The organism is Frigoribacterium sp. SL97 (assembly GCF_026625765.1).
In the GTDB taxonomy this organism is placed as follows: domain Bacteria; phylum Actinomycetota; class Actinomycetes; order Actinomycetales; family Microbacteriaceae; genus Frigoribacterium.
On record NZ_CP113062.1, the window covers coordinates 2,277,439 to 2,498,681 of the forward strand.

At 68.5% G+C, this 221,243-nt stretch carries 246 protein-coding genes and 3 tRNA genes (2 of these 249 only partly in view); 113 read left to right on the forward strand and 136 right to left on the reverse strand.

Features of this window, described 5'->3' with window-relative positions; translation table 11 throughout:
* The 6 genes from OVA02_RS11110 to OVA02_RS11135 all read right to left on the reverse strand — a co-directional run.
* A protein-coding gene (locus tag OVA02_RS11110; protein ID WP_267658361.1) for an AAA family ATPase crosses the window boundary here: on the reverse strand, positions 1-2,419 show its 5' portion. It extends 65 nt beyond the left edge of the window; only the first 2,419 of its 2,484 coding nucleotides appear in the window; its start codon is at positions 2,417-2,419; its stop codon lies off the left edge, out of view.
* Positions 2,420-2,489: 70 nt separating this feature from the next.
* Positions 2,490-3,119 carry a hypothetical protein gene (locus OVA02_RS11115; protein WP_267658362.1) on the reverse strand — a complete coding sequence of 210 codons (630 nt, stop codon included), beginning with the start codon at positions 3,117-3,119 and terminating at the stop codon, positions 2,490-2,492.
* Between the two features lie 53 nt (positions 3,120-3,172).
* Entirely contained in the window at positions 3,173-3,931 is a 759-nt protein-coding gene (locus tag OVA02_RS11120; RefSeq protein WP_267658363.1) for a hypothetical protein, read from the reverse strand.
* Positions 3,924-4,064, reverse strand: a complete 141-nt coding sequence (locus tag OVA02_RS11125; protein WP_267658364.1) for a hypothetical protein — start codon at positions 4,062-4,064, stop codon at positions 3,924-3,926. The genes OVA02_RS11120 and OVA02_RS11125 overlap by 8 nt, the downstream gene beginning before the upstream one ends.
* A complete protein-coding gene (locus OVA02_RS11130) occupies positions 4,061-4,789 on the reverse strand; it encodes a hypothetical protein (RefSeq protein ID WP_267658365.1) in 729 nt (242 codons plus the stop codon). Before OVA02_RS11130 ends, OVA02_RS11125 begins: the two co-directional genes overlap by 4 nt.
* The gene (locus tag OVA02_RS11135; protein WP_267658366.1) at positions 4,786-6,006 is read right to left on the reverse strand and encodes a metallophosphoesterase family protein; all 1,221 of its coding nucleotides are present in this window, start codon (positions 6,004-6,006) and stop codon (positions 4,786-4,788) included. Before OVA02_RS11135 ends, OVA02_RS11130 begins: the two co-directional genes overlap by 4 nt.
* Before the next feature lie 9 nt (positions 6,007-6,015).
* Between OVA02_RS11135 and OVA02_RS11140 the strand changes: the two genes are divergently transcribed.
* Complete coding sequence (locus tag OVA02_RS11140; protein WP_267658368.1) at positions 6,016-6,555, forward strand: hypothetical protein; 540 nt, start codon at positions 6,016-6,018, stop codon at positions 6,553-6,555.
* A 5-nt stretch (positions 6,556-6,560) separates the two neighbouring features.
* Here OVA02_RS11140 and OVA02_RS11145 read toward each other — a convergent pair whose 3' ends face one another.
* The 4 genes from OVA02_RS11145 to OVA02_RS11160 all read right to left on the reverse strand — a co-directional run bounded on the left by OVA02_RS11145 (position 6,561) and on the right by OVA02_RS11160 (position 9,412).
* Positions 6,561-7,247, reverse strand: a complete 687-nt coding sequence (locus OVA02_RS11145; RefSeq protein WP_267658370.1) for a peptidyl-tRNA hydrolase — start codon at positions 7,245-7,247, stop codon at positions 6,561-6,563.
* A 307-nt stretch (positions 7,248-7,554) separates the two neighbouring features.
* Positions 7,555-8,700 (reverse strand): DNA-methyltransferase, encoded by a 1,146-nt coding sequence (locus OVA02_RS11150; RefSeq protein WP_267658372.1) that lies wholly within the window; start codon positions 8,698-8,700, stop codon positions 7,555-7,557.
* Complete coding sequence (locus tag OVA02_RS11155) at positions 8,697-9,053, reverse strand: hypothetical protein (RefSeq protein WP_267658373.1); 357 nt, start codon at positions 9,051-9,053, stop codon at positions 8,697-8,699. The genes OVA02_RS11150 and OVA02_RS11155 overlap by 4 nt, the downstream gene beginning before the upstream one ends.
* Positions 9,053-9,412, reverse strand: a complete 360-nt coding sequence (locus OVA02_RS11160; RefSeq protein ID WP_267658374.1) for a hypothetical protein — start codon at positions 9,410-9,412, stop codon at positions 9,053-9,055. Before OVA02_RS11160 ends, OVA02_RS11155 begins: the two co-directional genes overlap by 1 nt.
* Positions 9,413-9,501: 89 nt before the next feature.
* On the opposite strand from OVA02_RS11160, the gene OVA02_RS11165 reads away from it, so the two are divergent.
* The gene (locus OVA02_RS11165; protein ID WP_267658375.1) at positions 9,502-10,026 is read left to right on the forward strand and encodes a DNA N-6-adenine-methyltransferase; all 525 of its coding nucleotides are present in this window, start codon (positions 9,502-9,504) and stop codon (positions 10,024-10,026) included.
* A 45-nt stretch (positions 10,027-10,071) separates the two neighbouring features.
* Here the strand turns inward: OVA02_RS11165 and OVA02_RS11170 are convergent, their stop codons facing one another.
* Positions 10,072-10,818, reverse strand: a complete 747-nt coding sequence (locus OVA02_RS11170; RefSeq protein ID WP_267658376.1) for a DUF7226 domain-containing protein — start codon at positions 10,816-10,818, stop codon at positions 10,072-10,074.
* A 119-nt stretch (positions 10,819-10,937) separates the two neighbouring features.
* Between OVA02_RS11170 and OVA02_RS11175 the strand changes: the two genes are divergently transcribed.
* The 23 genes from OVA02_RS11175 to OVA02_RS11285 all read left to right on the forward strand — a co-directional run bounded on the left by OVA02_RS11175 (position 10,938) and on the right by OVA02_RS11285 (position 28,092).
* Positions 10,938-11,324, forward strand: coding sequence for a GNAT family N-acetyltransferase (locus tag OVA02_RS11175; RefSeq protein WP_267658378.1), 387 nt, complete (start codon positions 10,938-10,940; stop codon positions 11,322-11,324).
* Positions 11,317-11,976: a hypothetical protein gene (locus OVA02_RS11180; RefSeq protein WP_267658379.1), complete on the forward strand. Its 660-nt coding sequence runs from the start codon at positions 11,317-11,319 to the stop codon at positions 11,974-11,976. The genes OVA02_RS11175 and OVA02_RS11180 overlap by 8 nt, the downstream gene beginning before the upstream one ends.
* A gap of 7 nt (positions 11,977-11,983) precedes the next feature.
* On the forward strand, positions 11,984-12,556 hold the full coding sequence (locus OVA02_RS11185) for a hypothetical protein (protein WP_267658380.1): 573 nt from the start codon (positions 11,984-11,986) through the stop codon (positions 12,554-12,556).
* Positions 12,557-12,625: 69 nt separating this feature from the next.
* Positions 12,626-13,135, forward strand: coding sequence for a hypothetical protein (locus tag OVA02_RS11190; RefSeq protein ID WP_267658381.1), 510 nt, complete (start codon positions 12,626-12,628; stop codon positions 13,133-13,135).
* On the forward strand, positions 13,132-13,428 hold the full coding sequence (locus OVA02_RS11195; RefSeq protein WP_267658382.1) for a hypothetical protein: 297 nt from the start codon (positions 13,132-13,134) through the stop codon (positions 13,426-13,428). Before OVA02_RS11190 ends, OVA02_RS11195 begins: the two co-directional genes overlap by 4 nt.
* Positions 13,425-13,793, forward strand: coding sequence for a hypothetical protein (locus tag OVA02_RS11200; protein ID WP_267658383.1), 369 nt, complete (start codon positions 13,425-13,427; stop codon positions 13,791-13,793). The genes OVA02_RS11195 and OVA02_RS11200 overlap by 4 nt, the downstream gene beginning before the upstream one ends.
* 46 nt (positions 13,794-13,839) lie before the next feature.
* Positions 13,840-14,370 carry a hypothetical protein gene (locus OVA02_RS11205; protein WP_267658384.1) on the forward strand — a complete coding sequence of 177 codons (531 nt, stop codon included), beginning with the start codon at positions 13,840-13,842 and terminating at the stop codon, positions 14,368-14,370.
* Positions 14,367-14,681: a hypothetical protein gene (locus tag OVA02_RS11210; RefSeq protein ID WP_267658385.1), complete on the forward strand. Its 315-nt coding sequence runs from the start codon at positions 14,367-14,369 to the stop codon at positions 14,679-14,681. Before OVA02_RS11205 ends, OVA02_RS11210 begins: the two co-directional genes overlap by 4 nt.
* A 186-nt stretch (positions 14,682-14,867) precedes the next feature.
* Positions 14,868-15,584 carry a hypothetical protein gene (locus OVA02_RS11215; RefSeq protein WP_267658386.1) on the forward strand — a complete coding sequence of 239 codons (717 nt, stop codon included), beginning with the start codon at positions 14,868-14,870 and terminating at the stop codon, positions 15,582-15,584.
* Positions 15,585-15,919: 335 nt separating this feature from the next.
* A complete protein-coding gene (locus tag OVA02_RS11220) occupies positions 15,920-16,921 on the forward strand; it encodes a hypothetical protein (protein WP_267658387.1) in 1,002 nt (333 codons plus the stop codon).
* Complete coding sequence (gene ligA / locus OVA02_RS11225) at positions 16,918-18,924, forward strand: NAD-dependent DNA ligase LigA (RefSeq protein WP_267658388.1); 2,007 nt, start codon at positions 16,918-16,920, stop codon at positions 18,922-18,924. The genes OVA02_RS11220 and ligA overlap by 4 nt, the downstream gene beginning before the upstream one ends.
* Before the next feature lie 89 nt (positions 18,925-19,013).
* Entirely contained in the window at positions 19,014-19,310 is a 297-nt protein-coding gene (locus OVA02_RS11230) for a hypothetical protein (RefSeq protein WP_267658389.1), read from the forward strand.
* Positions 19,307-20,113 (forward strand): hypothetical protein, encoded by an 807-nt coding sequence (locus OVA02_RS11235; RefSeq protein WP_267658390.1) that lies wholly within the window; start codon positions 19,307-19,309, stop codon positions 20,111-20,113. The genes OVA02_RS11230 and OVA02_RS11235 overlap by 4 nt, the downstream gene beginning before the upstream one ends.
* Positions 20,114-20,630: 517 nt before the next feature.
* Positions 20,631-21,167: a hypothetical protein gene (locus OVA02_RS11240; RefSeq protein WP_267658392.1), complete on the forward strand. Its 537-nt coding sequence runs from the start codon at positions 20,631-20,633 to the stop codon at positions 21,165-21,167.
* An 85-nt stretch (positions 21,168-21,252) separates the two neighbouring features.
* Entirely contained in the window at positions 21,253-21,768 is a 516-nt protein-coding gene (locus tag OVA02_RS11245; RefSeq protein ID WP_267658393.1) for a hypothetical protein, read from the forward strand.
* A gap of 23 nt (positions 21,769-21,791) precedes the next feature.
* Positions 21,792-23,135: a hypothetical protein gene (locus tag OVA02_RS11250; protein WP_267658394.1), complete on the forward strand. Its 1,344-nt coding sequence runs from the start codon at positions 21,792-21,794 to the stop codon at positions 23,133-23,135.
* Positions 23,136-23,273: 138 nt separating this feature from the next.
* Positions 23,274-24,578, forward strand: a complete 1,305-nt coding sequence (locus OVA02_RS11255) for a WGR domain-containing protein (protein WP_267659699.1) — start codon at positions 23,274-23,276, stop codon at positions 24,576-24,578.
* 50 nt (positions 24,579-24,628) lie between these two features.
* Positions 24,629-25,465, forward strand: coding sequence for a hypothetical protein (locus OVA02_RS11260; RefSeq protein WP_267658395.1), 837 nt, complete (start codon positions 24,629-24,631; stop codon positions 25,463-25,465).
* 50 nt (positions 25,466-25,515) lie between these two features.
* Positions 25,516-26,115 carry a hypothetical protein gene (locus OVA02_RS11265; RefSeq protein WP_267658396.1) on the forward strand — a complete coding sequence of 200 codons (600 nt, stop codon included), beginning with the start codon at positions 25,516-25,518 and terminating at the stop codon, positions 26,113-26,115.
* A 62-nt stretch (positions 26,116-26,177) separates the two neighbouring features.
* On the forward strand, positions 26,178-26,771 hold the full coding sequence (locus OVA02_RS11270) for a 3'-5' exonuclease (protein ID WP_267658397.1): 594 nt from the start codon (positions 26,178-26,180) through the stop codon (positions 26,769-26,771).
* A gap of 252 nt (positions 26,772-27,023) precedes the next feature.
* On the forward strand, positions 27,024-27,347 hold the full coding sequence (locus tag OVA02_RS11275) for a hypothetical protein (RefSeq protein WP_267658398.1): 324 nt from the start codon (positions 27,024-27,026) through the stop codon (positions 27,345-27,347).
* A gap of 20 nt (positions 27,348-27,367) precedes the next feature.
* Positions 27,368-27,814, forward strand: coding sequence for a macro domain-containing protein (locus OVA02_RS11280; protein WP_267658399.1), 447 nt, complete (start codon positions 27,368-27,370; stop codon positions 27,812-27,814).
* Complete coding sequence (locus OVA02_RS11285) at positions 27,811-28,092, forward strand: hypothetical protein (protein ID WP_267658401.1); 282 nt, start codon at positions 27,811-27,813, stop codon at positions 28,090-28,092. Before OVA02_RS11280 ends, OVA02_RS11285 begins: the two co-directional genes overlap by 4 nt.
* Positions 28,093-28,160: 68 nt before the next feature.
* Here the strand turns inward: OVA02_RS11285 and OVA02_RS11290 are convergent, their stop codons facing one another.
* The 5 genes from OVA02_RS11290 to OVA02_RS11310 all read right to left on the reverse strand — a co-directional run bounded on the left by OVA02_RS11290 (position 28,161) and on the right by OVA02_RS11310 (position 30,925).
* Complete coding sequence (locus OVA02_RS11290; RefSeq protein ID WP_267658402.1) at positions 28,161-28,436, reverse strand: hypothetical protein; 276 nt, start codon at positions 28,434-28,436, stop codon at positions 28,161-28,163.
* 53 nt (positions 28,437-28,489) lie between these two features.
* Complete coding sequence (locus OVA02_RS11295) at positions 28,490-29,374, reverse strand: hypothetical protein (RefSeq protein ID WP_267658403.1); 885 nt, start codon at positions 29,372-29,374, stop codon at positions 28,490-28,492.
* A 7-nt stretch (positions 29,375-29,381) separates the two neighbouring features.
* On the reverse strand, positions 29,382-29,639 hold the full coding sequence (locus tag OVA02_RS11300) for a hypothetical protein (RefSeq protein ID WP_267658404.1): 258 nt from the start codon (positions 29,637-29,639) through the stop codon (positions 29,382-29,384).
* Positions 29,640-29,925: 286 nt separating this feature from the next.
* The gene (locus OVA02_RS11305) at positions 29,926-30,216 is read right to left on the reverse strand and encodes a hypothetical protein (protein ID WP_267658406.1); all 291 of its coding nucleotides are present in this window, start codon (positions 30,214-30,216) and stop codon (positions 29,926-29,928) included.
* A gap of 76 nt (positions 30,217-30,292) precedes the next feature.
* Complete coding sequence (locus OVA02_RS11310; protein ID WP_267658407.1) at positions 30,293-30,925, reverse strand: uracil-DNA glycosylase; 633 nt, start codon at positions 30,923-30,925, stop codon at positions 30,293-30,295.
* Between the two features lie 127 nt (positions 30,926-31,052).
* On the opposite strand from OVA02_RS11310, the gene OVA02_RS11315 reads away from it, so the two are divergent.
* Positions 31,053-31,340: a hypothetical protein gene (locus OVA02_RS11315; RefSeq protein WP_267658408.1), complete on the forward strand. Its 288-nt coding sequence runs from the start codon at positions 31,053-31,055 to the stop codon at positions 31,338-31,340.
* Here the strand turns inward: OVA02_RS11315 and OVA02_RS11320 are convergent.
* The 5 genes from OVA02_RS11320 to OVA02_RS11340 are packed head-to-tail and all read right to left on the reverse strand — an operon-like array spanning position 31,337 to position 34,654.
* On the reverse strand, positions 31,337-31,675 hold the full coding sequence (locus OVA02_RS11320) for a hypothetical protein (protein WP_267658410.1): 339 nt from the start codon (positions 31,673-31,675) through the stop codon (positions 31,337-31,339). The genes OVA02_RS11315 and OVA02_RS11320 overlap by 4 nt on opposite strands.
* Positions 31,672-32,193 (reverse strand): hypothetical protein, encoded by a 522-nt coding sequence (locus OVA02_RS11325; protein ID WP_267658412.1) that lies wholly within the window; start codon positions 32,191-32,193, stop codon positions 31,672-31,674. The genes OVA02_RS11320 and OVA02_RS11325 overlap by 4 nt, the downstream gene beginning before the upstream one ends.
* 1 nt (position 32,194) lies before the next feature.
* Positions 32,195-32,707: a hypothetical protein gene (locus tag OVA02_RS11330; protein ID WP_267658413.1), complete on the reverse strand. Its 513-nt coding sequence runs from the start codon at positions 32,705-32,707 to the stop codon at positions 32,195-32,197.
* A 2-nt stretch (positions 32,708-32,709) separates the two neighbouring features.
* Positions 32,710-34,224 carry a CCA tRNA nucleotidyltransferase gene (locus OVA02_RS11335; RefSeq protein WP_267658414.1) on the reverse strand — a complete coding sequence of 505 codons (1,515 nt, stop codon included), beginning with the start codon at positions 34,222-34,224 and terminating at the stop codon, positions 32,710-32,712.
* Positions 34,225-34,243: 19 nt separating this feature from the next.
* Positions 34,244-34,654: an SLOG family protein gene (locus OVA02_RS11340; RefSeq protein WP_267658415.1), complete on the reverse strand. Its 411-nt coding sequence runs from the start codon at positions 34,652-34,654 to the stop codon at positions 34,244-34,246.
* A gap of 353 nt (positions 34,655-35,007) precedes the next feature.
* On the opposite strand from OVA02_RS11340, the gene OVA02_RS11345 reads away from it, so the two are divergent.
* Positions 35,008-35,142 (forward strand): hypothetical protein, encoded by a 135-nt coding sequence (locus OVA02_RS11345; RefSeq protein ID WP_267658416.1) that lies wholly within the window; start codon positions 35,008-35,010, stop codon positions 35,140-35,142.
* 8 nt (positions 35,143-35,150) lie between these two features.
* Here OVA02_RS11345 and OVA02_RS11350 read toward each other — a convergent pair whose 3' ends face one another.
* The 3 genes from OVA02_RS11350 to OVA02_RS11360 form a co-directional block, all read right to left on the reverse strand.
* Positions 35,151-35,564 carry a hypothetical protein gene (locus OVA02_RS11350; protein ID WP_267658417.1) on the reverse strand — a complete coding sequence of 138 codons (414 nt, stop codon included), beginning with the start codon at positions 35,562-35,564 and terminating at the stop codon, positions 35,151-35,153.
* On the reverse strand, positions 35,561-35,737 hold the full coding sequence (locus OVA02_RS11355) for a hypothetical protein (RefSeq protein ID WP_267658418.1): 177 nt from the start codon (positions 35,735-35,737) through the stop codon (positions 35,561-35,563). Before OVA02_RS11355 ends, OVA02_RS11350 begins: the two co-directional genes overlap by 4 nt.
* Positions 35,738-35,809: 72 nt before the next feature.
* Positions 35,810-36,058, reverse strand: coding sequence for a hypothetical protein (locus tag OVA02_RS11360; RefSeq protein WP_267658420.1), 249 nt, complete (start codon positions 36,056-36,058; stop codon positions 35,810-35,812).
* A gap of 78 nt (positions 36,059-36,136) precedes the next feature.
* On the opposite strand from OVA02_RS11360, the gene OVA02_RS11365 reads away from it, so the two are divergent.
* Genes OVA02_RS11365 through OVA02_RS11375 form a run of 3 tightly spaced genes read left to right on the forward strand, consistent with a single transcriptional unit; the run spans position 36,137 to position 37,661 of the window.
* Positions 36,137-36,685, forward strand: coding sequence for a DUF4429 domain-containing protein (locus tag OVA02_RS11365; protein ID WP_267658421.1), 549 nt, complete (start codon positions 36,137-36,139; stop codon positions 36,683-36,685).
* Positions 36,686-36,720: 35 nt separating this feature from the next.
* Positions 36,721-37,503, forward strand: a complete 783-nt coding sequence (locus tag OVA02_RS11370) for a restriction endonuclease (protein WP_267658422.1) — start codon at positions 36,721-36,723, stop codon at positions 37,501-37,503.
* 14 nt (positions 37,504-37,517) lie between these two features.
* Positions 37,518-37,661, forward strand: a complete 144-nt coding sequence (locus OVA02_RS11375) for a hypothetical protein (RefSeq protein ID WP_267658423.1) — start codon at positions 37,518-37,520, stop codon at positions 37,659-37,661.
* Between the two features lies 1 nt (position 37,662).
* On the opposite strand, the gene OVA02_RS11380 is transcribed toward OVA02_RS11375, so the two are convergent.
* From OVA02_RS11380 to OVA02_RS11480, 21 genes are all read right to left on the reverse strand, one after another.
* The gene (locus tag OVA02_RS11380; protein ID WP_267658424.1) at positions 37,663-38,262 is read right to left on the reverse strand and encodes a hypothetical protein; all 600 of its coding nucleotides are present in this window, start codon (positions 38,260-38,262) and stop codon (positions 37,663-37,665) included.
* Positions 38,259-38,945, reverse strand: coding sequence for an SOS response-associated peptidase (locus tag OVA02_RS11385; protein WP_267658425.1), 687 nt, complete (start codon positions 38,943-38,945; stop codon positions 38,259-38,261). Before OVA02_RS11385 ends, OVA02_RS11380 begins: the two co-directional genes overlap by 4 nt.
* A 554-nt stretch (positions 38,946-39,499) precedes the next feature.
* On the reverse strand, positions 39,500-39,859 hold the full coding sequence (locus OVA02_RS11390; protein ID WP_267658426.1) for a hypothetical protein: 360 nt from the start codon (positions 39,857-39,859) through the stop codon (positions 39,500-39,502).
* Positions 39,856-40,395: an HAD domain-containing protein gene (locus tag OVA02_RS11395; RefSeq protein ID WP_267658428.1), complete on the reverse strand. Its 540-nt coding sequence runs from the start codon at positions 40,393-40,395 to the stop codon at positions 39,856-39,858. Before OVA02_RS11395 ends, OVA02_RS11390 begins: the two co-directional genes overlap by 4 nt.
* A complete protein-coding gene (locus OVA02_RS11400) occupies positions 40,392-40,637 on the reverse strand; it encodes a hypothetical protein (RefSeq protein ID WP_267658430.1) in 246 nt (81 codons plus the stop codon). Before OVA02_RS11400 ends, OVA02_RS11395 begins: the two co-directional genes overlap by 4 nt.
* Positions 40,638-40,725: 88 nt before the next feature.
* Positions 40,726-41,433: a phosphocholine cytidylyltransferase family protein gene (locus OVA02_RS11405; protein WP_267658432.1), complete on the reverse strand. Its 708-nt coding sequence runs from the start codon at positions 41,431-41,433 to the stop codon at positions 40,726-40,728.
* A gap of 2 nt (positions 41,434-41,435) precedes the next feature.
* A complete protein-coding gene (locus OVA02_RS11410; RefSeq protein ID WP_267658433.1) occupies positions 41,436-41,969 on the reverse strand; it encodes a hypothetical protein in 534 nt (177 codons plus the stop codon).
* Entirely contained in the window at positions 41,966-42,256 is a 291-nt protein-coding gene (locus OVA02_RS11415) for a hypothetical protein (protein WP_267658434.1), read from the reverse strand. The genes OVA02_RS11410 and OVA02_RS11415 overlap by 4 nt, the downstream gene beginning before the upstream one ends.
* Positions 42,257-42,327: 71 nt before the next feature.
* On the reverse strand, positions 42,328-42,966 hold the full coding sequence (locus OVA02_RS11420; RefSeq protein WP_267658435.1) for a hypothetical protein: 639 nt from the start codon (positions 42,964-42,966) through the stop codon (positions 42,328-42,330).
* Positions 42,967-43,030: 64 nt separating this feature from the next.
* Positions 43,031-47,872: a methyltransferase domain-containing protein gene (locus OVA02_RS11425; protein WP_267658437.1), complete on the reverse strand. Its 4,842-nt coding sequence runs from the start codon at positions 47,870-47,872 to the stop codon at positions 43,031-43,033.
* 191 nt (positions 47,873-48,063) lie between these two features.
* Positions 48,064-48,549: a hypothetical protein gene (locus OVA02_RS11430; RefSeq protein ID WP_267658439.1), complete on the reverse strand. Its 486-nt coding sequence runs from the start codon at positions 48,547-48,549 to the stop codon at positions 48,064-48,066.
* The gene (locus OVA02_RS11435) at positions 48,546-49,490 is read right to left on the reverse strand and encodes a hypothetical protein (protein WP_267658441.1); all 945 of its coding nucleotides are present in this window, start codon (positions 49,488-49,490) and stop codon (positions 48,546-48,548) included. The genes OVA02_RS11430 and OVA02_RS11435 overlap by 4 nt, the downstream gene beginning before the upstream one ends.
* A complete protein-coding gene (locus OVA02_RS11440; protein ID WP_267658442.1) occupies positions 49,487-50,074 on the reverse strand; it encodes a hypothetical protein in 588 nt (195 codons plus the stop codon). Before OVA02_RS11440 ends, OVA02_RS11435 begins: the two co-directional genes overlap by 4 nt.
* A gap of 24 nt (positions 50,075-50,098) precedes the next feature.
* The gene (locus OVA02_RS11445; RefSeq protein ID WP_267658443.1) at positions 50,099-50,842 is read right to left on the reverse strand and encodes a hypothetical protein; all 744 of its coding nucleotides are present in this window, start codon (positions 50,840-50,842) and stop codon (positions 50,099-50,101) included.
* Positions 50,843-50,872: 30 nt separating this feature from the next.
* Entirely contained in the window at positions 50,873-51,466 is a 594-nt protein-coding gene (locus OVA02_RS11450) for a hypothetical protein (RefSeq protein WP_267658444.1), read from the reverse strand.
* Positions 51,430-51,732 carry a 3'-5' exonuclease gene (locus OVA02_RS11455; RefSeq protein ID WP_267658445.1) on the reverse strand — a complete coding sequence of 101 codons (303 nt, stop codon included), beginning with the start codon at positions 51,730-51,732 and terminating at the stop codon, positions 51,430-51,432. The genes OVA02_RS11450 and OVA02_RS11455 overlap by 37 nt, the downstream gene beginning before the upstream one ends.
* A 57-nt stretch (positions 51,733-51,789) precedes the next feature.
* Entirely contained in the window at positions 51,790-53,022 is a 1,233-nt protein-coding gene (locus tag OVA02_RS11460) for a UvrD-helicase domain-containing protein (RefSeq protein WP_267658446.1), read from the reverse strand.
* 22 nt (positions 53,023-53,044) lie between these two features.
* Positions 53,045-53,722 carry a hypothetical protein gene (locus OVA02_RS11465; protein WP_267658447.1) on the reverse strand — a complete coding sequence of 226 codons (678 nt, stop codon included), beginning with the start codon at positions 53,720-53,722 and terminating at the stop codon, positions 53,045-53,047.
* A gap of 14 nt (positions 53,723-53,736) precedes the next feature.
* A complete protein-coding gene (locus tag OVA02_RS11470) occupies positions 53,737-53,943 on the reverse strand; it encodes a hypothetical protein (RefSeq protein ID WP_267658448.1) in 207 nt (68 codons plus the stop codon).
* A 94-nt stretch (positions 53,944-54,037) separates the two neighbouring features.
* Positions 54,038-55,030, reverse strand: a complete 993-nt coding sequence (locus tag OVA02_RS11475) for a J domain-containing protein (RefSeq protein ID WP_267658449.1) — start codon at positions 55,028-55,030, stop codon at positions 54,038-54,040.
* Positions 55,027-55,659: a hypothetical protein gene (locus OVA02_RS11480; RefSeq protein ID WP_267658451.1), complete on the reverse strand. Its 633-nt coding sequence runs from the start codon at positions 55,657-55,659 to the stop codon at positions 55,027-55,029. Before OVA02_RS11480 ends, OVA02_RS11475 begins: the two co-directional genes overlap by 4 nt.
* Before the next feature lie 72 nt (positions 55,660-55,731).
* On the opposite strand from OVA02_RS11480, the gene OVA02_RS11485 reads away from it, so the two are divergent.
* From OVA02_RS11485 to OVA02_RS11495, 3 genes are read left to right on the forward strand one after another with little or no spacing between them, the layout of a single operon-like run.
* On the forward strand, positions 55,732-56,787 hold the full coding sequence (locus tag OVA02_RS11485; protein WP_267658452.1) for a DUF2637 domain-containing protein: 1,056 nt from the start codon (positions 55,732-55,734) through the stop codon (positions 56,785-56,787).
* Complete coding sequence (locus OVA02_RS11490; protein WP_267658453.1) at positions 56,784-57,515, forward strand: hypothetical protein; 732 nt, start codon at positions 56,784-56,786, stop codon at positions 57,513-57,515. Before OVA02_RS11485 ends, OVA02_RS11490 begins: the two co-directional genes overlap by 4 nt.
* Before the next feature lie 30 nt (positions 57,516-57,545).
* On the forward strand, positions 57,546-58,577 hold the full coding sequence (locus OVA02_RS11495; RefSeq protein ID WP_267658454.1) for a hypothetical protein: 1,032 nt from the start codon (positions 57,546-57,548) through the stop codon (positions 58,575-58,577).
* Between the two features lie 21 nt (positions 58,578-58,598).
* Here the strand turns inward: OVA02_RS11495 and OVA02_RS11500 are convergent, their stop codons facing one another.
* From OVA02_RS11500 to OVA02_RS11520, 5 genes are all read right to left on the reverse strand, one after another.
* Positions 58,599-58,886, reverse strand: coding sequence for a hypothetical protein (locus tag OVA02_RS11500; protein WP_267658455.1), 288 nt, complete (start codon positions 58,884-58,886; stop codon positions 58,599-58,601).
* Complete coding sequence (locus OVA02_RS11505) at positions 58,883-59,572, reverse strand: hypothetical protein (protein ID WP_267658457.1); 690 nt, start codon at positions 59,570-59,572, stop codon at positions 58,883-58,885. Before OVA02_RS11505 ends, OVA02_RS11500 begins: the two co-directional genes overlap by 4 nt.
* Before the next feature lie 15 nt (positions 59,573-59,587).
* Entirely contained in the window at positions 59,588-60,376 is a 789-nt protein-coding gene (locus OVA02_RS11510; protein ID WP_267658458.1) for an ImmA/IrrE family metallo-endopeptidase, read from the reverse strand.
* 269 nt (positions 60,377-60,645) lie between these two features.
* Entirely contained in the window at positions 60,646-61,173 is a 528-nt protein-coding gene (locus OVA02_RS11515; RefSeq protein ID WP_267658460.1) for a hypothetical protein, read from the reverse strand.
* On the reverse strand, positions 61,170-61,394 hold the full coding sequence (locus OVA02_RS11520; RefSeq protein ID WP_267658461.1) for a hypothetical protein: 225 nt from the start codon (positions 61,392-61,394) through the stop codon (positions 61,170-61,172). Before OVA02_RS11520 ends, OVA02_RS11515 begins: the two co-directional genes overlap by 4 nt.
* Positions 61,395-61,483: 89 nt before the next feature.
* Here OVA02_RS11520 and OVA02_RS11525 point away from each other — a divergent pair, with 89 nt between their 5' ends.
* Positions 61,484-61,768 (forward strand): hypothetical protein, encoded by a 285-nt coding sequence (locus OVA02_RS11525; RefSeq protein ID WP_267658462.1) that lies wholly within the window; start codon positions 61,484-61,486, stop codon positions 61,766-61,768.
* 10 nt (positions 61,769-61,778) lie between these two features.
* On the opposite strand, the gene OVA02_RS11530 is transcribed toward OVA02_RS11525, so the two are convergent.
* The 7 genes from OVA02_RS11530 to OVA02_RS11560 form a co-directional block, all read right to left on the reverse strand.
* Positions 61,779-62,411 (reverse strand): RES family NAD+ phosphorylase, encoded by a 633-nt coding sequence (locus OVA02_RS11530; RefSeq protein WP_267658463.1) that lies wholly within the window; start codon positions 62,409-62,411, stop codon positions 61,779-61,781.
* Positions 62,408-63,076 (reverse strand): hypothetical protein, encoded by a 669-nt coding sequence (locus OVA02_RS11535; protein WP_267658464.1) that lies wholly within the window; start codon positions 63,074-63,076, stop codon positions 62,408-62,410. Before OVA02_RS11535 ends, OVA02_RS11530 begins: the two co-directional genes overlap by 4 nt.
* 310 nt (positions 63,077-63,386) lie before the next feature.
* Entirely contained in the window at positions 63,387-63,884 is a 498-nt protein-coding gene (locus tag OVA02_RS11540) for a hypothetical protein (protein ID WP_267658465.1), read from the reverse strand.
* A gap of 28 nt (positions 63,885-63,912) precedes the next feature.
* On the reverse strand, positions 63,913-64,347 hold the full coding sequence (locus OVA02_RS11545) for a hypothetical protein (protein WP_267658466.1): 435 nt from the start codon (positions 64,345-64,347) through the stop codon (positions 63,913-63,915).
* 173 nt (positions 64,348-64,520) lie between these two features.
* A complete protein-coding gene (locus OVA02_RS11550) occupies positions 64,521-64,874 on the reverse strand; it encodes a hypothetical protein (protein WP_267658467.1) in 354 nt (117 codons plus the stop codon).
* A 65-nt stretch (positions 64,875-64,939) separates the two neighbouring features.
* Positions 64,940-65,734, reverse strand: a complete 795-nt coding sequence (locus OVA02_RS11555; RefSeq protein WP_267658468.1) for a hypothetical protein — start codon at positions 65,732-65,734, stop codon at positions 64,940-64,942.
* Between the two features lie 43 nt (positions 65,735-65,777).
* Entirely contained in the window at positions 65,778-68,513 is a 2,736-nt protein-coding gene (locus OVA02_RS11560; RefSeq protein ID WP_267658470.1) for a hypothetical protein, read from the reverse strand.
* A gap of 36 nt (positions 68,514-68,549) precedes the next feature.
* On the opposite strand from OVA02_RS11560, the gene OVA02_RS11565 reads away from it, so the two are divergent.
* The gene (locus OVA02_RS11565) at positions 68,550-69,077 is read left to right on the forward strand and encodes a hypothetical protein (RefSeq protein WP_267658471.1); all 528 of its coding nucleotides are present in this window, start codon (positions 68,550-68,552) and stop codon (positions 69,075-69,077) included.
* A gap of 6 nt (positions 69,078-69,083) precedes the next feature.
* Here OVA02_RS11565 and OVA02_RS11570 read toward each other — a convergent pair whose 3' ends face one another.
* The 9 genes from OVA02_RS11570 to OVA02_RS11610 all read right to left on the reverse strand — a co-directional run bounded on the left by OVA02_RS11570 (position 69,084) and on the right by OVA02_RS11610 (position 75,074).
* Positions 69,084-70,319: a hypothetical protein gene (locus OVA02_RS11570; RefSeq protein ID WP_267658472.1), complete on the reverse strand. Its 1,236-nt coding sequence runs from the start codon at positions 70,317-70,319 to the stop codon at positions 69,084-69,086.
* A gap of 266 nt (positions 70,320-70,585) precedes the next feature.
* A complete protein-coding gene (locus OVA02_RS11575; RefSeq protein ID WP_267658473.1) occupies positions 70,586-70,789 on the reverse strand; it encodes a hypothetical protein in 204 nt (67 codons plus the stop codon).
* A 183-nt stretch (positions 70,790-70,972) separates the two neighbouring features.
* Entirely contained in the window at positions 70,973-72,475 is a 1,503-nt protein-coding gene (locus OVA02_RS11580) for an SPFH domain-containing protein (protein WP_267658474.1), read from the reverse strand.
* A 149-nt stretch (positions 72,476-72,624) separates the two neighbouring features.
* Positions 72,625-73,200, reverse strand: a complete 576-nt coding sequence (locus OVA02_RS11585) for a hypothetical protein (protein WP_267658475.1) — start codon at positions 73,198-73,200, stop codon at positions 72,625-72,627.
* 202 nt (positions 73,201-73,402) lie between these two features.
* Positions 73,403-73,957, reverse strand: a complete 555-nt coding sequence (locus OVA02_RS11590; RefSeq protein ID WP_267658476.1) for a hypothetical protein — start codon at positions 73,955-73,957, stop codon at positions 73,403-73,405.
* Positions 73,958-73,984: 27 nt separating this feature from the next.
* Positions 73,985-74,260, reverse strand: a complete 276-nt coding sequence (locus tag OVA02_RS11595) for a hypothetical protein (RefSeq protein WP_267658477.1) — start codon at positions 74,258-74,260, stop codon at positions 73,985-73,987.
* A gap of 49 nt (positions 74,261-74,309) precedes the next feature.
* A complete protein-coding gene (locus OVA02_RS11600) occupies positions 74,310-74,567 on the reverse strand; it encodes a hypothetical protein (RefSeq protein ID WP_267658479.1) in 258 nt (85 codons plus the stop codon).
* Complete coding sequence (locus OVA02_RS11605; RefSeq protein ID WP_267658480.1) at positions 74,560-74,739, reverse strand: hypothetical protein; 180 nt, start codon at positions 74,737-74,739, stop codon at positions 74,560-74,562. Before OVA02_RS11605 ends, OVA02_RS11600 begins: the two co-directional genes overlap by 8 nt.
* Before the next feature lie 65 nt (positions 74,740-74,804).
* Positions 74,805-75,074, reverse strand: coding sequence for a hypothetical protein (locus OVA02_RS11610; protein ID WP_267658481.1), 270 nt, complete (start codon positions 75,072-75,074; stop codon positions 74,805-74,807).
* A gap of 68 nt (positions 75,075-75,142) precedes the next feature.
* Between OVA02_RS11610 and OVA02_RS18150 the strand changes: the two genes are divergently transcribed.
* Complete coding sequence (locus tag OVA02_RS18150) at positions 75,143-75,772, forward strand: hypothetical protein (protein WP_420709581.1); 630 nt, start codon at positions 75,143-75,145, stop codon at positions 75,770-75,772.
* A 358-nt stretch (positions 75,773-76,130) separates the two neighbouring features.
* Here the strand turns inward: OVA02_RS18150 and OVA02_RS11615 are convergent, their stop codons facing one another.
* The 3 genes from OVA02_RS11615 to OVA02_RS11625 form a co-directional block, all read right to left on the reverse strand.
* Positions 76,131-76,622: a hypothetical protein gene (locus tag OVA02_RS11615; RefSeq protein ID WP_267658482.1), complete on the reverse strand. Its 492-nt coding sequence runs from the start codon at positions 76,620-76,622 to the stop codon at positions 76,131-76,133.
* Positions 76,619-77,221, reverse strand: a complete 603-nt coding sequence (locus tag OVA02_RS11620) for a hypothetical protein (protein WP_267658483.1) — start codon at positions 77,219-77,221, stop codon at positions 76,619-76,621. Before OVA02_RS11620 ends, OVA02_RS11615 begins: the two co-directional genes overlap by 4 nt.
* 102 nt (positions 77,222-77,323) lie before the next feature.
* Positions 77,324-77,740, reverse strand: a complete 417-nt coding sequence (locus tag OVA02_RS11625) for a hypothetical protein (RefSeq protein WP_267658484.1) — start codon at positions 77,738-77,740, stop codon at positions 77,324-77,326.
* A gap of 108 nt (positions 77,741-77,848) precedes the next feature.
* Between OVA02_RS11625 and OVA02_RS11630 the strand changes: the two genes are divergently transcribed.
* The 3 genes from OVA02_RS11630 to OVA02_RS11640 are packed head-to-tail and all read left to right on the forward strand — an operon-like array spanning position 77,849 to position 79,465.
* Entirely contained in the window at positions 77,849-78,412 is a 564-nt protein-coding gene (locus OVA02_RS11630) for a hypothetical protein (protein ID WP_267658485.1), read from the forward strand.
* Positions 78,409-79,041, forward strand: a complete 633-nt coding sequence (locus OVA02_RS11635) for an RES family NAD+ phosphorylase (protein ID WP_267658486.1) — start codon at positions 78,409-78,411, stop codon at positions 79,039-79,041. Before OVA02_RS11630 ends, OVA02_RS11635 begins: the two co-directional genes overlap by 4 nt.
* A gap of 25 nt (positions 79,042-79,066) precedes the next feature.
* Complete coding sequence (locus tag OVA02_RS11640; RefSeq protein WP_267658487.1) at positions 79,067-79,465, forward strand: hypothetical protein; 399 nt, start codon at positions 79,067-79,069, stop codon at positions 79,463-79,465.
* A 234-nt stretch (positions 79,466-79,699) separates the two neighbouring features.
* Here the strand turns inward: OVA02_RS11640 and OVA02_RS11645 are convergent, their stop codons facing one another.
* Positions 79,700-79,978, reverse strand: a complete 279-nt coding sequence (locus OVA02_RS11645; RefSeq protein WP_267658489.1) for a hypothetical protein — start codon at positions 79,976-79,978, stop codon at positions 79,700-79,702.
* Positions 79,979-81,070: 1,092 nt separating this feature from the next.
* Here OVA02_RS11645 and OVA02_RS11650 point away from each other — a divergent pair.
* From OVA02_RS11650 to OVA02_RS11675, 6 genes are all read left to right on the forward strand, one after another.
* The gene (locus OVA02_RS11650) at positions 81,071-83,458 is read left to right on the forward strand and encodes a hypothetical protein (RefSeq protein WP_267658490.1); all 2,388 of its coding nucleotides are present in this window, start codon (positions 81,071-81,073) and stop codon (positions 83,456-83,458) included.
* Entirely contained in the window at positions 83,458-84,918 is a 1,461-nt protein-coding gene (locus tag OVA02_RS11655) for a hypothetical protein (protein WP_267658492.1), read from the forward strand. Before OVA02_RS11650 ends, OVA02_RS11655 begins: the two co-directional genes overlap by 1 nt.
* Positions 84,919-84,957: 39 nt before the next feature.
* A complete protein-coding gene (locus tag OVA02_RS11660; protein WP_267658493.1) occupies positions 84,958-85,764 on the forward strand; it encodes a hypothetical protein in 807 nt (268 codons plus the stop codon).
* Positions 85,765-85,833: 69 nt separating this feature from the next.
* On the forward strand, positions 85,834-85,968 hold the full coding sequence (locus OVA02_RS11665; RefSeq protein ID WP_267658494.1) for a hypothetical protein: 135 nt from the start codon (positions 85,834-85,836) through the stop codon (positions 85,966-85,968).
* 6 nt (positions 85,969-85,974) lie between these two features.
* Complete coding sequence (locus tag OVA02_RS11670) at positions 85,975-86,589, forward strand: nuclease-related domain-containing protein (RefSeq protein WP_267658497.1); 615 nt, start codon at positions 85,975-85,977, stop codon at positions 86,587-86,589.
* A gap of 22 nt (positions 86,590-86,611) precedes the next feature.
* Positions 86,612-91,105, forward strand: a complete 4,494-nt coding sequence (locus OVA02_RS11675; protein ID WP_267658498.1) for an FtsK/SpoIIIE domain-containing protein — start codon at positions 86,612-86,614, stop codon at positions 91,103-91,105.
* On the opposite strand, the gene OVA02_RS11680 is transcribed toward OVA02_RS11675, so the two are convergent.
* From OVA02_RS11680 to OVA02_RS11705, 6 genes are all read right to left on the reverse strand, one after another.
* Complete coding sequence (locus OVA02_RS11680; protein WP_267658499.1) at positions 91,102-91,599, reverse strand: hypothetical protein; 498 nt, start codon at positions 91,597-91,599, stop codon at positions 91,102-91,104. The two genes, OVA02_RS11675 and OVA02_RS11680, sit on opposite strands and share 4 nt — an antisense overlap.
* Before the next feature lie 37 nt (positions 91,600-91,636).
* The gene (locus tag OVA02_RS11685) at positions 91,637-92,335 is read right to left on the reverse strand and encodes a M23 family metallopeptidase (protein WP_267658500.1); all 699 of its coding nucleotides are present in this window, start codon (positions 92,333-92,335) and stop codon (positions 91,637-91,639) included.
* A gap of 71 nt (positions 92,336-92,406) precedes the next feature.
* On the reverse strand, positions 92,407-93,123 hold the full coding sequence (locus OVA02_RS11690; RefSeq protein ID WP_267658501.1) for a hypothetical protein: 717 nt from the start codon (positions 93,121-93,123) through the stop codon (positions 92,407-92,409).
* Between the two features lie 44 nt (positions 93,124-93,167).
* Positions 93,168-94,175: a hypothetical protein gene (locus OVA02_RS11695; protein WP_267658502.1), complete on the reverse strand. Its 1,008-nt coding sequence runs from the start codon at positions 94,173-94,175 to the stop codon at positions 93,168-93,170.
* 120 nt (positions 94,176-94,295) lie between these two features.
* Positions 94,296-94,898, reverse strand: coding sequence for a hypothetical protein (locus OVA02_RS11700; RefSeq protein ID WP_267658503.1), 603 nt, complete (start codon positions 94,896-94,898; stop codon positions 94,296-94,298).
* A gap of 91 nt (positions 94,899-94,989) precedes the next feature.
* Positions 94,990-96,768, reverse strand: coding sequence for a RecB family exonuclease (locus OVA02_RS11705; RefSeq protein WP_267658504.1), 1,779 nt, complete (start codon positions 96,766-96,768; stop codon positions 94,990-94,992).
* Positions 96,769-97,556: 788 nt separating this feature from the next.
* Here OVA02_RS11705 and OVA02_RS11710 point away from each other — a divergent pair.
* The 6 genes from OVA02_RS11710 to OVA02_RS11735 all read left to right on the forward strand — a co-directional run bounded on the left by OVA02_RS11710 (position 97,557) and on the right by OVA02_RS11735 (position 101,687).
* Positions 97,557-98,474, forward strand: a complete 918-nt coding sequence (locus tag OVA02_RS11710; RefSeq protein ID WP_267658505.1) for a hypothetical protein — start codon at positions 97,557-97,559, stop codon at positions 98,472-98,474.
* Between the two features lie 28 nt (positions 98,475-98,502).
* Positions 98,503-99,360: a hypothetical protein gene (locus OVA02_RS11715; protein WP_267658506.1), complete on the forward strand. Its 858-nt coding sequence runs from the start codon at positions 98,503-98,505 to the stop codon at positions 99,358-99,360.
* Positions 99,361-99,455: 95 nt separating this feature from the next.
* Positions 99,456-99,926: a hypothetical protein gene (locus OVA02_RS11720; RefSeq protein WP_267658507.1), complete on the forward strand. Its 471-nt coding sequence runs from the start codon at positions 99,456-99,458 to the stop codon at positions 99,924-99,926.
* Positions 99,923-100,399: a hypothetical protein gene (locus OVA02_RS11725; RefSeq protein WP_267658508.1), complete on the forward strand. Its 477-nt coding sequence runs from the start codon at positions 99,923-99,925 to the stop codon at positions 100,397-100,399. The genes OVA02_RS11720 and OVA02_RS11725 overlap by 4 nt, the downstream gene beginning before the upstream one ends.
* Complete coding sequence (locus OVA02_RS11730; protein WP_267658509.1) at positions 100,396-101,070, forward strand: hypothetical protein; 675 nt, start codon at positions 100,396-100,398, stop codon at positions 101,068-101,070. The genes OVA02_RS11725 and OVA02_RS11730 overlap by 4 nt, the downstream gene beginning before the upstream one ends.
* Positions 101,071-101,171: 101 nt before the next feature.
* Positions 101,172-101,687, forward strand: a complete 516-nt coding sequence (locus OVA02_RS11735) for a hypothetical protein (protein WP_267658510.1) — start codon at positions 101,172-101,174, stop codon at positions 101,685-101,687.
* Positions 101,688-101,845: 158 nt separating this feature from the next.
* Here OVA02_RS11735 and OVA02_RS11740 read toward each other — a convergent pair whose 3' ends face one another.
* Positions 101,846-103,366 (reverse strand): PIN domain-containing protein, encoded by a 1,521-nt coding sequence (locus tag OVA02_RS11740; RefSeq protein ID WP_267658511.1) that lies wholly within the window; start codon positions 103,364-103,366, stop codon positions 101,846-101,848.
* Positions 103,367-103,482: 116 nt separating this feature from the next.
* On the opposite strand from OVA02_RS11740, the gene OVA02_RS11745 reads away from it, so the two are divergent.
* From OVA02_RS11745 to OVA02_RS11755, 3 genes are read left to right on the forward strand one after another with little or no spacing between them, the layout of a single operon-like run.
* Positions 103,483-103,950 carry a hypothetical protein gene (locus OVA02_RS11745; RefSeq protein ID WP_267658512.1) on the forward strand — a complete coding sequence of 156 codons (468 nt, stop codon included), beginning with the start codon at positions 103,483-103,485 and terminating at the stop codon, positions 103,948-103,950.
* A gap of 27 nt (positions 103,951-103,977) precedes the next feature.
* Positions 103,978-104,346 (forward strand): hypothetical protein, encoded by a 369-nt coding sequence (locus OVA02_RS11750; protein ID WP_267658513.1) that lies wholly within the window; start codon positions 103,978-103,980, stop codon positions 104,344-104,346.
* Between the two features lie 19 nt (positions 104,347-104,365).
* Positions 104,366-105,406 (forward strand): RNA ligase (ATP), encoded by a 1,041-nt coding sequence (locus tag OVA02_RS11755; RefSeq protein ID WP_267658514.1) that lies wholly within the window; start codon positions 104,366-104,368, stop codon positions 105,404-105,406.
* Between the two features lie 5 nt (positions 105,407-105,411).
* Here OVA02_RS11755 and OVA02_RS11760 read toward each other — a convergent pair whose 3' ends face one another.
* On the reverse strand, positions 105,412-105,591 hold the full coding sequence (locus OVA02_RS11760; protein WP_267658515.1) for a hypothetical protein: 180 nt from the start codon (positions 105,589-105,591) through the stop codon (positions 105,412-105,414).
* 93 nt (positions 105,592-105,684) lie between these two features.
* On the opposite strand from OVA02_RS11760, the gene OVA02_RS11765 reads away from it, so the two are divergent.
* The 8 genes from OVA02_RS11765 to OVA02_RS11800 all read left to right on the forward strand — a co-directional run bounded on the left by OVA02_RS11765 (position 105,685) and on the right by OVA02_RS11800 (position 112,038).
* On the forward strand, positions 105,685-105,990 hold the full coding sequence (locus OVA02_RS11765; protein WP_267658516.1) for a hypothetical protein: 306 nt from the start codon (positions 105,685-105,687) through the stop codon (positions 105,988-105,990).
* 22 nt (positions 105,991-106,012) lie between these two features.
* The gene (locus OVA02_RS11770; protein WP_267658517.1) at positions 106,013-106,921 is read left to right on the forward strand and encodes a hypothetical protein; all 909 of its coding nucleotides are present in this window, start codon (positions 106,013-106,015) and stop codon (positions 106,919-106,921) included.
* 70 nt (positions 106,922-106,991) lie between these two features.
* A complete protein-coding gene (locus tag OVA02_RS11775; RefSeq protein ID WP_267658518.1) occupies positions 106,992-108,707 on the forward strand; it encodes an FtsK/SpoIIIE domain-containing protein in 1,716 nt (571 codons plus the stop codon).
* A gap of 194 nt (positions 108,708-108,901) precedes the next feature.
* A complete protein-coding gene (locus tag OVA02_RS11780; RefSeq protein WP_267658519.1) occupies positions 108,902-109,330 on the forward strand; it encodes a hypothetical protein in 429 nt (142 codons plus the stop codon).
* A 77-nt stretch (positions 109,331-109,407) separates the two neighbouring features.
* Positions 109,408-109,950, forward strand: coding sequence for a hypothetical protein (locus OVA02_RS11785; protein WP_267658520.1), 543 nt, complete (start codon positions 109,408-109,410; stop codon positions 109,948-109,950).
* Positions 109,950-110,540 carry a hypothetical protein gene (locus tag OVA02_RS11790; RefSeq protein WP_267658521.1) on the forward strand — a complete coding sequence of 197 codons (591 nt, stop codon included), beginning with the start codon at positions 109,950-109,952 and terminating at the stop codon, positions 110,538-110,540. The genes OVA02_RS11785 and OVA02_RS11790 overlap by 1 nt, the downstream gene beginning before the upstream one ends.
* 131 nt (positions 110,541-110,671) lie before the next feature.
* Positions 110,672-110,947, forward strand: coding sequence for a glutaredoxin domain-containing protein (locus OVA02_RS11795; protein ID WP_267658522.1), 276 nt, complete (start codon positions 110,672-110,674; stop codon positions 110,945-110,947).
* Between the two features lie 89 nt (positions 110,948-111,036).
* Positions 111,037-112,038, forward strand: a complete 1,002-nt coding sequence (locus OVA02_RS11800; RefSeq protein ID WP_267658523.1) for a hypothetical protein — start codon at positions 111,037-111,039, stop codon at positions 112,036-112,038.
* 198 nt (positions 112,039-112,236) lie between these two features.
* On the opposite strand, the gene OVA02_RS11805 is transcribed toward OVA02_RS11800, so the two are convergent.
* Entirely contained in the window at positions 112,237-112,821 is a 585-nt protein-coding gene (locus tag OVA02_RS11805; RefSeq protein WP_267658524.1) for a hypothetical protein, read from the reverse strand.
* A gap of 81 nt (positions 112,822-112,902) precedes the next feature.
* Here OVA02_RS11805 and OVA02_RS11810 point away from each other — a divergent pair, with 81 nt between their 5' ends.
* The 3 genes from OVA02_RS11810 to OVA02_RS11820 are packed head-to-tail and all read left to right on the forward strand — an operon-like array spanning position 112,903 to position 114,844.
* On the forward strand, positions 112,903-113,481 hold the full coding sequence (locus OVA02_RS11810; RefSeq protein WP_267658525.1) for a hypothetical protein: 579 nt from the start codon (positions 112,903-112,905) through the stop codon (positions 113,479-113,481).
* Between the two features lie 32 nt (positions 113,482-113,513).
* A complete protein-coding gene (locus OVA02_RS11815) occupies positions 113,514-114,365 on the forward strand; it encodes a hypothetical protein (protein ID WP_267658526.1) in 852 nt (283 codons plus the stop codon).
* On the forward strand, positions 114,362-114,844 hold the full coding sequence (locus OVA02_RS11820) for a hypothetical protein (RefSeq protein ID WP_267658527.1): 483 nt from the start codon (positions 114,362-114,364) through the stop codon (positions 114,842-114,844). The genes OVA02_RS11815 and OVA02_RS11820 overlap by 4 nt, the downstream gene beginning before the upstream one ends.
* On the opposite strand, the gene OVA02_RS11825 is transcribed toward OVA02_RS11820, so the two are convergent.
* A complete protein-coding gene (locus OVA02_RS11825) occupies positions 114,834-115,742 on the reverse strand; it encodes a hypothetical protein (protein WP_267658528.1) in 909 nt (302 codons plus the stop codon). The two genes, OVA02_RS11820 and OVA02_RS11825, sit on opposite strands and share 11 nt — an antisense overlap.
* A gap of 19 nt (positions 115,743-115,761) precedes the next feature.
* Between OVA02_RS11825 and OVA02_RS11830 the strand changes: the two genes are divergently transcribed.
* The 12 genes from OVA02_RS11830 to OVA02_RS11885 all read left to right on the forward strand — a co-directional run bounded on the left by OVA02_RS11830 (position 115,762) and on the right by OVA02_RS11885 (position 127,716).
* The gene (locus OVA02_RS11830; RefSeq protein ID WP_267658529.1) at positions 115,762-116,601 is read left to right on the forward strand and encodes a GspE/PulE family protein; all 840 of its coding nucleotides are present in this window, start codon (positions 115,762-115,764) and stop codon (positions 116,599-116,601) included.
* Entirely contained in the window at positions 116,591-117,775 is a 1,185-nt protein-coding gene (locus OVA02_RS11835) for a type IV pilus twitching motility protein PilT (RefSeq protein ID WP_267658530.1), read from the forward strand. Before OVA02_RS11830 ends, OVA02_RS11835 begins: the two co-directional genes overlap by 11 nt.
* Positions 117,776-117,777: 2 nt before the next feature.
* A complete protein-coding gene (locus OVA02_RS11840) occupies positions 117,778-119,166 on the forward strand; it encodes a type II secretion system F family protein (protein WP_267658531.1) in 1,389 nt (462 codons plus the stop codon).
* Positions 119,166-119,651 (forward strand): prepilin peptidase, encoded by a 486-nt coding sequence (locus OVA02_RS11845; RefSeq protein ID WP_267658532.1) that lies wholly within the window; start codon positions 119,166-119,168, stop codon positions 119,649-119,651. Before OVA02_RS11840 ends, OVA02_RS11845 begins: the two co-directional genes overlap by 1 nt.
* Before the next feature lie 105 nt (positions 119,652-119,756).
* Positions 119,757-120,248 carry a hypothetical protein gene (locus tag OVA02_RS11850; RefSeq protein WP_267658533.1) on the forward strand — a complete coding sequence of 164 codons (492 nt, stop codon included), beginning with the start codon at positions 119,757-119,759 and terminating at the stop codon, positions 120,246-120,248.
* Between the two features lie 108 nt (positions 120,249-120,356).
* On the forward strand, positions 120,357-121,151 hold the full coding sequence (locus OVA02_RS11855) for a hypothetical protein (RefSeq protein WP_267658534.1): 795 nt from the start codon (positions 120,357-120,359) through the stop codon (positions 121,149-121,151).
* On the forward strand, positions 121,151-122,773 hold the full coding sequence (locus tag OVA02_RS11860; RefSeq protein WP_267658535.1) for an RCC1 domain-containing protein: 1,623 nt from the start codon (positions 121,151-121,153) through the stop codon (positions 122,771-122,773). The genes OVA02_RS11855 and OVA02_RS11860 overlap by 1 nt, the downstream gene beginning before the upstream one ends.
* Before the next feature lie 2 nt (positions 122,774-122,775).
* On the forward strand, positions 122,776-124,845 hold the full coding sequence (locus OVA02_RS11865) for a hypothetical protein (protein ID WP_267658536.1): 2,070 nt from the start codon (positions 122,776-122,778) through the stop codon (positions 124,843-124,845).
* A gap of 59 nt (positions 124,846-124,904) precedes the next feature.
* Positions 124,905-125,645 carry a hypothetical protein gene (locus OVA02_RS11870; protein WP_267658537.1) on the forward strand — a complete coding sequence of 247 codons (741 nt, stop codon included), beginning with the start codon at positions 124,905-124,907 and terminating at the stop codon, positions 125,643-125,645.
* 82 nt (positions 125,646-125,727) lie between these two features.
* Positions 125,728-126,246, forward strand: a complete 519-nt coding sequence (locus OVA02_RS11875; protein ID WP_267658538.1) for a hypothetical protein — start codon at positions 125,728-125,730, stop codon at positions 126,244-126,246.
* Positions 126,247-126,418: 172 nt separating this feature from the next.
* On the forward strand, positions 126,419-126,646 hold the full coding sequence (locus OVA02_RS11880) for a helix-turn-helix transcriptional regulator (protein WP_267658539.1): 228 nt from the start codon (positions 126,419-126,421) through the stop codon (positions 126,644-126,646).
* Positions 126,646-127,716, forward strand: coding sequence for a tyrosine-type recombinase/integrase (locus OVA02_RS11885; protein WP_267658540.1), 1,071 nt, complete (start codon positions 126,646-126,648; stop codon positions 127,714-127,716). Before OVA02_RS11880 ends, OVA02_RS11885 begins: the two co-directional genes overlap by 1 nt.
* Positions 127,717-128,063: 347 nt before the next feature.
* Here the strand turns inward: OVA02_RS11885 and rmuC are convergent, their stop codons facing one another.
* Together rmuC and OVA02_RS11895 are read right to left on the reverse strand one after the other, a co-directional pair.
* A complete protein-coding gene (rmuC, locus tag OVA02_RS11890; protein WP_267658541.1) occupies positions 128,064-129,743 on the reverse strand; it encodes a DNA recombination protein RmuC in 1,680 nt (559 codons plus the stop codon).
* 115 nt (positions 129,744-129,858) lie between these two features.
* Positions 129,859-130,992 (reverse strand): TetR/AcrR family transcriptional regulator, encoded by a 1,134-nt coding sequence (locus OVA02_RS11895; RefSeq protein ID WP_267658542.1) that lies wholly within the window; start codon positions 130,990-130,992, stop codon positions 129,859-129,861.
* 168 nt (positions 130,993-131,160) lie between these two features.
* Between OVA02_RS11895 and OVA02_RS11900 the strand changes: the two genes are divergently transcribed.
* From OVA02_RS11900 to OVA02_RS11910, 3 genes are read left to right on the forward strand one after another with little or no spacing between them, the layout of a single operon-like run.
* The gene (locus tag OVA02_RS11900) at positions 131,161-132,459 is read left to right on the forward strand and encodes an MFS transporter (RefSeq protein WP_192170328.1); all 1,299 of its coding nucleotides are present in this window, start codon (positions 131,161-131,163) and stop codon (positions 132,457-132,459) included.
* Positions 132,456-134,303 (forward strand): glycoside hydrolase family 3 protein, encoded by a 1,848-nt coding sequence (locus OVA02_RS11905; protein WP_267658543.1) that lies wholly within the window; start codon positions 132,456-132,458, stop codon positions 134,301-134,303. Before OVA02_RS11900 ends, OVA02_RS11905 begins: the two co-directional genes overlap by 4 nt.
* A 32-nt stretch (positions 134,304-134,335) precedes the next feature.
* Positions 134,336-135,676, forward strand: a complete 1,341-nt coding sequence (locus tag OVA02_RS11910) for an aspartate aminotransferase family protein (RefSeq protein ID WP_267658544.1) — start codon at positions 134,336-134,338, stop codon at positions 135,674-135,676.
* A 43-nt stretch (positions 135,677-135,719) separates the two neighbouring features.
* Here the strand turns inward: OVA02_RS11910 and OVA02_RS11915 are convergent, their stop codons facing one another.
* From OVA02_RS11915 to OVA02_RS11945, 7 genes are all read right to left on the reverse strand, one after another.
* Positions 135,720-136,490, reverse strand: a complete 771-nt coding sequence (locus tag OVA02_RS11915) for an ABC transporter ATP-binding protein (protein WP_192042487.1) — start codon at positions 136,488-136,490, stop codon at positions 135,720-135,722.
* Positions 136,487-137,527, reverse strand: coding sequence for a FecCD family ABC transporter permease (locus tag OVA02_RS11920; protein ID WP_267658545.1), 1,041 nt, complete (start codon positions 137,525-137,527; stop codon positions 136,487-136,489). Before OVA02_RS11920 ends, OVA02_RS11915 begins: the two co-directional genes overlap by 4 nt.
* Positions 137,528-137,540: 13 nt before the next feature.
* The gene (locus tag OVA02_RS11925) at positions 137,541-138,635 is read right to left on the reverse strand and encodes an ABC transporter substrate-binding protein (protein ID WP_192120290.1); all 1,095 of its coding nucleotides are present in this window, start codon (positions 138,633-138,635) and stop codon (positions 137,541-137,543) included.
* Between the two features lie 118 nt (positions 138,636-138,753).
* Positions 138,754-139,599 carry a DJ-1/PfpI family protein gene (locus OVA02_RS11930; protein WP_267658546.1) on the reverse strand — a complete coding sequence of 282 codons (846 nt, stop codon included), beginning with the start codon at positions 139,597-139,599 and terminating at the stop codon, positions 138,754-138,756.
* Positions 139,600-139,646: 47 nt separating this feature from the next.
* Complete coding sequence (locus tag OVA02_RS11935) at positions 139,647-140,426, reverse strand: ABC transporter ATP-binding protein (protein WP_192120286.1); 780 nt, start codon at positions 140,424-140,426, stop codon at positions 139,647-139,649.
* Complete coding sequence (locus OVA02_RS11940) at positions 140,423-141,466, reverse strand: FecCD family ABC transporter permease (RefSeq protein WP_267658547.1); 1,044 nt, start codon at positions 141,464-141,466, stop codon at positions 140,423-140,425. The genes OVA02_RS11935 and OVA02_RS11940 overlap by 4 nt, the downstream gene beginning before the upstream one ends.
* A 14-nt stretch (positions 141,467-141,480) precedes the next feature.
* Positions 141,481-142,314 carry an ABC transporter substrate-binding protein gene (locus OVA02_RS11945; protein WP_192042483.1) on the reverse strand — a complete coding sequence of 278 codons (834 nt, stop codon included), beginning with the start codon at positions 142,312-142,314 and terminating at the stop codon, positions 141,481-141,483.
* On the opposite strand from OVA02_RS11945, the gene OVA02_RS11950 reads away from it, so the two are divergent.
* Both OVA02_RS11950 and OVA02_RS11955 read left to right on the forward strand, forming a co-directional pair.
* Positions 142,292-142,894: a hypothetical protein gene (locus OVA02_RS11950; protein WP_267658548.1), complete on the forward strand. Its 603-nt coding sequence runs from the start codon at positions 142,292-142,294 to the stop codon at positions 142,892-142,894. The genes OVA02_RS11945 and OVA02_RS11950 overlap by 23 nt on opposite strands.
* Before the next feature lie 89 nt (positions 142,895-142,983).
* A complete protein-coding gene (locus OVA02_RS11955) occupies positions 142,984-143,928 on the forward strand; it encodes a PDR/VanB family oxidoreductase (RefSeq protein WP_192042481.1) in 945 nt (314 codons plus the stop codon).
* Positions 143,929-143,985: 57 nt separating this feature from the next.
* On the opposite strand, the gene OVA02_RS11960 is transcribed toward OVA02_RS11955, so the two are convergent.
* Positions 143,986-144,597: a DUF5134 domain-containing protein gene (locus OVA02_RS11960; protein WP_267658549.1), complete on the reverse strand. Its 612-nt coding sequence runs from the start codon at positions 144,595-144,597 to the stop codon at positions 143,986-143,988.
* A 77-nt stretch (positions 144,598-144,674) separates the two neighbouring features.
* On the opposite strand from OVA02_RS11960, the gene OVA02_RS11965 reads away from it, so the two are divergent.
* From OVA02_RS11965 to OVA02_RS11985, 5 genes are all read left to right on the forward strand, one after another.
* Positions 144,675-146,126 carry a PepSY-associated TM helix domain-containing protein gene (locus OVA02_RS11965; RefSeq protein ID WP_267658550.1) on the forward strand — a complete coding sequence of 484 codons (1,452 nt, stop codon included), beginning with the start codon at positions 144,675-144,677 and terminating at the stop codon, positions 146,124-146,126.
* 91 nt (positions 146,127-146,217) lie between these two features.
* A complete protein-coding gene (locus OVA02_RS11970) occupies positions 146,218-146,436 on the forward strand; it encodes a heavy-metal-associated domain-containing protein (protein WP_244637981.1) in 219 nt (72 codons plus the stop codon).
* Positions 146,437-146,543: 107 nt separating this feature from the next.
* Positions 146,544-146,750, forward strand: coding sequence for a heavy-metal-associated domain-containing protein (locus OVA02_RS11975; protein WP_192128433.1), 207 nt, complete (start codon positions 146,544-146,546; stop codon positions 146,748-146,750).
* Complete coding sequence (locus tag OVA02_RS11980) at positions 146,743-148,806, forward strand: cytochrome c oxidase assembly protein (RefSeq protein ID WP_267658551.1); 2,064 nt, start codon at positions 146,743-146,745, stop codon at positions 148,804-148,806. Before OVA02_RS11975 ends, OVA02_RS11980 begins: the two co-directional genes overlap by 8 nt.
* On the forward strand, positions 148,803-151,103 hold the full coding sequence (locus OVA02_RS11985; RefSeq protein ID WP_267658552.1) for a heavy metal translocating P-type ATPase: 2,301 nt from the start codon (positions 148,803-148,805) through the stop codon (positions 151,101-151,103). The genes OVA02_RS11980 and OVA02_RS11985 overlap by 4 nt, the downstream gene beginning before the upstream one ends.
* A 20-nt stretch (positions 151,104-151,123) precedes the next feature.
* Here the strand turns inward: OVA02_RS11985 and OVA02_RS11990 are convergent, their stop codons facing one another.
* From OVA02_RS11990 to OVA02_RS12010, 5 genes are all read right to left on the reverse strand, one after another.
* Positions 151,124-151,966: a M56 family metallopeptidase gene (locus OVA02_RS11990; RefSeq protein WP_267658553.1), complete on the reverse strand. Its 843-nt coding sequence runs from the start codon at positions 151,964-151,966 to the stop codon at positions 151,124-151,126.
* A 50-nt stretch (positions 151,967-152,016) separates the two neighbouring features.
* Positions 152,017-152,397, reverse strand: a complete 381-nt coding sequence (locus OVA02_RS11995; RefSeq protein WP_267658554.1) for a BlaI/MecI/CopY family transcriptional regulator — start codon at positions 152,395-152,397, stop codon at positions 152,017-152,019.
* A 63-nt stretch (positions 152,398-152,460) separates the two neighbouring features.
* Complete coding sequence (locus tag OVA02_RS12000; RefSeq protein WP_267658555.1) at positions 152,461-153,342, reverse strand: DsbA family protein; 882 nt, start codon at positions 153,340-153,342, stop codon at positions 152,461-152,463.
* A gap of 189 nt (positions 153,343-153,531) precedes the next feature.
* Positions 153,532-154,044 carry a hypothetical protein gene (locus tag OVA02_RS12005; protein WP_267658556.1) on the reverse strand — a complete coding sequence of 171 codons (513 nt, stop codon included), beginning with the start codon at positions 154,042-154,044 and terminating at the stop codon, positions 153,532-153,534.
* Between the two features lie 138 nt (positions 154,045-154,182).
* Positions 154,183-154,566: a winged helix-turn-helix transcriptional regulator gene (locus tag OVA02_RS12010; RefSeq protein ID WP_267658557.1), complete on the reverse strand. Its 384-nt coding sequence runs from the start codon at positions 154,564-154,566 to the stop codon at positions 154,183-154,185.
* A 65-nt stretch (positions 154,567-154,631) separates the two neighbouring features.
* On the opposite strand from OVA02_RS12010, the gene OVA02_RS12015 reads away from it, so the two are divergent.
* Both OVA02_RS12015 and OVA02_RS12020 read left to right on the forward strand, forming a co-directional pair.
* Positions 154,632-155,480: an SDR family oxidoreductase gene (locus tag OVA02_RS12015; RefSeq protein WP_267658558.1), complete on the forward strand. Its 849-nt coding sequence runs from the start codon at positions 154,632-154,634 to the stop codon at positions 155,478-155,480.
* 73 nt (positions 155,481-155,553) lie between these two features.
* Positions 155,554-156,039, forward strand: coding sequence for a GNAT family N-acetyltransferase (locus OVA02_RS12020; protein ID WP_267658559.1), 486 nt, complete (start codon positions 155,554-155,556; stop codon positions 156,037-156,039).
* 77 nt (positions 156,040-156,116) lie between these two features.
* Here the strand turns inward: OVA02_RS12020 and OVA02_RS12025 are convergent, their stop codons facing one another.
* Positions 156,117-156,785, reverse strand: a complete 669-nt coding sequence (locus tag OVA02_RS12025) for an HAD hydrolase-like protein (protein WP_267658560.1) — start codon at positions 156,783-156,785, stop codon at positions 156,117-156,119.
* A gap of 69 nt (positions 156,786-156,854) precedes the next feature.
* Positions 156,855-157,874, reverse strand: a complete 1,020-nt coding sequence (locus OVA02_RS12030) for a GlxA family transcriptional regulator (protein ID WP_324289740.1) — start codon at positions 157,872-157,874, stop codon at positions 156,855-156,857.
* A 47-nt stretch (positions 157,875-157,921) separates the two neighbouring features.
* On the opposite strand from OVA02_RS12030, the gene OVA02_RS12035 reads away from it, so the two are divergent.
* On the forward strand, positions 157,922-158,557 hold the full coding sequence (locus OVA02_RS12035) for an isochorismatase family protein (protein ID WP_267658561.1): 636 nt from the start codon (positions 157,922-157,924) through the stop codon (positions 158,555-158,557).
* A gap of 131 nt (positions 158,558-158,688) precedes the next feature.
* Here the strand turns inward: OVA02_RS12035 and OVA02_RS12040 are convergent, their stop codons facing one another.
* Positions 158,689-159,186, reverse strand: a complete 498-nt coding sequence (locus OVA02_RS12040) for a helix-turn-helix transcriptional regulator (protein ID WP_267658562.1) — start codon at positions 159,184-159,186, stop codon at positions 158,689-158,691.
* Positions 159,187-159,351: 165 nt separating this feature from the next.
* Complete coding sequence (locus OVA02_RS12045) at positions 159,352-161,373, reverse strand: serine hydrolase domain-containing protein (RefSeq protein WP_267658563.1); 2,022 nt, start codon at positions 161,371-161,373, stop codon at positions 159,352-159,354.
* A gap of 266 nt (positions 161,374-161,639) precedes the next feature.
* Here OVA02_RS12045 and OVA02_RS12050 point away from each other — a divergent pair, with 266 nt between their 5' ends.
* Positions 161,640-162,215, forward strand: coding sequence for a VanZ family protein (locus OVA02_RS12050; RefSeq protein WP_267658564.1), 576 nt, complete (start codon positions 161,640-161,642; stop codon positions 162,213-162,215).
* 111 nt (positions 162,216-162,326) lie between these two features.
* On the opposite strand, the gene OVA02_RS12055 is transcribed toward OVA02_RS12050, so the two are convergent.
* On the reverse strand, positions 162,327-162,725 hold the full coding sequence (locus OVA02_RS12055) for a hypothetical protein (protein ID WP_267658565.1): 399 nt from the start codon (positions 162,723-162,725) through the stop codon (positions 162,327-162,329).
* 146 nt (positions 162,726-162,871) lie between these two features.
* Between OVA02_RS12055 and OVA02_RS18155 the strand changes: the two genes are divergently transcribed.
* The 3 genes from OVA02_RS18155 to OVA02_RS12065 all read left to right on the forward strand — a co-directional run bounded on the left by OVA02_RS18155 (position 162,872) and on the right by OVA02_RS12065 (position 166,055).
* Complete coding sequence (locus OVA02_RS18155) at positions 162,872-163,135, forward strand: DUF3515 family protein (protein ID WP_420709657.1); 264 nt, start codon at positions 162,872-162,874, stop codon at positions 163,133-163,135.
* Positions 163,136-164,717: 1,582 nt separating this feature from the next.
* Positions 164,718-164,987 (forward strand): hypothetical protein, encoded by a 270-nt coding sequence (locus OVA02_RS12060; protein WP_267658566.1) that lies wholly within the window; start codon positions 164,718-164,720, stop codon positions 164,985-164,987.
* 366 nt (positions 164,988-165,353) lie between these two features.
* Entirely contained in the window at positions 165,354-166,055 is a 702-nt protein-coding gene (locus OVA02_RS12065; RefSeq protein WP_267658567.1) for a GH25 family lysozyme, read from the forward strand.
* Positions 166,056-166,579: 524 nt separating this feature from the next.
* Here the strand turns inward: OVA02_RS12065 and OVA02_RS12070 are convergent.
* Complete coding sequence (locus tag OVA02_RS12070; RefSeq protein ID WP_267658568.1) at positions 166,580-167,581, reverse strand: arsenic resistance protein; 1,002 nt, start codon at positions 167,579-167,581, stop codon at positions 166,580-166,582.
* Positions 167,582-167,676: 95 nt separating this feature from the next.
* On the opposite strand from OVA02_RS12070, the gene OVA02_RS12075 reads away from it, so the two are divergent.
* Positions 167,677-168,078 carry a MerR family transcriptional regulator gene (locus OVA02_RS12075; RefSeq protein ID WP_267658569.1) on the forward strand — a complete coding sequence of 134 codons (402 nt, stop codon included), beginning with the start codon at positions 167,677-167,679 and terminating at the stop codon, positions 168,076-168,078.
* Positions 168,079-168,312: 234 nt separating this feature from the next.
* Complete coding sequence (locus OVA02_RS12080) at positions 168,313-168,594, forward strand: hypothetical protein (RefSeq protein ID WP_267658570.1); 282 nt, start codon at positions 168,313-168,315, stop codon at positions 168,592-168,594.
* On the opposite strand, the gene OVA02_RS18160 is transcribed toward OVA02_RS12080, so the two are convergent.
* Positions 168,565-168,897: a helix-turn-helix domain-containing protein gene (locus tag OVA02_RS18160; RefSeq protein ID WP_420709588.1), complete on the reverse strand. Its 333-nt coding sequence runs from the start codon at positions 168,895-168,897 to the stop codon at positions 168,565-168,567. The two genes, OVA02_RS12080 and OVA02_RS18160, sit on opposite strands and share 30 nt — an antisense overlap.
* Before the next feature lie 65 nt (positions 168,898-168,962).
* Entirely contained in the window at positions 168,963-169,460 is a 498-nt protein-coding gene (locus OVA02_RS12085) for a helix-turn-helix transcriptional regulator (protein WP_267658571.1), read from the reverse strand.
* Positions 169,461-169,732: 272 nt separating this feature from the next.
* Here OVA02_RS12085 and OVA02_RS12090 point away from each other — a divergent pair, with 272 nt between their 5' ends.
* The 3 genes from OVA02_RS12090 (at position 169,733) to OVA02_RS12100 (ending at position 170,716) form a co-directional block, all read left to right on the forward strand.
* Positions 169,733-169,930 (forward strand): hypothetical protein, encoded by a 198-nt coding sequence (locus OVA02_RS12090; RefSeq protein WP_267658572.1) that lies wholly within the window; start codon positions 169,733-169,735, stop codon positions 169,928-169,930.
* A 251-nt stretch (positions 169,931-170,181) separates the two neighbouring features.
* Positions 170,182-170,370 carry a hypothetical protein gene (locus OVA02_RS12095; RefSeq protein WP_192123762.1) on the forward strand — a complete coding sequence of 63 codons (189 nt, stop codon included), beginning with the start codon at positions 170,182-170,184 and terminating at the stop codon, positions 170,368-170,370.
* An 82-nt stretch (positions 170,371-170,452) separates the two neighbouring features.
* Positions 170,453-170,716, forward strand: a complete 264-nt coding sequence (locus OVA02_RS12100; RefSeq protein WP_267658573.1) for a hypothetical protein — start codon at positions 170,453-170,455, stop codon at positions 170,714-170,716.
* 378 nt (positions 170,717-171,094) lie between these two features.
* Here OVA02_RS12100 and OVA02_RS12105 read toward each other — a convergent pair whose 3' ends face one another.
* Positions 171,095-171,817, reverse strand: a complete 723-nt coding sequence (locus tag OVA02_RS12105; protein ID WP_267658574.1) for a TetR/AcrR family transcriptional regulator — start codon at positions 171,815-171,817, stop codon at positions 171,095-171,097.
* Positions 171,818-171,918: 101 nt separating this feature from the next.
* Between OVA02_RS12105 and OVA02_RS12110 the strand changes: the two genes are divergently transcribed.
* Together OVA02_RS12110 and OVA02_RS12115 are read left to right on the forward strand one after the other, a co-directional pair.
* On the forward strand, positions 171,919-172,785 hold the full coding sequence (locus tag OVA02_RS12110) for an NAD(P)H-binding protein (protein WP_267658575.1): 867 nt from the start codon (positions 171,919-171,921) through the stop codon (positions 172,783-172,785).
* Between the two features lie 615 nt (positions 172,786-173,400).
* Positions 173,401-174,033, forward strand: a complete 633-nt coding sequence (locus OVA02_RS12115; RefSeq protein WP_324289781.1) for an alpha/beta hydrolase — start codon at positions 173,401-173,403, stop codon at positions 174,031-174,033.
* Positions 174,034-174,437: 404 nt separating this feature from the next.
* Here OVA02_RS12115 and fumC read toward each other — a convergent pair whose 3' ends face one another.
* The 6 genes from fumC to OVA02_RS12145 are packed head-to-tail and all read right to left on the reverse strand — an operon-like array spanning position 174,438 to position 180,281.
* A complete protein-coding gene (gene fumC, locus OVA02_RS12120; RefSeq protein WP_267658576.1) occupies positions 174,438-175,889 on the reverse strand; it encodes a class II fumarate hydratase in 1,452 nt (483 codons plus the stop codon).
* Positions 175,886-177,535, reverse strand: a complete 1,650-nt coding sequence (locus OVA02_RS12125; RefSeq protein ID WP_192061413.1) for an NAD-dependent malic enzyme — start codon at positions 177,533-177,535, stop codon at positions 175,886-175,888. Before OVA02_RS12125 ends, fumC begins: the two co-directional genes overlap by 4 nt.
* Before the next feature lie 47 nt (positions 177,536-177,582).
* Positions 177,583-177,963 (reverse strand): nuclear transport factor 2 family protein, encoded by a 381-nt coding sequence (locus OVA02_RS12130; RefSeq protein WP_267658577.1) that lies wholly within the window; start codon positions 177,961-177,963, stop codon positions 177,583-177,585.
* Positions 177,960-178,856 (reverse strand): polysaccharide deacetylase family protein, encoded by an 897-nt coding sequence (locus tag OVA02_RS12135; protein ID WP_192061411.1) that lies wholly within the window; start codon positions 178,854-178,856, stop codon positions 177,960-177,962. Before OVA02_RS12135 ends, OVA02_RS12130 begins: the two co-directional genes overlap by 4 nt.
* Positions 178,857-178,881: 25 nt before the next feature.
* Positions 178,882-179,466 (reverse strand): ester cyclase, encoded by a 585-nt coding sequence (locus OVA02_RS12140; protein WP_267658578.1) that lies wholly within the window; start codon positions 179,464-179,466, stop codon positions 178,882-178,884.
* Entirely contained in the window at positions 179,463-180,281 is an 819-nt protein-coding gene (locus OVA02_RS12145) for an SDR family oxidoreductase (RefSeq protein ID WP_267658579.1), read from the reverse strand. Before OVA02_RS12145 ends, OVA02_RS12140 begins: the two co-directional genes overlap by 4 nt.
* Positions 180,282-180,292: 11 nt before the next feature.
* On the opposite strand from OVA02_RS12145, the gene OVA02_RS12150 reads away from it, so the two are divergent.
* The gene (locus tag OVA02_RS12150) at positions 180,293-181,165 is read left to right on the forward strand and encodes a LysR family transcriptional regulator (RefSeq protein WP_267658580.1); all 873 of its coding nucleotides are present in this window, start codon (positions 180,293-180,295) and stop codon (positions 181,163-181,165) included.
* A gap of 182 nt (positions 181,166-181,347) precedes the next feature.
* Here OVA02_RS12150 and OVA02_RS12155 read toward each other — a convergent pair whose 3' ends face one another.
* The 6 genes from OVA02_RS12155 to OVA02_RS12180 form a co-directional block, all read right to left on the reverse strand.
* Positions 181,348-182,337, reverse strand: coding sequence for a sugar-binding transcriptional regulator (locus tag OVA02_RS12155; protein ID WP_267658581.1), 990 nt, complete (start codon positions 182,335-182,337; stop codon positions 181,348-181,350).
* Between the two features lie 113 nt (positions 182,338-182,450).
* Positions 182,451-183,443, reverse strand: a complete 993-nt coding sequence (locus OVA02_RS12160) for a D-ribose ABC transporter substrate-binding protein (RefSeq protein ID WP_267658582.1) — start codon at positions 183,441-183,443, stop codon at positions 182,451-182,453.
* Between the two features lie 35 nt (positions 183,444-183,478).
* The gene (locus OVA02_RS12165; protein ID WP_267658583.1) at positions 183,479-184,645 is read right to left on the reverse strand and encodes an ABC transporter permease; all 1,167 of its coding nucleotides are present in this window, start codon (positions 184,643-184,645) and stop codon (positions 183,479-183,481) included.
* Positions 184,642-185,661 (reverse strand): ATP-binding cassette domain-containing protein, encoded by a 1,020-nt coding sequence (locus OVA02_RS12170; protein ID WP_267658584.1) that lies wholly within the window; start codon positions 185,659-185,661, stop codon positions 184,642-184,644. The genes OVA02_RS12165 and OVA02_RS12170 overlap by 4 nt, the downstream gene beginning before the upstream one ends.
* 2 nt (positions 185,662-185,663) lie before the next feature.
* Positions 185,664-186,143, reverse strand: a complete 480-nt coding sequence (locus tag OVA02_RS12175; protein ID WP_267658585.1) for an ATP-binding cassette domain-containing protein — start codon at positions 186,141-186,143, stop codon at positions 185,664-185,666.
* A 38-nt stretch (positions 186,144-186,181) separates the two neighbouring features.
* Positions 186,182-186,853, reverse strand: a complete 672-nt coding sequence (locus OVA02_RS12180; protein ID WP_267658586.1) for a DUF2291 family protein — start codon at positions 186,851-186,853, stop codon at positions 186,182-186,184.
* Positions 186,854-187,205: 352 nt separating this feature from the next.
* Here OVA02_RS12180 and OVA02_RS12185 point away from each other — a divergent pair, with 352 nt between their 5' ends.
* The 4 genes from OVA02_RS12185 (at position 187,206) to OVA02_RS12200 (ending at position 191,933) form a co-directional block, all read left to right on the forward strand.
* The gene (locus tag OVA02_RS12185; protein ID WP_267658587.1) at positions 187,206-188,363 is read left to right on the forward strand and encodes a zinc-binding dehydrogenase; all 1,158 of its coding nucleotides are present in this window, start codon (positions 187,206-187,208) and stop codon (positions 188,361-188,363) included.
* An 83-nt stretch (positions 188,364-188,446) separates the two neighbouring features.
* Positions 188,447-189,718 carry an RbtT/DalT/CsbX family MFS transporter gene (locus OVA02_RS12190; protein ID WP_267658588.1) on the forward strand — a complete coding sequence of 424 codons (1,272 nt, stop codon included), beginning with the start codon at positions 188,447-188,449 and terminating at the stop codon, positions 189,716-189,718.
* On the forward strand, positions 189,715-191,448 hold the full coding sequence (locus OVA02_RS12195; protein ID WP_267658589.1) for a dihydroxyacetone kinase family protein: 1,734 nt from the start codon (positions 189,715-189,717) through the stop codon (positions 191,446-191,448). Before OVA02_RS12190 ends, OVA02_RS12195 begins: the two co-directional genes overlap by 4 nt.
* The gene (locus OVA02_RS12200; protein ID WP_267658590.1) at positions 191,445-191,933 is read left to right on the forward strand and encodes a ribose-5-phosphate isomerase; all 489 of its coding nucleotides are present in this window, start codon (positions 191,445-191,447) and stop codon (positions 191,931-191,933) included. The genes OVA02_RS12195 and OVA02_RS12200 overlap by 4 nt, the downstream gene beginning before the upstream one ends.
* Positions 191,934-192,428: 495 nt before the next feature.
* Here the strand turns inward: OVA02_RS12200 and OVA02_RS12205 are convergent, their stop codons facing one another.
* From OVA02_RS12205 to OVA02_RS12215, 3 genes are all read right to left on the reverse strand, one after another.
* A complete protein-coding gene (locus OVA02_RS12205; protein WP_267658591.1) occupies positions 192,429-192,998 on the reverse strand; it encodes a recombinase family protein in 570 nt (189 codons plus the stop codon).
* Positions 192,999-193,491: 493 nt separating this feature from the next.
* Positions 193,492-193,564: transfer RNA gene (locus tag OVA02_RS12210), tRNA-Val, on the reverse strand.
* Positions 193,565-193,649: 85 nt separating this feature from the next.
* Entirely contained in the window at positions 193,650-194,123 is a 474-nt protein-coding gene (locus OVA02_RS12215) for a peroxiredoxin (protein WP_056045573.1), read from the reverse strand.
* 264 nt (positions 194,124-194,387) lie between these two features.
* Here OVA02_RS12215 and aceE point away from each other — a divergent pair, with 264 nt between their 5' ends.
* The 6 genes from aceE (at position 194,388) to OVA02_RS12245 (ending at position 202,125) form a co-directional block, all read left to right on the forward strand.
* Complete coding sequence (gene aceE / locus OVA02_RS12220) at positions 194,388-197,132, forward strand: pyruvate dehydrogenase (acetyl-transferring), homodimeric type (RefSeq protein WP_123570161.1); 2,745 nt, start codon at positions 194,388-194,390, stop codon at positions 197,130-197,132.
* Positions 197,133-197,139: 7 nt separating this feature from the next.
* Positions 197,140-198,366, forward strand: coding sequence for a PucR family transcriptional regulator (locus tag OVA02_RS12225; protein ID WP_233568329.1), 1,227 nt, complete (start codon positions 197,140-197,142; stop codon positions 198,364-198,366).
* A gap of 106 nt (positions 198,367-198,472) precedes the next feature.
* Positions 198,473-199,393 (forward strand): ACP S-malonyltransferase, encoded by a 921-nt coding sequence (locus OVA02_RS12230; protein ID WP_267658592.1) that lies wholly within the window; start codon positions 198,473-198,475, stop codon positions 199,391-199,393.
* Positions 199,390-200,400, forward strand: a complete 1,011-nt coding sequence (locus OVA02_RS12235; protein WP_192123510.1) for a beta-ketoacyl-ACP synthase III — start codon at positions 199,390-199,392, stop codon at positions 200,398-200,400. Before OVA02_RS12230 ends, OVA02_RS12235 begins: the two co-directional genes overlap by 4 nt.
* Before the next feature lie 81 nt (positions 200,401-200,481).
* Positions 200,482-200,730, forward strand: coding sequence for an acyl carrier protein (locus OVA02_RS12240; RefSeq protein WP_043592609.1), 249 nt, complete (start codon positions 200,482-200,484; stop codon positions 200,728-200,730).
* A 156-nt stretch (positions 200,731-200,886) separates the two neighbouring features.
* On the forward strand, positions 200,887-202,125 hold the full coding sequence (locus OVA02_RS12245; RefSeq protein ID WP_173150928.1) for a beta-ketoacyl-[acyl-carrier-protein] synthase family protein: 1,239 nt from the start codon (positions 200,887-200,889) through the stop codon (positions 202,123-202,125).
* Between the two features lie 105 nt (positions 202,126-202,230).
* Here the strand turns inward: OVA02_RS12245 and OVA02_RS12250 are convergent, their stop codons facing one another.
* The 9 genes from OVA02_RS12250 to OVA02_RS12290 form a co-directional block, all read right to left on the reverse strand.
* The gene (locus OVA02_RS12250) at positions 202,231-202,734 is read right to left on the reverse strand and encodes a DUF3145 domain-containing protein (RefSeq protein ID WP_056045587.1); all 504 of its coding nucleotides are present in this window, start codon (positions 202,732-202,734) and stop codon (positions 202,231-202,233) included.
* A gap of 196 nt (positions 202,735-202,930) precedes the next feature.
* A complete protein-coding gene (locus OVA02_RS12255; protein ID WP_267658593.1) occupies positions 202,931-204,592 on the reverse strand; it encodes a bifunctional 3'-5' exonuclease/DNA polymerase in 1,662 nt (553 codons plus the stop codon).
* Positions 204,593-204,634: 42 nt separating this feature from the next.
* Positions 204,635-205,495 (reverse strand): DUF1684 domain-containing protein, encoded by an 861-nt coding sequence (locus OVA02_RS12260; protein ID WP_200412980.1) that lies wholly within the window; start codon positions 205,493-205,495, stop codon positions 204,635-204,637.
* A 105-nt stretch (positions 205,496-205,600) separates the two neighbouring features.
* Positions 205,601-206,242 (reverse strand): FMN reductase, encoded by a 642-nt coding sequence (locus tag OVA02_RS12265; RefSeq protein WP_200412979.1) that lies wholly within the window; start codon positions 206,240-206,242, stop codon positions 205,601-205,603.
* A gap of 19 nt (positions 206,243-206,261) precedes the next feature.
* The gene (locus tag OVA02_RS12270; protein WP_056045601.1) at positions 206,262-207,398 is read right to left on the reverse strand and encodes an LLM class flavin-dependent oxidoreductase; all 1,137 of its coding nucleotides are present in this window, start codon (positions 207,396-207,398) and stop codon (positions 206,262-206,264) included.
* Between the two features lie 383 nt (positions 207,399-207,781).
* Positions 207,782-208,123 carry a hypothetical protein gene (locus OVA02_RS12275; RefSeq protein ID WP_148053615.1) on the reverse strand — a complete coding sequence of 114 codons (342 nt, stop codon included), beginning with the start codon at positions 208,121-208,123 and terminating at the stop codon, positions 207,782-207,784.
* Positions 208,124-208,238: 115 nt separating this feature from the next.
* Positions 208,239-208,312 (reverse strand) — tRNA-Ile (locus OVA02_RS12280).
* 57 nt (positions 208,313-208,369) lie between these two features.
* Positions 208,370-209,653, reverse strand: coding sequence for a glycosyltransferase (locus tag OVA02_RS12285; protein WP_324289741.1), 1,284 nt, complete (start codon positions 209,651-209,653; stop codon positions 208,370-208,372).
* A 92-nt stretch (positions 209,654-209,745) separates the two neighbouring features.
* Positions 209,746-210,660 (reverse strand): DMT family transporter, encoded by a 915-nt coding sequence (locus tag OVA02_RS12290; protein ID WP_192123502.1) that lies wholly within the window; start codon positions 210,658-210,660, stop codon positions 209,746-209,748.
* A 41-nt stretch (positions 210,661-210,701) separates the two neighbouring features.
* Between OVA02_RS12290 and def the strand changes: the two genes are divergently transcribed.
* Positions 210,702-211,268, forward strand: a complete 567-nt coding sequence (gene def, locus OVA02_RS12295) for a peptide deformylase (RefSeq protein ID WP_192123500.1) — start codon at positions 210,702-210,704, stop codon at positions 211,266-211,268.
* A gap of 161 nt (positions 211,269-211,429) precedes the next feature.
* On the opposite strand, the gene OVA02_RS12300 is transcribed toward def, so the two are convergent.
* From OVA02_RS12300 to dnaG, 8 genes are all read right to left on the reverse strand, one after another.
* Positions 211,430-211,502: transfer RNA gene (locus tag OVA02_RS12300), tRNA-Asn, on the reverse strand.
* 114 nt (positions 211,503-211,616) lie between these two features.
* Entirely contained in the window at positions 211,617-212,243 is a 627-nt protein-coding gene (locus OVA02_RS12305; protein ID WP_267658594.1) for an NAD(P)-dependent oxidoreductase, read from the reverse strand.
* Positions 212,244-212,667: 424 nt separating this feature from the next.
* On the reverse strand, positions 212,668-213,567 hold the full coding sequence (locus OVA02_RS12310; RefSeq protein WP_157485310.1) for an ATP-binding cassette domain-containing protein: 900 nt from the start codon (positions 213,565-213,567) through the stop codon (positions 212,668-212,670).
* Between the two features lie 2 nt (positions 213,568-213,569).
* Positions 213,570-215,312, reverse strand: coding sequence for a dipeptide ABC transporter ATP-binding protein (locus OVA02_RS12315; RefSeq protein ID WP_082460242.1), 1,743 nt, complete (start codon positions 215,310-215,312; stop codon positions 213,570-213,572).
* Positions 215,309-216,322 carry an ABC transporter permease gene (locus OVA02_RS12320; RefSeq protein WP_056045614.1) on the reverse strand — a complete coding sequence of 338 codons (1,014 nt, stop codon included), beginning with the start codon at positions 216,320-216,322 and terminating at the stop codon, positions 215,309-215,311. The genes OVA02_RS12315 and OVA02_RS12320 overlap by 4 nt, the downstream gene beginning before the upstream one ends.
* 2 nt (positions 216,323-216,324) lie before the next feature.
* Positions 216,325-217,419 (reverse strand): ABC transporter permease, encoded by a 1,095-nt coding sequence (locus OVA02_RS12325; RefSeq protein ID WP_055972446.1) that lies wholly within the window; start codon positions 217,417-217,419, stop codon positions 216,325-216,327.
* Positions 217,420-217,577: 158 nt separating this feature from the next.
* Entirely contained in the window at positions 217,578-219,200 is a 1,623-nt protein-coding gene (locus tag OVA02_RS12330) for an ABC transporter substrate-binding protein (RefSeq protein WP_267658595.1), read from the reverse strand.
* Positions 219,201-219,429: 229 nt separating this feature from the next.
* Positions 219,430-221,243 carry the 3' portion of a DNA primase gene (gene dnaG, locus OVA02_RS12335; protein WP_056047525.1) on the reverse strand. 94 nt of this gene lie beyond the right edge of the window, so the window shows 1,814 of its 1,908 coding nt (coding positions 95-1,908); its start codon lies off the right edge, out of view; it ends in the stop codon at positions 219,430-219,432.

Genomic DNA, 221,243 nt, shown 5'->3' on the forward strand with positions numbered 1-221,243 from the left:
ACGCGTCCTGGACGGCGCCGATGTGCGACACGGTGATGAGGTTGACCTCCTCGGAGAGGCGGAAGAGCGTCTCGACCATGTTGGTGATGCCCGACTCGTCCAGCGTGCCCCAGCCCTCGTCGAGCAGGAACGTCTCGATCGGGGAGCCGGTGCCCCGGGCGATGACCTCGGCGAGACCGATGCGGATGGCGACGTCGACGCGGAACTTCTGACCGCCGGAGAGGGACTCGTAGGGCAGCAGGCCTGCCTCGGGGGTCTCGACGTAGACGGTCACCTGGTTCTGGGCGGCGCCCTTGGCGGTCTCGCGAGTGGTGCGGATCGACACCGTCAGCTGCCCCTTCGACAGACGCTCGAGCGAGGCGTTGACCGCCTCATTGAGGCTCTCCATGATGCCGGCCAGGACCATGGCCGGGATGCCCGCGGGGCTGTACGCGGCGCGGAGCTGGTCGTGCAGGTCACGGTCGACGACGGCGACTCCCCGGTCGCGGCGGATGTCGGTCAGGCGCTCCTCGAGCGCGGCTCGCTGGCTGACAGCCTCCGAGCGACGTGCGGCCTCAGCGGCGTAGCGGCTGGCCTCCTCGCGGAGGCCTGCGCGCTCCTCGTTCAGCTCCTCCCGAGCCGAATCCACCTGCGCGAGCTCCGATGCAGCGAGAGCCTCGGCGGCGGTCACCGCGTGCTCGAGCGCCGTCTCCTCGTCGGACGGCAGCGCGGTGGCGGCGACGACGGGGGCTGCGGCATCGAGCTCGGCCTGGGCCTCGCGGACTGCGGCAGCCTCGGCGCTTGCGGCCGCGGCCATGGCGTCGGTGTGGGTCTGGGTGGCCGTCGCGAGGACAGCCGCCTCCTCGCGACCGGCTTCGGTCATCATCTCGACGGCCCGTGCGTCGCTCGTCTCCCGCTCGGCGCGGCTGGCGATGAGGGCTTCGGCGTCCGACACGGCGCGGGCCTGCTGGGAGGCTGCGTCGTCGTTCTGCTGGACGGCAGCGAGCTGCTGCTGGCGGTAGCCGTCGTACTCGGCAGCCTGCTCCTTCGCTGCGACGGCCGCGGTCCGGGCCTCGTCCATGCGCTGCTGGAGGACGACGATGGCCGCCTCCTGAGCCTCGATGAGCTTCTGCGCGTCGCCCGCGGTGAGGTGCTGCTGGCAGGAGAAGCACGTCGCGTGGTCACCGGACTCGCTTGTGCGGCGCAGGATGTCGATGCGCTCGCGTGCTTCCGCCACCTCGGCCTTCATGCCCTCGTAGCTGGCCTTATGCGCCGAGTAGGTGGCCGTGTGAGCCGTGGCGACGTCGTGAAGCCGGTCCGCGTTCTCGCGGCCTTCTGCGGCCGCCTGGCGGTAGACCTCGACGTTGGCGGAGAGGGTCGGGAGGTCGCGCTCGGCAGCCTCGATGCGGGCCAGGGCGTTGGCGACGTCCTGGCGGATCTGCGCAGCCTGGTTCTTCGTGGCGATCGCGCGCTGGCGGCCGCCGTCGACGGCAGCCTGGAACTGCTGGTCGGCTGCCGCGCGAGCCGACGCGCCGCGGGTGCGTGCCTGCTCGAGGGCCATCTCGGCGCGCTGGCGCTGGCCGTCCGCGGCCGCATGCTTGCTCTGCCGGTCGTTGCGGACGAGGTCGCGGGCCTGACGGGCCTCGTGAGCCTTGCGGGTGGGGTCGCTGGATGCGAGGTCGGCGATGCTGACCGTGACCCGGTCGATCTCCTTGTCGAGGGACTGGGCCTTCCAGTGCAGGTCGTCGTCCGACAGCTTCCGCAGGCGGGCGAACAGGTCCTGACCGTCCTGGTCCTCCGGCTCGTCCCCCTCCTCGCTGACCGGCCCGTCGAGCGTCTCCGTCAGCTCGGCGATGCGTCCGTCGATGCGGGTGACGGTGGCCGTGGCCTCGTCGAAGCGTCGCTTGGCTGCGGCGGCCATGGGGCCGTACTTGTCGAGGTCGAAGACGGTGGCGAGGAGCTTGAAGCGCTCGATGGGCTGGGCGCTGGCGAACCGGCCGTATTTGCCCTGCTCGGCGGCCCACGTCATCGTGGCCGTCTCGTAGTTCATTCCGAGGAGGTTGAGGATGGCGGCGTCGGTGGCGCGGTGGCCGGGGTCGCTGATGGCGCGCCAGCCGCTCTTGGCCGTGTCGTCGGCGACGTGGACCTGGCCGGTGCCGCTGCCCTTGCGCGGGTAGGTGCGGGAGACGCGGTAGGTGGCGTCGCCGATGCCGAAGACGACGGTGACCTTGCCGCTGGTGGCGCCGGTGGTGATGGACTCGGCGACGGTCTTCGAGGGGAAGCGGCCGTAGAAGGCGACGAGGGGTGCCTCGATGAGGAGCATGGACTTGCCGGCCCCGTTGTCGCCGACACCGACAACGAGGGGGAGCCCGGTGAGGTCGATGGTGACGGGCTCGCGGTAGGACCAGAGGCCGTGGACCTCAATGCTCTTGATCTGCATGGGTGGCCCATGCGCGGCAGTCTGCGGGCGCGCGCAACGCCCTGCCGGAGGGAGGGCTCACATGTCGGCGTCAGCCGAGGACGATGACGTCGTACTGGTCTCCGGCGATCTCGGTGGCCTTGGCGATGTAGGCGTCCCGGTCGATGTCGTAGTCAGGACCGGCGAAGGGGTTGCCGTCCTCGGGCGCGCTGTTCATGCTCGACCACACCACCTGCGTGTCCGTCTTGCGGGCGTCGGAGCTGCTCAGGCTGAGGGACGGGTAGACGACCATCACGTCTCGACCGGTTGCTGCCTTCACCTGGTTGACGCGATCGATCATGACCTGCCGGCGTGCGTCTCGCACACCGCCTTCGACCGTGGACGTGGTGACCGCGATGTCTTCCGCGAACTGCGCGACGATGTCGTTGCGTACCTGCTCCGGAAGGGTCTGCGTCGGGTCGACCTGGATGACGGTCCCGTCGGTCAGGGTGTAGTCCCGAACGGCAGCATCAGCCTTGGTCTTCGCGAGCCAGTCCGTCTCGAAGGTGGTGAGCTTCCCATCCCCGTTGAGGTCCCCCTCGAGCGCGTCGGGGGTGGCTGTTGCTGTCGGGGTCGCCGCGGCGAGCTCGCTCAGCGTGTTAGCGGCGGCAGAGCAGCTGACGAGCGTGGTTGTGAGCGCGATGGCGACGACGGACAGCGTGATGGTTCTCCCCCAGGACATGCCTTCAGCCTGGCGGGCGGCCTCAGTAGCGCGGAAGCCCGCCTTCGGGGGCGTCATGTGGGCACCGCCACAGCTCGAGCTCCGAGGACCGGCCTGGTCCGACCGCCGCGCGGCTTCGACCTTGACCAGGCGATGTGGCGCCAAGCCTCTGCGGCGACCTCGTAGCCGTCGTCGACGAGGTGCTCCTCGAGGTGGTCGACCATGGCTCCTTCGATGGCGAGTACGACGTCGTCGTCCACCTCGGCGATGCCGGCCACCATGGATTCGACCCGGCGGCATGCTCCGGCCGTGCCGGCCTCGAGCTGCTGGAACATCTGCGGCTTGGCGAGGAGGTCCGGCTGCTGGCTGATGGCGGTGTTGATGATCCGTTCGAGGACGGAGTTGACGAGGGGGCTGGTGCTGATGAGGCCGGTGACGCTGCGCCTGCGGCTCAGCTTCTCAGCGGTGGAGACGTCACTGACGGTGTGGCTGCGAGGGGTGATGCCGGCGCGGTCGGAGACCCAGCCGCGGGAGGCGAGGATGTCGCTCCGTGCGGTCTCGTGTCGTTCGACGCGACGTTGAGCGGCCCGGGCGCCGCGGCGCAGCGTGTCGGGTGCGAGCTCGTCGCGCTCACGCAGGAACGTAGCCCCGCCGTCGACCAGGTGGCCGATGAGAGCGTTGGTGACCTGCCAGTGGGTAGGCGGCGCCGCGGCGGGTAGCGCGATGACGGTGACCTGTTGCTCGTTGACGACGTGGCGGAGGGTCAGGGTGAGTGCGGCGAGGCTGCCACCCTCTGTGCGGAAGCCGCGGAGCCGACTGGTGTCGTCAGTCATGCGCAGGCTCCACCGTGTCGGCGTCCTGCGCGATCGCTTGTGCCCGGGCCTGGTCTTCGAGCACGAGGGCCATCAGACCGTCGTCGGGGAGGTCGGCGAGCGGGTCGTCTCGCCTGTTGCGGCGGCCGCTCATGCGTGCGGCCCGAAGGTAGTGACGGTCCGCCAGGTGGTTTCGGCGTCCGTGTAGCCCCTCTCGAGGAGGCGTTCGGTGAGCTCGGGGACGTGCTGGGTTGACCAGAGCATGACGACGTCACCGCGCTCGTTGGTGGCAGCCTCGATGGCCTCGGAGGCGCGGAGGGAGATGACCTCGCGGGCCCTGACGGGCAGAGATGCGGTGTTGCCGGCGCGCGGCCCGTAGACCATGTCGGGGCGCTCGGCGATGACTGTGCGGGGGAGCTTCACGACGATGCGGCTGCTGATGGCGGAGGCGACGGCGCCGACGAATGTCCAGCGCTGAATGACCTCTTCGCGGGTCGCGTCGTGGGCCTGCCAGGTGGGGTGGTCCTGGCGGAAGCCGCGCAGCACCTCGTCCGCGCTCAGCCACCCGAGGTGGCGGGCGAGCGCCTTGCTCGCCAGGGAACTCCGGCGATAGGCCCAGCGACGGGTGATGTCGCGGAGTCGTCTGCTGACGCCGGAGGGGCCACTGGTGTGGATGGTGGCGCCCGCTCCTTCGAGGGCGGTGACGTCCTTCTCGATGGCCGCGAAGTACGGCACGGGTGCGAGGCCGGAAACGGCGACGAGGGTGATCGTGTGGCTGTCGGTGCGGAAGGCGGTCGTCGCCGTCGATGCGGAGGTGGCGTCGTGCCGGCTGCCGGCGACAGCGACAGCGACAGCGACAGCCCCGGTGCTCGTCGTCACTTCTTGCCTCCGTCGACGGTGAGGTTCTCCGCCGCCGAGAGGAGGTGGTCGAGGTTGATGTGTGCGGGCAGCTCGTGCATGGCCCAGGTCCGGAGCGCGTCCTGCGGGTCTGTCTTCTCAGGGATGCTGACGCGGGGCGCGGTCACCTCGCGGGGCTTCGGCCGGGGCTTCGTGTCGGCGAGGATGGCGCCGGCGGAGGCGATGGCCTTCCGGATGGAACGGGGCACCTCGGGCTCCCCGGTGGCGAGGTGGAGCTGCACGAGGGTGCCTGCCTCGAGTGCTGCGAGCTCGGTGGTGTGCGCCTCGTCGTCGAGGTCGATTGAGGTCATGACGCGGGCAGGCGTGGCGATTCGCTCGACGGTGAGCGTGCCGTCGGAGTCGACGGTGACGAGGTTGCCGCCCTTGGCGTCTCGCATGTCGGTGAAGGTGAGTCGGTTGGGGCTGCCGGCGTACCAGAGCTTCGCTCCGACCTTCTGTGGGGTGTGGATGTGGGAGAGCGCCCCGTAGGAGAACGGCAGCTGCTCGAGCTTCTTGCGGTCGAGGACGGGCTCGGAGAACAGGTGCGCGGCGTCGACCTCGGAGCCGCGCTTGAACCCTTCGGTGACGGCGTCGAGGCGGAGGTCGTCGACGGTGACATGGGAGGCGATGATGAGCGGGGAGGTCGAGTCGGCTTCGGCAGTGAGCTGGGTGAGGGTCTCGAGGCCGTGGTCGGAGACGATGCGGTCGCTCTCCTCGTGCTTGGCGTCGAGCTTGCCGAGGTCGGAGAGGATCTGGTTCTTCGACATCCACGGGAGGGCGGCGACCTGCAGGCCGCTCTCGAGCCGGACCAGCTGCGGGTCGGAGACGACGTGCACGGTGGTGCCGCGGGCGCGGAGCATCTGGGCGAGGACATGGATGGCTGAGCGGTGGTCGCTCGGGACGCCGTTGCGGTTGTGGTTGCCGTCAAGGATGACGAGGGGGATGCCAGCCTCACCGAGGGGCGCGTAGGCGTCGGCGAACATCAGCAGCGCCTCCTGCGACGGGGCTCCGTTCTTGAACGAGTCGCCGGCGGAGATGAAGGCGTCGACGCGGCGCTCGATAGCGACGGTGACGAGGTGGCTCATGACTGCCTGGTTCGACTCCCACAGTGTGTTGCGGCCGGTGGTGGCGTTGAGGGTGCCGTGCGTTGTGGCGTCGAGGTGCTCGTCGCCGGTGTGCATGAAGGTCAGCTTCGTCATGCTCCGCCCATGCGCGGCAGCCATCCCCGATACGGTCGAGGGGTGGTAGACGACGCGTACGGCATCCCCTCAACGGTCCATTCCGCTCTCGATGAGGAGCTCTACGCACTGATCGGGAGGACTGCCGCTCTCGGCGCACTGCTTGAGGACCGGTTGGCCGCTCTCGTGAGTCAGGTCTCGAACGGGCCGCAGCGCGAGGCGTTCCAGATGCTGGGGTCTGCCAGCCAGAAGCTGCTTCGTCGGCGTCTCGCCGCCTACGACCAGAACGCTCGGGAGCGCGAGTTTGCGGTGGCCGCGAGCCAGCTAGTCATCGATGCTCAAGAGGCGTTGCGCGACCGGCACGACATCGTGCACCGCGTCTGGTCGCAGATCACACCGGACGTCTGGGTCGGCCGCAAGGCTGATCGGGGCGCTGGAGACGCTGACTGGATGGAGGCCCGCATCTTCACCCGCCTGGCGTTCACCGAGGTCTTCGACCGGCAGGTCGACCTCATCAAGCAGACCGGCGAACTCATCGCGACAGCAGGGAGTTTCCCCCGCCGTCCGTGACGCTGTCAGTCGGTGACGGCGATGGCTGTGAGAGAGCCGGGCTCGATCTCGGTTCGGCCGGCGTCGTGGATGGCGTCTCGGACGCCGCGAGAGGCGACGATGTCCTCGAGCTCCTTGCCGCTGACGAAGGACACGTCGCACTCGATGGCGTCGGGCTCGGGTGACTCGTCGGTGTTGAGGAACCAGGTGAAGAGGGCGTGCGCAGCTTGCGCTGCGGCCTTCCCGGTCGACATGTCGAGGTCGGCGTTGAGGAGGATGCTGGCGGTGGGCGTGAGGACCTTCGTCGGGGTCCCCTCGGGAAGCTGAGTGCCGCTGACCTGCAGGCGGCGGAGGTTGTTCGGCAGCTCGTCGGCCATCATCGGGCGGAACGCGATGGCTTCGGCGTCACCGCGGGTCACGATGGTCGCTTCGGTGAGGCTGGTGGATCCGACGAGCCGCTCGTAGGTGGCTCGGTCAGCACGGCGGACTGTCTTGGCGATGGGGCCGTTGAGCCATGAGCTCCATGCGCGGGCGATGTGCCTGACTGCGAGGCGCTCGGTCTCGTCGAGGCTGTCGTAGCCGACCATGTCGCGGGCGTACATCTTGACGCTGGCGTCGGCGACTGCTCGGATGGCATCGAGGGCGGGCGCGGGGCGCTCCTTGTCGACGCAGACCACGATGGGTTGCACGAACTCGTGTCTCTGGCTCGGCACGGTGTTCCTCTCGAGAGTGAGCGTGAATCTCGCTCACCTTTTTCTGTGGTCTTTCAGCGATTCTCTAGGTTCGAGGACCCCTGATCGGGCGATTTTAGGGTGGACGTCTACCCCATTACGAGGGACACGCGTGGTGACCTTTCGTCCAAACCGTCAAGGGGGACAATCAGACAGGTCGGTCGACTCTGGCCCCTGACCAGCGATTTCTGTAACACGAGACCGTTCGGAGTGCTTCCGGATTAGGGCTGGACCAACTCGATACTTCGCAGCATCGAACGCTAGTGGCAGCGGCAGGTGTGGTGTGCGGTCAGGCCGCCAACACGCTCCGCGTCGACCTCTCGAGCCGCGCGGCGATCAGCGGCAGGAACGGCTCATGAGCCTCCACACCGATGCTGCGGAACCCAGCAAGGCGAGCGGCCTCGACAGTCGTGCCGGACCCCAAGAACGGGTCAAGGACGACTCCGTCGGACGGAGTCACGAGCCGGATAGCCCAGTCCATCAGCGCCAACGGCTTCACCGTGGGGTGCCGGACACCGTCGACGACGGGACGCTCGCGCGGTTGCGCCCGCGGCACGTACTTGAACGGCTGCGGGTCCTCGAGGAAGACCGGGTAGAACCTGCTGGGGCCGCCGCGATCGTCGTACTCGACGCCGCCCTGGCTCATCCCCCAGCCGTCGCCGGCCGGCGCCCCGCGACCGCGGGTGCCGCTGCGCGACACGGTCGGCTCGTTCGCCGCGTCGAGCGCCGCTGCGGCTGACGCGTCGAAGACGATGTTCGTCGGCCATCTCCCCTCGGCGTCGTAGTTGGGCCTTGTTCCGAGCGCGGAGAAGTCACCGTAGATGCTGTACTGCGCCTGCGGGGTGCCCCAGTCGGCGTGCTGGTTCTTGCTCTTGGTCTCCGCCTCGTCGGCGGCGTTGCGGAACGGCGTGCGGACGGCGTCGATGTTCATGCCGCCGACACCCCAGCTGTCGATGTTCTGCTGCACGGTGCCCTCGAGGGGCTTCTGCGCCATGAGGATTGGCTCGTACCCGGGCTTGAGGGTGTGCTTGGTCTTCGGGAAGACGTCGGCGCGCACCCACTGGAGCTGGTCTCGCATGCGGAAGCCGGCGAGGCGGATGGACATGCCCATGAGGTCTTGCGTGCGAGTGCTGGCGAAGGCGAGCAGGTACCCGCCGGGCTTGAGGACTCGGAGCGCTTCGTCCCAGAGCGCGGGCGGCGGTACGAACCGGTCCCAGGCGTTGTCCATGAAGCCGCGCCCGCCGGGGATGAACGCCCGGTCGCCGGTGAGCCACTGGGTGAGCGCTGCGGCGACCTTCTTCGCTGGCAGGTCGGCGAGTCCGTAGGGCGGGTCGCAGACGATGCTGTCGACGGAGTTACTCTCGAGCGTGGCGAGGATGTCCAAACTGTTGCCGGCGTGAACTGTCGTCGTCTCGTCGGCATACCAGGCGTTCACGCTGCGAGCTGCTGGTCGTAAGCGCTGAGGAAGCGGGCGTGCACGTCGGGCAGGAGGAGCGGGTTCCACGACGTCGCGACGACGCCGGTGAGGTCCTCGGTGGTGGGGCGAGCGAGGTCGTCCCATCGCGCACCGCAGGTGCTGCACTCGAGGACGGGGCCGGTCTCACCGGCGGTCTCGGTGACGTGGGTCTTGCAGGTGCCGCAGACGTGCGCGGTGAGGATGCCCGCGGGCAGCTCGCAGGTGTCGCAGCGGCCGTCGACGTCGACGGAGCCGCGGCAGCAGCCGCTGAGCGTGACAGGGCGGCGGGCGAACAGCTCGTCGAAGGTGAGGACCGGCTCAGCGTTCGTCATCACTTCTCACCTCGCGTGATGCTCGAGACGTAGCTGGTGCGTCGCTTCTCGGCGGCGCGGTCGGCGGCCCGGTACTGCTTCTGCAGCTTCTTGATGGTGCGCCGGGGACGGGCGGCGAGCTTGAACAGCCCGGTGCTGGCCTTCGGGTTCTTGCAGATGATGGGCGCGATGTCGGCGCCGCCGGCGATGAGCAGGATCTGCCCGATCTCGTCGGTGATGGCGGGGTGCGCCGCGGCACGACGTCGCATCTCCACGTCGCCGAACTCGGCGATGTTCTTGAGCTGCTCGGACGTCACGTTGTCGGTCCAGATGAAGTCGGGCCCGAAGTCGGTGAACTCGCCCGTCGTGGTGTCGGTCATGCCTCTTCTGTGCGGGCTCCGCGAGCACGGCTGGGAGGACCACTCAGGACCACGCCCAGCCGCAGCGGCCACGGCCGCACAGAGCAGGCATGACCGACACCACACCTGCACCCGCCCCCAAGGGCGGCTTCACCCACGAGTCCACCCGCAACGAGTCGTTCGAGTGGTACACGCCGCCCGTGATCTTCGAGTCGCTGGGACTCGAGTTCGACCTCGACCCCTGCTCCCCCGGCGCCGGCAAGTCCTTCGTCCCGGCGCGGAAGCACTACACGATCGACGACGACGGCCTCGCATCCCCGTGGGAAGGGACGGTCTTCATGAACCCGCCCTACGGCGCCCACACGCCCGTGTGGATGAAGAAGCTCGCCGAGCACGGCGACGGCATCGCCCTCGTCTTCGCCCGCACTGACGTCCGCTGGTTCCAGGACGTCGCTGGCGGCGCCAGCATGGTCTGCTTCGTCAGCGGCCGGATCAAGTTCTTCAAGGGCAACATCACCGAGCAGGGCGGGACGCCCGGCGCCGGTTCGATGCTCGTGGCGTTCGGCGAGAAGTCCGCCAAGGCCCTGCTCGAGGCTGACCTCGGCCTCTGCTTCGTGCCCGCTCCGGGACAGTAGGGCGCTCCCGGCGCCAGGCTCAGGCGGCCTGGCGCCGGTCGCGCACTAGAAGTCCTGGCAGTCGCAGCGACCTGACGCCGGCAGGAGGAGGCCGCAGCCGGGCTCGGCGCAGGACTTCGGGGCGGGCCGCGTCACGGCCGCCTTGCGCCGCTCCTCCCGCGCCTCCGCTGCCTTCTTCGCGGCCTCGGGGACGCGGTACAGCGCCCCGTCGAGCTCGTCGTCGATGAGGGTGGCGAAGTTGGCGCTGCTCGTCAGCGACCGGTGCCACGATGCCGCCGTCGCGCCGCGGCGGTCGGCAGTGACATCGCCGAGACCAGACGCTGCGAGGGTCTCGAGCATGTGCTCCTCGCCTCCGTCGGCGTACGCGCGGACAGCCGGGCAGGCGGCGACGGTGTGCCTGAGGATGAGCACCCGCTCCTCCGCAGAGGACGACAGCATGTGCTGGCCGAGCGCGGTGAGCTGGTAGGTCTTCATCTCCTCGTCGGGGACGACCTCGACGAGACCGAGGTAGCCCGCAGCGTCGAGGTAGTACGGCCCCTGCCGGGGCGAGAAGTTGAACACCTCGGCGACCGCATCGCCGGTGTCTGCGCCCTGGTCGACGAGGTCGACGATCGACGCGACCTTCTCGAGGTCGTTCGCCTGCGGGACGGGGAAGCTCTCGTCGACGACGTGGTCGGTGGCGTCGAGCCGGTGCGCCGTGCCGAAGCCGACCTCCGGTGCGGTCTGCAGCTTGTCCACGAAGGCGCCGGTGGCGGCCCGCGGGTGGTCGGTTTCGAGGAAGGTCGTGGTCATGCCCTGTAGGTGTGCGGCACGAGGTGCCGCGCACCACGAAAGGCCTGATCACGGATCGTTCTCCGCACTCAGGGCTGCGCCGCTCGCACCCGTCCCGCGAGCTGCCGCACAGAGGAGGCATGAGCCCCCACTCCTACGAGCACCTGCCGTCCCCGTTCGCGGTAGACACCATGGCCGCCGTCCGTGCCCTCGGCGAAGGCATCAATGCCGCCATCACCATGAGGGACGGCGAAGCCCACCTCGACCTCATCGCCGTTGCTGTGCCCCTCCGCGGGACCGGCCTTGGCAGCGCCGCACTCAAGACCGTCCTCGAGCGTGCAGACGCCGCCGGCCTTCCCGTCGTCGTGGAGCCGAACAACGGTTTCGGCTGCGAGCTGGGGCGTCTCATCAGCTGGTACGGCCGCTATGGCTTCTCCCCCACCGGAGCCACGGCACCGTTCACGATGCGCCGTCTGCCGCGCATGGATGTCGTGACTGAAACCGACCTTGGAGCATCACATGACTGACACGACGATGACTGCCGACCCGCCAGCTCTGGCCTCCGCACCCTTCACGGGAGCCACGCTCTTCGAGCCCGAGGCCGCAGCTGGCGACTCCCCTGCCGAGGTGACCGGCAAGGCCAAGAAGCCCGTCGTCGAGTTCACACTCATCAACCCGAACCAGCGCTGGTTCGTCATCTTCCTGCTGTTCCTGTTCGGCGCCATCCTCATGGCGAGCATCGTCTGGTCCTTCAACGCCATCGTGGAGATGAGCAGCTGGATGGCCCCGAACGACCACCTTCGCTGGCTCCCCGCGGTCTTCCTCGACATGGCCATCATCGGCTACAGCCTGACCCTGGCCGTGTTCCGCTTCCGCGAGAGCAAGCGCCTCCTCGAACGCGCCAAGGCGGGCCTGCCGCCCTTGACGACAGCCAGCGGTCGCCCGAAGAACAAGATCTGGATGACCCGCACCGGCCTCATGGTCTCCACCGGGTTCTCCGTCATCGCCAACGCCACCCACACCCTCGACTACTGGGACGGGGACCTCTCCACGTACCAGTCCTGGATCGGCATCGGCCTGTCCGCAGCCATCCCCGTGCTCGCCTTCTGGGCGACCGAGGAGATCATCCGGATCGCCTTCGCGGGTCCGGAGTCCGACGACCTGACCGAGACGAAGTAGGCCCACCATGACCCTCCTCAACACAGAGCCGCCGGCCAGCGTCCTCTTCGAGACCGAGTTCGACGTCCCGGTCGCCGCCGCGGAACCCGTCCCGCCCATCGACACCTTCGAGGGCGACGCCGACGACAAGCGCTCCACCCGAACCCTCGCCGAGCGAGCCCTCTCGATGCTCAGCAACCGAGAGCGCTTCCGCGACTCCGCCGCGCAGCGCACCGGCGCTCTCGTCTTCGCCAGCCTCGAGGAGGCAGCTGCCACCGACCGGCAGACGAGCGCCATCGAGCGCCAGACCGCTGTCATGGAGGCTCAGCTCGCCGTCGCCCAGCAGCAGCTGACCCAGAACGTCATCGCGAACCAGCTCGCGTTCTTCGCCCTCAACCCGTCCGACTTCACCATCCGACGCGGTCCCGAGCCGGTGGGGGTCCCTGACGGCGGCGGCGGCGGCGGCGGCGAGAGCCTCTACACCCAGATGAAGCGCAACATCGGCATCCTGCCGCCGGCTACGTCGGCGTCGCCTGCGCCGGCCAGCACCGGCGAGCCGCACACGGATGGGGAGACCGGCGACGAGGACCTCGGTGGCTGAGCCCCGCGCCACCCACCTCGTCGGCATCGCCGGCGAAGCAGTCACCCACGACCCGGAGGTCCGCACCACGTGAGCACCGTCGCACGACGAGAGCGCCTGAACGAACGGGCCCGACACAGACGATCGCGCTTTCCCACCGACCCGCTCGAGCGTGCCCTGACCATCCACCAGCGCCGCACCCGGCGCCGGCCGCTGACCACCGCCCGCGAACGTCGCCGTGAGCTCAGGCAGCTGTGGCGCGGGTACCGCCTCCCAAGCGCGCTCCTCGCCGTCGTCGACGCCAACCGCGAGCTGTTCGACCCGTGGGCGTGGGCGTTCATGGAACGAGGCGTGAGCCGGTCCTGGCACCTCATCCTCCGCCACCAGTACCCCTCGAGGACCCTCATCCCCCTCGCTCGCGACAAGGAGACGAACCACGTCTTCTGCCTCGACGTCGCGGCCGCCGGGCCTGACGGGGTCCCCGTCGTAGCCATCAACGCCTTCACCACGCTCGGCAACGAGCAGGTCGTCGCGTGGCCCAACTTCGACGCCTTCATGAAGGTCAACGAGTGGTACCACGTGCGCTGGCTCCGGCGATGAACGTCACCGCCCTCCTCGCCGCCGCAGACGAGCGTGTGACGGTCGGCGAGGACGAACTTGTCTCCTCCCTCGCGGCCGCCCTTCGCTCCGCCGCGAGAGAGGTCGCCGGCCTCCGCGAGGTCGCTCACATCGGCTTCGAGCTCGACAACCACCATGCGGCAGCGGTCTGCCCGTACTGCACGCCCGACGCCGATGAGCGCGCCGCAGCGACCTTCGACTTCGACGACCTGCTCCTCGAGATGGGTCTCGAGCACCTGAGACTGCCTGACCGGACGGACCCCGAGACCTCATGACCATCCTCACCGACACGTTCCGCAAGGCCCGGAAGTCGTGGAACTGCCACGAGTGCCGCCGACGCATCCAGCCCGGAGAGACGTATCACCTGCAGACCGTTGCGGACTCTGGCACGATCGCCAGCTACCGCACTTGCGGGCAGTGCCAGGAGATGCGCCTGGTCGTCTCCGACGACTTCGAGTTCCACGGCGAGGAGTTCCTCCTCGACGAGACCATCCGGGACTGGGCTGAGACACGCGGCGCATCAGCCATGCGGATCTACGCCTGGTGGCGCCGACAGTGGCGTGACCGGTGCGGCGTCCCGCTGCCGCTCGACCGCCTTCGCACGCTGCTTCCGGACGAGGCCCTGGCCCTCGCGGCGTGAGCGGCGCCCCGCCGCGCATGGGGCCGGTGACGAAAGGACACTCCCCATGCTGAACACCACCCCTGACGAGCCCCTCCGCCGCACCGTCGCGAGCATCCGCGCGCTCCGCACCGCCCTCGCGTACGAAGCCGGGACGCTAGAGGTCCACACCAGCTACCAGTCGTTCCCCAAGCTCGGCCGCAACGTCGCCGACGGGCGCGTTCGCCGGGCCCGGGAGCAGGCGCTCGAGGGCTCGCGGACCGCTGGCAAGGGCCTGACATCCGGTTCGTCCCCCGACGAGCTCCTCGCTGCGGCCACCGCCGAGGAGTCGCGCCTGCGCACGAAGCTGGCCGCGCTCGGCGACGGCGTGGCATCGCTCCTGCTGTACAAGACGTTCCCGAAGTCGCGACGCGGCCAGGCGGAAGCGCAGGTGGCCCGCATCGCTGCAGCCGTCTCCGGCAACGTCGCTGACGCGTACGCCGCGAAGAGCACCGTGGTGTTCACCCGGCCGCTGCTCGACCTCGGCGCCCCGAGCGTCTACGGGGTCGACGAGTGGCTGGGCGAGGTGGAAGCCCGGACCGCCGCGGCATCGCAGTGAGCACGGTCACCGAGCTCGCGACCCTGACGGGTCTGCCCGCCGAGCAGCTGGCACGTCTCCTGGGCGCTCCCCGCCGGACCGTGGACGGCTGGCTCATGGGCTACGCAAACGGGAGGGCGGAGCCAGTGGAGCGCACCGCCAGGCTGCTCGAGGTAGTGGCACCGCTCGGCGCGACACCCGCCGAACGCCGGGCAGAGCTCTTCCGGTCATCGGGCGGCGTCAGCCTCTTCCACCGACTCCTCGGCGAGGTGCCCCGCCCGGCAACCGTCCACGCCAACTCGATCAGCGTCCGGCACCGACTCGGCGTCTGACCACTTCGGCGGCTGCCGCGCATGGGACTCACATGATGATGACTCCCCGCACCCGGAAGCGCCTCACCGTCACCGGCGCCGTCCTTGGCCTGGCCGGCCTCGTCGGTGGCCTCGTGCTCGGAGCGGTCTACTAGGCCCGCCACCCCCGACTTCGTGAGGACTGCTCGCGGCCAGTAGTGTCGCGACATGCCCTTCGTCCCCATCGTCCCTGAGGGACTTCACCTCGGCTCCTCACGACGCGTCGACGGCGCCTTCAAGGGGCACCTCTTCGACGCTGACGGCAACCTCGTCGACCACGCCGACTGGGAGTACGTCGAGGACACGCCTAGCTACTCGCAGGCACCTCAGTCGCCTGAACTCACGAAGGAAGAACTCGAAGCGATCGCCTTGATGGCGGAGCTGATCCTCGCCGGCATCGTCGCCTCACTGCCGATCATCGCGCGGTTCTGGCACGAGCGAGCTCTTCCGTCCGCCCGTGCCATCTGGAAGCGCATGTCGTCGCCTCGCCGGACGAAGAAGGCCGTCGGCGCCGACGGTCGACCACCGCGGCCTGCGACGTTCGTGGTCTCCACCGAGGGCGTCGAACTGGCGGTGACGGACCCCGAGCTCAGCATGAGTGGGCAGGAGTGGGAGCAGCGCTTCCACGCGATGGCTGCTGCTGGATCCTTCGCCGACGAGCAGCGGCGGATCCTCACGAACGCCCGCATCGTCGACGACACGGCCCTGCCGGAAGGAAGCGCCGCCACGCAGATGACGCCGGGTGAGTTCGTAGCGCGTATCCGGCGCCTGCTCGAGGTGAACCCCGCCCTCCTCACCGAGGAGACGACAGCGGAGTTGGCGCGAGTCTTCACGCCTCGGCAGCCCCCGGCACCGGCACCCATCCGTCGTCAGCTCGGAAGCTGACCACCGAGGCCGTCCAAACCGTCAACTAGCGATTCCGCCTCCGGCACCGACTGCCACTACTGTCGGCTCGCTCACCTGCTCGCGTCACGATTCGGTCGACCGGCATGCCGTGAGCGACCGACCGCGCCACATGCCTCCTGGCATCAACGCACCACCAGGAGGCCACGATGATGCTGTCCACGAAGACCCGACGCCGGATGACTGTCTCCCTCGCGGCCACGCTTGTCGGCGCGACGGTTTTGCCGATCGTCGTCGGCGCCGTCATGTTCTGACCCCTCCTGAGGGGCTGCCCGAGTGTCGGCGGCCCGACCTAGGCTCCCGCCTGGGGAGGGCAGATGAGCCTGCACGCGTACTGGGACGGCGAACGCATCGACCGTGCCCACATCACTTCTTCGAACGTCGAGGCGGTGAGGTCCGCGGCGGAGTCATCGAAGACGCTCGTCCACCCTTTCTGCGGCCACCGGGTCTACCCGCGGTCAGGATCACGTGACGGCGTGACCGTCTACCACTTCATGCACGAGCACTCGAGCGCGGAGAACTGCGCGTGGGCGGGCGAGTCACAAGAGCACCTGGCGCTGAAGGACACGATCGTCTTTGAGGCCCAGCGGCAAGGGTGGGATGCCGTCGCCGAAGCAGGCCGATCAGGTCAAACACGACCAGACCATGTGCCCGACGTCCTGGCTGTGAACCCCACGTCTGCCGAGCGGGTCGTCTTCGAAGTCCAGCTGTCTGCGCAACCGCCCGACGAGTACCGACGCCGCCAGGACCTTCGGGTGGCCGTGCCCGGCACCCGTGCCCTGTGGATCGCTCGCAACCAGGACGTGGCTCGCCGGGCCGGCTACGTGCCGATCTACCACCTGACCGCCGAGCACACCGAAGTCGCCAAGAGCCCCCGAGGATGGCCCTACGTGAGCCTGCCCGATTGGGTTGCCGCGGCCCTGAACGGCGAACTGGAACAGCCGCAGTCGCGGGAATCCTGGCTTGATGAGCGGGCAAGGACCGAAAGCCGGCGGGCTGCCGACCTCGCCGCAGAGGCAAGCCGGGCAGCGCGACAGGGGGCAGTAGCCGAGCAGGAGTCTCAACGAGCCGAGACGGATCGGCTCCTCGACGAAGCCCAGAACGACGCTCGGCGACGCCTGCTCCTCGCCCGCGGCATCACCCCCGACATCGGTGGCAACTTCCGGATGTACCTCGACCAGCAGACGCGCATGAGCCGGCTGCAGGAGGCCGATGAGCGCTACGGGGACGGTGAGCTGCGTCAGCATGGAACGAGAGAAGCGGGCGCTGCCGCGCATGGACCACGCGAAGCGCCCACCGACCTTGGAGCAGACACGTGACCACGACCACCCCCGTCCTCGACGACCACCAGTACCGCGCGGACGTCAGCTCCGCCAAGGCGGCCGCTCGTGCCTACTACGACACCGACACCGAGCTGATGTCGGACACCTCCTACGACGAGCTCCTAGCCGGCATCGCCGCGTACGAGGCGGCCAACCCGGACAGCGTCATCGAGCACGGCCTCTTCAGCGACGTCGCTGCTGGCACCAGCACCGGCGGCACCGTCACCTACGACGTCCCCATGCTCTCCCTCGACAAGGTCACCGACCTCGCCGACATCGAGGCCTTCGCCGAGCGCATCGCAGCGGCCGGCGGCACCATCAGCATCGAGCCGAAGTTCGACGGCATGGCCTTCAATGCCCGCTACGACAACGGCACCCTCGTCCAGGTCTCGACCCGCGGCGACGGAGTCACCGGCGAGGACCTGACCACGAACGTCCTCAAGCTCGACATCACGGGCCTCCCCCGCACCATCGCCGAGACCGGCACCGTCAACGTCCGTGGCGAACTCCTGATGACCCGCGACGACTTCGACCACTCGAACACCAACCGCGTCGCGTCCGGCAAGCCCGCCTTCGCCAACCCCCGCAACGCCACCGCCGGCTCCGTCCGCAAGAACGACCTGCAGTACGGCGTCAAGCTCACCTTCGTCGCGTTCGACGCCGTCGGCCTGGACGCCGCTCAGCTCGCTGAGGCCGGCTTCACCCTCAGCGCCACCATCCCCACCGGTGACAGCGGTGAGACCGACACCGTCGCCCGCGTCCTCGCCTTCGGCGCGTACCGGAAGTCCGACGCCTTCCCCTACCCGACCGACGGCATCGTCCTCAAGGCCATCGAGCCGGGCGTCCGCGACGAGCTCGGCACGACCAGCCGCGCACCCCGCTGGGCCACCGCCTACAAGTACGAGGCCGACACCGCCATCACCACCGTCCGCGACATCATCGAGGGCGTCGGCCGCACCGGCAACATCTCCTACACGGCCATCTACGACCCGGTCCTCGTCGACGGTTCGACCATCTCGCGTGCCACGCTGCACAACCCGACAATCATCGCCGCGCTCGGTGTCGGCATCGGCTCCACCGTCGAGGTCTACAAGGCCAACGACATCATCCCGCGCGTCGGCCGCGTCACCGAGAACGGACCCGACGTCACGGTCTACGAGCCGTCCGACGTCTCGCCCTCCGGCGCACCGCTGGACCAGTCCGGTGCCATCTGGCGCTCGACCGACCCCGCCGACAGCATCGGCGCCCTGATCTCCTACGCCGGCTCCCGCGACGCCCTCGACATCGACGGCTTCTCCGATGCGATCGCTGACGCCCTCGTCTCCGGCGAGGAGCCCCTGGTGAACGACCTCGGCGACCTCTTCACGCTGCAGTACCAGCAGCTGGCCAGCCTCAGCCTCGGCACCACCGACAAGGGCACCAAGCGCTTCCTCGGCGGCAAGACGGCCGAGAAGATCCTGGCGAACATCGAGGCCGCCATGCAGCAGCCGCTGAACCGCGTCATCACGGCCCTCGGCATCCGCAAGTCCGGCCGCACCTTCGGCCGCCGCCTCGCCAGCCACTTCCACACGATGGACGCCCTTCTCGCCGCGACCGAGCAGGACTTCGCGACCTCCGGCGTCGACGGCGTCGGTCCCGAGCGCGCAGCGCTCTTCTACGAGGGCTTCCAGCGCAACCGCGGCGTCATCGAGAAGCTGCGCGCGGCCGGCGTCAACCTCGGCAGCGAGCCGGAGGAGGCCGCCGAGGGTGCCGCGCCGAAGCCCCTCGAGGGGATGAAGGTCGTCGTCACCGGCGCCATGACCGGCCCCCTGGCTGCGCGGAGCCGCAACGAGGTCAACGAGCTGATCGAGGCCATGGGCGGCAAGTCCTCCGGCTCGGTCTCGAAGGCCACGTCGTTGCTGGTCTGCGGCGAGCCCGGCTCGTCGAAGTGGGCGAAGGCGAACGACCTCGGCGTCCGCATCGTCACGCCCGAGGAGTTCGCGGAGCTCATCGGCCTGTAGCCCCTGCATCGAAGGCCGGGTCCCACACGGGGCCCGGCCTTCGTCGTGCCGCGCATGGGTCGTGTGCCCCGCCACGACAGGAAGACGACATGACCGACCCCAGCCTCATCCCCGCCGAGAACGCCACCATCCCGCGCCAGAATAAGAAGCCCAGCAAGACGCCCCAGCCGCGACTGTTCGGCTCGCTGATGACGAACCTCTCCGCACTGGTCATCGCCGTCACCACGGCCGACATGACCACTCGTGCCATCACCGGCGGACTGGTCCGCGGTGAGCTCTACCTCCCCGTCTTCTTCCTGCTGCTCGGTGTGGGCACCTTCGGCGTCTCCGTCCTGCGGTGGCGGGGCGATCTGCTGAACCACCGAGAGAAGGAAGCCAACCGATGACCGAAACACCCGCCGTCCAGACCGAGGGCGAGCTGCCTGAGGGCACCAACCTCGTCATCCTCGTCAGCGAGGGCCGCCGCGGCTTCGGACGAGCCCACCTGTACCTCCGGCGAGGCTTCTCCGAGGATTTCGACCGCCTCGACCCCGAGGACGACAACTCGTGGAAGCCCCCGTACGCCGCCGACGTGTTCCCCACCCTCATGGTCCGCGACGACATGGGTGGCTACCTGCCCTTCACCCTGGTGCGACCGACCGGCACGCTCACCGTCGAGGAGGTCGAGGCGCTCCCCGATCGCTCCGTCGTCGTCGTGGCGAACCGGCACGACGCCTTCAACCACTTCACAGTGCTGCAGCGCATCCACAGCGAGTGGTGGAACATGGAAGACCACTTCACGGAGGACGACGGCGAGACGTACACGCACGCTGACGTCGTTCGCCACTTCGGACTCGGCCACGTCGTGTGGTCGGCCGACTTCGACAGCGTCCCCGACGCTCCGGAGAAGCCGCGGGTGCCGACGTTCGCAGAGCTCGAGGCCGAGCGCGCAGCGGAACGTGCGACGCTCGAGGCGACGGCCCGCGCCGCGGTACTGGCCGCCATCCCGGCGCCGGCAGCGTCGGAGCGGGTACCCGAGTGGCCCGAGGACGAGCGGGAGTTCTTCCGCGAGGGGTACATGACCGACGAGAACCCGGCCGGGTGGAACTCCTTCACCGACCGCGACGAGAAGCTCGACGTGCTGCGCCGCGAGAAGGCGACCGACGCCGTGCTGGCAGCCCTCCGCGAGGTCGGTGCGCTCAGCTTCTGAGCCGTTCCCCGCCACCGCGGGGGTGATCCAATCTCAGTGGTCTCGCCGAGACTGCTCTCCCCGTCACCGCGGGGGTGTTCCGAACTACGTCCGCCTCGAGGACGTTGTCCCCGCTACCGCGGGGGTCGAAATTGGATGACGGACAATCTCGCACTGCGAGTTTCCCGCCGATCGGCGCCCTTCCCGGTCGGCAACGACGCCACCCACCTAGCGTGGCTACAGCGCGCCGGGGTGAGCGCCTCACATCCCCCCAACGTGAGGCTGCTCCCCCGGTGCGTCCAAACCGTCAAGTGGCCGTTCGCGTCCGGTAAGCACACCACGTACCGTCGTTCCTGCGCCCGGCGCGGAGCGATGGACCCCTAACCCTGACCTTCGCCCGGGCGCTCAGTTGTCCCGGCGCCTAGGGGGCCGGGCGCTCCCCGCTCCTTCGGGTGGAGCGGAGTCGAGCAGGTGGCCGGTGACGCGTTCGGGTCGTCACCGGCCGCCATCTCTCTCTGGCGCCGCACACGTAGGTGGCATGACCAACACCGCACCTGCCTTCGTCGAGTCCGAGCACCCGCGCGCCGCCGACGGAGCCTTCACCGACAAGCCCCAGACGTCGCCCGAGGTCGGCCTTGCTGCCACCGCCGCCCCCGTCACCGAGGAGGAGGTCTCACGCCTGTACAAGGTCGTGGAAGCCGCTGGCCTGAACTACCAGGAAGCCCGCGCCACCTTCGACGTCGCCGCGGCGAAGCACGCCGCCGCGGCCATCCTGGCCGAGCACCCGACGGCCGTCCGCCTGGACCTCGACGAGAGCGATCAGCAGGGCTGGAACTGGTTCGCGGGCACCATCTACGACGCCAACGGGGTCGACATCGGAGACGGTCAGGACTTCGACCTCGTCGACCTCTACTCGCTGCCCGACGAGACCCCCGTCAAGGTCGTCTCCGGGCCAGACGGGGCCATCTCGGGGATCGAGGACGAGCGCTACTCCTGGCTCACCTTCGACAAGCCCGCGTTCCGGGGCGGCTCGTTCAACGGTCACATCGACCTCCGCGCGGCCTACGCCGCCTGACCGACTGCTGGTCGTCACCGCCCCGCCCGGACCGTCCGGCGGGGCGGTTCTCGTTTCGGCGCCCGGCCCCGCACACGTACTCGGCATGACCACCTTCACCGAATCCGACCACCCACGCGCCACCACCGGCGAGTTCACCACGAAGGCCCAGTCGGCCCCGGAAACATCGCTGACCGCCGGCGACCCGCGCGCAGCTGCGAAGGCCCGCATCGAGGAGCTGCAGGCAGAGCTCGCCGAGCTCGCCGCGCACGACCCTGACCTGGTAGCCGGTGCCGCGTTCGCCCTGCTGAACACCGTCACGAACGTCGACGCGCCTGCGGCCACCGTCAGCCAGACCACCGACCCCGACTACCCCGACTACCCCGACGAGCCGTACGACACGCTCCTCGACCCGTACACCGGAGAGCCGACAACGCTGGTAGCCCTCGACATGGCGGTGCGGGAGATCCCGCAGGCCGAAGGCGACCTGGACGTCGCCAACCAGTCGCTGAGCTTCCACTACAGCGACGTCGACTCCGACTTCGACGGCTACGCGTACCGCTCGAGCGCGACCGGTCGCTTCGTCAGCATGCCGGCCGGCTGGATCGAAGGCGGGTACTAAGCACCGCCGCGCATGACAGGTCCATGACGGAGACCGAGCGCCCCAACCCCCACCACTTCGTGGAACGACGCCTGTTCATGGGCAGCCACATCCTCATCGAGACCCACGACCTCGTCACCCTCGTCGAGCGCAACAGCCGCTCCGGGGTGGCGAGATCAGGGAAGCCATGGACACGCTGGTCAAGCGTCTCGGCCACCCACTTCAGCATCCGAACCCACCGTGACGGCACACGCCTCCTCACCGTCTACCGGCGCCGCAAGGTGGCCGGCAAGCGAGGCGGGATGATCATGAACGTCACGGCCCAGGAGGGTCACCTCCCGAGCCCCATCGAGTACGACCCCCGAGCCCGCGAGGCCATCATCCGGCTGCACGCACGAGCCGGCCTGGCCATCGACGACCGAGTGAAGAACCTCGACAGCGGTCAGAGCATGGTTCAGGCGCTCAGCTACCCGTTCCTGCTCGCCACCGCCGACTGGGACGCCGGGACACTCACCAAGCGCCCCTACTTCGGCCTGGCGAAGGCCCTCCGCGCCGACAACGCGCGTGACTTCGCAGTCGGGGCGTTCGGTGTGCGACGTCTCCGGAAGGACCTCATCCGGGCGAGCATGTCGGCCCCGATGCGCTCCGTCGCCTACGCCGCCGCGGTGAAGCACCTCGTCCCCGTCGACTGGCTGGTCGAGTACCTCCGCGGCGCGAGCGAGCCGGACGTCGTCACCCCGCACATCTACGCGCGCCAGGACAACCTGCGCCTGTTGCCGCAGCTCCTCGAGCTGGTGCCCGCTGGCCGCCGGCGGGCCTTCCTCCTCTCGCCCGAGCTCGCGCCGAAGACCTACCGTGATGGAGTGTCCGTCCGCGACGCCCACCTCGCCCTTGGCATCATCCGCGCGGAGCACGGCGCCGACAGCACAGCCTGGATCACCGACGCCGTCCGCGACGCCCGCACCTGGGCCCAGCTCGACACTGCCCTCGCACGCGTAGCCCTCCGCATCCAGAAGCCCAACAAGCCCATCGAGCAGGACGCCATCTACGCCGCCCTCGACGGTCAGGTGGTGCCGCGCACCGACCTCCGACTCGTGACGCCGAAGGAGACGGAGACGCTCGAGGACTGGGGCGACGCCATGGACAACTGCATCGGCTCGTACGGCGCGGTCGCCGTCGACCACCGCTCCTACCTCCTCGGCGTCTACCGAGGCTCCGAGCTCCTCGCCAACGCTGAACTCCTGCCGAACGGAACCCTCCGCCAGCTGTTCGGCCGCTTCAACCAGCCCCTCGAGGCGTCCATGGACGAAGCCGTATCCGCAGCCATCCTGGCGAACGCAGCGCCAGCGCTCACCAGCGCCCACCAGGCGCTCGAACTGGCTGCCTGACGACCGACGACAGGCTCGTCTAGCTCCATCGCGGCAACGAGGCGCTGAGGTGTTCGCAGGGCCGATCGCCCCCGCGGTGACCCACGCCGGGAGGCATGTGCCGCGCATGGGACAGGCATGACGACGACACGAAAAGCGATGCTGGTACTGGTGGACACGAAGGCGAACTCGAACAAGTTCTACAGCCTCGAACTGGACCAGACCGGCCGCGTGTCGAAGACGTACGGCCGCGTCGGCGCCGACGGTGTGACCAACTACGAGCACACCGGCGACAGCGGCTTCCAGAAGATCCTCGACGCGAAGAAGCGGAAGGGCTGCAAGGAAGTCGACGTCGCGGACGCGAGCTCACAGCCCACGCGCCCCCGCCTCGACAAGTCCCGCCTCGCCTCCGTCGCCCGAGCAGGCCTCGTCAGTGAGGACGCGGTCAACGACACCCTCGTCGCCGACCTCATCGAGCGCATCATCAAGGTCAACGCCCACGACATCCTCGAGTCCTCCGGCGGCCTGATGAAGGTCGACCTGAACGGTCGCATCCAGACTCCCGTCGGCCTCGTCACCCTCCGGAGCATCACCGAGGCCACGCGCATCCTCGACCAGCTCGAGCACGCCGCAGGCGCCGCGCACGACACCCTCCTCGAGCAGTACCTGACCTTCGTGCCGCAGAAGGTCGGCCGCACCCGCGGCTGGCAGGACGACTTCTTCGGCACGCACAACACCGTGCAGCACCAGCGAGACTTCCTGCAGCAGCTCCGCGACTCCGTCACGTTCTTCGACGCGCAGGCCGAATCGGCCGCCCGCACCCCCGCCGATGAGGACATCAAGGCGGACTCCGGCTTCAAGTACCGCCTCCGCTCGGTGCCGACCGACGGCGACCTGTTCAAGAGCATCCGACGCAGGTTCGAAGAGTCGAAGAACGAGCACCACAGCGCCTCCCGGCTCAAGCTCAAGCGCGTCTTCGAGCTCGTCGACGAGCCCGGCGCTGAGGTCTACGCGGGGCTCGCGAAGACGCTCGGCAACGAGCAGCAGCTCTGGCACGGCACGCGCGCGGCCAACCTCCTCTCCATCCTCCGCAAGGGCCTCTACGTCCCGCCGACGTCCGGCAGCAGCATCCAGATCGCCGGCCGCATGTTCGGCGACGGCGTCTACCTGTCGAACCAGAGCTCGAAGAGCCTCATGTACTCGACCGGCTACTGGACGCGCGGCGGACAGGAGACCAACTGCTTCATGCTCCTCAACGACGTCGCCATGGGGCACGAGTACCGCCCAGGGCACGGCTACGACCCGCAGGCGGCCCGGAAGGCCCGCACCACGAAGTCCGACGACGGCAAGGCCTTCAACTCCATCAACGTCCGCGCTGGCCGCGGCGGCGTTCGCAACCACGAGGCGATCGTCTGGAACGTCGACCAGGTGCGCGTCCGCTACCTCTGCGAGTTCGACGCCTAGCCCCGGAGCGGCGCCGCTCCCGGCGACGGCGCCGCTGCGAGACTGAGGACGTGTCGACACCCATCAGCTTCACGCCCGCTTCCACGTTCGTCTCCGGCTACCCCAGCGCCCAAGAGTGGCTGGTGGCAGTCATGGAGGACGGCGTCTGGGTGCGCGCCTCTGACGTCTTCGACGACAAGGACGAGGCCAAGAAGGCCGCAGCAGCGACTCCAGGTGGCGTCCTCATCGGTCGAGAGACGAGCCCGTGGGCGGAGATCGTCGAGCCCCGCCCCCGGGAAGAGTACGAGTACGACGGGCGCATGGACCCCATCGTCAACCGCCTCATCGACGGTGAGAACGCCGACATCCGCCATGCCCTCGAGGCAGACCAAAGCATCGCGGTCACGCGCTACGACAAGCCCCGCGACCGCGTCGCGCACCGCATCGGCTGCCCGTCCCTCACCGACCTCCTCGATCGGCAGAAGGCATGGAGCACGAACTTCCGTCAGCGGCTGGCGGAGGACCACACGTTTAGGCCAGCTCTGCCCACCTTCATGACCCGGGATGCAGCTCGGAACTTGCAGCTGCGTGAATGCAAGGTCTGCGCACCCGACCTCGCCGACACCCCACCACCCATCCGAAGCCTCGCCGCCGAGGGCTTGTCTGACCACCACATCGGCCTCGACCTTGTCACCGAAGGCGGCAGCAGCCAAGGCATCATCACGGACATCGACCTGCACCGATCGGAGACGACGCAGAGGTGGAGCTCCGACCACGTCACCGTCACCACCGAGACCGGCAAGTACGAGTACGCCGGCAAGGACCGCGTGTTCGTGCTCACCGCCGTGAACAAGGCCGCCATCGCGCGCCAGGAGAAGCACGTCCGCGACCTCGTCGGCGCCGCCTGACTGCCGCGCATGAGACCGGCGACCACCGCCACTCGATACCCGAGGACTTCATGAAACGACGACTCGCTGCCACCCTGACCGCCGGCGCCACCGCCCTGCTCCTGCTCGCGGGTTGCTCCGGACCCCAGACCGCCCTCGGGCAGTCTCTCGAGACGGACCTGTGGGCATCGAGCGAGTTTGAGGACGGCACCGTCTCGATCACCGCCGAGTCCCTCGAGCCGGTGTCCAAGGAGACGATGACGTCGTGGGAGCTCGACGCTGGCGACCAGGACGCGTACCTAGCCCGGTTCACCGTCAAGGTGGTCGACGGGACCTGGGAGCAGCCGGAGGACGACGGGGACACGACCGGCATGTTCAAGAACCAGATGTGGGCGATCGGCACCGACGACGGCCTCGTGAAGGGCCCCGCCCGGCAGCGCGACATCCTCGGTGGCCAGTCCCGCGAGTCGTGGGAGGTGTGCCCGGACAGCGGCGCCCCCATCAAGGCAGCTCTCGCGGCCGGCGACGAAGCCGACGTGTGCGCCCTCCTCCTCGCCCCGCAGGGGTCCACGGTCACCGAGGTCGGCTACACGAACGCCAAGAAGGACCGCGGGCGACGCACCATGGGTGGCGCACAGACGATCACCTGGTCGGTGGAGGACATCAAGTAGCGGCTGCCGCGCATGGGACCCGGAGCGAGCGCGCACCGAGCGCGCCCAGTGAGGACACCCGCATGAGCTTCGACTTCGTCGCCCTCGACTTCGAGACCGCCAACGCCAACCGAGGCTCGGTCTGCCAGATCGGCATCGCCCGCTTCCTCGGCGGGCAGGTGACCAAGACGGCGACCCTCTTCGTCACCCCGCCGCCCGGCTACGAGACGTTCTCGCCCATGAACATCGGCATCCACGGCATCCACGCCTCCGACGTCGTCGGGGCGCCGGGGTGGCCGGAGATCCTCGAGCGGCTGACGAAGTTCACGAAGGACCTGCCCCTCGTCGCGCACAACGCCTCGGTCGAGCGATCCGTCATCGACCAGGCGTCGGCTGCGCACCGCATCACACCGCCGCCGTTCCGGTACTTCTGCACGCTCAAGCTCGCCCGGAAGGTGTTCCCGGCCGAGAAGACGCACAGCCTCGGCAAGCTGACCGCGAGCCTCGGGCTCCCGGGCTTCGCTCACCACGACGCCGGCGCCGACGCGATCGCCTCGGGGCGGATGCTCCTGCACGCCGCGACCGCCCGCGGTGCAACGTCCTTCCAGGAGCTCAGCGACGGCTGGATGGAGAAGCCGAAGGCGGCCCGGGCGCCCCGCCTGGCGCAGGCCGCGTGACCGTGCTTGGCCGGATCCGCGAACGACGGCAGCGGCGCCGTGCCCAGGGGCAAGCTGTGAGGCGCTGGAGGACGCAGCTGTCAGACCTCCGGCGGGAGAAGGCGTCCCTTGAGCGCGAGTCCGCGCGGCTGATCTTCGCCCCCGACCCGCGCCCAGCCCTCGCGAGGCACCGCGGTGCCCGCGCGCTCGAGTTACGCATCAACGACCTCAAGCAAGCCGGCCCAGACTGGCCCGTCCGCGCATGACCCTGGCATGACGAAGACCATCGACTCCTCCCCCGACCTCACCCCCGGCCAGGCACGCGCACTCGTCGAGCTGGTCGCCATCACCGCGGCCGGCGACACCGCCACCGGCTGGCTGATGGCTCGCCGCCTCTGGCCGGACTCCCCCGCCTGGAACCGTCGGACCCGCGGGCGGAGGACCGGAACGGTCGCGGGCGCGATGGGCGGCACGATGCCGATGCTCGGCGCGAAGCCGCTCTGGGCGCTGGAGGAGCTGGGCCTCGCGATGCAGGCACGCGACCGCCAGTGGGTCGCGACGTCGGCCGGCAAGGCGCGCGCGAAGGCGGGCGCGTAGCTGCCGCGCATGACCTCCTCATGACCAAGCTCATCCTCAAGACCGGAGACCTGTTCTCCTCGACGGCCGCCGGCATCGGCCACGGCGTCAACACGACCGGCGTCATGGGCGCGGGCATCGCTCCGCTGTTCAAGGCCCGACACCCGGAGATGTACCGCGAGTACCGCATCGCGTGCCAGACGGGCGGCCTCGTGGCCGGAGAGACGATGATCTGGGCGGCTCCCACGCCCGGCCCCGTCATCTACAACATCGCCAGCCAGGACCGTCCCGGTGCCCACGCACGCCTGGAGTGGCTCGAGAGCGGCGTCCGCGGCGCTCTGCGCGACGCCGACATGCGCGGGGTCGAGGTCATCGCCCTCCCGCGCATCGGCTGCGGCATCGGTGGCCTCGACTGGGTCGACGTCGAGCCGCTGCTCGCCAAGCTCGCCGCCGAGACCACCTGCGACCTGGAGGTGTGGACCCTGTGAGCAGCCCCACTGAACGAATCGTCCACGCCGGCCTCGCCGACGGTGGGGCGATCGCCCGCTACGACCGGGCCGGCAAGTGGTATCTCGAGTACCCGGAGGGCAGCGGCAAGAAGCGGCGTCTGCTGAGCCTCAAGGAGGCGGCGCAGCTCGCCGTCGACAACGAGCACTTTGAGGGCGCCTACATCGCGAAGGGCCGTTACGGCGGGCTAGCGTTCGGCGCGGCCGTGACCCGTGCCCAGGCAGCCCGTGACCTCGCACAGCGGCAGACCAAGCCGTAGAACCTGCCTGCAGCACGACGAAGCGGCCACCTGCACGAGGCAGGTGGCCGCTTCTTCTTGGTGCCGGGTCAGCGGTAGCTGAGCTGACGGCGGCCGTAGGCGGCGTCGATGAGCTCGTGGCGCTTGTCCGTGTCGCTCTCGCTGAGGATGGCCGTCCGCGGATCTGCGGCGGCGACGAGGACGGGCGAGCCGCCGTCCACGGTGAAGTTCGTCTCGTCGAAGTCGAGACTCACCATGCCCATGAAGGCACTGACGCCCGTGAGGACACCGCCTGTCGGGAGGCCGCTGACGGTGATGGTGACGTCGGCACCGATGTGGGTCTTGTCGAGGTCGCGAGCGAGCATGGTTCCTTCTTCCGGTCGAGGAGCTTCTTCTCCTCGCCCATGCGCGGCACCGCTCAGCCGACGATGACCACGCCCTCGCCGTCGCACGCGGCGCAGACAGCTGCTTTCTTCGAGACGATCTGCCGAACGATGTCGTCGACCAGCGCGCGGTACTTGCGGACGGCATCTGCCTTCGACGAGGCGGCGAGGGTGTTCGGGATGGGGAATGAGAAGGACCAGTCGCGACTCTGAGCGACGTGGCGGACGCGCTTCCGGCCCTCCTTAACCGCGCGGGTGCGCTTGTCCTCGAAGACGAGGCTGACGCTGCCTTCGACGACGCCCTCGCGCGCCTTGTGCGTCCACACCTTGGCGTGCGGGGTGAGGGCGTCGACCTCCTTGGCGATCCTCTCTCGCAGCCCCGTCAGCGCCCCGGGCATGGCCGACGCGAAGGCTTCGCCGAAGACGAGGTGGGCCGCAGCCACCTCCCACGTGAAGGTCTCATCCGGGTCGTCCACCGACTCGGGGTCCAGGACGTTGACCGGGAAGTCGCGGTAGCTCGTGAGGTCGATGCTGAGCTCCTCGTACTGCTGCTCGGCGTACTCGGGGCGGTAGAACTCCTGCGCCGTGAAGTCGCCGTCGTCGTCGTAGCCGAACGGCTTCGCGAACGCGGCCCAGTCGGCGGCAGCGATGGTCTCAGGGAAGGCTGGCACGTCGCGGGTTCGGGTCCAGCTGGTGATGGCTCGAGTGCCGGTGGCGCGGCGGTAGCGAACCTCGGTGGCGTCGGCCGGCGTGATGAGGAAGCGCTGGCCCGAGTAGCCGCGGCGCTGGATGACTTCGGCGGGGCCGATGAGCTCGGCGCCGGCGAAGGTGGAGAAGTCGATTCCGAGCAGCGGCCCGTCCAGGGCGTACATCATGCGGCCGTCGGCGGTGGGGGCTCGGAAAAGGGTCGTCTGCGTCATGCAGGTGTCATGCGCGGCGGCGGGCACGTCTGCCGGCGTCTTCACGGCGGTCTTTCGCGCGGGCCCTCGGCGGCACGACTGGCCTGGCACGGGGACGCTCTGGGAGGGTCGTGATCGCTGGGGTCCCGTACCGGGCGGTGTAGGTGACGCCGGTGCGTGGGAAGCCTCGCTCGTCGACGACGACGTGGCGCTGCCGGCGCAGCTCGCTGACGATCGCGCGGTCGCGGGGTGACGCGTCGATGAGGTCGCGGTCGGTGAACGTCATCGAGGGGCCGATGATGCCGGACACGACCCGGGGGCCGTCGCTCACGGCTGGGGGCTCTTGCTCCCGGGCCCGTCGGTGCGGGCCAGCACATCCGCCTTGTGATGGCGGTGCCATTCCTGACGCGCAGCGTTGGTGGTGACCTGCTCGCTGGTCGCGCCGCAGAGGCACCGGCCGACGCCGGGGCCTGTGCCCCAGGAGAGACCGCTCCACACGCGGCCTTCGTTCTTGAGGACGTGTCCGGGGACGAGCACAGCTGAGCGCCGGGGCTTCCCTGGCTGCCCCGTGCTCATTTCTCCCGGGCCTTCTGGGCACGGCCGAGGTCGGCGACGCCCGCGCTCTTGGCGACGCGCCAGACGTCGGTGTTCATGGCGCCTCGGTCGACGATGCGCTGAGCTTCGATGGCCACGTCGAGGTAGCTGCCCGTGCTGCTGTCGGCCAGGCGATCGACGTCAGCCTTGGCGCCGCGCAGGTCGGCGGCGGCACGCTCGAGCTGCACGGCAGCGCGCTCGAGGTCGGCCTTCATGATGTTCGCCGAGTAGAGCTCGACGTCGAGGTTGATCTCCGGGCTGTCGGTCATGGTCTCTCCTGGCGGGTATGGGCTGGTCCGCCGCGGCGGGTACCTTCTGTCGCGCGAACCATGCGCGGCACCGGGGTCAGTTGATGATGCGTGCGACGCGGCGGAGCGCCTCGGTGAACTGTTCCTTCTTCCCGGGCTGGTTGAAGGCGAGCTGTGACGGGAGCCAGGTCGGGATGACGACGGGGCCGTTCTTGTCGAGGTAGGGCTGCACGTGCTTCTCCCACCCTCTCTGGGCTGCCGTCCCGCACACCGCGACGACGGCGAGGTCCGGCAGCGTCTGCATGAGGCGTCGCGTCTCCATGGCGCCCTGAGCGAGGTCGGGCGGCGTCGGCTTGTCGTCTCCGCGGCCGAGCACCCAGGGGACGATGTTCCAGGCGATGACACCTTCGTGCAGGCCGACTTCGTCGCGGATCTGCCAGACGTGCTTGGCGCTCATGTCGTTGTTGTCGACGCTGATGAATCCGGAGCCGCCCTCGCTGGGGATGGTGCCGGGCCCCGGAGTCTCGAGCAGGAGGAGCGCACGGGCGCCGATGCCGCCCTCTGCTGGGTCGAAGTCGGGCACGTAGATGTCGGGCTGCTTCGTCTGGCGCCGCGCGACGAGCGCACGCTTCCATTCGATGAGAGGTTGCGCGCTGGCGTCGGCGAGCATCGCTTGCCGCTCGGTGACGCGTTCTGGGAACCGGAAGCCCTGAGGCTCGTCGAGGAACATGTTCGGAGCGTAGCGGCCAGCCATTCCCAGGAGACTCATTGCTAGGCTCTCTAGCCGCCGACCCCGACCGGTGCGGCGAACTCGCATCCCGACGATCCGACCGGAGGGGTGACTCCGAAGGAAGGTCATGGCTGTGCACCGAATCGAACTCCCCGACTTCGGGTTCGATGCTCAGGCCGCCCGCGATCTGTTCGCCGAGCACCCAGCCATGAACGGCGAGCCCGTGCGGCTCATCATCCCCGCGATGGCGCTGTACGGCTCGACGTTCGTCCACGGCATCGCCGAGTCGCTCGAGGCGCGGGGTGTCACGCAGGTGACGATCTACGGCGCTTCCGTGACGGACGCTGACCGCTTCGACCGCGCCTTGGCTCGGCGCCACGTCACGGCAAGGGTGTTCCGCGACAGCCAGGTCTAGCCGCGACCTGCTAGCCGACCGACGCGAAGAGCTGCTTCGAGGTCAGCTCGCACCTCCGCGAGCTCCTTCTCGAGCGGTGACTGGTAGGTGTCGCTGAACGTCAGCTTCCGGCCGGCGTCGGTGAGGGACACCCGGATGGACCCGGGCGCTCCGTGGCCCCAGTCGCTGACGAGGCCGAGGGACGACAGGCGAGTGATGGACCGGGCGTGGACCGCCTCGAGGTGCCATAGGTTCTCGCCGAGTCGTTCGCGGGCGCCTAGCTGGTCGAGGATCAGTCGCTGCGTCGGGGTCAGCTTGACCGGTCCGCTGTCCGACTCGGCGGCCTTCCCGGTCACGCCGCCACCGGCTCGATGCCAGCGGCGCGCAGCTGCTCCTCGAGGGCGGCCACGCGGGCCTCGGCCTGCTGGCGCAGCTCGTGGGCGGACAGGCCTGAGGCTCGCTGCACGGTGACGTGGTACTCGGGCTCGTGTCGACCGTCGGGCGGCAGCACCTTCGCGGTGACGTAGTTGATGCCTCCGGAGAGGTCGAACCACTGCCGAAGCGCGGTGCTAAAGATGAGGACGGTGTCCTGCGCTTCTTCGAGGGTGAGGATCAGCTCGTCGTCGTTGACGTGGCTGCTGCGAAGCTTCGCGTCGGGGTCGACGTCGTCGGGCTTCGGTCGCCGGCTGGTCTTCCGCTTGCCGAAGCCGGCTTTGGGGGCCGAGATGGCGATGCTGTCGCCGCGGGAGAAGTCGACGGTGGTCTCGCCGGTGCCGTAGATGCGCTCGACGGCGTCGCCCAGCAGGTGCAGGCCGTTCATGGGGATGGGGAGGGCGGCGACCAGCACCTGCTGCCCGGGGCGGATCTCGCTCACGTCAGATGATGCCGACGGAGGCGAGGTGGCGGTCGTAGCCCTCGACGTTGTTGCCGCCGGCCTTGTACTGGTCGCTCTCGAGGTAGACGAGCATCTCGTCGATGGCGCGGCCGACGGTGAACTGGTCGGGGGCGGGCTCGGCAAACAGCTCCTGGGTGCGGGCGATGGCCGCCTGCTCGGCAGCGATCGCCTGCTCGAGGCCCTCGTCGGCGACGATGACGGCGTCGCCGCCCGTGAAGGGCTCCTCGGTCTCGTCGGCGCTCGTCAGGAAGGCGGGCGTCTCCTCGGCGACGGCTTCGCCCGGGAGGACGAAGGCGTGCCGGTCGAAGGCGGGTGCGACGTCGAAGAGCGGCTCGGGTGCCGTCTCCTCGATGGCGGACTCCTCGATGGCGGTGTCACCCTCGACGGCTTCGTCGAGTTCGGTCTCGGTCTCGTCGAGCTCGGGGCTGGTCTCGTCGACCTCAGCGGTGGTCTGGGTGCGGTTCTTCTTGTCGCGGTTCTTGAAGCGGCTCATGCTCAAGAGACATGCGGCACTTCCTGGGCGACGAACCAGGCGATCGCTCCAGCCTCGTCGTCGAACTCGCCATTGTCCTGCGCGTCGACCGCCGCCTTGATGATGTCCTTGAACGCCGGGCCTGGCTTGTAGCCGAGGCTCATCAGGTGGTGGCCGGTCAGGAGGCTCTTCCGTGGCTTCGGGCCGACCTCGGTAGCCAGCTCCACCCACGGTCCGGACACGGGACCGCTGGCGGAGGGCCCACGGCCGGCGACGTCGGCATCGACGACGCGTGCCCAGTCGTGGATGGTCAGCCCGGATCGTTCGTCGAGGCGTCGGACGAGGCGTCGCACGGCGGACTTCGTCGGCTTGCCGATCGTGCTGACGTGGCACATGTGCTCGGCGACGAGCCCGCCGATGCGGTCGCGGGTGACGTGCGGGGAGCCGATACCGGTGAGGAAGTCCTGGGCGACGGGGTCTCCGACCGATTCGTGGCCGTGGCTGGTGACCCGGCCATTGTCGTGCGTGGTGGTGACGAACGGCTTGCCGACGTCGTGGACGAGGGCGCCGAGGACGGCGAGGAGCCGCTGTTCGGCTGGGAGCTGGTCAGCTGCGGCGGCCGCCGCGGCGACGTCGGCAGAGAGGCCGAGGTGCGTGAGGACATCGCCCTCCGGGTGCCATGTCGGGTCCTGCTCGGCGTCGCGGGTCGCGGCCAAGGCGGGGAAGTGGTCGAGCCACCCGGTCTGCTCGAGCATGGTCAGGGCGCGGGAGATGTAGATGCCACGGGTCGCAAGCTTCTTCCACTCGCCCCAGACGCGGCTGCTCGGCAGTGTGTCGTAGAGGTCTCGCATCTTCCAGCAGGCGTTGATGGTCTCGTCGGCGACCATCCACCCGAAGCGGGCCACGAACTGCGCCGCGCGAAGGGGCCGCAGGGCGTCGTCGGGGAAGGAAGGGCCGACGTGCTGCAGGATGCCGTGGTCGAGGTCGGTGGCGCCGCCCCAGACGTCGATGAGCTCGCTGGTGCTGGGGTCCCAGCCCAAGGCGTTGACGGTGAAGTCGCGGCGTGCGAATGCAGCTGCCTCGCCGGCCGGGGTCGGCTGCTCGCCGGCGACGGAGATGTCGAAGTCGAGGCCGCCGGCAGTGGCGACGAGGATGCCGAAGGAGGCGCCGGCGTCGTCGACGCGGGCGACAGCGGCGAGGTGGGGGCGGAGCTGGTCTAGCGTGTCGACACCGAATACCTCGATGTCGATGTCCTTCGGAGCGACCGGGGTGCTGCGGGTTGCGAGGGCGTCGCGGACGGCGCCGCCGACGATGAGCGGGTAGCCGCCTGCGGAGCGGACCGCGTCAAGGAGCTTGACCGCCGCGGCCGGCAGCGCGACGAGGTCGGGCGCGGCACAGCGGTGCACATCCCCGCGCTGGCGGTCCGTTGCGCAGTTCGGGCACGTGGCAGAGCCGATGAGGACTCCGGACGGTGAGCGGGTCGGTTCGACGGGTCGGGAGACGGACCGGGTGGGGCGCTCGTCCGAGTGGGTGGTCATGTCTCCCTCATGCGCGGCGTCAGGCGGTAGCTGCGGTGTTCCAGTGTGCCCTGACGGGGATCCCGGCAGCTTCGGCGCGGCGCATGCAGTCTCGGGTGCCGTTGTTCTTCTCACCGCGTTGCAGGAACGCGAGGCAGACGGTCGCGCTGTGGTCGACCATGCGCTGGTTCCGGTCGAAGCCGGCCTTCTTGTTGGTGCTGCCGTCGGGGAGGCGCCACTGGGCGGGGTGCCGCTCGACGTCGAAGGTCTCTGGGGCGGCCTGGGCGACGGCGGCGCTGAGCTTGTCGGCACCGCGGGCGTCTCCTTCGACGACGATGATGCGGCGGTCGCGCCACTCGGTGGCAACCTGGTGCAGGGCGGCCTCCATGACGGCGCGGTCGGTGAACTCGCGGCTCCCGGTGATGAGCACCCGGATGGCGTCGTAGGGCATGGAGGTTCCTCTGCTGGTTCGGTCGTGAAGTTCAAGAGCGGGTGCGAGTTTCGCTGCGCAAGTCGGAGGTGGCAGCTATTCTGAGAGAGCAACCACGGGCACGGCTTCGGCCGCGCGAACTCGGTCAGCTTCACCGGCCGGGTGATGGTCGGCCGTCACACCGGCCCAACGCACACCCCCTCCCCGCCGAGGGCGTTTGACGCGTAGGGCTCAGGTGGGATGGACGGAAGTGGTGCGACATCGACACTCCCAGACCGAGTGCCGCGGCGGGGCGGCCCTCAGACCGGAGTCGCATGTTGCCCATCCTCTCGAGCCTCGTCGACGCTTCGCCCTTCGGCGTAGCAGCGTTAGTCGTGGCTGTCTTCCTCATGCGCGACCGCCTCGCCGTCCTCTACCTCACCGTGGCGGTGACGCGGATCAAGGACCCTGCCAGGCGGAAGGCAGCCGAGATGGCCCTCAAGGTCCTGCGCCAGCGCCGCCCGAAGTGACGAGCTCGCTACGCGGCCTGCCGGTAGACGACGGCGTTCATGACCGTGGGCGCACAGAGCATGCCGTCCTTGCCCAGAAGGGCGGCCGCCTCGGCGGACATGCGGACGTCAGCGAGCTGGGAGTGCCACGGGCAGGACCTTGAGCTGGGCCCGCTCCCGCCGGCACCGCCGGGGCAGTCGCAGCGGACGGTGCTCGAGACGTGCTCGGGGCAGTACGTCAGCGCCTTGTCGGTGCCACGCATGTAGGCCCAGCCCGTGCCGTAGAATTGCATCTCGGCAGGGGCGTGCCAGCGCTTGGCGTCGTTGAGGCCTCGCTGTCGGGGGTCGGGCAGCGTCTCGGGGACGTCGAGCTCGATGTACTCCGGGCAGGCGTCGGCGTCACAGGCGTAGCCGGTGATGATCGCGGCAGTCATGGTGCTCATCGGAGCTGGTCCTGTTCTGTGTTGCTGCGCCAGCGGCGGGTGTCGGCTCGCTTGGCGGGTCGCTTGGCGCGACGTCGTGTCGCCCGGTCGTTGTGACAGGAGCACCCGTCGTAGCAGGCACCCAAGGTGGCCTTCGAGCGGCCGTTCTTGATCATGGGGGCGTCGGCGCCCATGGCGCTCCGTTCGTCAGTGGTCTGGTCGTCAGGACCATGCGCGGCAGGCCGCCACACGCTCAGTCGCCTAGGTCAGACCAGGAGGACCCCAGCTACGGCGAGGACGACCGCCGCAGCGATGGCGAGGATGCCGATGCCTGCGAAGCCGTCGGGGTTGTCGAGCTTCTCCCCCGTGATCGTCGCCGGGTCGTCGAAGCCGGTGAGGAAGCCCTGCACGGCGGCGCCGGCACGGACGAGCGAGCGCACACCGACGACGGCGAGGACGGCGGCGAAGGCGAAGACCACGATGGGCAGGAAGGGGTTCAAGATCAGGTCGGGCATGCCTGAGCCATGCGCGGCACGGCCGCCGCATGTCTCCTCGGTGACGTAGCGCCGTGGCCGGCGCGGAATGGAGGACCGGTGACGATAGCCGCGCGCGGGCTGCAGGGGCAGATGTACTTCGACGGGCAGAACGTCGTCATCCGGCGGCGAGGCATCATCCCGTTCCTGATGCACGGCGCGAAGGGCACGAAGACCATCCCGTTGAGGGCCATCACCGCCGTGCAGCACCGGCGGTGCCTGTTCGTCCACGGCTACCTGCAGCTGTCGGTGTCCGGCGAGCTGGACCGGTCGAACAACGGCAAGGACGGGCCGATCAGTCGAGACGAGAACGCGGTGGTCTTCTACCTGCGCGCCAACCGCTCGTTCCAGACCTTAGCTGACACGCTCCGCGACGCCATCTCCGACGTTGCCGCGGGGCGGCCCGTCTCCATGCCGGGGGTCACCACCGACTCACCCCCGCCGGTGGGGCCCGCCATCCCCATCTACGCCGCGGCGCCGATGGTCGCGAGTGCGCCGGCGAAGAGCATCTTCGAACAGGTCGAGGATCTCGGCCGGCTCCGCGACGCCGGCCACATCAGCATCCATGACTTCCAGGCCAAGAAGGCCGAGCTGCTCGCGAGGATCTAGGCGGGCGTGTCGCCTGCCGGCGCTATGGTCCGACCATGAGGATCTTCACGTGGCAGATGGCTGAGGAGCTGGCTCAGGGCCACATGCAGGCACTCGGGTTCACCGATGCCCGGCGCGCACCCAACGGCCCCGATGGCGGTGTCGACGTAGTGGCAGCGACAGCTGCCGCACAGGTGAAGCACCTGAGCGTCCCCGTCGGCGCTCCCCTCGTGCAGCAGCTGCGTGGCGCGGCTCATCGCCTTGAGCACGCGATCTTCTACTCGAAGTCCGGCTACACGGCGGCCGCAGTCCGCTTCGCGAGAGAGCACCGTGTGGCCCTCTTCGCCTACGACGATGCCGGTGACGTCACAGCCATGAACGCGATCGCTGTTGGCCTCGAGGCCGGGGCTGCGCCGACGGACTGGGCGGCCGTAGCCGCGATGAAGGACGACCAAGCTCGGCGAGAGCTCAGCGAGCCGGCGCAGCGGGCCCGCATCTTCGCCGAGTTGACCGCCATCAATGCGGAGGTGATGCCTCTGGTGGAGGCGACCAACGTGTTGTCGAAGCGGCGCATGGAAGAAGCACTGGCAGCTGCTGCCACGCCGGGAAACGATTCCGGACCGCGCGCGTCGGATGCGTACCTCCCGACCATGGCTGGCGTTCGACTCATGCAGGAACACGCCGCCCTCTGGGCTGAGGCGAAGGAGGCCACCGTCACGCGCCTGTGGGAGCTCCTCGTGACCTCCCGACGTGTTCTCGCGGACATGGCCGCGGCCGCCGAACTCCCCTCCCCCTTGCCCGACATCGCCGCCATCCTCACGTCCGACGACCCTGAGTAGAGGACAATCGAGAGATGACGTGGAAGCTCGCCTACCGCCCGGAGCCGGATGCCGCTTCGGTGCACGAGTCGATTGACGCGCCGACGAGCTGGGATGCTGTCGAGGCGCTGCGGTCGCGTATCCCGGAGGGCAGCAAGGTCCTCTACGTGATGCGCTGAGTCAGCCTTTGGGGTCCCGAAGGCTGGCGTTGAGGGCGTCCGTGAGGGTGCGACGTGCCTTTAGCTCAGCGTCAGCGAGTGGCATGACGTCTTCCTTCGGCAGTGGCTCGTCGGAGTGCTCCTCTTCGCGTGCAGACCAGCTGATTCCGTCTTCGAGGCCTGCCCAGTCTTCGAGGGTCCGCAACCAGTCGTCGAACAGGTTCTCGTGCTCGCTGGTGCCGTAGGCGGCAACGAGGCCGCGTACCTCTGCGAGCTCCCCGCGCGGAACCCGGATGGCCGCGCGCGGACGCGGCGCCGGCACGGAGGGGTCGTCCCACACCTCGGTCCAGTTGAACGCCTGGGTGTGGATGGCCGTGCCCTCGGCGTGGACCTTCCGCAGCACCTCGGCGAATGCCGGTGTTCGCAGCTCGACGCGCTTGAGCTCGAAGCTGGCTGCGCGGTCCAGTCTCGCAGACCGTGCGGAGAGGATCTGCGTCACGACGAAGACTGTGAGGGCGATGAAACCCGCGATGCCTGCGGCGATGAGTGTTGCGGTGGGCTGGTCGAGCATTGAGGCCGGCGCAGTTCCGGGGCTAGGGCTGGGGCTGTCGGCGAGGATCACGCGAGTCGCTCGAGCAGCTGCTCGCCGTTGTTCCGGACGTTGTTCACGTCGCGCGTCACCTCGTAGTGCTCAAGGCCGTGGGCCGCCGCGTGGGACTCGCGCTCGAGGAGCCGCAGAAGCTCGTCAGGGCCGAGATGGTCGCCGAGCCAGTCGTCGTAGGCGTCAGGGCTGAGGAGGGCAGGCATCCGGTCATGGACCTCGCCAGGGGCGACATGAGAGTCCCGCGTGATGATGGCGGCTGACAACCGCCACTTGTCTGGGTCGTCCTCGTCCTTCGCAGGGTCGGCCCAGGCCGAGATGATGGCGGCCATAGCCAGGCCAGCCCCTGGCTCGTAGATGAAGTGCGGCTGCTTGCCGGTCTCGGTGACCGTCCACTCGTAGTAGCCGTCCGCTGGAATAACCCCTCGATGCGAGGCGAACGACTTGCGGAACATCGGGGAGGTCGCGACCGTCTCGAGGCGCGCGTTGATGGGCTGCGGCCGCTGCTTCTTGAAGTCCTTCGCCCACCCCGGCACGTAGCCCCAGTGGACCAGCGGCATGACCCGCTCGCCTTCCCACTGGCGGACCGCCGCCACCTGCCGCGTCGGCGCCACGTTGTAGTCGGGGCTGAGGTCTGCCGACCTCCCGAGGAGGTCGGGCAGGAGGTTAGAGGAGGCCTTGGCCACGACGAAGCGTCCACACATGAGGTCAGTCTGCCCCTTGTCAATCCAGGGCGTCACTGGCGTCCGAGAGTCGGCAGCCCGCTTGAAGTTGTCCACACGCTTCGCCGCTTCGCGGCCTTCTTCCTCTGCCCCGGTGTCGGCTGGACACCACCGCCACACCAGCGATCCGACGGTCGTTGGTGTGCAGCGAGCACGCCACCGTCCTTCTCCGTGACCATCTGCTTGCACCGCGGACACTCCACCGTCACACGAGCGGGCTTCGGTTCTCGCTCAGCACGGTGGGCCTGCTTGCGAGCTCGCGCCTCCGCACGCGCGACCTGACGTTCCTGCTCCTGTTCGGCCATGAGTGCCCTAGCCGCGGCCTTGCGGCGGTCGCTGTCGGAGAACACCTGCTTGGGGCGGCTGTCTGACGAAGCAGTCTTGGTGAAGGTGCACACCCTCGTACCAGCCATGTGGCGATCGACCTGCCCTCCCGATCGAACCGTGACCTGCTGGTGGCAGGTGGGGCAGTCGATGAGGATGGGCACCCCCTCATGTTCTCCTAGCGAATGGTGTGGTTCAAGGTCTCCGGCCGGCTAGCTGACCAGGTCGGCGACGAGCTCGGCGACGGCTCGCTCGGTGCGCGCCTCGCCCATGGTCCGGGCCCGGGCGGGCCTCATGAAGGCTTCGATGTCGACGCCGTCCGCGCGGAGGCGCGCGATCATGGCGATGCGGATCATCGGCTCGTCGCGCAGCTGCGTCCACTTCGCCAGGGCAGCGTCGCGCTGGCCGGAGCTGACGAGGGTGGAGAACTCCGTCAGGTGGCCGGCGATGACGACCTCCCGGCTGTCGACCGGAGGCGTGGGCTTCCGCCGCGCGAAGAGCTCGCGGAGTGCCACCATGAGGCCCCTGTTCCGCACGGGCGAGCAGATCGGGCGCAGGGTCATCGTCGTCATGCTCCGTCCATGCGCGGCAGTCCGGCGAGGAACGCCCGGGTCTGCTCGAGGTGCGCGGGGGTGAGGCCGAGCGCTGACGTCGGAGCCAGGAGCAGCACCGGCTCGCTCACCGCTTCGCTGACCGTCTCGTCGTGCACGGGCACCTCGTCGTCGTCCGCCCAGATGAAAGGTCCGGGGTTGTCGGCCTGGTCTGCGAGGAGAGCGTCGAGCTTCCACGCGTGGGGAAGTTCCTGCGTCATGCCTTGCCGTCGGGGGATGGGGAGCCAGCGTGCGCCGTGCAGGGCGTTGAGCTTCTTCTGCAGGTGGTGGATGTGTCCGTCTTCGAGCCAGGTGCTGAGGATGACGAGTTCGACGTCGAAGTCGTGGCGGAGGGTTTCGATGGTGTCGAGCTGGGTACGGGAGTAGTTGAGCGTCTCGAGCATGCCGAAGCCTCCGCCGTGCTTGACGCGAAGGGTCGTGGTCTGCCTGTCGCCCCAGGTGAGGGCGTCAGCGAGCACGCACCCGTCGATGTCGAGGTAGAACCGGGCGCGGGTCACGTCGTGGTGTCGGCACCGGCGTGGTGCCGGCCCTTCGGTCCTGTCTCGGCCACGAACGGGACGACGGGGAAGATGTACGCCTGCACGCGCGGCTCGCGGCTTGCTTCGTCGACGGCTACCTGAGCGGTCTCTCGGGTGGTGAACGGCATGCCGTCGCCGTCGAGCAGGATGCCGCCGTAGACGCCGTCGTGGGTGTAGATGGCGTAGCCGTTGGGGTCAGGGGTCTCGGCGGTGTCGCTCATCGGTGTCGTGCTCTTCTCGGTTGTGGTCGTGGTGCGTGGCGGTACTTCACGCGTGGCCTGCTGCTTCGTACGTGTGCGGCCGGGCTGGCTACCGGTGCCGGAGAGCGGCGTCGGCGCGGATGAGGTCGGCAGCGAAGTCGACCTCGACGGCGAACAGGTCGGAGATGTCGAGGGGTCGGACGGTGAGCTGTCTGGCGGCGATGGCGGTCTCGATTCCGCGCTCGAAGTAGTCGCGGTCGCGGGCCCGCTCGAGGTGTCGGATGAGCGCTGCCCGGTCCTTCGTGGCGACGTAGTTGATGCCGACGGCTTCACCGAGCCCGGCGTTCACGTTCTTCGACAGCTCGGCGATGTTCCCGTTGGGGTCGAGGGTGTACTTGACCTCCTCGTCGTCGACGCGGGAGGTGTCGACGGTGACGAAGCTCTGCCCAGCGAGGATGAGTGCTGCTGCGCGATCGAGGATGAGCGGGTCGAAGACGACGTCGCCGTTCATCCAGAGGGTTCCGCCTCGGGTCGCCCGGAGGGCGCGCAGGAGCGACTTGGAGGTGTTCGTCGCGTCGTACTTCTCGTTGTAGACGTAGCGGGCCCCGGGGTGCCGTTCGACGATGTCGTCGGCCCTGTACCCGACGACGATGGTCACTTCCTGGTCGGCTCCAAGGGCGGCGGCGATGTTCTGGAGCTGCTGCTCGAGGATGGTGCGGCCGTCGGCGAGCTCGGTGAGCGGCTTCGGGAGCGCCCGGCCGAGGCGGGTGCCCTTGCCTGCCGCGAGGATGACGACGTTGAGGGGTGGTTGGGGCATGACTAGTCCTTCGTGGTGGGGCTCCCGCTGACGTACTGGTTCTGCAGCTCGTCGGTGCGCTGAGCGGCGAGCAGGAAGCCGAGTCCGGAGACGACGATGACGGCGGCCATCGCCGGCGAGGGCAGCATGTGGAGGTAGAACGTGGTGACGCCGGCGGCGGCGACGACGGCCGAGCCCCCGAGGTAGAGGTACATGGTGCGGAACGTCTTCGCGCGCTCCGCCGGGGTTACCTCGACGGCGCGCTTCCACGCGGGCACCTTCTGCCGGCGGGTGGTGCCGAGGATTCCGTGCGGCTCGGTCGTGGCGAACTCGACGCCGCGGCGCCAGAGCTGGCCGACGGAGTCACGGTAGATGCTTCCGAGCTCGACCTCGCTGGGGTCCGGAAGCGGCTCGGCCTTCTTCTGCGGCGTGTAGCCGCCGAGGAGGAACCCACTGGCCGGCATGGTCGGGGCCGGCGTGCCGGGTTCAGCCGGCTGCGTGGTGAGCGCGGTGCCGGCCTCTGGGGCCGTGTCGGTGGCGTCTAGTTCGGTGCTCATGCGATGTCCTGGGTGGCGGCTCGATGGTCGGTGACGAAGGGCTGGAAGACGTTCGCCCCGTGGTAATCGGGGCTGGCCGGGTCCTTCAGGACCCAGGTGCTGACGTCGCCGACCTTGACCTCGTCGCAGAAGTACCGTCGGACGCCGTCGACGGCCATGTCGAGGACGGCAGCGAGTCCTGCGTCGTGGCGGTCATCGAGGCTGTGAGGCGGCCGGCGGTCGTCGAGGTCGTAAGCGTGGACCGCGCGGGCGTACTCGTCTCGGGCTGCCACGACACTGATGCTCACGACTGTCTCCGTTCCTGGTTGGCGCTGCTGCGCCAGGAGGGAGACATGCGGCGCTTCTGCAGTCCGGGGCTCTACTGCTGCTGCAGGCGCAAGCCGTTCGCGAGGTCGTGGAGGTCGGCGGGGACGAGCGTTCCGTTCTCGAGGAGCGTGGCCATCTCGTCCATCGTGTCGGCGCGGATGTGGCGGTTGTGGGTGGCGAGGGCGTCGAGTCGGGACGCGGCGGTGATGTACGCCCAGACGTCGCGCGGAGCCGCGTCGGTGAACAGCATCGCGCGAGCCTCTTCCAGGACCACGAGCGAGCCGATGAGCTGCGCTTCAGCGGTCCGCATCGCCGGGAGCTGCTTGGCGATCAGCTGCGCGGACTCCTCGTACCGGCTGCGGTCCCTCGAGGCTCGCAGGGTGGCGGCTGCGACGATCGTGAACAGCTGGCGGATGTGGCTGGCCTCAGCGAAGCGACCGGCGGCGACCAGCGAGGCGGCGACCTCCTCGCCGGGGCCGAAGACCTCTGCCATCAGTCGGTCGGCGACGACGTAGTGCTCATCGCTCGGGGTGACGTAGTCTCCGGCGGCGGCGCCGACGTTCGCGATCTGCTGGGCGACGAGGTCGCGGGCTGCCGGCATGAGACTGGCGCCGAGCGACTGGACTGCGCTGTCGAGCGCGGCGTCAGAGACTGCGGCGGTGACTGCCGGCTCGTTGCTCTTGTCGGTCATCGGTTCGCTCCTCGGGGTCGGTGGGTGCTGCCGCGGGGATCATGCGCGGCAGCACCCTGGGCGCTCAGGCGACCTTGGCGAGCTCGTCGCGGGACGCTTCCGCGTCGATGAGGGTGTCGATGCGGGCGAGCTCGGCGAGGGCACTGTCGAGCTCGTCCTGACGGTCGAAGCGTGCGGTGTCGGCCGCCGCGGTGGCTTCGGCAGCCTCAGCCTCGTAGCGAGCGATGTCGCGGCGGATCCCGCGGATACGGCGGTCGATGCCCTCGACCCACTCTTCGAGCTTGTCGGTGATGAACTCCGCGACGCTCTCGGCGCCGGCCCGGCGGATGGCACGGGGCACCTCGAAGCTGTGAGCGCTGCGGTAGTTGACCGAGACCTCGAGGACGGTCTGGCCCTTGACCTCGCGGTACGGCCGGCCGAGCGTGAGTCCACGCCAGGTCGCGATGCGTCCCGCGTACGCGTAGGCGTCCTTCGCCTTCTTGAGCAGCTCCGTCGAAACTCGCTGGACGGCGGCCGTGTCGTCGCCATCGGCTTCCGCGGCGATCCGCTTCGCCTCCTCGAGCAGCTCGATGGTTCGCTCTGCCCCGCTGATGAGTGCGCGGCAGTTCGTGGCCGTCGAGCGAGCCTGGTTGACGCCCTGCAGGTGCACAGCGCGCATGAGGCGGAGCTTGCCGACCTCGGCTGCGAGCTTCGCCTGGTCGAGCAGGAGCGGGTTGCCGGCAGCGAGGGCCTTCACCTCGCCGTAGGACAGGACGCTCGGAGCGACGTCTTCGATCTCGCGGACGGAGGTGTCGAAGGCGAGGAGCTTCGCGAACGAACGGGCCTTCCTCTCGAGGGTCTGCCAGGTGAACGCGTCGAAGGACGACTCGGTGACGTACCGAAAGATGTCGACGTGGGTGTTGAGGTTCTTCGGTCGGAGGATGCGGCCCTCGCGCTGCTCGACCTCGGCGGCCGTCCACGGTGCGTCGATGTGGTGCAGCGCGACGAGGCGGGTCTGGACGTTGGTGCCGATGCCGAGCTTCGAGGTGGAGCCGAGAAGGACGGAGATTCCGCCGTCGCGGGCCTGGGAGAACATGGCGGCGCGAGCCTTGTCAGTCTTGGCCTCGTGGATGAAGCGGATGCTGCGGGCGGGGATGCCGCGCTGCACGAGCATGTTGCGGAGGCGGCCGTAGACCTGCGCGTCGTCGGGGTGCGGGGTGCCGAGGTCGAGCATCGCCAGCTGCAGGGCGCCCGGCGTCGGAGCGTCGCCGTACGTGGTGCTGGTGTGGGTGTGGTGGACGTCGGCGATGCGGTCCGCCGCCTCGACGAGCTTCGGTGAGACGTCGTCGAGTCCGACGAGGATCGGGTCGAGGGCGACCTTCCGGCCGTCGCCGACGATCTGGAGCATGTTCTCGGCCTTGCCGTTGTCGGCCTTGCCGCCGGAGCGGATGCTGTCGGCGCGCTCGGCGAGGTCCTTGACGTAGTCGAGCTGGGCGTCGGTGGGCTTGGCGACGACGGTGTGGAGGGTGTGGGTGGGGCGGACGAGACCGAGGCTGTTGGCGTCGAGGACTTCGGCGACCTGGCCGAGGAGCGTCAGCAGCTCCGGGAGGTTCTTGACGCCGACGGGGCGGGTGTTCATGCGGAAGCCAGAGCCGTCCGGGGCGACCTCGACGGCGGTCTCGTAGTTGATGAACGAGGCGACCCACGGGTCGAACATCTTCACGCCGGCAGCCTCGAGCGCGTCGGGCTGCAGGTACCGCTGCCACGTCCACGTCTCGGCGAGGGTGTTCGCCCACGGGGTGCCGGTGAACATCGAGACGATGGGCTTGCCGGGGTACTTCTGGGCGAGGGTCTCGATCTTGAGGAGCATGTCGGTGGCGCGCTTGGAGGAGCCGGAACCGAAGCCGTTTCCGCGCGCGGTGGACCCGGTCGCCAGCCGGCGGAAGAGGTGAGCCTCGTCCACCATCACGTAGTCGACGCCGAGGTGGTCGAAGAGGACCTGATTGTCGTCGCGCTGCTTGTTCTGGCGGAGGACACCGAGTCGGGTGTCGAGGCCGCGGACGGCGCGGGCGATGGCCTTGGCACCCTTGGAGGAGCCGTAGCCGTTGCTGGCGCTGAGCATGCCGCCGCGGAGGTCGGACTTCTGTCGCTCCACCCAGGCTTCTTCGGCGTGCTCGGAGACGGGCAGCGACGTGAACGCGGTGTGCGTCATGACGACGGCGTCCCACTCCCCCGTGGCGCAGCGGGCGGCGAAGAGACGGCGGCGGTCGCCGGTCAGGTCTTCCTTCGAGGCGATGAGGAAGCGGCCGGTGGGGAAGGCCTGCTGGGCTTCTCGGACGATCTGCTCGAGGAGGTGGTTCGGCACGGTGATGAGCGGCTTGTTGGCGAGGCCGAAGCGGCGGAGGGTCATGGCGGAGAGGATCATCGTCAGCGTCTTGCCGCTGCCAACGGGGTGGCCGATGAGGGCGCGCTCGGAGGCTGTGACGCGGGCGACGGCGTTCCGCTGGTGGCCCCAGGGGGTGACGCTCTCGGCGAGGCCGGGGAACTCGATGCGGGACCCGTCGAAGGTGCGCGTGACGTGGGAGTTGAAGCGGCGGTTGTAGGTGGCGCAGATGCGCTCGGACCGGTCGGCGTTCTCCCACACCCACGTCGAGAACCGCTCGGACATGGCCCGCGACTTCTCTTCCGCGGCGATCGACGCTTCGACGTTCCGGACGCGGACGGTGGTGCCGCGGCTGCTGCTCCACACCTCGTCGTAGATGACGATGGAGCGGCCGTTGAGGGCGTGCTCGAGGATCTCGATGGGGCTGATGGAGGTGGTGCCGTAGGCGAGGCGAGCGTCGGCGGAGACACCCTGGCCCTTGGCTCCGCCGTTGATCTCCCAGACGGCGGCGTCGGCGGTGTAGGTGACGCCGGCGTGACCGCCCAGCACCTCCTTGATGAAAGCGTCGATGTCGGCTGCGGCGACGAACGGTGCGCCGAGGCTGACGCGGATGTCGAGGGGGCCGAGGTCGGCCGGCATGACCTCTTCGAGGGCGGCGACGTTCTTGGCCCAGTCGCTGTCGTCGAGTGCGCGTGCTCGGGCGTAGGCGAGCTTCGTGCGGATGTTGCCGGACAGGTAGGTGTGCGCGTCGACGTAGTGGCCGTCGACGTCGAAGACGAGGTTGCCGAGGGCAGCAACGGCGTCGTCCTCCGTCGGCAGGCTCAGCAGTCCGGCGATGCGGGCGAGGTCGACTCCTCGGCCCTCGCCGACGCTGATGCTGAGCGCCTCGTCGGGCGTTTCGGCGGTCGTGGCGGGCTCGGGCTTGCGGTTGACGCGGCGGAGGAGGATCGGCGCGGGGGCGGCGATGCCCTCGTCCTGGTCGAAGGTCTCGATCGCCATGACGGAGACGTAGTCGGGGTCGCGTCGGAACCCTCCCATTGCCGGGCGGCGCCAGGACAGGAGCGGCTCGCCGGTGTCGGGATCGGGCTTGCCTTCGGTGAGGGTGCCGCGGTTGAGGGGGCCGAACTTGGCCACGTAGGCGGTGTAGGCCTCGAGGGTTGCGGCGCGGGCGGCGGTGATGGCGTCGTCGGGGAGGTCGGCGTCCGATTCGAGCTCGAGGAGGCGGACGGCGAGGTCGCGGAGGGTGACCAGCTGACGGAGCTCGGCGTTGTTGCGGATCTCGGAGAGCGTTCCGCCGGTGACCTCGTGGAGGGTGCCGTCGACGACGTGGAAGGAGCCCTCCTTGCGGCCTTCGGCGTCGTGGAGGGCGACGTCGGCGAGCTCCGTGGCGGGGTCGAAGTGGGGGCGGTCGGCCTGCGGGATGAGGTGGGGGCGGATGGCGTCGAGGGCGCGGGCGATGTCGGCGGGCCGGTCGTCGCTGATGACGGTGAGGGGGTTCCGGTGGAAGGTGCCGACCTTCATGGTGCCGGCAACGTGCTCGGGGTGTGTGGCCCAGTAGGCGTTGACGCTGGTGGGGATGCCGGGCTGGCCGGGAGTGACGGGAGTGGTGACGGTCGGGCGAGTGGACGTGACCGTGTAGGGGTAGTGGATGCTGCGCGTGGGTGCGTTCTCGCGGTCATCGTCCCAGGTGGTGACGGGGGCGTCGCGGACAATCTTGCGGATGAGGACGATGTCGGTGACGACGTCGGTGCCTTCGCTGGCGAAGGTGCCGGCGGGCAGTCGGACGGCGCCGACGAGCTGGGCGATGTTGTTGCCCTCGGTGTCGGTGAGGATGCTGCGGAGGCCGGAGTCGGAGTCCATCACGAAGCGGCTGGTGATAGCGATGACGTATCCGCCCTCGCGGACGGCGTCGAGGGCCCTGGCGAGGAAGTAACCGTGGAGGGACGAGTGGTAGCCGAAGTTCGGGTCGTGCACGGCGCCGTGGGCGAAGGGGACGTTGCCGATGGCGGCGTCGAACTCGCCGGTGGCGAAGCTGACGCGCTGCAGGGGTGCGGCGATGAGCTTGGCGGCCGGGTTCAGGGCGCGGGCCATAGCGATCGCCGTCGGGTCGATGTCGACTCCGGTCCAGTCGATGTCGAGGTCGGCAGGCGTGGCGGCCATGAAGCGGCCGGAGCCGCAGCCGGGCTCGAGGACTCGGCCCTCGGTGAAGCCGACGCTGCGGAGGAGGTCGAAGGCGGCGTCGACGATGGCGGCCGGCGTGTAGAAGCTGGTGTCGATGTGGTCGCGGGCGACGTCGAGGGCCTTGGTGCTGACGAGCTGGTCGATGTCGTCGGCGAGGGCTGACCAGCCGGGGCTGCTGACTTCGTCGAAGGCGGGTGCGAGGGCTCCCCATCCGTGCCAACGGAGGAGGCTGTCGCGCTGCTCGTTGGTGGGCGTGGCTCCGTCGAGGCTTCGCAGGGTGCGGAGCGCGTCGAGGGCGGTCTGTGCTCGTCGGAGCGGGGTCTCGGACTGTGCCGTCTGCGTCAGTGTCGTGTCGTCATTCACGAACGACCCATGCGCGGCAGGTGCCTGGGGTGGCGGCCACGGCAGCTTCCCGGCCGCCCGCCGCCACTTCGACGCGCCGTGAGGAGTGCCGAAGCTGGTCACCAGCAAGCTGGTGTCCGGCCCACGGAACCAAACAACCGTGGAGCGACGACAACGCTACAGGGACCCGGACCATTCCCCCCGTATGGGGGTCACGACGTCGCGTTGGCCCTGGGCAGCTGCACGAGACCCTCGAGGGGCACCCAGTGCATCAGGAACGGCTTGCCGTGGACGAACTCGATCCGGCCCTCAGCGACCTCGTCACCCAGGACGACCGTCACGTCGGTCGGGGCCGGGTACATCGCAGCGACGCCGTCAGCCCCCTCGGTCACGCCGTAGGTGACCTCGAGCCAGGCGGCTGCCTCCTCGTTCCAGGCCGCTCGGACTGGGCTGTACTCGTCGGCCTGTCGCCCTGCGACCTCGCTTGCGGTGAAGCTGCCAGCGGTGAGCAGCAGCGCGAGACCTGCGCCGACGGCTCTCAGGACCGTGGCGCGGCGAGAGGCTCCGCGGTGACCTGCTTCGATGCACCAGATCGTCAGAGCTGCCATCGCGAGCAGGCCTGCGACCGTCAGCACGGTCCACACAGCCAGCGGGATGATGACCGGGTCGACAGGCGGGGCGGTGAGCGTGCCGGTCATCGGTCTGCCTCGACGTTCTGGCGCGGGAGTTCGGCTCCCGCGGTGCCGAACATGTCCACTTGGACGAGCACTGGCGTCTTGCCGACCCAGGAGATTTTGACGCGCGAGATGTTGCCGTTGGCGACGACGTCGACGCTCTCTGGAACGAACAGGCCGCCGTCGTACTGCCCCTTGGCGGCGAGGGCGCGGGCCTCACCGAGGTCGGCGACACCCCCGGCACCGGAGGTGATGCCGTAGACGTCGGTGGCCCAGCGGGCGAAGTCGCCCGCGTACCCGTTGCGTGCCCGAACGTCCTGGCGCTTCGGGTGCCTCTCGAGCTCCCGATCCGCCTCGGCGCCGTGCACGAGCACACGCTCGGTGCCGACCGTGCGGATCGCGACCTGCAGCAGCGTGCCGTCGGGCCCGATGACCTCGAAGGGGTTGCCGTAGAGGTGGGCGTGCGCCATCCCGTCTCGCACGCCGTAGGTGTCTCTGGCCCAGGCGTCTCGGGCGGCTGCCCGGTCAGCAGCCTCCTCACGGAACTCTGCCCGCTCAGCGCTCATAGCTGAGACACCGCCAATCCAGATGATGGCGATGAGCGCCCATGCGCCGGCGTGGACGATGACAGCGCGTCGTCCGAGCTGCCGGCGTTCGTCGCTCTTGAAGTAGGCCTGAGCACGGGCACCTTCGACGGCACCGTCGAACCGCGCGCTCTCTCCGGGGCCGGAGAGCATCGCTTGCGCGAGGCGCTTGACGCCCATGACCCCAGCCAGGGTCTTTTCGACCTCGGCGACACTTGCTCGAGTGCTCGAACTCTGGTCGCTCCGGAGGCGGGCGCGGGCGCTGGCCTTGTGGATGACGACGGCGGCGCACACGACGATTGCCAGGCTGATTGCGCTCATGGCGGTCAGGTAGACGACGGAGGGGTCGATCGGGTCCGCCCAGACAGCAGCCTCGGTCATCGGGCTTCTCCGTCGGTGTCGGCGTTGGCGTCGACGCGAGTCAGCTCAGTCGGGCCTTCTCCCTTGGCAGGCTCTGCCAGGAGCAGGACCGCCTGGTCGCCGATGCGCTTGAGGGTGACATCGACGAGCTGACCGCCGACGATGACAGTGGACGGCTCGCCTTCACCGGCCTCGAGCAGGTCCCTGGTGCCGGCCGTGACGCCGTACCTAGTCTCAGCCCAGGTGGCGGCGTCCGCCTCCCAGCTGGCCACGGCAGCCTCGTTTCTCTTGTCGACTCCTTGCCAGCCGGGCGCGACCACCAGCCACAAGCTAGCGACGATGGCGGCGAGGGAGAGCAGCCAAGCTGCGCGGGTCACGCGTCCGAGACGAACCTCGCTTGCCTGGTCTAGCTTCCTGGCCGGCGACGACGGCGAGCCAGTGGTGGGGCTGGAGAGGAGCACAGCGCGGGCGATGGCCCGGACGATGATCGGTCCGACGACGCCGACGATGACGATTGCGATCGCGAGCCAGGGCCAGTTGTTGGCGAACTCGTCAGGCACGCTGGGGAACGTCGCGGCGGCGGCGAGGAGGTAGGGGCTGTTCATGGTCGGCACATGCGCGGCAGGACGCTACCTGCGCTCGAGCTCGACGGGTCGGGTGCCGCTGGACTCGACGAGGACGGGGGTGTCATCGACGAAGATCATCGTGACCTGCCGCACGTCGTCGCCGACGAGGACCGATGCGGAACGCTTCGGGTGCTCTGGCTGGTCCTCGAAGAGAGCTCGGAGGCCGGAAGTTTCGCTGGACTCCAACAGGTCGTCCATTCCCGCAGTCACCCCGTAGGTCTGCTGAGCCCAGTCGGCATAGGACTGAACCCAGGCAGTCTGGGCAGTCTCTCGCTGGCTGTCGGCGGCTGGGACGTACGGCAAGCAGCCGAACACGAGGCAGACGGCGCCTACAACGAGGAGCAGGACGGGCAGAGCGACTGCTCGCAGCGCCCAGGGCACTCTCGACCCCTCGAGAGGCAGCTTCCGCGCGTGCTCTCGCAGCTCGGCGACCGCCGCCGCGTGGGCGTCCTCGATGGCGGCCTCCTCGGACGTGAAACTCTCCATGGAGAGGTACTTCTTCTTGGGCCGTCGGAGCCCTGCAAGCGCTTCCTTCCGTGAGGCCTCGAGCTCCTTGATGCTGTCCTCGATGACGGCCTCTTGCATCTTCCGTCGGTCCGCGAGGGCGTTTTCGAGAGCGAGGTAAGCCCAAAAGGCCCCCGCGATGATGGCGAAGACGCTGGGGATCAGCAGGAGGTCCCACACGGAAGTGGGGATGCTTGCAGGTTCGGCCGCGGGAAGGGTCGTGGCCAGGAGGGTTGTGATCATGCCTCACCCATGCGCGGCGTCGCTGGCAGGTCAGCTGCCGTAGGCCCGCAGAGCCCGCACGGTCTCGGCCCAGTCCCGCCCGTCCTCGCTGTTGGCTGCGGAGCCGGCCTTGTGCTCTTCGATGGCGGCGGCGATGTCTCGCCGGTCCGCTCGGGCGAGGCGTCCGGCGATGCGCCTGACTTCCTCTGCGACGAGCGACGGCATGTAGGTCTGCCGACCGAGGGCGTAGCGGACGGCGGGGAAGACGATGGCGGGCACGCTGACGTTCACCACGTCGACGGTGCCATCGGGTGCGGGCGTCGCTTCGAGAGCCCGGATGGCCGCCTGCCATGCGGTGGCGACGTCGGTGGGGACGAGGTCGAACCGGATATCGGTGCGGACGTCGCGGACGATGAGGGCGACCTCTGCCGCCTCGAGGGCGCCGGCGAGCCGGCCGACCTCGTTGGCGATGGCGTGGGCCGTGTCTCCGGTCTCGCCGACGCCCCATCGTGCTGCGCACAGGACGAGGACCTGCCGCACGCCGACGGTGCCATCGGCCAGGGACTGGTCCGCGGGCGCCTCGGCCGGCGCCGGGCTGACGGCGGCGCTCAGCTCTCCACTCCGGCCGTGTAGTCGAGCAGCCACGCGAGGTTCTGCGCGTCGAGGTGGCGCTTGGCTCGGGTGATGGCGACGTAGAGGATCATCATCTCTTCGCTGCCGAGGGGGATGACCTCGCCGGCGTCGTCGAGCTTCGGCGGGCGGAAGTCGGCGCTGATGCGGACGTGGCGCCACTCGAGGCCCTTGGCGACGTGCACGGTGCTGATGACGACGTCGGCCTCATCGACGGGGACGCAGGTGTCGATGGCGGCGATGATGTTCTCGGCGCCGGTGCGGACGATGACGTTGACCATGGAGCTGAGGCCTGCGTCGCCGTTGTCCTCGTCCGAGACGGACTCGAGGACGTCCTCCTAGCGCTTGAACGCCTTGAAGTCGGGGTGGGTCGTCCAGTGCTTCTCCTGCAGGTCGAGCGCGGCCTGAGCGATGGCGCGGAGCTCCTGGGCCTTCTTCTCCCCGGCGATGCCGACCTTCTTGTCGCGGCCGAGCCAGTAGAGGATCTCGACCATCGCGCCGCCGTTGGTGCGGCAGAGGATGGCGTTCGGTTCGCGGTAGGAGTGCTTGTCGTAGTGGACGCTCGAGCGGAGGCCGGGGGTGCCGCGGACCATCTTCTTCGCGTCGAGCTGGCGGAGGGCGACGTTCGCGAACTCGGCGACGGCCTCACCGAAGCGGAACGACTGGGTGAGGTAGACGTGCTCGCCGCCGAAGAAGTCGAGGCTGTTGATGCTGCCGCGCCAGGCGTAGATGGCCTGGTGGCTGTCGCCGACGGCGACGATCTGCGAGTGCTCCTGGCCGAGGACGACGCCGGTCGTGGCGGGGTCGGAGTCCTGGGCCTCGTCGTAGAGGATGTACGAGTAGGGCAGCTTCGGGTTCGAGAGGGCCCACAGCTTGAGGTAGTGGCTGTGGTCGACGGGGAGCTGGCCGTTGAGGTCGCTGATGTCGGCCCAGAGGACCTTCGCCCAGCGGACGATCTCGTCGATGAACTCGGCCTCGGCTGCCTGCTCGGTCTGGACGGCCGCGGCGCGCTCGTCGGCGTCGCCGCTGGTGGCGCGGAGGGCGGCGTCGTTGAGGGTGAAGTTCAGGCGTCCCGGCACGGTGACGTGTGCGGGGAGGATGTCGGTGTCGGCGGTCTGGCAGAAGCGGCGGATGGTGTCGAGGACGACCTTCATCGCGGTCGGCGCCGCGATCTTGTGGACCATGTTGTAGCCCTTGATGTCCAGGCGGGACATGCCGACGGTTCTGGCGTGCTCGGTGGGGCTCATGCGCTGCTTGAGGCGGGCGGCGCGGGGCGCGCCGAAGCCGCTGTAGGCGAGGGAGTGCGCCGTCCGACAGTCGACGTTCAGGCCGTGGAACTTGGCCTTGGCGTCCTGGGCGATGGCCTTGTTGAAGCTGAGGTAGAGCCCGCGACGGGCGGGGTCCTGCTGCGCGAGGAAGCGCAGGGTGCTCGTCTTGCCGGTCCCGGCGAGGGCGATGATGACGACGTTCTGGCCGGTGTTGAACAGGTCGATGGCCTGCTGCTGCTCGGACGTCGGGGCGTATGCGGCGGGGGCAGGCGCGGTCGTCGGCGCCGGGGCTGTCAGTGTCATGCCAGGCCCATGCGCGGCAGGCTCAGTGCGCCGCTGCCGCCGCGGCGATCGGCTGCCCGAAGCTCGCGTAACGCTCGCCGTAGTGGCGGCCGACGCCGACCATGAAGCACATGAGTGACCCGAGCGTGGCCACGACGACGACGCCGGTCAGGGTGCCGGGCTCATCGAACCGGGCGTCCGAGACGGTCACCGACCAGGCAGTCATGACGAGGGCGACCAAGGTGGATGTCGCCCGCCGCTGGGACACAGCGGCGCCGGCGCGACCGGCGACGGCCCGGAGGGCGCTCTGCAGCAAGCAGCCGGTCGTCCACGCACCGAGCAGTAGCGCGACGGCGACCGCGACGTAGCCACGCTCCGGTGCGAGGAGAACGGCGAAGATCCCGACGAACGCGGCGAGAGGTATCCCCTCGTGGAGCACTTGAAGCCAAGCCGGCGGATCGGTCCTGCTGATGGTGTCCTGCCAGGGCAGCGCGAACCAGGAGCGTCGGACGAGGAACCGGGCGGTGACGTAAGCGACGACGCCTGCGGCGAGGAGGCCGACGACGGCGTTCATGTCTCCGTTCACAGCCGACACGAGAGCGGCGAGAAGGAGCAGCATCGGCGTCGTGAGGAGGAGCGACCCAGCGACGTACAGGGCCCGATGCTTGCCGCCGGCGAGGTACGGCAGCGCGACGGTTGTGAGGGTGGTGGGGATGCTCATGGGGGTGAGTGGTCCTACGGCTTGATGGTGGAGACGGCGATGTTGGGCGCGATGATCTGCAGCCCGTACCAGCCAGCGACGGTCGCGATGCCGAAGCCGATGGTCATGAGGGTCCACGACACGGCCGGGGGCGCATCTGGGTGGGTCACGAGGGTGACGAAGCCGGCGTTGTAGAAGCCGATGCCGACGAGCAGCCCTACGAATGCGGGTACCAGGTCCATGGGTGTTGTGCCGTGCTTCTCGTCCGCTGACCCGCGGACGCTCGGAGGGTGCGCCGTCAGGTGGCGGCGCAGGATGAAGACATGCGGCGGACGGTCAGGCCGTCTGCGGATGCGCTCGGCCGGCTCGCCTGTCCTTGACCCGCTGGACCTTCTGCCAGGAGGAGAAGGCAGCGCCAGGTGCGGATGCGACGACGAGGTCGGCTTGGTTGAGCACGACCCAGGAGCCGGGGGCGATGTCGTCCCAGACGCGGATGACTCGGCGGTCTCCTGTGGTCGCGTCTTCGATGACGGCGTTGCCCTCGGCGACGGCGTTGACGAAGTGGATGGGCACACCCGTCGCAGCCGACACCTCGTTCAGCACCTCCCACGAGCGATGCTGCTTGAACCGTCGGCGGAGCGTTCCGAGAGAGGCCAGGCTGCGTTCGAGCAGTGCCCAGCCGGCGCTGGCGGTGATCAGGGCCGCTCCGGCCGCTCCGGTGAGCGGCGTCCCGAGAAGGGTGCTGGCGATTCCGGCGGCTGCCATGACACCGGTGAGGACGTACCCGACCTTGCGCGCGGGGCGGAAGAGCGTCAGCGTCCCGCCGACGAAGGACAGGAAGACGAACAGGTCAGCTTCGTGCGTACCCGCGACAGTGAGCCCAGCGACGATTGCCGCGAGGGCGATTCCTCCCGCGACGACGCGGACGGCGCTTCCTGCCGGGAGGACCCGCTTCCAGTCGATGCCTCGCGGGTCCTTGCCTGTCTGAGGCTCGTAGGTGCGATCGGGGTCTGGTGCGACCCACTCCGGCTGCGAGGCAGCCATCGTGGGTGCTGACTTCGCCGCCGGAGGGGCTGCCGCGGCCGCCGGGGCCCTGAACTCGATGGTCCGGTCGTACCGCGCCCGCCTGAACTCGTCAGAGAGTGCGTGGTACGCGGCGTTCAGCGTCATCGTCATCGCTTCGCCCAGCGGACCGACAAGGTCCGGGTGGTGCTTGCGGATCAGGTGCCGGTACGCGTCGACGATCTCATCGCGTGTTGCGGTCGGCAGAACGCCCAGCACCTCGTAGTGGGTGGTGCTGGGCGTCTGCGGGGACGTGTCGGTGCTCACTCCGCCGAGGTCACCTCGATGGTGAAGCCGACGCGGACGGTGACGAGAGCCTCCGGCACGATGTCCAGGTACTCGCGCAGGGTCGTCGGCTGCTTGAGCACGACGGGCTCGCGGACCTCGACGGACTGCGACAGCTCGAGGATCTCGACGACCTTCGCCTCCTCCCCCTCGAGAGCCTCCTCGTAGTCGAGGACGGCGCCCTTGGAGCTGTCGATGGCGTTGATGCGGGCCTCGCTCACGAGGGAGGCGTACGCGTCCTCCGTGAGGGTCCAGGTGACGGGGCTCGGCACGATGGTGACGAGCTCGCTGTCGAGCAGACCGGAGCTGTCGAGCCAGCCGTCGACGTCGGCGTCCTCGGTGAAGTGCACGTGCAGGGAGAAGCTCGCCTCGTACTGGCCGACGAAGTCGACGACGCGGATGTCGCTGGCGACCGGGGCGTACCCGGAGCCGAAGGTGACGCCGTCGAGGGTCGACAGGAGCGAGTCGATGTAGCCGGCGGTCTCGCCTTCCGCTTGCTCCTGCGTCGGCACCGGCGGGAAGGTGAAGAGGATGTCGAAGCTGCCGGCGTTCAGGCGGCGTCGCGCGAAGCCGTCGATGGGCACGCGGACGATGGTGGCGTTCGTGGTCATGTGGGCTTCCGTTCCTGGCGCCTTGGTGCGCCAGTTCAAAGACATGCGGCAGGTGCCGCGCATGACAGCGGCATGACCCCCACCCCCGAGGGCGCAACGTCTGTCGCGCCGACGACAGCCGTGCCGCCGCATCTCACCGAGGCCTCTGGCGTCGACGCGCTACGCCGCGTCCTCCGCTGGCCCGTCATCGTCACCGTGGCCGTCATCATCGCCGTGGCGTTCCTGCTGTCCTTCCAGGCGCAGACCGACCTCGCCGTCGCCGCCAACATGGACCCGTCCGTCGCCTGGGGGCTGCCCGTCGTCATCGACGGCACCATCCTCACCGGCACGTTCGCGACGATGCTGCTCGTTCATCACCGCCGGCGGAAGGCCCGCGCGATCGCCACCGGCTCCGCCATCCCCACAGCACCCATCGAGCCGCGCAGCTCCTGGTACCCCTGGGCGGTCCTGCTGTCCTTCGGGGCCCTGTCCATCTGGATCAACTCCCTGCACGCCACCGCGCGCACCCCGGAGACGTGGGAGCTGCAGCTCATCGGCGCCGTGCCCCCGCTCGGCCTGCTGCTGTCCACGCACCTCCTCGTCCTCATCCTGCACAAGGCCAGCCAGACCACCGGCTCGCTCCCCATGCCGGTGACCGTCCCGCTCCTCGAGGAGCAGCCGTCGGCCGAGGCGGAGGGCGTCTCGGTGGACGAACCGGCCGAGGTGCCTGTGACGGAGGCCGTGGCCGTGGCGGCGCCGGCTCCTGCTGTCGAGCCGGTCGCGGTGCCGAGCCCCGTCGACGTGCCCGTGGCTCCTCCGGCTGCTCCGCCGGTGGCCCAAGTGGCCGCCGCTCTCGAGCGCGCCCCTGAGGCTCCGTCCGCCCCGGACGTGCCCGCGGCCTCAGCTCCTGCCCCGGCAGCGCCCGCGGCGGTCACCCCCGCTGCCGCTCCCCCGCGCGCCCGGACAGCGCCGGCTGCGAAGCGCGCTCCGGCCCTGACCCGGGACGAGGCGTACGGCCGCTACGTGGCCGAGCTCGAAGCGGGCCGACCCGTCACATCCGACGACATCGCGTCGTGGATGCACCTGTCCCCTGTCCGAAGCACCAAAACCCTCGAGCAGTTCGCTGCTCAGGTGAGAGAGGCTGCATGAACTCCCCCGCAACCCTGACCCGCACCCGCCCGTACGACACTGCCGGCGGCTGGAACGAGCGCCGTGTGCACGCCGACGGAGTCTCGTACTGGCGAGACGGCGAACTGCACCGCGCCGACGGTGACGCCGTCATCCGCGACGACCGCCGTGAGGCCTGGCTCTTCGGCGTGCAGCTCGAGACACCCGACCACGACCTCCGCGACCCGCTGAGCTTCGCTGGACAGACGAAGTCCGGCCGGCTCATCTGGCACGACCAGCGGGGTGCCATCCGAGCGACGACCGTGATCAACGCCGCCGGCGTCTCAGAGACCCGGTGGTTCGACGCCGATGGCGAGCCGGAGGAGCACTGGCGCGGGAACTACCACGTGCGCCGTGTCCTCGGCACGGGTGAGGTCCGCTACTACAAGCAGCCCGAAGGCTCGAAGCCGATCCTTCACCGCGTCGACGGGCCCGCGGTCGAAGACGCCGCCAACGTCGTCCGTTCCGTCTGGTGCGTCGATGGCGCTCGTGTCGAGGGCCCGCTCGAGCTCCTCATCAAGCACACCGTCCGAGCGGAACAGGCCATGCAGCACGGCCGGCCGATCGTCCGGCTCCCGCTGACCGACGCTCAGAAGGGGCGCCTCCGCATCACGGTCATCAGCCACCCCGACACTGACCTCGCCTCCGACATCGCCATCGCGTTCCCCGACGAGTACCACGCAGCCCTGCAGGCCATCCAGGAGGTCTAGGCCGTCGGCCGCCTGCGTCACACTGGCTACATGACGAGCGACGACGCCCAGCTAACTTCGAGCCCAGGGCATGTTCCCGACAACGTCCTTGCTGCGGCCGTGCTGCCCTCGTTCAGCCCACTCAGCAGTCGGACACGCCTGCCCGACGCGATGCGAGCTCCCGCCGAGACTGCTGTCCGGCTGCAGATGCTGGCCGATGCGGCACCGGCCTACGAGATGCGGGTCCTCGCAGCGTTCTCGGCACCCCGGCAGGGCGCGACGACAGAGCTTCTCGCGCTCCTCGCTTCCGCCGGGGAGCAGTTCGGGAACGCAGTGACCGCCTGCCTCGAGGGGCAACGATGGCTCTTGGCACCGGCAGCCGGAGGTCGCGAGGTCATGGGCGCCCGAGCGATGGCAGACGACGTCACCTACCGGCTTCTCTCGGTCTCGCACAACCTCGTCAACGCGGCCCTGAGGACACTGCACCTGTTCCCGCACTTCTCTGTCCGGCCCACGGGAATCCTGGCCAAGGCTGTCGATCTCATCGGTGCCGCTGGGAACGACCAGGAGCGCGATGCCTGGCTCAGCATGAACCCGAGCACGACCGAACGACTTCTCGTCGACGCCCAACGACAGGAGATCCCGGCGTTCCTCGCCCTGGCACAGCCTCTGAACGACCTCGCGAACACCCCACGGTGGGAATCAGTCGTCGAGCTGCGGCACAACGACTATCACCGACGCCGGGCGATGTCGCTTCCTGGCGGCATCTCGGCTGAGAGCCCGTGGTCCGAGGAGCCAGGCGACGGCGAACGCGCGACCGGCTTCGACCTCTTCAAGCAGTACACGCCCCCGGACCCTCGACCGATCGTCGATGACGCGGAGTGGGCACTCTTGACGCTCGGCTTGCTCATCGACAAGTGGCTCGACGACTGGGAGTCGTCCATGGCAGTCGTCAATGAGATGGCCAACGCCGTCACGCACGAGGAAGCAGCCACGAGGAAACGCGAGCAGGACGAGGAGCGAGCTAGGCGTCAGCAGCAGCCCCGCGGCAACGCGGGGACGACGCAGGGGCGACGACAGTAGGACGTCAGCCTGCGGAACGCCTCACTCGGACGGCGACACCGCGGCGACGCACTCCACGCACAGGCGGAAGCTCGCGTGGGACCGCTCGACCATGCCGGGGATCTGCTCGAGGGTGACCTCGCTGGTGTCCCAGGCGACGGTGGCGCCGCAGGCCGCGGGCCCGTCGGCGCCGCCGCCGCGGAACATGCCCTGGTCGGTCAGCTGACGAATGTGGTGCGGTGAGGTGCCGGTGGCGGTCACCCGCTCACAGAGGGCGTAGCGGGGGCCGGCCGGCGCGGTCGGGACGAGCTTGCTGAGCAGCTTCTTCATCGTGCGTCGACCTCCACGACGGAGAGGCTACGGCCTTCGGCGCGCAGGTGGTCGAACTCGGCCATCGCCCTGATCGCCAGCTCCTGCCTCGTCGACCAACGAGCGACGGCGTACTTGCCGAGGTCGGCGGCGCCGGCCCGGACGGAGTCGAGGAGGGTCTGCGCCTCGGCGCGCTCGGTCGTGTAGGTGTCGATGCGTCGACGGGCGATGGCGAGGACTTCCTGGCGGCCGTCGGCAGTCTCGCGGTCGTACTTGCCGTCGCCGGCCGGGATGAGGTTCTCGGTGATGGCCTGTGAGTTGGTCCAGGTGCAGACGTTGAGGTCCCGCGTGGGCAGGACGAGAGACAGGGCGAACGCGGTGTAGCGGGGCTCCCCGTCGAAGCCGACGTCGTCGCTGCCGCGCCCCATGGTGGGGAAGCCGCGGTGGGCCAGCTTGAACTCGGGGTTGGCGATCGCGGCTTCGAGCTCGGCGATGTGGCTGTCGAAGGTGGCGATACGGCCGGCGATGTGGTCGGCGTAGCGGGAGGCGTCACGCGGGGTGGCGACGACGACGTGGGTGTAGGCGCGGGCGGTCTGCCGGCGGGAGATGGTGCCGTCGGGGTGCGTGATGCTGAGCTTGGGGGTGCTGGCCACGAGGATGCCTTCCGTCCGGCGCTGGGCGGGGTCCCGGCGCGTCGTCGAGGTCATGCGCGGCAGCTGGCGTCAGGCGGGCACCCTCGCTGGCAGGCCGAGTGCCGCGGCGCGGGTGGACGCGAACGCTGGCGAGACGTCGAAGACGTCGCCGACCCTCCACGAGTCACCGTCGAGGTCTCGCCAGGCGGTCGTGAACTCCGCGGCCGGTGCGAGTAGGCCCGTCGCGAAGAGGTTCGCTTGGACCGTGGCGCGGTGGCTGTAGCGGCGGCGGAGCACCCGGCCGCCGCGGAGTCCAGGTTGCAGGTAGTGGGTGAAGTAGGCGCCGAGGGTGCAGGCGACGTTCAGTCGTTGCCGTCGGTCGCTGCCGACGGAGAGCGGGTTGATGGCGAAGTCGCCGGCTCCGAAGATGACGAGCTGGACCTGGTCGCTGCCTTGACGCTCGAAGCGTCCGCCGAGGCGTTCGAGGAGTCCCCACACGTCGGCGTGCCCGTTCGACGCGTAGATCTGGTGGTGCCGGCCGACGGCCTCGCCGTAGGCGCGGAGGTCGTCGTACCTCAGTGGTGACGTCTCAGGGTCGAACACCTGGGCGGCGCCGGGGACGTGGCCGAGGTTCAGCTGGTGTCGGCCGAGTGTGGTCGTGTCGGACGCTGCAACGAGGGACCTCGTGCCGGGGACGTCGCGGATGAGGTTCTTCTGCCGTGCGTACGTGAGGCCGTAGAGCGCCTCCTGCCGGGTGCAGCTGGTCTGGCGGATGACGGCGTCCAAGCTGTCGTCGAGCGTCGTCGGGCCCTGGCGGTGAAGCGTCTCGACCAGTGCTTCTCCTGCCCTCTGGGCGGTGGCGGCGGTGTCGATGGTCATGGGGTCCTCTCGGTCGTCAGGACCATGCGCGGCGCAGGCCCAGCTCATGGTCTTCGCGCCACGCCGACGTACCCCTGATCTGGAGTTTCTCTGCTGCGGCCCCTACAGTGGCGATCGCACTCGGAGGACTGGCCGACCGAGCGCACACGAACGGAGCACCCCATGCAGCGCGAGCACCTCGAACCCCTTCTCGAAGTTGAGACGGACCGGTTCGTTGAGGAGCTGCTCCGTGAGCAGGCCGACAACGCCGGGCCCTCCTCCCCCGACATCTACGCGTAGTCACCCCGCGTCGGCACGGTCCGTGTAAGCGGCGCCGCACCCTCTGCTCGGTCCAGTAGGCCGACCAGGTGATGCCGCGGCGCCTCCACCGGCTCGTCACCCTCGACGTCGACCGTCACGGTCTCCGCGCCCACGCTGATGGCGGTGACGGTCTGGATTCCGTGCTGCTGTGACCAGAAGGTGTCACCGGTGTCGAGCATGTCGTAGCGGGCGAGTCCGACGAGAGCGTCGAACCGCTGCGCGTCTCGGTCACGACCGCGGAGACGGACCGTTCGACCGGTCAGGTGATCGAGGCGGTCCGCCATCAGTGTCTCGGCATGCTGCCGGAGCGGGTGGACGGTGACCTCGCGCCAGCCGTCCATGAGAGCTGCTTGCGCGTCGAGGTCGGGCACCTCGAGGAGGACGGCCTTGAAGGTGTCGTTGGCGACCGACCAGAGGGGCTGGCTACCATCGGCGAGCCGGCCGGGAGTCTCAGCCGGCGTCGTGGTGACGCCGAGGATGAGCTGGTGATCGGTCATCGGCCCGGGCCGCACGCGATGACGGGAGCGTTGATGTCTTCCGGGTGCTCGAGCAGGTGCTTGATGGTCGGGAGCGCGTCGCCGATCGCCTGGGCGATGAGGCCGTTCACAGCGACGGCACGCTGCGGGTCCTTCTGCCGAAGCTCGAGGTGCGGCGCCATGGCGACCTCGGTGGCCTGGGCGATGATGCGGATGTCGGTGATGTCGAGTCCGTCGGCCATGGCGGTTCCTTCCTCGGGCGGGTGTTGTCGAGGAGGTCATGCGCGGCGGCCGCACGGGGCCTGAGATGGCGCCACGTACGATGGAACGCATGGGCGAGGACAGGCGGCCGGGCGACGATGTCGACCTGCCCCAGCAGTCCCAGATTCGCGACGTGGGCGGCGTCGAGGTGACGCTGCTGTCCACCGGCGAGGGCCGGTGGGAGGTCGCCACTGGGTCCACGCCGATCGGCCGGCTGATGGAGCTGCCCGGGTCGCTCGACGAGCCGTGGCGCCAGTTCACCGTACGGACACCAGCGGGCGACGGCGAGGGTGTCACGGACGACTGGCGGGCCGCGGTCGGCTACCTACTCCGGGTCGCGAACGAAGCCGCCTGAGGCTGAGCTTCTACGCGAGCACTCCGTAGCCGATTTCGCGTGCCGCACGGTCGATGACGGCGTCGATGCTGGCGTCGGTCAGAAGCGCGTGGAGCTGGGGCCTGAGGGGGAACGCCGGCTCCCGCTCCGTGCGAGAGAACAAGGTGATGACAGGCCTGCTGGTGATCGACGACAGTGCGTACAGACCGTCGACTCTGTCTCCGAGTCGCATGTCGATAGCGCGGGCCCAGGCTTGGGTGCTTCGCTTGTCGCCCATCATCATCGACGCGGCCGAGCCGTTCACCACGGGCCAGTTCGTCGTCAGGTCAAGGAGAGTCAGGTCGCGTGCTGGCTGCCACGCGACGAGCGCGGGCGCGCCCTGTGCACGGGCGATGACGCGACGGTCCTGGTAGACCTCGGCGAACGCAGTGGTCGGGTCGGCTGAGGCGTAGAGGACGCCAGCGTCGGGGTCCATGCCGACGGGTGAAGCGTGCGGGTCCCAGCGCTGTTTGGTGATCGGACCGTAGTGGCGCAGGGCGTCCCACGCGGTGGGGTGCGGCCCGGCCGTGCGGTAGATCCGCCAGAGAGCGGCGTCGGCACCGAAGGTTCTGAGGTGCTGCCCGTCGGTGGTGAACGTGTCGGGCGGCGTGACGGGGACCTTCACGACTGCAGGAAGCTGTCGAGGATGTCCACGACCTCCTGGACGGGCTTGCCGAGCTGCAACCACTCGGCCGGCGTCACCTGGGTATCTTCGATGCGCAGGTCCTCCTGGCGGGTCGTCATGAACCCCTGAACGCTCGAGGCGTGCATCTCTTCGGGGATTGCTGCAACGAGGGCGGGGAGACCGGGGAGTACCGGCTGCTTTGCGTCGTCGGTGAACTGCCACGCCGGGAAGCGACGCTTCGTGCCGACGAGGAAGCTGTAGAGCGTGCCGGCCACGACCCGGTGGCGGATGCTGGAGGCGTCCCGGTCGAGCCGGGCTGCGACCTCCGCTGAGCTCAAGGAGCCTGCGACAGCTTCGAGGCGTGTTCGGCGCTCGAGCGCGGAGAGCTCTCCACGGGCGACGGACGCCTCCGACTCTTCCAGCTGCTCCTCCGTCATGGCTCCTGAGGAGACGAGGAACGCGGCCTGACTCTCGGTCATGGAGCTGACTCGCGCCGGCGGCGCCTTGAGGAGCTCGGTGGCCTCCTGCAGGAGGCTGGTAGCGAAGTCGACCCCGCGGCCGCTGCTCAAGACGGTCCCGAGGAACGTGTCGATGCTGAGGATGAACTCGCTGTTGATCGGTGGCAGGTCAATCTTCTGGCCCAGCTCGGCGAACGCGTCAGACATGTCGGCTCCTTCTCGGGACACCCTGCCCCGGTACACTCCAAATCGTAGGTGCGAATCAGCGTGCACGCCAGAGGGTGAAGCAACTTGCACGCCAACCATTCCTGCAGGCGCTGTGGCTGTCACGCGGCCAGTAGCGGTCGGTAGGTTGCCGACCCCGGCTGCTTGGCGAGGAACTCCGCCGTCATCGGTCGGATGCGCATGATCTGCTCCGGACGGGGCGGCGGACCGAAGCGGTGACCGCACCGGCAGAAGACGTTGCCGCCTTCGAAGACCGCACCGATGGTGTGCCGGTGCTCGGCCCCGGTGGCCACTAGAGCTTCCCGGCGGTCGCGGTCCGGGCACGGTCGCGGAGCCAGCCGGACACTGCTGTGACGTGGTGGCGGGGGATGTTCGTGTCGGTCTTCTCGAGTGCGGCAGCGCTCTCGGCGATCGCGGCGCCGGTGAGGTGCTGGCGGCTGACGTCGAAGGCGCTGAGGTTGCCAGCGAGGGTGACGGCGGTGCGGACGCGCTCGACCCACTCCGGGACGGGCAGCGGGTCGGCCCAGCGGAGCGCCCCGTGCTCGGCGCGGTCCGTGAGGTCGCTGACCGCCGCCAGGGCGGACTGGGCGGTGAGAACGTCGGCGATGGTGGCGCCGTGCACAGCGGTGACCGGCAGCATGCTGACACTGTCGGTGTACCGGTGGACTGTGACGCCGAGGAGGCCCAGCTCGTGGAGTAGCTGGGCGTCGGCCGCCCGTAGTCGGGCGACCTCGGCGGTCAGCTCGCGGATGGTGTCCGCGTCGGTCGTCGGCTGGACCTCGTTCGTCATGCCTGGTTCATGCGCGGCGCCCGCGCGTTCAGTTGCGCACCGTGACCTTGAGTCGGTCGATGTAGTCGAAGTAGTCCTCGAGGGCGTCGATCTCCGCTTCGGTGGGGTACCGGGCGGACCCGGTCTTCACTCCTCGCTCCTCGCGGTAGCTGTCCTGCATGCGGACCACCGCATCCATGTCTACGACGGGGTGGGCCTTGATGAGCTCCTGGGCGATGGCCAGGTCGGCGAAGTCCCACTCCCCGAGGAAGTAGTCGCGGATGTCCTCCCGGGTGACGACGATCGCGTCTTCGAGCTCCGGGGTGGTGTCCATCTCGGCGAGCTGGAAGGCGTACTCGACGACGAAGTCCAACGCGGCGGCCGCCTCCGGGTACTTGCTGGCGAAGGCGGCGATGTCGGCGGTGCGCTCGGGCGGGAGTCCCGCGGCTGCTGCGGTCTCGGCGGTGTGCTGGTTGCGGTACACGGTGGTCTCCTTCAGTTGGCCGTCCCACTGACGGCCTCATCTACTACATGGGGCAGGGCGGCGCAAAAGTTAAGCCGAATCAGTGGATTTCTTGGACTGGCCGCAGATCGGTCGCCCCCCGTGCCGGCGCCGAGCTGGAGGCGATGTCCAGCTCGGCGCTAGCAGGTGCCGCCTCAGCGGAGCACGAGCTTGCGGACCTCCTCCTCCAGGCTCGTGTCGGGCTTCTCCTGGATGCGGTCGTGCAGGACCCTGAACTTGGCCCACCCGACGTGCTCGTAGAGGTGGTCGCGCCACGTGTTGCGGGCGAGCAGCGGGGTCAGTCCGAGACGGCTCCTCGGGTCGTCCGAAGACTCGAGGTCCTGCACGTCACCCTCGGGGAACGTGAGCGCGACGAGGAAGTCGAGGACCTCCTCCATCCGCTGAGCGTCCTCGTCCGAGAAGTGCAGCATCACGCTCATGTCGATGCGGCGGGCGGTGCGACGCTTGAGGCTGCGGCGGTGCTGGCGCGTGATCGTGGTGGCAGTCATGGTGTTCCTTTCAACGGGTCGTATTTCGACCCTCACCATGTAGAGGGGGCATTCCACCTGAAAAGTTAAGCCAGGGCCGCAAACTCCTTCAGCCGGCTCGCGCTCAGGGCCCGTCGCATGCTGTCCACGACGTCCTGGCCGAACAGTTCGAGCACCGCCTCGTCCTCGAACCGCTCATTGAAGAGGTCCTCGAGCGGCAGGTACTTCGTCGCCTGCCGTGAGACGAACCCGTGGTCCATCGAGTGGTGGAGCGACAGAGCGTTGTCGGCGAAGTCGACGAACTTGCCGACGACGACCCGGGCGCTCTCCCGCATCGCCTGGTCGACGTGGCCGACGTAGTGGACGTTCTTCTCCGCGCGGGTGAGCCCGGCGGGCAGGAGGTCGTTCGTCATGCCGCGGACGGCACGGGAAACGATGTAGCCGAAGTGGTGGGCGATGTAACCGAAGGCGATCTCTCGAGCGGCGGACTCGTCGGCGATCGTCGTGCCGGGCACGGTCGCGAGACGGGCGAACTCCCACACGTGGTCCTCGACGGTGTCGTGGAAGACGATGGCGAGGAGCGTGTGCTCGTCGGTGACGCCGTACCGGATGGCGCGGAGGGTGTTCCGCAGCGGGTGCTCGACGTAGTGGACGAGCTGCATCGGTCCGCGCTGCCGGCGGTGCTTCGCCCGGTGAAGGTAGGCCGCCAGGTCGATGGCGCGCTCGAACAAGGCAGTGTCGTGACCCATGCGGGTCACCTCGGTGAGGATGGCCGTCCGAAGCAGCGACGCCTCCATCTCCTTGAGAGGCAGGTCGCGGATGGCGCTCTCCACCGACACGAGCTCGGTGAAGGTCGTGGCGGGAAGGCTCTGCTCAGTCATGCAGAGCCCATGCGCGGACGGCCACCGTGGACCTAGCCGCCGGTCACGCGCGGACCAGGTCCGTGCCGGGCTCCTTCACCGGGAACCGCAGGCTCAGCAGCTCCTCCGTGAGGGGCGCCTCCTGCGTGACGGGGAACTGGTCGAGGAGCTCACCGATGGACGAGCCGGCCGGGTCATGGTCAGCCTTCGCCATCGCGTGGCCGAGGGAGCGGAGGGAGTTGTCCCAGTACGTGCCGGGGACCTTGCTGTTCCGGTACGGGTAGTGGAGGGTGAGCTTCTTCCGGTGGCCCTCCCAGAGGCTCTCGTCACCGAAGTCTTCGAGGAAGCGGGTGTGCTCGCGGGCTTCGTTCGCTGCCTCCCAGAGGTGGACCATGCTCATGTAGAGCTGCTGTCCCCGGTCCCTGATGCGGCCACGGCGGATGTATCCGACGTACCATGCGTCTCCCGCCTCGGTCTCCTTCGCGAGGGCCTCGTGGTCGGACCACACGACGGCCTCGTTGGGCGCGTCACCCCAGTAGCGAGTCTCCTGCGGGCTCTGGGCCCGTCGGCTCCCGCGCCCGAAGCCGTCCTCTCGCCAGGCGTGGGAGTGCGTCTGCCAGACCCGCACCGTGACGGTCTCGTCGTCGACGATGGTGAGGGTGACATCGCACTCCTCCTGGTTGAGGTCCTGCCTGTCCCAGGTGCTGGCGAAGTAGACCTGCAGGCCTGTCGGTCGCTTGTCGAGCCCGCCCTCGTAGTAGCGGACGAGGATCGGCTCCTGGCCCTTGGCGCGGAGCTTCGCCAGGGTCTTGTCGACGCCGTCGCGGAGCTGTGTGTCGGTGAGGTGCCGGTCGCGCTTGACGCCGACCTTCCAGCTGTCCCAGGCGTCCGTCTTGTGGAGGTAAGTCCAGCCAGCGACCTGGGCGTTGGTGAGCGTCTTCCACTCGCGGACGGTCTTCTGCTTGCCCGCCGCGGTGAAGTCGATGAGGGTGACGAAGACGTTGGTCGCAACGGCCTCGGCTGAGAAGGTCCGCGGCTGCGGGATGACGGCGAGGTAGTCGCTCGAGCGGCGGACGATCGCGACCGCCGTGGGGTGCTCGCGGAGGATGGTCGCGGCGACGTCGGCGTCTCGTGAGGAGCCCTTCGCTCGACGTCCGGCCTCGGTGAGGATGCTCTTCGCGGCCTTGCGCTCGTGGTCGCCGTCACCGTTCAGGGCGCGGTGCCAGAGGTTCTTCGTCTTCCACCAGCTGATGAGCTCGCCGGCATAGCTGTCGGCGCCGTCGGGGTCGACGAGGTGCGCGCTGGCGAGGTTGCCTGCGATGAGCTGCCGGAAGGGGCGCTCGTCGAGCTCCTCTTGCTGCTTGAACGCGATGGCCGCGGTGAGGGCGGGGAACATCTGCACGTAGGCGTGCCGCTCGGACCGCGAGGTCAGGTAGTACTGCATCTCCTCGATGGTCACCGCGTCGATGGGGATCACGGTGTCGCCGGCGCCCTTCTGGATGCGGTACCGGGCGCGGGTCTTCGGCGTGTGCTCTTCCATGTAGCCGTAGCGGGTTCGCACCCAGATGGTGTCGGTGCGGGTGAACAGGAACGAGAACGACTGGCTGTCCTCGGTCTCGATGGTGTGCGGGACGAGGGTCTCCGGCGCAGAGGCGCCCTCAGGGGTGACGTTCGATTCCTGGTCGGAGTACCTCTCGAAGCGGCCGATCACGCGCTGGCCGATGGTGAGGCGGGCCATGCCGGCTCGGTGCCAGTCGCGGAAGCTCACCTTGCCGGTTCCGATGGCGAAGTGGTCCTCGTCGTCGGCGATGATCTGGGCGAAACCCTCCTCGTAGTGGTCAGGGGTGAGGAGGTTCAGGCCTGCGACGGGGAGGGGGTGGAAGACGGTCGTCCGGTCGACGAGGCCCTGCAGAATGAGGGCGATCTTCATGTAGTGGCGGGTGCGGGCGTCGGCGCGCTCCTCGGCGTCGAGCCAGGCCTTCGTGCCGGGCTTGAGGGGCTCGTACTCGCCGTGGCGGGTGCGGCCGGCGAACATGCCAGTGAACTCGTCACGGCCCGGGACGAGACGCCGGCCGACCTGGAAGTCGGTGGTGTGAAGGTAGACCTGGTCGCCGTTGCGAATCAGCCACCAGGACTCCTTGTCCGCCTCGGCGGCGCTCATCGCCGTCCACGGGTCTTCGTACTGCTTCGAGGCGCGGCGGGGCATCATGGCGACGACGGCGCGGCGCTCGGGGATGACCTGGTCGAGGTGGGCGGGGTCTTCCAGCAGCCACTCGGTGAAGGCGTCGATGTTCCGGAAGTCGATGCCGCCCTCGGCGGCGTTGAGCGCGCTCTCCTCGTCCATGGCGAGGACGAGCTGTCGGATGGTGAGCGGGACGTTCGCCGGTGCGGCTTCGCCGTCGCGGAGGGTCTCGATGTACTCGTCGCGGCCGAGGTAGAGGTTGACGGCGCCGATGCCGTCCTCGAGGCGCTTGGCCATCTTGAGCATCGGCTCGAGCTCGGCCATCTTCGCTCGGAGGATGGCGTTGGCCTCGTTGACGGCGCGCTCCATGACCGCCTTCGCAGCCGCCTGGGCCTCGACGGCTGCGGTGCGGGCCTTGACGACCTGCCCGTAATCCTTCGCCAGACGCATCTTCGTCTCGGCAGCGGTGTCTGTGTTGAGGGCGAGGCCGGTGCCGGTCTCGATGTCGGACGCGGTGGTGACCGCCTCGTCGACCGCTGAGGTGAACGCCTCGAGCGCGGAGCTGATGTCGAACGCCGGCTCGGCGTCGTCGCGGGCGGGGGTGGTCTGCGTCGTCATGGGAAGGTCATGCGCGGCGGGCTCTAGGCTCCGGGGATGACCGACCTCCCGGAGCCTGGCCGCCCCGATCGCCTGCCGTCGGATGACGCTGACGCGGAGCGCTTGTTGGAGGTGCTGCGGTCGGTGGCGGGCTTCGACGTGCCGGCGTCGGCCAGGTCTCGGGTGGTGCGTGAGGTTCTGTGGTTCCTGTGGGAGAGCCCGCGCCTGCCGGGCCCTCTCGTGGCGTCGAAGTACCCGCGGGCCTACCCGTGGTCAGCCGCAGCTCGGGCGTCCGTCGAGGATGGAGCGTCGTGGCGGCCGGGTGGGCTGAACCTCGTCTTCGAACACCTCGAGCCGCGGCGGATCCTCGTGCAGGAGCTGGTCGCCAGGGCTGCGACCCTCGGAGCTGCCGAACTCGAGGGGCTCCTGCATCGCGGGCTCGCCGCCGCTGTCGTCACGAAGGCCGAGGACGCGCACCTGACGAAGTCCGGCCTGAGTCACCGGATGCCGGCGGGCCAGGGAGGCCCGTGGGCCCGGTACTTGGCGGCCGGCATCGACGTCGCCGGGTTCGCTCCCTTGCCGTGAGGTAGCTCAGGGCTCCATGACGTCGTGGAGGACGACGCGGATCAGCTCGATGGTGCCGTTCGGTCGCTTCCAGTAGTGGAGACGGCGTGCGGAGGCGGTGTTCGACTCGATGTTGGCGCGCATGCAGACGGCGCCGTCGGCGTCGGTGGTGACTCCGGAGTCGCCGGCTTCGTTCTGACGGAGCGGGTGGACGCGCCTGCTCACGGAGGTGTCGGCGAGCCCGGTGAGGACGTCCACCGCGCAGCGGAGTGCCTTGGCGAGCTTGTCGGAGGTGAGGTCGGAGAGGCTCGCCGTGAAGCGGTCGCTGAGGGCGTACGACGGCAGCGGCATGGCGACCTTGTCGGAGGCGGGGATGCGCTCCACCCAGGCGAGGTAGATGGCGTGGCGGGCGGCGTCGTCCTGGTCGAGGAACTGCTCGAGCGGCAGCGCAATGCTGTCGGTGCCGTCCTGACGTTTCGCGCGGGCGGCTCTGGCGGCGGACCCGGCGATGCGCTGCGCCTCACGCGAGACGCGGAGGTTCGACTCGGCTGTCGCGAGCTCGCGGCGGAGTTCGGCGGTCGCGGCGGCGAGCCTGCGTTCGGCGGCGTCTTCGGCGGTGGCGAGGGCCGCTTCGAGCTGGCTGACGCGTGCTCGCTCGGTGGCGACGGATTCGAGGGCGCACTGCAGCGCCGACTTCGATGACTGCGTCGGCGCCGGCGTGCTCGGCTCAGAGGGCACGGCGACCGTCTCGGCCGGCTCGTCGCGGCGCACGGCAGGAGCTGCTCCGACAGGGCCGGGGACGACGCCGGCGTCGCGGACGCTGCGGAGCGTCTCCACGAACAGCGACGCGGACGACGCAGGGTCGGGCGCTGTCACGGTGGTGAAGGACAGGAGGGCGGGGCTGAACTTCCGGGCCACACGGATGAGCGTGCCGGTGACGGTCGACTTCACGTCCGCCTCGTAGGCGAAGACGAGAGGCGACAGGAACATGTCCTCGAGCCAGCCCGTGCCGACAGGGTAGACGCGGGCGGCGCCGCCGTAGACGGAGAACCCCTCCCCCAGGTTGTCGGTCAGGCGCCACGTCAGGTCGCCGGTCTCGATGATGAAGACTTCGGCCTCGTCGCGCAGGGTGGTGGCGACATCGGTGTCGTTGAAGCGGGTGTGGGCGGTGCCATTCGGAGTGGAGATGAGGACGACAGGTTGGTCACGGTCGTCGCTGCGAAGCCACGCCGTGAGCTCGTCGAGCTCCTGCACCGTCGTCACGCGACTGGGCTGCACCTGCTCACCGTCCCCTCGGCTTGCTCCTGCGGGTGCTTCAAGAGTAGACGCGGCGGGTGTTCGGCCGAGAGCTGCGGCGACTTCTGGGCTCAGGAGACTGCCGATGCTGGACGAGAGGGTGCGGGAGGTCATGGACGTTCCATGCGCGGCGGAGGAGCGGGCCGTGGGGCGGGGCGGGTGGCGAGCCGGGGCGCCGCACACGTAGGTGGCACCTGGGAGCCGGGGCGGCAGTGTCCTCCGGCTCCCTCGGACTACTTCTGCCCGAGCAGGCCTCGGTGGGCCCGGTTGTACGCCTCGAAGGCGTCCCGGCACTCCGGCGAGGCCGGGTCAGCGAGTTCCGCACGGACCGCGTCGAAGTCGGCGACGTCGTGCGTCGGTGAGGTGAGCGCTGCCTGATCGCGGCGTACCTCGGTGAGGCGCGCCTCGAGGTGCGCCCAGGGGGCGGGACCTGTCACGAGGTCGTCTCCGGGTCTGGGCCGTCGTCGGCGTGCTCCGCCCAGAGGATGGCGGTGCTGCGGTGGAAGCCGGGGATGGGGTGCGCTGTCGTAGGGGTCACGCGTGGCTCATGCGCGGCGCCGGCCAGAGATGACGAACGGCGGCCCAGCCGGAGCTGGACCGCCGTCGTCGTGGAGCGGGTGCTACTTCGTGAACACCTCCGCGGGGACGTCGAGCGTGCCGGACGACGTCGGGCGGGCGGTGACCGCTGCGGCCTTGCCGGCGGCGGCGCCCCCGAGGACGTTGCCGATGATCGTCTTGAGGTCGAGGCCCATGGCGCCGAGGGTGCCGTCGAGCTCGCCGAAGCCGCTGACGACGTTCTTCGTCAGGGCGGAGGCACCGTCGGTGGAGACGACGGTGAGGTTGTCGATGTTGCCCATGGGCGCTGCGAGCTCGCGGGCGATCTGCGGGAGCGTCTCGATGAGGCGCAGGCCGATGAGAGCCTCCGACTGCTCGGCGACGGCCTCGGCGGCCTTCTTCGTGGCCTCGGCCTCGGCGTCACCCTTGGCGCGGATGGCGTCGGCCTCGGCCTTACCTTCGGCGGCGACGGCATCGGCTGCGGCGGTGCGGGAGTCGCGCTCCGCGTTCGCTTCGATGAGGCGGGCCGACGCGGCGCTGGTGCGGGAGGCGAGGTCAGCCTCGGCGCGGCGGATGAGCGCGGCGGCCTCGGCCTCCGTCTCGAGCTGCGTGCGTCGGGCGCTGGCCTCCGCCTCGAGCTCGGTCTTGCGGCGGTTCGCCTCGGCGACGGCGACGACCTCGGACTCGAGCTCGGCGGCCCGGAGCTCGGCGCGTCGGGTGGCGGTGACCTGCTGCTCCTGGACGACGGCCTGCTGCGCCTTCGCCTCGGCGAGGGGCTTCGCGGCTGCGGCCTCGGCGGCGGCGCGGTCGGTGTCGAGCTGCAGGGCTGCCTTGCGGAGCGCGAGCGTGTTCTCGGACTCGGCGATCGCCTGCTCGGCGACGACGGACTCCTCTCGGGCCTCGCGCTTGGCCTGCGTCTCGGCGACCTCGGCGGCGAGACGGACGCGGGCCTGCTCGGCGCGGCCGAGGTCCTGGATGTAGCCGTTGTCGTCGGTGATGCCCTTGATCTCGAAGGAGTCGACGTCGAGACCCTGGTTGAGCAGCGACTCGCGGGCGACGTCGAGGACGGTGCCCCCGAGCTTGTCGCGCTCCTTGATGATGGTCGACACGTCGGTCGCGCCGATCGACGCGCGCAGCGAGCCCGAGAGGACTTCCTGCGTGAAGTTGTCGATGTTCTTCTCCTGGCCGAGGAAGCGCTGAGCGGCGGCACGGATGGCGTTGTCGTTCTCGCCGACCTTGACGATGGCGACGGCGGCGACGCGGATGGTGACGCCGTTGCGGTCCTGGGAGACGGTGTCGATCTCGATGGCGCGGGAGGTCAGCGACAGCTTCGCGGCCTTCTGGAAGAAGGGCTTGAGGAACACGCCGGAGCCGTGGACGACCTTGATGCCGGACTCCTCGGTGACGGTGCCGTCGGTGCTGGTGGTCTTCTTCGAACGGGTGCCGGTGATGATGAGGGCCTCGTCGGGGCCGGCGTTCTTGTAGACGCTCTTGAGGTAGATGAGCACGACGAGGAAGGCCACGATGACGAGGCCGACGATGGTCGCGATGTTGAGCAGGTTGGGCATGGATGTCTTTCTCGCGCGCGTGGCGCTGACGGTGACGCGCGGGCGCGCGGGGACCAGGAAGGGTCCTCGACGGAGTCATGCGCGGCAGCTGCCGGGTACGACGAAGCCCCTCCAAGCACAGGCTCGGAGGGGCTCGAGGTGGTCGGGCGCTACTGGGTGGCCCAGATGACCTGGTAGCTGGCGGCGTCGTCCTGAGTGGCGAGGTAGGTGGCGATCTTCGCCTCGGCCTCGGCCCGGTCGACGACGAGCGGGTAGCCAGGCATGTCGATGGCCCAGAAGTGGATGGGCGAGACGGTGTCGGCGGTCGGGAGGCCGACGGTGTCCCACGCGATGATGACTCGCTTGCCGGTGTCGCGTTGGAAGTCGATCTTCGCCGCGCCGCGTGCCTGCAGGCCGGCGGACCGGTCAGTGGCCATGGCGTCGCCGTGCTGGATGGCGATGGCGGAGGCTTCGGCGTTGACCTGGGCGAGGACGGCGTCCGGGAGGGGCTCGTTCTTGTCGACGGCGACGAAGGTGCCGTCGGCCATCGGGTAGGCCGTCTGGGTGTCGCTGAGGGCGCCGTCCGCTGCGACAACGTCTCCGGTGGCTGCGGCCGGCGCCGCTGCCGCCGTCGAGCTCGCAGCTGACGGCGCCGGGGCCTCGTCGGCAGGTGCGGCACTCGAGCAGCCGGTCACGGCCATGGCGACGAGGACGAGGGTGGCGCTCGTCAGGATGGTCTTCTTCATCGGTCCCCCAGGCCGAGTTGTGAGCTCGGCCGGTCATTCTGCGGTGCGGTGCAAGGTCTGGTCTCGACCCTGGCGGACGATGCGGGTGTCCGCCAGTCCGCGTCTGGGGGTCGGCGCGTGCTGCCGCGGGCAGCGGAAAGCCCCTCCAGGCGGCCGGGCTTGGAGGGGCTTCGTGCGCGACGGTAGTCGGAGCGGCTGGGCGCTACACGCTGATGTCGGTGCGCTCCTTGTCGGACGGGGTGGCGTCCGCGGGCTGCATGTCGCTCTCGGCCTGTGCGGCCAGGGTCCGCTGGTGACGTCGGGCCTTGAGGTAGTCCGTCCCGAACTCGAACGCGATGAAGGCCACGGAGAGGATCGCGGTGAACACGTGCAGGAACGTCTTGTTGCTGTCGCTGCCGGGGATGGCTGCGAGGGAACCGGCGAAGCTCGCGAACGCGAGGCCGGCGAGGGCGAGGGACGCGTACCGGATCTGGGTGGCGTTTCCACGCTGGACGATGACGCTGCGGGCGAAGGAGCAGATGACCATGCCCCAGAAGGCGACGGCGGCGCCCCAGCCGATGGTGTTCACGCCGTCGATGAGGACGGGGGAGGTCACGGACTGGACCGCGGTGACGATCGCTGCGACGAGCTGCCAGGCGAAGAACACCTGGATGGCCGCCATGACGGCGACGAGGAGGATGACGACGGCCTTGCTGCCCCGGCCGAGGGGCGGTGCGGGCGGCTGGTCGGTGGTGGGCGTGGTTGTCGGGTCGGTCATGGCGGTTCCGTTCTGGTGGTGTGGTGGTCAGACGAGGCGGGGTCGGCGACGGCGGTACTCGTCGACGCTGAGGAGGGCACCGGCGAAGAGGCCGAGGAGGACTGAGCCGAAGGCGTAGTCGACGTACCCGGCGGCGGAGGCGGTCAGGGCAGCGGTGCCAGCGACGGTCTGCGTCACGGCGGCGAGTACACCCGCGACAGTCATCTGGACGACCTGGATGACGACGACGAAGCGGAGCAACACGTTCCAGCCGGTGGGGTCTGGGTGCTTCTCGAGCTGGGGCAGGGCGAGGGGGTACGGCATCGGTTCTCCGAGGTTCGGTGGGTGGACACCGGTGAGACATGCGGCGGCGCTACCGCCGGGACCTCATGGCGCTGAGCGTGACCGACACCGCCAGCGGTGCGAGGGCGACGAGCAGCAGGGTCCGCGCGACGGTGCCCGAGATGGCCTTGAGGTTCACGAGGAGCGGGTCGGGGGCCTGGCCGGTGGACGAGCCGGGGAGGCCGATGCTGGCGGCGCCGAAGATGATGGCGGCCACCAGGAGGGCGATGGCGAACTTCACCAGGGCCCACTCGTTGGAGGTGACCTCACCAGCGGTGTGGCTACTCACCGGCGGGGGCCTCCACGGGCGCGGGGGTCTTGCTGAGGCGCTTGGCGAAGATGACGCTGGTCCGCCAGTGGCCGGGGAACTTCACGGAGACGCGCTTGCCGGTCATGGCGGTGACGGTGCCTTCGCGGCCGTCGTCGTGTCGGACGGTGTCGCCGATGGCGAGGTCGGTCATGGGTGTCTCCGTGGTCGGTGGGGAGTTGCCGGTCGGCACCTCGTCGCCGGGCTCATGCGCGGCAGTCAGCGGCGCCGGCCGGAGGCCCATCTCGAGTTGCCGCTGGCGAGGATGCCGATGCCCCAGAGGATGGCGGCGTTGAGCAGCAGGGCGAAGGACGCGGCGCGGGTGAGCCCCGCCCACCAGACGATGCGGCGCCCCCAGAACTCACCGTCGACGGAGGCGCCGATGGCGGTGAAGGTGAGGGCGATGAGGGTGATGACCCCGACGGCCATGGCAGCGGTCCAGGCGCGCTGGACGACGAGCATCGCGGAGACGGGGTCGGGGGCTGCCATGCGGGTCTCATGCGCGGCGGCCGAGCGCTCACACCTCCCGGCCGGGCGGCCGCAGCTAGCCTCCTCCGGTGACGAATCAGGACGTGTGGCTGACCCCTGACGACCGTGAGCCGGCGGTGGCCGCCGACCCGTTCATCGGCGTCGACGCGACCGTTGGCGACTTCTGGCAGTTCGCCCTCGGTGACCTGCGGATGAACGCAGCTCGCGGACACCTCGGGGAGTTCCTCGTCGGGAAGGCTCTGGGCCTCGAGCAGCTCCGCCGGGTCGAGTGGGACGCCTACGACCTCCTCGTCGACGACGGCGAGGGCGGCATCACTATCGAGGTGAAGACGTCGGCGTACCTACAGGCGTGGGATCAGCGGCGTCCATCGGCGATCAAGTTCACCGGGCTCCGCGGCCTGCGGACGCACCCTCGAGGCGGCGAGGACCCGGCCGGCCGCCGGATGAACGCGATGGTCTACGTCTTCTGCGTGCAGACGGCGACCGAGCACGCCAGCTACGACACTCTCGACGTCGGGCAGTGGGAGTTCTACGTGGTGCCCCGGTCGATGCTCGACAACGGGGTCCGGCAGTCCATCAGCATCACCCCGCTCCGGCAGCTGGCAGGGAAGCCGGTCCGGTGGCGGGAGCTCGGCGCCGCGGTCCGCCGGGCCGGCGCCGGGGAGCGACGGGACGACGACGGGCCGTGGTGGAGCTGAGGTAGACCCCCGCGGTGGCGGGGAGGGGATCGACCGGTAGAGGACGTCCATGTACGGAACACCCCCGCGGTGGCGGGGAGAGCGTTGGTCAGGATGACCTCGGCGATCGGATCACCCCCGCGGTGGCGGGGAACAGGTCGTCAGTGAAGGACTTCGGAACACCCCCGCGGTGGCGGGGAGCTGGTCGAGGTCGTGACTCTCATCGGAACACCCCCGCGGTGGCGGGGAGAAGGGTCTCGCAGGCAAGCTCCCTTCGGAACACCCCCGCGGCGGCGGGGAAGGACCCTCGCCCTGAGGCGAGGATGTGGAGACCAGAGTCGATGATCGGAACACCCCCGCGGTGGCGGGGAGACGGCACCTACTCGGCGGCCGCCTTGAGCTCGGCGAGCTGGGTGCCGACGGAGCAGAAGTCCGGAGTCTGCCCGGTGGCCTCGACGAAGTTCGGGATCTCCGACGGGTAGCCGGAGGGGCCGACGACCTTCGCCTTGAACAGGTCCGCCTGCGCCGCGTTGTAGTCCACGCGGATGCTGCGGTACGTCGAGACGTACGCCATGGCAGGCGACTCGACGAACGTCGGGCTGTTGTCGGTGGACGTCGCGCCGGCGGCCATGCAGGCGTTGTCGGCGGCCGACGTCAGGGACTCCCAGTTCGTGATGACCTGGTCGTACTGCTTCTCGACGTTGGCGGGACCGACGACGTCGGCGCCCTTCTTCGCCCACGCACCGCCGAAGCTGAGCGCACCGAAGATGACGGCGAAGAAGACGACGACACCGACACCGATCAGGCCCCAGCGGACACCGGTGCTGATGGGCTTCTTCTCGAAGCGGTCAGCCCGGTCCTCCCAGCTCACTTGCCGAGCCCGTCGATGAGGCCCTGCGCGGCAGCGGGGTCGCCGGCCGCGAGCTTCTCCTCGGCCTGCTTCGTCACGGCGTCGGCGTCCGTGTCGATGCTGACGGAGAGGCTGGCACGCTGGAAGTCGTTCAGTGCCGTGGTGCAGAACGTCGGCAGGTTGAAGAAGTCGACGTACTGCCCGCCGGGCGTGAAACCGAAGCGGTAGGGCGGCGGCGAGCCGTGGAACATGCCGTCGACCGACTGGTTCTCGAGCAGGACGGTGCTGCCGTCGCTGTAGTGCTTCGGCGACTGGCCCGGGTAGAAGGACACGCTCGACGAGGTCAGCTTGCCCTTCACCGCGACGGTGAAGATGGGGGCGGCGTCCGACGGCGGGAACACCGTGCACCAGATGATCGAGGCGGGGTCGTCGTAGAGCTCCTGCGCGGCGATGTAGTTCTCGTACTCGGCGTCGCCGGACACGTCCGGAGCGGTGCGGCCGTCGAACTTCTCGACCGACTCCTTCCGCTGCGTGTCGCGGGTGGACTCCTCCATGGTGCAGGCCGTGAGGCTGCCGATGATGCCGACGGCGAGGACCGCGGCGAGGATCTTGCGCTTCAAGATGTGTCTCCTGGGTGTGGTGTCGCGGCGGACGCTGGTGCTGACCAGGGCGGTCGCGGCGGTGCTCGCTTCACTCAGGTCATGCGCGGCAGCCCGCGCGCCTCACGCGACGCGGGAGAGGACCGAAGCGGCCGCCGGGTCGAGGGACGTGCCGGGCAGACGCTTCCTGAGCTCGGCGACCTCGCGGCGGAGCATCTTCGTCTCGTAGGCAGGGCGGTCCCAGCGGTAGAGCCGGTCGAGGTCGTAGGCGTCGTAGATGCGGGCGTAGTCGTCGCGGCGCTTGAGGTTCTTGAACGCCCGTGACTCGAACTCGTCGAGGACACGCATCTGGTAGAAGCCGCCGTCGTTCTTGAGCAGCCGCCAGGCGAGCGGGAACGTGTAGAACTCGTCGGCGATCGCCGCACGCTTCCACCGCTCGGTGCCGGTGGCGAGGGTGCGGAGCATCCGGAGGTCGCCAGGGGTCGCACCTGCGAAGGGCGAACGGTTGCGGCGGCGCCGGCGGGCGATGGTCTTCGGCATCAGGGTCCTTCGGTCGGGGGTACGGGACTCATGCGCGGCTCGAGCAGACTGTCGCAACTGACGCACACCGCGGTATGCTTGACTGACGCAACTGACGATGGAGGAACGATGAGAGGCATAGCCCCTGAGGCCCGCCGCGACACCGAACACCCGGTCACGCCCGCTGCCGGAACCGCCGAGCGTGAGGAGCTTCTCGCTGCCATCCGTGACCACCTCGAGGGCGTGGACCTCCGCCCCGTCATGGACGTCCTCGGAGGAGTCGACGCGATGGCCACACGGATGCTCGCCAGCGTCCCCGGCGCGAACGTCTACGACGATGCGCTCGGCCCCTTCTACGACACCACCAGCCTCGGGCGCTGGAAGGGCATCCGCCGCCAGTCCATCGACGGCCAGGTCCGCCGAGGCGACGTCCTCTGCGTGACGACGTCCGACGGCCACCGCCTCTACCCGTCGTTCCAGTTCGACGGCCCCGACGGCACGCCGCTGCCCGACCTCGCCCGTGTCCTCGCCGTCCTCGACCCGCGTCGCGCAGACGTGTGGGGTGACGCCATCTGGGTACGTGAGCCGCGCCCCGAGCTCGGCGACCGCTCCCCCGCGCAAGCCCTTCGGGACGGCGACGCCGACGACGTCATCGCGCTCGCTCGCCAAGCCGGCGCACTGCTGGCGTCATGACATCCCGCAACGACCTCGCACAGCAGCCACCGCAGCCGGGCCAGGACCTCACCAGCTTCCCCGCCGTCGACGGCCCGGCTGCACGGCAGTGGCGTGCGCACTCCGTCAACTTCGGGCCCTGGTTCTTCGGCACCACCGGCGCCGGCCGCTTCGACCTGCCTGACACCGGCGACGACGGCACCTGCTACTTCGCCGACGAGGTCGAGACCGCCGTCCGCGAGAGCCTCGGCCCGCGCCTGTCCGCCGACCAGACCGTCACACCCGACCTGGCCGCAGCCTTCACCGTCTCCGCCATCGTGCCTCCCTCGCCGCGGCGGTACGCCGACGTCAACGACAAGGCCGCCGTCCACCACGGCGTCACCCGAGAGCTGACGACGACCGTCCGCTACGACGTCACGAACGCCTGGGCAGACGCTCTCCACCAGGCCGGCTTCGACGGCGTCCGGTACGCGTCGCGGTTCACGACCGAGGCAGCCCCGAACTCCTGGGCGCTGTTCGGACCGAAGGGTCCTGACGCGTCGCTCGCAGTTGTCGACGCCGAGCAGCTGACAGGCTCGGACGCGTGCGCGGCCGCGGGCATCACCGTCCTCGCGCCGCCGCCGGCGAAGCGCGCGCTGCGGATCATCTGAGCTGCAGCGTGTACAGGACCACTTCATGACCCATCGGCCACATCAGCCCCGCAGAGATTCGTTCGACGACGTCGCCTTCCGCTACTTCGAGCAGGAGCTCCTCAACTCGACGGCTGACCCCCGCATCTTCCCCGACCTCCCCGAGCACGTCCGAGCGAGGCTGCCGATCCGAGCCAACCGGCACGACGCGTGGTCCCGCGCTCGAGACGACTTCAAGGGCTACTCGCGCCAGCCCTTCGCCGAGCTGTGGGACTGGCTCCGATCGGTGGACGTGCTGCGGTCGCCGACATCGGACGAGCGAGCTGCCATGGCCCAAGCCCGCGAGCTGACCGGATTGGATCTGCCGACCGGCAGCGACGTCGTCGAACTCGAGCAGCTGCGCGTCATGCTCCCCGACGTACACGAGAAGCTCATGCGCCACTGACCCACATCGCTCTCCCCGGTGCGCGGTCGCGCGCCACCCCGACGGCGGTCGCCGACCACCAGCCCCACCCCCGCGAGCACGACCCGTGCGAGCCCGGCGGTCGCCGAACCTGACGACCAACTGGCGACACCGATCTGACGAGTGGAGGCCATTAGATGAGAGGGCAGCCCGATTAGAAGAGAGGGTCGGTCGCTGGCGCTCCCTCCCCCGTTCCCCTTCACGAACAGCCACACGTCAACCGCGATGAGACACCCTTCTCGTCTGACCTCCTGACGCCACCACCTCGACACCGCAGCCCACCTCACCCGGCCATCTCGAGAACGTGACCCGCACGCACGACTCAGCCACCTCGACAACGACGCGGCACGCCTGGCGCTCCGCGCCGGCGCCGCATACCGCGCGCTTCGCGCGCTCTCCCCACACGTCCCGTCCGGGTCGCTTCGCGACCCTCTCCTTGCATCCGCTCCACCCCCGCACGGTCACGATGACCTGCTCGTCCACCATCTCGTCCACCGCGTGCACGGCACGCGTGGCAGCTGCTCGTCACCCCGTTCGTCTCCCCAGGGCGGATGCCTGATCGAAGGTGCTGACGCACCTTGCCTGCCGGCGGCCTCACACGGGTGGGGTGTCGCAGTTCGTCTCTCGGTCCGTGCACCCGCACGTCTGGCATCTCGTCTCCCCTGAGGCGTCCACCGGAACGCCTCCCGCTGCGTCATCCGGGTCGTCTGGCCTGTGCGTGCCGGTGCCGCACCTGCCGGAGCTTCGTGTCGTTCCGGTCACCGGGACGGCGGGGCGTTGCGGGTATCGAACCGGTGTCGAGGTGGCTCCCTGCCGGGGGCTTCCTCATGGCCGGGTGAGTGCGAACAGGCTGCGGGTCGTCTGCCGGGACGGTGGAGCGATGCGGGTGACGGACCGGTCCCGGAAGAAGCAGACCCGGTGCGCATGAACCAGCCATCGGAGAGGCCCCCGGCAGGGGTGACGACGAGCACGCACGCTGCGCGCACAAGGAGGGCGGTTCCCGACGCATCACGAAGTGGTGTGGCGTGCCAGGCGAGGCAGACGCTCACAGCGTCAACCAGCCCCTGAGCTGCACACGGCAGCGAAGTACCCGCCCACCGGCAGGTGGGTTCCAGCAGCGAACGAGTGAGCTGAGGGAATCGCAGCCGTGACGCACGCGCCAGCGTTCGGCGGGGCGGAGACGCTTCTCGCGCAGCGGGAAGTCTGACGGGGAGCGGAGTGGACCGGAAGAGGGCGCCGGAACGAGGGTCAAGTGCGAAGCAGTTGAAAGTGCAGGTGGCGCGGCGGCGGCGATATGCGACGTTCTGGGCGATACTCATGAAGTTTCGGGAGATCGAGCCCGTTCAGGCCTCGCGTCGAGACGCCACGCACGATTCCTGCGCAGTAGCGAGATGGGCGCACGATGCGTGCGTGCGGTCGAGCGCGCACCTCCACGACGAACATGACGCGCACCTCGAGGGCCACTTCGACGCGCACCTGCGGACCCCGCATGACGCGCGCGCACCGCTGTCGGCCGCCGCGCGTGCGCGCGCAGACGCCCGGCGAATCGCCGCATGTCTCTCTGTCATGAGCCGACGAGAAACCCCCATGCAGGCGTGGAAACTGACGCGCAGCGGCACACTCGACCCGAACCCAATGGCGTTCATCACGGCCGCCGGCGTGTTCTCCTCGTCCGTCGTACCCGGCACCATCCTGCTCACCACCCGCGACGACAGCGGACTGCAGCACTACCTCCTCACGCCCGAGTCCAGCAACGCCGGACAGAGCGCGCTACACCTCGCGCACGCCGTCGCAGCGCGCGCCGACCGCGTCGACGAACTCCCCGTTCTCGACGACGCGCAGCACGTCGTGTGGATGAAGACCGAGAAGCAGCCGGCGCTCATCTCCCGCGACACGCAGCAGGGCACCGACCCGGCCGCGGTGAGCCGGGCACTCGCCATCTCGATGCGCCCCGGCCAGTGGGTCGCTGTGGCGCTCAGGAAGCCGACGCAGAAGGAGCGACGGTGGCAGCTGACGTGGCTCGAGTCGCAGATGAACACCAACAACCCGCAGTACCACTCGCGCCGATCGGAGGCCCTCGTCGCGACGTTCTACGCCGGCGCCGACGACGCGCACGACGCCGCACAGCTGCTGCGCGAAGCCAGCGCTGCCATGCCCGGCTTCGACATGGCGACCGAGCACGGAACGTCGTCTCGCACCAAGGACGCCACCCCGTTCTTCGCCGCGACCGCGGTCCTCGGTGCTGCCGGTGCAGCGATGGTCGGCGTGCCGGACCTGGACCTCCCGTTTATGGCACCCGTGTGCGCGTTCGGCGCCGCGGCCGCCGCCGTGGCGCTGGGCGCAGGCACCATCGCAGGGCGCATCAAGCTCACCCACGAGAAGCTGCGCGAGGGCCTCGCCCACCACCACCTCCCCGTCTCCCGCCAGCTCGGCGTACGACCGGCGAAGCCCGTCAAGGAGAAGCGCCGCGACGACGGCAGCATCGTCCCCGCGCGCGGCGGTGGATACGCCTTCGACGACCGCGCGTTCCTCGTCGGCCAGGAGATCCCCGTCAGCCTCGTCGCGCCCCACGCCGGCAGCGCCTCGGGCGAGCAGTCGACCGCAGTGCGCGCAGCGCCCGCCGTCATGACCAGCATCATCGGCCCGCGCATCGGTGCGTCCGGCGGCGCGTGGGTCGCCCTGTCCGCCCGCGATCTGTGGCAGGGCGTCATGTTCCTCGGCGTGCCCGGGTCTGGCAAGTCCGTCGCCCTCCGCAACATCTGGACGTGGTTCTCGATGGAGCGCGCGGAGCCGTCCGGCATCGACGGTTTCCCCGGCACCCGCAACAGCATCATCGCCCTCGAGACGAAGGGCAACGGCGCGCAGCGATACCACGAGCTCGCAGCCAAGGTCGGTGACTCCGTCGGCCTCTCCGACCTGTCTGACGCGAACACCCCGGCGATCGACATGTTCCCCCGCGTCGGCACCCTCACCCACCAAGCTCGCAGCATCGTCAACGCGATGAAGTACGTCTGGGGCGAGACCAGCATCGGTGCGCACTCGTTCAACATGCTGACGCGCGTCTTCACCGCCGCACTCGTCGCCGGGCCCGCCATCACCGCACAGGTACCCGGCCTCCGTCAGGGCGCGTCGCCGTTCTACTACGTCAACATCCTCCTCGGCGGCTACGGAGACGAGGCCGCGGTCGCGCTCGGTTCCGCCATCATCTCCGAGGCGGTCCGCGTCGGTGCCAGCGAAGAGGACGACCTGGGTCTCGCTGCACGCGAGCTCGCAACCCTCTTCGGCGCCGGCGTCACGCCGTCGCAGCGGAAGTCCGCGACCGAGGCGCCGCGCAACAAGGCCGCAGCACTCCTGGCCGCCGAGAGCTGGTGGGCCCGCCCCAACAAGGTCAGCTGGGACGACGTGCTCAACAACCACTGGGGCGTCGTCGTCAACGTCGGCTCCTCGCTGACCGGCCTGCAGGTCGACGGGCAGCTCAAGGACGACATGTCCGCGATGCTCACGTACACGCTCTACGACGCCATCCAGCGCAACTGCTCCACCTGGGAGGAAGAGGGCCGCCGCGTCAGCATCTTCGCCGACGAGCTCAGCGAGATCGCGGGCAGCTCCTCCGAAGTCATCGAGTGGTTCAAGGACAAGGGGCGCAGCTACGGCGTCATCCCCGTCTTCGCCACCCAGCGCTCCGGCCAGCTCGACCAGCGCGTCCGCGAGTCCGTCCTCGGCTTCGGCACCGTCCTGTCGTACACGCAGGACGTGCCCAAGGTCATGAGCGAGATCGTCGCCGACCTCGCCGCCGACGGCAGCACCTGGACGACCGCTGACGTCGCCAACCTCCCCCGCTACGAAGCCATCGTCCGGACCCGCATCAACGGGATCCGACAGTCGCCGTTCACCGTCAAGCTGACGAACTTCGAGTCGATCATGGAGTCGTACACCCACATCCAGAAGCACGTAGGACCGACGGACATCGCCTGATGACGAACCCCATCACCCCCACACGCACGTCGAAGCAGGCCCCCGCCGGCGCCGGCGACATCGCGCCCGCCCTCACCATCGAAGGGCCGCTGCTCGCCTTCGAGAACGTCCCATCCGCATGCCCGGACGACACCGTCCGCATCGGCCGCCGCATCGACCCGTTCTACTCAGACGTCTGGCCCGTCGGGTCCAAGGCCTCGTGGATCGACTACCGCTCCGCCAAGGCTCAGGTCGAAGCCGGCATCGGCCGGCTCCCCGCACACCTCCGCGCCGACCCGGACGCGGCGACCGCCAACGTCGAAGACACCGCGAAGCTCCCCACCCACCTGAACGTCCTCTCCGTCCTCGACTCGTGGCGCGCAGCGACCGGCGAGCAGCTGTCCGCCTTCACCGGCATCACCCACCTCGCGAAGGGGAAGTCCCGCACGATGACCGACCTCTTCACCACCGAGCTCGTCGACGTCGGCATCTTCTCCAACGTCCTCTACACGACCCGCGGCACTGAACGAGGCGCGCTCTACCGCTGCAACAGCGGAAGCACCTTCGACCGTAAGGTCGCCCCGAACCTCACCTACGCCGAGTGGCTCTCCACCACTGGCGGTGTCAAGAACCGCGTCGGCGGTGGCGGCCACGACCGGCACAACGTCATCACCGCCGAGCTCGCCCTCCGCATCGCCGAACTCTGCGACATCGGGACCGTCGTCGGCGAAAAGCTCTCCCTCCTCGACCTCCTCGCCCACACCGGCCTCGGCCTCAAGAGCCGTGGTGCCGGCTACACCCGAGCCGCCGACATGACCGTCATCCGACGCGACGGTGCACGCCTCGCCGTCGAAGTCACCGCCAACGCCGGGCGCGCACTCGAGCTCAAGGTCAAGCACTGGGCCGAGGTCATCGCCTCCCGCCGGATGAGCGAGTCCGGCCTAGCCGTCGTCTTCGTCATCGTCGACCAGGACCGACGGACCGCCGGCGGTGGCAACCGCGTCCGCAGCGAGGTCTACAAGCTCATCCGCCAGGCCGTCCGCGAGACCCCCGGCCTCACCTTCGACCGGGTCGCCTCCCGCATGGCGATCGCCGAGTGGCGAGAGTGGTTCCCCGAGCCCGGCGCCGTCTCGCCCGCCTTCTTCGAGCTGACCGGCAACCGGCCGACCGGACCTGCCGACCAGCTCTGGGAGCGCGTGTCCCTCCTCGACGAAGACCAGCTCCCCTTTGCACCCGACGGCGACTGGGCCCAGGCGGCACTGACGAACATGGCAATGCTCCGCAGCACCCCGCACTGGCTCCGCGACGGGCAGCCGACACCCGACCTGTGGGAGACACAGCTGCACGAGTCGGGCTACGAGGCGATTCCCGTGCCGGAGATCGCACGGCCTGAGCTGTCGCCGGGGACGAGGGAGTTCGGGAAGGCCTTCGGGTTCGTCGCCGACACCAAGCCGCCGAAGCGGATGCGCACCGCAGGCTGAGCTGCGACCGATGTCGGCGGCCGGCTCTACCGTTGCAGGATGACCCGGCTGCCGAACGGCGAACGACCGAACGAAGTTGCAGCACGGCGCATCGTGTCAGACGTCCTCGGTGTCCCCGTCGAGCGGTACGAAGGCGTGCACGCCAAGCGGAACAGCATGCCCGATGCGCTCATCCGCAGTTCTGATGGCGACATCCCCCTCGAGGTCATCTCTGACACCGACGGAAAGTACACGGCCCTGTGGAGCGAGCTCGACAAGCTCGAACACTTCATCGCCCTCCCCGCTGGCCAATCGTCGTGGATGATCCAGGTAGCCCACAACGCTCGCATCAAGCGCCTTCCAGCAGTGCTCCCCGGCTTCCTCGCGGCACTTCCCTACCGGTCCTACTCGCAGCACGAGCGGGGCTTTCCCGACGCCCTCCGCATGCTTGGCATCACAGCCGCCGAGCCGTCCACCCCGGACCGCCCCGGAGTCGCCATCCTGGCCGAGGGGTTCAACAGCTGGGATCGGCCCGGCGACCTGAACCGATTCGTCACCGACACCCTGTCGAGCGCCCCCGACGTCGCCGCGAAACTCCTCGCCCACACCGGTGGCATCGGTCCCGCTCACGCCTTCGTGTGGACGACCATCCGCAGCCACTTTTCCGCGACGAAGGCATCCCGAAACGACGACTACCCGCTGCCGAGCAGCCCTCTCGAGCTGCCCGCCGGCCTGACAGACATCTGGGTCGGCTCCTCCTGGCGAGACCATGAGGCACTCCACTACGTCGCAGGTGGTGGATGGTCGCGGACCGGGTGGCTCTTCACCGACGAGATGGCCGCGCAGCTTCCTCTCGACCTGACCTAGCGAGGACTGTCGGGAGAATCCCCTCCCGAGCCCTGAGAATCGCCCACTCTCGCCGCATGTCTCTAGGGCATGAGCGACAACAAGCAGAACTTCGACCAAGAGCGCATCGAGGCGTTCCTCAAGAGCCCCGCCGGCTTCTGGACCTGCGTCGGCATCGTCGGGGCGATTGCCGTCTGGGCCATCGTCTCCACCTTCGTCGGCTAGGGCGCCGTGAGCACCCGCATCCCCGGCCAGGTCATCGGAACCGCCGGCGGCAGCCTCGCCGGCGCCGGCAGCACCTTCGCCGCGAACGCCAGCGTCGCCCGCGTCGGCGCCGAGGGTGAGCGCAAGAGCGCCGCCATCCTCAACAAGCTCGCCGCCCGACCGGGCGGCCCGAGCGTCCTCCACGACCTCAGCATCCCTCTCCCCGGGGTCCGCGCCAACGTCGACCACGTCGTCGTCAGCGGCCGGACCGTCACCGTCATCGACACCAAGGCCTGGGCTGGCGCCATCTACTGGACGCTCGCCGGCAAGACCTTCCGCGGCCTCAAGCGGTTCGTCGTCGAAGGCAAGGGCGGCACGTCGTACCCCGCCGAGAAGCGGACCCTGCTGATGGCGCGCACCGCCTACGCCAAGCACCTCGGCATCCCCGAGGCCGACATCCGCCTCGGCCTCATCATCTGGCCCACCGGACGGAAGCGGCACAACACGCTCCTGCTCGCCGCCGCCGGCAACCCGAAGACCGTCGACGGGAACGCCCTCACCGTCGGACGCGCCGGCCGCCTGTTCGGCAGTCGACCCGCAGACCCGACCATCCTCACCGCCCTCGCACGACTGACCAAGTAGCACCAGCAGAAGGACACACCTCATGGCCGCGAAGACCCCCGACCCGCAGCCCAACGTCGCACCTCTCGTGGCGCTGGGCTCCTTCGCCGCGGCCGGAGTCGCCACCTGGTACGGCTACCCCGGACTCGCTCTCATCTGGCTCGGCTTCATCGTCGCCGGGTGGATGGCCAGCCCGCCGGTGATGACCGGCTACAAGGAGAAGACCGGCCGTGTCTGGCCCGCCGGGCCCGGCGAGGAGAAGCAGCAGCTGCGGTACCGGATGTGGAACAGCCTCCGGTGGTCGCTCATCATGCCGAACCGCGGCTGGTTCCCGCTCTGGATCAACAAGCGCGCCCGCCCCATCGCCCTCCTCGAGCAGTCCAAGGTCCCCGGCGTCAGCTTCGCCGCCAAGTACCACGTCTCCGAGATCTCCACCCAGTTCAGCACCTGGGTCGCCGTCGGCCTCGCCGTGCTCGCAGCCGCCGTCCCGACACCAGAGTTCGGTGACCAGGGACGCCTCCTCAACGCGGCCACCGTCTACGTCCTCGTCGCCGGCCTCGCCTACGCCATCCGCAACAACGCAGCACCCGACGACCAGGCACCTGCCACCGGCATCGAGCACCTGATGACGAGCGCCCTCAACCCCGAGCGTCGTGGCGCCGCCATCGGCGCCGTCGTCGGAGCGGTGATCGGCGGCGCGGTCATCAACCTCGCCTTCGGCATCGTCTCCCAACGCTTCGAGCTGTGGAACTACGTCCTCCCCGTCCAGCTGTGGCAGCTGAGCCTGGCCCTCATGCTCGTCACCGCCGGTGGCATCCTCCACGCCGCGCTCCGCACGCAGGCTCTTGCCGAATGGCGCGAGCTCGTCGCGACGCGCGCCGAATGGAAGCCGCGCTGGGTGTCCTCCGAGATGAAGCTCGACCAGCCGCCCCGCCTGCTCGAGCACGACCGCATCGACGACGTCGTCGTGGTCGACACATTCGAAGCCTCCGCCTCCGCAGGAGCGGCCGCCGGGCTGTTCAAGCTCGCCCCGCTCGTGGCCATCCAGCTCGGCTCCGGCGTCCGCGTCGCCATGCTCGATGTCCCCGACGTCGACGCACAGGGACAGCCGAAGGTCGGCACCGCACACCCGCTGCGCGTCCGCATCGTCACCTGGCTCACCGGCGAGCTGCCCGACCTGTCGCAGAAGGACGTCGACCCGAAGCTCGTCGAGCTCGCCGCAGCGTCCGCCATGGCGTGGGTCGTCACCGACGGCGCCAAGCTCGGCCGACTGCTCCTCATGCAGACCGTCGACATCGCCAAGGCTGCGGTCACCGACGACCTCGACGACGACATCGACTGGGACGACGAAGACGGCGAGGACGAGACCGGCTCCGACGACGCCGAGGCGAAGCCCGCACCTGCCATCCCCGGCGCCTGGGCTACCCAGTGGTCCGTCGCCGACATCCCCGGCGGGCTCGCCGGCCTCCGCAGCTACGGCGCCGCCATCGGCTCCCAGCTCGGCGTGGAGTGCATCGTCGACCCCGGGAACGGTGCCGTCTACTTCGGCGCACTCACCGACGGCGAGCCCGAGTTCACCGACACCGGCCTCGCCAAGCATTTCCGGGAGATGGCCGTCGAAGCGCGCTGGTCACTCCGGTGGCAGGACGTCCTCAAGCAGGCAGCACGTCAGCCCTTCGTCCAGCACGAGGTCTACGCAACCGCCCGCCTGCCCATCGGCCCGAACGGCAGCCGCCGCGCCACCATCGAGTGCCAGCCGTTCGTCGTCCCGCAGGGTGTGTCCATCCTCGAGTTCATCCAGGCCCCGACCCGCATGGAGCCAGCCCTCGCCACCACCCTCAAGGCAGCGCCGTTCGTCAGCGTCACCGGTATCTCCGGCATCGGCGGCGTCAAGCCCGGCGGCCGACACAACCAGGCGATCGCCATCCACTGGTCCGACCAGGAACTCCCCTCCACCCCCGACGCCGTCATCCCGTCGGAGAACAACAAGGCCGCCGGCTGGCTCCTCGGCGGGCTCATCAACCGCGCCTTCGACTTCGCCAAGCTCGCCCGACCCGAGGTCATCAGTGTCACCCCGATGACCGACAAGACGTCGAAGGGGCACATGTGGAAGATCCAGCTCAAGCTCTACGGCGGCGTCACCATCGCAGAGGTCCGCAACCAGGCGCAGAAGATCCGCCAGTCCCTCAGCAGCGGCTGGCTCCGCGTGGCCGCCGGCGCCGACGGCGTCGTCACCATCGTCTCCGGTGCCGACCCCTCCGGCCACGGCTTCGTCTTCGCCAAGACCAACCGCCGACTCTCGAACCAGGACTACGTCACCAGCCTCGACTGGGAGCAGGCCTTCCTCGTCACCAAGGTCATCGGTGACGGCGGCGCCCTCCCCAGCCTCATCCGCACCGACGTGCTGCCGGACAACAAGCAGGTCCAGGTCATCGACTTCTCCCTCCCGGCACCGCTGACGAAGGAGGTCGTCAAGGCTGCCTCCGCCGCGCTCGGCGCCTCCACGAAGAACGCCTTCATCGACGTCCGCGCCGGCGTCGACGGGGCGGACTCCGCCCGCATCCTCGTCTGCAAGACCCACCCGCTGCCGGAGAAGGCAGGCGTCGACTACGACTACGTCGACAGCGTCTCCGGAGTCCTCCCGTTCTCCACCAACGTCGAGGGCAAGGCCTGCGCCTACGACGCCAAGATCGACGCCCACGTCCTCATCGCCGGCGCATCCGGTGGTGGAAAGTCCGTCGCCCTGCAGGTGTTCATCTACCCGGCCGCGGTGCAGGGCGCGGAGATCTACATCGTCGACCCGACCAAGGGCGGCGCCGACTTCGGCTTCGTGAAGCCGTACGCGCGAGCGTTCGCCGCGACCGTCGACGAGTCCGACGCGCTGATGAAGCACGTCTACAAGGAGGTCCAGCGACGCAAGGCCCTCAACATGAAGTACCAGGTCGGCTCCTACCGCGACCTCCCCGAGGAGGTCCGACCGAAGCACATCTACCTCATCATGGACGAGTTCACCTCGCTGATGCAGCCGGACCCGGTCTCCAAGACGCCCTCCGAGGACCCCGACGTCGAAGAGGAGCGCCAGGCGCAGCTGACCGCGAACGCCTCGAAGGCCCGCATCGGCACCCTGACCGGCAAGATCGCCCGCGAGGCCCGCTCCGCCGGCGTCACCCTCGTGCTCGCCACCCAGAAGCTCAGCGCCAAGATGCTCGACACCATCCCCGGCGCCGGCGACCTCAAGACCAACCTCTCCCGCATGCTGATGGGCAACGCAACGTTCGGTGAGCGGCAGTCCGCCCTCAAGAACGCCATCGACGCCCCTCCCCTGGGAGACTTCGTCCCCCGCGGCCGCGGCCTCTGGGAGACCAGCGCCGGTGTCGCCGAGGTCATCCAGGTCTGGTTCGAGCCGTCGCAGGACACCTTCGCTCGCATGCTCGCCGAGCGTCGGGAGCCCCTGCCGGAGGCCGACATCATCAACCTCGCCGAGCTCGCCCCGAAGGCCGCGGCGCCGACGACGGGCTTTCGCGACATCACCAAGCCGAAGCCGGCCGAGGAGCAGGTCGTCGTCGAGGACCTCGGCGAGATGGAGGTCGACATCGACTTCGACGCTCTCCTCGAGGCCGAGCTCGGCGACACCACCGCGGCCGCCCCGGCCACGGACGAGCAGCTGCTCGCCGAACTCGAGCAGGACGACGACGACGACTCGTACGCTGAGCCGGTGACGCCCGCCATCGACCTGTTCGACGCGTCGATGTTCGAGGAGGTGGGCGAGCCGGACCAGGCCCCGGTGTTCGACCAGACGAACGCACACGAGGAGAACGTCGTCATCATCGACGTCGACGGAGTCTTCTCGCCCGTCAACTCGGCCACGACCGACCCCGCGTGGGGCCCCGTCGAGCTCCGCACGGCCTGGGGCTTCGACGGCACCGCCGTCTCCCCCGACATGGGCCGCGCCCTCGGCGCCGCACCCGCCCACCTGGCATGGCTGACCGACTGGCAGAAGAACGCCAACCCGGCGTTCGCCGACCTCATCGGCCGCGGTGACCTCCCGTGGCTCGATAAGTCCGCCGGCGACAGCTACGGCTGGTGGAAGCTCAACGCCGTCGTCAGCTACATGACGAAGCTCGGCATGAGCCGCGCGGTGTGGATGGACGACCACCTCGAGGACGAGGGTGACATGGGCCTGACGTGGCGCGAGCTCGCCGAGGAGGTCTTCGAAGACCTCGGCTTCGACGTGCACTTCATCGTGCCCGAGAAGACGGTTGGCCTGACGAAGGCTGCATGGAACGACGCCCTGGCCTGGCTCGAGCGACGACCGGCGACCGCCGCGGTCGCCGACGTCGACGTCGCTGTCGCACCGGTCATCCCGACGAGTGCACCTGCGCCTGCGCCTGCGCCTGCGCCTGCGGTCGCTCCTCTGGCTCTCGACGATTTCGCCGTCGAGCCGGTGAGCGTCATCGCGGTGGACGACTTCGAGTCTGAGTTCGGCTCCGGTGCCGGGCGCCGTGTGGCGACCCGCGGCGTCGTGTCCGACTTCTAGGCAGCCGGCAGCACCGGGACGACCTCGCCGCGGAGGACCGCCATGAGCGTCTCCTCCCCGTCGGGGTCGACCGTGCTGATGTAGCTGCCGGTGCCGAGCTTCGACACGGTGGCCACGCGTCCGTGCCGGGACAGGAACCTCTCCCCGCGGGCGAGAGAGTCCAGACGGCGGAGTCGTGCACCGTCTACGGGCAGGGCCAGCACGACCTCGTCCAAGTCGATCGACACAGGACCGTCTTCGGAGGCTTCGACGACGAGGGCGATGTAGAGCTCGCCGGCGCGAGTGTGCATCGCTTCCGCCGACGCGACTTCCTCCGTCGTCCATCCGGTCGACGAGAGGTCAGCGGCGAGGGCCGCCCGGTCCGCAGCAGTGTCGAAGCTCGCGGAGGCGATGCGCACTTGGGTGGAGCCGGTGAAGGTCACTCGGCGGGCGGTGCCGAACGGGATGGACGGGCCACCGAAGCGGACGGCGACGAGGTGCGAGGACTCTTCCATGCCGGTGCCATGCGCGGCACGTCGGGCCCTGGTGGCGTCATGCCGCGTGAGCGAGCATCCACATCATCGGGTCGACGGGGACGCCACCGACGTGCACCTCGAAGTGCAGGTGCGCTCCGGTGGAGTTGCCGGTGCTGCCGACCTTGCCGACGACGTCGCCCGCGGCGAGCGTGTCGCCGACCTTCACGGTGACCGAGCCGGCCTGCATGTGCGAGTAGGTGGAGACGATCTTTTGGCCGTCAATGACGTGCTCGACCTCTGCGTGGTAGCCGAACGCTCCGCCGGGGCCGCTGACGGTCTTCACCGTGCCGGCCGCGATCGCGTGGATCTGCGTCCCGGACCCGGGAACGAAGTCGAGGCCCTGGTGGAAGGTGGAGCAGAAGCCGCAGTTGGCGACCTGTCGTGCTCCGAAGCCGGAAGAGATGGGTGAGCCCTCAGGGAACGGCCACTGGACTGCGCCGGCGGCAGCGGCGTTGTAGGCGTAGTCGCGGCCGTCCTCGCCCGTTCCCGCGACCATGACGGGCGGGGGCGGCGGAAGCGGCGGGTCGGTGATGCCGTAGCTGTCGCGGGAGACGTCGACGGCGCTGGCGGCGGTGACAACGTAGGTCTGGGCGCCGCTGCCGAAGGTCGCTTCGCGGACGACGCCGCTGACGTAGCTGCCATCCGGTGTCGTGGTGGAGGCGAACGCGGCGGCCGGCACGGTGGTCGAGATGATGAGGAGGGCCGACGCCGCCATGACGCACGCAGCGGGCCCGCGAGCGAAGCGGCCGGAGCCCGATGACCAGAGTCCGCCTGGTGTTGCGCGCATCAGCCGGCCCACCCGACCATCTGCACGTCTTCGGAATCGAGCTCCTTCGGCGCGGGCTTGACGGGCGGCGCAGTCGAGCGAATCTTCCTGGCGAGGTCCGCGTCCCACCCCTGACGCTTGGCCAGGTCCGTCCACGCCTCGTCGCTGTAGGTGTCGGCGAGGGCTCGAGCCCAGGTGGGCGCCTCGTCGTTGATGGCGGTGGTGTCGCGAGCTGCAGTGGTGAGGAACAGGCTGAGCATCTGCTCTGCGGTGGGCGCGTTCCGGAGGCGCTCCTGCTCTGCGTGCTCCGCGGCGAGTTCAGCTTCCGCCTCGACCTTGAGGCGGGAGGCGCGCTTCACCGCCGAGTCGTACTGGCCTTGCTGGTAGCGGACAGCCGCGGCTGCTCCGGTTCGGTGGTCGCTGATTTTCTCGAGGACGCACACGGCGGCGAGAACGCTGATGATGGCGAAGACGGCGAGGCCGAGCCATGCGCCCTCGCTGTCGCCGGGCTGGGCCCACACGTCACGAAGCTGCAGGAGTCCGAACCCGATGGCGACCGCGCCCGAGACCCACATGGTCCAGAAGCTCGCACGGGACTTGCCCCAGAACGTCAGCTCATCGTACGCCGTCGCCTCGTCCAGGTGGCGCTCGTCGTACCGGACGTCGCCTTCGGCCCAGCGAAGCTTGTCGGCAGCGGGGCGGATGGGCTTACCGGTGCGGGAGTCGTAGAGGTGCATGGGGGTCCTGTCATCTGAGGGTCTTCGTCTGGTCCATGCGCGGCTCAGCGGTAATGGGTCCAGGTGGCGCCGTTCGCTCGAGCTCGGCGGTCTGCGTCGAGCTCCATCGCCCGGACGCTGCCGAAGTGCGCGACGGTGGCGTTGTAGCCGCCGATCTCTCGGGCTTGGAGGATGTGCATGAACTCGTGGATGGCCACTGACGCGACCCGGTCGGTGGGGATGAGACTCAGCTGCAGGTAGATGACCTGGTTGTCGAGGTCAGTCGCCCCGTAGTGGCCCTGGCTTGCGCCGCTGTCGTAGACGACGTTCGAGAAGCCGAAGCGGGCGAAGACCCCATCGGCGATCGCGCGCTTGCTCGCCGGTGCCGGTGCCTGCGCGCTGGGCGCGGGCTGCGCACCCCGCGACGGGGCCGCGCTCGGGGAGCGGCTACCGCTCGGTGCGGATGGGGCCGGCTTCGCTCGAACGGCCGCCGCCTGTTCCGAGGCCTTCCTCTCCGCAGCGGCACGCTCGCGTTCGGCTGTCTCAGCGGCGAGACGCTCCCGCTCAGCCTTCTCAGCGGCGAGACGAGCCTGCTCCGCCTCCCAGGCGGCGGTGGCCTCGGTCAGCGTGACGAGGGACGAGGCGAGAGACGTGCCGGCAGTCTGAGAGCGGGTCCGTTCGTCGTCCAGGGTGAAGGCCTGGGCCTTGGTCGTAGCCTCCCTGAGCTCGGACCACTTCCAGTCGTCAACGGCGGCGGGGCCGGCTGCGATCTTGGCGGCTTCCGTGACGCGAGCTCGGAGCGCGATGGCTGAGGCGTCTACGTCGTCAGCTGCCGACAGCACGGCGTCGACAGCCGCCGTGTCGAGCACGCGGCCTGTGGCGGCACCTGCCGCAGCCCGAGCCTTCTCAGCCTCTCCCTCAGCGGCCGTTGCGATTGTGAGGTGCACATCGGCGGCCGCCCTGAGCGAGGCTGCTGCTTCTTTGCCGCCGTCGGCGAGAGCCCCGTTCACCTCGGCTCCGATGAGGCCGCCCGCGACGGCGGCGCCGAGCGCCGCGGTGGAGAGGCCGAGCACGAGGGCTCGCTTGATGGGCTGTCGTCTCATGCCTCTTCTGTGCGGCGGCGGCGGCGACGGCTGGGGAACGACGATGGGCCCCAGTGAGCGAACTCACTGGGGCCCATCGAGGACTGCGGCCTACGCGGCGACGGGTGCCGCGGCCGGGGCGGGGAGCGCGTAGCTCTCGTACCGGCCGAGGTCCTTCGCGTGCTTGATGACGCGCACCTTGATCTTCTCGTTCTTGGCCGACGTCTCCATGACCTTGTGGACGAGGATGCGGTGGCCGACGAGGCTCGTCAGCTCCTTGGCCATGAGCAGGCCGTCCTTGCCGGTGTCGGTGCGGTCGGTGCGGATGACCTCGAGGCCGTCGGGCAGGTCGTCGGGCTTCTTGCCGGCGGCGCGCTGCGCGGTCTGCTGCTCGTGGATCGCCAGCACCTGCTCGAACGTGTACGCCGGCGCCGGCGTGACACCGCCCTCGATGCGCGGGACGGGCTGCAGGTAGACGAGGCCACGGGTGCTCTTCTGCTCCTTCTTCACGAGGGAGATGACGGCGACGTACTTGCTGGCGCCCTCGATCTCGTCGACGGCACGGCCGAAGTTCGAGTCGGTGTCCGAGAGGGTCGCGGTGATGTTGCGCACGTTGCGGAGGACGAGCGCCTCCCACATCTCCGCGTCGTCGCCGACGGGGCCGGCGGCCGTCATGGCGGCGACGATGATGCTGCTCTTGGTGGATGCGTCCATGGGTGATGCCTTTCGTTGGTGCCGCGTGGCGGCTTCTTCTTCTGAGGGGGATCTGTGGGGCGGCCAGACCGTGGGCCTGGCCGCCGGGCTGCTACGCCGGCTGGGCGACGCGGGGCACACCGATGGGCGTGGCGGCGGCGACCACCGACGGGCTCGCCACCGGGGCGGCGACCGGAGCGGATGCCGCGACTCCGACGGGGAGGAGCGCCGAGAAGCTCGTCGCGGTGACGGTGTCGCCGAGGTTGTAGAGGCGGATGGCGCGGACGACGAACACTCGGGTCCGCTTGATGGCCTTCGCCTTCCACTCGACCCAGGCATCCTCGGTCGTCGCGTCCCACGGGAGGGGCAGCGTCTCGATCGTGGTGCGGAGCGCGCCGCGGATACGGGTGTTGATGCCGGCGTCCCAGTCGAAGTCTCCGTTTCGCACGCTCTTCTGCACGGTGACGATGACCTCAGCCAGGAGGTCGGTGAGCTGGTCGAGGGTCTGCCCGTTGAGGGGGCGCCCGGCCTCGACGAGGAGCTCGCCGGCGACCTGGGTCAGTCCGATGACGCCCATGGCCGAGTAGGAGGCGCCGTTCAGGCGCCCGTTGATGGTCGGCTCCCAGGGCTTGCCCTCGGAGAAGAGGGGCTGTTCGTTGGTCACGGTGGGGGTTCCTGTTCCGTTCGGGTCTGCGTTGTCACCAGCACCATGCGCGGCACCCTGTGCAGCGGCGACGGGGAAGGCGATGACGGGCGCGACGGCAGGAGCCGGGGCGACGATGGGCGCCGGGGCGGGCGCCGAGGCGGCGAACGGGTCGGCCGGGGCGACCTCGGCGGTCGGAGCGACAGGGGGCGACGCGGGTGCGGCGGCGATGCTTCGGGCTGCGGTGGCAGCCGTGACGAGCGGTGCCGGCGCGGGAGCGTAGGGCTCCTTGGAGCCCATGGCGATGGCATCGGTCCGAACGGTGGGGATGCCCAGCGCGACGGCGGTGGCAGGCGGGGTGTCGAGCTTGTCGGAGGCCTTCTTGCCTGCGGCGGCCGCCGCAGGGCAGGCGTTGACGAGCGGGCACCAGCCACACAGCGGACCGGTCTTCGCGGGGAAGCGGCCGTTCTCCGTGACGCGGTTGTGGATGTCCCAGGCGGCGCGGAAGTCCTTGCGGGTCTTCTCGAGGGCGAGCTCGGTCAGGGGGATCTCTCGGGAGGTGCCGAACTGCGTGTAGTGGATGCGCCCCGCGGCCGGTGCCACTCCGAGCAGCGCGCGGATGGCGTCGTAGTAGATGCGGATCTGGTCGCCGTGGTCGTCGCCGTAGCGGTTCAGGTCGAAGGCCGACTTCTGCTTGCCGGTCTTGAGGTCGACGACGACGAACCGCTCCTCGCCGCGGACGATCTCGATGTCGACGCGGTCGATGTAGCCCATGGCAGGGACACCGCCGGCGATGGTCACACCATCGAACGGCAGCTCCGTCTTGTAGACCACCGTCTCGCGGGGGTCCTCGATCTCGAAGGTGCGGAGCCCGAGGCGGTCGACCTCACTCTTCCAACGGTCCTGGTTCTTGACCCACTCGTTGAACTCGACGGGGACACCCTCAGGGCCGAGGTTGTCGGGGAGGCTCTGGTAGCGCTCCAAGCTCCACTGCTTCTTGGAGTGCTCGTCGCGGAGTTCCGCGAACAGGTCCGTCGTGCGGGTGGGCGCGTTCGCGTTGTAGAGGTCTTCGAGAACAGCGTGAGTGGAGGTGCCCAGCTCAGAGACGGCGAAAGGGTCGCTGACGCGAGGCAGTAGCTTCTCGCCAGCCCATCGGACCAGGCACCCTCGCATGGACTTCGACGTCGAGGCGGAGAGCGCACTTCGGCGGAGCCTCTTGTCGATGAGGTTGGGGTCGGTGACGATCAAGTCGGTGCCCGACCAGGCGACGCCAGTCAGGAGAGGGGAGGGGGCTGCTTCATTCACACCTAGGTCATGCGCGGCAGGTCACGACGACTCCCCTTCCTGCGAGGGGGTGGGTGGAGATGAGGAAGCAACGACGCCAGAGGCTCTTCCAATCCGCCTGCACTCGCCGGCCATCGCCGGGTACGTGTCGAGAACAGGTCCTGGCAGACCCTTCTCAGAACCACATCCGGACGCCCGTTACTGAGAACGGTTCTTGTTAGACCTCTGACGCGGCTCGCTGGAACGTGCAGCGACACGAGCAGACACGCCCTGCGGAGGCCCCGCGATGGCTCCGCGAGGCTCTTCGAAGCGTCAGATCGGGCATTTATGCACGATTTGAGCCATTCGCTAACCACGAATAACCACGGATTACCAGAGCTCTGGTTACAGCAACTTCCGCCCAGTCACTGGGATCCAAGGCCCTTATCTCTCTCTCTAACCAAAATAACCACGATTTCTACTACTACTACTTAAGGGGCTGGTCCTATACCTTCACGTCTCTCTATCCCTTGGCTCTATACATCCACTTCTCGACGAAATCGTGGTTCATGGTAATTCCGAATAGGAACCCCTGGTCAAAGGCGGTTTTTGGTGTAACCAGGCTCTGGTAATTCGTGGTTATTCGTGGTTAGCGCCCTTCGAGGGGTCAAGTTGGTGGGCCGTCGCTGACCATCGACCCATCCGCCGCATGTCTTCGAGACACAGCAGGGGAACACGTCCCCAGCCCGACAGACAGATCTGGGAACGACCCAATGGCCCTTCGCCGCCGCCAGTTCCTCACCTCACCCGGTGAGACGCTGCTCCTCCCCCTGCAGGCATGGACGATCGCCGAGCGCCTCAAGCTCACCCGCGACTACACCAACCTGCCGAAGGAGTCCCTCGTGAGCTCCCCGCTAGTGGTCGTCCCGATCCCCAAGCGCCCGGCTGGTCAGCAGTGGCCGATCGACACCGAGCCCGGCGCCTTCTGGCACCCGCTCCTTTGGCTTCCGGAGCGCCTGCGAGAGCCGCAGGTCGACGAGCCCACCGACGTCTGGGCGGTGCGTGTCGCGCTCGAGCTGACGGTCACCGGCCTCTACGACATGGAGACCGGAACCTGGCTCGACGTGCTCTCCACCGTCGGCCTCGACTCCGAAGACCCCGTCGTGCAGGCACGCATCACCGAGTGGCTCGAGGGCGAGCCCGACCCTGACCTGGACCGCATCGACCTCACGGCCGGGATGACAAGCCCCGACGGCGAGCTCGAGTGGTCGCGGGAGGAGGCAGAGAGCCTGCTCGCGCTCCTCGTGCCCGCATCGTGGGCCGTCCTGAGCAACGACCTCATCACCATGGCCTCGGAGGCGCTGGCGGACGAGAACATCACGAACGAGTCCCTCGCATCCGACGCACAGACGATCACCCTCCTCGCCATCGGCAGCATCGGTGAAGGGCCGAGCGCTGTCGAGGGCGAGGAGAAGCCGTCGTCGCTGTGGGACCGCATCGAGGCGGACCTCGTCAACTGGCCCGGCCGCACGCTCGAGACGAACAAGGCCGGCCCCTTCGACGCACTGGTCGAGTCGCTCTACGCCATCCGCAACGACTACTGGGTCTTCGTCGAGGCTCTGTGGGAGAACGGGACCGCCGACGCCTCAGCGGCGCCGGCCGAAGGCGAGCCGCAGCCGATCGCGGCGTAGCCCGCGGGCAGCCGCACACGTAGTCGGCATGACGAGCTTCGACGAGACCGAGCACCCGCGCAGCACCGACGGGACCTTCTCGACGAAGGCCCAGACCGCACCGGAGGCGGGCCTCGCTTCCGACTACCAGCCAGCAGGCCCCGCGCACCTCGAGCTGGCAAGGCTCCGGGCAGCAACCTCAGCCGATGAGAACGTCGTGCGAGCCGCAGCCGTCGACGCAATGCGCGAGTACGTCTCCGACCTCGTGCCCAGCGCGACGGAGGCCGGCGTCATCCTGTGGGACCCGTCTTCTGAGCCGCACGACCGAGCCTTCGATGTCCTCTTCGACAACGCCTACGCTGGCGACCCCGACGACGGCGCCGAACCCATCGAGCTCGATGACGACCTGCGGAGCCGACTGTCCACCCTGGTCAAGGAGGCCGGTGCGAGCTTCCGCGACTTCGACGACGTCGACGGGCGGGCGGGCCTCTACGAAGGCGACGCGGGCGGCCAGTTCGCGGAGTGGCGCTTCGAGACTGGCGCACCCGCACTGACGACGCAGTCCACGGCCGCGTACGTCAAGGAGCTCACGGAGCAGATCGAAGCCCTCGAGGCACGTCGACAGGAAGCGCTCGTGGATGCGCTCCGCCTCCGCGCGCTCGACCTCGCGCCGACGGCGGTGAGCCTGCAGCTCAAGCCGGACACGTTCAGTGACGAGCTCGTCCCCTCGAGGCTGGTCGGCGCGGATGGCGATGTCATCCTCGACTTCGATGCTGTCGGCTTCTCTGGTCCGGCCCACGACGTTCGAGTCGACCTCCTCCGCTTCGCCGAGATGATCGACACCGATACCACGCCGCTGACCACTCCGACCCACCCATGGACCTACGAGGTCGACCTCACGGCGTAGCCCCGGCTCGCTCCCCGCCCCGCTCCCCGCACCGCCGGCCACCCCTTCCCGCTCCCCGTCTCGCCCTCCTCTCCCCCGCCGCACACGTAGCTGTCATGACCACATTCACCGAGGCCGAGCACCCACGAGCTGCCGCCGGCCAGTTCATCGAGAAGGCGCAGGGCGCCCCCGAGGTCTCCCTCGACGCCACCGCACCGTCTCCCGCGCGCCTTCGTCTCGTCGCAGCGGCCGCGGCCGCGCGTCAGGCTGACCAGGAGGTCCGCGCGGCCGCCGTCGAGGCCCTTCAGGAGGAGATCGCCGCCCTCTACCCGGGAGCGACCGAGGCTCTGGCCTTCCGCAGCTACGACGACTACGAGGGCTACCGGCTGTCGACCGTCTACGTCGGCGACACCGTCGTCTTCGACCGCGAGGAGGGCGACCGCCAGCCGGAGAACATCTCCTCCTTCCTGTCGAACTTCGGCGAGGATCCCACCGGCCTCGACGAGCCGGAGCGGGACGAGTACATCGAGTCGAACTACGGCGACTACCGGGTCATCCCCCTCGCCGCCGCGGAGGTGACCGCGTGAGCTTCGTCGAGCACGAGCACCCGCGTGCCGCCGCCGGCACCTTCACCGACAAGGTCCAGGGCGCACCCGAGGTGTCCCTGGGTTCCGCCGAGGCTGAGACGGAGATGCTGACCATCGGCCGTTCGCGGAAGACGATGCGTGACATCGCCGACCGCAAGGCCGCCGCGGCCGCGGCCGTCAAGGCGCTCGAGGAGGAAGAGCGGGTCCTCGCAGCCGCGCACCTCAAGGTCCTCGCGAAGCACTACGCGCCCGATACGGCCCGGATCATCCTGTCCTCGTACGGCAGCGGATGGGCACGCGTGGTTCGTCTCGAAGCCGAGGACGGAACGCCCGTCGGCCTCAACATCGGCGACACCGGTCTGACCCGTCTGAACGAGACCTCCGCCATCCTGCGCGACTGGCACACGCTGAGCGCCTACGCGACTCGTCACGGTGAGCACCGCAACCACGAGTACGCGATGGAGGTCCGATGACCGCCACGTTCGACGAGCTCGAACACCCTCGAGCAGCCACTGGTCAGTTCGCCGACAAGGCGCAGGGCGCCCCGGAGGTCTCGCTCGCTGCGGCGCCGGAGAAGCCGGTACTGACCCGGACGCAGAAGGAGACGCTCAGCCGGCTGCAGCAGTTCGGCACCCTCACCCACCTCGCACGAGGTCGCTACGGCTTCGGCCAGGACGCTCAGCGCGCCGGAGGCACGAAGACCCTCGACGCGCTCGTCGACATGGGCTACGCCGTCCACGTCAACAAGCCGTACCACCACTACGCCATCGAGCTGCCCCCGACGCCGGAGCGGCTGGCCGAGCGTTCGGCGTCAGACCTGCGCCTCGCAGCCCAGAGCCGCGAGCAGCTGCAGGCGCAGATCGACCGGGCGGACCGGTCGCTTCACGCCGCCGCCGCGGCACACGCGGAGAACGTCCTCCGCGTCGAGTTCCCCGAAGCGACGGAGGCGTGGTTCATCGAGAGCCGAGGCGGGTACGCCCTGTCCGAAGTCAGGGCAGGAGACGACTACCTCAGCTGGGACAAGGAGGCACCTGCCGTGCGCACGCTCGAGCAGGACATCGTCCCCCAGCTCAGCTCATACTCCGGGGACCACCTCGAGCACATCCGAGCCGGCGGGCGCACCATCCGGGTGACGATCCGATGAGCAGCTTCGAGGAGCGGCAGCACCCACGAGCAGCGACTGGCCAGTTCTGTGACAAGGCGCAGGGCGCCCCGGAGGTCGGGCTAACTGCCCCAGGCTCCCCAATGGCGCGTCTCGCCGAGGCCCAGTCGATCGCCGACGAGTCGAACACCGAGGTCCTCCGGGACGGTGGCGACGTCGACAAGGCGGCAGCGCGCGGGGGCTGGGACAAGGTCACCTGCGACGAGCAGGGCACCCTTCGTCGGTTCCGCGACGGCAAGCTCCACAACGACCGCGGCCCCGCCGTCGAGACCCTCGACGGCGACCAGGAGTTCCGCATCGACGGCAAGCTCCACAACCCGTACGGTCCGACCATCGTCAAGCGTGGCGGCTCGGTCCTCGCCTGGCACCGTCAGGGCAAGAAGGTGAACGCTCCGCCGCCGGCCGAGCAGGTCGTGGGCTACCTCGCCGGCGGCCGAGAGGACGTCTTCGACGCTCAGTGGGCCCGGCACCAGGCGGCCAGCCACGTCGGCGACGACCTCGCCGCAGTCGACGCCGTCCACTACGCCCTCCTCGACGGCTACGACGACGCGCTGGTCCAGGCCCGCCGAGCTGTCGAGCAGGCAGGCACGGTCCGCTGATGGCGCACCCCGATGTGCGCTGCGGCGCGTGCGGGTCACCGCTGGTGAAGCAGCGGCGGCGCGGCGTCTCGCTGTGGGTGCACGTTGGGGTGACCTGCCCGGGTCGGCTGCCGTCTCGGTAGTCGGCCCGGGCTTCTGGGGGTGCCGAGCACCAGCGGCTATGCCGTGTCTTCGTCCGGCCCCTCTGGCTCCCCCGACTGCGCGCCCTTCGCAGCCTCGTCCCTGAGGAAGATCCGCAGCGTGTCGCCTACGCCGTCCGTCGCTGCACGCTGCGCTGCCGCCATCGCATCAGCTGACCCCTTTCCAACCCCATCCGTCGCTGCGCGCTGAGCCTCAGCCAGCGACTGAGCTGACATCTTGGGCTCAACGGCCAACGTGAAGAAGGGGTCGTGGGTGCCTGCCCTTCTCGCCTCCCGCATCATCGCGTCGTAGCTGACGTTGTTCGCAGCCAGCCAAGACGAGGCTGCAGCACCCCTCGCTATCTTGCCGGGGTCGAGGTCCTTGACTGCCCGGTCACCCACGTTCTCGATGGTCAAAAGCGCGACGTTTCGCTGGGTGTCGAGCCAGATCTGCGACCACAAGGACGAGCGGGCCGAGGGGGTTTTGAGTCTCACGAACGGGTCCGCGTCAGGGCCTGCGGTCGACTGAGCAAGATCGTCGGGCCTCGCTTCTGCACCAGACAGCGTCAGGTGCTGGCTGCCAGCTTCGGGGATGAGTGCCTTGCCCGTGAGACGGACGACTCGCTCTTCAAAGTCTCGCTCTACCTCGGGGAACGGCTCGCCTTCAACTGTCCCGTATCTGGTGAGGTCGTATCCGACACGGACACGGACGTCGAACTGCACCTCGACGTCCGTAGTCCCGTCGAGCTTGCGGCCGACGGCAGACACGAGCTCGGCATCGGACACAGAGCCGGGCTCCGTTACGTCCCAGTCGTGCAGCCCGAAGGCCTTCGGGGGCGTGTAGAGCGCCCCTCCAAGACCTCTCTCGATGTTAGCCACCTGGGACGCGAAGTGCTCGTCGAGCTCGGGTTCGAAGGGATCACCCACGTACTGACCCGGGACCGTGACCTCGCCCAAGTTCCGGGCAAACGTGACGTTCACCGAGGCGTCAGCGTTGACACCCAGTCGACCTCGGGCCTCTTCGATCAGGTCGGCGTGAGCCTCTAGCATTTCCGGTCCCTTGGTGCCGGCGTAGAAGATGTTGTCGTTGCTGACCAGGACGTAGCTGTGAGCGGGGCCCGCGCTCAGCTGTTCCATGAACGAGAACCAGTGCAGTGTGTCGCGGTAGCCGCCTCCAGAGGAGTCGAACGGGCGAACGCGGCCTACGGCACGGTCGGCGAGCTCGTCGTGGCTGACTCGTTCCGTCGGAAGCAGCTTCACTCCCAGCGCTTCCAGTTGCGGCCCGAGCTCGTAGGTCTCAGCGTCGCTTCGGATCAGATCCACGCCTTGCTGAATGTGCGCCTTGGCCTCGGGCGAGGCTTGCACGGCTGATCTACGAACGGTCTCCGCCAGAGCTGCGCTCGATGCTCGAACGCGGGCTTGGGCTTCGACGACGGCGATCCTCGGGACGACTACGCGGAGGGTGCCTCGACTGATGGCAGTCCTCATGCGCTCCCAGATAGCGTCTTTCAGTCGCGCGTGACTGACGAGGGCGTTCGCGTCGATCAAGATCACCATCATGTGTCCACGGTAGGGCAGACGACAGACGGCCAAAGCGTGCGTACCGACGTGGGCTCCGGGTCGGCTGCCGTCTCGGTAGTCGGCCCGGGTCTCTAGCCGCCGCGCATGAGGCTGGCATGACTCTCCTCGCCGTCGCCAACCCCGGAACCCTGTCCTCCTACACCGAGGACAACCTTTCGCTCCTCTCCGCCTACTGGCCCGCCCTGGCGGCGGCGGCCCTGACTGTCGTCGTCGTCGCGGTCTTCCTGATCGCCGAGCACAGGTCGTCGTCAACCGACTTCCTCATCGTCGTACCGACTGTCGTGATTCTCGGGTTGGTAGCGTCCCTGGCCACGTTCGTCGTCTGCACCTTCAGCGCCTACGGGCAGTCGAACCGCGAGTACGCGGGGAGCCTGCGTCCGTGGATCTCGGAGACGTACGGCGCTGACATCGACCAGGAGACTGCCATGCGACTGATCGACGGTGGACCTGTCGCCGTCAACGTCAGTGGTGAGGGCGTTCTGGTGACGCTCGAGCGTGTGGAGAAGGGTGACGTCGCCCTGTTCGTAGGGGGCAAGGCTCTGCTGGCGGTCGACGGGCGGTGACCAACGCGTGCCGCGCATGGAACCGACATGACCGCACCAACAACATCTGAGACCCTCCGAGCGCGCCTCGACAGCCGCGTAGCAGCAGCCGAAGCTGCGGTGACCGACGTGGTGAAGGACGGGAGGGAGGCCATCAAGGTGCTGGTGAGCGCAGCATTCCCCGGCGCTGCCTGGGCGGCCCTCTGGTGTGAGTTCCACCCCGACGCGGATGCGTTCTCGCTTCACTGTGTGAGATCGATGGGCCCCGACGTCTGTCGGGAAGACTTCGACGAAGCCCAGAACCTCTGCGCTGATGAGGTCGACGGGCTCTTGACCGTGCTCGGATGGCGCATCGCCAACGACGACGAGGTCGAAATGGGGCCAGAAAGGTTCATCGTTCAGCTGCGGATTTCGTGATGCCGCGCATGACCCCGTCATGACCATCACGACGCCCCTCCCTGAGGTGACCGAGTCGCGCAAGCTCGCGACGATCGAGACCATCGAGTCCATCCGCGAAATCGAAGGCGCCGACGCCATCGTCTGCGCGCGCATCCGCGGATGGGACGTCGTCGTCAAGCGCGACGAGTTCCAGCCCGGTGACGACTGCCTGTACATCGAGGTCGACGCACTCGTCCCCACCGAGGACCCTCGCTTCGCCTTCCTCGCCCCGCGCGGCCTCCGCACCGACCAGGACGGCAACACCGGCCATGTCCTCAAGACCGCACGTCTCCGCGGCCAGTACTCGCAGGGCCTGGCGCTCCCCCTCGCGGAGTTCCCCGAGGTCGTCGGTGCCGACGACGTCACGGCGGTCCTCGGCATCGTGGAGTGGGACCCGCCCCTGCCGGCCGAGCTGAACGGAGAGGCCCGCGGCACGTTCCCCTCGTGGATCCGCAAGACCGATGAGGAGCGCATCCAGAACAAGTCCGAGTTCCTCGACCGCCCCGGTCGCTGGGGCGCCACCGAGAAGGTCGATGGCAGCTCGATGACCGTCTGGGTCCGCGACGGTGTCGACGGCATCGCCTCGCGCAACTACGACCTCGAGCGGACGCCTGGCTCGGCCATGTGGCTCACCGCCGACGACCTCGGCCTCCACGACCTGCTGCGGAGCCTCGGCGACCACGCGGCCGTGCAGGGCGAGCTGTTCGGCCCCGGCATCCAGGGCAACCCTCTGAACCAGAAGCAGGTCAGCTTCCTCGCTTTCACGCTCTTCGTCGACGGGCAGGAGATCCCCCGTGGCGCCTGGCCGCAGGCCGTGCTCGACGTCGCCGTCCCCGTCTACGACTTCGTGAAGCCGACCACCATCGACGAAGCCCTCGCCCAGGTGGAGATGCTCAAGTCCCTCGTCGCCCCCGGGCGCGGAGCTGAGGGTGTCGTCTGGCGCGACCTCGACTCGACCACGATGGACGTCCGCGGCCAGAACGCCCGCGCGTCCACGAAGGTCCTGTCGCGCAAGTACCTGCTCAAGCACGACCGGTAGCGCTGTCAGGCCTCGACGGCGGCGGCCTCATCTTGATGCCGCCAGTCGTCGGGGCCGGGCTTCGCCAGCACCATCGGTAGCCGCCGCAGCTCTTCTGCCACCTTCCGTTGGGTCGCTTCCTGCTCACGATCGACTCGCCTCTGCTCGCGCTCGGCCCGCACATTTTCCAGCCACTCTGTCCACATGGGCGCCATGTTTGCCGACGCACCGTGCTGACGTCAATGGCTCACACGCTCGACTAGTAGGGCCACCTGGCGCCGTTGTGTCAGGCTGGTCCGATGCCCCGCTACCGACTCGTCTTCGAAGGGACCGACACCGCCCGCATCAAGTTGGCGGACACCGTCTCCGACGAGCCGGTGGCATGGTTCCGGGTGACCTGGGGCGCAGGCCACGACGTCGTAGTCGTGAACGTCTACTCGCACGCCGCCCGCATTGGCGATCGCGCCTGGCTCGGCGCCCGCGACAGCATCGCCGCGGCGGTGCGCTTCTGCGACGATCTCGACACCGGTACGTCTCCCGGCCCGAGCACCGACACGTTCGACTGGTCCGGCGGCAGCTTCGAGGAGTCGACACCCTCCGACTGATCCGGCCGCACACGTACGGGCCATGACCAACTTCACTGAGACCGACCACCCGCGCGTCGCGGACGGCACCTTCACCGAGAAGGCCCAGACGAAGCCGGAGACCTCGCTCTCCGGTGGAACGCCTGCCGAGGAGGTGTTCGCCGCCGTCGAGTCGTCGAGCACGCGCGGGCAGTACACGCTCGAGTCGGTGCAGACCCACCCGCCCATCGACTTCGGGAAGCCGATCCTCATCAGCATCGGCGGCGACGCGCACGTGAACACCCGTGTCGGCGCCGCGGCACGGCTGTTCACCAGCGAGGAGAGCAACGCCGCGCGCGAGGAGTACGAGGCGCTCATCACGGCCGGCAAGAACAGCATGCAGAAGCTCACCGTGATGAGCGTGTCCGACCGCGGCATCCCCTACATCCACGAGGGCACCGGTGCCGAGCTCGCTGACGGCCGACGACGCCTCCTCTGCAAGGGCTCCCGCACGAAGGCGTACGACTTCACCGAGCGGAAGCTGCTCGGCGTCGTGAAGAACTACGGCGGCCAGGACGCCCTCGCTGCTCGCTTCCAGGGGGCGGTCGAGCAGGTTCCCGTCACCGAGCCGGTCACCTTCGACGGCATCCCCGAGTACGACGGGTCCGGCGAGCAGAACTCCGTCGCCGCGGTCTACCTCATGGACGGACCGGACTTCGGCAACGGCTCCGAGCCCGGCTGCATGTTCTTCGCCACCGACATCCAGACCAGCGACAACATCGTCAACGGCTACTTCTGGGCCCCGTCGGACGCCGGCCTCCTCACCAGCGAGTCGGGTTCGTTCTACCTGCACGACTTCAAGCGGAAGGCCGGCCGCGTCCGCGACTACGAGCCCGGCAGCATGAGCTTCACCGACGCCGCGAAGCTCGACAGCGACCGGGCCGCGGGCTACAAGGCAGTCGTCGGCAAGTAGCCGGCGCCCGCACCACCGCCGACGGGCGGCTCCTCCTCGGGGCCGCCCGTTTGCCGCATGTCTCAAGGGCATGCCCACCAAGATCGAGACGAAGACGCTGAAGATGCCAGCCGCCTTCGACCCCCAGAAGCACGCCCGCATCCTCGACAAGTGGGTCACCGACAACCTCGGCGAAGGCTGGGTCGTCGAGAACATGAACCTCGGCGAGCACACCGTGACCGCCTCCCACCAGACGTTCATCACCGAGGTCTCCGACGCGGACACCGCGACGAAGGACATCGGCCTGCCACGCGGCTCGAAGCCCGCCGACGGTGACAAGGTCGCCGCGAAGCTCGAGTCGCAGCACGTCGGCTGGCGGCTGACGCGGTTCGAGCCGTTCCTCGGCTTCGCGACGATGCAGAAGATGAAGGACGACACCGTCCGGGCCCGCGGCGCCATCGCCCAGGTCCTCGGCGTGAAGCCGTGGGAGATCCAGATCAGCGACCGCGCTGACGGCGGCTACGACATCCAGCTGCCCGCCAGCAAGTACTCCTCCGCCAAGCACGACGACAAGCTGCAGGCGACCGTCGAGACCGACATCGGTGTCGAAGGCTGGTACATCAAGACCAACCCGCAGAAGCTCACCGCGAGCATCACCCCGGCGAGCCCGCCGACGTTCCCGCCAGCCATCCCCTACCCGTTCAAGCGCCCCGTGCCGGCGCTCGTCCCGTCCGACGGCAAGTGGGCGAAGATCCCCATCGGCGTGAAGCTCGGGAAGGGCGAGGAGCTCGGCGACGTGCTCGAGATCGACCTCTCGGCCGCCGCGCACGGCAGCGTCGCCGGCATCTCCAACGGTGGCAAGTCCGTCGCCATCAACGCCCTCACGTACGGCCTGCTCTCCCGGGGCTTCGAGCTGTGCATCGTCGACGTCAAGCACAAGAGCGCCGACTTCCGGTACCTCCGCGACCTCGTCCGCCCGGGCGGCTGGGGCTGCGAGTCCATCCGCGCCAGCGTCGCGACCATGTCGCTGGCGATCGAGGAGGCCGAGCGTCGCGCCGAGCTCATCGCGCAGCACGGCGTGCAGAAGTGGACGGAGCTGCCGACGTCGCTCGGCATCCGCCCCATCGCCATCATCCTCGACGAGGTGACCGCTCTGTTCCTCCTCGAGGAGGTGCCGAAGGGGCTGCCCAAGGACCACAGCATGGTCACCGAGGCCATCCAGGCGAACCTCGAGAAGCAGATCCTCAAGAAGCTCGTCGGACGCGTCGCTGCTGAGTGGCGCTTCGCCGGCCTGCACATCTTCCTCGCCACGCAGATGGCGCAGAACAACACCGGTGTCCCGCCCACCATCAAGATCAACCTCGGCAACAAGCTGCTGTTCGGCGCGAACCCGAACGACGCCGCGCGCGGCCACGCGTTCTCCGACGCCCGCGCCGTGCCGAAGGTGCCGGTGAACATCCAGAACGACTCCAAGGCGAACCGCGGTGTCGCTGCGGCCGAGCTCGAGGGTCAGCAGGCGCCGTGCGTGTTCAAGGCGTTCTTCGCGACGACGGACGACTACCTCAAGCACCTCGCCGCGCTCGGCGTCCCGACGACGACCCGGCCTGAGCCGACCGCGTCGGAGATCTCCCGCTTCACCCCGTCGCTCGAGGAGGATGAGGGACCGCGCCCGCGCTCGAAGTTCGATGAGGGTGGGTTCGGACAGGAGCCGGAGCGAGGTGAGCCGCGTCTCCGCGGTGCCGCCGCTGCGGCGCACGAGCTCAAGGCAGCGGAGCAGGCAGCGAAGCGGGCTGCGGCCGCCGCGTAGACCTGCCGCATGTCTTCTCGGCACACCCCACACCCCACGAGGAGCACCGCATGCACGACGACTGGATCCCCACCCGCGAGCAGGTCACCGAAGACGAACGCCGCCGGGACGAGCTGACGCCGACCAGCTGACCCGATTCGCCGGTGTACTGTCGCACCGCGGTCCTGGGGCGACCGCTGAGAAGGGGAACGGGCATGGGATCACGCCGTCGCGCACTCGTTGCAGTCCTGCTCGTTGGGACGGCTGTTGCCAGCCTCTCGGCGTGCGCCCCTGACCCCTTCACGCGCGACGACGTCCTCGAAGTCCCCCACGCGGTCCTCGAGCTCGACGAGCACAACAGCGGCCGCTGGCAGTACCTCGACGAAGACCTCGCGGTTCACGACCTCGGCGAGTGCGAGCGTCACAGCGTCTGGACCTCGCGACGGACATGCCAGTCGGTCGACGAGGCGAACGTCTACTTCACGTACACATCACCCCGCCGCGGCCATTCCGAGCGGACCCTCGTCGTCGACGGGGAGGAGATCCCGATGTCGTGCGAGAGCGACTTCGTTGAGGGAATCCTCTACTGCATGCCCACCAGCGCCTCCCCGGAGCCGACTCAGTGGCCACCGCGCAGGACTTGATGCGTCGGCGCTGAGGCTGCCGCGCATGGTGTCGGCGACAACCCTGCCCACCACCCTGCGCACAGAATCGAGGCCCCTTGGCTACCGCGATCGAGACCGACCAGACCCAGAACCTCACCCCTTCCCCCACGCGACCCGACGGCTCCTCGTGGCCGTTCGCGCTGCTCGTCGGCGACGACACCATCTACGCCGACTCCCGCACCGAGCTCGTCGGGAAGCTGATGTCGGGCTACTCGGACTACGCCACCGGCGACGAGGGTGACACTCTCGCGTTCCTCGCCCGTGTCGACATGGCGGCCGGCATCGCCGCGGAGGCGCAGGCGACCGTCCTGGCGTCCGTCACCGAGTCGGGAGAGTTCGCGCCCGAGCGCGAGTCGGAGTCGGTCCTCACTGCCCTCCTGAGCCCGCGAGGGACCGGTCTCGTCACCGGCGAGGAGTTCGACAGCCGATGGGACCACCCCGTTCCCCTCGTGCTGCTGAGCACCGACTACATCCCCGTGACGAGTCACCCACGCATCGAGGGCAACGTCCAGTACATCGACCCCACGAACGAGACGACGCTCCTGGCGTCCCTCGAGAAGTTCGGGTTCGTGCAGCTGTTCGTCAACGCCGACATCTGATGGACGAGCGGGGGATCCTCGTCGCGGCGTCGGTGGCAGGCGCCCTGTTCGCCGCCACCATGGCCTTCATGGCGTGGCTCCTGTCCGGTGACTTCGCGGCATCGGCCTCGTTCCTGTGGCGGACAGCGCTCATAGCGGCGATGCCCCTCGGGGTCCTGATCGTCATCGACGCCGTCAACGCAGTCCAGGACGCCACAGCAGGTCATCGGCAGAGGCGAGCCACCAAGCGCGTCCGCGTCACCCTCGAGGGCGACCGTGTCCTCGCGGTCGGCTGCCGCATCATGCCCGACGGGTACGCAGTCGATGTCGACCTGGCTCAGGTCGGTGCCATCTCGGCCGGCCCCGACGACGCACGAGACGGCACGCGCACTGTGGCGTTCTGGGACGCAGACCCGGACCTCCATCCGAGCAGGCACTGGAACCGCCTGCATGCCCGCAACATCCGCGCGAAGCAGCTCGGTTCCGTGCGCGTAGACCAGAGGCTCCTGAACGACGAGCGGACGCTCATCGAGGCACTCACGGAACGGGCCGACCTGCTCGGCATCCTCGTCGACACATCGCTCGCCCGACCCACAGCGCTCGTCTCCTGACGACGCTCCCCGCACCAGCGGGGGTTGAAGAACACCACGACCGCCACTCGGCGCCGCACACGTCCTCCTTCACCACCTCAGTCCGCCTCGACCATCTCGGGGCACCACCGACGACCCCGAAAGGTCCCCTCATGGCACTCACCGTCTACACCAAGCCCTCCTGCGTCCAGTGCACCTCGACGTACCGCTCGCTCGACAACGCCGGGCTCGCGTACGACGTCCTCGACGTCACCGCCGACGACGCGGCACTCGAGACGGTGAAGAGCCTCGGCTACCTGCAGGCGCCCGTGGTCACCAACACCGACGACCAGGGCGTCATCATCGAGCACTGGTCGGGCTTCCGCCCCGACAAGATCGCCGACTACGTCAAGAGCCTCGACGGGGCCCGCGAGCTCGTCGCCGCCTGACCGGCTCGCTGCCCGGCCCGAACAGCTCCCCGTGACTCGAGTCGCGGGGAGCTGTTCTGCGTCTACCGGCCGCCGCACACGTAGACGGCATGACGAACTTCGACACCCTGGCGCACCCGCGCGAGATGACCACGGGGCAGTTCACCGACAAGGCGCAGTCCGCCCCGGAGCTGTCCATCCGCGCCGACGGCATCACGAAGGCCCAGCGGGAGCAGCGGCATAACGCCCTCCTCGAGGCGGGCTTCATCCCCGCCGTCTCCGGCAGCGCCGAGGCCTCCGGCACGACCCGCAAGGACGTCGGCACCTGGTGGGACTCCCACTTCGTCCGCGCCGAGTACCACCCCGACCCCACCGGCTACCCGCAGATGCCGGACGACTACACGCCCGCCGGCACTGCCGGCCGGTCGCTCTCCGGCGCGCGTCGCACCCACCGTGTCCGCTACGCCGGCCCGGACGTCTCCATCCGCATGCCGTCCGCGTCGTCCATCAAGCGCTACGCCGCGGAGACCGGGCAGACCTTCGACGTCCCCGTCACCGCGACGTTCCCCGGCGGAGACATCTCCGGCTGGGTCCGCGTGACGAAGAACGGGCCCGGCGAGTGGTCGGCCCAGGGCGTCAACTTCCCCGGCGGCAACGACCTGCAGGTCGCTGAGGCTGTCGGCGCGGTCCTCGAAGCTCGCCGCCCGTCGACGGCGCTGGCGGAGGCCGGCGACCTGATGCAGCGTCGCACGGAGCGCATCGCCGCAGCCGGGGCGAAGATCCAGGAGACCCCGCACGACTCGTTCGTCTCCGGCGCCGGCTACGACCGTGAGCAGGGTGTCCTCGCCGTGAAGATCGGCGAGCGGACGTACGGCTACAAGGCGTCGCTCGAGCGGGTTCGTGCCTTCGGGCGCAGCACCAGCATCGGCGCCGCCTACAACCGGCTCATCAAGGGCACGAAGGTCGCGCCGGTGGAGGAGTGCTCGAAGTGCGGCCGCTTCAACGCTGCTGGCGCCCGCCACCGCTGCCCGAGCCGGCACACCGCCCCGTCGGCCGTCCCGCTGCCCCACCAGGAGCGCGCCCGCGAGGCCGCTCTGGCGGCGTCCAGGTAATTTTCGACGAACTTCCGAGAAGCGTCGATTTCCGCCGCATGTCTCTTCTGTGGCGCCGCAAGGTGCCATGGGGCTAGGCCGGGAGTGCCTGCACCGCGAAAGGTCCATCAGCTCGGGGGTGCTGAGGACTGAGCCGAAAGGCACGCGAGGGCACTCCCGGTCTTCTGTCGTCTCAGGCACTGCCTACCTTGGCTCGACTCAGGGGAAGAAGTGCCCGATGAACACGCGCGTGTATTGGATGCCCAAGAAGGTCACCCACAGGCTCGTGAAGTAGCAGACGGCTGCGAGCCCGGGTAGCCACCAGGTCATCCAGCTGCGCGCGTGTGCGCGGGCCGCGTCAGGTCCGATGTCGGCCGTCGGGCTCGACGGAGCCGCCGGAGCTTGCCCATCTCCAGCGCCCAGGATGACCTGCATGACGAGGGCCCCAGCCACCATCACCGTCTGCAATCCCCCGACTTCGATGACCGGGTCCTCCGGCCAGATGTTCGGCAGCAAGAAGACTGCAAATCCAATTACGAACGGGATAAAGCCGGACAAGAAGGCTCGCGAACCGGACGTAGAGACAGCCACGAGAGTCAAGCTGAGGCAGATCGTGACCACGTCTTGAACCTGGTCCCACGAAACCGAGCGGCTGATCCCAAGGAATAGGGACAGTCCTTCATCCCAGGCGCCAACCACGATTGCGGAAACACCGAAGAAGATGCCCAGCGAGACGGCGGTCTTCCGCGTCGGCCCAGCCAGGTTGTTGTCTGACCAGGTGTCCAAGCTTTGCTTGATGCCCACAGAGCCCCCCTACGTTTGGCACCCGACCCCCGGGCACTCTCGCGATCGTAGCGGCTCACAGCTGCCGCACACGTACGGGCCATGACCACGACGTTCACCGAGTCCGACCACCCGCGCGCCACCACCGGCGAGTTCACCACGAAGGCCCAGTCCGCACCGGAGACGACCCTGACCGGCTCGTCCACCGCCCCGGTCCTCTACACGTTCCACGCCGACACCTACACGCCTCGAGCGCTCGTCGAGCACCTGGTGAGCATCGGCGAGCTGTCGCCGGCCGCCCGGGACATGGACGTCGAGGAGGTCCTCGATCAGCACGCCGGCGCCAACGGCATCGACCGTGACGACGAGGTGTCGTTCGACAGCGACGACTTCCCGAAGGTCGTGCTCGAGCACCAGGTGACGATCGACGACCACCCGGCCCTCGGCCGCGAGTGGTGGGAGGTCGCGCAGGGCGAGTACGGACCTCAGTCCGCGCCGGACGCCCTCGACCGGTGGGCTGAGGACCTCGACCTCGACGCCGGCACGCTCGACGCCCTCTGGCAGGGCACCGACTACACAGCTGGCCCCGAGGCGGTCATCGCGCGGGTGGCCGAGAACGGACGCCGTCTCGGCGTCGACTTCGACGCCCTGAACTCGCCGGTGCCCGTCCGCCACAACTGACCGGCGGCGGGGCGCCGCATGTCTCACCGGAGATGCCACGCCTCCCCGCCTTCGACCTCAACTCGCTGACCTCGCCAACCCCGGCGAGGTCTTCGTACGACTGGACCCGGCGCCGCCGCGGCGCGAGCTCGGGCGCCACGACCGCGCACCTCGGTGACATCGCCGGCCCCCTCAGCGAGTTCCTTCGAGGGAGCGAGGCCGTCGTCGGTTGCGTCGCCTGGGTGACGTCCACGCGCCTCGTCGACGCGCTCGTAGGCCGGCCGGTGTCGCTGGTGCTGACCAAGGAGTGGCACCTCCGCTCGATCGACACCAAGGCTTCGTCCGTCCGCAGCAGAGCGAACCTCGCCCGGCTCACCGGGGGCCTCCGGCGCGGCGACTTCCCCGCGCCGCTGTCCGACATCGCCGGGCACGACGACATCGAGCCCGTCCGGGTCGCCGGGCACATCCCTAGAGCTCGGACGGCCAACAGCCCTCTCATGCACCACAAGTTCGTCGTCCGCCTCGAGGGCGGGCAACCGGTCGCTGTGTGGACCGGATCGTTCAACTTCACGGTCAACGCCGAGTCGTCCTTCGAGAACGCGGTCGAGATCCACGATCCCGTCATCGCCGCTGCGTTCCTGGCGGAGTGGGCCCGGGTCGCAACGGTGTCGGAGCCCCTTGACTTCGCGGGTGGGAAGGCGGCACCGTCCTGGGGTGCGCGGCGGCCGGCCGCTGTGGCCAAGCCCGTCGCGCGAGCCCGCAAGAAGGCGCCGGCTGCCCAGAAGCCCGCGGCTAAGAAGGCCGCTCCGAAGAAGCCCGCGGCTGCGCGTGCCACCTCGACGAAGAACGGCAAGCCTGCCACCGCGAAGCGGCCGGCCGCCGCCCGCACACGTAGCAAGGCATGACCTTCACCGAGACCGATCACCCACGCAGCAGCCGGGGCATGTTCGCCGACAAGATGCAGAGCGCACCCGAAGCGACCCTCTCCCCCGCCGCCGACCTCAACGACGACGCCAGCTGGGCGGGCGTCGGCCCGCAGGCTGCTGCCGACCGCTACTACAGCTCCGCCGCCGGGGACTTCGTGCACCGTTCTACCCGCACCGGGCGGGGGTACCGGCTGACCCGGACGATGACCCTGCCTGCGACAGAGCGCGTGGGCACACAGACCCTGCGCGCGACCTTCAGCAACGACGTACACGACAGCGACTCTTCGGCAACCGTCGAGGTCTGGACCCAGAGCGGCTGGGTCGAGGTCGTCAAGACCATCCAGCACGACTTCCGCGACGCTCCTGCTCCCATCTCCACGGACGACGACGCATGCCAGTCCTTCGCCGAGGACTACCTGCACGAACGGTGCATCGAGGCAGCTCGCATCATCGGCTGACCTTCCCGCGGCCGCGGCCGGACGCCCTCTGCGGAGGTTGCGTTCCGGCCGCTTCTCGTTTCGCCGCATGCCTCCTTGGTGAACGTGAATCCCCCGCCCACGACCCCAGGAAGCCCACATGACTGACGAGCCCACGCCCCCGCCGACCGACCACTTCGCCCAGCTGATGGGCCGTCGAGTGCTGTCTCCGGAGGAGCTGGCTGCTGCTGCGCCGGTCTGGGCCACGCCAGCCGTCGAGGAGGCCGTCGTCGAGCAGCCCGAGTCCGCCGCGACCTCCCCTGTGTGGGCTTCGTTCGAGGCGCAGCAGCCCGCCGTCGCCGAGACTGCCGCGGAAGCCCCGACCGCGCCGAGCGCCTGGGACGCACTGCCTCAGACAGACACGACCGCGTGGGTCCCCGCACCAGCCGACGAGCTGTTCGACGCCAAGACCGACCAGGCGACCCCGACCGTGGCACCCGCTGCTGCTCTCGAAGAGACGCCGGCACCCACCTTCGACGCCTCCCCGGCCGCGCCTGTCGAGCCCGCTCCGGCTCCGCACGCGGTCGAGGAGCCCGTCACGGCGCCGCCCATCGACTTCGACGCAGCCCCCATCGTCGACGAGCAGTCGACCTCGAAGGAGCTGGAACTCATCGAGGCTCCGGCGCCCGTCAACCTGCGCTCGCCGGTCAAGGAGAGCGTCGGCGTCTACCCAGCCGACGAGTGGCTCGACAACGCCCTCGCCGACATGGTCCGCGCCGGCGTCTCCGACGTCCACCTCGTCTTCGTCGGGAACAGCGCGCAGGGCACCGAAGAGCTCCGCATCCAGGCCCGCATGGACAGCGACCTCGAGGACGTCCTCTCGTTCCTCGGCAATGACGCCCGCAAGATCATGAACAAGCTCCAAGACCGCTTCGCGCATCGACACCAGCTCCTCGCGCGTGCCCGGCGACGGCCTGTTCCCCGCCACCATCGACGGTGTCGACTACCGACTGCGCGCGGTGCTCCTTCCCACCTTCGACGGCGGCGAGAAGATCGTTCTCCGTCTGCCGCAGACCGGCTCGATGAAGCTGCTCGGCGACCTCGGCGCCACGAACGAGAACGTCGCCGCCATTCAGGAGCTGCTGGCCCTGCCCGGTGGCCTGACCATCATCGCTGGGCCCGTCGGCGAAGGAAAGACGACCACGGCCCACGCCTGCCTCATGGCCATCGGCACTGACGGCCGCAGCACCATCGCCGTCGAGGACCCGGTCGAGCGCATCCTGCCGGGCGTCTCGCAGATGGAGGTCGTCGAGGAAATCGGCATGGGCTTCGGCGACGTCATGCGCTTCTTCGTCCGAGCCGACTTCGACACCCTCTTCATCGGCGAGATCCGTGACGCCGCGACCGCAGCCGCTGCTGTCCGAATGGCGAAGGCCGGCCGCCGCGTCGTCTCCACCATCCACGCCAACAACAACGTCACCGCCCTGCTGCGCCTCATCGAGCTCGCCGAGGACTCGCCCCTTTCGGTCCTCGACGCGGTCAACGGCGTCATCAGCCAGCGCCTCGTCCGCAAGGTCGACATCGCCCGGAACGGCTACTACGGCCGCACCCCAATCCACGAGGTCCTCCGCGTCACCGACAAGGTCATCGACGCGCTCATCGAGAACAAGTCCCGCGCCGCCATCCGCGAGGCCGCCGCCGACACGTCGACGACGTTCGAGGACAACCTCCAGCAGCTCATCAAGCGCGACATCACCAACCAGGCAGAAGCACGAAGGGTCGTCGGCCATGACGTCTGAGCAGGACACCACACAGGCCCCCACGGCAGCGCCCACGACGAGCGACGGGCGGGCTGTCAGCCCGGCCGCCGTGCAGGTCGGGCAGATGCTCGACTACTTCGGCGCGGAGGGCTGCTCCGACATCCACCTCACCCCGTCGCGCGGGCTCTGGTACGTGAAGGACAAGCAGACGCTGCCCTACGAGGGCATGGCGACCATCCCGCAGCCGTTCATCGACCAGCTCGTCGACGAGTTCGCTCACGCGCATGGAGACCCGTTCAGCGACTCCGGCCAGCTCGACTCCTCGTTCGACATCGGTGGTGAGTACCGCGGTCGCCTCGCCGCCCGTCGGACGCACGCCGGCACGACGATGACCTTCCGCATCATCTCCCGTCGTATCCCGACCACCGCCGAACTCGAGCTGCCGGCGTCGCTCATCGAGACCGTCCGCCGCCCCGCAGGCCTCCTCCTCTTCACCGGGCAGACCGGTTCCGGCAAGAGCACGTCGATCGCCGCTCTCGTCAACGACCTGAACATGACCGAGCCCACGAGCATCTACACGCTCGAGGACCCCATCGAGTACGTCTACCCAGAGGGCACGGCCCTGGTGAACCAGCGCGAAGTCGGCGAGCACGTCAAGTCGTTCGCGGTCGGGCTCGAGAACGCCAAGCGCTCCCACCCGAAGATCATCATCATCGGCGAGATCAAGAGCGCCGACACGGCCCGAGCCGCCGTCGACGCCGCCGCATCGGGCCACCTCGTCGTCAGCACCATGCACGCCGGCTCGACCGCCGAGGCCATCGACGGCCTCATCTCGATGTTCCCGCCGAACGAGCAGCCGCTCATCCGCACCCACCTATCGCAGGTGCTCCTCGGCGTCGTCGTCCAGATGCTGATCCCCCGCATCCAGGGCGGCCTCGCCATGGCGCAGGAGATCGCGTTCAACACCCGCACGTTCTCGACCATGCTCCGCGGCGACGGCAAGGAGGGCGGCGGGAACGACATGAACCTCATCCAGCAGTACCTCCTCGGCCCCGGCCGCCAGGAGCGCATGCAGGCGATGGAAGTCGCCCTCAAGGACCTCGTCGTCGCCGGGAAGATCACCGCCGAGCAGGCCCGAAACCTCGCGCGCGACCAGCGCGTCATCCACGACGAGCTGACCACAGCCGGCATCCAGTACACCTCGAAGGACTGAGCATGACCCTCTTCAACGCACCTGAGAAGGGCCACGGTCTCAACCCGGCCCCCGCCACGTTCGACGACACGCTCCTCGGTGCGCCTGTCGCCGCCCGCCAGGCCATCGAGGTCGACACCCCGACCGTCGAGGTCATCGACCTGTCCCGCCCCGAGCGGAAGCCCAAGAAGGGAGCCGCGAGCAAGAAGGCGCGACCGGCCCGCCCGCCGCGCCGGCTGGTGACCCCGAAGGCCGAGCGCATCGAGCGGAACAACGCCCGCGCTGCCGAGCGGCTCGCCGATGACGGCAGCCAGGCCGCCGAGAAGAAGAAGCTCTTCAACATCAACGTCGTGGGCAAGAAGAGCAAGGTCGACGACATCGCCGAGACGCTCGAGGACCTCGCGGCCATGCTCGAGGCTGGCGAGAGCGAGGAGCGCGCCGTCCTCCAGCTCGCCGAGCAGTACTCGAAGATGAGCGTCGGCCAGGCTTACAAGCGAGCCGCCGACCGCATGCGGAACGACGGCCTCACGATCATCGAGGCCCTGTCCGTCGAGCGGGACGTCTTCCCGCGCGTCGCCCGCGAGCTGCTGTCGGCCGGCACCACCCCGCGCGACCTGCACACGAACCTCCGCCAGGCCGCCCGAATCATCGTCGGTTCCTCCGACGTCAAGGCTCAGATCCGCGCCGCACTGTTTAAGCCGATGATGACGCTGAGCATCGTGCTCGTGTTCGTCCTCGTCGCCTCCGAGTTCCTGCTGCCCGGCGTGGTCTCGATGTTCACCAGCATCGGCGCCGAGCCGCCGGCTGCCACGGTCGTCATGATCAGCATCGGCAAGAGCGTCAAGTGGGTCATGGGCGGTATCGCCCTCCTGCTCGTCGGAGCGCTCGTCTTCTGGATCTTCTTCGGCCGGAAGCAGCGCAAGCTCCGCATCTGGCGCGACAAGGCGGCCATCAACGCGCCCCTCATCGGCTCCGTCACGCAGATGAACACCGCTGCACGATTCGCCGACGTCCTCGCCGCGTGCCTCTCCTCCGGCATGACCGAGCTCGACGCCCTCGAGATCGCTGCCCGCTCCTGCGGCAACGAGGCCGTCGACGCCCACGTGCGCGAGCACATCGTGAAGCAGCGCATCGGTGAAGCCGTCTTCGCCGACGTCGCCCGCACCCCGCTGTTCCCGTGGAACCTCGGACACCGCATCGACATCGCCCCGTCGCCCCGCCAACGCATCGAGATCATGCGCGACCTCGCGAAGACGTTCCACAAGAAGTCGGAGCGACGACTCGCGAGCTTCGTCGACAAGGTCGGCCCCATCTCGGAGCTCTTCGTCCTCAGTGCGGCCGGCGTCGTCATCCTCATGATCGCCCTCCCGGTCGCGACGTTCGCCCCCGCCCTGATGAGCATGACCGGCTGATGTTCTTCGGCAACTACATCCCCGCAACCGCGGTGCTCGTCCTCCTCGCTGGACTCGCCATCTTGGCCATCCTCGACGTACGACGCCGAGAGGTAGACGGCTCCGCCACGGCCATCCTCGGCGCCGCCCTCGCCGTCATCCTCGTCCGAGAGCCCCTGCAGGCGAGCCAGTGGATCTTCGGCTTCGCCTCTGCGGTGGTCGCGTTCGGGTTCTACCTCGAGCGCGGCCGCCGGGGCCGCATGGGCGGCGGCGACGTCAAACTCATCGCCATCCCGGCGTTCGTGCTCGGAGTCATCCATCCGCTCCTCGCCGTCTGGGGCGTGTTCGTCCTCGTCTTCGGCGCACAGATGGCAGTCCGACTCATCCACACCCTCGTCACACGGGCTGACGCGTCGACCGTTCCTGAACCTCTCCCCCACGTTCCGGCCATCTTCGCCGGGACCGCAATCGCCCTTCTCTCGACGGGTGCGCTGGCCCTTCTGTAGCCGATTTCTCCAGTTCTGCCCGAAGTGGTCTGTTTTCGCCGCATGTCTCCTGCCTGAGAGCGGACGCCCTGTCTGGCTCGCCCCACAGACCAAGGAGAACCCCGAGTGAAGTCCAACATCGTCCGGCCCCGCAGCGTGCCGCGCATGTCCATCATGAACGTGCTCCGCGGCCGCGCGGGCATCGAGGTGTCGGTGACCAACATCATCGTCGCCATCGGTGTCAGCCTGGCCGTGATGATCGGCGTCGCCGCCAGCGTCATCTACGTCCTCCCCTGGGCGCAGAACTCGCAGGCGCAGTCCGACCTGTCGTCGATCCAGTCGGCGGAGACCACGTACTTCTCGCAGAAGGCGCCCGTCGCGTACGGCACCGTCTCCGAGCTCGTCGCCGAGAAGGCCCTGCTGAAGTCCTCGAAGCGGGTCGCCATCACGGTGTCCGCCAATAAGCAGGCGTACTGCGCCGGCACCGTCTCCGGTGCGGGCAAGTACTACTACATCACCCACGACAGCACCGACCCGACGGACACCATGCCGACGGTGGCCGCTGCTGGGGTGGCCTGCCCCACGACCGGCCAGATCGACGCCGGCCGCATCGGCTGACCTACAGCCGCACACGTAGTACCCGCCGGGGGCCCGGCGACCAGCTGAGCCCCCGGCACCACCCCAGCACCTTCACCCCGCAGCACCACAATGAAGGAACCCCACACCATGACGCCGAAGCGCCTCACCGGACACAGCATCCGCGCTGCCGTCCGCGCACGCTTCGACGTCCTCCGCGATAAGCGCGGCAACAGCATCACCGAAGCCATCGTCGGCGTGACCATCTCCCTCATCGTGCTCAGCATCATCGCTGGCGGATCCGTCGCAGCAGTCACCGCACTCACGACCCAGTCGACGAACGCCGAGCGGCTGCAGCAGCTGACCATCATGACTGCACAGCCCGAGATCTACCCTGCGTGGGAAGCCGCCACCGGCACCCCGCAGACCAAGGACATCGTCCTGCCGTCGGGCAGCCGTGTCCCCACCTATTTCTGGCGCGTGGGCGGCGCCACCGGCTCCGACTACTACGCCAGCACAGCCCGCTCCGGCAAGGACGTCGACATCGCGAAGTGCCGCGACAAGGCCACAGTCCGAACCGACATCTGCCTGTACTCGGCGCGCTACCACGCGAACGACATGCGCTCCCTGCAGCCCATCACCGTCCCCGGCCTGGCCGTCACCGACCTGACGACCACGCTGCCGCTCGGCACGACCGTCGCCACGCTGCCCGCGCCGGCCACCGAGACCGCCTACCGCTTCTTCATCTCTGCGGCCGCGCTCGGCGACCGCGGTGAGCTGCACTTCAAGCAGGGCGGCAAGTCCCTGGCCATCATCCCCATCGGAACGACCACCGACAGCTACTTCGGCACCATCGCCGTCAAGCCCGGCACCCCGGTGACCGTCATCAACACCGACCGCGTCGTCAAGGTCGACCGCGTGCTCGTCTACAAGGCAGGTGCCTGATGTCCAAGCTGCTCCGTGTGCTCCGCTCGAAGGCCGGCTTCTCCACCGAGCTCGGCCTGTCCATGCTCTCGGTCCTCGTGATGTTCGGCCTCGCTGCAACTGTCGTCGCCTACGGCCTCTCCTCCGTGTCCTCGACCCAGCACAAGGTCCTCGCCGCGGCCATCGAGTCGCGCGCCAGTGCCTTCGCCGGAGACCTCAACGTCTCGCTCACCGACGACGCCGCAGCTCCGGCCCGCACGCACAAGTGGGACGTCCGCGCCGGCACCGGGACCACCATCAACAGCGTCACCGACAACGCCGACGGCACGAAGACTCTGGTCATCAAGGCCCAGAACGAGAACGCGTCCTTCTCCCTGGTTCGATCGGTCGTCATCGAGCCGACGTCTGTGACGCACATCACCGGCTTCGACGAGGCTGACAACCCCAAGTGGGCCACCTCAAACGAGCCGTCCGCGTTCACGATGTGGGGCCCGAAGAAGGGCTCCGTTCGCCCGCTCACCGCCGCAGAGGAAGCTGGGCAGAGCCGGGGCACCACCTGGAAGACGCTGACGGCAAACGCCGGCATCGACTCGTCGGGTCAGCTGTGGACCTGGTGGAACACCAACAACACCGGTCAGGCCGGCGACGGGACCATCAGCAACACCAAGCGGCTCGTCAAGGTCATGCCGGGAACAAAGTTCCGTTCGGTCGTGACTGGCACGAACACGAACTACGCGATCGACGAGCGTGGCTCGCTGTGGGTCTGGGGCTCGAACCTGAACAGCCAGCTCGGGCTGCCCTCGACTGTGACGAACCAGGCAACTCCCGTCCGCGTGCCCGGCCTGGACCAGCCCATCGTCCAGGTCGCCACCGGCACACAGCGCGTGTACGCCATCGACACTCGAGGCCGTCTGTGGGGCTGGGGCTCGAACAACGTCAAGACGCTCGGCACCGAAGACACCGCCACGATCGTTCAGACGCCCAGTCTCGCCACTAGCAACCGCACCTTCCAGTACGTCAGCACCAACGCGACCGCCACGTTCGCTATCGACACCACCGGGGCCATGTGGTTCGTCGGCAACGACGCATCCGGCCACGTTCGCGGCACGACCACCCCGACCTCGACGACAGCATGGCTCGCGCTCGTTCCGGGCACCAAGTTCGTGGCTGCCGACTACTACAGCGGCATCTTCACCGCCATCGACAGCGAAGGCAGCCTCTGGAGCTCTGGCCGAGGGTCAACCCGACCTATCGGCGACGGGACGCTCAACGACCAGCTCGGCCTCAAGAAGATCCCGACGACGACGAAGTTCACCTCCGTCTCCGTCTGGGACAACCAGACCTACGTCATCAGCACGTCCGGCGAGCTGTACGGGTGGGGCAAGTCCACGAGCAACCGTCTCAACAGCACCGACACCACGGACGTACTCGTGCCGAAGCCCATCCTCCCCGGAGTGGTCGTTTCGAGCGTCGCCGCCAACTTCGCAGGCACCACCGCGGTGACAGTGCTCGACAACCGAGGCGCCATGTGGGTCATCGGCACCCGCAGCGCCACCCTCTGGCCCACCAGCTTCACCTCGGGCGACAGCCTCGCCTTCAAGCACCCGTTCCCCGCCGACTTCGATCCCAATGGATGGAACTGACCATGACCACCACGCCACGCTCCTGGAAGAGCGTCCTCCGCGACAAGGCCGGCATCTCCGTGTCGATCCCCGAGACGGTCATCTCGCTGGTCGTGAAGATCATCGTCATCACGGGCCTCGTCGGCGCCGTCAGCGTCATGCTCATCGTCCAGATGAACACGCAGAACTCGACGAAGTCCTCGAGCGCCTACCAGGCTGCCTCGAACCGCTTCGCCGCGGCGGTCGCAGCGTCCGACGAGGTCCGAGGCACCTCCGACTCGGTGACGCTGTTCAAGGTCATCGACCCTGAGGAGTTCACCTACTCCGCCGAGCGCTGGCACGCAGCCGACATCGGCGGCAAGAAGACCCTCGTCGTCGACCGCTTCGACCTCCTCTACGACCTGCTCGAGCCCAGCGACGGCGATGCCCGCAGCGGACGCCAGGTGATGCTGGCAGACGTCGACGAGCCGCAGTTCACGTACTCGAACATCGCCAACCGCGAGATGACCTACTCCGGCTTCGACGTCAGCCTCGCGCCAGGAACTCGTCCGACGAAGACCAGCGAGGACGACTGGCAGGACCCGCGCGCGAAGCGCGTCGAGATGGACCTGTCGACGTCGAAGACCCGCGTCAACACCTACGCCCGGAACGCAGTCTCCGTCGGCATCACCGACATCGTAAACTTCTCCAAGGCCGTTGACGGCGCCAAGTACGTCGTCCCCGAGGACCCGTTTGTCGCGCCGTCCGCCATCGGGCGCGTGTGGGCCACCCGATCGGCCACGACTGGCACGGCCTACGCCGGCGCCCGCGAGGGAGCGACGCTGTCCTTCCTCGGCGGAACCTGCCAGGACACCCCGTCCATCGTGACGGCATCCTGGCAGCCCCTCTCTCCCACGGGCCAGCCGCGCGTGAGCACGACCTTCACGCGGGCTCTGACCGGCGCCCAGACCAACGTCGAGCTCGCTGACGTGCGCAACGGCGCACAGGGCACCTTCGAGGTCAGCGTCAAGTGCGACGTCGCCGCCGAGCCAGACACCGCCACGGTCGACTACGCGCAGCCGCTGCCGGACACCACCCTGACTGCCACCGCAACTGCTGACGAGAAGCACCAGCTGCGCTTCGTCCGCGTCTCGAGCCTCAACGTCCAGTACCTCGCGAAGGCGACCGTCACGCCGGCAATCACCGGAGTCGACAACGGCTGGAACGGCGCCTTCACGTTCAGTGGCACGGACCGCGACTACGCCGACGGCACCACGTACGGCCGCACCTTCGAGTACGAAGTCAGCACGAAGCTCGGGGACCTGACGGGTGCCACGGACACTGCGACGCTCCGCCCGGCCTGGCCGGCCGCGCCCGCAGCGCGCAGCATCACCTTCCAGCGCACCGGTAGCGGTGCCGCCATCACGGACGGCGTCGTCAAGTGGAGCTACGCGTCGAGCTGCCCCGCCGGAACCACGGCGTACGCCCGTGGCATCCAGAACAAGGTCTGGCACTCGGGCAGCGAGACGGTCGGCAACTACACGGTGGGCACGCTCGCTGCGGGCAAGACCCAGGAGACGTTCGCGCCCGGCTACGCCCTCGAGGGCTACCCCTACTCGATGCTCGTCGGCACGATGTGCTACTCGCCGAAGACGGGCCTGCAGAGCCCGATGGCGGACGCCCAGAGCGGCAACTGGATCACCGAGATGAACAGCCCCACCGCACCCATCTACGACGGGTACGACTTCCGTGACTGGGCCCGCGGCGACAAGCGCGGCTACGGCACCTGCTGGGGCCTTGCACCCAACGGCTGCATCGCCAGCTTCCCGCGCCCCCAGGCCTGGAACCAGTCCTACCAGCTCGACTTCCGCACCTTCTGCCCCGCCGGATCGAGCGTCAGGGCATCGAGCTACAAGACCACCGACTGGGCCGGCAACGTCAACTTCCGCGGCTTCTTCGGACGCCAGGACGGATGGCAGTTCCCGGACGCCGCCAACACCGAGACTGTGCGCCACGACGACCCGGTGTACACCTGCGGCACCAACTGGAACTCCTCCCCCAACAGCGCCATCGGTGCTGACGTCGTCTACACCATGGACAGGATCTGGCGATGATGCGCGAGCGACTCGAGCAGCTGCTCCCTACCCGACGCTCCCGCGTGATCGCAGGGGCCATGGCAGCGGTCGCGGTCGTCGCGATCGCCGTCATGGTGCTCGTCGCTGCACTCAGGGGCGGCGACACCACACGAGAGGGTGTCGCAGCTGGCAAGACGGAGGCCACCAGCGAGCCCACCGCCGATGACAGCAGCCCAGCCGGCCCGGTGGAGGAAGGGCAGCCAGAGCCCCACCTGGACGGGCCTGTCGATGACGTTCAGCAGGATGAGGTGCCGGCGGTCGCCGCTGCTCCTGACACGAGCTCGAAGGTCTCTGCGGCCGACCGCGCCAAGGCGCTCAGGGGCCGCGACAGCGTCGGGGAGCAGGCACCCGTCACGGTGAACGACAAGGTTCGCTCCGAGGAGGGCACGCAGGCGCCCATCTACCCGACCGGGGCAACCACCGAAGCGGTCGCCGACACCACGGACACCACGAAGGACGACTTCGCGTTCGCACTCGGCGTCGTCTCAGGCAAGACCGTGACGGCAGCCAAGGACCAGTGCCTCCTCGACTGGGCGACGGCCACACTGCCGACCAAGAACAACGTGGGCGAGCTCAGTGTCCAGAGCGTCTGCGGCACCTCGGCAGCTGTCCTCGTGGGTGGCTACGGAGTGAACGGAAGGGACCTCACCGGTCGCGCGGCGGAGCAGCCAGCGTTCGCGGACGTCAAGGGCCTCCTTTTCGGCCCCACAGCCGTCCGCTACGCATCGGTGGCCACGACCGACAACAAGGCCGTCCTGTTCGTCGTCGCACCCGCCTAGCGGCTCCTCGTGGCACCGGCCGCAGCTCCCCTCCACGGGCTGCGGCCGGTGCCGCTGTCACGGTGCCGCACACATAGGCACCATGACCACGACGTTCCTCGAAACAGACCACCCCCGGGCAGCATCCGGCGCCTTCACCGAGAAGATCCATGGGACGCCCGAGGTGGGCCTCGCCCACCCCGCCCTGCCTGCCTTCGACCCCACGTTCTACAAGGAGCGCATCGCCGGTCTGAACCCGGTCGACGTCAGCACCCTTCCACCCCGCCAGGCGGCTGCCGTTCGCAACGCGACGCAGGCCGTCAGCGACGCCTGGGCGCTCGAGCACGGCCTCAACGGCTTCCCTCAGCCGGACGACCACGCCACCGCACAGGTCTTCCGAGACGGGGAGCACCTCGTCGTCGACGTCGAGCACACCGACCTCTCCGAGGCCCCCTTCGGCGCGATCGTCGTCTTCGACACGGCCGGCGCCACGGTGGCCGCGTTCGACAACGTCGCGGACGACTTTGGGCCCCGGTACGAGACGATGACGGGTCTCCGGGCACAGCTGCTCGCAGACCTCGCGGAGAGTTCCTCCGACGGCTCGCTCGGCGACACGCTCTAACGCACCGACAGCCACTCCCCCGCCGGGGCTTCCACACGGAGGCCCCGGCGTCTGCATGCCTCGCCTTGTCCTGCGTCCAAGAGAATGGTGTTCGACAGACTTGCTCGTCGGGAAAACGACCCTGCCCACCTTTCGTTCTTCGCCATTTGACAGTGCCGCGCATGTGACAGGCATGACGACGACCGACCTGACACCAACCGGTTCCACCCCCCTGCTGAAGGAGTACCTCACGCTTGACGAGCTGAGTATTTACATCCAGATTCCTAAGCGGACCATCCACCACCTTCGAAGCAAGGGGACCGGTCCTGTCGGGAGGAAAGTTGGCCGCTCCTTGCGTTTCAGTCGAAAGTCTGTCGACGCCTGGTTCGAAGCTCTTCCCGCAAGCAGCGGCGGACGCTGATGCTCGAGAAGGACAAGACCACGAAGAAGTGGCGTGCTCGGATCTTCTTCAAAGGCCGGCAGATCACCATGCAGACCTTCGAGTTCAAGAAGGACGCAGCCAAGTGGGAGGCAGATCAGAAGCTCGCTCTGGCCAGCAACGAGTGGCACGACGCTCGCGCCGGCGACATCACGCTGGCCGCGGTCATTCGTGAGTTCAACGAAGCCCGTACTGGGACGGTGTCGGACAAGACCCTCGACACCGACGAAGCAAATCTCCGACTTCACATCCCCGAGAAGATGCGCCGAATGCCCATCCGCGCCGTCCAGACGGCGGAGTTGAAAAGTCTGTATACCGCGCTGCTCAGGAAACGAGCCCACTCCACCGTCAAGCGCATCCGCGATAGCACCATGTCTTTGTTCAACTACGCAGTCGACATGGCCTACATCCCGCACAATCCGGTCAAGGACGTGCCCGTTCCTCGAGGTGATGGCCGGAGCGACAAAACGGTTCGTCCCTTCACGAAGGACGAGTACGAAGACATGCTGGCGGCGCAGCGAGAGAGAAGCCCGCGGTACGCGGACTACGTCGAGTTTCTCCGCGAAACGGGCCTCCGATGGGGAGAGCTCGTAGCGCTCCGCGTCGGCGACGTCGTTCACGAACCTTTTGACGCCATCATCGTCCGGCGGTCTCAGTCGGATGGATACGCCGAGAAGCAGACCAAGAGCGGACGCGTACGAAGGGTTCCGCTCCTCGGTAACGCGGCCGAGATAGCTGCTCGTTATGCCCAGGGACGTAAGCGCACCGAGCGACTCTTCACAAGCCCGACCGGTGCCCAACTTAACGGCGGCAACTTCAAGCGCGCCCTTGACTGGGCTGCTACCGCGCACGGCCACCGGGAGTACGACCTGCGCCACTACGCAGCGACCTCCTGGCTCCGCGACAACGTAGATATCAAGACGGTGTCTGCCTGGCTTGGGCACGCGACCACTCAGCTGACGCTGGATACCTACAGCCACTACATGGGGTCAGATGCCGACGGAGCTGCGATCGAGCGCGTGCGAAGGGCTCGGGCGACAGCAGGGGCATAGTTGCATCTGGAGGGCGTCGGAGGACCCGACACCGAGAACGAAGAAGGCCAAGCCAATGGCCAGACATACGCTCGTGTTATGTGCAGCTGAAGGAGCTCGAACCCCCAACCTTCTGATCCGTGGTCACGTGCTCCGAGGGAGCGACCTAGTGCAGGACGTGCGGCCCTACGGACAACGACAGCGGTTAGCGGGCGCGCCCCGTTGCCATCGAGAACCATCGGGATGTATTTGCGTGGAGCTGTTTAAGTCGACCAAAAAGGTGAGTCAGTTCGGACTGATGGATGACCGACCTCAATGAAGCGTCACTAGGACTCCGAAGTAGGTCACTAGGACTCCGAAGTAGGTCACTAGGACTTCGAAGTAGGCTCGAGGCCTGCGAGTTCGGCGACCTCCTCGCTCTCCTGCAGCCCACCTGGCAATGCCGCCGGCTGCTCGATCTCGAGCGTCTCGACATCGCGTAGCTTCCGAGCGACAGCACGGGTACGAACACCCGCCTCCGAAACAGTCTTTTGAGCAGTCGCAAGCTGCTTCTCCAACTTGTCCCACACGTCGCCGTACTTCTGGAATTCGTCCTTTGCTGCGCTCAGCACCTTCCAGACTTCCGAACTTCGTTGCTCGATCGCGAGCGTTCGGAAGCCCATCTGAAGGCTGTTGAGCAGGGACATGAGCGTCGTCGGTCCCGTGATGAGAACTCGATGGTCGTTCTGCAGTTTGCTGGCAAGTCCAGGTTGACGGACCACTTCGGCGAAGAGCCCCTCGGTCGGCAAGTACATGATCGCGAAGTCGGTTGTCTTGGGAGGAGAGATGTACTTGGACGAGATGAGCTTCGCCTGCGTGAGAATGGCCCTTTCTAGGGTCTTTGCGGCCACGTCCACGAGAGCTTTGTCCCCCGCCTCCTGGGCATTCAGCAAGCGCTCGTAGTCCTCCTGCGGCAGCTTCGAATCGATAGGCAAGTAGACGGCTTCATCGGGAGTGCGCCCAGGAAGCTTGACAGCGAACTCGACGCTCTCGGTTGTCCCCTCTTTCACGACGAGGTTCTGGACGTATTGCTCGTGCGTCAGCAAGTCTTCGAGCTGCCGAGACAACTGGACCTCCCCCCAGCTGCCGCGACTCTTCACGTTCGTGAGTACGCGCTTGAGCCCCCCGACATCCGACGCGAGTGCCTGCATCTCGCCAAGACCCCGCTGGACGAGCTCAAGACGTTCGCTCACCAACGCGAATGACTCACCGAGTCTCTTCTCCAAGGTGCCTTGCAACTTCTCGTCGACCGTCTCGCGCATCTTCTCGAGCTTGGCTTCGTTGCCGGTTCGCAGCTTGTCGAGCTCCTGACGCATCGACTCTTGAAGCTGACCTTGCTTGTCCGCATTGCTCACCTGTAGTTGCTCGATGGTGGCCTTAACCGCCTCGAGCTTCCGTTCGTTACTCGACTTCATGCTGTCGAACTCGACCCGGAGAAGATCTTGAAGTTCTTGCTGCTTGACCGCGTTCTGGTCCGTGAGCACCTGTACCCGCTCGGCATTCTTGGCCAGAGCCGCGGTGTTCGATTGCTCCAGCCTCTCAACGGCCTCTCGAATCTTCTCGAGTTTTGCCTCGTTTGCAAGGCGCAGCTCGTCGAAGTTCGTGCCGACGGACGTGCGAAGGGCGGCATCACCGGCGAGCACTGCTTGCGCATGCTCGTGGAACTTGTCACGAAGGTGGGCGAGCCCTTGGTCCAGGTTGCCGCGCAGCTCGGACTGCGTTGAGCGCTGAAGTTCGACCGCTTGGTCGGCTGCGACCTTGTGCTCGCGCAAAGTGGTCGACACCCGGGCATCCAGGGCTCGCTGCCCCTCGTTGATGGCAGCACCGAGCTCTTGCCTCTGGGCACTGAGGTCTTGACGTATGTCAGCCCCCAGGGACGAGAGGGCTCTCTCGTCGGCTGGCGACGCGGGGCCGACGCCGCCTCCTGGGCGGCGGACAGCCAGCATGATCAAGACAAGGATCGTCAGGACGAGATTGATGATGAGCACAATCGTGCTGATGTCGAGCAAAGCCGCCCCCAGGTTCCGCGCCTGACCCCCAGGCGGGCCTACTTTAGACCGACTTGGCCCAGGGCATCGCCCCCCAACGGTGGGCATTCGACGATGGAAGGTGGACCGGGGTCGATCAGTCAGGCCCGCGGCCCTCCTGAGGCAAGATGCTGTCGACGTACGCGTCCAGCTGGTCTCCGATTCCGCGGAAGTCCCCGTCGCCCAGGGCCTGGATCTGGAGCCCCTCCCACAAGCCGACCAGCTGGACGGCAGCGACGGCGGGCGGCATGAAGCCGTCGCGTCCACCTTCACCGCGAGCGTCCCCGATCAGTCGAGTGAAGTACGCGATGGCTCGTCGATACCTCTCGGCGAGGTAGCCGTGGGCAGGGTGCCCGACGGCGACGGCCTCGGAGGCGACCCTCGTGTGCAGCTCGATCAGGCCCGGCTCGTCTCTCGCGTCGAGTCGCGCGTCGGCCCCGATCGCCGCGAGTTCCTCGGCGGGCTCGACATCCTCCTGCGCCCGGCTCGCGAGCATCTCGTCTCGACGACGCAGCACGGCCGTGAGCAGCTGCTCCTTGGAACCGAAGTGGTACAGCAAGGTCGACGGACTCACGTTCACCCCGTCCGCGACATCCCTCACACTCGTCCCGTGGTACCCGTGGCGAGCGAAGCGGCTGGTGGCGTCAGAGAGGATCTCTTCTCGCCGCTTCTCCCCCGGGGCGTAGCCGATGCCGCTGCGCTCAGCCATGTCGGCCAACGTCACGACCACCTCCGGGACGCCCACCGACTCGAGGCGGACTCCGAGACCAGCCTCGGCGTCGAGGAACCCAGCCGGCTGGATGTCCCCGGGCAGGTACTGAGCCAGGAGGCGCAGCCCGGTCCACAGCACGAGCGACTGCTCCAGACCCAATGCGGCCACCGACGGCGATCCGTCGAGCCTGCGGCTGATGTCGGCCCATCGCTTCCCGAGCCGCGCACGCGCCTCGACTGCACCGTCGGCGGTCTCCAGCATCGATGCGAGAGTGTCGAACGAGGGCACCGCAGCCGTCGCCCTGGCCACTGCGCCCAGGGACATCTCACCGGCGGCCATTCCGTCGAGCACACGACCGAGCTCGTCGTCGAGCCCCTCGAAGACAGCAAGGATCAGGGACGCTTTCGAGCTGAAGTGACGCAGGAGCCCTGGGTGACTGACGCCCGCACCTGCGGCGACGTCACGCAGGGACACCGGCACCAGGCCACGTTCGACGAACGCGATCCGGGCAGCTTCCACGATGTTCCGCCGCGTCTGCCGAGCTCCCGCCGCTCGCCCCTGCACCACGTTCGCCACGCCCCATCGTCCCACCTCAAGTAGTTACCAGCTAATCAGGATTCAGTTACCAACTGTTCCAAATTGCCCTATGCTCGCGTCATCCACCACTGGACCCCGAGAAGGAACCCCATGACAGAGACGTCACCGGCCGACGCCGAGACCTCCCCGCAGCCGTCAGGAACGACAGCCAGCAAGGGCGGCACCGCCAGTCCCACCTACTTCGCCACACTCGGATTCGCGACCTTCGGCTTGTACTTGGCACTGCTGACGCCGGTCTTCGTCTCGATGGCGTTCAAGCTCCAGCACATCACCTCGTCCCCCGAGGCAGCCGTCGGCGCCCTCGGTCTCGTCACGGGTGTCGGCTCCCTGTTCGCTCTCGTCGCGAACCCGCTCGTCGGCCGCCTCTCGGACCGCACGACCTCTCGTTGGGGTCGTCGCAGGCCCTGGATCCTCGGCGGCGCACTCGTGGGCGTCTTGTCGTGCTTGCTCATCGGAGTCGCCGACGAAGTCTGGGTCGTGCTCGTCGGGTGGTGCCTCACCCAGGCCGCGATCAACGGCGCCCTGGCTGCGACGAACGCGACGGTCCCTGACCAGGTGTCGCCCGCGAGGCGCGGACTCGCCTCGGGGATCATCGGCGTCATGACCTCCGTCGCCATCCTCGGCGGCAGCTTCCTCGTCAACTTCATCGCCGGCGACGTCGGGCGGTTCCTCGCGCCCGCGCTCGTCGCACTCGTCGCTGCCGCCGTGTTCGTCATCACCCTCGACGATCGCAAGCTGACGACCGCGCCGCGCGAGCGCTACGGGATCCGCGACTTCTTCGGCTCGTTCGCGTTCGACCCCGTCCGGCACCGGGACTTCGCCCTGGCGTGGCTGACCACGTTCCTCGTGATGTTCGGCTACGCAGGCGTGGCTACCTTCCTGCCCCTCTACCTCAGCGACCGCTTCGCACTCCAGGAACAAGAAGCCATCGGGATCGTCCTGCTCTGCAACCTCGCCTCGACGATCGCCACCGCTGTCTCCGGCGCACTCGCGGGCATCGCCTCCGACCGGACAGGCCGACGGCGTGTGTTCGTCACGGCAGCCGGCGTCATCATGGCAGGAGGGCTGATCCTCATGGCCGTCGCCCCCTCAGTGCCCGTCGTCATCGTCGGACAAGGACTGATCGGCCTCGGCGCGGGCGCGTTCCTCGCCGTCTCGCTCGCCCTGGCGACCCAGGTCCTGCCCGACCCCGCCGACACGGCCAAGGACCTCGGTGTGCTCAACATCGCCAACGCCCTGCCCCAGTCCATCGCGCCGGCGATCGCACCGTTCATCATCGCCGTCGGTGCGACGACCGTCCTCGGCGGCTACACCGTCTTCTATCTCTTCGGCGCCCTCGTCGTCCTGGCTGGCGCCTTCGTGGTCTACCTCATCAAGGGAGTCCGATGACCCACCGTGCCCCGACCACCGTCCCGGACAGCTCCGACCACGAGGTCGAGCACGACATCGACCGTCGCTACCGCGACCCCGATCTCCCCACCGCGGAGCGGGTCGAGATCCTGCTGCGACAGATGACCCTGGCCGAGAAGGCCGGCCTGTTCTTCCACGACATGATCAGCATGGGCGAGGGCGGCGAGCTCTCCGAGGGCGACGAGGAGTTCCACCTGCCCTCGAACGCGACGTTCGTCCTCGAACACCAGATGTCCCACTTCAACCTGCTCACGGGCGGCGACCCCCGTCAGATGGCGGCTTGGCACAACCGCATCCAAGAGCTCGCTGCCTCCACTCGGCTCGGCATCCCCGTCACCATCTCGAGCGACCCCCGGAACTCCTACAGCGACAATCCCCTCGCGGGCCTCCTCGCGGGCAGCTTCTCGGTCTGGCCGGAAGCGCTCGGCCTCGCCGCCACGCGCGACGCGGACCTCGTCCGCCGCTTCGGGGATGTCGTGCGCCGCGAGTACAGGGCTGTGGGCATCCGCGTCGCCTTGCACCCCCAGGTCGATCTCGCGACCGAGCCGCGATGGGCGCGGCAGCTCGACACCTTCGGTGAGGACGTCGAGCTCACCTCGCGCCTCGGCACCGCCTACGTCGAGGGGCTTCAGGGCGACCGTCTCGGCACCGAATCGGTGTCCGCCATGATCAAGCACTTCCCCGGAGGAGGCGCCCAGAAGGACGGCGAGGACCCGCACTTCGGCTACGGCCGCGAGCAGGTCTACCCGGGCGGGCAGTTCGAGCTCCACCTCAAGCCGTTCGAGGCAGCGTTCGCAGCAGGCGTCAGCCAGGTCATGCCGTACTACGGCATGCCCGTGGGCACCGAGCACGAAGAAGTCGGATTCGGGTTCAACCGCTCAGTCATCACAGGTCTGTTGCGGGAGCGGTACGGCTTCGACGGCATCGTGTGCACCGACTGGGGCCTCCTCACCGACTCCGAGGTCTCGGGCGAACCGTTCCCCGCCCGCGCCTGGGGCGTCGAGCACCTCGACCAGAGCGACCGCATGCTCAAGGCGCTCGACGCCGGCGTCGACCAGTTCGGCGGCGAGAAGTGCCCCGACGTCCTGATCGGGCTGGTCACGAGCGGCAGGGTGGACGAGGCCAGGCTCGATCAGTCCGTCCGCCGCCTCCTCCGTGAGAAGTTTATCCTGGGGCTCTTCGACCAGCCTCTCGTCGACGTCGAGGCGGCAGGTCGGATCGTCGGATCACCCGAGTTCATCGCGGCGGGCGAGGAGGCGCAGCGAGCCTCCCTGACGCTCCTCACGAACCGAGCTGCCAACGGAGGCGAGGGAGCAGCCGTCCTGCCGGCCCCGCGCGGCAGCCGACTCTACGTGGAAGGCATCCCACGCGAGATGGCGGCGCTCTACGCCCAGGTGGTCGACACTCCGGAGGCAGCCGACATCGCCGTCATCCGGACGCACGCGCCGTTCGAGACCCGACCGACAGCGTTCGAGAACTACTTCCACGCGGGATCGCTCGAGTTCGCCGCGGAGACCTCCGCCCACCTCCGTGAGATCGCATCGGCCGTCCCGACGATCGTCGACGTCTTCCTTGATCGGCCCGCCGTCCTGACGCCGATAGTCGAGAACGTCGCGGCGATCATCGGCAACTGGGGAGCCGGGCCAGGAGCCCTCCTCGATCTGGTCTTCGGCGAGGCTGCGCCCCGAGGACAGCTCCCCTTCGATCTCCCGTCGAGCACTGAGGCTGTCGAGGCAAGCCGCCCCGACGTCCCGTTCGACACGGCGTCGCCGCTCTTCCGGTTCGGCCACGGACTGACCTACGACGCACCTCCGACTCCCTAATGCCCACCACGCCAGACCACGAGAGGACAACGATGCTCACCCTCGAGTCCGCCACCCAGAGGTTCACCGAACGGTTTGCCGCGTCGGCCCGCGCCACCGAACACGGCAAGGGGCTCATCCCCGGGGGCTACAGCCGTACGTCCTTCAACTTCGGTCCGCACGCCGTCTTCGTCACAGGCGGCAACGGGGCCTTCATCGACACGGTTGACGGCCATCGCCTGATGGACTTCAACAACAACTTCACCGTGAACATCCTGGGACACGGCCACGAGGCCATCTCCGATGCCCTGATCGCAGCGATCCCCAGCGGGGCCTCGTTCGGGAATCCGGTCTCGGAGGAGGCCGAACTCGCGGCGATCCTGATCGACCGCATCGCATCGGTCGAGAAGGTGCAGTTCTCGTGCTCGGCTTCCGAGTCGGTGATGACCGCGGCGCGCATCGCGCGGGCTTACACGGGCAGGACCAAGATCGCGAAGTTCGAGGGCGGTTACCACGGGTTCACCGACCCCGTCAGTGTGTCCGTGCACACGCACGAGGCACCTGAGTACGGGACGGACGGGAATCCGCGACCGGTCGCGGACGATTCCGGCGTGCCGCAGCAGACCGTCGATCTCGTTGTGGTCCTCACGCAGAACGACCTCGTCGGGACCGAGCGCATCTTGCGTGAGCACGGAGCCGACCTCGCTTGCGTCTTCGTCGAGCTGGAGTCAGGAGCCGGCGGCCACGTGATGCTCTCTGACGAGTTCGTGCACATGCTGCGCCGTGTCACCAACGAGCTCGGCATCGTCCTCGTCATCGACGAGACCGCGAACCTCAGGGCGGCTTACCACGGCCTGCAGAGCGTCTACGGCGTCGAGGGCGACCTGACGGTCATGGGCAAGATCATCGGGGGCGGCCTGCCGCTGGGCGCCGTCGGAGGGCGAGCCGACATCATGAGCGTGCTCGAGACCGGACGGGTCGCCATCTCGGGCACTCACCACGGTCATCGCCTCGCCCTGGTCGCCGGCATCGCGTGCATGCGTGCGCTCGACATGGCCGCCTACGACCGCCTCAACTCCATGGCCGGGCGCATCCTCGCCGACCTGAGCTCCTGGGCGGCAGAACGGAACAGCCCCTTCACCATCTTCGGCCGGGGTTTTTCGTCCCTCGCCTACGCCTACTGCAACGAGCCTGGCCAGCAGGTCACGACGCACCGCGACTACTGGCACAAGGTCGATGCGGAGAGGACGCAAGCGCTCTCTCTGGAGCTGGCAAACCGTGGTTTCTTCCCGGTCGCCCGTGGAGAACTGTCACTCTCCCTCGCGATGACCGACGACGACATCTCCGCGTTCATCCAGACCGTGAAGGACATCGTCACGGATCTCGAGTCCTGACCGGGTCGGGAGCTGCCGAGCAGGGGCACACCAGGCCTTCTCGTCACCGGCCCACCGGCGCCGTGACGAGGTGCGGGCGCCCGGTCAACGGGTGCTCGGTGATCGCCGAACGGCAGCCGAAGACTTCTTCCGTGAGCCCTGAAGTGAGCACCTGAACGGGGTGCCCGGAGGCGCGGATGCGCCCTTCGTGCACGACGAACAGATGATCGGCGTGGGCGACGGCGTGGTCCAGGTCGTGCAGCACGACGACCCTGGTCAGGTCGACGTCCTCGAGGAGGGCGAGCAGGTCGTGCTGCGCCCGGACGTCGAGGTGGTTGGTGGGCTCGTCGAGCAGGAGCACAGGCGCGTCCTGGGCCAGGGCCCTGGCGAGGAGCACTCTCTGACGCTCGCCACCGGAGAGCGTCAGGTAGCGACGGTCGAGGAGGTGCACGGCGCCGCATTTCTCGAGGCACAGCCGCATGATCTCGCGGTCCGCCGCGGACTCCACGGCGAACCATCTCTGGTGAGCATGGCGTCCGGTCGCGATCACGTCTCGGACGAGGAGGCTGTCGTTCGTCGTCTGGTGCTGGGTGACGACTGCGCGGAGTCGTGCGGCGTGGCGAGGGGTGATCGTCGAGACGTCGGTGTCACCGATGAGGATGCTTCCCGAATCGGGCTGCAGGGCTCGATACATCGCGCGGAGGAGGGTCGACTTCCCCGAGCCGTTCGGGCCCACGATCGCGACGAACGAGCCCTGCTCCACCTCGAGGCTCAGGTCGTGGATGAACGGGCGTCCGCCCAGGCTGATGGTGACGTGGTCGAGGGAGACCCTCATGCTCGCTTCCCCTCGGAGTTCATCAGCCAGAGGAAGAAGGGGCCGCCGATGAGGGCGGTGAACACGGTGAGCGGGTACTCGTTGGGGCTGCCGACAGTGCGTGCGACGAGATCGACGAGGATGAGGAACAGCGCCCCCGCGATCGCCGAAACCGGCAGCAGGCGCCTGTGGTCTGACCCGACGAGCAGCCGCATCGCGTGCGGGATGATGAGGCCGACGAAGCCCACTCCCCCGGCCACGCTCACCGCCACCGCCGTGAGGACTGCCGAGACCAGCAGCAGCCCGAGTCGGGTGCGCCGCAGGTCGACGCCGACTGCGGTGGCGTCGTCGTCGCCGAGTGCGAGAGCGTTCAGGCCTCGCGACTGAGCGAGCAACCACGCCCCCGCGACGACGAGGACCACCGCGGGCAGGACCAAGGCCGACCACCGTGCCCCGGCGACACTTCCCATCATCCAGAACAGGATGCCTCGCAGCTCACCGGGATCCGCGTGGAGCTGGACGAAGCTCGTGCCGGCCATGGCGACGTAGCCCAGGGCGACCCCCGACAGCACGAGCCTCATGTCGGTGAACGAGCCAGACCGCTGCGCGAACGCGAAGACCAGTCCGAGCAGCCCGATCGCCCCGACGAAGGCGGCGACGGAGGTCGTGACGCCCAGCAGGGCGGCCGACCCGAAGGCCATCACCAGGACGGCCCCGAAGGAGGCGCCCGAAGACACCCCGATGATGTACGGGTCCGCCAGGGGGTTGCGGAGCAGCCCCTGGAGAGCTGCCCCCGCGAGGGCGAAGGATGCCCCGACGATCCCGGCGAGGACGACCCGGGGAGCTCGCAGCTCCCAGATGATCCTCTGGTCGAGGGGATCGATCGAGCCCCTGTCCCCGCTGAGGTTGCCGACGACGGTCCGCACGACCGCCTCGGGGCTCACGGAGACGCTGCCGATCGAGACCGCCACGACGGCGACGACGGTCGTCGCGGCGGCCAGGACGACCATCCACGCGAGCAGCGAGCCCTGTCGCGTCGGCGACGTACGAACCTCCACGAGCCCCGGCCGATCAGAAGGCGTCGGGGTGCGCAGCGCGAGCGATCTTGTCGATCGCGGCGGCGTTCGTCGGCCCGACGTACACCCCGTCCGACACGGTCACGTAGCTGTTGTTCTTGGCTGCGTCCCACTGCGGGTACTCGGCGAAGAGCGCTGCCGCCTCAGCGTCGAGGTCTTCTCCCCGAGTGAACCCGCCGACGACCAGGATGTCCACATCGGCGGAGGATAGCTGCTCTTCGTCGATGGCCGAGGTGAAGGTCAACCCGCTGTCCTTCAGTGCGCCCGAGACCCCTGCGCGGGCGAGGACGTCGTCGAAGATCCCCCCGAGGAACACGGCGGGCATCCCGTTGGGCGTCATCATCGACATGCCGGGGAACACGATCAGCCCCGTGGGCTCTTCCTTGCCCTCGACGGCTGCCGACACGGCGTCGATCTGACCGCGCAGGTCATCCACGAGGACCTGCGCCTCGTCCTGCACGTCGAAGACGTTGCCGACCAAGTTGAGAAAATCGAAGGACGACTCCACGGTGGCCTCGTCGAACGCGCCGAGTTCTTCCTCTGTCGCGTCCTCCTTGCCCATGGCGCAGTTGGCAGGGTTGACGAGGGTCTCGATGCCCGCCTCGGCGAGCTCCTCCCGTGACGACTGACCGGAACTCGGGTCGAACCCTCCCGAGGTCGTCGCGATGACGAGGTCCGGCTCGAGCGCGAGGAGCTGCTCGGCGGGGATCTCGAAACTGCCGGCCATGTCGACGTCTCCCGTCGGGAGCGCGTCGATCTGCTCGACCAGTCCCGGCATGTCGGACATGCCGTAGTTCTGGGTGTTCGCGAGGATCGTGTCCTCGAGATCGAGCATCACGAGTGATTCCACCTCGGAGACCGACGCTCCGTTCATCAGGACGACTCGAGAGGGCCGCTCGTCGAACGTCTGGGTGAGGCCGCAGTTCTCGACGCTGAGGGGATACGACGTCGGCCCGCCGGTGAGCGTCGTCCCGTCGCCGACCGGGCCGGCTGAATCGGCAGGAGACGTAGTGGCCGAGCACCCCACCAGGGCGGTGAGGGTGACGAGTGATCCGAGGGCCAGCGCGGTACGTGATCTGGCGAAGTGCATGGGAAGGCCTTTCTTCAGAGGGAATGATTGACTCTACAAGTTGTAGAACACAGCGACACGCGGATTCCTCCACGTCGACACACCGTGCGCCGCATGGCGAACGGATGCCCGTGCAGTGTCAGCGTGCGGGGGCGCGGAGCTCTTCGACGAGCGGTGCGAGGAAGTCGCGAGAGAGGTCGGTCAGTGCCGGGCCGGCCTTCTCGGGAGTGCCCGTGTCGATTGGGGGCTCGGGGGCGTACTCGGCGCCCAGAACGGCGAAGCGTGCCATCTCGTCCCCGCACAGGTACGAGACCAGCTTGATGGCGAGGTCCATCCCCGCGGTGACTCCCGCCGCGGTCAGCCGGTTGCCGTCCTCCACCACGCGCTCATTCACCTCGACGGCGCCGTAGCCGGCCAGGAGGTGCCGGACGGACCAGTGCGACGTCGCACGTCGTCCCTCGAGGAGGCCTGCGGCGGCGAGAGCGATCGAGCCGGAGCAGACGCTGGTGACGTAGGTCGCCTGGTCGCCGAGGCGTCGCAGGTCGGCCATGGCACGGGCGTCACGGAGGAGGATGCCCGTGTCGCCACCGGGCACGAGGAGGACTTCCGGGGCGACACGCATGTCGTGGAGCGCCAGCGCGGGCACCAGGGCCACACCGCTGCTGCTCAGCACCGCTTCATCCGCGGAGCCCGTCGTGACGAAGTGCACGTCCGCGCCCGTCGCTGCCAGAAAGTGGAAAGGACCGACGACGTCGAGAAGCTCGAAGCCGGGGTGCAGGACGATCAGGATCGTCTTGCCCGTGGCGAAGCGCATCCCGGGCCGCGCGGCGAGGGTGTGGTGAGCGGCGATCGAACGGTCGATGGCGTCCTGCTTGGCGGGGTCGTCGCCGACCACGCTGAACAAGGTGCTCCCGGTCGGGTCGTTCCCTGCCGTGTGTCCGGGCAGCGCCGCAGTCTCGGCGGTGTCGTCGAGTTCGTCGTTCACGTGTGGTTCTCCTTCTCGTAGTGGTCGTGACCGGTCGGGGTCGGCCGTCAGCTGTCCGCGTAGACGAGCTGGAGGCGGCCGGTGAGCGGGTTGACGAGCGTGTCGGCGCGGACGCCGAACACGCGCTGCAGCAGCTGCGGGGTGAAGACCTCGCCCGGCAGTCCCGAGGCGACGACCCGGCCGTGTTCGAGCACGACGATCTCGTCGCAGTAGGACGCCGCGAGGTTCAGGTCGTGCAGCGTGACCAGGGTCGTGACGTCGAGCGCCCGGACGAGAGCGAGCAGCTGGAGCTGGTGTCGGATGTCGAGATGATTGGTGGGCTCGTCGAGAACGAGGAGCCGCGGCTCCTGCGCGAGCGCGCGGGCGAGCTGCACGCGTTGCCGTTCTCCACCCGAGAGCGTGCTCATGCCACGGTCGGCGAAGTCCTCGACACCGGCCCTCCTCATCGCCAGCTCGACGACTCGCCCGTCCTCGGCACGGCCCGATCCGAGCAAGCTGCCGTGCGGTAGGCGTCCGGTCGTGACGCAGTCGACGACGGTGAGTTCGAGGTCGACGGGGCTGTCCTGGACGACCGCTGCGGTGATGCGCGCCGCCTCCTTGGCCGACATCGACCACACGTCACGATCCTCGGCGAGCACGGTCCCCTTGGCCGGCCGCAGCATGCGGTAGATCGTCCGCAGGAGCGTCGACTTGCCGCTCCCGTTCGGGCCCACGAGGCCGACGACGTTCCCGTGGGCACTCAAGGCCACCTCTTCGATGATCCGGCGTCCGGCGAGGTCGACGCTGACGCCTTCGACGCGGAGCGCTCCGCCTGCCCTGACGCTCATCGTCCGCTCCGCCCGGAGCGGCGCAACAGCCAGAGGAAGAACGGTGCACCGACGACGGAGGTGAGGAGGCCGACCGGCACCTCGGTCGGCGCGAGAAGCAGCCGGGCACCGATGTCCACCAGCACCAGGAGGAGCCCCCCGGCGAGAGCGGACGCAGGAAGCACCCAGCGGTGGTCGGAGCCGATCACCATGCGGACGGCGTGCGGCACGACGAGTCCGACGAACCCGATGGAGCCGCTGACCGCCACGACGACGCCGACGAGCAACGAGGTGATGACGAACAACCCCAGTCGCACCCGGCCGACGTCGACACCTAGGCTCGCGGCCGTCTCGTCACCGGTGAGGAACGCGTTGAGGACGGGAGCGAGGAGCACCAGCACGGCCGTCGACGCGACCAGCACGAGGGCCGGCACACCCAGGTCGCTCCAGGTCGCCGCGGCGAGGCTGCCGGCGAGCCACGAGAGCACCGGCCCGACGCCCTGGTTCGTGCCGCTCGACCGGAGGACGAGGTAGCTCGTGACGGAGCTCAGCAGGTACGACAACGCGACGCCCGCGAGCAGCAGCCTGTTCGGTGTGACGCGCCCTCCCTGCTGGGCGAGCACGAAGACGAGGAGTGTCGCGACGAGAGCTCCAACGAAAGCGGCCAGCGGTGTGGACACGGAGGCGAGGGCACCGGTCGTGAGGGTGAGCGCTGCGACCGCGGCGACGGAGGCGCCCGACGAGACACCGAACACGAACGGGTCTGCCAGGGGGTTCCGCACGACGGCTTGGAGGACGGCACCCGCGACCGCGAGGGCCGCTCCGACGACGAGGCCGAGCAGGGCGCGAGGAAGACGGAACACCCACACGATCTGGTCGTCGAGACCGTCGACCTGGCCGAGGGCCCACGGCGCCAGGCGCCCGCCGACGACCTCGAGGACTCGACTCGGCGCGATGCCGACGCTGCCGACAGCCACGGACAGGACGACGGCGACGAGGCAGGCGGCGACGAGCGCGCCGACCATCAGCTTCGGGCGACGGGGAGCCGGTCGCCGAGTCACGGCGGCCCCTTCGCTCACGACGAGGGAACCGGGAGCTTCAGGTCGGGGTGGATCGCGTTGGCGATCTTCGTCAGCCCGACCATGACCGAGATGGAGGAGTCAGTCTCCTGCGTGGGCACCTCGGTGATCTTGCCGGCCTGCACGGCGGGCAAGTCGGGGAAGTTCTCCTCGAGGAACGCCTTCTGGGACGCGAAGTCCTGTCCGGGGAAGGTCCCCACCAGGACGACGTCCGCGTCGGAGGCGGCGAACTCCTCCTTGCTGACGTAGACGGAGTCCGACGAGAAGACGTTCTCACCTCCCGCGGTGGTGATCAGGTCGTCGTAGATGCCACCCGCGAGGACGATCACCGGGCCGGTCCCGCCGTTGAAGTAGGCCGTCCTGGTGATCGGCTCGTCCTCGACGGCCGAGACGACGGCCGACCTGTCAGCCTCGAGCTCCGCGACGACCTCGTCGGCCCTGTCGGCGACGTCGAAGATCGTCCCGTAGTCGCGGAGCGTCTTCTCGACGGACTCGATGTTCCAGGTCTCGGTGCTCTGCGAGTCGGTCGAGCCGCAGAGGTTGGCGCCGTAGACGGCCGCCCCGGCCTGTTCGAGCTGCTCGACGGATGCGTAGCCCTGCGAGGCGTCGAACGCGAAGCCGTCGAGGACCTGACCGGTCACGAAGTCGGGCTTCTCGCTGAGGAGGACCTCCTTCGAGGGGAAGCCCATCTCGCTGCCGACGTTCTTGAGCCCGGTCGCCTGCGACGCGACCGACTCGGGATACGGCGCGTAGTTCTCCTGGACCGCGACGATCCGGTCGCCCAGGCCCAGGGCGAGGAGCGCCTCCGTGTTCGACTGCCACAGGCTCACCACACGCTCCGGCGGGGCGTCGATGGTGATCTGTCGACCGCAGTTCTCGAGGGTGAGGGGGTATGCGCTCGACGTCGCGTCAGTCGACGTCGCACCGGCAGGCGGACTCGCGGGCGTCGCCTCGTCGCCCGTGGCAGTGCACGCGGTGGTCAGGAGCAGGAGCGCGGCCGCTGCCCCGGTTCCGGAGAGGACGCGTCGGACAGTGGGCCGCATGGGACTCCTTCAGTCGGTGATGACGTCTATTCTACGTATCGTAGAAGAGGCTCGCGCAACACTTCTCGACCTTGAACTACATTCTGTAGAACACCGTCGCGACGACACCGACGAACGATTCGAGGGAGCATCGATGACCACCGCCAACGAGGTCGACCACCTCCCGTGGCTCGACACGGCGACGAGCCTCACACAGGTGGTCGCCATCGCCGTCTTGATCGTGTTGGTGCTCGCTCGACCCACGCCGGACGACGACGACCCGCGGGCCGTGACCCTCGGCGACGACGTCGCCTCCCTGAGGCACCTCGCCGACCGGCTCGCCTCCCGATTCGCTCGAACGCGTCGAGCACCGAGAGACCCGTCGTGACCCCGCCGCTGTTCCGGGCCCTGCGCGCCCGCCGGACGCCCAGCTCCTCGACTCGGGGAATGACCCGGCCTGCAAGACAGTCAGTACGCGTGCACGACATCACCCGGGCGGCCCGCGACGCGCTCCTCGTCGAGCTCCGGCCCGTGCATCCGGACCAGGAGCTCGAGACCTTCGAGGCCGGGGCGCACGTCGACCTCCACCTCGACGAGCGCCTCGTGCGCCAGTACTCACTCGTCAGCCACGGCGACGACACGGCGAGGTACCTCGTCTGCGTGCGCCACGACCCGAACGGTCGCGGCGGCTCGGCGGCGGTGCACGAGCGGCTCACCGTGGGCGACGTGGTCGACGTGTCGAGGCCCCGCAACACGTTCCCCCTCGGCCGGTCGGACTCGATGGCGGTCCTCCTGGCAGGAGGTGTGGGCATCACGCCGTTCGTGACGATGGCCGAGCAACTGCACCGGTGGGGCACGCCTTTCGAGCTCCACGCCTGGTCCCGCGACGCCGACGCCCTCCCCCTCCTCGCCGTCCTCACCGCCAGCCCCTGGCGTGATCGCGTCACCCTGCACCACAGCGACGAAGGCGACTCCTTTCGGACGAGCTGGCCACGGTCGCTCGAGACGGTCGACGACGGAGGCGCGGTGTACGCCTGCGGGCCCGCGGGCTTCGTCAGCGTGGCCCGGGACCGCGCCCTCGCGGCGGGCTGGCGGGCGGACCAGGTGCGATCCGAGAGCTTCGACCCACCCGCCGAGACGCCACGAGACGGCGATCGGAGCTTCACCGTCGTGGCCCGCTCGACGGGCGAGAGGATCGAGGTCGGGGCGGACGAGTCCCTTGCGGAGGCCCTGGAGCGGCGAGGCTATGAGACCTACCGTTCCTGTGGCCAGGGTCATTGCGGGTCGTGCCTGACCGCCGTGCTCGCCGGCGTCCCCGATCATCGGGACGATTTCCAGACGGAGGCGGACCACACCGCAGGGACCCACATCAACACCTGCTGCTCGCGGTCGCTCTCTTCCGTCCTCGAACTAGACGTGTGAGCCGTGGGCGGTCACGCGGGCCCGTGGGCCTGGGCCTTGGGCGGCGTGAGGTGTTCTCTACACGTTCATCAGGACGAGCATCCACGCCATGCCCGCGGCCATCACGACGTGGCAGAGCAGGTGGACGCGGTGCCCTCGGCTGATGAACATCTGCACGAGCCACCAGAGGGCCGCGGCCGCTGAGACTACGACGAAGAGGACGTTGACGACGTCGGCCCAGATCGGGGTCGCCATCAGCATGTCAGCACCGGTATCCGCTCCGGCGTGCTCGGCGTGGATCGATCCGCCGCCGGCACTCATGGCACCGGCCATCAGCAACGGCATCGCGGCGAGCATCCAGATCATGGCCGCGTCCAGCGCGACGTGGCCCACGAGGTCGATGCGCCCACGCCGGGACGACGCGCGCAGGAGGGGCGGCACGAGCGAGAGGCCGAGGATCACGAACAAGAGGACCTGCGCCCAGGTCACGACGTCCATCGCGAAGAACCAGGTCATGGCGATCATGGCGATGCTCATGACGCCGTGGTTGACGTCGACTAGCTCGCCGTCGGTGATGGCTGCTCGCCGATCCGTGGCACGGAGCCTTCCCACCAGGGCGTCCCCCACACAGATCACGAAGGTGAACGCGAAGGCGATGGTCAGGACGATGTTCCAGGGGTAGTCGATCACGTCGCCAGGCTAGTTCTACATCTTGTAGAGTGCCAACTCGACGACCGGACGACCCCGGTCCCGACCGAGAGGCTGGCATGACCGCGACCGAGATGGACCGCCGCACCGGGGCCGACGTCCCGAACAGACCGACAGGCCGAGCGGGCCGTCCAGGCAAGCGTCCGACGAACTGGTTCGCCGCTTTCTGGCGGTGGCACTTCTACGGTTCCATCATCGTCATCCCGGTCCTGTTCATCCTCTCGATCTCGGGCCTGACCTACATGTTCCGAGCCGAGGTCGACTCGTTCACCCATCCCGGCGTCCTCACCGTCACCGCCCCCGACGGCGCAGAGCGCGCCTCCCTGTCGAGCCAGGAGGCCGCTGTCCGGGAGGCCTTCCCGGACAGGGAGATCCTCTCCGTCGTGGACGCGACCGGCGACCGTTCGACCGTCTTCGTCACGGAAAGCGCCGACGGCGTCGGGAGCAACGTCTACGTCGACCCGTACTCGACCACCGTGACGGGGGACCTGACCGAGAACGAGCTCGTCTCGAACTGGGCCGAGCGAATCCACGGCGACCTCCTGCTGGGCGACGAGCAGATCGGCGACCGGATCGTCGAGCTCGGGGCCAGCTGGGCGATCGTCCTGACCGTCACGGGGTTCATCATCTTCTTCCTGGGTCGCCGCCCCCAAGGCGCTGCTCGGGCGAAGAAGGTGCCGGGCTCCAGGCTGCGTGGCATGCACGCGATCGCCGGCCTGCCGGTCGGGCTGGGCATCCTGATGCTGGTCGTCTCTGGCCTGCCGTGGACGGGCGTCTGGGGATCCCTTGCCGAGCAGGTCGCAGCGGGCGACGGAGGATCCCTGTGGGGCGCGGACCCCGGCGCCGAGTCGACCCTCGGCGACCTGATCGAGGACACCAACGGCACGACAGCACCGGCCGGCTGGGCGATCGCGGGCGGCCCTCTGGGGACGAGCCAGGGCGCGGGCCCGATAATCTCGATCGACGAGGCCGTCGACGCCGCTCGCCATGAAGGCGCGCCCGAGCCGTACTCGATCGTCTACCCAGAGGGGGACGACGGCGTCTTCAGCGTGATGGGCAGCCAGTGGAACGACAACGGCAACGCCTCCGAGTCCGACGTGGCCCTCGAGAAGACCGTCCACGTCGACCAGTACACCGGCGACGTCGCCGGCACCTACGGCTACGACGACTTCAGCGCCACCGCCAAGACGGTGTCACACGGCGTCGCGCTGCACGAGGGACGTCGCTTCGGCACCGTCAACACGGTGCTCACGGTGCTCTTCTGCCTCGCCGTGATGTTCCTCTGTATCTCGGGACCGCTCATGTGGTGGACCCGTCGAGGACGCGCCGCCGGGCTCTCGGCCCCCCGGGCAGCGCTCCCCGTCTGGAGCAGCAGGGTCCTGCTCGTCGCGATGGTGGCCCTGGGGCTCTTCCTGCCGGTCTTCGGGCTGTCCCTGATCCTCGTGCTGGCACTGGACCAGCTGCTCATCCGCAGAGTCCCGCGCCTGCGCAAGTTCTTCGGCTCGGTCTGATCACACAGCCGAGTCGCGAGATGTCGGACGAGACTGCCGACGACCGCTCGCGCATCACGCCCGCGCGGCCCACGATGGAAAGGGATGCATGATGACCACTTGGACAGGGCCCGTGAACGGCCTCACCTGCAACGGCTGCGTGACGACGGTCACCGAGACTCTCACCGGCCTCGACGGCGTCGACTCGGTCGACGTCGACCTCGCCCCCGGGAAGACCTCGACGGTCACCGCGCACGGCACGCGCGAGCTGAGCGACGCCGAGGTCGGCGCCAGTCTCTCGGCGGTCGGAGCATTCTCGATCGCTCGCTGAGGGACCGGTCGACGTCGAGAGAACACGCTACCCACGGCGTTCTACAGCACGTAGAGTAGGGGGTGCGTGAGGCGTCGACCGGGAGGCCTCCATTTGAGAGGACCCCTGTGCAGACCACGTTCACCGTCGCCGGCATGACCTGCGAGCACTGCGAGAAGCGAGTCGCCGGGGAGGTGGGCGATGTCGTCGGTGTCGAGACAGTGACAGCCGACCACGTGACGGGCCTGCTCTCCGTGACCAGCACCTCTGCGCCCGATCCCGAGGCTGTCCGCGAGGCGGTCGAGGAGGCGGGCTACACCGTCGTCGATGGCTGAGACGGTCTCGCCACAACCGGCAGCCGACCTCGCCCAGCGAACTCGCGATCGACGCACGGCCTTCGGCTCCGTTTTCGTCGGCATCCCGCTGCTTGCAGTCGTCGTGACCGTCGTCGTGATGGGCCCGTCCGGGTACGAGTCCCTGCACCGACCTGTGCCCGACCTCGTCACGTCCCTGACGAGCGGCCTGCTCCGGGTCGTGGCCGAGTGCGCCAGCTCCGTGACGGTGGGCGCCTTGTTCTTCGCCGCCTTCGTCCGAGCACGCTCGGGCGCACGCCGGCTCGTCGTCGACAACGGTCGTGACCTCGGCACCATCCGGTGGGCCTCGCTCCTCTGGGCCCTCAGCGCGACCAGCCTCGCGGCCGTCGACGCCGCAGACGCCAGCGGACAATCGCTCGACCGACTGCTGGAGCCTGGCTCGCTCTCGTACCTGATGTCCGCCTCCTACTTGCCCGGCGCGTGGGTGGTAGCAGCTGTCGTCGCGTGGACCATCTACCTGATGGCGAACTTCCTGGGCACATGGCAGCCGCTTCTCGTCATGCTCGCCCTCAGCCTCATCGCCGTCCTCGCCCCTGTCGTCGTCGGGCAGGTCCTGGTCGGACCGCAACACGACTTCGGCGGCGACGCTGCCATCATCGGCACACCCGCCACGACCATCCTCACGGGGCTAGTGTTCCTGGCGGCCTGGGCTGCTGCGCGAGGAGACGCCCTCGGTACCGTCGAGGCCCGCCGCTTGCGGTGGACGGCGGTCGTTACCGGCGTGATCGCGGCGGGCACCCAGGTGGTCATCGCCGCGTTCATGCTGGCGGGCTCGGCTCCGTGGGAGAGCGCGACGGGGTGGCTGTTCCTGGTGCGGTTCGCCCTCCTCGGCGCCCTCGGCGTGCTCGGTTGGCGGGCGACACGACCCGATGCCGCCCCAAAGCACTCGACCTGGACGATCACGTCGCTCGCCGCCCTGCTGCTCTCTGCACACCTGGGGATCGCCAGCGCCATGACGCGCATCCCGCCTCCTCAGTACTTCGTCCCCACCTCGGTGGACCAGGTGTTCCTCGGCTACGACGTCGACAGCGAGCCGAGCCCGCTCGTGCTCCTCCTGGAGTGGCGACCCAACATCCTCTTCGCCGTCCTGACCGCGGCAGGAATCGGCCTGTACCTCTGGGGTGTCCGACGGCTCCGACAGCGAGGCGACGCCTGGCCCGTGGGACGCACGATCGCCTGGGTGCTCGGCTGGGCCACGGTGTTCCTCACGACGTCATCCGGCCTCGGCAAGTACTCCAGCGTGTCCTTCAGCCTGCACATGATCCTGCACATGTCCCTCAACATGCTCGGGCCGCTGCTGCTCGTGATGGGCGGCGTCGTGACGCTCGCCCTGCGAGCCAGCACCGCGCACCGGAGGAACGAGCCCGCAGGCGTGCACGAGTGGATCACCGCGGTGCTGAACTGGCGCCTGACCCACGCGTTCTACCACCCGGTCCACGTCTTCGTCTCGTTCGTCGGCACCTACTACCTGCTCTACCTGACGCCGATCTTCGGGGAGGCACTGAGGTACCACTGGTCACACCAGCTGATGAACCTCGACTTCCTCGTCATCGGCTACGTCTTCTACAGCCTCGTCATCGGCGTGGACCACCCGCCACGTCCGCTGCCCCACATCGGCAAGCTCGGCCTCGTCCTCGCCGCGATGCCGTTCCACGCCTTCTTCGGCGTCGTCATCATGTCGAGCGAGACCGTGATCGCACAGAATTACTACGAGTACATCGGCAAGTGGTGGATGACCGATCTCGCCCACGACCAGTACGTCGGCGGCGGCATCGCCTGGGCCGCCGGCGAGCTTCCCCTGATCGCAGTCGTAATCGCCCTCGTCACCCAGTGGTCGAGACAGGACTCCCGACGCGCGAAGCGGGTCGACCGCCACCTCGACAGCGGCATCGACGACAGCTTCGAGGCCTACAACGACATGCTCCACCGGCTCTCCGGCCGGAGCACCACCCCCTCGGGACCGCCCGAGACGACGGCGACCGCCGAACGGGTGCCCGAGATGAAGGACCAGACGTGACCACCACCTCCCAGCCCACGACAGTCGTCGACACGACCACCGGCCCGTCGGAGGCATACTTCGAGCTCGACGTCGGCGGCATGACCTGCGCTTCGTGCGCGAACGCCGTGGAGCGGAAGCTCAACAAGCTCCCCGGGGTGACCGCCTCGGTAAACTACGCCACCGAGCGCGCGCTCGTCTCGGGGCTGGCCCCCGCAGAGGTCGACACGGCCATCGCCGCGGTCGAGAAGGCGGGCTACGCCGCCGCGATGCGACAGGGCGACGACGACAGCTGGACCGCCAGGGCCACCGAGACCACGATCACGTCGCTGCGTCGCCGACTCGCCGTGGCGGCGCTGCTCACCATCCCGCTCTGCGACCTGACGATCCTGCTCGCGCTCGTGCCTGGTTTCCGGTTCCCGGGCTGGCAGCTCGTCTGCGTCCTGCTGGCCGTGCCCATCGTCACGTGGGCGGCGTGGCCGTTCCACAAGGCGACCTGGCGCAGCCTCCGTCGAGGCACGTTCGGCATGGACAGCCTTGTCTCGCTCGGCAGCATCGTGTCCTTCGGGTGGGCCGTCTACACGCTCGTCTTTGCCCCGAGCACCGAGCCGGGCTACTGGCTCGGCTTCGGCGTGACCCCCGCCGGCGCCGATGCCATCTACCTCGACGTCGCCGCCGGCATGGTCACGTTCCAGCTCGGCGGGCGCTACTTCGAGACCCGCTCGCGCCGCCGCGCCGGCGACGTGCTGAACGCCATCGGGAACCTCGCCGTCCGGCAGGCCCGCGTCCGTGACGCCGACGGCACCGAGCGTGTCGTGCCGTCGGCCGAGCTCCGTGTCGGGGACACGGTCGTCGTCCTCCCTGGCGAGCGGATCGCCGTCGACGGGACCGTCTCGTCCGGGACGTCCACCGTCGACACCAGCGCCATGACCGGTGAGTCCGTCCCCGCAGACCTCGCACCGGGAGACGCCGCCATCGGCGGCACGGTCAACGTCACCGGACGTCTGGAGATCACCGCCGTCACTGTGGGCGCCCGCACCCGCTTGGCCCAGATGGCGGCTCTCACCGAGGACGCCCAGAGGCGCAAGGCCGGGGTGCAGACCTTCGCCGACAAGGTCTCGTCCGTCTTCGTGCCCTGCGTGATCGCCCTCGCGGTCATCGTGACCGCCGTCTGGCTCCTGATCGGCGCTGAAGCCTCGACGGCCGTCGGCAACGGCATCGCCGTCCTGATCATCGCATGCCCCTGCGCGCTCGGCCTCGCCACCCCGACCGCGCTCATGGTCGGCATCGGCCGCGGCGGGCAGCTCGGCGTGCTCATCAAGGGACAGGACGCCCTCGAGGCGAGCGGCGTCATCGACACCGTCGTCCTCGACAAGACCGGCACCGTCACAACCGGCGGCATGCGCGTCGTCGACGTCGTCGTCACCGGGACGCTCGATCGCGAGACCCTGCTGCGCCTCGCCGGCAGCGTCGAGACCGCCTCGGAACACGCTGTGGCCCGCGCCGTCACGGCGGCCGCGTCCGCCGAGGTCGGTGCCCTGTCCACGCCCGAGGGCTTCACGGCGCTGACCGGCCTCGGTGCCCGCGCCGTCGTCGACGGCCACCAGATCCTCATCGGCAACGCCCGCCTTCTTCGCGAGAACGGGATCGAGCTCGACGCTGTGCTCACCGGGGCGGTCGAACGGCTCGGCTCGACCGGCGCCTCCGCGGTCCTGCTGGCTGTCGACGGTGTCGCCTCGGCAGTGTTCGGGGTGCACGACGACATCAAGCCGTCCGCGCCCGCCGCGGTCGCGGGACTCCGGGCGCTCGGCCTGCGCACGGTGCTTCTGACCGGGGACACGGACGGCGTGGCGCAGACGGTCGGAGCAGCCATCGGAGTCGATGACGTCATCTCAGGCGTCCTGCCAACCGACAAGGCCGCCGCGATCTCCGCCCTCCAGGCCGACGGGCACAGGGTCGCGATGGTGGGCGACGGCGTGAACGACTCCGCTGCCCTCGCTACCTCCAACCTGGGGCTCGCGATGGTTCAGGGCACCGACATAGCGATGAAGGCCGCTGACATCATCCTGGTCAGGGACGACCTCCGTGTAGTCGTGGATGCCGTCCAGCTGTCACGCCAGACGCTCCGGACGATCAGGCTCAACCTGGTCTGGGCGTTCGGGTACAACGTCCTCGCCATCCCGCTGGCTGCGGTCGGCTTGCTCAACCCGCTGATCGCGGCGGCGACGATGGCCCTGTCTTCGGTGCTCGTCGTGTCGAACAGCCTGCGACTGCGCTCGTTCGAGCCGAACCGCGGCGGAGGCGCACCTCGCGGGTGATGCGCCTCCGCTGACGTCGGTCAGCCCTGCATGCGTACCGCCAGCAGAGACCGCCGGCGGGAGGGTGCGTGCCGGTTGCTGGCGTCCACGAGGCGACGAGCGCGGAGCGTCAACGACTCGTCCTCGGCCAGGTGCGCCATCTTGACCAGCGCGTTGGCGGTGTGTACGGCTCCCAGGCGCCGCGCGGCCGCGTCGTCGGCGATGAGCTCGACGAGCATCCTGGTGGTGCGCTCGAGGTGACGGGCTCCAGCCAGGCCCGGAGTGCATGCCCTGTTGAGCTGCGCGAGCTGCGCGATCACGCCGTGGTGTTGCCGCAGATGCGTCCGCTCGTGCTCGACGACCGCCGCCATTTCGACAGCGGTCAGAGCCCTCTCAAGCGCCGTCGTGACGAGCACGCGGTTGCTCGGGGCCGGGATGCTCATCGCGAAGGCGCGGTCGAAGGGCACCACGGTCACGTCCACCCCTCGCACCCGTGTGCTCGGGTGGCAGGCAGCCACCAGCGCCATCTGCTGATGCAGGGCCCGGTCCGTCGCCGCGAGCGGTTCGAAGCGCGTCGTGACGAGCGCCACCAGCCCCCCGACGGCGACGAGGCCACCCCAACCGACCACGACGAGGACCGTCGACGCGAACCAACCGCCCATCGGGTCCGACGGGGCCTCCCGAGAGAACGCGACCGCTGCCATCGAGTTGACGAGCCCGAGAGCAGCCGCGGCGATGCCGCCGAGGAACGCGGTGTACCAGGAGGCGAGGGCCAGCCGCGGGAAGCGGAACCGCCAGCGGCCATGGGCCAGTACGAGAGGTGCACCGACGATCAGCACGAGCGACGCCCCGATGCAGGCGAGAACGGTGACGGCGACCGCCATCTAGATCACCCCGCCCGAGGTGAGTCGGCCGGGGGTCAGCCGGCCAGGGGTCAGTCGGCCTCGAGCGCCGCCCGTAGCGCCTCGACGTCGCGAGGGTCGAGCTGCCCGGCGAAGCGCAGCAGCGCTGCGCTGCGGTCGCTGCTCGCGACGAGCGCGGAGACCATCGTGCTCGCCGCAGACTCCGACTCCGATTGTGCCGCCGAGAAGACGAATCCGCCGCCCCCCGCGGGTGCCTTGACGACGGACCCCTTCTTGTGGAGCCGATCGAGGATCGTGAGCACGGTCGTGATGGCCGGCGTCGCGTCGAGCCCGAAGGTCGCCTGGACCTCTTTCGCTGAGGCGGGCGCGCCCGCACGCCAGAGGGCTCGCATGACCTCGTTCTCGAGCTCGCCGCGAGAACGCTTGGCGGGAGTGTCGGACTTGTCGGTCATCGCTCGATCCTATCCGGGCGTCGGCTCCCCCGAGAATCACGACGGCCCGGGGTTCCGCGGAACTCACGGCGCCTCCGTGCCCGTCGCCCCACCCGACACCTGCGCCACGAACTGCGCGAACGCGGCGGCGTCGGTCGGCGAGCCCTGGTACTGCTGGCCGTTGACCAGCACGGTCGGCGTTGCGGACACCGCGGCGAGGTCGGAGTTCGGTACCGGGTCGTTCAGCGCGCGCTCGGTCGCGGATGCCACCCAGTCGGTGAACTGCCCGTCGGTGATGCAGGAGGCGACGTCAGGGTCGTCGGCACCGGCGCCCGCCACCAGCGTGGTCAGCTCGTCGTTCGTCAGGCCAGTGGTGTTCTCGGCCGGCTGCTGGGCGAACAGGGCGGTGTTGACGTCGAGCGCCGTGTCGGGCTGGTAGTTCGCGACGCAGGCCAGGGCGTTCGCCGATCGGGTCGAGTACTTCGACCCGAGGCTCGCATTGTCGAGGAACCCGAGGGGGTGGATCTCGAGGTCGGCCGCGCCCTGGGTGACCCAGGTCTCTAGCTGCTCGGCGTTGGTCGTGTCGAACTGGCCGCAGTAGGGGCACATGTAGTCGAGGTAGACGACGATGCTCGGCTTCTCGGCCGTGCCCGGCGCCGAGGGCGTGGGGGAGCCGTCGGCAGGCGTGGCGTCCGTCGACACGGCGGAGACGGTCGTGCCGTCTCCCGAGAGCACGATCCCGTCGCTCGCCATGTTCAGGGGGCCGGGGCCCGCGGGTGCGATCGACCGGGTGATCACCAGGGCCACGACGGCCAGCACCGCGAGGACGCCCACGACGAGGCCGCCCTGCAGGGCCCACTTGTTGCGGCGCCGCCGCTTGGCCTCCGCCTCCCGGGTAATGCGGGCCTTCTCGCGGGCCGACTCCCGTCGCTCGCGCTTGGTCTCAGAATTCTGTGTTGTCGACAAGATGACTCGTCTCGTTCTCGTCGGCACGGGGTGCCGGAGTGTCCATGGGGTCTCGTCCGGTCGCGGGGACGCAGACGGGCGCAGGCCGAGACGTCGTCCACGGCGAGGATGCGCGAGGAGCTTCGCCTGCGCGAACGCTTCGGCGAAGCACACGAGGCGCCTTCTCGGCGCATCGTGCATCAATTCGGATCAGGCGGGGAGCGGCGGCCCTCGGAGGGGTTGGGCGGGCGCCGCGGCGCGGAGCGCATGGGGGACGATCCGTGCGACTCGCGGCACGAGGTGCCGCACGATCTGCGGTGCTGTGGTCGCCGCGATCCCCGAGACCGTAATCACGGTGAGGAGTACCTGGTCCGCCAGCCCGACGGCAGCGCGGACAGCGCTCTCGCCACGCCAGAGACCGACGACGGTGACGAGCGCAGCCGCGGCATGCGCGATCCACATGGCGCCGCCGTGGTGCATGGCCGGCATCGTGCCCGACGACATCGATGTGTCGGCCGCGAGCACGAGGGCCTCGTGCGCATGGTGCCCGCCACCTGAGACGTCGACGCGAGCGACGCCTCCTCCGCCCAGGGAGAAAAGGAGGTGGAAAGCCGCCTGGGAGACGGCGACGACGATCGAGAGCCGGACGAGCGACGGCCCTCGTCCCGCCAGGGCGACGCCCAGCGGCAGCGAGAGTCCGATCGCGAGGACGACACCGAGCACGCCAGGAGAGGAACCCCCACCCGCGACGTGCGAGAACGCCGCCAGGGTCACCGCCGCCAGGGTCGCCGATGAGCCACGCGCCAGGCGTCCCCATCTCGACTGCACTGTGGCCGCCTCCCGCTCGTTCCGGCTCTCAGCCTAGATGGCCGACACCGCGCGCTGGTGGGCGTTCGTCGTCGAGGCGTCGTCCTCGGTGTCCGCGACGGCAGGGACGGCCAGGGCCCAGGCGTTCATCGACTCGAGCACGGGCCGGAGACCCAGGCCCGTCGGGGTCAGCTCGTAGACGACCCTCGGAGGGATCTCGGCGTACATAGTCCTGGTGACGAGGCCCGACGTTTCGAACTTGCGGAGGCGGTTCGTCAGGGTGTGAGCGCTGATGCCCGGCAGCGACTCCTTCAGCTCGGAGAACCGCGCCGGCCCCTCGAGCAAGTTCCGGACGATGAGGGTCGCCCAAGGGCCGTCGAGCAGGGTCAGGAACTTCGCGATGCCGCACTCGGGCCAGATATCCCCACAGAAAGCCATGAAAAATGAGCTTAGGCTATTAGTGCAGTTGACGTAACCGATGCACCAGGTGCACTAATGGTTTCATGACCTATCTCATCCACGGCGCCACGGGCGCCCAGGGCTCCCCCGTCGTTGCCGCGCTCACCAAGTCCGGCGCCTCCGTTGCCGCGGCTGTCCGCGACCCCTCCACCTACTCGGGAGACGGCACCGCCGTCGCCGTCGACCTCACCTCTGTCGCATCGCTGGCGGCCTCCTACGAGGGCGTGGACGGCGTCTTCGTCCACCTGCCGATCGGCACGGGTGAGCAGCAGCTCGCTCACGCCCGCAACATCGTCGCCGCCGTCGACAAGGCACGGCCCGCCCGGGTGGCCGTCTCCACCAGCGGCTATCCTGCCGAAGACGACGGCTCGGGCGAGAACCCCGTGGCCGCGCTGATCGCCGGGCTGACGGCGACCGGTGTCTCGGTCGCGATCGTCGCGCCGCGCCTCTTCCTCGAGAACCTCCTGCTTCCTCCCGTCACGGTCGTCGTCGAGAAGGACGGCGTGCTCCGGTACCCGATCCGTGAGGACTACGCCGTGTCGTGGAGTTCGCACCTCGACGTGGCGGACGTCGCCGCACGGCTGCTCACCGACTCGTCCGTCACCGGCGTCGTCGGGGTCGGGGCCCTTCCCGGACTGCGGGGAGCGGACCTCGCGGCCGGCTTCGCAGCGCAGCTCGGGCGCGAAGTGCACTTCGAGTCCCAGGAGCCCGACGACTTCGGGAGCCTGATCGAGCCGCTCTTCGGCAAGGCCGGCTCCGACCCGGTCGTCGACTCGTACCGCTCGCGCGCCACACAGGAGTCCGAGCTGATCGACCCGTCGACGAGCGCTCAGGAACGCCTCGGTCTCAGCCCTCGCTCCGTCGAGCAGTGGCTGATCGACCTGCAGGGCTGACGCTCAGTACGGTGGAGCGCCCCGCCTGCTGAACGACGGGATCACGATGGACGACACGTACACACTCCGCGCGATGAGCGGGGCGGACCTCCCTGCCGTGCTCTCGATCTACCAGCAAGGGATCGACGGAGGCGACGCGACGTTCGAGTCGGCACCCCCGACTGCTGGCGAGTTCGACGCCTCTCGGCTCGCCGAGCATCGGATCGTCGCGGCCTCAGCCTCCGGCCGCGTCGTCGGCTGGGCTGCTGTCTCACCCGTGTCTCGCCGGGCCGTCTACGGCGGCGTTGTCGAGCACTCGGTGTACGTCGACGCTGCCGCGCGGGGCCGGGGCGTCGTGCGAGCGTTGCTCCGAGCCCTCGTCGAGTCGACCGAAGCGTCCGGCATCTGGACCGTGCAGGGCGTGGTGTTTCCCGAGAACACGGCCAGCCTCGCGCTCCACGCCGAGCTGGGGTTCCGGGTGGTAGGTCGACGAGAGCGGATCGCCGCACCCCTGGCCGGGCCTCAGGCTGGGCGCTGGCGTGACACGATCCTCATCGAACGTCGATCTCCGCTCGTCTGACGAGGTCGTTGCCAGCTCCGGGGCGAGTCGCGACAGGTGCCCGCGGGCTTGCACGCAAGCCCGCGGGGCACGTGTCGTCACTGTGGGACGGACCCGCCCAGGACGAGGTCTCCTACTCGTCGAGGCGCGGCCGCCGTCATCCGTGCGCCCGCGCGGTGGAGCTCATCGGCAGTCCCGAAGCCGTAGAGCACGCCGATCACGTCGACGCCGTTCTCCAGGGCGGCTTCCACGTCGTGCTCGCGATCGCCGATCATCACTACCTGTTCCGGCGCAGCGCGTCTCGATTGCATCGCGCGGCGGAGCGTGACGACCTTGGCGACCACGTCGTCGGGAGCACGACCGTGCACCGTCGTGAAGGAGGAACGGAGTCCTGCCGTCTGCAAGGCACCCTCGGCGAATTCCTGGATCTTGGCCGTCACCACGCCGAGTTCGACCCCGGCAGCGAGCAGGCGCTCGAGGAGTTCGCCGACGCCCGGGTACGGACGGTACTGGGAGATCCCCGCGTCTGCGTAGTGCTCGCGGTAGTGCCCGACAGCTTCGGTCACAGCCGCCGCGTCGAACCCGTAGAGATCACGGAACGAGTGCTCCAGGGGCGGGCCGACGAATCGACGCAGAGCAAGGGGGTCGTTCTCGACGAAGCCCATCTGGGCCAGGGCGTGAGCTGCAGCGTCCGTGATGCCCGAGCCCGGGTCGCAGAGCGTTCCGTCGATGTCGAAGAGGGCTACGTCGTACCGCCGGTGTTGCATGTGGTCTCCTGACCTCGCGACGGGAAAGCACCTGTCGTCCCCTTTCTCGAGAAAGAGAGAGGCGGAACGTCAGACGACCGTCGCGAAGCGCTTGCGATAGCTCGACGGGGTGCTGCCGAAGGTGCTGACGAAATTCTGCCTCAAGGTCACGGCGTTGCCGAAGCCACATACTGCGGCGACTTGTTCGATGGGAAGCTCCGATGCCTCCAGGAGGCGTCGCGCCTCGTCGAGTCGGCGCGATCTGACCCACGCGGCGGGTGTGGACCCGGTGGCCGCCCGGAAGGCACGGATGAAGGTCCGTCGACTCTGGTGGGCGGCGGCAGCGAGCTTGTCGACCCCCAGATCGTCGCCGAGGTTCTGCAGTGCCCAGGCAGTCGCTCGCGCGATCGGATCGTCCGCCCCGTCCTGAGGAACCGGGCGCTCGATGAACTGCGCCTGGCCACCTTCGCGGTGAGGGGCGACGACCAGGCTCCTGGCGACCTTGTTCGCGGCCTCGGCGCCCAGGCGGGTCCGGACGATGTGCAGGCACGCGTCGATGCCCGAGGCTGTTCCTGCCGAAGTAATGACGTCCCCGTGATCGAGGTAGAGGACGTCGGGGTCAACATCGACCCGCGGGTGCTTTCGGTCGAGGGCGTCGATCGCATGCCAGTGCGTAACGGCGCGGCGACCGTCGAGGAGGCCGAGGTCCGCCACGGCGATGGCCCCGAGGCAAAGGCCTGCGATGGTGGCGCCGCGGTCGTGGGCTGCGAGCAGAGCTTGCCGGAGGATCGGTCTGGGTTCCCGGCCGTCCGCGATCCAGGAGGGCACGACGACGACGTCGGCGTCCGACGTGGCGTCGACTCCTTGCACGCCACGGATGGCGTAGCCCTCGGCCGTCCGGACCGACCCCGCTCGGTCGGCGAAGAGCACCGTTTCCCAGCCGGCGAGGCCCTGCCTCCTCACTTCGTCGAAAACCATCTGGGGAACGGCGAGATGGAACATCGTTACACCGTCGAACGCATGGATGGCGATCCTCACGATGCCCCTTCCTGTTGGCCTGGAATCATCGTAAGTGTGCACGCGTGCCAATGGCAGACGTTCTGTGAACACCGCAGGATCGTTGTCATCCCCCGAAGTTGATCTGTTAGGAGCACACCATGACCACGCCCGCTCGCGCCCTCGTCCTCGTCGACATCCAGCAGGAGTACTTCACCGGCCCGCTGGAGATCCAGTACCCCGCCCCGACGGATTCGCTCCCGCGGATCATCGCCGCCATCGATGCCGCCGAAGCGAACGGCATCCCCGTCGTCGTCGTCCAGCACACAGCCGGCGACGACGCCCCGGTGTTCAACCCCACCCTGCCCGGGTTCGCACTGCACCCCGAGATCGAGCAGCGCCGCACCCCCGCCTGGAAGGCCACCACGAAGCAGTACGGCTCCGTCTTCGCCGGGACCGACCTCGTCGAATGGCTTCGGGAGAACAGCGTCGACACTGTCACCCTCGTCGGCTACATGACCAACAACTGCATCATCGCCTCCGCTGCCCAGGCAGAGACCATCGGCATAGCCGCTGAGGTCCTCTCTGACGCGACCGGAGCCATCAGCATCAGCAACGACGCCGGCCACGTCGACGCGGAGACCGTCCACACGACCCTCATGGCCTTGTTGAACTCGAACTTCGCCGCCGTCGAGTCGACAAACGCCTGGATCACCGCACTGGCCGAGGGAGAAACACTCCCGAAGGACAACCTGCCCACCTCTGCGATGTCCGGTGCCGAACGCTTCCCTCGGTAACCCGGTAGGCGCTGCATGACCTGGCGGCGTGCCCCGACCGGGTTAAGCAGTCCTAGACCGAGTGCGTGTCTCGAACGACTGCCTAGCTTGACGGACTGGTCCGCGAAGCGATTCCCTACTCAGACGCCGTGCTACCTGCTCGTCGACTCGTCCGTGCCAGCACGCGACAGAGGGTAGGCACGGTCCAGGCAGGGGCTGAGGATGACGAAGAACAAGAACGCCGACAGCAGCCACCCGGCGACCCAGTAGGCCGGGATCGAGAAGATGGCGACGTTCGGCACGACATCGGTGGCGACTGCGACGACTACGGCGATCGTGACGAGCACGCCCACCCCGTAATACAGCGCCCGGAAGCCTTCCTCGACACGGCCCCGCCGTTCCTGCTGGCGCGTGGTCCGCTCGTCGAGGGCAGTGACTGAGCGGCCGTAGTCGTCCTCGGAGACGGCGACGAAGAGATCGCGGACCGGCACACCGAACGCCGTCGCCACCCGCGAGAGAGTGTCGAGGCTCCCGTCGTTGCCGGCCTCGAGCCTCTGGACGGTGCGGACGGTGACGCCGCTCTCATCTGCCAAGCGTTCCTGGGTCCAGCCCATCTGGGTCCGGAGTTCGCTGATCCGTGTCTCGTTCATGCACCTCACACTAAGAACGACCCGTCCAGAGGTCCACGACACGGACCCGACACCTCCACGACAGAGCTCACGGTGGGGCCACGAACACGCTGCAGGTCACCTCCGGTCGGCGGCGCGGGGACATGCAGCGATCCGCGGGCCTGCGGCGGTCGGTTCGGCCGCCCCTCAGTAGGAGATGTCGGGGAGCAGCAGGCCACCGGTCGCAGCGACGTACCCGAGCCCCGCGAACGCGAGGACCAGCAACGCCCGACCGGCGACGGCGACGACCTTCCGGAGGCGCGGGGGCGCCCCGCCCCCAGCAGCCCGCTCAGCAGGCGCGCGCCTCACCCGACCGACGAGCACGACCACCGCAGGCAGCACCCCGGCCACGGTGACGGCCGTGAGGACCTGCGCCGTCCGCAGCACGAACGCAGCAGGCGGTCCGGCGTCGCTGAGGAGGGCGGACGCGACCGTGGCCCAGAGCACGCCGGCGACCACGAGCGCCAGCAGGGCGACGGCGACCCCAACTCGACCGATGGTCTCTGCACGCGACTCGACGGACCCCGTCACGCGCCTCCCGGACCAGACCCGGCGGACGGCCCTGACGATGGTGCCCACCAAGGCGAGCACCAGCACGGCCAGGGACACGACGAGGACGAGGGGCAATACCTGCCGCGTCGCCGGCATCAGCTGGAGCGTGAAGGCGGGGTTGAGCCCGATGGCCTGGACGGCACCATCGACCTGGTCGACGGCGACCCTGCGGTCGCCGTCGACCTCCTGCCAGACCCACGGCTCGACCTCCACCAGCTCGACCGGCGCCCCCGAGGTGTCCGTGAGAGCCGAGATGAGGACGGAGTCGCCGGTACCTCGGGAGATGTCGACAGGTGACATGGCGTAGAAGAGCCGGACGAAGGTCGACTCCGCACGCCTCGACACCTGGTAGCTGCCCACCAAGGCGTCCGCGTGCTCACCGGCAGTCTCCGTGGCGGTCACGGCCGCCCCCTCCGCGGCGTAGGACGGGAACCACCGGTCGGCGAAGCCGTCCACCAGGGCTTCGCGCACGGCCGTCGTGGCGTCGCCCCGAGCGCCCGTGCTGTTGAGGGAGACGTAGATGCCTGCGTCGTCGTCGGGCCAGAGATCCATCTGGGCGTGGAAGGCCGTGAGGTCGCCGCCGTGCCCGAGGACGCGGCGACCGTTGCGGTCCTCCTCGAAGAGGCCGAGCGTCATGCGAGGCCCGGCAGCGAGCCCGCCGAGGTCGTCACCATCGAGGGCAGGTGCGTGCATCTCCTCGAGGGCCTCCGGCCCGAGCATGCCGGCGGCGTGCCCGAGCTGGGCGAGCATGAACGCACTCATGTCCGATGCCGTGGCTGAGACCGCGCCGGCGGGTGCCGGGGAGACGATCTCGAAAGGCACCGCCGCCGCCCCAGCAGCGTCCCAGCCCCCGGAGACCACGGCAGCGTCGCCCGAGGAGAGGGGCTGGTCGAGCGTCGCGGACACCATGCCTGCGGGGTCGAAGACCCGCTCCTGGACGAGTTCAGCCCACGGGCGTCCGGTGGCCCGCTCGGCGACGTACGCCGCGACTCCGTTCGACCAGTTCGAGTAGGCGGGGGTCGTGCCGGGCTCGTAGATCTGCTCGGGCGGCTCGACGGCCACGGCGTCCCGCAGCGTCGTCGGCCCCTGCCCAGGCCCTGCGATGACCCCGGTCAACTTGTCCTCGAAGCCCGCGGTGTGGCCCAGCAAGTGACGGAGGGTCACCGGACGGTCGAACGCGCGGGGCAGCACGACGTCGAGGCGGCCCTGGACGGGCTCATCGAGATCGAGGACGCCCTCCTCGACGAGCGACATGACAACGGTCGCGGTGACGACCTTCGAGATCGACCCAATCCGGAAGAGCGTGCGGTCGGGGTCGACGGGACGTCGGGCCGCCCGCTCGTCACCGAGATCGGACCAGCCCCAGCCCCGTTCGGTGACGACCTCTCCCTCGGCGACGATCGAGACGGTCGCACCGACGATGCCTTCCCGCTCGAGGGCGGCCGGGACGAACCCGTCGAGCCAAGCATCCGCCTCGGCGGTCGTCAGCTCGGACGCGCTTCTCCCGAGGCCCGGGACGACGGAGGCGCGAGGCGCGGTGGCACAGGAGGCCACGAGCAGGCAGGCCAGCAGCGTCGAGACCACGCCTCCTGCGGTCCTGAGGAGGGCGTTCGTCACGGGCGTCCTCCTGGGGCGCGAGCGAGGGCGGACCGAGCGTCACACCTCGACGACCATATCGGTCCGCGGCGGAGCCTCAGGTACTGGATCCTCGACGAACGGCCTTGCCGATCCGAGCAAGACACCGCGACGGGAAAATCCGAGAGGTCCAGGGCGTCCCGCGGGACGATCCCTTACCGAAAGTAAACGGTAGCTCGCGGCGCTCCTAGGCGTCGCACGGCCCGTTCTCCTGATCCAGTTTTTGAATGGCAGCTACTGTCGGTCGGGTGTCTCATAACCCGTTCGGGGAAGTCCGTCCTCTGCCTGTTGCCCTCGTGATCGGTGTCATTGTCTTTGCCGTCCAGCTGGTGCTCCTGCGCCGGAGTAGACGATTCACGTGGCCCCGTACCACCGTTGCGGCCGCGATCGCTGTGTACGCCGCCGGGATCTTCGCGAACACTGTTCTCCCGATCTACCTCAACCCACCCCCGCGGGTGGAGCCGTGGACACCGCGGCTCGCGCTGATCCCGTTCTATGACTACGAGGTCATGGACGCCGTCACCAATGTCATTGTGTTCGCCCCGCTGGGCATCTTGATTCCACTTCTGATGCGCCGTCCTTCGTGGTTGAAGGTGCTGCTCACCGCCGCCGCTGTCAGCCTCTCGATTGAACTTCTCCAGATCGTGACGGACGGGTTGTTCGGCGGCGGCCACATCGCGGACGCCAACGACTTCCTCTGGAACACCGTCGGTGGCGCCGTTGGCTACGCAATCTTCGTTCTGGTGTCACACACTCCGGGCCTGTCCCGCCTCGTGGATGTGTTCCGCGGGCACCCGACCACAACGGCAGTCCACACCGTCTGAGCAGAGAGAAAGCGGATCGGAAGCACCCGCAGAGCGGGCGCTTCCGTGTCCCACTAAACCATCCCCTATCGGGCGGCTGTCGAACTATTGAACGACGCATGCCGCTTCGGTCTACGTGAAGAGCGCGAGGGGCAGCGACACCACGAAACACACGGGCGGCACGATGGCGACGCCGCCACAGACTCCTGCCCACCGGCCAGCGCGGCCGCCCAGCGCTCCGGCGATGAGTGCGAGCACGATCGACGCGACCAGGAGGAGCGGCACGGCGAACCACAACATGGTGGTCCAGTCTGCGGCTGAGAACCACAGCCACGAACCCTCGGCGCAGGCCGTGACGAAGCAGAGGATGAGGGTCAGCGGGGCGAGCAACCGAGCCCGACCAGCCGGTTCGGTCTCGGGGGAGGGGCCGCCGCCCAGACGGGGTGGCGGGTCGATGAGGGGGTCGCGGTGGGGCAGCGCTGCCACTTCGGCCTCGGCCCGGCGGAGCAGTTCTCGGTCGGCCTCGTCCATGTCCTGACCCTAGCGATGGCACGACCACTTAAGGGCACGAGCACCCTCCGAATGGGCTCGCATTCTCGATGATCCGAGTTGAGAGTGCGTCCGGTGCCCGATCGCTGACGGGCCCGAGCTACGTTCTCGTCATGAGAATCACGCGCATGCGACTGGTAGTTGCTGTCGCGTCAGCATCTGTCGTCACGGCATTGTTGGCAGGGTGCGTAGCAGCGGTCCCCATGAGCCCTGCCGCCGATGCCAACTCGGTTGACTGCGCGCAGGTCACCGTGCATTTCCCCGAGTCCATCGGTGAGACCGAAACGCGACGCGAGACAGACGCCCAAGCCACTGGCGCCTGGGGAGTGGCTACGTCCGTCCTGCTTCGCTGCGGTGCCACAGAACCAGGCCCAACAGATCTGCCTTGCTAGACGATTCAGGGGGTCGACTGGATCGTCGATTCACCGAAAGACGACCCCGAAAGCGCCATCTTGACCGCCTATGGCCGCTCCCCCGCGGTGGAGGTCATCTTCGACACAACGAAACTGACAGGAGCGAGCGTCATGGGAGACCTCGCTGATGCTGTCGGATATCTCCCAACAAATGGACGAGCTTGCACGAGCGCCGAAGATTTGCCCTCCTGACTGGGCGTAGCGATCGAGGAGCCCCCGATCGGGCACGGGTCACCCGCAGAGGGGGCTCATTTCTGATGCTGCACACACCTCTGAGGGCCGGCCGCCCGCGCTGAAGCACCTGATTCTGGGGATACTCGTGCCGTAGGCAGGCCCTAACCTGCTGAGAAAGAGGAGTCGTCATGAGCGTTGCTTTGGAGCGTCCGACGCGCGCACACCGGTCGGACGGACGTGTCTTGGTCTTTACAGGAGCCCTGGTCGGCGCCGGAAGCGCGCTGATATTGCCCATTGTGTGGGTGGTCGCATGGGGCGCCGTTAGCGGACTGGACGGCGGCGGGATCGCTGAATGGATCTTGATTTCTCTCGTCTATGCGGTTCCTGCTGCCGTGGCCTTTGCCCTCCTCGGGGCTGTCGCCGGATTCATCAGCGCGTCGCTGTGGCGCCAACGTCACCGTTGGGGCAGCTTGAGAAGCCAGGTCCTAGCTGCGTCAGCCGCAGCGGCAGTCGTTGCAATCTCGGCGGGCATGGCTGTAGGCCTCCTCACCGGTACCGCTCTTTTCGGCGTAGTCATCGGTCTGATTGCCGCATCAGGTGCCGGCCTCACGGCGGGCCTGAGCTTGCGGCGATTGGCGCGACGAGAGGCACGGTCAGTTTGGTGACCGGTCGTCCAACGGGACATCTCCCGAAGGCTTGATGCGCAGCCAGGACGTTCATGTCGGTTACCCAGAGGGGGTCATGCGGGTTCCTCGAGCTATTGGGCGTCGCGAGCCTGTCGGTGCCGAGCGCGAGTCAGGATGACTGCGGCCGTGGCACAACCGACACATCCGGCAATTGCAGGAAGAAGGCTGGGCAACAGCAGCTCGGGCACGATGAGGATTCGAGTCAACAACCACGCGACGAGCCCAGCTGTAATAGACCCAGCGCAGACCCGGACGCGCCCCTGCCACCTGTCCGCACTCATCAGGCGCATGACGATAAGCCCCGCGCACGCAGCAACACCAGCGATGAGACAACCCGCGAGAGCACTGAGCACGACGCCCAACAAAGAAAAGGACGCGCTCTCACCGGCGAGACCGTCATTCACCGTTGCGATCAGCAAAAAGGCCAGGCTCCCGAGCACCGCACCGGACAACAGGGCCCCCTTAAGGACGCGATAAGCGCCACCAGCTCGCGAGCTTCCAACTCGCCCCTCAACCCCGCCCATGTCGCAACTCTACGAATGAACCAACAGTCGCGTGGCGACACGTTGTCGAGAAGAGGCGGACAGGGCCGACACCCCCGTTGGACGTCGTCTGGCTCATATGTCGCGTCCGCTGATTGTCCAGTGGCCGAGGTGTCTGCGGGCGGTTTACGCCGCTTCCAGGGCTGCTAGCTTTCGACCGTGACGACCACCCCGGCATGGCCTGGCCAAGCGAACGAATCGCGCGGCAACCCCTCCCTTAGAGCGGCTAGCAGCTCCTTTGCCGTGGCGTCGAGCATCGTGACACTCGTGGCCCTCGTCTCCTACTTCGCTCTCTACGCCACGATGTGGGCCCCTGTCGCTCTCTGGGACAACGAAGGCTGGCTCTTTCTGTACCCGATTTTCCTCGCAGCCTGGGTGCCCGTCGGCATCCTCTCCGCCACGTCCCTCGGCCTCGCCATCACCAGTTAGGTGCGGCACGAAGCACGGCGATCTCTGGCAATCGTGAGCCTTGCCGTGGCGGCACTATTACTGACTGCGTCCCTGCCGGCGCTCTGGTTCGGACCTGGCCCGCTCTAGACACGGGAGGTCGACCTATGGCGCGCAGCGTTTACAGCCTGAGCCCCCGCGCGTGCCCCTTAGTGACTCGTTGGACGATCCCCTATCGGGATAGGCAGCGGGTCGTTGGATGTGCCCGTTCGCGCTGCCCCCGTAGCCTTTTGTCCTATGGGGCCTGACGCGAATGAAAATGATGAGACCAGACGCGACGCCTCGGCCCGAACAAGCGCGGTTCCTGGACGACGGCGACGTCATCGCCGCCTCGTCCTCTCTGCCGCCGTGGTCGCCCTCGCGTTGCTCGTCATCGCCGCGCTGCTCTTCTTGGGCACCCTCTGGCCTACCCGCACAGCGGCCCTCCGGTACCCCGTGCAGGGCGTCGACGTATCCGCCTACCAGGGCACGATCGACTGGGGCGTCCTGGCCGAGGAAAACATCGACTTCGCGTGGATCAAAGCGACGGAAGGCTCGAGCTACCAAGACCCCCGGTTCGAGGACAACTGGGCCGACGCTCACGACACCGACCTACTCGTCGGCGCCTACCACTTCCTCAGCGTCGACAGCCCGGGAACCGACCAAGCAGCCAACGTCATAGCCACCATCTCCCGGAACCGGGGCGACCTGCCCGTCGTGGTCGACGTCGAGTGTTACGCCGAGTACTGCGAGACCCCTCCTTCGGCAGCCACAGTCAAGGAGGTGCTCGACCCGCTCCTGCTCGCCATCGAACAGCACTACGGCCGACCGGCCGTGCTGTACGCGACCCGCGACTGGTACGAGCGATACCTCGCAGATAGCTACCCCGACAACCCCATCTGGTTCCGCTCGGTCGTCACCTCACCGCATCTCACCGATGACCGCGACTGGACTTTTTGGCAGTGGTCCGCGCGCGAGCAGCTCGACGGATACAACGGCGATGAAGAGTTCATCGATATGAACGCCTTCAGAGGGAACCGCGAAGAACTGGAGTCGTTGCTGCTGCCCTGACACCGCGCCGTCGCGGGAGCACTGATGTCCGCAGCCGGACCCTATCGGGAGGGTGCTGGAGCAGCGTTAGTACCTGGTCCCCTCCGGAACGCGGCGACGACCAAGACGCTCAGACTGAGCACGGCCAGAAGGACCGCTACCCACAGGACGTGAGTCCACATGGTCCAGGTAGCCATGAGCTCGTGAGTCACTTCTCCGGAAGTCACGATCGTCGATCCGCAGGAGTAACGGGGCGGCCATGTCTCTTCGGAGAACGGACCGGTGTGACCGTTCATTCGGCAGTACTCGGTCGGATCGAGGAAAGGACCTCGCCCGATGCCGGCATCGGTGTGCAAGCGAAGGAGCCACAGGACAAGCGCTGAGGCTGAGAAAATGAAGATACCGGCGGCGAGGATCACGCCAGTGATTGATGCGGCGGCCAGACGGGAACTGAGTCGCCCGCTGCCCTTCGTGCTCACCTGTCGACCATACGGGCGCCTCGTGACAGCCGGCATCGACCCTTCGGATGAACGGTAGCCGATCCCCTATCGAGACACCAGTTTGACGTCCTCAGGTTCGATCCGGGCGCGCTGGCTCGCGACAAGACGAGGGACGAGCCGGACGAAGATCACCATGCCGATGAGCTCGACGAGCGTCTGCGTGACGACGACGACCGGAGCGATCGACAGCGACGCCGGCAGGGCCAGCGCGAGCGGCAAGACCACGAGCGAGTTCCTGGTCGCACCGCTGAACACCAGGGCCCGTGTCGCTGGCACGTCGAGTCGGAAGATGCGGCCGACGCCGATGCCGAGCGCTGCCATGGCGACGAGGAACGCGGCGTAGATCGGCACCAGCACGAGCAGCTGCCCCAGGGAGTCTCCGACGGCGCCGGCTTGTGAAGCCACGACGGTGAACAGGGTCGCCACCATCAGCGGCACCATCAGGCTCAGCATCGTCCGCTCGATGACGACACCGGTTCGCTGTCGCCGGGCGAGTGCCTGCACGAGCGCGGCCGCGGCGAGCGGGACGACGATCAGGAGGAGGAACGCCCGGGCGAAGGGGCCGACCTCGACCACGGCTACGCCCTCGGGGCCGATGAACAGAAGCAGGTACAGCGGCAGGAGCAGGATCTGCGCCAGCATCAGCAGCGGTGCCGCAGCGAGGAGCCGTTCTGACGCGCCGCCGGCAAGACCGGCGAACACGATCACGTAGTCGATGCACGGGGTCAACAGCACCAGCAGCACCCCGAACAGCAGCGCCGGCTCGTCAGCGACGAAGCGCGACAGCCCGTACGCGATGACCGGGACGACGACGAAGTTCAGCACCCCGACCGCGGCGAGGAACCGCCCGTCTCGGAGAGACCTCCCGATCGCGGCGAACGGGACACCGAGGAACGTCGCGAACAACAGCAGCGCGAGCACGGGCTCGATCGCTCCCTCTAGGTGATGTGCCCCTGGCACGGTGAGGCCGACGACGCCGGCAACCAGGATCGCGACCAGGTAGAGGCCGATCTGCCGGTGTTCGAGCCAGGAAACGACCGCGTTCACGACAGGACCGGTGTGGAGGAGGAAGGCACGTCAGCGACCGTAGAGGTTCGAGCCGCTTGAAGGTCAAGCGCTGCTGGCGGCTCTAGGGTCGCGGTGTGCGAATCTCCGAGGTCAGTAAACGCAGCGGCGTCCCCGCCACGGCGCTCCGGTACTACGAATCCATCGGGCTCCTGACCCCTGCCAGGACCTCGAACGGGTACCGGGACTACACCCCGAACGTTCTCAGCCGCCTCGACCTGATCGAAGCCAGCAAGGAACTCGGGTTACCTCTTGATCAGGTCGGCGCGCACCTCAGCGCCATGGAGTCGACGTCCTGCACCAACGTCCGGGAGGCCTTGCGGCCGCTCTTGGCAGAGCAGGTGCGTCAGATCGAGGAGAAGCAGGCCCGGCTCGACCGGCTCCGGTCACGCCTTGCTCGTGCCGAGCACGACCTAGCCGAGTGTCCTGACCGGTCAGAGCGGTGCTCGACCGAGTGCGTCTTCCACTCCGACGCCTAGGGGACGCCTAAACCTTCTTGGTGCGAAGACCAGCGACGTGGCCGGCAATCAGGCCGGCGCCGGCGAGGAGCAGCGCGACGCGGCGACATTGCGGGGGCCGCCAAGACCTCGCTGCCGATGGCGGGGTTCCTGACCCTACTCAGGTTCCCCGTCAGGCCCTCCCCCACCGGAGACTCATACCTCATGGAGGCCCATCTAGTTGAGCCCTCCGGCAGCGGTCTCTAGATTCTTCCCGTGAAGATGCGGAACTGTATGAAGTGGTCCTACCTCGGAGAGTCGTTCGAGGTGTGCGACTTCACGGCGTTTTTCCGGGTCCACCGACACGGGACAGCCACCTCAACGGCCGTCGTCCATGACGTCCACCCGTCCGACCATTGGACGACCGTCGCGAGAGACGGCAGCGAGGTATTCACCTTCGCAGCCTGCAGCGGATCACCTATCAGGGTCGTCGCCCCCGCCGCAGTAGGAGCGGTCTTCCGCAGATGGTTAGACGGCCTGACCGCTATCGAGGCGTGATCCGGACACCCTGAGCAGGCGCGTCACGGTGGGGGGCGTCACACCGAACCGTGTCGCCAACGCGCCAACGGAAGTTCCCTCAGTCGCCCGGCGCCGCAGTTCGGTGACGTCATCGTCGGTCAGCTTCTGTCGAAGACGATGGGTGATCGGACCTCCCGCATCGACACGAGCGCGCCCCACGACAAGACTCGAGACCGTGCTCTGGCTGACACCAAACTTTGCAGCCAACTCCACTTGAGTCGTCCCGTTCCTGTATCTCTGCCGAAGAGCCACCACTTGGGAATCACTCAGGCGCACAGGCATAGACCCATTCTCGCCTCCGACGTATCGCTTCCTGACCGTCCGACAATCGGCATCTGACGCTGTGTCTACCTGCTCGCCACCTCGTCCGTCGCGGCACGGGACAGTGGATACGCGCGGTCCAGGCGCGGGCTCAGGACGACGAGGAACAGGAACATCGACAGTAGCCACCCGGCGACCCAGTACGCGGGAATCGAGAAGATCGCGACGTTCGGCACGACGTCGGTGGCGACTGCGACGATGACGGCGATAGTGAAGAGCACGCCCACCCCGTAGTACAGGGCTCGGAAGCCCTCCTCGACACGGCCCCGCCGTTCCTGCTGGCGAGTCGTCCGGTCGTCGAGGGCGGTGACCGAGCGGCCGTAGTCGTTCTCGGCGACGGTGACGAAGAGGTCACGCACTGGTACACCGAACGCGTGCGCCACTCGTGACAGCGTGTCGAGGCTCCCGTCGTTGCCCGCCTCGAGCCTCTGGACGGTGCGGACGGTCACGCCGCTCTCGTCTGCGAGGCGTTCCTGGGTCCAACCAATCTGGGCCCGCAGATCGACGATCCTTGTCTCGTTCATGAACCTCACACTAAGAACGACCGGCGCCGAGGTCCACGACACCGACCCGACAGACACCCGACACCTTCGCGACAGAGCACCTCGGGGCACCCGGCCCCGTCATGGCCGCGGCCGCAGCCAGCGGTCTCAGATTGGGTCTGTCAGCGATCCCCTATCGGGACCCCTGGTAGTAGCAGTTGCGTACCCAGGTCTCGCCCGGAGAACACGTGGGGAAGCCGCCCGTCCCAGGCGACAGGTGTTCAGAGGTCAGGCCGATCGGGTACAAATCAAGCATGAAGCTCAACTCTCGGTTTGGTCGCATCATGTACGGGATCAGTCTCGTTGTAAGCGTCGGGATCATTGCCGTGGTGTGGCTCGTGATCCAGCCAGGACTGCTCTTCTCGGTCGTTTTCACGATCTTCGTCCTGGCCATCGACGTCTGGAACGGCCGACTCGCGTTCGGCACCTCACCCAGAGGGACGGGGAGCTGACGTGCTCGAGCTCCTAGCCATCCCAGTACGCCAATCGGACCCCATCACCCCACTCGCGTGGGTCCTTTGGGGCGTCGCCGTCTTAGGCGTCATCGCTTTCACTATTCGCCACTACCGCAACAAGGAGTGAGAAAAGAGTCTGCTGACATCCAACAGGCATGTAAGTGCGCGCCCGCAGACCGATCCCCTATCGGGCGGCGAACGCGAACGCGCGGCCAAGGCGTTGACAGCCCTGCACTACGGTTCAAATCATGGAGACTGTTCCGCTCGTCATCACCATCATCGGCGCTCTCGTCGTCGTGGCGGGTTTCGCCTACGCCTTTAACCTCAGGAAACGAGGAAGGGTCCAAGTAGGGAGCCGCCCCTTCCTCACCATGACGATCATGATCGGATTGGGGACCGGAATTCTCGTAGCTGGCGTCGGCGCCGCCCTGAGCTGACTCGCAAGCGCCCAAGCCGATGGTCGATGCCTTATCGGGACGTTATTCGATGCCGGATCACGTCGTGGGGCATGCTCGTCCTATGAGCAACGAAGAAGGACTGCCGCAGGCTCGCCCCGTCGACGCAACTGCAGTGACTGAGCGCCCGACGCCGTGGCTGCCGGCAAGAACCGTTCTCCTCAACCTCGTCTTGATCTTCGTCGGCGGTGGGCTTTTCTGGTTCCTCATCGACCGCATGCAAGCGCCCATGTGGGTCGCCTTCGTCGCCTACGCCGCCATCTTCACAGCCGGATCACTCGCCATGCGCTTCATTCGAAACGCCCGGGCCGATCGCGTTCATAAGTGACGTTGGTGGCCGAGCGACGCGATCCGGTGACCGATCTCCTATCGGACGCCGTCCATGAGCCCGTTCAAGCGATCAACGAGCTGTGCCATTTGAGGCGGTCCAAGTCGAAGGACGAGCGACTCAGAGAACCAGCGCATCCAGACCGCCTCGACATCATGGGTCGTGACGGCGCCGGCCTTGAGAAGGATTCGAACCAGGTCGATTGCCTCCGTCTCATACTCATCCGACGGAGCACCGTCCGGCGAACCAGGCTCGAGACCGTACGGGCCGATATCGCTGAGAACAGCCAAGACACCAGCGAGGGTCTGCCTGTACGTGACTGTCCCCGCTCTCATGCCCCAATAATGCCGTGGGCCGTCTCGACCGGTGACCGATCCCCTATCGGGCGGTCGGCTCGGAGATGATCCGGTCGAGCCATTCCCCGAGGAGGCGTCGCTCGGGGTCGCTTAGCTGGTTGAGCTCGGGAGCGACGGCGCGGAACGCGACGGCTGCAGCTAAATGACCTGACCGAGCCGCCACGGGCGCATCCGTCAGGATCTGCGCCAGGACGCCCTCGAACACGGCATCCGCCAGTCCGGGATCACGCTCGGCGGGAGGCGTGGCAAGGATCGTCGTGATGACGCCCACTCCCGCCGATTGGATGAGTCCCACCGCCCGCGCCTCCGGCACCGCGAGGCGCCCGGCGGCGGCGACCCGGCGGACACGAGCAGTAAGGACGTCCTTGCCCAGGCGAGCAGCAGGCGAGCCCGCGACACGACGCGAGTCGCTGAGGAGGGCGAAGAGAGCCGGGTTCTCGAGACCGAACTCCACCTGACGACGCCACCCGTCGCAGAGCTCCTCGACTGGATCGACATCCGCCGCGGCAGCGGCGGCCACGGTCGAGGCTTTGTCCGCGACAAAGGACGCCATGACGTGCTCAGCAACGGCCTCGAGCAGGCCGTCCTTGTCACCGAAGAGCCGATAGATCGCGGGGGCCTGGACGCCAGCGGCCTGCGCGACGCCTCGCGTTGTGACAGCGCTCGGGCCCTGCTCACGGAGGAACCGGGCAGCGACCTCGACGATGCGCATCCGGGTGTCAGCAGGAACGGTTTCGTCAGTCACGAAATCAACGATACCGCCCCCTTGCTATCAGCGCGATTCCGGCGATACTCTTGCGGCGTTCCGCTGATATCCGGTCGCGGTTCAACGAGAGGCTCACCCCCATGATCATCATCACCGGCGCCACGGGCGCCCTGAACGGCTCCACCGTCGAGCACCTCCTGAAGACCCTTCCCGCATCCGAGATCGCCATCGTCGCCCGCGACGCCGCCAAGGCCGTCCACTTCGCAGACCGCGGAGTCGAGGTGCGGACGGGCGACTACGCCGACCCTGCGTCCTTGCCCGCCGCCTTCGCCGGAGCAGACCAGCTTCTCCTCGTCTCGGCGAGCGACCCGCACGCCGACGCCGTCGCGCTGCACCGCAACGCCGTCGAAGCAGCAGTGATTGCCGGTGTCGGCCGGGTCCTCTACACGAGCCACCAGGGGGCGGCACTCGACACCCCCTTCGGACCGGGCCGCGACCACGCGGCCACCGAACGGCTGCTCGCCGAATCGGGACTGGTCTGGACGTCGCTGCGCAACGGCTTCTACGCGCACAGCCTGACCTGGTTCCTCGGCGACTGGCGCGAGACGGGCGTCATCACGGTCCCTGCCGACGGGCCCGTGTCGTGGACCGCCCGGGAAGACGCGGCCGAAGCCGCCGCGCGCATCCTGCTCTCGGACGGCGCCTACAACGGGCCGACGACCCTGACCGCGCCCGCGGCTCCCACGTTCGCGGACGTCGCAGCGATCGCTGCCGATGTCGCCGGGCGACCGGTCGAGACCGTGGTGCTCGGGGACGACAACTGGGTCGCGCACCAGGTGTCGTCGGGGCAGCCGGAGTTCATGGCACGCTTCATGCTCGACATGTACCGCGCCGCCGCCGGCGGGTTCTTCGCCGGCACCGACCCCTTGCTGGGCAAAGTCCTCAGTCGCGAGCCCGCGTCCGTCCGCGACCTGCTTACTGCGCAGCTCGCGACGACCGGCCACTAAACGACATCTCGTCCCACAGGCCGATCCCCTATCGGACAGTCAGAAGCGATCGTTTATGGCGATGAGAAGCATGTTCATTCATAAACCTATTTGAGCAGTAATGTTTATTGTGTCGGTACAGGCAGAACCCCTCCCCCGACGGTTCTCATAGACACCGTAATGAATCCTCGTCGGCGGTGGCCTCATACTGCCGACAACTAGATGGCACATTCGGCGGAGCCAGCCGCTTAGGAGTCGCTCCAGATTGTGATTTATTTTTTTTGTCGGACGAGTATGAAAGTCAATGTGACCGATCCGCGCCCCTCTGCTTCCGTTCTCAAGGCGACCAGCGGGCAAGCAATGCGAAGGTTCGAGCCGCATGCCGACCTTGCGCAAACCCCGAATGCTCAACTGGAGTACATCGACGAGGGACCGGCTAACGGTCCTGTTCTCATGCTCGTACACTGGGTCCCTGACGGGCCGGCGACGTGGGAGCGTGTCATGGCGTTGCTTCCCGACGATATTCGCGTCATCCGGCCGTCGCTTCGAGGAGTGGGCAATTCGATTGCTTCAGACGGAGCACAATCCGGCCAGATCGCTGCTCTTGCGAGCGACCTTCTATAACTTCTCGACGTACTGTCGATTGAGGAGGCAGTGCTCGTGGGGCATGACTGGGGTGCGCGGGCTGCACATGCAGCGGCAGCTATCGCTCCAGGACGAATTCGTGGTCTGGTCACCCTCGCCACTGCCTACGGACCTCGATCGACTCTGACTCCGAGCGAAGCGCTCGATGATGCTGCGGTCGCTTGGTACCGCTATTGGTTATGCACGGATGTCGGAGCATCGTCGTTCGCCGCCGACCCTCGCGCGCTCATCAGTTGGGCGTGGGGTCACTGGTCGGCTCCTGGCGTCATAACCCCTCACGACCGGGAAATGCTTTTGCCGCTCCTCGACAACAGACAGTTCGTTGAGACCGTCATTCACTATTACCGACACGGCGCCACCGAAGCAATCGGGTCAGCCGTTTATGCGGACTTGCAGGCCCAGCTTGATCAATGGCCCGACATCAACGTTCCCACAATCTTCCTCGTCGGAGCCAATGACGGATGCGAGACAGTCCCTGCCGCTCACGCGTCAGAGACGTCGTTCCCGGCAGGAATTGAGATCAAGGTACTGAATAACGTCGGCCACTTTGTCCAGCGTGAAGCCCCTCAAGCTGTCGCGGACGCCATTTCATTTTTCCTTTGGCGAGACCTGCGATCGGTCTAACAGCAATGCAGCGTGCTCCGAGTAGCGTCTCGCGTCGTGCCCAGCACCACTTGATCGCCCACTTTGGCCGGCGCGCTTCTCGCAAAGCAGTCGATTCGTTCGAATGACGCATTAGCCCTTTGTGCGAAGCGGTACGTCATTGGGGTCAGGACTTGCGCTCCGACTCACGTGCGGATGATTTGACTTCATTAGTTCTTGCCAAACGAAGACGCGATCCTGCTGGATTCCGTGGCGCGGAGCGTCGTCACACTGACAGCAGCATTCCTGCCCTGGCCCTTCGCCGGGCCGAGAGACGACGCAATCAGGCACGCGCGTCACGCCTCCCTCACGGCGACGGTGGAAGACCGTGACCGCATCTTCCGATTCCATGCACAGCCGCCAGCTCAAGTGGGGCTCGACGCGCCCTAAGCGCCGCCATATCCCGAGCCGACCATTGAAGTCGGTAGCACGATGGAATCGAAGGTCGCACCGTCCACGTAGCCGGAGTTGATCGCCGCCTCTCGGAGCGTTAGGCCCTTTCTAAGTGCTTCCTCGGCGATGTGAGCTGCGTTCTGGTAGCCAATCGTTGGGCTGAGAGCCGTCACGAGCATGAGGCTCCGGTCGACGTATCCGTGGATTGTCTCGCGATCAAGGTCGGTGCCGTCGACCGAGAACTGGCGGAACTTTTCCATACCGTCGGCGAGCACGCGTGCCGAGTGGAGGAACGCGTCGATAATCACTGGGCGCATGGCGTTCAGCTGGAAGTTGCCCTGAGACCCCGCAAAGGCCACGGCGGTGTCGGATCCGAGGACGTGGATCGCGATCATGACGATTGCTTCGCATTGTGTGGGGTTCACCTTCCCCGGCATGATCGAGGAGCCGGGCTCGTTGGCGGGGAGGTGAAGCTCGGCGAAGCCGGTGCGCGGGCCCGACGCCAGCCACCGCATGTCGTTTGCGATCTTCATCAACGCCACAGCGAGGCCTCGGAGCGCTGCGTGGGCGCGGACGATTGCGTCAAGCGATCCCTGAGCGGCGAACTTGTTCGGCGCCGTCACGAAGTCTTTGCCTGTGAGCTCTGCGATCCGGCGCGCGACATCGATGCTGAAGCCCTTTGGAGCGTTGAGCCCTGTGCCCACGGCAGTGCCGCCAATCGAGAGTTGCAGCAGACCTGCGCGGGCGTGATCGATCTCGGTCTCGCATTGATCGAGCTGCGCGGCCCACCCCGACCACTCCTGCTCGACGGTGAGCGGCACAGCGTCCTCGAGGTGGGTGCGGCCAATCTTGACCACGTCACTCCACCCCTTGGCCTTGTGCTCGATGGTGTCGCGGAGGTGTCGCAGTTGCGGGAGGAGTCGACTGTCGATGAGCTCCAGTGCTGCAATGTGCATCGCAGTGGGGAATGTGTCGTTGCTGGACTGGCCCATGTTGACGTCGTCGTTGGGGCCGATCGGCCGCTGCGAGCCGAGTTGTCCGCCGAGCAGCTGGATTGCCCGGTTCGCGAGCACCTCGTTGACGTTCATGTTGCTCTGAGTGCCGGAGCCTGTCTGCCAGACGTAGAGGGGGTAGTGCTCGTCGAGGCGGCCGCTAATGGTCTCCTCGGCAGCGTGCACGATCGCGTCGACCTTCCAGCGGGGCAGGCGTCCAGCGTCGCCGTTCACCAAAGCGACAGCCTTTTTGACGACACCGTAGGCGTGGTAGACCTCCTTGGGCATCCGGTCATCGCCGATTGAGAAGTGCTCGAGGGAGCGTTGGGTCTGGGCTCCCCAGTAGCGGTTCGCCGGGACCTCCACAGTGCCCATGCTGTCGAACTCCTGCCGAGTACCCTCGGCAGTGAGCCCGAGGGGCACGTCGTGCAGAGTCGGAACGCGGTCGTTCACGAGTGCGCGCCTCCGTCCGGGTACGTGGGCTGCCACATAGCGTGGCGGACGGCGCTGTCGAGGTCGTCGTGCTCGATTGTCGCGACGCCATCTTTGGTCGCGGCGTTCGCGACCGCGACGGCGACCAGCGCTGAGGATTCGCGGAGGTCGGCGACCTCGGGCAGGAGCGAAGCGCCCCGCTCGGAGACATCGACCTGGCCGGCGACGGCCTCGGCGGCCGCGAGCAGCATTGCGTCGGTGACGTGCTTCGCGCCTGAGACGATCGTGCCAAGACCAAGGCCGGGATAGAGCAGAGCGTTGTTGCCCTGACCTATCCGATAGCTGACCCCCTCGTACTCGACCGGGTCGACGGGGATGCCGGTCGCGATCAGGGCTTGTCCTTTTGACCACGGCACGGCATCCGAGGGCATCACCTCAATACGGCTCGTGGGGTTGGAGAGCGGGAGGAGGATCGGGCGATCCACTCCGGTAGCGAGGGCTTCCACGACGTCTTGCGTGAAGGCACCGTGCGCGGTGGAGGTGCCGATGAGAATCGTTGGACGGACACGGCGGACGACGGTGAGCAGATCGATCGGAGCGTCCCCCCACTCGGCAACTTCTCCCGCCTGTCGCGCGTAAGCCTGCTGGTAGTCGGGCAGATCCTCCATTGCGTCCGTCACGAGACCGTGACGGTCCACGAGCCACACTCGCGCGGCCGCTTCTTCGGCGCTGAGCCCGGCGCGTTGCATTGCGGAGGCAATCTGGTCGGCCATGCCCGTGCCAGCAGTTCCTGCCCCGAACACGACGAGGCGCTGATCAGCGAACGTCTCGCCGGTGACTTTGAGACCGGAGATGACCGCGGCCATGACGATCGCGCCGGTGCCCTGCATGTCGTCGTTGAAGACACGGAAGCGGTCGGCGTTCTCCGTGAGGATGCGTCGGGCGTTGGAGGGGCCGAAGTCCTCGAAGTGGAGAAGCGCCCGGGGGAACAGGCGCGCCGCGGTCGTCAGGTAGGCGTCGATGAAGTCGTTGTAGCGGTTCCCGCGGATGCGCTCGTGCCGGTTGCCGAGGTAGGCGTCGTCGTTGAGGAGTTTCTGGTTGTCGGTCCCGACGTCGAGATTCACGGCGATCACGCGTCGGGGGTTGATGCCGGCGGCGGCGGTATAGACGGCGAGCTTGCCGATGGCGATGTCGGTCCCGTTGACGCCCCAGTCGCCGATGCCGAGGATTTCCTCCGCGTCGGACGCAACGATGAGGTCCACGTCGTCCGATCCGAAGCCGAGGCTGTGGAAGGCCGCCTCGATTTCGTCGGGCAAGTCGATGGAGAGGTAGACGGCGCGGGAGCGCTCGTAGTCGTGCGACCACTGCTGGATCGCGTCGCCGATGGTGGGGTCGTACACGATCGGCAGCAGTTCGGCGAGGTGGTCGGTGAGGAGGCGGTAGTAGAGGATCTCGTTGCGGTCGTGCAGCGCATCGAGCCAGAGGTACTTCGCAAGGTCGGTGGGCTGACGGCGGAGCTGGGCATAGCTCCGGGCAGCCTGTTGGTCGAGAGTCTCAATGGATGCTGGAAGGCGACCAACGAGGCCGAGGGCGTGACGTTCCTCGGTAGTGAAGGCGGTGCCGCGATTGCGGGCCGCGTCGTGCAGGATCTTCTGGGCGGAGTCCATGGCGGTGTCTTTCTGGTGGGGGGCGGACGAGTCTGCTCGGCGTTGGGTCATCCGAAGAACCGGTCCTTACCGGTGACGTCGGAGAGGTAGGTGTCGATCCGAACGATGCGGTCGTGGAGCGAAGTGACGACGGTTGCGAGGTGTTCATCGAGTGTGCGATCGCCCACCGTTGCCGTGTTCCGGAGGATGACGGCAGAGCCGGACGCTCCTGTGAGGGCGTGGAGCAGTTCGGTGTGCAGCCCATCCGCGGTGATGAAACGCGCTCGGGTGATCACTGCGTCGGAGCCTTCGGCGTCGCCGCTGAGACGTCGGGTACCCGGCATGCTCCAGACGCAGTCCTCGGAGAGCTGTGCACGCATGACCTGCCAGTCGCGGGCGATGAACGAGGTGATGAAGCGTTCGGCGGCGGATGCGACCGGCGCGCTCATGCGCTCCTCCCCGGGAGCCCGCTGACTGGTGCGGGGTCGCGGTCGACCCAGAGCGCCGCCTCCGGGTGATCGAGTGTCCAGCGAGCGATCTCGTCGCGTCGAGCCCACCAGACGTCCTCCCGCTCCCGCAGCCGGCTGAGCACCCGGTCGAGTGCTCTAACTCGGGAAGGGTGGCCTGAGATGCGGTCGTGGAGCCCGATCGTCATCATCCGGCGACGCGTGGCGCCTTCCTCGTAGAGCTGGTCGAATTCGTCGACGAGCTGCTGCTCGTAGTCGGACGGCGAGAAGCCGGGGAAGTCGAAGCTGGCGATGTCGTTGAGGTGCACGGAATAGGGGACGGTGGCGAAAGGGTCCCCGTTGATGAGCTGGAGGAACGGCTCATCGGTGGAGAGATCGTCGATGTGGTAGTCGAAGCCGTTCTCCTGCAGGATCTCGAGCGTGTTCACGCCTGGTCGGATCCAGTAGTTGTTGTAGCCGGTCGGTGTGGTGCCGGTGACCTCTTGAATCGCTTTGACTCCGTCGAGTATCCACTCGGTCTCGGCGTCCCTGTTGAGCTGGTATTGATGCTGCCAGCTGCGTCCGTGCGCTCCGGCTTCGTGTCCGCGTCTGACGATCTCGGCGGCTAGTTCAGGGTGCCGCCTGACGGTGTCGCCGATCATGAACGACGTCATGCGGATGTCGTGGCGGTCGAGGAGATCGAGAATGCGCGGCATTCCCTCGCGCGCGCCGTAGTCGTAGAAGGAGTTCTGTCCGAGGTCGGGGAAGCCGTCGATGACGGGCTCGGTGATGGGGCCGGGGGCGCCGGAGATTGGCTGGCCGCCAGCCTCGAACTGGGCCGACACCGTGACTGCGAGTCGAGCCCCGGAGGGCCAGAATTGCTGGGGATCTTTCATGATGATCGCCTTTCCGAGGCTGAGGTTAGGAGGTCGGTTTCGGCAGAAGGCCTGCCTGCTGCTGGAAGGTGAGGTTGTCCTCGAGGTGCCAGTCCTCGACGATCCGCCCGCTTGCGCCGATGTGCTGGATGTCGATTGCGCCAAACTTGATCGGCTGGCCCTGGCCCTGGACCCCCCCGGAGACGCCGGTGAAGTGGCCCGTGAAGGTGAGGCGCGCGGTGAAGGTGTCCCCCGTGACGTACAGGTCGTCGAGCGAGCACGCCAGGTCAGGCACCGCTGCGCGGAATTGCTCCGAGGCGGCGATCGGCCCTTCGGGTCCCTGGGGTCGCCCCACGGGAAGGGTGCGGTCAAGGAAGGAGTCGTCGACAGCGACCTCGAGCCAGGACGGGTCTCCTGTGTTCCAGAAAGCGTAGAGCTGCTGTGCGCGAAGGACGACGGGCCGGCTCGTCTCGACGCTTGAGTCCCCCAGATGCACGGTTCCGGGTTGCACGAGGCCGTCGTCGTGGCTTATCGCTGCGGCCGGGTCCTCGGTCGCGGCCGGGCTCGCGCACCCGGCGGTGGCGAGGAGCGCGGCGAGACCGAGGACAAGTAGGGGTGCGCGGCGGTTCATGCGAGCCGCCCGCCGCCGTCGACGTGCAGTGTCGTCCCTGTGACGAACGTGTTGTCCATCGCGAAGCGCACGGCGGAGACGATGTCGTTGACCGAGCCGATTCGGCGAGCAGGATTGTCCGCCGCCGTCTCGGAGAACATTTTCGACTTCTCCTGCTCGCCCAGCGTGTCCCAGGCGCCGGAGTCGATAATCCCGGGCGAGATCGCGACGGCGCGGACCGGGGCGAGCTCGACCGCCAGCGCCTCGACGAGGAAGGAGACCGCTCCGTTGGTCGTCGCCATCACCGCGAGCCCGGCCGACGGCTTCCAGGCTGCGACGCCGGAAAAGAGGAGGAAGCCGCCACCTGGCCGGATCGAGGGGGCGAGGTGCTTAGCGAGCAGGATCGGCCCGATCACCTTCGCGTCGAACGCCGTCACGATAGCGTCGCGCTTCAGCTGGTGGATCGGGCCGTTCGCGTGTGCCGCGGCGAATGACACGACGAAGTCGAGCGGTCCAAGATTGGCGGCCGCCGCGATGCTTGCCTCGTCGGCGAGGTCGATCCGGACGGACCGGAGCCGGTCGCCGGCTTCTCCGGCGTCGTCGCCAAGTGTCTCGGGGCGACGTCCACCGACGATCACCTCATCCCCCCTCGCGAGCAGCTCGCGCACGAGAGCGCGGGCGATGCCCGATCCCCCGCCGACGATGAGCACGCGGTTCTTCTTTTTGTTCACGGTGGTCTCCCTGTCGCGGAGCCGGTACGGCTCCCTCACTCGAGACAACCAAGGGACGGACATGCTGAATCCATAAACGACCATTAATTCTCGAAGGTTAGGCATAGAGTTTGTCTATGCCCAGCTTGCGAGCCCTTGAGGTGATGGTGGTGCTGGCCCGGGTCGGGTCGATCGGCGCAACTGCTCGTGCGCTGCATCTCTCGCAGCCTGCGGTTTCTCATCAGGTTGCGTCCCTCGAGCGCGAGGTCGGGGTGCCCCTGGTGGACCGGAACCCAACCGGCGCGACCCTCACCCGATACGGCCGCGCGCTTGTCGATCACGCCCGCCTGGCCGTCGACGCCGCCGAGCGCGCGGTGTCGGCCGCGCGGACGGCGGACGCGGAGCAACCAATCCGGCTCGCCGTCGCCGAGAGCTTCACCCTGCCCTTCCTCGTTCCTGTGGTCACCCGCTGGAACGCCGACGGACGCACGCCGCTGCAGCTCGTCGAGACGACCAGCGCCTCCGCTTCAATCGACGACCTGCGCGCCGGCCTTCTCGACCTCGTCGTCGTCCCGGGGCCGGCGACGCTGGACGGATTACACGTCGAGCGCCTGGGGATCGAAGAGATCGTCGTCGTCGGCCGGACCGTTGGAGAGGACTCGCCGGGCCGGATACCGATCGCGGTGCTCGGCGACGGGGCGGGCCTGATTGGGGTGGACCCGTCGAACGGCTACAGCTCCTGGCTAGCCGAACGTCTCGCCGGTGCCGGAGTACTTGTCGCCTACAACCTGCAGACCCGCTCCGTACAGCAAGCCGCAGCTCTGGCCTCAGCCGGTTTTGGCATCGCCCCCGTCCCGAGGAGCGCCCTCTCACCCGGAACGGTTGCCCTGGGACTGCAACCGCCGCTCGAACGCACCGTCCTGGCCATCACTCGAGTCTCATCAGACGAGTCCGTGACCGCTCTGGTCGAAGCCCTTCGCGCCAGAATTTCCTCGGCGACCCTTGCGTGAACCTCCGCGCGGGCAGCTCCGCCCGGAGTCAGTGGCTTTCGAAGCAATGCGCGATATTCACAGAGAGAGCCGCTTGACACGACCCGCGCCCGAGCATGCGAACGCGCCCGTTTCGTAATGGGCGACAGTCTCGACCGCTCCCACGTCAGGCAATAGAGGTAGCTGCTCCGATGCCGAAACGACTAGTGCTGAAGACCACCTTTGGTGCCGACCAACAAGGCCTTGGCTGTCGCGGGGTCCGTAACTAGGTGATTGATCAGTGAGGCTCGAATGGCGCCTACGATGCTCAGGACTTTGTCCACACCGACGGCGACGCCTATGGCGTGTGGGAGATTAGCAAGGTTGTCGCGTGAGACGCGGACCATGCGTTCACTTCCCGGGAATTCGACCGCGGAGCCATCGGCCCGGAAAAAGTTGAGGCAGACATCTCCCGCTGCTTCGTCGAACAGGTGCTTGTCTTCTGGGAGTCCCGTCGACAGGTTTTCACGCGTGGCTGTGGGAGCTCCGATGCCCAAAAGCGCACCCTTGGCGGTCTTCCAAGAATCCGTCACCTGTAGGAACGTTGGATCAGCTTCCAGACCTGCGCGCATTCCCGCGCTGGGGAAGGATTGAGTGAAAAGGAACCTTGACCGAGCTCCTGACACCTCAGCCGCCATCCGGGTTATTTCGTTGGTCTGGAACCATGGCTGCGGCTCGGCTTGACCTCCAACGGCAGGCACGATCGTCACTCCGCTGAGAGGCGGGAGTGATCCCGAGAAGACAAGGTCATGCACAGTTCGGCCAAGTGACATGAGAAGCGTGTCCCCGACTCCGAGTTGCATGTCCGCAATTGCAGCAGCGACGGGGATGGCAAGGTCGCTGCCGAGCGTTGAAGCGTGCGTCACAGGTGCCAGGTAGACGGCCTTTAGCCCTAGAACGTCTCGGAGAGCCTCGGCGAGACCTGCGTTCTCGTCAATGAAGGGATCGGTGACGCTGATATGAACTAAGCCCAGTCGACGAGCTTCCGCGATCAAGCGGCTGACGGTTGGGCGAGACACGTCGAGTCGTTGCGCGATCTCGACCTGGGTCGCGTCCTCGAGGTAGTACATCCGTGCTGCTTGGTAGATGACATCAAGGGGAAACCTGGCGGCAGCACGCCCGGGGGTGCCAGGGGGTGAGTTGACGTGCGACATGGTGCTCTCTTCCTGGCGTCGCGCTGATGCTGTGCTGCCGGCGAGATGCCACCTAGCGCGCCCCTAATCTACAGAGGCTTGCACAGGTGGCATCTCGACGGGCAGAGAGCTAGCTACTCGGAGAGAGTGAAGGGCTCGGTGACCTGGTCTGCGTTCTCCTTCGTGATGAGGACGCAGTCGAATGCTTGCTTCTCTTCTGAGGCACCGGTCTCGCCGGTGCGGATGTAGGAGTCGGCCTGCTGGACCGCCTCCTTGGCGAAGGTCGCCACGGGCTGGAGGACGGTGTACTGAAGCTCGCCCGCCTTCACAGCGTCGATTGCGTCGGGCGAGCCGTCGAAGCCGCCGACCTTTACCTGTTCGAGTTTGCCGGCTTCTTTCAGGGCTGCGATGGCGCCGAGGGCCATCTCGTCGTTACCCGAGATCACACCGGTGACAGCCGGGTTCGCCTGCAGGATGGACTGCATCTTGTCGTGGCCCTGAGTACGGTCCCAGTTGGCGACCTGCTCGGCGACCTCGGTCAGCCCCGGGTACTGCGAGATGACGGTCGCGTAACCGTTCGAACGGGTCTGAGCGTTGTTGTCCGACGGTGCGCCGAAAAGCTCGGCGTAGGAACCGCTGTCTCCAACGTCCTTCACCCACTGCTGCGCACCGAGGGCGGCACCTTGGGCGTTGTTGGAGACGAGTTGCGCCTTGGCGAGCCCGGTCTCGTTGATTTCGGCGTTGACCAGGATCACTGGGATGCCAGCTGCGTCGGCCTTTTTGACGGCACCGACCGAGCCGGAGGCGTTGGCTGGGTCGAGGATGATTGCTACCGACTTGTTGGTGATGGCGGTATCGATCAGGTTGCTTTCAGTGTTGGTGTCACCTTTCGACGCAGCGACATTGGCTTCGTACCCTAGGGCTTTTGCTTCGGCCTCGGCTACGTTGCCTTCGGTCTGCCAGTACGGGTTCGAAGGGTCGTTGACGATGATCGAGATGAGTCCGCCTTCGGACGAGGCGCCCGAAGCACCCGATCCGGCGTCGGAGGTTTCTCCGGAGGCGCAGCCTGAGAGGACGAGCGTGAGGCCCGCGCCCGCGGCGAGCACCGTTGCCAGCTTGCGGTTCATTGTGTTTCCTTTCGCTGTGTCACGGTCGACGGGAGTCAACCGCGGGTCTTCTCTGGAACGGCACTGGCGGGAGCCGCAGCGTTCGTGGTGGGAGAAGAGGTCGAGGGGGTGGCGATGCCGGGGCGACCACTGCCACGGGAGCGCCGGGGCTTGCCTTTGTACTGGACGGCGTTCAGCAAGACGGCGAGAACGATGACGGCGCCGGTGAAGACGGTCTGCCAGTAGGACGAGACACCGATGATGACGAGGCCGTCGGAGAGAAATCCGATGACGAACGCGCCGAGCAGGGTGCCCCGGACGTTGCCGATACCGCCTGAGAGCGCTGCGCCACCGATGACAACGGCGGCGATCGCTGTGAGCTCGTACGAGTTGCCGGCTGTGGGGCTGGCGCTTGTCAGCTCGGACGACAGGATCAGTCCGGCAATGGCGGCGAACAGTCCGGAGAGCACGTAGACGCGCACTTTTACCCGCTTGACCGGCACACCCGACAGCTCGGAGGCACGTTCGTTGCCGCCCGAGGCGTACAGCCAACGGCCGAAGACCGTTCGGTTCAACAGCAGGCTGACGGCGATCGCGACGACGATCATCACGACGACGCCGATCGGCAGGCCGAGAAGGCGGTTGAAGCCCAGCCAATCGAAGCCTGTGTTCCCGAGTGCCGGGTCGCCGGCCAGGTCGTTGTAGGTGAGGCCGTTGGTCATCAGCAGGCCAACACCGCGGACGACGTAGAGCATGCCAAGGGTCGCAACGAATGGGGCGACCTTGAACCGGGCGACGAGTATGCCGTTGATGAGCCCGATGAAGGCGCCCATTGCGCATGAGAGCACGACCACTACCCAGAGGGCCGGGTAGAGGGTGGTGCTGCCGATTGCGACACCGTTCATCAAGAAGCCGGCGATCACGCCCGAGAAGCCGAGCGTTGATCCGACAGAGAGATCGATACCGCCGTTCAGGATGACGAGCAGCATGCCGATCGCGAGGATCGCGTACACCGCGACGTGGGAGGACATCGTCAGCAGGTTGCCGACCGTGAAGTAGTTCGGCGACAGCACCGAGAAGACGATGATGATGGCGATGAGGGCGAAGAATGCTCGCCCTTGCAGCAACAATCGACCGATGTCGAACCCGTCGGCGAAGAAGGTGGGGCGTCGCTGTCCGGGCGCGGTGGTGGTCATGATGGACTTCCGTTCGGTGGTGGTCACGAGATCACGGCCTCGCCCGAGGCGGCCATGATGGCTTCTTTTGTGGTGTCGGCTCCGAACTCGGCGGCGATGCGGCCGCGACTCATGACGACGATGCGGTGGGCGATGCTGAGGCACTCGCCGACCTCTGAGGTCGTGTAGACGACGGCGAGACCATTGCGGGCGCGCTCGGCAAGCAGACGAAACACTTCCGCCTTGGCGCCGATGTCGATTCCGCGGCTGGGCTCGTCGAGCAGGATCACATCGGGCTCGGTGGCGAGCATCTTGCCGATGACGACTTTCTGCTGGTTGCCGCCCGAGAGCGAGCCGATCATGGCGCCGCCGCCCGAGGTCTTGACGTGAACGGTGCGGATCGAGTCGGTGACAAGGTCGACCTCGCGGCGGCCCGAGAGGAAAAGACCTCTGACGAACGATCCGATGCTGGCCAGCGACATGTTGCGACCGACCGTCATGGTCTGGACGAGACCGTCGCGCTGTCGATCTTCCGGCACGAGTCCTAGACCTTCGTCGATTCGCTCGGCGATCGACAGACCGGCTAGGTCGCGCCCGTTTTTCAGGATGCGCCCCTCGCTTACCGAGTTGCGGCCGGCGACCGCCTCGAGCAGCTCGGTACGTCCGGCTCCCATCAGCCCATAAAGGCAGACGATCTCGCCAGCCCGGACGTCCAGGTCGAGGTGGTCGACCACGTTGCGGTCGGCGATGTCGCCATCGGGCACCGTCACACCCTGGATCGAGAGAGCGACTTCGCCGAACTCGTACCCAGAGGGCGGCGATCCGAGGTCGAAACCCTCACCGACCATCGCCCGGACGACCCAGGCGAGATCGATGTCGGCGGCGATCGCCGTCGCAGTGACCGACCCGTCGCGGAGCACGACGGCGTGGTCGGTGATCTCGAGCGCCTCCTCGAGGTGGTGAGAGATGTAGACGATGGAGACGCCGCGCGAGGTCAAATCGTGGATGACCGTGAAAAGGACCTCGACCTCGGCGGCGCTGAGCGCGCTGGTCGGTTCGTCCATGATCAGGATGCGCGCGTCCACCGATAGGGCGCGAGCGATTTCGACCAGTTGCTGCTGTCCGAGCCCCGGAGGTCCGCCACAGTGGTCAGAGGATCGATGTCTTCGCCGAGCTCGTCGAGGACGGCTTTCGCCTGGCGCGCCTCCTCCGCGTAGTCGACACCGGTCGGCCCGTGGATCTCGCGCCCGAGGAAGATGTTGTCGCGCACCGACAGGTTCGGGGCGAGGCTCAGCTCCTGATGAATGATCGAGATGCCGTGCTCACGGGCGTCGACCGTGTTGGCGAAAACGACCGGCTCGCCGTGCAGCACGATCTCGCCCGAGGTGGGCTGCTCGACTCCCGACAGGATCTTCATCAGCGTCGACTTGCCCGCCCCGTTCTCGCCGAACAGCGTGGTCACCTGCCCGCGGTGAATGGAGAACCCGACGCCTTTGAGCGCTCGCGTGGCGCCGTAGGTCTTGACGACGTCGACCGCCCGCAGCACGACGTCACCCCTGGTCGGTTCGGTACCCTCCACGGTGCTCACTGGACGACCAGGTCGGACGGGGTCACGAGCCAGCCAGCCGGGTTGATGAGCTGGAACGCCCCCGTGACTTCGACCGTTTTTCCCTCGAGCGTTGTCGTGTCGATGCTGCCGAGCACGGTGGACTTGAGTTGCTCGTTGAGCGCGGACGCGGCGTCCTGGTAGTCGATCTGGTTCGTGAACTGCCCGAACTCAACGGTGCCGGTCGCGTCGCGCAGGTCGGTGCCATTGATCGCGGGGCCGGTCTGGACGCGGATCAAGATGTCGCTCGACACACCCTCAATGGTGACTGGGTAAATGCCCGCCTGGCCGGCGCCGACCGTGCCCGTGAAGGTGGTCGAGATCTCGGGACCGGCGCCCGCGTCGACGCCGTACTCCTCGCCCGCGGCGGCAGGGTCAGCCAGCACGGCGGCAGCTAGCTCGTCGGCGGGGACGGCTCGCTCGGCGATGCCCTGCTGGATCGTGGGGAAGTTCTCGGCACCCCACGCCTCGGCCGAGAACGCTTCAGGACCGGCGCCCAGATCTGAGTCCGCCCCGACCACGGTGGTGCTAAGGCCCATAGCCACAAGCAAGGCAACGACTACCGCGCCCGTGACGATCGCACGATTGCGCTTCCGGTTAGTGCCGCGCGCATGCTGATTTCGGCCACGACCAGTTTCCAGGGCCGTCACAGCCCCACCGATGCCAGGAGAGCTGAAGACGACTCGAGAGCACATGTGGCCTCGACGAAGGCGGAACGCATCATTGCGAAAATCCCATTCGATATGCGGGTATTGGTCGGCAACGGCGGCGTGACCTGGGGGGCGCACCGCCGCTGCCTAAGCCCACACGCTTGGGGGCCCGAGAGGAAATTATGTTCTAAACAGAATTTCCGCAAGTCCTCGGCTGGAAATGTTTCGACTTGTAGATGCGTTGAAATTTTGTTCTTGACTTTTGTTCTGACCGATGTAGCCTCAAATGAGTCGCGCTGATGCGACGAAGCCGCGACGACGCGGCCAGCCGAGACGCAGGAGGCCACCAACGATGTCCACAGCCACCATTTCCGAAATTGACGACTCCGCCAGCGCTGTTCCGGCCACGATGAAAGCAGTCGTCGTGCACGGCCCCGAGGACTACCGACTCGACACCGTCGACGTCCCGACCCCCGGCGCCGGCGAGTTGCTGCTCAAGGTCGACGCCGTCGGTGTCTGTGCGAGCGACCTCAAGTGCTACCACGGCGCGGCCAAGTTCTGGGGCGACGAGAACCGCCCGGCCTGGGCCGAGCGCGATCGCATCGCTGGCCACGAGTTCGTAGGAACCGTCGTCTCTGGCGACGACGCTGCCCTTGCCAAGCGAGGCGTGAGTCTCGGCGACCGCATTGCGTGCGAACAGATCGTGCCCTGCTGGGAGTGCCGCTACTGCCTGATGGGCGCCTACTGGATGTGCGGCCCGCACGACATGTTCGGTTTCAAGGGCTTCGACGGGGCCATGGCTGAGTACGTGCTCGTACCCACCCGAGCGCTGACTCACCCAGTCAGCCGCGACCTCGCCCCGCACGTGGCCGCCTTCGCTGAACCGCTGTCGTGCGCGATGCACGCCGTCGAACGCGGCAACATCAAGTTCGACGACGTCGTCGTCATCGCTGGCGCCGGACCGATCGGCCTGGGAGCCATCGCCGGCACCCGCCAGAAAAACCCCAAGCTCGTGATCGCGCTCGACATGAGCGACGACAAGCTCGCCCTCGCCACCAAGGCTGGCGCCGATCTCGTGATCAACATCACGAAAGAGGACGCCGTCGCCAAGGTCAAAGAACTGACCGACGGATACGGTGCCGACGTCTACATCGAGGCGACCGGTCACCCCTCCGCCGTGTCGCAGGGCCTGAACATCCTGCGGAAACTCGGCACCTACGTCGAGTACTCAGTCTTCGGCTCCAACGCGTCGGTTGACTGGTCCATCATCAGCGACGACAAAGAGCTCAACGTGCTGGGCGCACACCTCGGCCCCCACTGCTGGCCCGCCGCCATCAAGCTGCTCGAGAGCGGCAAGCTCCCCATGGACGAGATCTGCACCCACCAGTTCCCTCTTGACCGCTTCCAAGAAGCCCTCGACCTCGTCGCCGACAGCGAAGGCGGCTCCGTCAAGGTCAGCATCGTTCCCTCCCTCACCGAGGCCACCACCTCCGCCGCCGTCCACTCCTGAGAAGGATTCGGAGTCGCGGTATGACAACGGAAACGACGATTAGTCCTTTTTCGACCCCTCAGGGCCGCCTTGACCGTCTCGGCATGCCACGTGTGCTATTCCCAGGCTTCGTCGCCGTGCTGGTCTTCATGACTGGTAACGGCGTCGAATCCAACTTCATCACCCCGCACATGATCGAGGTCCTTGGCTCCCCCGAGGCAACGGTCGCCAACATCATCACCGGGTACAGTCTTGCCGTCCTCGTGGGCAGCTACCTTTCAGGAGCCCTCGCCGACCTGATCGGCCCGCGCAAGGTCATGCTGATCGGGTTCCTTATCTGGATCGTCTTTGAGGTGCTGTTCTTGCTGAGCCTCCAGGCTCAGAGCATCCCGCTGACCGCCTTGACCTACACGCTCCGCGGTTTCGGCTACCCGATTTTCGCGTTCGCCTTCCTGGTGTGGGTCAACATCATCACGCCGGTTAAGCGCAACGGCTCCGCCGTCGGCTGGTTCTACGTCGCCTTCACCGGTGGCCTGCCCACCCTCGGATCGCTCTTCGCCATCGGAGCCATCCCCACTTTCGGCGGCGGAACCGTCGGCGAGACCGGTGCCATGATCGCCTCCATCGGCCTCGTCGTGATCGGGTTCTTGATCGCCTGGTTCGGGGTGAAGGAAGTGCGAGGGCGGCGAAGGATCGCGCCGGCCGGCGAGAGCGCCACTGCGGTACTCACCTCAGGGCTGCGTCTCACCTTCACACGAGGCAAGATCCTCATGGGCTTCCTCATCCGGCTGATCAACACAGCCCCGCAGTACGCGATGTTCATCGTCCTGCCGGTGATCATCGCGGAAGACCGCGGCTGGGGTCAATCACGCTGGCTGCTCATGACGGTCTGCGTCTATGCCACGAACATCCTGGTCAACGCTCTCTTCGGCGCGATCGGCGACAGATTCGGCTGGCAGCGCACCGTCAAGTGGTTCGGCATCGCAGGGTCCGCCCTTGGCTTGCTGCTGTGGTGGTACGTGCCCCAGCTCGTCCCGGCCGGTAGCGACTGGGGCTACGTGCTCTCCGTGATCGCCGGCTGCGTCTTCGGCTGCCTGCTCGCCGGCTTCGTGCCGATGGGCGCGATCATGCCCGCCCTCGCGCCCGACCACAAAGGCGCCGCCATGGCGATGTACACGACAGCCGCGGGTGGAGCCGCATTCCTCGGCTCGAGCGTCGTGGCCTTGGTCTTCGGGCTCGGCGGCTCGGGTGTCGGAGTCGTGTGGACCTTCGTCGGCCTCTACGCCATCGCATTCGTGATGATCCACTTCCTCAACGTTCCCCAGGGCGGCCGCAGCCACAGCCGACCCACCAGTAGAGAGAGCACCAGCTCATGACCACCATCTACGACGATCCCGACGAGTTCGCCGACGACCAACTCACCGGATTTCTCGCCTTGTACGCCGATCGTCTTCGCGGCGTGCCCGGCGGCGTTGTCTCCCACCGCGGCCAGGGCGGCCCGCAGGTCGCCGTCGTCATCGGCGGCGGCTCAGGCCACTACCCCGCCTTCAGCGGCACCGTCGGCCCAGGCCTGGCCACCGGAGCCGTGGTCGGCAACATCTTCACCTCGCCGTCGGCCGCGCAGGCCTACTCGGTCGCAAAGGCTGCCGACCAGGGCAAGGGCGTCGTCTTCAGCTTCGGCAACTACGCCGGCGACATCATGAACTTCGGCATCGCCGCCGAACGCCTCCGCAAAGAAGGTATTGACACTCGCATCGTGGTCGTGACCGACGACGTCGCCTCCGCCGACGAACCCTCGAAGCGCCGCGGAATCGCGGGTGATTTCTCGGTCTTCAAGGCCATGGGCGCCGCAGCGGCCGAAGGCGCTTCGCTCGACGAGGTCGAGCGCATCGGCAACGCCTCAAACGACGCGACCCGCACACTCGGCGTTGCCTTCTCAGGCTGCACGATGCCCGGCGCCGCCGAGCCGCTCTTTGAGGTCCCCGAAGGGCACCTCGGCCTGGGGCTCGGCATCCACGGCGAACCGGGCATCCGCGACGTCGAGCTGATGCCGGCGACCGACCTAGCAGACCTCTTTGTCGACCGACTGCTCGAGGACCGGCCCCGCCGCGCAAAGGTCGCTCCGATCCTCAACGGCCTCGGCACGACTAAGTATGAAGAGCTCTTCCTACTCTGGGGTCACATCGCTCGCAGACTGGCAGACGCCGATGTCGAGGTCATCGAGCCCGAGGTGGGCGAGCTCGTCACCAGCCTCGACATGGGTGGTGTCTCGCTGACTCTGCAGTGGCTCGACGATGAGCTCGAACGACTCTGGCGCGCCGACGCCTACACCCCCGCGTACCGCAAACTGCGAGCTCCACTCGACGAGCTCGTGGCGCCCTCACCAGACGAACTCGCAGCCGGAGTCGACGACACCGCCCCTGCCGCTACCGAGGCGGCCGCGCGGCTGGGTGGCAGAGTCCGCACGGCGCTCGGCGCGATCCATGATCTGCTGCGCCGCGAAGAGGAAACCCTCGGCCGCATCGACGCAGTGGCCGGCGACGGCGATCACGGACGCGGAATGCTCAAGGGCATCGGCGCGGCCGTCTCGCGGGTCGACGGCGTTGCCGACGGGGCAGGAGGCGCGTGGCTACTCAGCCGCGCTGGCTTGGCCTGGGCAGAGCACGCCGGCGGCACCTCCGGGGTCCTCTGGGGTTCAGCGCTCGAAGCCCTCGCCACCTCGCTGACCGATGACCGCGAAGACTACGCGGCTGTGCAGATCGTCGATGGCGTCGACGCGTTTGCCGAGTCGATCGTCGACCTGGGCCGGGCGAGCGAAGGCGACAAAACCATGCTTGATGCTTTGCTGCCGTTCGCGCGGTCGCTGCGCGAGCGGGTCGACGCAGGTGACGCTCTGCCGGTGGCCTGGACTGCGGCGGCTCAGGTGTCCGTCGCCGCCGCGTCGGCCACCGCAGAACTCCGGCCCAAGGTGGGACGTGCCCGTCCGCTCGCGGAAAAGAGTGTCGGCACCCCCGATGCCGGAGCAACGTCTATGGCCATGATCGTCACGGTCGTCGGCGAAGTCCTCAACTGGCCAACCGCTTGGGAAGAAGGAACAGCATCATGAGCACCAATCGCACCTATCGCCTCGTCGTCGGTTCAGACGACGCCGGGTTCGACTACAAAGAGGCAATCAAGGCCGACCTGCTGACCGACCCTCGGGTATCGATCATCACCGATATGGGCGTCGATGCAGACAGTCACACCACCTACCCCCATATTGCAGTCGACGCGGCGCGAATGGTGGCCGAGGGAAAAGCCGACCGCGCGATCCTCATCTGCGGCACGGGACTCGGCGTCGCGATTGCAGCGAACAAGGTCCCCGGCATCCGCGCCGTCACTGCGCATGACTCGTTCTCCGTCGAGCGAAGCGTGCTTTCGAACGATGCTCAGGTGCTCTGCATGGGCCAGCGCGTCATCGGTCTCGAGGTCGCCCGCCGCATGGCGAAGGAGTGGCTGGGCTACCAATTCGACACGACAAGCGCATCAGCCGAGAAGGTCCGGGCCATCTGTCAGTACGACGGCTCTCTACCAGTCGGAATGGATAGCTGATCGATACCTCAGGCTTGCCCCGTTCGCTGGCGCCATCTAAGTGCGCCTGGTCATCTTGAGTTTTCGGCGGAAGTCGTCGGAGACGGGCCGTTCGGCGCAGCCGAGCGGGCGAGAGCAGCCACGGCTTCTCTGAGGTTCTCAACGTGTCACCAACGTCATGGCCTGGTACAGCTATGAAGACCGATGCCAGAGCCCTGACCGTCAACTGTGTCTGCTGCTTCGAGGTGATGTCGTAGTGCTCCCAGAAGGACCACCGATCGAGGAGCTGTGGCGCCCGACCCGTGAGTGGGTGGACACCACAGGTCACTCTCTCGCTAGGAAGGTTTGACGACGTTTTCGAAGACTCCATGAGCCGACGAACGGCAAACATGCCGGTTATCAGATCGCGCTCGACGAGGTAGGCCGTTCTTTCCGTCCAACGCCTCGAAGCAGCCCGCTTCTCAAGCGCATCGGCGGAGGTCCAGAGCTGTTCGCGCCATGGGACTGAGCCCGAAATCACGCCTGCTCCGCTCGCTGGATCGCGCGGTAGACGGTCGAGCGGGCCACGCCGAACAGCTCGGCGATCTCGCTGGTCGTGTGCTCGCCGGTGCGGTGCAGCTGCACGAGGTGCTTCTCCTGCGAAGCAGTCAACTTGGGCTTGCGGCCCCGGAGCTTGCCGGCGGCCTTCGCGATCGCCATGCCCTCACGGGTCCGGGCACGTATGAGGTCGGCCTCGAACTCGGCCACCATGCCGAGGACGTTGAACAGGAGCCGGCCGACAGGATCGGTGGGGTCGTAGACCGCTCCCCCAAGGTTGAGCGAGACACCCTTCTTCGTCAGCTCGTCCGCAATGTCGGTCGCGTCGCGCAGCGACCGCGCGAGACGATCGAGCTTGGTGACGACGAGGACGTCGCCGGCACGGCAAGCGGCCAGGGCCTCGCGCAGACCTGGCCGGGCTCGAGTCGTGCCCGATAAGCCGTGGTCAACATGCACGTGTTGATTGTCAACACCGAGCGCTGCAAGACCGTCGCGTTGTGCTGCGAGATCCTGGCCCGAGGTCGACACGCGGGCGTATCCGATGAGCATCTGACGACTGTAGCGTTCAGACCCCCGTCACCGGGCATTTTTGCGGGACAGGCATACGCGAATGCGCAGGCCAGACGCCACTTGACCTCGGCCGTCCAAAGCGGCCGCTCGCGAGTGTCCCGATGAACGACCGACTTGCGGGCGGCCACGATACGAGGCCCGGCAGGAGATCACCTCGTCGATCCAAGGCTGCCCCGGCCACGAATGATTCACGTAGCCGCCAACACCGGGCATTCGGGCAGCAGAAATTTAAGTGGTTCAGGTCTCCGTCACCGACTGACGCTCAGCGATCCGCTCGGGCTCAGGGGCTTGAGCGCTGGCCGAACCAAATCCCCACGGCCTCACCCGGATCCTCCGGGCACAGTCGCCCGCGGCCCATGCTTACGGACTGCGGTGGGGCTCCACCAACACCACACCGACACGGAACGCCAGCCTAGGTAGCGGCAGAGTACCTGGGGCGTGTCAAAAGTCTCCTGATCGGGACTTTCGAGGGTGGGCCCTACCGGGCTCGAACCGATGACATCCACGGTGTAAACGTGGCGCTCTACCAACTGAGCTAAAGGCCCTCGCACCGGGACGAGCCGGGCGAGCGACTACAGGTTAGCGGGTGGACGAACGGACCCGCGCCTCCTGCGGTCGTGATCGCGGTCGTCAGGCCGAGACGGGGACGAGGAGGTCGAGCGCGGCGCGGTAGTCGGCGAGCGAGCGCTCCTGGCCGGGCTCCGTGCCGAAGTGTTCGCGGATCACCCCGTCGACGTCGATCAGGAAGGTGGTGCGGGTCGCGAAACCCTTGTTCTCGAGGAAGACGCCGTACTCCTTCGAGACCTCGCCGTGCGGCCAGAAGTCCGCCAGCAGGGTGAAGTCGTAGCCCTTCTCCTCGGCGAAGGCGCGCAGCGTGGCCTTGGAGTCGACGGAGACGACGAGCAACTCGACGCGGTGGTCCTGGAACATCGCGAGGTTGTCGCGGAGGGTGCAGAGCTCTTTCGTGCAGGTGCTGCTGAACGCCAGGGGGAAGAACACCAGCGCGACGGGCTTGACGCCCCGGAAGTCGCTCAACCGGACTCGCTCGCCGAACTGGTTCGGCAGGTCGAAGTCGGGAGCCTGGATGGCGTTCTCCAAAGCCATGGGTGCGTTCCTTTCGCGTCGACCCGGGCGGTCGGCGACTGACACGATCGCCGATCCTACGCCTCACTCGTCGGTTTCCACACGGTGGCGTGGCCGGACGTTCCCAGCGCGTGCCGAGCCTGTCCCGGTCCGGGCAACTAGAGTGGGCTGGTCAGGCGGAGTGCGTCTCGGAACCCGGGCACGACGGGCCTGACATCTGTTTGTCCACTCCACGCGGTGGCCCTCCAAGAGACGGCTGCTCCACACAGATGATTGAGGTCAAGGGTGACGGTTAACGATCAGGACCCGTACACGGTCGACAAGGCCGATCGCGATCCCGAAGAGACCGCCGAGTGGCGTGAGTCGCTCGACGCTCTCGTGAAGGCGCAGGGTCACGAACGTGCCCGCGAGATCATGAAGAGCCTGCTCACCCGGTCGAGCGAGCTGCACCTGGGCGTGCCGATGGTGCCGAAGACGGACTACGTCAACACCATCGCCCCCGAGGACGAGCCCGAGTTCCCCGGCGACGAAGACCTCGAGCGCCGCTACCGCAAGTGGGTCCGCTGGAACGCCGCCATCACGGTGCACCGCGCCCAGCGCCCCGGCGTCTCGGTGGGTGGTCACATCTCGACGTACGCCTCGTCCGCCGCCCTGTACGAGGTCGGCAACAACCACTTCTTCCGCGGTCAGGACCACTCCGGTGGCGGCGACCAGGTGTTCTTCCAGGGCCACGCCTCCCCCGGCATGTACGCCCGCGCCTACCTCGAGGGCCGGCTGGGCACGGACCAGCTCGACGGCTTCCGCCAAGAGAAGTCGCACGCCTCGGGCGGACTCAGCTCGTATCCGCACCCGCGCCTCATGCCCGACTTCTGGCAGTTCCCGACCGTGTCGATGGGCCTCGGTCCGATCAACGCGATCTACCAGGCGCAGGTCGCCAAGTACCTCACCAACCGTGGCATCAAGGACGCCAGCGACCAGCAGGTCTGGGCGTTCCTCGGCGACGGCGAGATGGACGAGGTCGAGAGCCGCGGTCAGCTGCAGGTGGCGGCCAACGAGGGCCTCGACAACCTGAACTTCGTCATCAACTGCAACCTGCAGCGCCTCGACGGTCCGGTCCGCGGCAACGGCAAGATCATCCAAGAACTCGAGTCGTTCTTCCGCGGCGCCGGCTGGAACGTCATCAAGGTCGTCTGGGGTCGCGAGTGGGACACCCTGCTCGCGAACGACTCGAGCGGCGCACTGCTCAACCTCATGAACACCACGCCCGACGGCGACTTCCAGACCTACAAGGCCGAGAGCGGCGGCTACGTCCGCGACAACTTCTTCGGTCGCGACCCACGCGCCCTCGAACTCGTCTCGGACTACTCGGACGACGACATCTGGAACCTCAAGCGCGGTGGCCACGACTACCGCAAGGTCTACGCCGCCTTCAAGGCCGCGACCGAGCACAAGGGCCAGCCCACGGTCATCCTCGCCAAGACGGTCAAGGGCTACGGCCTGGGGCCGTCCTTCGAGGGGCGCAACGCGACCCACCAGATGAAGAAGCTCACGCTCGACAACCTCAAGCAGTTCCGTGACGAGCTCCGCATCCCGATCAGCGACGCCCAGCTCGACGAGAACCCGTACCTGCCGCCGTACTACCACCCCGGTCAGGACGACGACGCGATCCAGTACATGCAGGAGCGTCGTCGTGCGCTCGGCGGCTACGTGCCCGAGCGCCGGACCAAGTACACGCAGATCGCGGTCCCCGAGGCGAAGACCTACGACGTCGTCAAGAAGGGGTCGGGCAAGCAGGAGGTCGCCACCACGATGGCCTTCGCGCGCCTCCTGAAGGACCTGCTGCGCTCGCCCGACTTCGGCCACCGCATCGTGCCGATCATCCCCGACGAGGCCCGCACCTTCGGCATGGACGCGTACTTCCCGACGTCCAAGATCTACAACCCGAACGGTCAGCACTACACCTCGGTCGACCGCGAACTGCTGCTCGCCTACAAGGAGAGCCCGCAGGGCCAGATCATCCACGTCGGCATCAACGAGGCCGGCGCGTTCGCGGCCTTCACCGCCGTCGGCACCTCGTACTCGACGCAGGGCGAACCGCTCATCCCGGTCTACGTCTTCTACTCGATGTTCGGGTTCCAGCGCACCGGCGACGCCATGTGGGCCGCCGGCGACCAGATGGCGCGCGGCTTCATCATCGGTGCCACCGCGGGTCGCACGACGCTGACCGGCGAGGGCCTCCAGCACGCCGACGGCCACTCCCTGCTGCTGGCGTCGACGAACCCCGCGGTCGTCTCGTACGACCCGGCGTTCGGCTACGAGCTCGGGCACATCGTCAAGTCGGGCATGGACCGCATGTACGGCACGGACGAGCACGGCAACGCGTCGCACTCCGACCCGAACGTCATGTACTACATCACCGTGTACAACGAGCCGATGGCCCAGCCCGTCGAACCCGAGGGCCTCGACGTGGACGGCGTGGTGCGCGGCATCTACAAGCTCAAGGACGCCGAGAACCTGGGTCCCCGCGCCCAGCTCCTGGCGTCCGGCGTCGGTGTGCCGTGGGCTCTCGAGGCGCAGCAGCTGCTCGCCGACGACTGGAACGTCGCGGCCGACGTCTGGAGCGTCACCAGCTGGAACGAACTGCGCCGCGACGGCCTGGCCGCCGAGGAGCACAACTTCCTGCACCCGAACGACGAGCCGAAGACGCCCTACGTCACCGAGAAGCTGAAGGACTCCGAGGGCCCCGTCATCGCCACGAGCGACTTCATGGCCGCCGTGCCCGACCAGATCCGCGAGTACGTGCCCGGCGACTACCTGACCCTCGGGGCCGACGGCTTCGGTTTCAGCGACACCCGGGCCGCCGCCCGCCGGTTCTTCAAGATCGACGGACCGTCGGTCGTCGTCCGCACCCTGCAGGCCCTGGCCCGTCGCGGCGAGGTCGACCCCGCTGTGGTCCAGCAGGCGATCGATCGCTACCAGCTGCACGACGTCACGGCCGGCACCAGCGGCACCGCCGGCGGGGAGGCCTGACGACCCCGTGAGCGCCGAGCGGGTGCCCGGATCGCCCCTGCAGCCGTCCGCGGCCACGAAAGAGCGCACGCTCGCGTGGCTGCGGACGGTCTCGGGTGAGCTGTCCACCGCGACCATCAAGCGCCTCGAAGAGACGCTGCCCTGGTACGGGGACATGCCCCCCGGGCGCCGCTCGGCGGTCGGGCTCGTCGCCCAGGCCGGCATCACCTCGTTCATCAGCTGGTTCGCCGACCCGCGATCCACCCCGTGGATCGCAGCCGACGTCTTCGGTTCGGCCCCCCGCGAACTTCTCCGCTCGGTCAGCCTCACGCAGACCCTGCAGCTCATCCGCATCACCGTCGAGGTCGTTGAAGAACGCGTCAAGGACGGGGACGACTCCCTGCGCGAAGCGATCCTCCTGTACTCGCGCGAGATAGCCTTCGCCTCGGCGGACGTCTACGCCCGGGCCGCCGAAGCCCGCGGCCTCTGGGACGCCCGACTCGAGGCCCTGGTCGTCGACTCGATCCTGAGCGGCGAGTACGACGACGAGTTGCCCAGCCGCATCGCTGCGCTCGGATGGCATGGGCACGGTGAGGTCGCCGTCCTGGTCGGCACGGCTCCGCGGATGCTCGACGTCGACATGCTGCGACGCACGGCCCGGCACCGGGAGGCCGACGTGCTCATCGGCGTCCAGGGCAGCCGACTGGTGCTCGTCATCGGGCGGGCCGATCCGCTCGACGAGGGCAGCGCCTCCTCGACCCACCCCAGCTTCACCGAGATCGCGCGTGCCCTCGAACCCGGCTTCGGTGACGGGCACCTCGTGCTCGGCCACGAGGTGCCGAGCCTCGTCGACGCCTCGAAGAGCGCCAAGGCCGCCCTCGCCGGTTTCGCGGTCGCACGGGCCTGGCGCAACGCGCCCCGCCCCGTCCTCGCCGACGACCTCCTGCCCGAGCGCGCCCTCGCCGGGGACCCGGTCGCACGGTCGACCCTCGTCAACCGCATCTACAAGCCCCTCAAGACGCACTCGACCGAGTTGTTGACGACCTTGTGGTGCTACCTCGACAACGGGCGCTCGCTCGAGGCCACGGCACGCGAACTCTTCGTGCACCCGAACACCGTGCGGTATCGCCTGAAGCGCGTCACGGACGTGATCGGCTGGGATGCCACCGGCGCCCGTGAGGCGCTGATCCTCCAGTCGGCGCTCGTGCTCGGATCGATCGCCGACCCCGAGGGGTCAGGGGTCCGACGCAAGTGACCGTCGGGCTGACCGCGAGGACGTCTGTGCGCTTCGACAACGTTCTCGCTCATCTTTGGTCGAGTTGCTACACCGCAGACCCTCGACTCATTGGCATGATGGTCCAGTGATCGTTGTCGTAGCGCCCGGTCAGGGCTCCCAAACTCCCGGTTTCCTCGACCCCTGGCTGGCCGACCCCGACCAGCGTGAGCTGCTGACGTCGCTCTCCGACGCGGCCGGCCTGGATCTCGTCGCCCACGGCACCACGTCCGACGCCGACACGATCCGCGACACCGCCGTGGCCCAGCCCCTCATCGTCGCGGCCGGCATCCTGACCGCCCGTGCCCTCTTCCGTCGCGTCGAGCGCTCCGCCGTCGCCGGCGTCGCGGGCCACTCGGTCGGCGAGTTCACCGCCGCGGCCGTCAGCGGCGTGCTGAGCGACGTCGACGCCGTCACGCTCGTCGCCGAGCGGGGCCGGGCCATGGCCGACGCCGCCGCACTCGTCGAGACCGGCATGAGCGCCGTGCTCGGCGGTGACGAAGCCGAACTGCTCGCCCGTCTCGACGCGCTCGGGCTCTTCCCCGCCAACTACAACGGTGGCGGCCAGATCGTCGTCGCCGGCGAGACCGCCGCCCTCGCCGAGCTGGCGGCCGACCCGCCGGCCAAGAGCCGCGTCGTGCCCCTCCAGGTCGCCGGCGCCTTCCACACGCGGTACATGCAGCCCGCCGTCGAGCGCCTCCGCGCCGCCGCCGCCTCGGTCACGGCCGCCGACCCCTCGACGACGCTCTGGACCAACCACGACGGCAGCACCGTCGACTCGGGCGCGCGCTTCGTCGAGCTGCTCGTCGGCCAGGTGTCGTCTCCCGTCCGTTGGGATGCGACCATGCGGTCGTTCGCCGACGCCGGTGTGACGGGCATCGTCGAACTCGCCCCGGCCGGAGCCTTGACCGGCCTGGCCAAGCGTGCGCTGAGGGGTGTCCCCTCGGTCGCCGTCAAGACACCCGACGACCTGCAGGCCGCCGTCGACCTCATCGAGGGAGCAGCATGACCACCCCCCAGCTCAACCAGACCACCGGTGCGCAGTTCACCCGGATCTACGCACTCGGCGCCGCCCGCGGTGAGAACGTGGTCCCGAACGCCGACATCATCGAACCGATCAACTCCAGCGACGAGTGGATCCAGCAGCGCACCGGTGTGATCACCCGCCGACGGGCAGGCAAGGACGTCAAGGTCGTCGACCTCGCCGAGACCGCCGCCAACGAGGCCATCGCCAAGTCGGGCATCCGCCCCGACCAGATCGGCGCCGTCCTCGTGTCGACCATCGGTGCCGGCGTCGTGACCCCGTCCGTCGCCTCGCTGCTCGCCGAGCGCGTCGGTGCCAACCCGGCCGCCGCCTACGACATCTCGGCCGCCTGCGCCGGCTTCACGTACGGCATCGCGCAGGCCGACTCGTTCGTCAAGTCGGGCCTCGCCGAGTACGTCCTCGTCGTGGGTGCCGAGAAGCTCAGCGACGTCATCGACCCGACCGACCGCACGATCTCGTTCCTGCTCGCCGACGGAGCGGGTGCGGCCGTCGTCGGCCCGTCCGACACCGCGGGCATCGGCCCGACGGTCTGGGGCTCGGACGGCTCGAAGTGGGACGCCATCGGCATGACCAACACCATGACCGAGTACCGCGAGGGCGCCGGTGAGATCCCCTGGCCGACCCTCCGCCAAGAAGGTCAGACGGTCTTCCGCTGGGCCGTCTGGGAGATGGCCAAGGTCGCGAAGGAGGCCCTCGAACGCGCCGGCGTGACCGCCGAGCAGCTGTCGGCCTTCGTGCCCCACCAGGCCAACATGCGCATCATCGACGAGTTCGCGAAGCAGCTCGGCCTGCCCGAGTCCGTCGTGATCGGTCGCGACATCGCGACCACCGGCAACACCTCGGCCGCCAGCATCCCGCTCGCGACCCACCGACTGCTCGACGAACACCCCGAACTCAGTGGCGGTCTCGCGCTGCAGATCGGTTTCGGTGCCGGACTCGTGTTCGGTGCCCAGGTGGTCGTGCTGCCCTAGCGCGCCGCTGCCCGCCCGACCGCGGGGCGCTGTATAGGCTTTACCCCGGTCACAACGACACCCCCTCAAGGAGACAACACCATGGCACTGTCCACCGAAGAAGTCCTCGCCGGCCTCGCCGAGCTCGTCAACGACGAGACCGGGATCGCCACCGACACCGTCGAGATGGACAAGTCGTTCACCGACGACCTCGACATCGACTCGATCTCCATGATGACCATCGTCGTCAACGCCGAAGAGAAGTTCGACGTCAAGATCCCCGACGAAGAGGTCAAGAACCTCAAGACCGTCGGCGACGCCGTCACGTACATCCACAAGGCGCAGAACTAAGACGTCGGCTGCCCGGTCGCCGTCACGGCGACCGGGCCCCGCCGCTGTGCCCTCGACGCCGTCGACCCCACGCCACCAGCCTCGGCTGCAGCCCGGGTCACGGCGTCGTCGTACATCGGCACAGCCCACCGACCGGCCCTCCCAGAAGGAACGTCAATGACCAAGAAGATCGTCGTCACCGGCCTCGGCGCCACGAGCCCGCTCGGTGGCACCGCCACCGAGAGCTGGCAGAACCTGCTCGCCGGCCAGTCGGGCATCACCACGCTCGAACAGGACTGGGTCGCCAAGTACGAGCTGCCCGTCACCTTCGCCGGCCAGGCACGCACCCCCTCGGCCGACGTGCTCGACCGCCGCGAGATCAAGCGCCTCGACCCGTCGAGCCAGTTCGCGCTCACCGCGGCCCGCGAGGCCTGGGCCGACGCCGGCTCGCCCGAGGTCGTCCCCGAACGCTTCATCGTCGACTGGGCCACCGGGATCGGCGGTGTCTGGACGCTGCTCGACGGGTGGGACACCCTGCGCGAGAAGGGCCCGCGACGCGTCCTGCCGATGACCGTCCCCATGCTCATGCCGAACGGTCCCGCCGCCGCCATCTCGATGAACCTGGGTGCGCGCGCCGGAGCCCGCACGGTCGTGTCGGCCTGCGCCTCGAGCACCGAGTCGATCGCCATGGCCTACGAGCACCTGCAGTCCGGCCTCGCCGACATCGCCGTCGCCGGCGGTTCCGAGGCGGCCATCCACCCGATGCCCCTGGCCTCCTTCGCGGCCATGCAGGCCCTGTCGAAGCGCAACGACGACCCCGCCACCGCCTCGCGTCCCTACGACGTCACGCGCGACGGCTTCGTCCTCGCCGAAGGAGGCGCGGCGCTCGTCCTCGAGACCGAGGAGCACGCCCTGGCCCGCGGGGCCCGCATCTACGCCGAGCTCATCGGTGGTGCGGTCACCAGCGACTCGTACCACATCACCGCTCCCGACCCCGAGGGCACCGGCGCCGCCCGGGCCGTCATCGCAACGCTCGAGAACGCGGGGGTCGACCGCGACCAGGTCGTCCACGTCAACGCCCACGCGACGAGCACCCCGGTCGGCGACATCGCCGAGTACCACGCCATCAAGCGCGTCTTCGGCGACCACACCTCGAAGCTGATCGTCTCGGCGACCAAGGCGGCCACGGGCCACCTGCTCGGCGGCGCGGGCGGCATCGAGGCGCTGTTCACGGTGAAGGCGCTGCACGAGCGCGTGGCACCGCAGACGATCAACGTCACGCAGATGGACGACGAGATCGACATGGACGTCGTCGTCGGAGAACCGCGCCCCCTGCCCGAGGGCGAGATCGTGGCGATCAGCAACTCGTTCGGCTTCGGCGGCCACAACGCCGTCGTCGGGTTCCGCTCGGTCTGAACGAGGCGACCGACGCAGGAGGCGCGGGTGGCGTGATCACGCCACCCGCGCCTCCTGCGTCGTCACCCGGTGCGCCCGGGACGCCCCTCCCCGGGCAGGGGCGGGTCAGCTGACCTTGTGCAGCCAGACGACGGGGTTGCCTTCGCCGCTGTAGCGGAACGGTTCGAGTTCGTCGTCCCAGGCCTGGCCGAGGGCGAGACGCAGCTCGCGGTGCAGCTCGAGGGTGTTCGACCCCGCGATCTCCATCGCGTAGCGGATGCGGTCCTCGGGGATGACCGTGTTGCCGGCGGTGTCGGTCTGGGCGAAGAACACGCCCAGGTCGGGAGAGTGCATCCAGCGCCCCCCGTCGTGGGTCTCGCCGGGGTCTTCGGTCACCTCGTAGCGGAGGTGCTCCCAGCCCCGCAGAGCAGAGGCGATGCGCGCGCCGGAACCCTCGTCACCCTGCCACGAGAACTCGGTGCGCTGGGCGCCGGGCAGCACGGGTTGGTCGACCCAGGCGAAGTTCACGCCGTGCCCGAGGGCACGACCGACGGCCCACTCGACATGTGGGCACAGTGCACGAGGGGACGAGTGCACGTAGAGCACTCCCCGAGCGGTTGCAGCAGCCACGATTCCTCCATCTGGTTCAGGTGCGACTTCCCCATCGACCTGTCAGACGTGACTCGTGTGCGTTCTTCGATTGTGCGGGCCGGGACCCGGTGATGCGCGGGACGGTGCCCGTTCTGTGAATTATGACCGACCCGCCTGAGAAATCACAACTGTGTAACACCTGCGAATGGTGCGGCGTCTCGCACGGCCTGTCGGCTCACTTGGCCTGCGAGTAGTCGTCCGCGACCGCGACCGTGACCGGGAAGGCCACCGGGGCGTCGCCGAAGAGCAGCCGGCCGGCCTCGACCGCGCTGTCGGCGACCATCGCGGCGACCTCGTCGGCCGCGGCCGCGGGGGCGTGCACCACCACCTCGTCGTGCAGGAAGAACACGAAGTGGGGTGCCGGGACGCCGGTCCCCCAGCGCGCGTGCAGACGACGGCGCAGGGCACCCATCCAGCAGAGGGCCCACTCCGCGGCGGTGCCCTGCACGACGAAGTTGCGCGTGAACCGACCCCACGAGCGTGCGTCGCGATCGGCCGGCCGCACGCCCATCTCGGGAGGCAGGGCGCCCGCCCCGGCGCCCCCGGAGGCGTCCGGGTCGTCGGACGGCCGCGGTGAACTGCGGCCGAGCAGGGTGTCGACGACTCCCCCGGCCTCGCCCGTGCGCGCCGCCGTCTCGACGAGCGCCATGGCGTCGGGGAACCGCCGCGCCAGGCGGGGCACGAGACGACCGCTCTCGCCCTGGGTCGCGCCGTACATCGCGCCGAGCATCGCGACCTTGGCCTCGGCCCGCGTGGCGACGGCTCCGCTGGCGACGATGCCCTCGTACAGGTCGCCCGACCCGGCCCGGGCCATCGAGCGGTCGCCGGACAGGCCGGTCAGGATGCGCGGCTCGAGTTGCGAGGCGTCGGCGACCACGAGCTTCCAGCCCGGGTCGGCCACGACGGCCCCGCGGACCGCCCGGGGAAGCTGCAGCGCGCCTCCTCCGCTCGTGGCCCACCGGCCGGTCACGACGCCGCCCGGCACGTAGTCGGGGCGGAAGCGCCCACCGTGCACCCAGGCGTCGAGCCAGGCCCAGCCGTTGGCGACGAGCAGGCGCTGCATCTTCTTGTAGCGGAGCAGCGGCTCGATGGCGGGGTGCTCGTGCCGTTGCAGTTCCCACTGCCGCGTCGACTGCACGAGCACGCCCGCCCGGTTCAGGGCCCTGATCAGTTCGGCGGGCGAGTCGGGGTTGAGATCGGGCGCGTCGAGCGCCTGCCGCACCTCGTCGAGGGCGTCGCGCATGCGGGCCGGTCGCTCTCCCGGGGCGGGCCTCGGCCCGAGGGCGGCGGTCAGCAGTTCGTCGTGCACCCGGGGAGACCACGGGATGCCCCGGTGGCGCATCTCGGCCGCGATCAACGCACCGGTGGACTCGGCGGCGACGAGCAGCTCGAGTCGACCCCGGGCAGGCGACGCCTCGACCGCCTCGCGCTGGGCGAGGAACTCGGCCGCCGGGTCGGGCAGCGACTCGGGGAGGACCTCGAAGAGTCCGTCGGACTCGCCCGGCGACGCCTGGGCGACGTCCCACGGCCCGGGAGCCGCACCTCCGAGGGGGAAGGCCGGCGCCGCCGTCGACCGTCGCAGGATCGCGTGCACGAGCCGGAGGTCGACGCAGCGCGCCAGCGTGACCCCCGCGTCGAGGAGGCGCGGGTACCACCGCGGGGTGTCGTCCCAGACCCAGCGGGGCGAGGCCTCGCGCTCGAGGCCGGCCACGCGCGCCGGCAGGTCGGCCGCGGGGATGGTCTCCACGCCGACCGCCTCGAGCCGCCCCGACGCGTCGCGCTCGTACCGCGTCAGCTCGACGTCGCCGTCGGGCAGTCGACGCAGCAGGAAGAACACCGCCTGATCATCCCACCCGGCGCCGACACCGACGGGCCGTTCTCAGTGCAGCGGCTGCCCGGCGGCGTCGAGGACGTTCTTCTCGCCCGCCTCGATCGGCGACGCGAACCGGTTCTGGGCCGGCGGGATCGGGCAGTTGAAGGCGTACGAGAAGGCGCAGGGCGGCAGGACGGCCCGGTTGAAGTCGAGCGTGATGGTGCCGTCGCCGTTCGGCACCGGGAAGAGGAACCGCCCCACCGAGTACGTGCTGTCGCCGTTGGTCGCGTCGCCGAAGACGAGCTGCAACCGGTCGCCGTCACCCGACGGGAACGCCGCGAGCTCGTGGTCGACCCCGTCGCGGGTGAAGCGGATGAGCCCGGGCAACGGCTTGGGCCGACTGAGTTCGAGGTCCGCCTGGTGACGGATGTCGACCTGGGTGTCGGGCGCGGTCGGCACGAAGTCGGCCGTGACGACCCAGTCCGGGTCGAACGGGAAGGCGTCGATCGACCCGAAGCCCGTCACGGCGTCCGACGCGGAGTCCCAGACGCGCAGGGCGTACCCGGTGTGGTCGTCGTTCGCGATCACCGTGCCGGTCGTCGTCTCCGAGAACCGGAGGCTGCTCGGGACCAGCGCGTCGTCACCCGCCACGACGACGGTGCCGTCGACCAGGTCGCCGTCCACGTGGATGCCGTCCGCGGCGGCGGCCGTCAGCGCCAGTCCCGACACGCCCTGCGGGGTCGGCGCCCAGCGGCCCGGCACGCCCCAGACGGTCTGCTCGTGGTCGACCCACTGCGTGCCGGTCAGGGCGAGCGGACCCTGCGGCGACACCGCGCGGGTGCGGCGCAGGACGTGGAAGCGGTCGAGCTCGGCCTGCGCGGCCGCGTGCTCGGACGGGCGGGTGGTGTCGGCGGTGCTGTCGGTCATCGGTCCTCCTGGGGTCTGACGAGGGGCAACGCCGGTGAGGCGCGGTTCATGCCCCGACGGACGGGACGTGGTCGGGACCGGCACCGCGCCTCCTCGTCCGACGTCTCAGTCCTGCAGGTCGTCGCCGCCCACGGCGAGGCGCCGGAGCTGCTCGTCGAACGGGACGACCGCGGCGAACGGGTCGTCGAGCGCGCCCTCGTGCCGCGCCACGAGCTCGGCGAACTCCCCCGCGGCGCGCGTGACCCGCTCGGGCAGCGTCGTGGAGGTGCCGTCGCCCTCGCCCCAGTCCTCGGACGCCGCGAACACGGAGGTGGGCACGACGACGGCCTGGAGGTAGGCGAACAGGGGTCGCACCGCGTACTCGAGGGCCAACGAGTGGCGGGCCGTTCCGCCGGTCGCCCCGATCAGCACGGGCGTGCCGGTCAGCGCCTTGTGGTCCATCACGTCGACGAACGACTTGAACAGGCCGCTGTACGAGGACGAGAAGACGGGCGTGACCGCGATCACGCCGTCGGCACTCGTCACCTTCTCGAGCGCCTCGGCGAGGGCGGGAGGCGCGAAACCGGTCAGCATCGCGTCCGTCACCTCGTGCGCGAGGTCGCGCAGCTCGACGACCTCGACCTCGACGAACGAGCCGCGGCCGACGAGGTCACGCGTGGTGGCCTCGACCAGCCGGTCGGCCAACAGACGGGTGGAGGACGGTTGGCCCAGCCCCGCGGACAGGGCGACGATCTTCTTGGTGCTCATGGCGCGCCTCCTGCGTGTCTCAGCGGGCGGACGACGCGGTGAGCGCGTCGTGCGCGGTGGGTGTGGCCGTGGACCGCGACGCCCGGGTCGCGGCCTCGACGAGCGAGGCATGCGTGGGGGCGTCGGGCACGTCGGCCGGACGGTTCGCGGCGAACTCGCGACGGAGGACCGGCACGACCTCGCTGCCGAGGATGTCGAGCTGCTCGAGGACCGTCTTCAGGGGCAGGCCGGCGTGGTCCATGAGGAAGAGCTGGCGCTGGTAGTCGCCGACGTAGTCGCGGAAGCCGAGGGTGCGGTCGATGACCTCCTGGGGGCTGCCGACGGTGAGCGGGGTCTGGCTCGTGAAGTCCTCCATCGAGGGACCGTGGCCGTAGACCGGGGCGTTGTCGAAGTAGGGACGGAAGGTGCGCTTGGCGTCCTGCGAGTTCTTCGCCAGGAAGACCTGACCGCCGAGACCGACGATCGCCTGGTCGGCACGCCCGTGCCCGTGGTGCTCGAAGCGGCTGCGGTAGAGCTCGACCATCTGCTTCGTGTGCGAGGCGGGCCAGAAGATGTGGTTGGCGAAGAAGCCGTCGCCGTAGTAGGCGGCCTGCTCGGCGATCTCGGGGCTGCGGATCGACCCGTGCCAGACGAAGGGCGCGACGCCGTCGAGGGGACGCGGGGTCGCCGTGAAGCCCTGCAGCGGCGTGCGGAAGTGGCCCTTCCAGTCGACGACGTCCTCGCGCCAGAGGCGGTGCAACAGGGCGTAGTTCTCGATCGCCAGGTTGATGCCCTGGCGGATGTCCTTGCCGAACCAGGGGTAGACCGGGCCCGTGTTGCCGCGACCGAGCGTGAGGTCGACCCGGCCACCGGCGAGGTGCTGGAGCATCGCGAAGTCCTCGGCGATCTTGACCGGGTCGTTCGTCGTGATGAGCGTCGTCGCCGTGCTGAGCACGATGCGCTCGGTCTGCGCGGCGATGTAGGCGAGGAGGGTCGTCGGGCTCGAGTTCACGAAGGGCGGGTTGTGGTGCTCGCCTGCGGCGTAGACGTCGAGGCCGACCTCCTCGGCCTTCTTCGCGATGGTGACCATCGCCTGGAGGCGCTCGCCCTCGGTCGGGGTGGCACCGGTCGTGGGGTCGGTCGTGATGTCGCCGACGCTGAAGATTCCGAACTGCATTGCTCCACCTTAGAACATCTGCATGCGTTTGCATGCACTTCGGTGAACCGCGGGGTGGGGCGTGGCATTCCCGGGCGTGCGACGGCCGTCGGGAACGTGCAGCGGACGACTTGGCCTCGACCTCGACCTCCGTGCGCGACGTGGGACGTGGGACGTGCGACGTGTCGGCAACTCCGGACTCGTGCTCCACCCCGAACGCCCGGGCCCGGAAACACGGGGCCCGCGCCGACCGACGCAGCAGGGGGCAGGAGTTGCCGACCACGCGGCGGGGTGGCCGAAGTCACCACCGCGAGAAGTCATGCAGGAAGCGCGGCACACGCCGTAGCGGGCGGTGCGGAGGGGGTGGGGGGCGCCGGGGCGGGGTGAGGCGGTACGGCGGCGGGTCAGGCGAGGGGGGCGAGGCGCAGCCAGCGCTCCGCGACCTGGGCCTGCGAGACGGGCCCGTCGCCGTCGCGGTCGATCTGGGGCGAGTCGAACTCGACCCACCAGGTGCGGGCCGAGCCGCCGATGGCCGACACCCCCTGCCAGGCGCTGCCCCCGGCCCGGACCACGATGCCCGTCGGGCCGTACGGGAACGGCGTAGAAGGGTCCTCGTCCGAGTCGAGGACGTACACCTGGGCCCCCACGCCCATGCGCGCCGGGCCGGATCGCCCGGCGTCGTCGGAGGAGGCGCCGCCCCAGGCGTCGGGGTCGGGCTCCGGCTGTCGGGGCCGCTTGGTGAACATGGACGACATCGTGCCACGCACGACGGACGCCGGGCGACGACGCGGCCGCGCTCACAGCAGGCGCGGAGGCCGCGAACCGACCGGAACCGGGGCAGGCGCCACCGGACACCACGAGTAGGGCGGACGGGACTTGAACCCGTGACCGATCGATTATGAGTCGACTGCTCTAACCGGCTGAGCTACCGCCCCTCGCGTCGGCCCACCGGTGCGAGCCGTGGCCGGCCGGGGCGGTGCCGCGGTCGACCGTCAGTGCGCGCGGTCGGACGCCGCGTCGGTGGAGGGGACCACCGGCTGACCACGATACAGGCTCTCGAACACGCTGAGCGTTCGCTCGATGTCGTGCCCCTCGATCATCTTCAGGCTGGCCCGGCGCATCGCGAGGTACTCGTCGTCGGGGGCGGTCAACACGGTCGTGAGCTTGTCGGCGAGGTCGCGGCTGTCGCCCGGGCGGAAGAGGTAGCCGTTCTGGCCCTCGTCGACCAGGTGCGGCAGGGCCATGGCGTCGGCCACGACGATGGGCAGCCCCGACGCCATCGCCTCGAGGCTGGCGATGCTCTGGAGTTCGGCGATCGACGGCATGGCGAAGACCGTCGACTCGGTCAGCGTGCGTCGCAACTCGTCGTCGGACAGGTACCCGGCGAAGGTGACGACGTCGGCGAGGCCGAGGTCGCGGCTGGTCGTCTGGAGCTGCTTGAAGAGGTCTCCGCCGCCCACGATCGTGAGCGTCGCGCCGAGGGTCGGGTCGAGCAGGGTCATCGCCTTGAGCAGCACGTCGATCTGCTTCTCGGCCGTGACCCGGCCGACGAACACGATGCGGTTCTCGGCCGGACGGGTGTCGAGGGCGGTGTAGTGCCCGGCCTCGATCCCGCAGGAGACGGCGAGCACGCCCGTGACCGCGACCGACTTCTCGAGGAACGTGGCCGCCTTCTGCGTGGGGGTCGTGATCGCCGCGGCCTTGTGGAACGTCTTGCTCGCGTCGTTCCAGGCCATCTGGGTCGCCTTGGCGCGCAGCCCCTTGGGCAGACCGGTGTGCTCGAGCAGGTTCTCGGGCATGAAGTGGTTCGTGGCGACGATCCGCACGCCCCGGCGTTCGGCGACCTGCGCGACGCCCCGGCCCATCACGATGTGCGACTGGATGTGGACGACGTCGGGGTGGATCTCGTCGAAGATCGCCTCGGCGTGCTCCTGCACGCGCCACGGGGTGGCGAAGCGCAGCCAGTCGTGCAGCGGCCACCGCGTCGAGTACAGCCGGTGGACGGTCAACGTCACGCCGCCGTGCTGCTCGAGGAAGGTGCCGTGGTGCCGGCTGGCCGCGGGCACCATGAGGTGCACGTCGTGGCCGCGCTGGGCGAGCCCCACGGCGAGCCGCTCCGTGAAGTTGGCGGCGCCGTTGACGTCGGGCGGGAAGGTGTCGCCCGCGATCAGGACGGTCAGACGGTCGGACGACCCCGAGGAGGCGCGGGTCGCGACGTCAGCCGACGTCGCGTCGTCGGGTCGGCCGGGTTCCGAGGGCGTCGGGGCAGGTGTCACGGGTCGTGGCGTCCTTCTCGTGCTCGGTGGGGTGTGCGGCGCATCGTGCCCGGACGATCGTCGACCGGCGGGCGAGACGACCCCACGCTAGCTCAGGCTCGGGTCTGGGGATGGTATTTGGCGAGTTGGAACACGCCGTAGACCGCGATGGCGGCCGCGACGACGAAGAAGACGCCGGCGATCGCGGGGGCGTTCTGCGCCTCGCCCAGGACGACGATGCCGATGCCGACCGCGATGAGCGGATCGACGACCGTGAGACCGGCGATGACGAGGTCGGGTGGGCCGGACGAGTAGGCGTTCTGCACGAAGTACCCGCCGAGCAGTCCGGCCGCGAGCAGGAACACGATGCACACGATCGTCAACCAGTCGAAGTTGCCCGCGAAGACCCGGTTGAGGACGACCTTGGCGAGGGTGGCGACGAAGCCGTAGAGCACGCCCGCGGCGATGATGTAGAACAGGGCGCTGCGACGGCGACGCAACAGGGCGAAGGCGACGCCCAGCACGGAGCCGACGACGGCGAGGACGACGAGCACGGTGACGAGCTGCCGGGTGGTGATCTCGGGCTCGATGGCGGTGAAGGCCGCCACGGTGACGAAGAGCCCGACGCCGCCGACGCAGAAGAGGATGGCGCGCTTGGCGCGCCGGTCGAGTCGTCGACCCGTCGAACGGGAGTTGAGGACCGCCGTGATGACGAGGGCGACCGCCCCGAGCGGCTGCACCACGAGGAGCGGGGCGATGCGCAGACTGGTCAGCTGGAAGAGGATCGCGAGGCCGAGCATCAGCGTGCCCAGCACCCACGAGGGGCGGCCCACGAGGGCGAGCACCTGGCGGACGTTCATGCCGCTCTTCGCCGCACCGATCCGTCGCTCGACCTTGGCGACGCCCTGGTGCTGGAGCTGGGCGCCGATCGAGAGGAACACCGCGCCGATCAGCGCGATCGGGATGCCGAGCGCCTGGTAGGGGGTCAGGGATACCTGCTGGGTGAGCTCCCCGATGTCCGTCGTCACGGCGTCCACGGTAGTGCCGTGGCGCTGGATAGTCTGGACGAATGGCCGTTCGACCCATTTCCATCACGGGTGACCCCGTGCTCCACTCCCCCGCCTCCGAGGTGACCGTCGTCGACGACGACCTGCGCACCCTCGTCGCCGACATGTTCGAGACGATGGACGCCGCCCCGGGCGTCGGTCTGGCGGGCCCACAGGTGGGCGTCGGCAAGCGGCTGTTCGTCTACTCGTGGACCGACGACGACGGCGAGCTGTGGCGCGGCGTGGCCATCAACCCGACGCTCTGGCAGAGTCCGCTCTCGATCGAGCCACTCGACGACGACTCCGAGTCCGAGGGCTGCCTCTCGGTGCCCGGCGAGAGGTTCCCGTTGCGGCGTGCCGACGGCGTCGTGCTGCGGGCCACCGACCTCGAGGGCGACGCGGTCGAGATCGAGGCCTGGGGCTGGCTCGCCCGCGTCTTCCAGCACGAGTACGACCACCTCGACGGCATCCTGTACGCGGACCGGCTCGAGCATCCCTTCCACAAGGCGGCCGCGAAGGCGGTCCGCAAGAAGGGCTGGGGACAACCGGGCAGCACCTGGCTGCCGGGCGTCGACCACCTCGAGGACTGACGGCCGGCCCCGACCGACCCCGAGACCGAGGAGGCGCGTCCTGCGAACCGCAGGACGCGCCTCCTTCTCGTTCGGGCACGGAACGGAACGGAACGGCGAGAGAGGCCCAGGACGGACCGGGCAAGAGAAAAGGCCCAGAGGGTGGAGCCTCTGGGCCTTCGCTCCCCGAGTTGGACTCGAACCAACAACCTGCCGGTTAACAGCCGGCTGCTCTGCCAATTGAGCTATCGAGGAATGGCAACCGCCCCGGACTTTCGTCCGTGACAGCGGAGACAACACTAGCAAAGATCTGAGCCCCCGAGGGACCACGCCGACGACGCGGCGCGTCGCACGGCTCCGAGCGCCGCGTCAGTACCCGTCGTGCGGGTCGACCACGCCGACGAACTCCCCGTCGCCGAGGAAGGCCCGCACGTTGAGCCGGATGCGCTCGGCCAGCAGCGGGGCCGTCATCTCGGGGGTGTCCGCCTGGTGCGGCGTGACGACGACACGCGGCTCGCCGAAGAGCGGGTGCCGGTCCGGGAGCGGCTCGGGCGTGGTGACGTCGACCCCCGCGCCCCAGAGTCGCTCCGCCCTGACCGCCTCGACGAGGGCGTCCGTGTCGACCAGGCTGCCCCGCGCGACGTTGACGAGCACGGCCGTCGCCGACAGCAGGGCGAGCCGACGCGCGTCGAGGAGGCCTGCCGTGCCGGGCGTCGCGGCGGCGGCGAGGACGAGGACGTCGGCCTCGGGCAACACCTCGTCGAGGCGCTCGACGGGGACGGTCCGGTCGGCCCCGGGCACGGGTTCGCTCGACCGGCGCACGATCGTCACCCGGACGTCGAACGGGGCCAGGAGGCGCATCAGCTCGATCGCGATGCCCCCCGCCCCGACGATGACGACGTGCCGTCCGTAGAGCGACCGGCCCTGTTGTTCGGTGGCCCAGGAGGTGGCGCGCACGCGCTGGGGAACGACCCTCAGCAGCGACAGCACGAGCATGAGGGCGTGCTCGGCGACGGGTTCGGCGAACGCCCCCTTGGCGCTCGTCCAGAGCGGCAGCGCGCGGTCGGCACGGGCCGCGATGACCTCGGAGAAGGCGTCGACCCCGGCGTAGGGCAGCTGGACCCACTCGATGCCCGGGTTCTCGTCCAGCGCGCGGGCCAGGCCGTCGGGGTCGCGGTACGAGAGCCAGACCAGGCCACGGGTCTCCGGGCCCAGGGGGACGACGTCCGCTCCCCGGCCCGCACGGCGTCGACGAAGACCGGGGTGGGGCGGGGGGCCACCGAGACGGCACCCGGGGTCGGGCGTCGACCCGGGGCGAGGACGGGGCCCGCGGTGACGACCGCGCGGTGGCCGCGCGCGCCTCCCGGGCTCGTCGCCCGGGCCGCATCCGAGACGGTCGAGCCCGTGGCCGGCTCGGCGGTCACGAGGGCCGGTCTCCGCGGAGGCCGGCGTCGGGGTCGAGCGGTCGCCCGGCCTCGCGCTCCTCCGGGCGGATGATGTCGATCGGGGTCGTCTGCGAGAGCACCTTGACGTAGGGGTCGATGCCGGTCCGGAGGACCTCGTCGATGTCGCCCAGTCCGACCAGACGGCCACCGCGCATGACGGCGACGCGGTCGGTGATCGCTCGCGCCTCGGCCACCGAGGAGGTGACGACGAGCGCCGAGAACTGACGCCCCTCGTGCAGGTTCCCGATGACGTCGAGGACGGCCTGGCGGACGAGCACGTCCACCCCCCGGGCGGGCTCGTCGGCGATCAGCAACGGGGGCTCGAGGACGAGGCTGCGGGCCAGGGCGACGCGTTGTCGCTGACCGGAACTGAGCTCCCAGGTCTGCTTGAGCATGGTGCCGAGCGGCAGGTGCACGCCGTCGACGAGCGTCGCGACGATGCGCCCGGCCTCGGTGCGGTCGAACTTGCGGTCGCGCTGGTAGATCGGCTCGGCGATGGCCTCGCCGACGGTCAGGTCGGGACTCAGCCGCTCGCCGTCGTCCTGCGCCAGGTAGCCGACCATGGCCGAGAGCCGGTCCCGGCGCCGGCCCGAGAGCTTGCCGACGTCCTGGCCGAAGACCCGTGCGGTCCCACCGACCAGACGCGGGCGCCCCTCGTCGACGCGGCCCGTGCCGGTCAGTCCGGCGAGGGCCATCGCGAGCGTCGACTTGCCCGAACCGCTCTCGCCGAGCACGGCGACGATCTCGCCCGGCTCGACCCGCAGGGTGACCCCGTCGACGGCACGCACGGCCGGATGGCCCGCCCGGGCGGGGTAGAGCAGCGACAGGTCGTCGGTGACGACCGGCTGGTCGAGGTCGAGCTCGCGACCCGGCACCGTCAGGCCGCCCCGACGGTGTCGGTTCCGCGCTCCGGGTCGCCCGCCGCCCGGCGGTCGAGTTCGGCCAACCGCTCGCGGCGGGACGCCTGCTCGATCGGATCGGGCACCGGCAGCGACGCCAGCAGGCGCTGCGTGTAGGGATGCTCGGGCGCGCCGAGGACCTGGTCGTTCGGTCCGCTCTCGATCAGGTCGCCGTGGAACAGCACGCCGATCCGGTCGGCCAGCATGTTGACGACCGCGAGGTCGTGGCTGATGAACAGGGCGGCGAAGCCCAGCTGCGACTGCAACTCGGTGAACAGCTCGAGCACCCGGGCCTGCACGGAGACGTCCAACGCGCTGGTGGGCTCGTCCGCGATCAACAGCGTCGGGTCGAGGGCGAGCGACCGGGCGAGGCTCGCCCGCTGACGCTGTCCGCCGCTGAGCTCGTGGGGGTACCGGTCGGCGAACGACTTGGGCAGCTGGACCGCCTCGAGGAGTTCGTCGACGCGCGGACGGGCGGCCCGGGCGTCCTTCGCACGACCGTGCACGATGAGCGGCTCGGCCACGCACTCGGCGATCGTCAGCAACGGGTTGAAGCTCGACGCGGGGTCCTGGAAGACGAAGCCGATGTCGGCGCGCTTCGGCTTGAAGTCACGCTCGTGCACCCCGTTCATCTCGATGCCCAGCACCTCGAGCGACCCCCCGGTGACCTTCGTCAGCCCGGCGATGGCCCGTCCGATCGTCGTCTTGCCCGAACCGCTCTCGCCGACGAGGCCGAGGACCTCGCCGCGGGCGATGGTGAAGTCGACGCCCTTGACGGCCCGGAAGCCGCCGCGGCCGAGGCGACCGGGGTACTCGATCTCGAGACCCCGGGCACGTACGACGACCTCGCTGTCGGCGGGCTGCTCCTGCTGCGTGTGGCCGCGGGCCTCGAGCTTCGGCACCGAGCCGAGCAGGCGCTTCGTGTAGTCGTCCTGCGGGTTCGCGAACAGCTCGACGGCCGGGGCCTGCTCGACGACCTTGCCGAGGTACATGACGGCGACGCGGTCGGCGAGGTCGGCGACGACGCCCATGTTGTGCGTGATCAGCACGATGGCCGTGCCGAACTCGTCCCGGCAGCGGCGCAACAGGTCGAGGATCTCGGCCTGCACGGTCACGTCGAGGGCCGTGGTCGGCTCGTCCGCGACGATCACCGACGGGTCGAGCACGAGCGCCATCGCGATGACCACGCGCTGCTTCTGCCCGCCCGAGAACTGGTGCGGGTAGTAGTCGACGCGGGTCTCGGGGTCGGGGATGCCCACGCGACGCAGGATGTCGATCGCCTTGACCCGCGCCTCCTTGCGTCCGACCTTGCCGTGGGCCCGCAGGCCCTCGGCGATCTGCCAGCCCACCGTGTAGACGGGGTTGAGCGCGGTCGACGGCTCCTGGAAGACCATGGCGACGTCGGTGCCGCGGAGCTCGCGGACCTTCTTCGGGCCGACCTCGAGGACGTTCTGCCCCGAGAGCAGCACGGCACCGGTGGCGACCGCGGTCTCGGGCAAGAGGCCGAGGATCGTCTTCGCCGTGACGGTCTTGCCGCTCCCCGACTCGCCGACGATCGCCAGCACCTCGCCGGCGCGGACGTCGAGCGTCACGCCCTGGACGGCCGCGACGTCGCCGCCGTCGGTCGCGAAGGTCACCTCGAGGTCGGTGATGCCGACGGCGACGGGGCGCTCGTCGCGCGGCGTCGCGGGTCGGCCGGTCGTGGTCGTGTCGGCGGTCATGCGGTCACCTCGTCGTGGGTCGTGGTCGGGGCCTGCTCGGTGCGTCGGGTGCCCTTGGTCTTGCGCTTCGCGCGACGGCGGGTCCGGAGGCGCGGGTCGGCCAGGTCGTTCAGGCTCTCGCCCATCAGCGTGATGCCGAGCACCATCAGCACGATCGCCGCACCGGGGAAGACGCCGGTCCACCAGATGCCGCTGGCGGTGTCGGAGAGGGCGCGGTTCAGGTCGTACCCCCACTCGGCCGCCGCGGTCGGGCCGATGCCGAACCCCAGGAAGCCGAGGGCCGCCAGGGTCAGGATCGCCTCGGACGCGTTGAGCGTGAGGATCAGGGGCAGGCTCCGCGTGGCGTTGCGGAGCACGTGCTTGAACATGATGCGGCCCGTGCTGCTGCCGTTGACCTTGGCCGACTCGACGAACGCCTCGGCCTTGAGCCTCGTGGCCTCGGCGCGGACGACGCGGAAGTACTGCGGGACGTACACCACGGTGATCGAGATGCCCGCCGAGACGATGCCGCCCCAGAGGCTCGACTGGCCCCCGCTGATGACGATCGAGACGACGATGGCGAGCAGCAGCGAGGGGAACGCGTAGACCGCGTCGGCGACGACGACGAGCACGCGGTCGAGCCACCCGCCGAGGTAGCCCGAGATCAGGCCGAGCGTCACGCCGATCGTGATCGACAGCACCACGGCCACGATGACGACGGCCACGGCGGTCCGGGTGCCCCACATGACGCGGCTGAACACGTCGTAGCCGCCGACAGTCGTCCCCCAGAGGTGTTCGGCCGACGGTGGCGCCTGGCGCGGGAAGGCCTCGGTGGCACCGCGCAGCTGGCCGAAGCCGTAGGGCGCGATGAGGGGGGCGAAGATCGCCAGCAGCACGAACACGGCGACGATGACGACGCCGGTCAGCAGCATGCCGCGCTGCAGCCCCACCGAACGGCGGATCTGGGCGACGACGGGGAGGCGCTTGTAGAGGGGTTCGCGGCGGTCGGCCGCGACGGTCGAATCGGTCATGGTCAGTACCTCACGCGGGGGTCGATCAGGGCGGCGATCACGTCGACCACGAAATTGGTGACGGCGACGATGACGGCGAGCACGGCGACGATGCCCTGCACGGCGATGAAGTCGCGGGCCGACAGGTACTGCTGCAGCTGGAAGCCCAGCCCCCGCCAGCCGAAGGTGGTCTCGGTCAGCACCGAGCCGCCGAGCAGCATCGCGATCTGCAGCCCCATGACGGTGATGATCGGGATCAGGGCGGGCTTGAGCGCGTGAGCCCGGACGAGCCGGAACTCGCTGACGCCCCGCGACCGCGCCGCGTCGACGTACTCGGAACCGAGCGTGCCGATGACGTTGGTGCGCACCAGGCGCAGGAAGATGCCGGCGGTCAGCACGCCGAGCGCGAGGGCGGGCAGCACCGCGTGCGAGAGGACGTCCACGATGATCGTCGAGTTGCCCGTCCGCAGGGCGTCGACGATGTAGATGCCCGTGGGGTTGTCGATGCGCCCCAGGGCGATGGCGACCCGCGTGCTCGCACGACCGCCGAGCGGGAGCCAGCCGAGCCATACCGAGAAGGTGAGCTTGAGCAGCAGGCCGGCGAAGAAGACCGGGGTCGCGTAGGCGAGGATCGCCAGCACGCGCAGGATCGCGTCGGGCCAGCGGTCGCGCACGTACGCGGCGAGCATGCCGAGCGGGATGCCCAGCACGAGCGCGACGATCAGGGCGTAGAAGACCAGCTCGATCGTGGCGCTGCCGTACTGGAGCAGGATGCCGCTGATCTCGCGGTTGTCGGTCGCGGTGGTGCCGAAGTCGCCTCGGACGATCTGGCCGAGGTACTCGAGGTACTGCACGATCACGGGGCGGTCGTAGCCGGCGGCGGCGAGACGCTCCTGCAGCTGGGCCTCGGTGAGACGCCCGCCGACGGAGGCGGTGATCGGGTTGCCGACCACGCGCATCAGGAAGAACACGAGCGTGACGAGGATGAACACGGTGGGCACGATCAGGATCGCGCGGATCACGATGTAGCGTCCGAGGCCGCCGCCGCCGGAACTCCGGGACTTCCCGGGACTGGAGGTGGGCGGTGCCGTGAGGGAACCGTCGGTGATCAGGGTCACGTCGTTGGGCCTTTCGATGGTGTGGTGCCGGTCGCAGACCGGAGGGGGCGCCCCGCGGTGTCGCGGGTCGCCCCCTCGGCGTACGGCCGTGGTGCGGAGTCCCCCGACCCCGGAGGCCGACCGGCGGACCGGCGGGACTCAGGGGACGGGGAGGCGCGTCAGCGGCTCAGCGCACCGTAACGGAACTTGAACGACGCGTCGAGCGTGTCGTCCACGCCCTTCACGTCGGACTGCGAGACGACGACCTGCGTGCCCTGCAGCAGCGGCAGGGTCGGCAGGTCGGCCGCGACGGCGTCCTGGATGTCCCCGATGGTCGCCTCACGAGCCGAGGCGTCCTGCTCACCGATCTCCTTCGTCAGCAGACCCTGGACGGTCGGGCTGTCGTAGTGGTTGCCGACGAAGTTGTCCGCGCTGAAGAACGGCGTCAGGTAGTTGTCGGCGTCCGAGAAGTCGGGGAACCAACCCAGCTGGTAGACGGGGTAGGCGTCCTCACGGCGCTCGGTGCTGTAGGTGTCCCACAGGGTCGACTGGAGGTTGACGGTGAACAGGCCGCTCGCCTCGAGCTGCGACTTGATCAGCGCGTACTCCTCGTCGCTCGACGCACCGTAGTGGTCGGGGCTGTACTGCAGGTCGATCGACACCGGGGTGCTGACGCCGGCGGCCGACAGGGCCGCGGCGGCCTTGTCGACGTCGGGGCCGCCCTGGCCGTCGCCGTAGAGGCCCTCGAGGGGCGTCGTCGCACCGGTCAGGCCGTCGGGGACGACCGAGTAGAGCGGCGTGTAGGTGTCGTTGTAGACGTCCTTGGCGAGGGCGGCACGGTCGACCGTGTCGGCGACGGACTGACGCACGGCCAGGGCCTTGGCCGGGTCGGCGTCGGGCTGCGTGGCACCGTAGGGCATGGTGTTGAAGTTGAACACCAGGTAGCGGATCTCGCCGCCGGGGCCGTTGTGCACGGTGAGCGCGTCGTCCTTGGCCAGGTCGGCCAGGTCGGTCGGGCTCAGGCTGCGGTTCGCGACGTCGACGTCACCGTTCTGGACGGCGAGCTTGAGGTCGGTCTCTTCGGTGTAGTAGGTCGCCGTGACCGAGTCGGTCTTCGGGGCACCGAGCACGCCGTCGTAGGCGTCGTTCGCCTCGTAGGCGATCGTCTCGTTCTGCGAGTAGTCGGTGATCGTGTACTGACCCGAGAAAGCGTTGCCCGTGACGATGTCGTCGGCGTCGGTGAGCCCGGTCGCCGAGAACACGTCCTCGTCGACGATCGGGCCGGCGGGGCTCGAGAGCACCTGGGGCCAGGTCTGGTCGGCCGACTTGAGCGTGAACACGACGGTCGTGTCGTCCGGCGCGTCGGTGCTCGCCAGGTTGCCGAGCAACGACGACGGGCCGTTGGGGTCGGCGATGGCCAGCTGGCGGTCGAAGCTGAACTTGACGTCGCTCGAGGTGAGCGCGTTGCCGTTCGCGAAGGTCAGTCCGTCCTTCAGCTTGACCGTGAACTCGGTCGGGCTGGTGAAGTCGGCGGACTCGGCCAGGTCGGGCTCGACGTCGGGGCTGCCGTACGGGGCGTTCGTCAGGAAGCCGAACACCTGGTTCTGGACGGCGAACGAGCCGTTGTCGTACGAACCGGCCGGGTCGAGCGACGTGATGACGTCGGTCGTGCCGATGCTGAGACCGTCGAGGGCGTCGGTCGCGTCACCACCGGAGGCGCAGCCCGAGAGGACGAGTGCGGTGGCAGCGGCGCCACCGACGACGGCGAGGGCGCGTCGGGCGAGCGTGGAGTCGGATGTCATATCCGGTTACCTCTTTCTCTGTGTGCAAGGGGCCCCGGGCCGTGCTGTGGACGCGGCCGTTTCAGGGAACGTCCATTGGTAACACACCCGTGAGCCTGATACGGACTCATCGCGCAACTGTTTACAGGCCCGCAACGAACCCTTGCCAACTGGTCCGGTCGGGCCCGACGGCTGATGCACGCGATGTATGCGCGTTCAGACACGAGGACCCTCGACACGACCGAGAGCCTCACTCTTGGCGGATGGACCGGCGCTCGGCCTCGACGGCGGCGATCCGCACCTGGATCTCACGCCAGCGTTCGGGTTCGGTCTTCATGTCGGTGCGGAACGACTGCCCGAGCAGTTCGGACTTCTCGCGGATCAGGTCGCGCTCGACGATCGAGACGACGATGCCGCGACAGTAGGTCGTGATCTCGCGTCCCTCGCGCTCGGGGATGGGGGCGACGGCGAGCTCCTTCGCCAGGGCGTCGAACGGCGACGGCGTCTGGCCGAGGACGACGTCGAGCCAGTCGGCCGAGTCGAACCGGTCGAGGCTCGCGCCGATCGCGTCGCGGACGACGGCCAGCGCACCGTTCTCGATGCGTGCCCGTGCCGCGCGCTGCATGAGTTCGAAGCCGACCGTCGCCGGGTGCTGGAGCATCGCCATGAGCGCGTCGCGCTCGGTGCGGGTCGTCAGGTCGGCCGGCAGCGTCAACAGGCTCGGGCCGGCCGGCTCGTCGGGCACCGGCGGCAGGCTCGTGATCGACTGTCGGCCGTCGGTGGCGTTCTTGGGCTGCGACCGTTCGAGCGCGTTCTGGGCCGAGGAGGCGCGACCCGCGTCGTCGACGGACCGCGCGACGTCGGCCGGGTCGAGCCCCAGCCACCCGGCCAGCGACCGCACGTAGCCCTGGGTCATCGAACGGTCCCGGATGCCCGCCACCACCGGCGAGGCCGCCCGGAGCGCCGACACGCGACCCTCGACCGTCTCGAGGTCGTGCCCGTCGATGAGCCGGCGGATCATGAACTCGAACATCGGACGCTTGGTCGAGATGAGGCGGCGCACGGCGTCGTCGCCGCGGTTCAGCCTGAGGTCGCACGGGTCGAGCCCGTCGGGGGCCACGGCAACGAAGGTCTGTGCGGCGAACCGCTGCTCTTCGGCGAACGCGCGCGACGCCGCCTTCTGGCCCGCCTCGTCGGGGTCGAAGGTGAAGACGACCTCGCCGCCGGTCGAGGTGTCGGCCCCGCTGACGTCGCCGAGCATGGGTCGCAGCACCTTGATGTGGTCCACGCCGAACGACGTGCCGCAGGTCGCGACGGCCGTCGTGACCCCGGCCAGGTGGCACGCCATCACGTCGGTGTAGCCCTCGACGATGACGACCTGCTTGCCCTTCGAGATGTCCCGACGGGCCAGGTCGAGCCCGTAGAGCACCTGGGACTTGTGGTAGATCGGCGTCTCGGGGGTGTTGAGGTACTTCGGGCCCTTGTCGTCCTCGAGCAACCGACGCGCGCCGAACCCGATGGTCGACCCCGTGACGTCGCGGATCGGCCACACCAGCCGCCCGCGGAAGCGGTCGTAGGGGCTGCGGTCGCCCTGGCTCAGCAACCCCGCGGTGACGAGCTCGTCGTCGCGGTAACCGAGCCCCTTGAGGTGCGACCGCAGGGCGTCGAACGACTTGGGGGCGAACCCCACGCCGAACCGCTCGGCCGCGGCCGGGTCGAACCCCCGCTCGCCGAGGAAGCGCCGGGCGGGCTCGGCGTCGGCGGCCGTGAGGTGGTCCACGAAGAACTCGCGCGCGGCCTCGTTCGCCGAGATCAGACGCGCCCTGTTGCCGTGGTCGCTGGCCTGCCCGCCGTCCTCGTAGTGCAGCTCGAAACCGATGCGCGCCGCCATGCGTTCGACCGCTTCTTGGAAGGTCGTGTGGTCGGTCTTCATGACGAAGCTGAAGACGTCGCCGTCCTCACCGCAGCCGAAGCAGTGGTACCGCCCCACCTGGGGCCGCACGTGGAAGCTCGGACTGCGCTCGTCGTGGAACGGGCAGAGCCCCTTGAGCGACCCCACGCCCG

Excerpts from the sequence above, each read along its gene's own strand:
- OVA02_RS12155 (WP_267658581.1), bottom strand. The coding sequence starts at position 182,337 with ATGTCGCACGTCAACTCACCCCCTGGCACCCCCGGGCGTGCTGCCGCC.
- OVA02_RS11315 (WP_267658408.1), top strand. The coding sequence starts at position 31,053 with ATGGCTGTGCACCGAATCGAACTCCCCGACTTCGGGTTCGATGCTCAG.
- OVA02_RS11815 (WP_267658526.1), top strand. The coding sequence starts at position 113,514 with ATGCCACGCCTCCCCGCCTTCGACCTCAACTCGCTGACCTCGCCAACC.
- OVA02_RS11420 (WP_267658435.1), bottom strand. The coding sequence starts at position 42,966 with ATGACCGACAAGAGCAACGAGCCGGCAGTCACCGCCGCAGTCTCTGAC.
- OVA02_RS11765 (WP_267658516.1), top strand. The coding sequence starts at position 105,685 with ATGCCCCGCTACCGACTCGTCTTCGAAGGGACCGACACCGCCCGCATC.
- OVA02_RS12190 (WP_267658588.1), top strand. The coding sequence starts at position 188,447 with ATGCCACGTGTGCTATTCCCAGGCTTCGTCGCCGTGCTGGTCTTCATG.
- OVA02_RS11195 (WP_267658382.1), top strand. The coding sequence starts at position 13,132 with ATGAACGTCACCGCCCTCCTCGCCGCCGCAGACGAGCGTGTGACGGTC.
- OVA02_RS11675 (WP_267658498.1), top strand. The coding sequence starts at position 86,612 with ATGGCCGCGAAGACCCCCGACCCGCAGCCCAACGTCGCACCTCTCGTG.
- OVA02_RS11665 (WP_267658494.1), top strand. The coding sequence starts at position 85,834 with ATGAGCGACAACAAGCAGAACTTCGACCAAGAGCGCATCGAGGCGTTC.
- OVA02_RS11375 (WP_267658423.1), top strand. The coding sequence starts at position 37,518 with ATGACGTGGAAGCTCGCCTACCGCCCGGAGCCGGATGCCGCTTCGGTG.
- OVA02_RS12170 (WP_267658584.1), bottom strand. The coding sequence starts at position 185,661 with ATGGACGAACCGACCAGCGCGCTCAGCGCCGCCGAGGTCGAGGTCCTT.
- OVA02_RS12055 (WP_267658565.1), bottom strand. The coding sequence starts at position 162,725 with ATGGACGAGGCCGACCGAGAACTGCTCCGCCGGGCCGAGGCCGAAGTG.
- OVA02_RS11740 (WP_267658511.1), bottom strand. The coding sequence starts at position 103,366 with ATGATGGTGATCTTGATCGACGCGAACGCCCTCGTCAGTCACGCGCGA.
- OVA02_RS11255 (WP_267659699.1), top strand. The coding sequence starts at position 23,274 with ATGCTGGTACTGGTGGACACGAAGGCGAACTCGAACAAGTTCTACAGC.
- OVA02_RS11500 (WP_267658455.1), bottom strand. The coding sequence starts at position 58,886 with ATGAAGAAGCTGCTCAGCAAGCTCGTCCCGACCGCGCCGGCCGGCCCC.
- OVA02_RS11650 (WP_267658490.1), top strand. The coding sequence starts at position 81,071 with ATGCAGGCGTGGAAACTGACGCGCAGCGGCACACTCGACCCGAACCCA.
- OVA02_RS11120 (WP_267658363.1), bottom strand. The coding sequence starts at position 3,931 with ATGACTGACGACACCAGTCGGCTCCGCGGCTTCCGCACAGAGGGTGGC.
- OVA02_RS18155 (WP_420709657.1), top strand. The coding sequence starts at position 162,872 with ATGCGACTGGTAGTTGCTGTCGCGTCAGCATCTGTCGTCACGGCATTG.
- OVA02_RS11685 (WP_267658500.1), bottom strand. The coding sequence starts at position 92,335 with ATGGCGGCGTCGGCCCTCCTCATCATCTCGACCACCGTGCCGGCCGCC.
- OVA02_RS11875 (WP_267658538.1), top strand. The coding sequence starts at position 125,728 with ATGACCACGACGTTCCTCGAAACAGACCACCCCCGGGCAGCATCCGGC.
- OVA02_RS11560 (WP_267658470.1), bottom strand. The coding sequence starts at position 68,513 with ATGACGACGCAGACCACCCCCGCCCGCGACGACGCCGAGCCGGCGTTC.
- OVA02_RS11995 (WP_267658554.1), bottom strand. The coding sequence starts at position 152,397 with ATGACCGACAAGTCCGACACTCCCGCCAAGCGTTCTCGCGGCGAGCTC.
- OVA02_RS11205 (WP_267658384.1), top strand. The coding sequence starts at position 13,840 with ATGCTGAACACCACCCCTGACGAGCCCCTCCGCCGCACCGTCGCGAGC.
- OVA02_RS11880 (WP_267658539.1), top strand. The coding sequence starts at position 126,419 with ATGACGACGACCGACCTGACACCAACCGGTTCCACCCCCCTGCTGAAG.
- OVA02_RS11115 (WP_267658362.1), bottom strand. The coding sequence starts at position 3,119 with ATGTCCTGGGGGAGAACCATCACGCTGTCCGTCGTCGCCATCGCGCTC.
- OVA02_RS11700 (WP_267658503.1), bottom strand. The coding sequence starts at position 94,898 with ATGGACGCATCCACCAAGAGCAGCATCATCGTCGCCGCCATGACGGCC.
- OVA02_RS11810 (WP_267658525.1), top strand. The coding sequence starts at position 112,903 with ATGACCACGACGTTCACCGAGTCCGACCACCCGCGCGCCACCACCGGC.
- OVA02_RS11235 (WP_267658390.1), top strand. The coding sequence starts at position 19,307 with ATGACCGAAACACCCGCCGTCCAGACCGAGGGCGAGCTGCCTGAGGGC.
- OVA02_RS12235 (WP_192123510.1), top strand. The coding sequence starts at position 199,390 with ATGACCACCCCCCAGCTCAACCAGACCACCGGTGCGCAGTTCACCCGG.
- OVA02_RS12145 (WP_267658579.1), bottom strand. The coding sequence starts at position 180,281 with ATGCCTAACCTTCGAGAATTAATGGTCGTTTATGGATTCAGCATGTCC.
- OVA02_RS11780 (WP_267658519.1), top strand. The coding sequence starts at position 108,902 with ATGGGATCACGCCGTCGCGCACTCGTTGCAGTCCTGCTCGTTGGGACG.
- OVA02_RS12315 (WP_082460242.1), bottom strand. The coding sequence starts at position 215,312 with ATGACCGCCGACACGACCACGACCGGCCGACCCGCGACGCCGCGCGAC.
- OVA02_RS11300 (WP_267658404.1), bottom strand. The coding sequence starts at position 29,639 with ATGACGTTCACCGACCGCGACCTCATCGACGCGTCACCCCGCGACCGC.
- OVA02_RS11440 (WP_267658442.1), bottom strand. The coding sequence starts at position 50,074 with ATGAACAGCCCCTACCTCCTCGCCGCCGCCGCGACGTTCCCCAGCGTG.
- OVA02_RS11405 (WP_267658432.1), bottom strand. The coding sequence starts at position 41,433 with ATGCCCCAACCACCCCTCAACGTCGTCATCCTCGCGGCAGGCAAGGGC.
- OVA02_RS11840 (WP_267658531.1), top strand. The coding sequence starts at position 117,778 with ATGACCCTCTTCAACGCACCTGAGAAGGGCCACGGTCTCAACCCGGCC.
- OVA02_RS11155 (WP_267658373.1), bottom strand. The coding sequence starts at position 9,053 with ATGACGAACGCTGAGCCGGTCCTCACCTTCGACGAGCTGTTCGCCCGC.
- OVA02_RS11925 (WP_192120290.1), bottom strand. The coding sequence starts at position 138,635 with ATGCACTTCGCCAGATCACGTACCGCGCTGGCCCTCGGATCACTCGTC.
- OVA02_RS11590 (WP_267658476.1), bottom strand. The coding sequence starts at position 73,957 with ATGACCGACCCGACAACCACGCCCACCACCGACCAGCCGCCCGCACCG.
- OVA02_RS12150 (WP_267658580.1), top strand. The coding sequence starts at position 180,293 with ATGCCCAGCTTGCGAGCCCTTGAGGTGATGGTGGTGCTGGCCCGGGTC.
- OVA02_RS11750 (WP_267658513.1), top strand. The coding sequence starts at position 103,978 with ATGACCGCACCAACAACATCTGAGACCCTCCGAGCGCGCCTCGACAGC.
- OVA02_RS11565 (WP_267658471.1), top strand. The coding sequence starts at position 68,550 with ATGACCGACCTCCCGGAGCCTGGCCGCCCCGATCGCCTGCCGTCGGAT.
- OVA02_RS11935 (WP_192120286.1), bottom strand. The coding sequence starts at position 140,426 with ATGAGCGTCAGGGCAGGCGGAGCGCTCCGCGTCGAAGGCGTCAGCGTC.
- OVA02_RS12305 (WP_267658594.1), bottom strand. The coding sequence starts at position 212,243 with ATGCTCGTGCTGTCGCTGCTGAGGGTCGTTCCCCAGCGCGTGCGCGCC.
- OVA02_RS11430 (WP_267658439.1), bottom strand. The coding sequence starts at position 48,549 with ATGACCGGCACGCTCACCGCCCCGCCTGTCGACCCGGTCATCATCCCG.
- OVA02_RS11230 (WP_267658389.1), top strand. The coding sequence starts at position 19,014 with ATGACCGACCCCAGCCTCATCCCCGCCGAGAACGCCACCATCCCGCGC.
- OVA02_RS11775 (WP_267658518.1), top strand. The coding sequence starts at position 106,992 with ATGCCCACCAAGATCGAGACGAAGACGCTGAAGATGCCAGCCGCCTTC.
- OVA02_RS11355 (WP_267658418.1), bottom strand. The coding sequence starts at position 35,737 with ATGGGCGCCGACGCCCCCATGATCAAGAACGGCCGCTCGAAGGCCACC.
- OVA02_RS12240 (WP_043592609.1), top strand. The coding sequence starts at position 200,482 with ATGGCACTGTCCACCGAAGAAGTCCTCGCCGGCCTCGCCGAGCTCGTC.
- OVA02_RS12245 (WP_173150928.1), top strand. The coding sequence starts at position 200,887 with ATGACCAAGAAGATCGTCGTCACCGGCCTCGGCGCCACGAGCCCGCTC.
- OVA02_RS11535 (WP_267658464.1), bottom strand. The coding sequence starts at position 63,076 with ATGTCTGACGCGTTCGCCGAGCTGGGCCAGAAGATTGACCTGCCACCG.
- OVA02_RS11480 (WP_267658451.1), bottom strand. The coding sequence starts at position 55,659 with ATGACCACGAACGCCACCATCGTCCGCGTGCCCATCGACGGCTTCGCG.
- OVA02_RS11240 (WP_267658392.1), top strand. The coding sequence starts at position 20,631 with ATGACCAACACCGCACCTGCCTTCGTCGAGTCCGAGCACCCGCGCGCC.
- OVA02_RS11505 (WP_267658457.1), bottom strand. The coding sequence starts at position 59,572 with ATGACCTCGACGACGCGCCGGGACCCCGCCCAGCGCCGGACGGAAGGC.
- OVA02_RS11715 (WP_267658506.1), top strand. The coding sequence starts at position 98,503 with ATGACGAGCTTCGACGAGACCGAGCACCCGCGCAGCACCGACGGGACC.
- OVA02_RS11140 (WP_267658368.1), top strand. The coding sequence starts at position 6,016 with ATGCGCGGCAGCCATCCCCGATACGGTCGAGGGGTGGTAGACGACGCG.
- OVA02_RS11965 (WP_267658550.1), top strand. The coding sequence starts at position 144,675 with ATGACCGCGACCGAGATGGACCGCCGCACCGGGGCCGACGTCCCGAAC.
- OVA02_RS11735 (WP_267658510.1), top strand. The coding sequence starts at position 101,172 with ATGGCGCGTCTCGCCGAGGCCCAGTCGATCGCCGACGAGTCGAACACC.
- OVA02_RS11350 (WP_267658417.1), bottom strand. The coding sequence starts at position 35,564 with ATGAGCACCATGACTGCCGCGATCATCACCGGCTACGCCTGTGACGCC.
- OVA02_RS11460 (WP_267658446.1), bottom strand. The coding sequence starts at position 53,022 with ATGACACTGACAGCCCCGGCGCCGACGACCGCGCCTGCCCCCGCCGCA.
- OVA02_RS11135 (WP_267658366.1), bottom strand. The coding sequence starts at position 6,006 with ATGACGAAGCTGACCTTCATGCACACCGGCGACGAGCACCTCGACGCC.
- OVA02_RS11980 (WP_267658551.1), top strand. The coding sequence starts at position 146,743 with ATGGCTGAGACGGTCTCGCCACAACCGGCAGCCGACCTCGCCCAGCGA.
- OVA02_RS11495 (WP_267658454.1), top strand. The coding sequence starts at position 57,546 with ATGACGAGCGACGACGCCCAGCTAACTTCGAGCCCAGGGCATGTTCCC.
- OVA02_RS12020 (WP_267658559.1), top strand. The coding sequence starts at position 155,554 with ATGAGCGGGGCGGACCTCCCTGCCGTGCTCTCGATCTACCAGCAAGGG.
- OVA02_RS11915 (WP_192042487.1), bottom strand. The coding sequence starts at position 136,490 with ATGAGGGTCTCCCTCGACCACGTCACCATCAGCCTGGGCGGACGCCCG.
- OVA02_RS11635 (WP_267658486.1), top strand. The coding sequence starts at position 78,409 with ATGACATCCCGCAACGACCTCGCACAGCAGCCACCGCAGCCGGGCCAG.
- OVA02_RS11990 (WP_267658553.1), bottom strand. The coding sequence starts at position 151,966 with ATGGCGGTCGCCGTCACCGTTCTCGCCTGCATCGGGGCGTCGCTCGTG.
- OVA02_RS11330 (WP_267658413.1), bottom strand. The coding sequence starts at position 32,707 with ATGAGCCGCTTCAAGAACCGCGACAAGAAGAACCGCACCCAGACCACC.
- OVA02_RS11270 (WP_267658397.1), top strand. The coding sequence starts at position 26,178 with ATGAGCTTCGACTTCGTCGCCCTCGACTTCGAGACCGCCAACGCCAAC.
- OVA02_RS12265 (WP_200412979.1), bottom strand. The coding sequence starts at position 206,242 with ATGAGCACCAAGAAGATCGTCGCCCTGTCCGCGGGGCTGGGCCAACCG.
- OVA02_RS12090 (WP_267658572.1), top strand. The coding sequence starts at position 169,733 with ATGAAGCTCAACTCTCGGTTTGGTCGCATCATGTACGGGATCAGTCTC.
- OVA02_RS12095 (WP_192123762.1), top strand. The coding sequence starts at position 170,182 with ATGGAGACTGTTCCGCTCGTCATCACCATCATCGGCGCTCTCGTCGTC.
- OVA02_RS12275 (WP_148053615.1), bottom strand. The coding sequence starts at position 208,123 with ATGTTCACCAAGCGGCCCCGACAGCCGGAGCCCGACCCCGACGCCTGG.
- OVA02_RS11625 (WP_267658484.1), bottom strand. The coding sequence starts at position 77,740 with ATGCCGAAGACCATCGCCCGCCGGCGCCGCCGCAACCGTTCGCCCTTC.
- OVA02_RS11305 (WP_267658406.1), bottom strand. The coding sequence starts at position 30,216 with ATGACCGACAGCCCGGAGATCAACCTCGACGTCGAGCTCTACTCGGCG.
- OVA02_RS11660 (WP_267658493.1), top strand. The coding sequence starts at position 84,958 with ATGACCCGGCTGCCGAACGGCGAACGACCGAACGAAGTTGCAGCACGG.
- OVA02_RS11825 (WP_267658528.1), bottom strand. The coding sequence starts at position 115,742 with ATGCGCGAAGCGGTCTTGGAGCTTGTTCATGATCTTGCGGGCGTCATT.
- OVA02_RS12215 (WP_056045573.1), bottom strand. The coding sequence starts at position 194,123 with ATGGCTTTGGAGAACGCCATCCAGGCTCCCGACTTCGACCTGCCGAAC.
- OVA02_RS11870 (WP_267658537.1), top strand. The coding sequence starts at position 124,905 with ATGGCAGCGGTCGCGGTCGTCGCGATCGCCGTCATGGTGCTCGTCGCT.
- OVA02_RS12330 (WP_267658595.1), bottom strand. The coding sequence starts at position 219,200 with ATGACATCCGACTCCACGCTCGCCCGACGCGCCCTCGCCGTCGTCGGT.
- OVA02_RS11125 (WP_267658364.1), bottom strand. The coding sequence starts at position 4,064 with ATGAGCGGCCGCCGCAACAGGCGAGACGACCCGCTCGCCGACCTCCCC.
- OVA02_RS12320 (WP_056045614.1), bottom strand. The coding sequence starts at position 216,322 with ATGACCGATTCGACCGTCGCGGCCGACCGCCGCGAACCCCTCTACAAG.
- OVA02_RS11540 (WP_267658465.1), bottom strand. The coding sequence starts at position 63,884 with ATGACGAACGAGGTCCAGCCGACGACCGACGCGGACACCATCCGCGAG.
- OVA02_RS12195 (WP_267658589.1), top strand. The coding sequence starts at position 189,715 with ATGACCACCATCTACGACGATCCCGACGAGTTCGCCGACGACCAACTC.
- OVA02_RS11200 (WP_267658383.1), top strand. The coding sequence starts at position 13,425 with ATGACCATCCTCACCGACACGTTCCGCAAGGCCCGGAAGTCGTGGAAC.
- OVA02_RS11290 (WP_267658402.1), bottom strand. The coding sequence starts at position 28,436 with ATGCTCGCTCGCGACCTCGACAAGACCCACATCGGTGCCGACGTCACC.
- OVA02_RS11585 (WP_267658475.1), bottom strand. The coding sequence starts at position 73,200 with ATGAAGAAGACCATCCTGACGAGCGCCACCCTCGTCCTCGTCGCCATG.
- OVA02_RS12125 (WP_192061413.1), bottom strand. The coding sequence starts at position 177,535 with ATGGACTCCGCCCAGAAGATCCTGCACGACGCGGCCCGCAATCGCGGC.
- OVA02_RS11265 (WP_267658396.1), top strand. The coding sequence starts at position 25,516 with ATGAAACGACGACTCGCTGCCACCCTGACCGCCGGCGCCACCGCCCTG.
- OVA02_RS12205 (WP_267658591.1), bottom strand. The coding sequence starts at position 192,998 with ATGCTCATCGGATACGCCCGCGTGTCGACCTCGGGCCAGGATCTCGCA.
- OVA02_RS12160 (WP_267658582.1), bottom strand. The coding sequence starts at position 183,443 with ATGAACCGCAAGCTGGCAACGGTGCTCGCCGCGGGCGCGGGCCTCACG.
- OVA02_RS11555 (WP_267658468.1), bottom strand. The coding sequence starts at position 65,734 with ATGACTGAGCAGAGCCTTCCCGCCACGACCTTCACCGAGCTCGTGTCG.
- OVA02_RS12185 (WP_267658587.1), top strand. The coding sequence starts at position 187,206 with ATGTCCACAGCCACCATTTCCGAAATTGACGACTCCGCCAGCGCTGTT.
- OVA02_RS11755 (WP_267658514.1), top strand. The coding sequence starts at position 104,366 with ATGACCATCACGACGCCCCTCCCTGAGGTGACCGAGTCGCGCAAGCTC.
- OVA02_RS11470 (WP_267658448.1), bottom strand. The coding sequence starts at position 53,943 with ATGGACCTGGTACCCGCATTCGTAGGGCTGCTCGTCGGCATCGGCTTC.
- OVA02_RS11215 (WP_267658386.1), top strand. The coding sequence starts at position 14,868 with ATGCCCTTCGTCCCCATCGTCCCTGAGGGACTTCACCTCGGCTCCTCA.
- OVA02_RS11385 (WP_267658425.1), bottom strand. The coding sequence starts at position 38,945 with ATGTGTGGACGCTTCGTCGTGGCCAAGGCCTCCTCTAACCTCCTGCCC.
- OVA02_RS11720 (WP_267658507.1), top strand. The coding sequence starts at position 99,456 with ATGACCACATTCACCGAGGCCGAGCACCCACGAGCTGCCGCCGGCCAG.
- OVA02_RS11770 (WP_267658517.1), top strand. The coding sequence starts at position 106,013 with ATGACCAACTTCACTGAGACCGACCACCCGCGCGTCGCGGACGGCACC.
- OVA02_RS11525 (WP_267658462.1), top strand. The coding sequence starts at position 61,484 with ATGGGCGAGGACAGGCGGCCGGGCGACGATGTCGACCTGCCCCAGCAG.
- OVA02_RS11170 (WP_267658376.1), bottom strand. The coding sequence starts at position 10,818 with ATGACCACGACCTTCCTCGAAACCGACCACCCGCGGGCCGCCACCGGC.
- OVA02_RS12200 (WP_267658590.1), top strand. The coding sequence starts at position 191,445 with ATGAGCACCAATCGCACCTATCGCCTCGTCGTCGGTTCAGACGACGCC.
- OVA02_RS11820 (WP_267658527.1), top strand. The coding sequence starts at position 114,362 with ATGACCTTCACCGAGACCGATCACCCACGCAGCAGCCGGGGCATGTTC.
- OVA02_RS11180 (WP_267658379.1), top strand. The coding sequence starts at position 11,317 with ATGACTGACACGACGATGACTGCCGACCCGCCAGCTCTGGCCTCCGCA.
- OVA02_RS11435 (WP_267658441.1), bottom strand. The coding sequence starts at position 49,490 with ATGACCGAGGCTGCTGTCTGGGCGGACCCGATCGACCCCTCCGTCGTC.
- OVA02_RS12135 (WP_192061411.1), bottom strand. The coding sequence starts at position 178,856 with ATGAAAGATCCCCAGCAATTCTGGCCCTCCGGGGCTCGACTCGCAGTC.
- OVA02_RS12010 (WP_267658557.1), bottom strand. The coding sequence starts at position 154,566 with ATGGCTTTCTGTGGGGATATCTGGCCCGAGTGCGGCATCGCGAAGTTC.
- OVA02_RS12025 (WP_267658560.1), bottom strand. The coding sequence starts at position 156,785 with ATGCAACACCGGCGGTACGACGTAGCCCTCTTCGACATCGACGGAACG.
- OVA02_RS11680 (WP_267658499.1), bottom strand. The coding sequence starts at position 91,599 with ATGGAAGAGTCCTCGCACCTCGTCGCCGTCCGCTTCGGTGGCCCGTCC.
- OVA02_RS11855 (WP_267658534.1), top strand. The coding sequence starts at position 120,357 with ATGACGCCGAAGCGCCTCACCGGACACAGCATCCGCGCTGCCGTCCGC.
- OVA02_RS12085 (WP_267658571.1), bottom strand. The coding sequence starts at position 169,460 with ATGAACGAGACAAGGATCGTCGATCTGCGGGCCCAGATTGGTTGGACC.
- OVA02_RS11370 (WP_267658422.1), top strand. The coding sequence starts at position 36,721 with ATGAGGATCTTCACGTGGCAGATGGCTGAGGAGCTGGCTCAGGGCCAC.
- OVA02_RS11175 (WP_267658378.1), top strand. The coding sequence starts at position 10,938 with ATGAGCCCCCACTCCTACGAGCACCTGCCGTCCCCGTTCGCGGTAGAC.
- OVA02_RS11790 (WP_267658521.1), top strand. The coding sequence starts at position 109,950 with ATGGACGAGCGGGGGATCCTCGTCGCGGCGTCGGTGGCAGGCGCCCTG.
- OVA02_RS11340 (WP_267658415.1), bottom strand. The coding sequence starts at position 34,654 with ATGCCCTACGACGCCATCCGGGTGCTCATCACCGGGAGCCGCGAGTTC.
- OVA02_RS11520 (WP_267658461.1), bottom strand. The coding sequence starts at position 61,394 with ATGGCCGACGGACTCGACATCACCGACATCCGCATCATCGCCCAGGCC.
- OVA02_RS12270 (WP_056045601.1), bottom strand. The coding sequence starts at position 207,398 with ATGCAGTTCGGAATCTTCAGCGTCGGCGACATCACGACCGACCCCACG.
- OVA02_RS11275 (WP_267658398.1), top strand. The coding sequence starts at position 27,024 with ATGACGAAGACCATCGACTCCTCCCCCGACCTCACCCCCGGCCAGGCA.
- OVA02_RS12110 (WP_267658575.1), top strand. The coding sequence starts at position 171,919 with ATGATCATCATCACCGGCGCCACGGGCGCCCTGAACGGCTCCACCGTC.
- OVA02_RS11655 (WP_267658492.1), top strand. The coding sequence starts at position 83,458 with ATGACGAACCCCATCACCCCCACACGCACGTCGAAGCAGGCCCCCGCC.
- OVA02_RS11445 (WP_267658443.1), bottom strand. The coding sequence starts at position 50,842 with ATGATCACAACCCTCCTGGCCACGACCCTTCCCGCGGCCGAACCTGCA.
- OVA02_RS11710 (WP_267658505.1), top strand. The coding sequence starts at position 97,557 with ATGGCCCTTCGCCGCCGCCAGTTCCTCACCTCACCCGGTGAGACGCTG.
- OVA02_RS11610 (WP_267658481.1), bottom strand. The coding sequence starts at position 75,074 with ATGGCAGCCCCCGACCCCGTCTCCGCGATGCTCGTCGTCCAGCGCGCC.
- OVA02_RS11280 (WP_267658399.1), top strand. The coding sequence starts at position 27,368 with ATGACCAAGCTCATCCTCAAGACCGGAGACCTGTTCTCCTCGACGGCC.
- OVA02_RS11745 (WP_267658512.1), top strand. The coding sequence starts at position 103,483 with ATGACTCTCCTCGCCGTCGCCAACCCCGGAACCCTGTCCTCCTACACC.
- OVA02_RS11165 (WP_267658375.1), top strand. The coding sequence starts at position 9,502 with ATGACCGACACCACACCTGCACCCGCCCCCAAGGGCGGCTTCACCCAC.
- OVA02_RS11410 (WP_267658433.1), bottom strand. The coding sequence starts at position 41,969 with ATGAGCACCGAACTAGACGCCACCGACACGGCCCCAGAGGCCGGCACC.
- OVA02_RS11885 (WP_267658540.1), top strand. The coding sequence starts at position 126,646 with ATGCTCGAGAAGGACAAGACCACGAAGAAGTGGCGTGCTCGGATCTTC.
- OVA02_RS11220 (WP_267658387.1), top strand. The coding sequence starts at position 15,920 with ATGAGCCTGCACGCGTACTGGGACGGCGAACGCATCGACCGTGCCCAC.
- OVA02_RS11245 (WP_267658393.1), top strand. The coding sequence starts at position 21,253 with ATGACCACCTTCACCGAATCCGACCACCCACGCGCCACCACCGGCGAG.
- OVA02_RS11760 (WP_267658515.1), bottom strand. The coding sequence starts at position 105,591 with ATGTGGACAGAGTGGCTGGAAAATGTGCGGGCCGAGCGCGAGCAGAGG.
- OVA02_RS11865 (WP_267658536.1), top strand. The coding sequence starts at position 122,776 with ATGACCACCACGCCACGCTCCTGGAAGAGCGTCCTCCGCGACAAGGCC.
- OVA02_RS11605 (WP_267658480.1), bottom strand. The coding sequence starts at position 74,739 with ATGACCGACCTCGCCATCGGCGACACCGTCCGACACGACGACGGCCGC.
- OVA02_RS12130 (WP_267658577.1), bottom strand. The coding sequence starts at position 177,963 with ATGAGCGCGCCGGTCGCATCCGCCGCCGAACGCTTCATCACCTCGTTC.
- OVA02_RS11310 (WP_267658407.1), bottom strand. The coding sequence starts at position 30,925 with ATGTTCCTCGACGAGCCTCAGGGCTTCCGGTTCCCAGAACGCGTCACC.
- OVA02_RS12040 (WP_267658562.1), bottom strand. The coding sequence starts at position 159,186 with ATGAACGAGACACGGATCAGCGAACTCCGGACCCAGATGGGCTGGACC.
- OVA02_RS11690 (WP_267658501.1), bottom strand. The coding sequence starts at position 93,123 with ATGCACCTCTACGACTCCCGCACCGGTAAGCCCATCCGCCCCGCTGCC.
- OVA02_RS11465 (WP_267658447.1), bottom strand. The coding sequence starts at position 53,722 with ATGAGCATCCCCACCACCCTCACAACCGTCGCGCTGCCGTACCTCGCC.
- OVA02_RS11250 (WP_267658394.1), top strand. The coding sequence starts at position 21,792 with ATGACGGAGACCGAGCGCCCCAACCCCCACCACTTCGTGGAACGACGC.
- OVA02_RS11970 (WP_244637981.1), top strand. The coding sequence starts at position 146,218 with ATGACCACTTGGACAGGGCCCGTGAACGGCCTCACCTGCAACGGCTGC.
- OVA02_RS11905 (WP_267658543.1), top strand. The coding sequence starts at position 132,456 with ATGACCCACCGTGCCCCGACCACCGTCCCGGACAGCTCCGACCACGAG.
- OVA02_RS11860 (WP_267658535.1), top strand. The coding sequence starts at position 121,151 with ATGTCCAAGCTGCTCCGTGTGCTCCGCTCGAAGGCCGGCTTCTCCACC.
- OVA02_RS11835 (WP_267658530.1), top strand. The coding sequence starts at position 116,591 with ATGACGTCTGAGCAGGACACCACACAGGCCCCCACGGCAGCGCCCACG.
- OVA02_RS11485 (WP_267658452.1), top strand. The coding sequence starts at position 55,732 with ATGACCCCCACCCCCGAGGGCGCAACGTCTGTCGCGCCGACGACAGCC.
- OVA02_RS11455 (WP_267658445.1), bottom strand. The coding sequence starts at position 51,732 with ATGGTCAACGTCATCGTCCGCACCGGCGCCGAGAACATCATCGCCGCC.
- def (WP_192123500.1), top strand. The coding sequence starts at position 210,702 with ATGGCCGTTCGACCCATTTCCATCACGGGTGACCCCGTGCTCCACTCC.
- OVA02_RS11595 (WP_267658477.1), bottom strand. The coding sequence starts at position 74,260 with ATGCCGTACCCCCTCGCCCTGCCCCAGCTCGAGAAGCACCCAGACCCC.
- OVA02_RS11910 (WP_267658544.1), top strand. The coding sequence starts at position 134,336 with ATGCTCACCCTCGAGTCCGCCACCCAGAGGTTCACCGAACGGTTTGCC.
- OVA02_RS11160 (WP_267658374.1), bottom strand. The coding sequence starts at position 9,412 with ATGACCGACACCACGACGGGCGAGTTCACCGACTTCGGGCCCGACTTC.
- OVA02_RS11490 (WP_267658453.1), top strand. The coding sequence starts at position 56,784 with ATGAACTCCCCCGCAACCCTGACCCGCACCCGCCCGTACGACACTGCC.
- OVA02_RS11550 (WP_267658467.1), bottom strand. The coding sequence starts at position 64,874 with ATGACTGCCACCACGATCACGCGCCAGCACCGCCGCAGCCTCAAGCGT.
- OVA02_RS12100 (WP_267658573.1), top strand. The coding sequence starts at position 170,453 with ATGAGCAACGAAGAAGGACTGCCGCAGGCTCGCCCCGTCGACGCAACT.
- OVA02_RS12015 (WP_267658558.1), top strand. The coding sequence starts at position 154,632 with ATGACCTATCTCATCCACGGCGCCACGGGCGCCCAGGGCTCCCCCGTC.
- OVA02_RS11335 (WP_267658414.1), bottom strand. The coding sequence starts at position 34,224 with ATGACCACCCACTCGGACGAGCGCCCCACCCGGTCCGTCTCCCGACCC.
- OVA02_RS11185 (WP_267658380.1), top strand. The coding sequence starts at position 11,984 with ATGACCCTCCTCAACACAGAGCCGCCGGCCAGCGTCCTCTTCGAGACC.
- OVA02_RS11390 (WP_267658426.1), bottom strand. The coding sequence starts at position 39,859 with ATGACGACGATGACCCTGCGCCCGATCTGCTCGCCCGTGCGGAACAGG.
- OVA02_RS18160 (WP_420709588.1), bottom strand. The coding sequence starts at position 168,897 with ATGCCTGTGCGCCTGAGTGATTCCCAAGTGGTGGCTCTTCGGCAGAGA.
- OVA02_RS11295 (WP_267658403.1), bottom strand. The coding sequence starts at position 29,374 with ATGACGCAGACGACCCTTTTCCGAGCCCCCACCGCCGACGGCCGCATG.
- OVA02_RS11630 (WP_267658485.1), top strand. The coding sequence starts at position 77,849 with ATGAGAGGCATAGCCCCTGAGGCCCGCCGCGACACCGAACACCCGGTC.
- OVA02_RS12035 (WP_267658561.1), top strand. The coding sequence starts at position 157,922 with ATGACCACGCCCGCTCGCGCCCTCGTCCTCGTCGACATCCAGCAGGAG.
- OVA02_RS11580 (WP_267658474.1), bottom strand. The coding sequence starts at position 72,475 with ATGCCCAACCTGCTCAACATCGCGACCATCGTCGGCCTCGTCATCGTG.
- OVA02_RS11800 (WP_267658523.1), top strand. The coding sequence starts at position 111,037 with ATGACGAACTTCGACACCCTGGCGCACCCGCGCGAGATGACCACGGGG.
- OVA02_RS11900 (WP_192170328.1), top strand. The coding sequence starts at position 131,161 with ATGACAGAGACGTCACCGGCCGACGCCGAGACCTCCCCGCAGCCGTCA.
- OVA02_RS12260 (WP_200412980.1), bottom strand. The coding sequence starts at position 205,495 with ATGACCGACAGCACCGCCGACACCACCCGCCCGTCCGAGCACGCGGCC.
- OVA02_RS11515 (WP_267658460.1), bottom strand. The coding sequence starts at position 61,173 with ATGACCGATCACCAGCTCATCCTCGGCGTCACCACGACGCCGGCTGAG.
- OVA02_RS11795 (WP_267658522.1), top strand. The coding sequence starts at position 110,672 with ATGGCACTCACCGTCTACACCAAGCCCTCCTGCGTCCAGTGCACCTCG.
- OVA02_RS11400 (WP_267658430.1), bottom strand. The coding sequence starts at position 40,637 with ATGAGCGACACCGCCGAGACCCCTGACCCCAACGGCTACGCCATCTAC.
- OVA02_RS11845 (WP_267658532.1), top strand. The coding sequence starts at position 119,166 with ATGTTCTTCGGCAACTACATCCCCGCAACCGCGGTGCTCGTCCTCCTC.
- OVA02_RS11360 (WP_267658420.1), bottom strand. The coding sequence starts at position 36,058 with ATGCCCGACCTGATCTTGAACCCCTTCCTGCCCATCGTGGTCTTCGCC.
- OVA02_RS12140 (WP_267658578.1), bottom strand. The coding sequence starts at position 179,466 with ATGAACCGCCGCGCACCCCTACTTGTCCTCGGTCTCGCCGCGCTCCTC.
- OVA02_RS11510 (WP_267658458.1), bottom strand. The coding sequence starts at position 60,376 with ATGACCATCGACACCGCCGCCACCGCCCAGAGGGCAGGAGAAGCACTG.
- OVA02_RS11730 (WP_267658509.1), top strand. The coding sequence starts at position 100,396 with ATGACCGCCACGTTCGACGAGCTCGAACACCCTCGAGCAGCCACTGGT.
- OVA02_RS11640 (WP_267658487.1), top strand. The coding sequence starts at position 79,067 with ATGACCCATCGGCCACATCAGCCCCGCAGAGATTCGTTCGACGACGTC.